The sequence below is a fragment of the Streptomyces sp. NBC_01198 genome, from assembly GCF_036010485.1.
In the GTDB taxonomy this organism is placed as follows: Bacteria; Actinomycetota; Actinomycetes; order Streptomycetales; family Streptomycetaceae; genus Actinacidiphila.
This window is the reverse complement of record NZ_CP108568.1, coordinates 5,917,844-6,148,529: the sequence shown is the minus strand read 5'-3', so window position 1 is coordinate 6,148,529 and position 230,686 is coordinate 5,917,844. Positions and strand designations below refer to the sequence as shown.

Genomic DNA, 230,686 nt, shown 5'->3' with positions numbered 1-230,686 from the left:
TACGGGGACGAGGCCGCCGCCGCGCTCGGCACGAGTCCTGAGCGGGTGTTCAAGACGCTGGTGGCGGAGGTCGACGGCACGCTGACCGTCGCGGTCGTCCCGGTGGCCGGGTCGCTTGACCTGAAGGCGCTGGCCGCCGCGGCGGGCGGCAAGCGGGCCGCGATGGCCGACCCGGCGGCGGCGGAGCGCAGCACCGGTTACGTGCTCGGCGGCATCTCGCCGCTGGGCCAGCGCAAGGCCCTGCCGACGGTGCTCGACAGCTCGGCGCTGGCCTTCGCCACGGTCTTCGTCTCCGCGGGCAAGCGCGGCCTCGAAGTCGAACTCGCCCCCGCGGACCTGCGAACGCTGACCTCGGCGACCGCGGCCCCGATCGCCCGCGCCTGAGCGCGGGCGCCCTACTCCTTGGACGGCGGGTCCGCGGGGGGCGCCGGCGGCGGGGCGGGGGGCGCGGGCGGCACCGGATACGGCTGCGGCACCATCGCGTGGTCGCCGCCCTCCGGGTCCCGCGGACCGAACGCGGACGTCAGCACCAGGTGGACGATCATCGCCGCCACCGACCAGGCCACCAGCGCGGATTTGGCCCGCAGCTCCAGCGGGGCGTCGAAGACGACTTTCGGGCCGACCGCGGTGGCGTGCTTGACGATGTCGGTGTCGGGGCCGAGCCAGACGCCGAGCCGCCAGCCCACGACGGAGGCCAGCACACCGCCCGCCGCGAGGCCGAGGACGACGCCGATCCCGCCGCGGCGGTAGCGCCAGAAGACCACGGCGGCGGTCAGCACGCCGAGGCCGGCCGCGATGAGCGCGAAGGTGCCGTCGCCGCCGATGGCCTCCTCGCCCTCGGTGTCCTTGAGGTAGACGGCCTTGCCGTCGGAGACCAGCGGCACCCGGGGCGACAGCCACAGCCACAGCAGGCCGAGCGCGATGCCGCAGACCGTGACCAGCAGTGCCACCAGCGCGCCTTTGCGCAGCTCGGCGAGCGCCGCCCTGGATCGGACCTCGCCCTTGCCGGGGCCGGATCCCGACCCGGGATAGGGCGGGAGGTCCGGTGAGTGGTCGTGGGGAGTCAAGGGAGCGGTCACCTGCCCATCGTGCCAGGTCCGGGCGCGGGACGCCTCACCGGCAGGCGGCCCTGCGGTAGGCCCAGGTGGCGACGGCCAGCGAGCCGACGCCGACAGCGGCGCAGACCGACAGGTCGCCGAGGACCGCGGCCCAGTCCGTACCGGAGCTGCCGCCGAGCGTGCGGGCGAAGGCCTCGACGCCGTAGGTGGACGGCAGCAGGTCGCGGACCCAGCCGATGGGCCCTGGCAGGTGCGAGGCGGGCAGCACGCCGAGCAGCAGGGCCGCGGACATGCCGAGCTGGCCGAAGAGCGTGGCGATCTCCTGCCGGGGCGCGAGCAGCCCGAGGGCGGCGCCGAGGCCGGACAGGGCGGCGCCGGCCAGCGGGATCACGATGGCGAGCACCCACAGCGTGGTGAGGGTCAGGTGGAAGAGCACGCATCCGACGACCGCGGTGAGCAGGGTGCCGGGCACCGTGAAGGACGCGTAGGCGCCGGCCGCGCCGAGGACGACGGCGGCGGGCGGCACCGGCAGGGTCGCGTAGTGGTCGAGGCCGCCGGAGGCCCGCAGCTGGCCGAAATACTGCGCCAGCAGGTTGAGGGCGACGAAGGCGACCACCAGGACGCTTGACCCGGCGACGACGGCCCGCGCGGCCTCGCCGTCTCCGGCCTCGACGACCCCGCGCATCATGACCATGATCCCGACGGACTGGAAGGTGGCCACGAACAGCAGCGGGATCCGGGCCACCCGGGCGCGGGAGAGCTGCGCCCGGTAGACGGCGGCGAAGGACGGCCACAGCCGCGCCCGGGGGGCGAGCGGCGCCGCGTCGTCCTCCGGGGCGCCGACGGCGGCGCCGCCGCGGTCGGGGCCGGCCTGGGCGATGACGGTCATCGGCGGCCTCCCGGCCTGGCGGTCGGACCCGGGGCGGCCGGGCGGCGTCCCGTGGCCGGGCCCGCCGTCGTACCTGGGACCGTGCCCGCGGTCGTGGTCGTGCCCGTGGTCATGACTTCACCAGGCCCTTGGCACGGCCGCCCAGCGCCAGGTAGACGTCCTCCAGGCTCGGGGTGGCCAGGGTGAAGTCGTCCAGCGCCGCGTAGGCGGGGCCGCCGGTGAGCTCGGCGACGGTGGTGCGGGCCCGGTCGTGCGGCAGCCGCAGGGTCCAGCGGCGGCCGGAGACGTCGGCCAGCGGCTGGAGCGCGGCGATCGCGGGCAGGTCAAGCGGCGGGTCGGTGCGCCACACCAGGTCGAGGCGCACCTCGTCGGCGACCAGGGCGCGCAGCCCGGCGGGGGTGTCGCAGGCGATGACCCGGCCGTGGTCGAGCACCGCGACCCGGTCGAGCACCGTCTCGGCCTCGATGACGTTGTGGGTGACCAGCAGCACCGTGACACCGTTCTCCGCCCTGCGGCGGCCCAGCGCGGACCACACCGCCCGGCGGGCGACCGGGTCCATTCCGGTGGTGGGCTCGTCCAGGACCAGTATCGGCCGCTCCCCCACCAGGGTGGCGGCGAAGCATGCCAGCCGGCGCTGGCCGCCGGAGAGCCGCTTGATCGGGCGGGAGGCGAGGGGGCCGAGTTCGAGTTCGTCCAGGACGGCGGCCGTGGCGGTGCGGGCCGCTGCCGCGTCCAGGCCGCGCAGCCGCCCGGTGGTCTCGGCGGCGAGCGACACGGTCAGCTCGTCCAGCGCGGTGGACTCCTGGCCCAGGTAGCCGATCAGCCGGGCGGCCCGCTCCGGGTGGCGTACGAGGTCGTGGCCGAGCAGGTCGATGGTGCCCTCGTCGGGCCGCAGCAGCCCGGTGAGCTGCCGTACCAGCGTGGTCTTGCCGGCGCCGTTGGGGCCGAGGATGCCGAACAGCTCGCCGCGCCGCACATCGAGGTCGATGCCGTCGCTGGCCCGTACGACGGCGGGCCCGGCGGCGGGGCCGCGCCGGCCCGGTCCGCGGCGGCGCGCGCCCGATCCGGCCGGGTACGTCCTGATCAGTCCGCGCACGGTGCACACCGCGTCGCGGGCCGCGGCGACCGCCGGGGGCGCCTTGTCCTCCGTGCCCGTGTTCACGAGGATCGAGACTACGCGGCGCGGACGGCTTGTGGCGCAAGGGGGGTTGTACGAAAGGACCGCTGCGGCCTTTCCCCGGTCGCTCCCCGTGGTCAGTCGCCGCCCGGGCCGTGCTCGACGCCGGTACGCGTGTCGACCTCGCGCCAGAATCCGGCCCTGATCGCGTACCGGTCGTGCTCGTCGATCTGGTCGTCCTTGTGGGCCAGCAGGCCGAACCTGGCGGCGTACCGCAGCAGCTCGCCGTCGATCCGGTGCGGCACCCGGGGGTAGTGGGTGGACAGCTGCTGGAGCTGGCCGGAGTCGGCGAGGCGGGCGGTCCAGCGGCGGGCGAAGACCTGGCCGACCTCGTAGGGGTCGCCGCTGACCGCCGTGATGTCGGCCTCCCGGTCCGCCCAGCGCTGCTCGGCGGTGGTCAGCTGGGCCAGGGTGGGCAGGCCGCTGGTGTCGGGCACGTCGGGGCCGCCGGCGCCCCGGTCGGTCCAGCCTTTGTCGGAGGACCAGCGCAGGGTGGCGTTCGGGGCCTGGTGCGGGGGCGGCGGGGCGGGGTGCGGCTTGCCGAGGCTCGCCAGGTCCTTGGGGGTGGGCACGCCCTTGCCGCCGGCGCCCGCGGGCTCGGCGGGCTCCACGGCGGGCGCCGCGCCGTTCTCGCCGGGGTGCGGGGAGTTCGGGGGGTGGTCGGGGTGCGCCGGGTGCGGTTCCTGCGGGGGCGCGGCGGCGGACTCGGGCAGCGGGGCGGACAGGATCGCGGCGATCTCCGGGCCGATGTCGGGCCGCGTGCTGCCCGCGGGGGCGCAGATCCCGTCCCTGGCCCTGATCGCTGCGGTGATCCACTCCCGGTCAAGCACCCGGCGCTCGTCGGCCTCGGCGACCAGGTCCTCCGACTGGTTGTAGTCGCCGTCCGCCGCCTGGACGGCCCACAGGTGGACGGCGACGCCGTGCTCCTTGGCGGACATCATGCCGGGCAGCAGATCGCCGTCGCCGGTGACCAGCACGATGTCGGAGCAGGCCCGGTTGCGGGCCAGTTCCGACAGCTCCGCGTGCATGGCGGCGTCGACGCCCTTCTGCGCCCACCGGCCGTCCGTCCGGGTGAGCGCGCCGAGCCGTACCGTCACCCGGGGCATCACCCGCAGCCTGCGGTGCTCGGGTTGCGGAACCCGGTCGGGTGCGCCGTCGAACCAGTAGATCCGCAGCAGCGGCTGACCGGTCTCGCGTTCGGCCCTTTCCCGCAGGCCAGCCACGACGGCGGCATGATCGACGATGATCCGGGAACGAGACGGCTCACCGGCCAGAAGGCTTGCTGCTGCGCCCAGTAGATATCCAGCGTCCACCAGGACGACGCAGCGGTCCATCTCGCACCTCTTCCGGTCGCCCCCTCGGCCCTGAATGCCCCCAGGTTTCCCCGAGTCTGCCCGAATGCCGGGGCGTTATGAGCTCGAACACGATCTTCGGCGTGGCGGTCGGTCCATTTCTGCCACTCCTACCCCACCAACTGCCCGAAATGCGCGCTTCGTACTCCCGTGCAAATCTGATGGCGGCCGCTCGGCCACGAAGCCCCCGGGGCGCCAAGCCCGCAGGGTGGCAGGCCGTTCGGCCGACATCCCCTCATCAGGAAGGCACGACAGTGGCGAAGAACCGGAACCAGAACCAGAACCGCCGGTCCGAGCAGCACCAGGACCCGCAGCGCAACTCCGCCCCGGAGGGCCAGGAGCAGGACCGCGACCGCGGCCAGTCCGAGGAGCGCATGATGCCCGCGAGCACGCCGGTGTCGCACAAGCAGCAGAAGCGGTTCGGCCACAACTGAGCTGTGCCGCACCTGCGGTGCGGCACAGCTCAGAGCACGGCTTGAGCGGGGGTGCCCCTTCGGGGGCGCCCCCGCGCTTGTCGTACCGGCCGGTGGCCACCGGGGCCGGCCGGTCGGATTGTCCTGAAGTCAGCCCGCCTGCTGGCCCGCGCCCAGGCAGGCCGGGCCCAGCAGCGCCTTGAGGTCGCCGAACAGCGAGGGATCAGCGCTCACCCGGTGCCGGTCGAGGCGCAGCACCGTGGTGGACCTGGCGCCCTGCAGCCGCACCCTTACCTCGGTGTTGCCCTTGTGGCTGGCCAGCACCTCGCCGAGCCTGGCCACCAGCGGCGGGGTGACCTTGACGGTCGGGATGGAGATGCTCACCGGCGCGTTGGTGCCGACGTCGGTCAGGTCGGGGACCATCAACTCCATGGCGACCAGCCGCGGGATGTCCTCGCGCTTGTCCAGCCGTCCCTTGACGAAGACCACCGCGTCCTCCATCAGCTGGGTGGACACCAGCTGGTAGGTCGCGGGGAAGAACATGCAGTCGACCGAGCCGGCCAGATCCTCGACGGTGGCGATGGCCCAGGCGTTGCCCTGCTTGGTCATCTTGCGCTGCAGCCCGGAGATGATGCCGCCGATGGTGACGATCGCACCGTCCTGGTAGTCGCCGGCCAGGGCGGCGATGGCGGCGTCGGTCTTGTCGCCGAGGATGTGCTCGATGCCGAACAGCGGGTGGTCGGAGACGTACAGCCCGAGCATCTCGCGCTCCTGGGCGAGCAGATAGGTCTTGTCCCACTCGATGTCGGAGAAGACCACGTCCATGCCGAAGGCGGGCCCGTCGTCCGCGTCGGCCTCGCCCATGCCGCCGAAGAGGTCGAACTGCCCCTCGGCCTCCTTGCGCTTGACCTGCACCACGTTGTCGATCATCGTCTCGAAGTGCTCGGTCAGGCCGCGCCTGGTGTGCTGCATGGTGTCGAAGGCGCCCGCCTTGATCAGCGACTCGACGGTCCGCTTGTTGCAGACCACGACCTCGACCTTGTCCAGGAAGTCCGGGAAGTTCGCGTAACGGCCCTTGGACTTGCGGCACCTGACGACGGAGTCCACCACGTTCTGCCCGACGTTGCGGACCGCGGTGAGGCCGAAGACGATCGTGTCGTCGCCGCGCGGGGTGAAGTTGGCGTTGGACTCGTTCACGTCCGGGGGCAGCACCTTGATGCCCATCCGGCGGCACTCGTTGAGATAGAGCGCCATCTTGTCCTTGTCGTCCTTCACCGACGTCAGCAGACCCGCCATGTACTCGGCCGGGTAGTTCGCCTTGAGGTAGGCCGTCCAGTACGACACCAGGCCGTACGCGGCGGAGTGCGCCTTGTTGAAGGCGTATCCCGCGAAGGGCACCAGCACGTCCCAGACCGCCTGGATGGCCTGGTCGGAGTAGCCGCGCTCGCGCATGCCGGCCTGGAAGGGGATGAACTCCTTGTCCAGGACCTCTTTCTTCTTCTTGCCCATCGCCCGGCGCAGCAGGTCGGCCTGGCCCAGCGAGTACCCGGCCAGCACCTGGGCGGCCTTCTGCACCTGCTCCTGGTAGACGATCAGGCCGTAGGTGACTTCGAGCACCTCGCGGAGCGGCTCTTCCAGCTCCTTGTGGATCGGGGTGATCTCCTGCTGCTTGTTCTTGCGCAGGGCGTAGTTGATGTGCGAGTTCATGCCCATCGGGCCCGGCCGGTAGAGGGCCGAGACGGCGGAGATGTCCTCGAAGTTGTCGGGCTTCATCATCCGCAGCAGGGCGCGCATGGGCCCGCCGTCGAACTGGAAGACGCCCAGGGTGTCGCCGCGGCCCAGCAGGGCGTAGGTGTCGGGGTCGTCCAGCGGCAGCGCGAGCAGGTCGATGTCGATGCCCTTGTTGGCCTTGATCGACTTGACCGCGTCATCCATGATCGTCAGGTTGCGCAGGCCGAGGAAGTCCATCTTGAGCAGGCCGAGCGACTCGCAGCTCGGGTAGTCCCACTGCGTCACGACGGCGCCGTCGTTCTTCGGCGAGAAGATCGGCACGTGGTCGATCAGCGGCTCGGCGGACATGATCACACCGGCGGCGTGCACGCCCATCTGCCGGACCAGGCCCTCGATGCCCTTGGCCGAGTCGATCACCTTGGTGACGTCCGGCTCGTTCTCGTACATCGCCCGGACCTCGCCCGCCTCGCTGTAGCGGGGGTGGTCCTTGTCGGTGATCCCGGACAGCGGGATGCCCTTGCCCAGGACGTCGGCGGGCATCGCCTTGGTGATCCGGTCGCCCATCGAGAACGGATACCCCAGCACGCGGGCCGAGTCCTTGATCGCGGCCTTGGCCTTGATGGTGCCGTAGGTGGCGATCTGCGCGACCTTGTCCGAGCCGTACTTCTCGGTCACGTACCGGATGACCTCGCCGCGCCTGCGCTCGTCGAAGTCGATGTCGACATCGGGCATGGACACGCGCTCGGGGTTCAGGAACCGCTCGAAGATCAGCCCGTGCGGGACCGGGTCGAGGTCGGTGATGCCCATCGCGTAGGCGACGATCGAGCCGGCCGCGGAGCCGCGGCCAGGGCCGACCGCGATGCCGTTGTTCTTCGCCCACATGATGAAGTCGGCGACCACCAGGAAGTACCCGGGAAAGCCCATCTGGACGATGGTGTCCATCTCGTAGTCGGCGAGCTTCTGCCGGTCCTCGGGGATGCCGCCGGGGAAGCGGCGGCCCATGCCGCGGGCGACCTCCTCGCGGAACCAGGTGACCTCGGAGTAGCCGTCGGGCACGTCGAACTTCGGCATCAGGTTCCTGAACTGGAACATGCCCTTGGTGTCGACCCGGTCGGCGATCAGCAGCTGGCTGTTGCGGCAGCCCTCCTGCCAGGCGTCGGAGGAGTCGATCGCGTACATCTCGGCGGCGGACTTGAGGTAGTACCCGGAGCCGTCGAACTTGAAGCGGCCCGGGTCCGACATGTTGGAGCCGGTCTGGATGCACAGCAGGGTGTCGTGCGCGGACGACTCCCCCGCGTAGGTGTAGTGCGAGTCGTTGGTGACCACGAACGGCGCCTTGAGCTTCTTCGAGATCTCCATCAGGCCGTCCCTGGCCCTGCGGTCGATGTCGATGCCGTGGTCCATGATCTCGACGAAGAAGTTCTCCTTGCCGAAGATGTCCTGGTAGTCGGACGCGGCCTTGATCGCCTCGTCCATCTGTCCCAGCCTGATCCGGGTGGAGACCTCGCCCGAGGGGCAGCCGGTGGTGCCCATCAGGCCCTCGGCGTACTCGCTGAGCAGTTCGCGGTCCATCCGGGGCTTGCGGAAGTAGCCCTCGAAGGACGCGCGCGACTGGGCACGGAACAGGTTGTGCAGGCCGACCTGGTCACGGGCCCAGATGGTCATGTGCGTATACGCGCCCGCGCCGGACACGTCGTCGCCCTTCTGGTGCGGGGCGCCCCACTTGACCGGCTTGTTGTACCGCCGCGACTCGGGGGCCAGATACGCCTCGATGCCCATCACCGGGGTCACTCCGGCGGCCTCGGCCTGGTGGAAGAAGTCGTAGGCGCCGTGCAGATTGCCGTGATCGGTGATGGCCACATGGCTCATCCCCATCTCGTTGCACGCCTTGAACATGTCCTTCAGTCTCGCGGCTCCGTCCAGCAGCGAATACTGGGTGTGGACGTGCAGGTGAGTGAAGGGCTGATCGGTCAAGGCGGCGACACCTCCGGCGAGAACGGGCCATCGGAACGGGTTGTCTGGCGGCGTCGGGAAGTCTACGACCCGGGTACGACACCGCGGGTCGCAACCCGGCGGCGAGCGGGCGGCGAGCGGTTCGCCCACTCCTACGGCGACCGGGTCCGCTCCGACCACCGGATCTTCGTGGACCTGTTCCGCAACGGCCGGATTCCGGGCCTGTAAGCGGTCCCCGCCGCCTCGTGTACCACATCCGTTATCCACTCTTAGGTCACACATACAGGTACGCGTGGCACACTCTGTCGCCATGGAGGCGATACGACCGCGGCTGAGGGCACTGCGTGCCGCCCTCTTCGCCGCGTTGTGCGTCACGCTCTCCTCGACCTCGCACGTCCTGATGGCCAAGGCCCCGCTGCCGCTGCCCGCGGTGGCCGGGGCCTTCGCCGCGGTCTTCGCGCTGGTGTATCTGGCCACCGCCCGCCCGGAGGCCGGCTTCTGGACGCTGGCCGGCCTGATGGTGCCGCTTGAACTTGCCGTCGACACCCTCCTGACCACCGGCCAGCAGGCCTGTTACGGCGCTTTCGGCGGCCCGGTGACCGGTCCGTGGCGGTCGTTCAACGAGGCCTTCCTGTGCCACAACGGACACGTCGGCCCCGCTCCCGACACCCCGCTCGCCGCAGTGCCGGGAGGCGCCGACGCGGCCGCCCGGCTGCCGTCCAGCGCCCTGCCGTGGCTGCTGCTTGCCGTGCACGTGTCCGTGGGCCTGCTGGCCGCCTGGTGGCTGCGGCGCGGCGAGGCCGCCCTGCACCTGGCCGTACGGTCGGTGGCGCTGGCCGCCTTCCGCCCGCTGCTGTTCGCCGCTGCCGCCATCCGCAGCGTGCTCACCGCGGTGCCGCCCCGCACCCGCCCCGCCACCCGCGACCGGGTCTCGAGGCCGGGCGCCCACCGGCTGCACCATGCCGTCGTACGCCGTGGTCCGCCCGTCCAGGTCAGCGCCTGACCGCAGGACCGGCACACACCCCACACCCACCACGCGTATTCACGGAGATCCGTCATGAGCAACCGCAACAGCAAGGCCAGCAAGGAAGCCGCCCGCGAGCGGCTGCGCGCCCAGCGCGAGAAGGAGGCCAAGAAGGCCAAGGTCCGCCGGCAGCTGCTGGTCGGCGGCGGCGTCGTGGCCCTGCTGGCGATAGCGGGCGGCGTCGCCTTCGCCGTCAACGAGATGAACAAGCCCAGCTACTGGTCGGACGCCGCCAACAACACCCTGGTCAAGCCGGCCAACACCACGGGCACCGACGGCACCACGATCATCGTCGGCGACCCGAAGAACAAGAACATCGTCAAGGAGTACGAGGACCTGCGCTGCCCGATCTGCGCCAGCTACGAGCAGGCGGCGGGCGACGCGGTGCTCCAGGGTGCCAAGGACGGCAAATACCAGATCAACTACACCTTCGCCACCTTCCTGGACGACGTGCAGGGCGGCTCGGGCTCCAAGAAGGCGCTCAGCGCGGTCGGCGCGGCCCTGAACGTGTCCGTGGACGCCTTCGAGCAGTACCACAAGCTGCTGTACTCCAAGGACGTGCACCCGGACGAGAAGAAGGACGAGTTCAACAGCGCCGACAAGCTGATCTCGCTGGCGCAGAAGGTACCCGCCCTCAAGGGCAACGCCAAGTTCTCCGACGCGGTCAAGAAGGGCACCTTCGACCGGTGGGCGCTGGCCATGAGCCACACCTACGACACCGCGCCGCAGGACGTGGTGCATGGCGGCACTCCCTTCGTCCTGGTCAACGGCACCCAGGTGAAGGTCCCCGGGCTGACCGCCGACCAGGTGACGGCCGCCTTCGCGGCCCAGCTGAAGAAGTAGCCGGCGCGCGCGGCTTCCTCCGGCGGGCTACAGCTCCCGGAGGAAGTCCAGCGCGATCGCCCAGGTGCGCTCCGCGGCCTCGGCGTCGTAGTCGGGCAGGTCGGGGTCGGTGAACAGGTGGCCGGCGCCCCGGTAGCGGTGCACCTCCACCTCCGCGCCGGCCTTGCGCATCCCCAGATACCAGGCGTTCAGCCAGTCGTCCGGCTCGAACGGGTCGGGGTCGGCGACATGCAGCTGCACCGGGATGTCGGTCGCCGCGTCGTCGGCGATGTCAGACGTGCCGTGCAGGAGCAGCAGCCCGCGGGCGCGCTCGTCGCCTAGCGCCAGATTCTGCGCGACCGAGCCGCCGAGCGAGAACCCGGCGTAGACCAGGCCCTGGTCGGACAGCGGCGCCGCCGCGGCGACCGCGCGGCGCAGCAGCTCGTCCTTGCCGATCTCGTCCTTGACACGCATCCCCTCCTCCGCGTCGGCGGCGGTCCTGCCGTCGTAGAGGTCGGGCACGATCACCTCGTGCCCGGCGGCCCGCAGCCGGTCGGCGGCCGCGTGCACGGCCGGTCGCAGGCCGTACATGGAGTGGAACAGGACGATCGTCACAGGGTTTCCTCCGGCAGGTCGGGTACGCGTCCATGGTGCCATTGGGACGTCGGACCTGAGAGGTGACCATGGAAGGCGCGTTGCGGCCGCTACTGGTGGTGGGAGTGGCGCTCGCTCTCACCCTCGCCGTGGGCGTGGTCGTCGACAGAGCGTTGCGCGCGGCCGACGCGCGGCACCCGGAGACCCCGCTATGGCACCTGCTGCGCCGCTGCCGGCTGCCGTTGCAGGTGGGGATGTGCACCGCCGTGCTGCGCGGCGCCTACCGGGCCGCGCACGTCGGGACCGGGCACTCCGCGGCCGTCGGGCAGACCCTGACCCTGGTGCTGATCGGCGCCGCCGCCTGGCTGCTTGTCCGGGTCGCGACCGCCGTGACCGACTCCTCCTACGCGCGCTACGCCGCGGTCTCCCGGGACGTGGCGAAGATCCGCCGGCTGCGGACCCAGTCGACGCTGATCCAGCGGGTGTTCACCGCGATCGTCGGGGTGATCGCGGTCGCCTCGATGCTGTTCAGCTTCCCGGCGATGCGCACCGTCGGGGCGTCGATGCTCGCCTCGGCCGGCATCATCGGCATCGTCGCCGGTGTGGCCGCGCAGGCCACCTTGGGCAACCTCTTCGCCGGGCTGCAGATCGCCTTCGGCGACATGGTGCGGATCGGCGACACCGTGGTGGTGGACGGCGAGTGGGGGACGGTCGAGGAGATCACCCTGACGTATCTGAGCGTGCGCACCTGGGACGAGCGGCGGATCACCATGCCGGTGTCGTACTTCACCAGCAGGCCGTTCGAGAACTGGTCGCGGGGCGACGCGCGGATGACCGGCACGGTCTTCTTCCACCTGGACCACGCGGTGCCGGTCGACGCGATGCGCAAGCAGCTGTACGAGGTGCTCGAACAGACGCAGGAGTGGGACCGCCGGGCGTGGGGCCTGGTGGTGATCGACACCACTCCCACCACCGTCCAGTTGCGGGCCCTGCTCACCGCCAAGGACGCCGACGACGTCTTCAACCTGCGCTGCCTGGTGCGCGAGCAGCTGATCGAATGGCTGCGCCGCGAGCACCCCTACGCGCTGCCGCGGGTGAGCACCACCCCTGCGCCGGGCGCCGCCTGACCGTACCGCCGGGGCCGGTCAGCCCCGTATCGAGCGCAGGTCGAGATGCCGCAGCACGCGGTCGACCACCTCCGGGTCGTTGCCCGGTTCGCTGCGGGCCGCAAGCACCTCGTGGCGGGCGGCGGACATCATGTCGTCCTGGATGCGGCGCAGCGCCCTGACCCGCTTGACCCGGCGGGCATGCGACTCGCGGCGCTCCTCGTCCACGATGTCGGGCGAGATCCGGGCGCCCAGGTCGAAGGCCCTGCGGTGCAGCATCTCCGAGAGGTCCTCGTCGATGGGCTCGCTCTGCTCGATCTCCTTGAGCCTGCTGCGGGCCGCGGCCATCGCCCGCACCGCGAGCGCGTGTTCCAGGGCGTGCTCGGCGTCGATGTCGCTGCTCACCCCCAGCCGTCCGACCAGCCAGGGCAGGGTCAGGCCCTGCACGACCAGGGTGGCGAGCACCACCGCGAAGGCGATGAAAAGCAGTTCGGCGCGGGCCGGGAAGGGCCCGTCGTGGTGGGTGCTGAGCGGGATGGCCAGCGCCAGCGCGACCGACGCCACCCCGCGCATCCCCGACCACCACATGATGACGGTCTCCCGCCAGGTCATCGGGATGTCCTCGTCCATGTCCCGCAGCTTGTGCAGCTTCCGCGCGATCCAGGCGGCCGGCAGCAGGTAGAGCAGCCGTACGCCGACCACCACGACCACCACCAGCGCCGCGTGCCGGGTCATCGGCCCCCAGTTGCCCGCGCCGACGCTGAACACGTGGTGCAGTTCGAGGCCGATCAGCCCGAACGCGATCCCCGTCACCAGGGTGTCGACGATCTCCCAGAAGGTGGTGCCGGCCAGCCGCGCGGTCACGTCGTCGGCGGACAGCGCGTGTTCCGCCAGGAAGAGCGCGCTGGTGAGGACCGCGAGGACGCCGGAGCCTGCGAACTCCTCGGCGAGGGCGTAGGACACGAAGGGCACCAGCAGGGACAGGCCGATCTGCAGCGTCGGGTCGCCGACGATTCCCATCAGCTTGTTGGCGCCCCAGCCGAGAACCAGGCCGACGGCGACCGCGACCACCGCGGACAGCACCAGTTCCAGCACGGCGTGCGGCAGCGAGAAGTGCCCGGACACCGCCGCGGCGACCGCCACGTGGTAGATCACGATCGCGGTGACGTCGTTGAACAGCCCCTCGCCCTCCAGGATGGAGATCATCCGGCGCGGCAGGCCCAGCGCCCCGGCCACCGCGGTCGCCGCCACCGGGTCCGGCGGCGCCACCAGCGCGCCCAGCGTGAAGGCGGCGGCCAGGGTGATGCCGGGCACCACCGCGTCCACGACCGCGGCGACGGCCGCGGTGGTGACGAAGACCAGCGCCACCGCGAGCAGGAAGATCGCCCGCCGGTTCACCGCGAACTGCCGCCAGGAGGTGCGCTGCACGGCGGCGTACAGCAGCGGCGGCAGCACCAGCGGGAGGATCAGATCCGGGTCGATCCGCACGTTCGGGACCTGCGGGATCAGCGCGAGCACCCCGCCGAGCAGCGTCATCAGGACCGGCGACGGAAGGCCAGTACGGTCCCCGAGCGGCACCGTCACGACGGCCGCGAGCATGAGCGAGAAGAACAGGGCGAGCTGATCCACGCCCGTCAGCGTGCCACGCGGTGGCGGCACGGAGGTGGGGCGCGCCGCACCGGGCGGCGCGCGGCGCCCGCGCCCTACTGCCGCCAGGTGCGGCGCATGGCGCGATGGGCGATGCCGGCGTCCTGGAACTCCGGCCCGAAGGGGGTGTAGCCGAGCTTGCGGTAGAAGCCGAGGGCGTGGACCTGGGCCTCCAGGTAGACGCCGGCCAGCCCGAGCCGGGCGGCCTCGTCCTCCAGCGCCCGCACCAGCCGGGCGCCCACGCCCCTCCCCCGGGCGGGCGTGACCACCGCGAGCCTGCCGAGCACCGCGAGCTCCGGGTCGCCGCCGTTCTTGGCGGCCGCGTCCGCGCCCAGCAGCAGCCGCCCGGTGCCGGCCCCCGGCGCCAGCAGGTGCACGGCCCTGCCGTCCTTGCCGTCCCATTCCAGCTCGGGCGGTACGTTCTGCTCCACCACGAAGACCTCGTGCCGGATCGCGCGCACCGCGACCATCGCCTCGGCGTCGTCCGCCGCGACCACCAGGACGCCGTGGTCGGTGATCACCGGCTGTCCGCCCGTACGACCTCGAGCGCGCGCTGGAGGTCGTCGGGGTAGCCGCTCTCGAACTCCACCCACTCGCCGTCCGCCGGGTGCTCGAAGCCCAGCCGCTTGGCGTGCAGCCACTGGCGGGTCAGGCCGAGCCGCTTGGCCATCGTCGGGTCGGCGCCGTAGGTGAGGTCGCCGACGCACGGGTGGCGGTGGGCGGACATGTGCACCCGGATCTGGTGCGTACGGCCGGTCTCCAGCTTGATGTCCAGCAGGCTCGCGGAGCGGAACGCCTCGATGAGGTCGTAGTGCGTCACCGACGGCTTGCCCTCGGCGGTGACCGCCCACTTGTAGTCGTGGGTGGGGTGCCGGCCGATCGGGGCGTCGATGGTCCCGCTCATCGGGTCCGGGTGGCCCTGGACCAGGGCGTGGTAGCGCTTGTCCACCACCCGGTCACGGAACTGCTGCTTGAGCCGGGTGTAGGCGCGCTCCGACTTGGCCACCACCATCAGGCCCGACGTGCCCACGTCGAGCCGGTGCACGATGCCCTGGCGCTCCGCGGCGCCCGAGGTGGAGATGCGGTAGCCCGCCGCGGCCAGGCCGCCGATCACGGTGGTCCCGGTCCAGCCGGGGCTGGGGTGGGCGGCGACACCGACCGGCTTGACGATGACCACGATGTCGTCGTCGTCGTGGACGATCTCCATGCCCTCGACGGGCTCGGCGACGATACGCACCGGGGTCGCGGCCGCGGGCATCTCGACCTCCAGCCACGCACCGCCGCGGACCCGCTCCGACTTGCCCGCGACCGACCCGTCCAGCGACACCTTCCCGCCGGCGGCCAGCTCCGCGGCCTTGGTGCGGGAGAAGCCGAACATACGGGCCAGGGCGGCGTCGACCCGCTCGCCTTCGAGGCCGTCGGGCACGGGCAGAGAGCGGACTTCCGGAACGGTACTCACCCGACGAGTATGCCGGACCCTCCGGGGGTCCCTTCTCCACCCGGCTCCCGTCAGTCGCGGTGGTGGGTGCCGTCGGGTTCGATGCCGCGGAAGGAGAGCAGGACGATCAGCACGCCGCCGCAGGTGATCGCCGAGTCGGCGAGGTTGAAGACGGCGAAGTGGGCCGGGGCGACGAAGTCGACCACGCGGCCCTGGAAGCCGCCGGGGGCGCGGAAGACCCTGTCCGTGAGGTTCCCGAAGGCGCCGCCCAGCAGCAGGCCCAGGGCGATCGCCCACGGCACGCTGTAGAGGCGGCGGGACAGCCGGGCGATCATCACGATCACGCCGACCGCGATCACCGTGAAGATGATCGTCATGCCCTGCCCGAGCCCGAAGGCCGCCCCCGCGTTCCTGATCGCGTCCAGCCGCAGGTAGTGGCCGAAGACGGTGATGGGCGCGTGGTTCTCCAGGCTGGTGACCACCCAGATCTTCGACAGCAGGTCGAGCAGGTACGCGAAGGCCGCGACACCGATCAGCACGGTGACGCGGCGCCTGCGCCGGGACGCGGCCTCGTCGGCCCCGGACGCCTCGGGTTCAGCGGACGCAGCGGACCGCACCGACTCCCCGGCCCCGCCCGCGGCGTCGTCGTCCGGCGTGATGATGATGCGCTCCGCTTCCGTCACGTGGTCCTCAGCCCTCAGCCCGTGTGTGCTCCGTCGCCCGCCTGGTGACGAGGGTACGGCACACCCCGGGAAGGGGTCATCGGCGCTCCTGGCGCTGCTTGTCGTCCAGGCACAGCGTCGCCCGCGGGAAGGCCTGCATCCTGGCCTTGCCGATCGGGTTGCCGCACACCTCGCACAGCCCGTACGTGCCCTCGTCGAGCCGCTGCAGCGCGTGCTCGGCCTGCACCAGCATGTCGCGGGTGTTCGCGGCGAGCGCCAGCTCGGACTCCCGGTTGATGTTCTTCGACCCGGTGTCGGCCTCGTCGCCGCCGCTGTCGGCGGAGTCGCGGAGCATCCCCGCGACGGCCGCCTCGGAGGAGGCGATCTCCGCCTTGAGCCGCTCGACCTCGGAGACCAGCTCGGCTCTCGCCTCCTCGGCCTCCTCCGCGGTCCAGGGGTCCTCCCCCGGCAGCACCGCAAGCGCCTCGGCGCCGGCGGCCCCGCGTGCCGCGGGCACGCCGCTCGCGGCCGTACCGGCCGCCGTCTTCTCCACACCCACAGTGCCAGCTCCCGTCATGGACCCATCCTGACCGGCGGGCTCCGCGCCCGCCGCTTTCCCCTCATCCGCAGCCGTCCCGCCCGCGGCCTGCTGCCCCGCCCCTTCCGCACCCTTGCCCGAGGCGGCCCGCCTGACCGCGGCCTTCTTGCCTGCGGTCTTCTTGCCCGCGGCCTTCTTCTTACCCACGGCGGGCGGCTCCGCCGCGGAAGCCGCGGCACTTGCCGCCGCTTTCCCCGGAGCGGCCGATTTGGCCGCCGCCTTCTTGCCGGGCGTACGTCCCGCCGCGGCGGACTTCCGGGCCCTGGCGGCCGTCTTCTTCTGGGGGGCGGGAGGTTGGTGCGACCCGGCGGCCGTACCCCCGGCGGCCGGGTCGGGCCCGTCCCCGGCCGGAGGCTGCTCCGCCGACTTCTTCACGACCACCGCGACCCCTTCACCTCTGTGATCCTGTGCGCGGATCGCACCCGGAGCGGGCCGTCCGCTCCGGACCTGCGGCAACGGGGCACTGGCTGGCCGACCCGGCCGCCCGGGAAAAGGCGGGGCGGACCGGTCTGCATCCGTTGTGCCCAGCTGACCGCCGGGTATTCCGGTACCTGGCCGTAACGATGCGTGACGAGCGCCGCCACGGCGCGCGGAGCAGGCCATTCGGCTCAGCCGGCCCACCCGCCGCGGCGGCGCGAAACCGCGGCGACGCACCTCCTCCCGCCGCCGTACACTGAGCGGCAGCGAACCGGCGTGGATGGGACCAGTAGCGCCGCACGCAGCCATGAGCGACCTGGGGACGGTGGAAGCCCGGGGGTGTGCGCGGGGTGAAGATCAGCCCGGAGCCGTCGGAAGAAAGCCCTCGGGCGAGTAGAACCGGCATCGCTGACCCCAATGAGGGGGCGGTGGGAAGTCCTCCACCGCCAAGAAGGGTGGTACCGCGGGAGCGCCGGCGCGTCGGCGTCCTCGTCCCTTCGACGGAGTCTGTCCCAGTGTCCGCCGGAGGAAGTCCCCGATGAGCCCGAACAGCCAGCCGCAGTATCGCCAGGTGCCCGCGCAGGTCGACCTGCCCGCCCTCGAACACGAGGTGCTGGCGCTGTGGGACGAGCGCAAGACGTTCGCCCGCTCGGTCGAGCAGACGCGCGGCCTGCCCGACTGGGTCTTCTACGAGGGCCCGCCCACCGCCAACGGTATGCCCGGCGCCCACCACATCGAGGCCCGGGTCTTCAAGGACGTCTTCCCGCGCTTCAAGACGATGCAGGGCCACCATGTGACCCGCAAGGCCGGCTGGGACTGCCACGGCCTGCCGGTCGAGCTGGCGGTGGAGAAGGAGCTGGGCTTCACCGGCAAGCAGGACATCGAGGATTACGGCATCGCGGAGTTCAACGCGAAGTGCCGCGCCTCGGTGACCCGGCACACCGACGCCTTCGCCGAGCTGACGACCCGGATGGGCTACTGGGTCGACCTGGACAACGCGTACCGCACCATGGACCCGGAGTACGTGGAGTCGGTGTGGTGGTCGCTCAAGCAGATCTTCGGCAAGGGCCTGCTCGTGCAGGACTACCGGGTCTCCCCCTGGTGCCCACGCGACCAGACCGGCCTGTCGGACCACGAGCTGGCGCAAGGCTACGAGACGGTGGTCGACCCCTCGGTCTACGTCCGCTTCCCGCTCACCTCCGGGCCGCTGGCGGGCGCCGCGTCGCTGCTGGTGTGGACGACGACCCCGTGGACGCTGGTGTCCAACACCGCGGTCGCCGCGCACCCCGACGTCAGCTACGTCGTCGCCACCGACGGCAGCGAGCGGCTGGTCGTCGCCGAGCCGCTGCTCGGCAAGGCGCTGGGCGAGGGCTGGACCGCGACCGGGCAGCGCTACACCGGGCGGGAGATGGAGCGCTGGACGTACGACCGGCCCTTCGACCTGGTCGACATCCCCGACGCGCACTTCGTGCTGAACGCCGAGTACGTGACCACCGAGGACGGCACGGGCCTGGTGCACCAGTCCCCCGCCTTCGGCGAGGACGACCTCAAGGCGTGCCGCGCGTACGGCCTGCCGGTGGTCAACCCGGTGCGCAGGGACGGCACCTTCGAGCCCGACGTGCCGCTGGTCGGCGGGGTGTTCTTCAAGAAGGCCGACGAGGCGCTGGTCGCCGAGCTGCGGTCCACCGGGCGGCTGTTCCGGCACGTGCCGTACGAGCACAGCTATCCGCACTGCTGGCGCTGCCACACCGCGCTGCTCTACTACGCGCAGCCGTCCTGGTACATCAGGACCACCGCGGTCAAGGACGCGATGCTGCGGGAGAACGAGCGGACCAACTGGTACCCGGAGTCGGTCAAGACCGGCCGCTTCGGCGACTGGCTGGACAACAACGTCGACTGGGCGCTGTCCCGCAGCCGGTACTGGGGCACCCCGCTGCCGATCTGGCGCTGCGAGCAGGAGCATCTGACCTGCGTCGGCTCGCTGGCCGAGCTGACCGAGCTGACCGGCACCGACCAGTCGGGGCTCGACCCGCACCGGCCGTACGTCGACGCGGTGACCTTCGCGTGCGGCACCTGCGGTGGCACCGCGACCCGGGTGCCCGAGGTCATCGACGCCTGGTACGACTCGGGTTCGATGCCGTTCGCCCAGTGGGGATACCCGTTCCAGAACAAGGACGTCTTCGAGCGGACGTATCCGGCGCAGTTCATCTCCGAGGCGATCGACCAGACCCGCGGCTGGTTCTACACGCTGATGGCGGTCGGCACGCTGGTCTTCGACCGGTCCGCGTACGAGAACGTGGTCTGCCTGGGCCACATCCTGGCCGAGGACGGCCGCAAGATGTCCAAGCACCTGGGCAACACCCTGGAGCCGATCCCGCTGATGGACCAGCACGGCGCCGACGCGGTGCGCTGGTTCATGGCGGCCGGCGGCTCCCCGTGGGCGGCCCGCAGGGTCGGGCACGGCACCATCCAGGAGGTGGTGCGCAAGACCCTGCTCACCTACTGGAACACGGTGGCCTTCCAGGCGCTGTACGCCCGCACGTCCGGCTGGGCGCCCTCCGCGGCCGACCCGGCGGTCGAGGACCGGCCGCTGCTCGACCGCTGGCTGGTCGGCGAGCTGAACATCCTGGTGCGCGACGTCACCGACGCGCTGGAGTCGTTCGACACCCAGCGGGCCGGCAAGCTGCTGTCGGCCTTCGTGGACGACCTGTCCAACTGGTACGTGCGCCGGTCTCGGCGCCGCTTCTGGCAGGGCGACGCGGCGGCGCTGCGCACCCTGCACGACGTGGTCGAGACGGTGACCCGGCTGATGGCACCGCTGGTGCCGTTCATCACCGAACGGGTGTGGCAGGACCTGGTGGTGCCGGTGGTGCCGGGCGTGCCGGACTCCGTGCACCTGGCGTCCTGGCCGCAGGCCGACCTGTCACGGATCGACCCCGCGCTGCCCGCCCGCATGCAACTGGTGCGGCGGCTGGTGGAGCTGGGCCGGGCGACCCGGGCGGAGTCCGGGGTGAAGACCAGGCAGCCGCTGTCGCGGGCGCTGGTCGCCGCCGCCGGCTTCGAGGACCTGTCGCCCGAACTGCGGGCGCAGATCGCCGAGGAGCTGAACGTCTCCTCGCTCGCCGGGCTGTCCGAGGTGGGCGGCTCCCTGGTCGACGCCAGCGCGAAGGCGAACTTCCGGGTGCTGGGCAAGCGGTTCGGCAAGGGCGTCCAGGCGGTGGCCGCTGCGGTCGCCGCGGCCGACGCGGCCGCCCTGTCCGCGGACCTGCGGGAGCGCGGCAGCACCACGGTGGTGGTGGACGGCGCCGGGGTCGCGCTCGGCCCGGACGAGGTCATCGTCACCGAAACCCCGCGCGAGGGCTGGTCGGTGGCCTCCGACTCCGGCGCCACGGTCGCCCTCGACCTGGAGATCACCCCGGAGCTGCGGCTCGCGGGACTCGCCAGGGACGTGATCAGGCTGGTCCAGGAGGCCAGGAAGAACAGCGGATTCGACGTCGCCGACCGGATCGCGGTCCGCTGGCGCACGGAGCGCTCCGACCTGGCCGAGGCGCTGCGCGCGCACGCCGGGCTGATCGCCGAGGAGGTCCTGGCCGTCGAGTTCTCCGAGGGCGCACCCTCCGACGGCTTCGGCCCCGCCTTCACCGACGCGCCTCTCGCCCTGACCTTCCACCTCCGCAAGCCCTAGGTCGGCGCCGGGCGGCGCCCACCAGGGGGGCGGGGAACTGCGCGACCCGCGCCCCACCGGGGCGCGGGTCGTCACCGGCCCGAACGGGCTGTCGGGTCCGTACCGGACCACCGGCCAGTGGTCGGCTGAGCGCGCAGCTCCCCGCGCCCCTGAAGCGCTCGCGCGCTGGGCGCGCAAAAGGGCCGGGCCTCGCCGGGGGAAGATCCCCGGGAGGCCCGGCCCTGAAAAGCGCGCCGCGGGCGGCTAGTTGTCGTCCTCGTCGATGAGGAAGCCGCGCATCGGCGTCGGGGCCTGCTGGAGCGGCGAGGGGCCGCCCTGCGGGCGGACCGGCGCCATCGGCTGGGTCATCGCGGGGGACATCTGCTGCTGGCCGCCGTACGTCGGGCCGGGGGTGTGGCCCCCCATGCCCTGGCCGCCGCCGTAGGAGGGCGCCGAGGCGTTGTGGCCCATGGCGCCTGCCCCGGCGGGAGCCATCCCGCTCATGCCGTTGCTCATCGAGCCGTTCCCCATCGAGCCGTTGCCCATGGAGCTGCCCCCCATGCTGCCGCCCATCGGCGACGGGGACGGCAGGGACGGCGCGGGCGGGGAGGTGCGCGGCGGGGCGAGCGAGTCGTCCGCCTGGTTCTCCAGCTGGCGCAGCTGGGACTCCAGGTAGGACTTCAGCCGCGTGCGGTACTCCCGCTCGAAGCCGCGCAGGTCCTCGACCTTGCGCTCCAGCGTGGCGCGGGCGGACTCCAGCGAGCCCATCGCTACGCGGTGCTTCTCCTGGGCGTCCCGCTCCAACGCGTCGGCCTTGGCGCGGGCGTCCCGCTCCAGACCCTCGGCGCGGCTGCGGGCCTCGCCGACGATCTTGTTGGCCTCGGAACGCGCCTCGGCGATGGCCTGGTCGGCGGTCTGCTGGGCGAGCGAGAGCACCCGGGCGGCGCTGTCGCCACCGGGACCCTGCTGCTGCATCGGGTGCCCCTGCTGCTGCATGGGGTGCTGCCCCATCGGGCCGGGACCCTGCTGCTGCATCGGATGCTGCCCCATCGGGCCGGGACCCTGCTGCTGCATCGGATGCTGCCCCATCGGGCCAGGTCCCTGCTGCTGCATCGGATGCTGCCCGGGGCCGGGACCGTGCTGCTGCGAGCTGGGGCCGGGCGGCAGTTGCGGCATGCCGCCCTGCTGCATACCGCCCTGCTGCATACCGCCCTGCTGCTGCGGCGGGCCCATCTGCTGCGGCATCTGCTGCTGCACGGGCTGCGGTCCGGATATGGCCGCGGGGACCGGTCGGTCCTGCGGTTCCGGTTTGCGCATGCCCTGCTGGTTCTGGGCGGCGGCACGAGTGGCTGCGGCCAGCTTGGCCCGCAGGTCCTCGTTCTCGCGGAGCAGTCGGGTCAGCTCCGACTCCACCTCGTCGAGGAAGGCGTCGACCTCATCCTCGTCATAGCCCTCTCGGAGGCGGACGGTCGTGAACTGCTTGTTCCGAACGTCCTCGGGGGTCAACGGCATCTCTTCACCTCAACGTGATCGTCGACATATCGGGAGCTTGCACCGTTCACATGAAGCTCCCAACAACGTAGATCAGGATGTAAACGATGATCATCAATACGAAGAAGGACAGGTCGAGCGCCACGCCCCCGAGGCGCAGCGGCGGGATGAACCGCCGCAGAAGCTTGAGTGGCGGATCGGTGACAGTGTAGGTGCCCTCCAGGACCACCACCATCGGCTTCCCAGGGTGCCATGAACGGGCGAACTGGAAGACGTAATCCATCACCAATCGGAAAATCAGCACAAAGAGGAAGCAGTACAACGCGATGTACAGCACCTGGAGTGCGACACTCATCGCGCTTCCCTCTCCCCTGCTCGTCGGCCAGTTGGCCGGTCCCTACGGTTGCGATCGCTCAGCTCTGGTTGAAGAACCCGCCCTCGGCGATCCGGGCCTTGTCCTCCGCCGTGACATCGACGTTAGCAGGCGACAGCAGAAAGACCTTCTGCGTCACCCGCTCGATGCTCCCATGGAGGCCGAAGACCAGACCGGCTGCGAAGTCGACAAGCCGCTTCGCATCCGTGTCGTCCATCTCCGTCAAGTTCATGATCACCGGGGTGCCTTCGCGGAAGTGTTCCCCGATCGTACGGGCTTCGTTGTAGGTCCGGGGGTGGAGTGTCGTGATCCGGTACGGCTCGCGTTCTGACACGACCTTGGGCATGATCACCGCTGCGTTCTTCTCCAGGCTGTGACGTTCGGGTGTGATGGATGCCACGGGGGCGATCCGCGGTTCGCGGGGTGCCGGGGCGTGCACGAGCCGGGGCGGCTCGTCCTGCTGTGGCTGGTGCTGGCTCGGTGGCACGTGCTGGCTGTGCGGGCGGCGGGGGACGCGCTCCTGCTCGGTGACGGCCCGCGCCGGCGGCGCTGCCATCTCCGGCTCGAACTCGTCATCCGGGTCGAAGCCCGGGCCGTCGTATCCGTCGTCCTCCACGAGGCCGAGGTAGACCGCCATCTTGCGCATCGCGCCGGCCATGCTCTGCGTCCTCTCAGCGGGGTTGCGGTCCTCGGCCGCCTCGGGGACGGCCGCCACACCATATTTATGCTGTGGTCCGACTTGTTTGGTGACGTTACCGGAGCCCGGGACGGACTCCGAGTACCGCCGTTCCGACGCGTACATGTGTCGCTCCGGCCGTCACCGCTTCGTCGAGGTCCTGGCTCATCCCTGCCGAGACCATGGTGGCAGCCGGATGCGTTTGGCGCAGGCGGGATGAGATTTCCATCAACCGGTCGAAGGCCGCGCGGGGTTGGCCGGCGTACGCGCCGGCCAGCGGCGCCACCGTCATCAGCCCGTCGAGCCGCAGCCCCGGAGCCGCCGCGAGGGCGTCTGCCAGTTCGAACACCGCGCCGGGTGCCACCCCGCCGCGCTCCCCGCGGTCCCCCGCCTCCGCGTCCAGCGCGACCTGGACCAGGCAACCCACCTGCCGCTGGGCGGCGGTGGCCGCCGAGGACAGGGCGGTGACCAGCCTGAGCCGGTCGACGGAGTGCACATGATCAGCGTAACCGACCACCGAGCGGGCCTTGTTGGTCTGCAGCTGGCCCACGAAGTGCCAGCTCAGCGGCAGGTCGGCGGTCTCGGCTGCCTTGGCCGCGGCGTCCTGGTCGCGGTTCTCGGCGACCTCGCGCACGCCCAGTCCCGACAGCAGCCGGACGTCGCTCGCCGGGTAGGTCTTGGTGACCACGATGAGGGTCACCTCCTTGCGGTCCCGGCCCGCGGCCAGGCAGGCGTCGGCGATCCGCTGCTCGACCCGGGCGAGATTCGCCGCGAGCTGCCCGCCGCGTCCGCCGTCCGCCGCGCCGGTCGCTTCCGTGCTGCTCATGCGCTGCCGTCCAGCCATACGTAGCCGGCCAGTCGGCCGGTGACCCGGTCGCGGCGGTAGGAGAAATGGTCGGCGGATTCCCGGGTGCACACCACCGGGCCCTCGACCGCCCGCACCCCGGCGCGCAGCAGTTGGGCGCGCACCCCGGCGGCCACATCGACCGCCGGCGTGCCCCAACTCGTCTCGGCGTACGCCGCCGGTTCGACCGCCGCGACCTCGTCGCGGAGCGACGCGGGCACTTCGTAGCATTTACCGCAAACCGACGGGCCGAGGACGGCCGTTGTGGCGGCCGGATCGGCGCCCTGTGTGATCATCGTCTCAATTACGGCGGTGGCGATACCGGCGACCATCCCGGGCCGTCCGGCGTGCGCGGCGGCGGCCACCCTCGCCACCGGGTCGGCGAGCAGCACCGGGACGCAGTCCGCGGTGAGCACCCCGAGGGTCAGGTCGCCGCGGGTGGTGACGACGGCGTCGACGTCCGGCGCGGGGGCGTCGCCCCACGGTTCGTGCACGACGGCGACGTCGCGGCCGTGCACCTGGTTCATCCAGACCACCCGGCCCGGGTCGCGGCCGAGCGCGCGGGCGGACAGCTCGCGGTTGCCGCGGACGGCGGCGGGATCGTCGCCGACCGCGCCGCCGAGGTTGAGGCTGTCGTACGGAACGGCGCTCACCCCGCCCCACCGGTCGGTGAAGGCGAAGTGCGCGCCGTTCGCTGAAATGCGGTGTCCTATCACGACCTGGCGATCACTTCAGGAAGTCGGGGACGTCGAGCTCTTCCGCCGCGCTGTCCTGATACGGCCGGGCCGGCGGTACCACCGGCGGGGTGGCCGGGGTGGCCGGGGCCTCGGCAACCGGCTCCGGCTCCCGCTCGCCGGGCGCCGGGACGCTGCCCAGGCCGCCGAAGGAGGGTGCCGGACGCGGCGGTTCGACCGGGCGGCCCGCGCCCGTGCTTGCCGAGCCGCTGTCACTGGCGGCGTAGGGCGAGTTCAGCACCTTGTCGCGGCTGCCCTTGGTGGGCGGCTGCCCGCCGTCGAAGCCGGCCGCGATGACGGTGACCCGGACCTCGTCGCCGAGCGCGTCGTCGATGACCGCGCCGAAGATGATGTTGGCCTCGGGGTGCGCGGCCTCGCTGACCAGCTGGGCCGCCTCGTTGATCTCGAACAGCCCGAGGTCGGAGCCGCCGGAGATGGACAGCAGCACTCCGCGCGCCCCGTCGATGGACGCTTCGAGCAGCGGCGAGGAGATCGCCATCTCCGCGGCGGCGACGGCCCGGTCGTCGCCGCGGGCCGAGCCGATGCCCATGAGGGCGGAACCCGCTTCCGACATCACGGACTTCACGTCGGCGAAGTCCAGGTTGATCAGGCCGGGGGTGGTGATCAGGTCGGTGATGCCCTGCACGCCGGACAGCAGCACCTGGTCGGCGGAGCGGAAGGCGTCGAGCACGCTGACCTGGCGGTCCGAGATGGACAGCAGACGGTCGTTGGGGATGACGATCAGGGTGTCGACGTTCTCGCGCAGCCCGGCGATGCCGTCCTCGGCCTGGTTGGCGCGGCGGCGGCCCTCGAAGGTGAAGGGGCGGGTGACCACCCCGATGGTCAGGGCGCCCAGCGAGCGGGCGATGTTGGCGACCACGGGGGCGCCGCCGGTGCCGGTGCCGCCGCCCTCTCCCGCGGTGACGAAGACCATGTCGGCGCCCTTGAGCACCTCTTCGATCTCCTCGCGGTGGTCCTCGGCGGCCTTGCGGCCGACGTCGGGGTTCGCGCCGGCGCCGAGTCCCCGGGTCAGCTCCCGGCCGACGTCGAGCTTGACGTCGGCGTCGCTCATCAGCAGGGCCTGCGCATCGGTGTTGATCGCGATGAACTCGACGCCCTTGAGACCGACCTCGATCATCCGGTTGATGGCGTTGACGCCACCGCCGCCGATGCCGACGACCTTGATGACTGCGAGGTAGTTCTGCGGTGCTGCCACGTCGAAGGCCTCTCGCCTCGATTTACGAATCGTGTGGGACGGTCGGTACGCTCGCCGGGGCCGTTCCGAACCCTGACCCTCAGGTTTAGGGTTACCAGTATGCCTGTCCCATGTGTTCCTTTGGGACGAGACACTAAGTCGACAAGCGGTGATGGTTCAACGAACACGCCGAACCTCCCGTTTTTCTTTTGACCCTATGTGATCACGCGGGCGCTCGGTGAGCCAGGGGTCGAATACTACCGAACCGGGCGTCCCGCACACGTCAACTTCCGGAAGCCGCAGGGGCGGTGGGGGCGCTGACGTCGTAGTGCGTGGCGTGCGGCTCGGCTTTCATCAGCGCGGTGAGCACCGCCGCCTTGCGGGCGCAGTCCTCCTGGCTGCCCCACATCACGTCCCGTCCGCTGGTGAGTTCGACGGTGATCGCGTCGTAGGAACGTACCCGGATCGCGGTCGCCCGGCCGGTCAGCGATTCCGGCAGCCGTCCCGCGACGGTAATCGCGGCCTGCAGAAGTCTCTTTGTTCCGAAATGCCGAAAGCTCGCTGTCTGATCGGGTGTCAATTGCACCAGCGGCACTCCGTGCGGCGGCTGATCGACGGTGGCGAACCTGACACCTTCCTTGTCGACTTCGGTGAACTTCCCGCCACTTTTCAGGATCGCGGACGGCGTGCGTTCGCTGACCTCCACCCGGATCGTGTGCGGCCAGGAGCGGTGCACCTGGGCGTCGCGCAGCCGGGGCAGCACCTTGAGCAGCCGTTTCCTGACCGCGCCGGTGTCGACCGAGACCAGCGGGCCGCCGAGGGGTACGGCGGCGGCCCGCTGGATCTGCCGCGGGGTCAGCACGTCGGCGCCGGTGACCGCGACCCGGTCGGCCCGCAGCCACGAGGACCCGTAGACCGCCCAGGTGCCGCCGCCCAGCAGCACGGTGAGCGCGACCAGGGCGATCAGCAGCGCGCGCCGGGCCTGCGGTGTCAGCCGCGGGCGGCCGGCGCCGGGCGGCCGGGGCGCGACGGGCGGTACCCGCGTACGGTCGCCGCCGCGTTCGGCGGGTCTGGCTCCGGTACCGGCTCCCGGTCCTGTCACGTCGGCCTCCCGTGTGTTGACGCCCCGGCGGGGTGTCTATCGTGCCCGGCGGGCGGCCACCGCCTCGTACACCATGCCGACGAGCAGGTCGTCCGCGTCGCGGCGGCCGAACTCGGCGGCGGCGCGGGACATGTCGTAGAGGCGGTGCGGGTCGGTGAGCACCGGCAGCACGTTGCCGAGCACCCACTCCGGGGTCAGCTCCGCGTCGTCCACCAGCAGACCGCCGCCGGCCTTGACCACCGGCTGCGCGTTGAGCCGCTGTTCGCCGTTGCCGATCGGCAGCGGGACGTAGGCGGCGGGCAGCCCGACCGCGGACAGTTCCGCCACGGTCATGGCGCCGGCCCGGCACAGCATCATGTCGGCGGCCGCGTAGGCGAGATCCATCCGGTCGACGTAGGGCACCGGGCGGTACGGCGGCATGCCCGGCATGTTGTCGGCCCTGGGCAGTTCGTTCTTCGGGCCCACCGCGTGCAGGATCTGCACCCCGGACTGCTGCAGCCTGGGGGCGACCGCGGCGATCACCTCGTTGAGCCGGCGGGCGCCCTGCGAACCGCCGGAGACCAGCAGGGTCGGCAGGTTCTGGTCCAGGCCGAAGGCGTGCCTGGCCTCCGGGCGGGCCGCGGCGCGGTCCAGGGTGGCGATGGAGCGGCGCAGCGGGATGCCGATGTAGCGCGAGTCGCGCAGCTTGCTGTCCGGGGTGGAGACGGCGACGGCGTGCGCGTACCGCGAGCCGATCTTGTTGGCGAGGCCGGGGCGGGCGTTGGCCTCGTGCACCACGATCGGCACGCCGAGCCGCTTGGCGGCCAGGTAGCCGGGCAGCGCCACGTAGCCGCCGAAGCCGACCACGCAGTCGGCCTTGGTGCGCTCAAGGACCTGCTCGGCGGCCTTGATGGTGCCGCGCAGCCGCCCGGGAACGGTGATCAGTTCGGGGGTGGGCCTGCGCGGCAGCGGAACAGCCGGGATCAGCGCCAGTTCATAGCCGCGCTCCGGCACCAGCCTGGTCTCCAGGCCCTTCTCGGTGCCGAGGGCGGTGATGCCCACGGTCGGGTCCTGCCTGCGCAGGGCATCGGCGAGCGCGAGCGCAGGCTCGATGTGGCCGGCGGTCCCCCCACCGGCGAGTACGACATGCACCGAAATTCACCGCTCTCCGGACGGCCGTCGGGTGACGTACCGTCGCATCGTCCGTGTCATTGCCCGGGTCGGGGGTTTACGCCCGCTCCGCCGCCCCCGCACGGCCAGCGCGGCTCGTGCCGCCGGCTCGCTCCTGGCGAAGGAGATCAGCAGCCCGATCGCGAACATGGTCGGCAGCAGGGCTGAACCTCCGTAGGAGAACAGCGGGAGCGGGACCCCGGCGATCGGCAGCAGGCCGAGCACCGCACCGATGTTGATCACGGCCTGGGCCGTGATCCAGGTGGTCACGCCACCCGCTGCGAACCTGACGAAGGGGTCCTCCGTACGACCGGCCACGCGGATACCCGCGTAGCCTAGTGCCGCGAAGAGGGCGAGTACCGACAGCGTCCCCGCCAGGCCCAGTTCCTCCCCGGTCACGGCGAAGATGAAGTCGGTGTGCGGCTCCGGGAGTTCGCCCCATTTCTCCACGCTCGCCCCGAGTCCTGAGCCGAACCAGCCGCCCGAGGCGAGGGCGTAGATCCCGTGCACGGCCTGCCAGCAGCCGTTGTCGGGGTCGGAGGCGGCGATGCAGTGCAGCCGGTCCATCCGGTTGGGGCTGGTGACGATGGCGAGCCCGGCCAGCACGGAGGCGCCGCCCAGCACGCCGGCGAACAGCCGGGTCGGCGCGCCGGCCAGCCACAGCATGCCGAAGAGGATCGCGGTCAGGATCACCGTGGTGCCCATGTCGCCGCCGAGCATGATGAGTCCGAGCAGCAGCACGGTGACCGGGATGAGCGGCACCAGCAGGTGCTTCCACTGCACCAGCAGGCCCTTGTCGCCCTTGCGGGCCAGCAGGTCGGCGCCCCACAGCACCAGCGCGAGCTTGCCGAACTCGCTGGGCTGCAGCTGGAAGGGGCCGCCCACGGAGATCCAGTTGGTGTTGCCGTGGACCGACTGCCCTATCCCGGGCACCTGCACCAGGCACATCAGGAAGACCGAGCCCAGCAGCAGCGGATACGCCAGCGCCCGGTGCAGCCTGACCGGCATCCTGGCGGCGGCGTAGAGCAGCACCGAGCCGAGCGCGACCGCGAGCAGCTGCTTGCGGAAGTAGTACGTGGACGGGAGCCCGTAGCGCAGCGCCTGGATCATCGACGCCGAGTAGACCATCACCAGGCCGAGCACGGTGATCAGCAGGCTGCCGCCGAGGATCACGTAGTACGCCGTCAGCGGCCGGTCCCAGGCCTCCCGCAGCCTGCCGGGCAGCCGGGCGGCCCCGCGCAGGGCGCTGGGCGCCCTGGCGGGGCGTGCGGCGCCGCGCGGGGTGGAGCCGTGTGCCGTCATGCGTCCCCTCCGTCGGTGCGGTGCGCCGCGGCCTGCGGGGGCGGGCCCCGGCGGCTAGGAGTGCGCCGCGGAGTCCGGCAGGGCGGCGCGTACGGCGTCCGCGAACAGGTCGCCGCGCTGGTTGTAGTTGCTGAACATGTCCATCGACGCGCAGGCGGGCGCCAGCAGGACGGTGTCGCCCGCGGTGGCCAACTGCCGTGCCGCGGCCACCGCCGCGGACATCGCCCCAGTGTCGGTCCGTTCCAGGTCCACCACCGGCACCTGGGGGGCGTGTCGCGCCAGGGCTTCGCGGATCAGCGCGCGGTCGGCGCCGAGCAGCACCGCCCCGCGCAGCCGTCCGGCGGCCGCGGTCACCAGCTCGTCGAACTCGGCGCCCTTGGCGAGCCCGCCGGCGATCCACACCACGTGCTCGTACGACGTCAGCGACGCCTGCGCGGCATGGGTGTTGGTGGCCTTGGAGTCGTCGACGTAGGCCACCCCGTCAAGCACGGCGACCTCGGCGATCCGGTGGGCGTCCGGGCGGAAGGCCCGCAGGCCCTCGCGGACCGCGCCGGCCGGCACCCCGTAGGCGCGGGCCAGCGCGGCGGCCGCCAGGGCGTTGGCGATGTTGTGCGGGGCGAGCGGCTGCACGTCGGCGGCCTCTGCCAGCTCCTGCGCGCTGTTGCGGCGGTCCTCGACGAAGGCCCGGTCCACCAGCAGCCCGTCGACCACCCCCAGCTCCGACATCCGGGGCGCGTCCAGGGTGAAGCCGATCGCCCGGCAGCCCTCCTCGACGTCGGCCTGTTCGACCAGCCGCTCGGTCGCGGGGTCGGCCGCGTTGTAGACGCAGGCGACCGTGTTGCCGTGGTAGATACGGCCCTTGTCGGCGACATAGGCGTCCATCGAGCCGTGCCAGTCGAGGTGGTCGGGGGCCAGGTTGAGCACCGCGGCGGAGTGCGGGCGGATGCCGGGCGCCCAGTGCAGCTGGTAGCTGGACAGCTCCACGGCGAGGACGTCGTACTGCTCCTCGCCGAGGACCGCGTCGAGCAGCGAGACGCCGATGTTGCCGACCGCCGCGGTACGCAGGCCCGCCGCGGTGAGCATGGCGGCGAGCATGCGGGTGGTGGTCGTCTTGCCGTTGGTGCCGGTGACCGCCAGCCAGGGCGCGGCGTCCGGGCCCCGCAGCCGCCAGGCCAGCTCCACGTCGCCGATGACCTCGACGCCGGCCTGCGCCGCCGCGGCGAACAGCGGGCTGGACGGCGGCCAGCCGGGCGAGGTGACGACGAGCTCGGTGCCCTCGGGCAGGGTCTCGCCGTCGCCGAGGCGCACGGTGATGCCCAGCGCCTCCAGCTCCGCCGCCTCGGCCTGCTGCCGCTCCCCCGCGACGCCGTTGACCACGGTGACGCGGGCGCCGAGCGCGTGCAGCGCCCTGGCCGCGGGCACCCCGGACACGCCGAGCCCGGCGACGGTGACCGCCGCGTCCTTGAATCCGCCGGGCCCGGCGTGCCCCTGCGTCATGACGCGGCCACCCACGCGGCGTAGAAGATGCCGAGCCCCACGGCCATGCACATGCCCTGGATGATCCAGAATCTGACCACCACCAGGACCTCGCTCCAGCCCTTGAGCTCGAAGTGGTGCTGGAGGGGTGCCATCCGGAAGACCCGCTTGCCGGTCAGCCGGAAGGAGCCGACCTGGATGACCACCGACATGGTGATCAGGACGAACAGGCCGCCGAGGATGGCGAGCAGCAGCTCGGTGCGCGAGCAGATCGCCAGGCCGGCGAGCGCGCCGCCCAGCGCGAGCGAACCGGTGTCGCCCATGAAGATCTTGGCCGGCGAGGTGTTCCACCACAGGAAGCCGAACAGGGCGCCCACCAGGGCCGCCGCGACCACCGCGAGGTCCAGCGGGTCGCGCACCTCGTAGCAGGCTCCGTTGGCGCTGACCTGGGCCCCGCACCACTGGCCGTACTGCCACACGCCGATGACGGTGTAGGCGGCGAAGACCATCACCGAGGCGCCGGTGGCCAGGCCGTCCAGGCCGTCGGTGAGGTTCACGCCGTTGGACATCGCCAGGATCATGAACAGCGCCCAGATCACGAAGATCACCGGGCCGATCGACCAGCCGAAGTCCGTGGTGAAGGACAGCTTGGTGGAGGCCGGCGTCTGGTTGCGCGAGTCGTGGAAGTTCAGCGCCAGCACCGCGAAGGTGATGCCGACGATGAGCTGGCCCGCCATCTTCGCCTTGGCCCGCAGGCCCAGGCTGCGCTGCTTGACGATCTTGATGTAGTCGTCGAGGAAGCCGACGAGCCCGAGCCCCGCGGTCAGGAACAGCACCAGCACGCCCGACATGGACGGCTTGTCACCGGTGATCACCTTGGTCGAGGCGTACGCGACCAGGGTGGCCAGGATGAACGCGATACCGCCCATGGTGGGCGTCCCGCGCTTGCTGTGGTGGTTCTGCGGGCCGTCGTCGCGGATCATCTGCCCGTAGCCCTTGCGGGCCAGCAGACGGATCAGCAGCGGGGTGCCGATCAGCGACAGGAACAGCGCGATCACCCCGGAGACGAGGATCTGCTTCATCGCGCGGCACCCTCGCGTGCCGCCGTACCGCCGGAACCGCCCCCGGTCAGCGCCAGGGCGACGGCCTCGAGACCGACCGACCGTGATGCCTTCACCAGCACGACGTCACCTGGGCGCACCTCTGCGCGCAACAGGTCGATCGCCGCCTCCGCGTCGGACACGTGCACCGACTCCTCACCCCACGAACCCTCGTTATAGGCGCCCAATTGCAGCCACCCGGCTTCCGTACCGCCGACCGCAACGAGCTTGCTGACGTTGAGCCGGACGACCAGCCGCCCCACCGCGTCGTGCTCGGCGAGAGCTTCCCCGCCCAGTTCGGCCATCTTTCCCAGCACCGCCCACGTCCGTCCCCCCGCGGCCTGTGCGGACCTGCCCATCGCGGCGAGTGCGCGCAGGGCTGCCCTCATGGATTCGGGGTTCGCGTTGTAGGCGTCGTTGACGACCGTCACGCCGTCGGGGCGCTCGGTGACCTCCATCCGCCAGTGCGACAACGGTCCTGCCGCGGAGAGCGCGATGGCGATCTCCCCTGCGGGCATGCCGAGTTCACTGGCGACGGCGGCTGCGGCGAGCGCGTTCGACACGTGGTGCTCACCGTACAGGCGCAAGGTCACGTCGGCGCACCCGGTGGGTGTTCGGAGGCTGAAGACCGCCTGACCTCGGTCGTTGAGGGTGATATCGGTCGCCCGGACGTCCGCCTGCTCGCTCTCCCCGAAGAGCACCACCCGGGCCTTTGTACGAGCCGCCATGGCCAGCACCAGCGGATCGTCGGCGTTCAGTACGGCGATGCCACCGTCGTGCCCGTCCGGCAGCGACTCGACCAGTTCGCCCTTGGCCTGGGCGATCTGCTCCTTGCCGCCGAACTCGCCGATGTGGGCACTTCCGACGTTGAGGACCACACCGATGCGCGGCGGTGTCAGCCCGGTCAGATACGCGATGTGGCCGATGCCGCGGGCGCCCATCTCCAGCACCAGGTGCCGGGTGCCCTCGTCGGCCTGCAGCGCGGTCAGCGGCAGGCCGATCTCGTTGTTCAGCGACCCGGGGGTGTAGACGGTCGGCGCCAGCCGCTCGAGCAGCTGCGCCATCAGGTCCTTGGTGCTGGTCTTGCCCGCGGAGCCGGTCAGTGCGACCACGGTGGCGCCCAGCCGGTCGATGACGTGCCGGGCCAGGGCGCCCAGCGCGGCCTGCACGTCCTCGACCACGATCGCGGGCACACCGACCGGGCGGGAGGCGAGCACCGCCACCGCGCCCGCCTGGACCACCTGGGCGGCGAAGTCGTGGCCGTCGGCCCGCTCACCGGCGAAGGCCACGAAGAGCGCGCCGGGCACCGCCTCTCGGGAGTCCCGGATCACCGGCCCCGTCACCATCAGGCTGTCGTCCGGTATGTCGTGCGTGCTCCCGCCGACCGCACGTGCGACCTCGGCGAGGGAAAGGGGGATCACGATGCTTTCCGGTCCTTCTCGATCGCGGCGCGCAGCACCTCTCGGTCGTCGAAGGGGCGCACCTCTCCGGCGATGTCCTGGCCCTGCTCGTGGCCCTTGCCCGCCACCAGCACGATGTCGCCGGGCTCGGCCGCGGCGACGGCGGCGGCCACCGCGGCGGCCCTGTCGGGTTCGACGACGACCCGGGCGCGCTGCTCGGCGGGCACCTCGGAGGCCCCTGCCAGCATCGTGGCGAGGATCGCCAGCGGGTCCTCGGAACGCGGGTTGTCCGACGTCAGGACGGCGGTGTCGGCCAGCCTGGCCAGCGCGGCGCCCATCGGGCCGCGCTTGGTGGTGTCGCGGTCGCCGCCGCAGCCCAGCACGGCGTGGATCCGGCCGCGGGTGGTCTTGCGCAGCGCCCGCAGCACGGACTCCACGGCGTCGGTCTTGTGCGCGTAGTCCACCACGGCGAGATACGGCTGCCCGGCGTCGACCCGCTCCAGCCGGCCCGGCACCCCGGGGACGGCGGCGACGCCCTCGGCGGCGCTCTGCGGGTCCAGGCCGGCGGCGGCCAGCGCGGTGACGGCGGCGAGGGTGTTCGCGACGTTGAAGGGGCCGGGCAGCGGCGCGGTGGCCGCCAGCCGCTCGCCCTTGGGGCCGATCACCGTGAAGGTGCTGCCCGCCAGGTCGGCCTCGACGTCCTCGGCCCGCCAGTCGGCGTCCAGCCGGCCCTGCGCCGAGAAGGTCACCAGCGGCACGGTGGCCTCGGCGACCAGCCGGCGGCCGTACTCGTCGTCCAGGTTCACCACGCCGAGCCGGCTGCGCCGCGGGGTGAACAGCTGCGCCTTGGCCTGGAAGTAGTCCTCCATGCCGGAGTGGAACTCCATGTGCTCCGGGCTGAGGTTGGTGAAGACGGCCACGTCGAAGACGGCGCCGTCGACCCGGCCGAGCACCAGGGCGTGGCTGGAGACCTCCATGACGAGCGAGCCGACACCGCGCTCGCGCATCACCGCGAACAGCGCCTGCAGGTCGGTGGCCTCCGGCGTGGTGCGCTCGCTCTTGATGCGCTCGTCGCCGATCCGGGTCTCGACCGTGCCGACCAGGCCCGTACCGCCGCCGGTGGCGGCCCGCAGCCCGCCCTCGACCAGATACGCGGTCGTGGTCTTACCGGAGGTCCCGGTGATGCCGATCTTCAGCAGCGCCTCGCCGGGCCCGTCGTAGACGGCCGCGGCCAGCGCGCCCATCTCCGATCTGGGGTCGGCGACGGTCAGCACCGGCAGGCCGGTCGCGGCGGCCCGCTCGGCGCCCGCCGGATCGGTGAGCACGGCCGCGGCTCCCGCGGCGGCCGCCTGGGCCGCGAAGTCGGCGCCGTGGAAACGGGCGCCGGGCAAGGCGGTGTAGAGGTCGCCCGGGCGGACCGCGCGCGAGTCGTGGGTGATGCCGGTGACAGCGGCGTCACCGCCGGGGTCCGGGATGCCGAGCCGCCGGGCGAGGTCCGCCAGCGGTTTCGGCCGGACCCGTGTCGGGCGCGGCGGGCCCGGCTGGGTGAGGGTGGCTTGATCAGGGTTGGGCACGGCGGTGAGGTTACCGGGCGGGCCGGGCTCCGGGCCAAAACAGGCCGGGTGCGGCCGGCGCGGGTCGCGCCGCGTGCCGCTGACAGCGCCGGGCTGGTCACGGTCGGTGCCTGCCATGCTCACCGCGCCCTGGCGCCGGTCGGCTGGGTCGCGGGGGCCACCGCGTCCGCCGGGTCGAAGGTGATCGGCAGCTTCGGCGCGGGGACGCCGGACGGCGGCACCTGGAGCGTCTTGAGGGCGAATTCCATCACCTGTTTGAAGACCGGGCCGCAGATCGAGCCGCCGAAGTAGCTGCCCTTCGTCGGGTTCTGGATGACGCAGGAGACGGTGACCCGCGGGTCGTCGGCCGGCGCGAAGCCCATGAAGGACGCGGTGTAGCCCTTGTACGTGCCGGTTTTCGGGTCCACCCGGTTGGCCGTACCGGTCTTGCCGGCGACCCGGTAGCCGTCGATCCGGGCGTTGACGCCGGTGCCCTGCTCGCTGCCGACGACCGACTCCAGCATGGTGGAGAGCGTCCTGGCGGTCTGCGTGCTGACCACCCGGGTCTTCTTCGGCGGCGCGGCCGGCACGAAGCGCCCGTCGGGTCCGGTGATGCCGCGGATCAGGCTCGGCTCGACCCGGACGCCGCCGTTGGCGATGGTCGCGTAGACCGAGGTGGCCTGCAGCGCGTTCAGCGACAGGCCCTGGCCGAACGGGATCGTGTACTGCTGCGAGGCGTTCCAGTCCTGCGGCTTGGCCAGGATGCCGGGGGTCTCGCCGGGGAAGCCGACGCCGCTGGGCTCGCCGAGGCCGAACTTCTTCAGGTACGAGTACAGCACCCGGTTGGCCTCCGGCTGGGTCTTGCCGAGCCGCCCGCTGGCCTCGATCGTGCCGATGTTGCTGGACTTGGCGAGCACCCCGTTCAGCGTCAGATACCAGGTGCCGTGGTCGACGTCGTCGTGGAAGACCCGGTCCGCGCGCGGCAGGGTGCCGGGCACGACGACGTGGGTGGTGGGCGTCGCGGTGCCGGTGTCGATGATCGCGGCCATCGACATCAGCTTGCTGACGCTGCCCGGCTCGTACGCGTCCTGCATCGCGGCGTTGCCGAGCGCCTCGGGGTCGGCGTGCGTCAGGTCGCCCGGGTCGAAGCCGGGGGCGTCGGCCATCGCCAGCACCTGGCCGGTCCTGTTGTCCATCACGGTGACGTAGCCGCGGTCGGCCCTGGACTTGGTCACCTGGGCGCTGATCGCGCTCTGCGCCGCCCACTGGATGTCCCGGTCCAAGGTCAGCTCCACGTCAGAACCGGGCACCGCGGGCTGCTCCTGGACGCCGGCGGTGGGGACCTGGCGGCCGTTGGACTGGGCGTAGCGGATCTTGCCGTTCCGGCCGGCCAGCTGCTTGTCCAGCATCGTCTCCAGGCCGCCGCCGCCGCTGCCCTTGCCGTTGACGAAGCCGAGCACTCCGGCGGCGAGGTCGCCGCCGGGGTAGACCCGCTTGGTGTGCGGCTCGCTGAACACCCCGGCCAGCACGTCGGCGCCGGGATGGTTCACCGCCTTGGCGGCGAGCGCCTTCTTCAGGTCGGAGATCTGGTTCCAGGCCTGCGGGGACTGCTGCCGGGCCAGCAGCTGGTAGCGCGAGCCCGGGGTGGACAGCTGCCGGGCGATCGTCGTCGGGTCGCCGCCGACGATCGGCGCGAGCAGCTCCGCCGCCTGCGCCGGGGCGTCCTTGACCTTCGCCTGCTCGGGGGTGAACAGATACGGGTCAGCGGTGATGTCGTACGCGTCCACGGTGGCGGCCAGCGCCACGCCCGAGCGGTCGGTGATCGTGCCGCGGTCCGCGGTCACGTCGTGGGTGACCCAGCGGTTCACCGCGGCCTTCGACGCGTACGCCGACGCGTCGACCGCCTGCACCTGGAGCAGGCGCACCACGAACACGCCCATCACCAGCGTGAGCGCCACCGCCACCAGGCGGAGCCGCGGGCGGGGCCGGCCGAGCCTGACCACCCGCGGCGGCCGCGGCCGCCGCGGTGGCGGTACGGGGCGCCGCCTGCCGCCCTGCGGCGCCCCCGCCCGCACCGCGGGCCTCGGCCGGGGCCCTGGCCCCGGCCGGCGCCCGCCGGCCGGCGGCCGGGGCGCGCTCACCGGTCACCTCCGCACCGCGTGGCGGCCGGGCCGGCCGTCACCCGCGGGCCCGGGTGGGCGCCGCGGGCCGCCGCGAGGGGGGCCGGCCTGAACGAGCGGTTCACGCGGATCACCTGCCAGGAGTCGTCGGTGGGGCCGGGGGCGTCCCCGGAGGTGCGGACGCGGGGGGCCTCGGCGGGGCCGGCGGGGCCGTGGCCCGTTCCGGCGTGCCCAGCACGGAACCGCCGGGGCCGAGGAAGGCCGGGTTGCCGCCGGGGACCATGCCGAGCTGCCTGGCCTTGCGCTCCAGCGTGGCCGGAGCCCCGTACTGGTCGACCTCCTGCTGCAGTTGCTGCTGCTCGTCCGTGTACCCCGTGGTCTCGTTCTCCAGCTTGTTCAGCTGGAAGGAGTCCTGGTTGACCGCGGCGTTGAGCAGCAGCAGCGAGATCAGGCCACCGGCGAGCAGTGTCACGACAAGGATGACGAACGGGGCACGGGCCGCGGTTCCGGCCCGGCCGCGGACCGGGCTCACCTGGCCTCCTCGCGGATCCGCTCGGCGCCGCGCAGCCGGGCGGGCGCGGCCCGCCGGTTCTCGGCGATCTCGTCCTCGGTGGGCAGTTCCGCGCCACGGGTGAGCAGCCGCAACCGCGGCTGGTACTGCTCGGGCACCACGGGCAGCCCCGGCGGTGCGGTGTTCGCCGCGCCGGCCGCGAAGACCTGCTTGACCAGCCGGTCCTCCAGCGAGTGGTAGGCGAGCACCGCGATCCGGCCGCCCACCGCGAGCGCGCCGACCGCAGCGGGCACGGCCCGCTCCAGCACCGTCAGCTCGCCGTTGACCTCGATCCGCAGCGCCTGGAAGGTGCGCTTGGCCGGATTGCCGCCGGTGCGCTTGGCGGCCTGCGGCAGCGCGTCCCTGATCAGTTCGACCAGCCTGGCGCTGTTGCCGAACGGCTCGGCGTCCCGCTGCCGCACCACCGCGTCCACGATCTTGCGGGCGAACTTCTCCTCGCCGTAGCTGCGCAGGATGCGGACCAGGTCGCCCGGCGGGTAGGTGTTGAGCACCTCGGCGGCGCTGATCCCGGTGGTCTGGTCCATCCGCATGTCCAGCGGGGCGTCCTGCGCGTAGGCGAAGCCGCGGTCGGCCTCGTCGAGCTGCATGGACGACACGCCGAGGTCGAAGAGCACGCCCTGCACGCGCGGCACCGACAGCCCGGCCAGGACGTCAGGCAGCTCGTCGTAGACCGCGTGCACCAGGGTGGCCCGGTCGCCGAAGCGGGCCAGCCGCCGGCCCGAGAGCTTGAGCGCCTCGGGGTCGCGGTCCAGCGCGATCAGCCGGACGGCGGGGAAGGTGCTCAGCAGCGCCTCGCTGTGCCCGCCGAGGCCCAGCGTGGCGTCCACGACGACGGCGCCGGGTGCAGCCAGCGCGGGCCCCAGCAGGTCGAGGCAGCGCCGCAGCATCACCGGGACGTGCCGTGGCTCCGGTGGCTGCGGGGAGGTGTCGCTCATGGGGCCGGCCCTTCTCGGACGGTGCTGGCGCGCGGCCGGCCCGGGGGTGGCGGCCGACGGGTGGACGTAGAACCTGGTCCCCGCCCGCTCGGCAGAAACGTTCCCCTGGCACCGGGGAAGTGGTGCCAGCGCAACGGTGGAGCGGGAGGAGGCCGAGCCGTACGTCCGCGCGGGTGATTTCTCGGGACGAGCACGCGGGTGCGGGGCCGCGCTCACAGTAATCCGGGCGGAACCTCCTTCGACAGGGCCGAAAACGTGTCCTCCTGCGCCGCCAGATAATCGGCCCAGGCGGTCGCCGACCAGATCTCCACCCGGCTGTTGGCACCGATCACCGCGCAGTCGCGGACCAGACCCGCGTACTCCCGCAGCGGCTGCGGGACGGTCACCCGGCCCTGCCGGTCGGGGATCTCGTCGTGCGCGCCGGCGAACAGCACCCGCAGGTAGTCACGGGCGGACTTCGAGGTCAGCGGTGCCGCGGACAGCTGCTCGGTGGCCGCCTTGAAGCCGTCGACCGGCCAGACGCACAGGCACCGCTCCTGCCCGCGGGTGATCACCAGCCCCTCGGCCAGGGGCTCGCGGAAGCGGGCGGGCAGCACCAGGCGATGCTTGTCGTCCAGCCGCGGGGTGTACGTCCCGAGGAACATCGCACCTCCCGCGAACGCCACTTTTCACGCACCACTTCGCGCCACTTTACTCCACCATGCCCCACGGTCAACGTTCGGCAGGGGCGGGCGCGTCACCCTGCCGGGCGACCCCCGCAGCGCGCCCTGCCACCCCTGTGGGTTACATCACACCCCGCGCGATTGACCGGTTATTTTGCCGTTTCGTCGGATCTCACAGCAGGTGACCGCGGTGTCCGGGCCGTACCGTCAGAGCCATGTCGATATCTGCTGCAGGCGGGCCCTCCGAGACCTCGGCACCCGCCACCGCGTCGGTCACCGACCGACTGGTTGACGCCAACGCGCGGTACGCCGCCGAATTCCACGACCCGGGCATGGACGCCAGGCCGGTGCTCAAGGTCGCCGTCGTGGCCTGCATGGACGCCCGGATCGACCTGCACAAGGCCCTCGGCCTCGCTCTCGGCGACTGCCACACCATCCGCAACGCCGGCGGGGTGGTCACCGACGACACGATCCGCTCGCTGACCATCAGCCAGCGCGCCCTGGGCACCCGGTCGGTCGTGCTGATCCACCACACCAACTGCGGGATGCAGAGCATCACCGAGGACTTCCGCGGCGAGCTGGAGCGCGAGGTCGGCCAGCGGCCGACCTGGGCGGTGGAGTCGTTCACCGACCTCGACCAGGACGTCAGGCAGTCCATCGCCAGGGTCAGGACCTCGCCCTTCCTCGCCCACACCGACGACGTCAGGGGCTTCGTCTTCGACGTCCACACCGGCCTGCTGCGGGAAATCACGAACAAGTAACGGCAGGCGAGTGACGTGGGGTGCCGCGTAAGGGAAGAATGCACAGTGCGGCACCGCCTCGCTCGAAGCGAGCGGGACGCACATCGGGGAGGGCCGGTCCAGGGATGACCGTGTCCCGCGGAACATGGCCGAGGAGTACCGGGTGACGACCTTTGATGCACGCGCAAGCCTGAGTGATCTGACCACGACCGCGGACCGGGTTCGCCGCAGTGTGGAGAACGTGATCGAGGGCAAGCCCGAGGTCGTACGGGTTGCGCTGACGGTCCTGCTGGCGGAGGGGCACCTGCTGATCGAGGACGTGCCGGGCGTCGGCAAGACGATGCTGTCCAAGGCGCTGGCACGTTCGATCGACTGCTCGGTGCGGCGGATCCAGTTCACGCCCGACCTGCTGCCCTCCGACATCACCGGGGTGAGCGTCTTCGACCAGCAGCAGCGGGACTTCGAGTTCAAGCCCGGCGCGATCTTCGCGCAGATCGTGGTGGGCGACGAGATCAACCGTGCCTCGCCCAAGACGCAGTCGGCGCTGCTGGAGTCGATGGAGGAGCGCCAGGTCACCGTCGACGGCACCACCTACGAACTGCCCAGCCCCTTCATGGTGATCGCCACCCAGAACCCGGTGGAGATGGAGGGCACCTACCCGCTGCCCGAGGCCCAGCGGGACCGCTTCACCGCCCGGGTGTCCATCGGCTACCCGAGCCCGGACGCCGAGCTGAAGATGCTGGACACCCACGGCGGGGTCTCGCCGCTCGACGACCTCCAGCCGGTCGCGCACGCCCACGAGATCGTCAAGCTCATCGAGGCGGTCCGCCAGGTGCACGTCGCCGACCCGGTGCGGCGCTACGCGGTGACCCTGGTCGGCGCCACCCGCGAGCACCCCGACCTGCGGCTCGGCGCCTCGCCCCGGGCCACCCTGCACCTGATCAGGGCGGCCAGGGCCTCCGCCGCCCTGGACGGCCGGGACTTCGTCCTGCCCGACGACGTGCAGGCGCTGGCCTCCGCGGTCCTGGCGCACCGGCTGCTGCCGACCGCGCAGGCCCAGCTCAACCGGCGCACCCCGGAGCAGGTGGTGGCCGAGATCCTGCAGCGCGTCCCGGTCCCGGACCCGTCGGCCGGCCGCCGGCCGGGCATGCCGGGCTCCCGGGGCCTGTGATGGCCTCCCCCGCCGTTCCCCCGCCGCCCGCGCACCCGCCGTGGCAGCCCCCGCAGCCGCCGCAGGCGGGCGAGCCCGGCGACCCCGGCGGCGGGCGCCCCGCGGGCACCGGCGGCTTCCGTACCGCCCTCGGCGGGCTCACCACCCGCGGCAGGTCCTTCGTGGCCGCCGGTGTCGCCGCCGCGATATGCGCGTACGTGCTCGGGCAGCCCGACCTGCTGCGGGTCGGCCTGCTGCTCGCGGTGCTGCCGCTGGTGTGCGTCGCGGTGCTCTACCGCACCCGCTACCGGGTCGCGGGCAGCCGCCGCCTGTCGCCGTCCCGGGTGCCCGCGATGTCGGAGGCCCGGGTGCACCTGCGGGTGGACAACGTCTCGCGGATCCCCACCGGCCTGCTGATGCTCCAGGACCGGGTGCCGTACGTCCTCGGGCCGCGCCCGCGCTTCGTCCTCGACCGGGTCGAGCCCGGCGGGCACCGCGAGGTGTCCTACCGGGTGCGCTCCGACCTGCGCGGCCGCTACCCGCTCGGGCCGCTGCAACTGCGGCTCACCGACCCGTTCGGCATGTGCGAGCTGACCCGCTCCTTCAGCTCCTACGACACCCTCACCGTCGTCCCGCGGGTCGAGCCGCTGCCGCCGGTGCGGCTGGCCGGCGAGGCCAACGGCTACGGCGAGAGCCGCACCAGGGCGCTGGCCTTCGCCGGCGAGGACGACGTCATCCCGCGCGGCTACCGGCACGGCGACGACCTGCGCCGGGTGCACTGGCGCTCGACCGCGAAGTACGGCGAGCTGATGGTGCGCCGCGAGGAGCAGCCGCACCGGGCGCGCTGCACGGTGCTGCTCGACACCCGCGCCCGGGCCTACTTCGGCTCCGGACCCGACTCGGCCTTCGAATGGGCGGTGTCCGGCGCCGCGTCGGTGTCCACCCACATGCTGGAGCGCGGCTACGCGGTCCGGCTGCTGACCGACACCGGCAGCAGCGTGCCCGGGCCCGAGGGCACCGCCGGATTCGGCGGCGACTCCTCGGACATGGCGGGCGTCCTGCTCGACACCCTCGCGGTGGTGACCCATTCAGACGGCGAGACACTGTCGGCGGCGTACGAGACGCTGCGGTCGGCGAGCGAGGGACTGGTCGTGGCCTTCCTCGGCGACCTGGACGAGGAGCAGGCGGCCGGTGTCGCCCGGATAAGGCAACGGGCGGGCGGCGCGGTCGCGTTCGTGCTGGACAGCGACGGCTGGGTGGCCGTGGACGACGCCGGGCGGCTGGTGCCGGTCGACGACGCGCAGGCCGTACCCGCCGAGGAGCAGAACGGCACCAGGCGCGCGGTGCGGATGCTGCGCGAGGCGGGTTGGACGGTGGTGGAGGTCGCGGCCGGCGACGCGCTGCCGGAACTGTGGCAGCGGGCCGACCGTTACCGCACGCGGGAGGAGTCCCCGGACTCGCCCCAGGGACGGCACGAAGCGGGGGCGACGACATGAGCGGACGCGCGCGGCTGACGGTTTTCGCGGCACTGGCCTCGCTGATGGCGGCGGCCGCGCTGCTGCCGCTGGCCAGCCCCCGCGGCTGGTATGTCAAGGCGCTGCTGTGCGTGGTGCTGCAGGCCGGGGTGGGCGCCGCGGCCCGCCGGGTGCCGCTGGCCAGGCCGCTGACGATAGCGGCCCAACTGCTGGTCTCGGTGCTGGTGCTGACCGTGATGTTCGCCCCGCACCAGGCGGTCGGCGGTGTGCTGCCGGGTCCGCAGGCCTTCCGGCAGCTCGGCCAGCTGGTCCAGGACGGGATGAACGACGTCACGAACTTCGCGATCCCGGCGCCGGTCACCCCCGGCATCAGGTTCCTGCTGGTCGGCGGGGTGCTGCTGATCGCACTCGCGGTCGACGCGATCGCGGTGACGTACAACAGCGCGGCACCGGCCGGGCTGCCGCTGCTGGCCCTCTACGCGGTCGCCGCGGGCCTGGAGGAGGGCGGCAGCCAGTGGCTGTACTTCCTGATCGCCGCCGCAGGCTATCTGCTGCTGCTGCTCGCCGAGGGCCGCGACCGGCTGTCCCGCTGGGGGCGGGTCTTCGGTGGCGCGCCCCGGCAGGGCAGCTGGGCCGGTCCGGCCGGCGCGGCGGGCGGCGGCGCGCCGCTGGCCCCGGTGCGTACCGGCCGGCGGATCGGCGCGATGGCGCTGGGTATCGCTGTGGTACTGCCCGTGGTGCTGCCGTCGCTGAGCGGCGGCCTGCTGGGCTCCACCGGCGGCGGCAGCGGTGACGGCCTGGGCGGCGGGGTCGGCAACGTCACCTCGGTACGCCCCGAGGTGGCGCTGCAGGACTACCTGAACCAGCCGGACAACCGCGAGGTGATGACCTACAAGACCAGCTCCCCCGACGCCAGCGCGATGTACCTGCGGATCGTCTCGCTCGACCAGTTCGACGGCACCCAGTGGTCGGCCTCCAAGGACGACAAGCTGGACATCCCCGAGACGCTGCCGACGCCGCAGGGCCAGGGCGCGGATGTGAAGTACACCGACGTCGACACCTCCGTGTCGGTGGACCGGGACTACTCGCAGGGCTGGCTGCCGATGCCGTACCCGGCGAGCAGCGTGCAGGTCAGCGGTGACTGGCGCTACCAGCCCGAGGGCCGGATGGTCATCGGGGACCACGGGCAGACCACGGCGGGCCTGCAGTACCAGGTCACCAGCATGCAGCTGAACCCGACCGCCGCCCAGCTCGCGACGGCGCCGCCGGCCAGCGGGCGGATCGCCGAGCAGTACGAGAAGGTGCCGGACTCGCTGCCGGGGATCGTGGCGGCCACCGCCCGGCAGGTGACGCAGTCGGCGACCACCGACTACCAGCGGGCCCTGGACCTCCAGCGGTACTTCACCTCGGGGCAGTTCGTCTACGACACCGAGGCCAAGTCCGGTACCGGCGTGGACGCCATCGCCCGCTTCCTGCAGACCAAGAAGGGCTTCTGCGTGCACTTCGCCTTCACCATGGCGGCGATGGCACGCACCCTGCACATCCCGGCGCGGGTCGCGGTCGGCTTCACCCCCGGCTCGCTGACCACCGACGGTTCGATGTCGGTCGGCCTCAAGGACGCCCACGCCTGGCCCGAGCTGTACTTCCAGGGCATCGGCTGGACCCGCTTCGAGCCGACGCCCTACCGCGGCACCCCGCCGTCCTACACGCTGGCGACCAGCACCGCGGGCGGCAGCGACACCCCCGACCCGAGCCAGCACGGCCAGGGCAGCACGGCCCGGCCTACCCCGACCGCCCCGTCGAACTGCGGCGGGCACAACCTCGACCAGCCCAGCTGCGGGGCGGCTGCTGCCGCCGGCAGCGGCGGTTCTGGCGGCTCCGGCGTGGACGGCCCGCGGCTGGCAGGGATCTTGCTGCTCGCGCTGCTTGTGCTGCTGTTGCCCACGCTGCCAGTGCTGTGGCGCAGCCGGGTGCGGTCCAGACGCCTGGGCGGTGGCCGGGAGAAGGGCGCCGGGCTGGCGCTGTCCGCCTGGGAGGAGGTGCTCGACACCGGGTGGGACTACGGCATCCCACCGGACGAGTCCGAGACGCCACGGCGGGCGATGGCCCGGCTGGTCACCGAGGGTCACCTCAGCGGTTCCGCCGCCGAGGGGGCCGGCTCGCTGGCCACGGCGGTGGAGCGCACGCTGTACGCGCCGAGGCCGCAGCCCGCGACGGGGCTGGCGGCCGACGTCCACGCCGTCCGGGCCGGGCTCTACGCCTCCGCGTCCCGCGGCGCCCGCTTCCGCGCCCGCTTCTTCCCGCGCTCCTTCGCCCGGGTCGTGTGGCAGCTGTCGGCCTCCGCCTCGGCGGCGTCCGAGCGCCTGGCCCGCACGACCGACCGCCTGACAACCCCCGTCCGCCGCCGCTGGGCCCGCCAGCCCTGAACAAACCGCCGGGGGCGCCCTTTCCGGTCCGGGGTGCCCCCCCGGGGCGGGGACCCTCCCGGCTGGGGGCGCCCTTCCGCGCGCCGCGCGACGCCAGCGGTTCCCCGACACCGGGGGGCCCTCAGGGGCGCCTTTTCCGCTGGGGGTGCCCTTCCGCGCGCCGCGCGAGGCCAGCGATCCCCTGACGCTGGAGGGTGCCCCTCAGGGGCGCGGGGAACTGCGCGACAAGCCACTACCGGGGGCGCGGATCGTCACCGGCCGAAAGGGGCTGTTGCTGTCGAAGCCGGACCACCGGCCGGTGGTGGGCTGAGCGCGCAGTTCGCCGCGCCCCTGGTGGGCACCCCCTTGCTGAAGGGGAACCGCAAGCCTCGCGCAGCGCGGGGAAGGGCGCCCCCTACGCGAGGGGAACCGCGAAGCCACCGCGGCCAGCGGATGGGCAGCCCCTGCGGAAGGGGAACCGTCGAGGCACCGCGGCCAGCGGGTGGGTACCCGGGCGGGGGGAAGGGCTACTGGCCCTGTTCGTCGCGGCGGCGCTGCCACCGCTCCTCGATGCGGTCCATGACCTTGCCCTTGCGGGGCTGGTGCCGGCGGGCGAGCCGGCCGCGGGCAGCGGCGGGAGCCGGCTGCTCCCCCGGCTTGCCGGCCTTGCGCCACCCGGTCACGGCGAGCACCGCGCACACGAGCATGACGAGGAAGCCTGCCACGCCGACCCAGGTCAGCTTGGCGATCATGCCGCCCATGAGCAGCGCGACACCGACCAGAAACCCTGCGACGGCCAGGTAGATCCGGCGCCGGGTGAACGTGCGCAGCCCGGTTCCCTCAAGCGCCGACGCGAACTTGGGATCTTCGGCGTACAGCGCTCGCTCCATCTGCTCGAGCATGCGCTGCTCGTGCTCCGAGAGCGGCACGGAGACCTCCTACTCGTCGGTCGCTGAGGCGACCGGTCCGACCCTTTCAGGATAGGCAGGGAATCGCCCCCGTGAAACCCACCCCGGTGCGCCAACCCGACGGGTGCTTCATTCCCCGTCCGCTGCCGCGTCATGCCAGCATACGGTCAGGAATGGCGCGACGGGCGGGCTGTGACGCAGTCCCCGGACGCCACCCCGCACGTGGCGGCGGGGCCGGGACCGTGGCCGGCCCGTACGGGGGCGCGGGGCGGCCGCTCAGTCCCGTTCGGCGAGCACATGCAGCTGGGTGGCGACAGCATGGAAACCGGGGTCCTCCGCGGCCGCCAGCTCCAGCCTGAGCAGCGCGTCCAGCGCGCCCGGCTCGGTGTCGACCAGGACCCCCGGCACCAGGTCGGCGAAGATCCGCACGCCGTGCACGGCGGCGGCCCGCAGCCCCGCGTCGGTCACCAGCCGGGTGAGCTCCTCCGCGGTGAAGCGGCGGGGCAGCGAGTCCCCGCTGCCCCATCGCCCGTCCGGGTCGCCCAGGGCGTGCTGGGCCTCGGCGAAGTGCCCGGCCAGTGCCCTGGCCAGGACGGCCCCGCCGCGGCCCGCAGCGAGCAGGCTGAGCGCCCCGGCCGGCCGCAGCGCGCCGGCGACGTGGCTGACGCCCTCGGCCGGGTCGTCGACGTATTCCAGCACCCCGTGGCAGAGCACCATGTCGTAACCGGCGGGGGTGATCACGTCGAGCAGCCCCTGGACGTCGCCCTGGACGCCGCTGACCCGCTCCGTGACGCCGGCCTCGGCGGCCCGCCGCTCCAGGGCGAAGAGCGCGTCGGGGCTGGGGTCGACGACGGTGACCCGGTGGCCGAGGCGAGCGACGGGCACCGCGAAGTTGCCGGTGCCGCCGCCGGTGTCCAGCACGTCGAGGACCTCGGTGTCGGCCGCCTTGGCCCGCCGCTCCAGCGCGTCACGCAGCACTTCCCAGACCACGGCGGTTCGCAGGCTGGCTCGGGGACGCATCGGGTCCACCCCTCCTTGACGGGACATGGCGGACGGCTCCTCGCGGCTGCGGGTGACTGGTGCGGCTCCAACTCTATGGCCTGTCGACGGGATACCCGTGGGGCCGCGCGCCGGTCACTCCGCCGCGGGCGCGGCCACCAGCGGCGGTGCGCCGTCCAGGGCGGGGCTGAGCAGCAGCATGCGCTCCACCAGCCGCAGGAACACCGTGACGGCACGGACCAGGTCGTCGGCCTCCCGCGGTCCGGCAGCGGTGGCTATGCCGGCGTCCGCCCTGGCCCGGCGCTCGGCGCCGGCGGCGAACAGCGCGCTCCACTCGGACAGTTCGGGCGCGATCTCGGGCAGCACCTCCCAGACGCTGCGGATCCTGCGGCGGTTTCGCGGGGTGTCCTCGGGCCTGCCGCGGGCGGCGAGCACCGCGGCGGCGGTGTGCAGGGCGGCGAGGTGGGCGGTGGCGTACCTCTCGTGGGGGGCGTCGAGCCCGGCGGCCTCGGTGAGTCCGTGGTGTGCCTGGGTGAGCAGGTCCAGGGCGGCGGGTGACGCGGCGGCGCGGCGCAGCACAGGGTGGACGTCGCTGACCGGGATTGCCATGGCGAGCCTCACTTTCTCCGTACGTGTGTCCGTACCCCCCATACTGGGGCCCACCACTGACAATCGGCTCCGACCTGGGAACACCGCCTCTTCCCCGATGATCGGGCCACGGCCCGGCGCGGGCGGGCAGAATCGGGTGCCATGAGCACCGCACGACGCCAGGCCACCCGCCGCAAGCTCTACGCGGCGGCCGTCACTCTCATCGCCGAGCAGGGTTTCTCCGCCACCACCGTCGAGGAGATCGCCGAGCGGGCGGGGGTCGCCAAGGGCACCGTCTACTACAACTTCGCCAGCAAGAACGACCTGTTCGAGGAGCTGCTGCGGGACGGTGTGGGCCGGCTGCGCGACGCGCTGCGGCAGGCGGCGACCGCCGCCACGGCCTGCGGCGGCGGCGGGGTGGACGCGCTGGACGCGCTGATCCACGCCGGGTTGGGCTTCATCGTCCGCCACCCGTCCTTCACCCAGCTCTACGTGGCCGAGCTGTGGCGGACCAACCGGGCCTGGCAGGACACCTTGACGACGGTGCGGCGGCAGGCGGTCTCGGTGGTCGAGGAGGTGCTGAGCGCGGCGGTGGCGGCGGGCGAGCTGAGCGAGGACATCGACGTCCAGCTGACCGCGTCCGCGCTGTTCGGCATGGTGCTGGTGGCGGCCCTCGACTGGCAGGCGTTCCAGCCGGAACGCAGCATCGACGACGTGCACGCGGCACTGTCGCGGTTGCTCCAGGGCCGGGTCGGCGGCGCGGCGCTCGGCGCGGCGGCGCCACGGTCCTGACGGCCGGGGGAAGCCGGGGGCCTGGGGGCGCCGGAAAAGTCGAGTGCGCTGTCCTGGCATGAACCGGTCCCCCACCGAACCGTGCCGGGACAGCGCCTCCCCCGTGCAACCCCCCTGTGACGACCAGGCGCGCCGCCCCACCGCCGCCCCGTGTCGGCGGTGCGGTTGGCGTGCCCGTCCGCAGCTCCACTCTGTCGTTCCTGCGGGTGACGGGCCATCGGTGCGGGTACTCAATGGTGCGTCTAGGTAGTGATACTCAGATCCGGGCGCTTTCACTCACGTTCCCTCACATCCGCTCGCGACTGCGGCCGTTCTGGCTAGAGTTCCGCACATGTCCGTACTCCCGCTGGTCTTCACCAGTGGCTGGGCGAGCGGTATCAACTCCTACGCCGTCGTGCTGCTGCTGGGTCTGATGGGCGCCACCGGCGCCACCGACGAGGTCCCGCAGTCGCTGCAGCACCCCGATGTGCTGGTGATAGCCGCGCTGCTCTACCTCATAGAAGCCGTCGCCGACAAGATCCCTTACGTCGACACCATGTGGGACGCGGTGCACACCGTGGTCCGGCCGGTCGCGGGAGCTGTGGTGGCCGCGCTGCTGGCAGGCCACGACGGCTCGCTGCCGCAGGTCGCGGCGGCCGCGGTCGGCGGTTCCACCGCGCTGGCCAGCCATCTGGTGAAGGCCGGCACCAGGATGGCGGTCAACACATCGCCCGAGCCGTTCAGCAACATCGTGGTGAGCCTGGCCGAGGACTCCGGGGTGGCGGCGCTGGTGGTCTTCGCGCTGTTCCACCCGGTGGCGGCGGCGGTGATCTCCGGCACCCTGCTGGTGCTCGGCCTGGTGACGGTGGTCTTCCTCTTCTCCCGCATCCGGCGCTTCCTGCGGCGCAGGCGGGAGCGCCGTGCGGCCCGCCCGGGCGGCGGCACCCCGGCTGCCGTCTGAGCCCGGGGCCGCCGCTACAGTCCGTGGCATGGCACGGATTGCGGTGATCGGCGCGGGCATGGCGTCACTGGCGGCGGCGGCCCGGCTCGGCGTCGCGGGCCACCAGGTGGTGGTACTCGAACGCACCGGCACCTTCGGCGGCGGGGTGGGCAGGCTGGCCAGGGACGGCTTCGCCTTCGACACCGGCCCCGGCCTGCTGACGCTGCCCGCGGTCTACCGCGACCTGTTCGTCAAGACCGGCAAGCGCTCGCTGGAGGACGCCGTCGGCCTGGTCGAGGTGGACCCGGCGAGCCGCCATGTCTTCGCCGACGGTACGGATCTCACGCTGCCCAACGCCTCCCGCTCCGGGACGATCGCCGCCATGGACGCCGCCTTCGGCGCGGGCAGCGGTGAGCGCTGGAGCGACCTGGTGGTCAGGGCACGGGAGACCTGGGAGGTCATGCGGCGGCCCCTGCTGGAGGAGGCGCTGCCCGCGGACCCCGCGCTCTTCGCCCGCGACCCGTATCCGGCGCTCAGGCGGGGCTTCGGCCCGGGCCGCGGCCGGCCGTCGCTGGCCAGGGTCGCGGCCGCGGAGTTGCGCGACCCGCGGCTGGTGGCGCTGCTGGAGAGCCATCTGCTGGCCCACGGCGTCGACCCTCGGGAGGGACCGGCGTCCGCGGCGGTGCTGCCGTATCTGGAGGCGACCTTCGGCGTCTGGTACGTGCGCGGCGGGGTGCGGGAGCTGGCGCGGGCGGTGTACGAGCGGTGCTTGGAGCGCCGGGTCGAGTTCCGTTTCGACACCGAGGTGTCGGGCCTGCTGGTGGCGGACGGCCGCGCGGCGGGCGTGCGGCTGGCCGGCGGCGGCGAGGTGGCGGCCGACGTGGTGGTGGCCGGGGCCCCGGTGCCTGCCGCCCCCGGGGACGCGGGGATCAGCGGCGCCGGCGGGGGCTCCCCGGCGCGGCCCGGGCCGCAGAGCGGGGCCGGGCGCTGCACGGTGCATCTGGCGCTGCGCGGCTCGCGCCCGTCGGGGACGGCGCACCGCACGGTGGTGCACGCGGCGGACCGGGTCCGGGCGCTCGACTGGGTGTTCGCCCGCCGTCCCGGGCCGCTGCCGCCGGCCGGTGCGCTGACGGTGACCGTGCTGCGGCCGGACGACCCGGCGACGCGGCCGGACGAGGGGCACGAGGCGGTGACGCTGACCGCGGTGGTGCCCGCGCACGATGCGGCGCGCACCTCCGCGCGGACGGTGGACTGGAGCGCGCCGGGGGCCGCGGAGTCCTTCGCGGACCTGATGGTGGCCGCCGCGGAGCGGGCGGTGCCCGGGCTGCGGGCCCGGGAGCTGTGGCGGGAGGTCCGCACGCCGGTGGACCTCCAGCGGGAGACCGGGGTGGCCGGCGGGGCGGTGCCCGCGCCTTCGCTGGCCGGGGCGGCAGGGGCGCTGCTGCGCTCGCCGAACCGGACGCCCCTGCCGGGTCTCTACCTGGTCGGCGGCTGGGCCCACCCCGGTGGCGGGCTGCCGCACGCGGGGATGTCGGCGGCGATCACCGCGGACCTGATCGCCGGCGGTCCCGGCGGCAGCCGCTGAGCGATCGGCGTCACACATGACCGCCTCCCAAGATCGTTAATCGGGCGCCCGCCCGAATTCAACCCATCGGGCGGTTGTGCCCGCAGGCCCTCCCGGAGCGACCGGCTGATCACTTAGCGTGATCGCAGGCCCTTTGCTCTCCTCACGGAAGGCCTTACCGACATGCCGCAGCCCTTCGAGCTCCCGCAGTTCTACGTCCCGTATCCGGCCCGCCTCAACCCCCATCTGGACCGCGCGCGCGTGCACACCAAGGCGTGGGCGCGCGAGATGGACATGCTGGAGGGGTCCGGCATCTGGGAGGAGTCCGACCTCGACTCGCACGACTACGCGCTGCTGTGCGCCTACACCCATCCCGACGCCTCCGGTCCGGAACTGGACCTGATCACCGACTGGTATGTGTGGGTGTTCTTCTTCGACGACCACTTCCTGGACATCTTCAAGCGCAGCCAGGACATGGCCGGAGCGAAGCAGTATCTGGACCGGCTGCCCGCCTTCATGCCGGTCGACCTCGCCCAGCCGGTGCCCGAGCCGACCAACCAGGTGGAGGCCGGCCTCGCCGACCTCTGGGCGCGTACGGTCCCCGCGATGTCGGACGGCTGGCGGCGACGCTTCGCGGAGAGCACCCAGTATCTGCTGGAGGAGTCGCTCTGGGAGCTGGACAACATCAGCGCGGGCCGGGTGTCCAACCCGATCGAATACATCGAGATGCGCCGCAAGGTGGGTGGCGCGCCCTGGTCGGCCAACCTGATCGAGCACGCGGCGGCGGCCGAGGTGCCCGCGGTGATCGCCGCCAGCCGCCCGATGCGGGTGCTGCGGGACACGTTCGCCGACGGCGTCCATCTGCGCAACGACCTGTTCTCCTACCAGCGGGAGACCGAGCAGGAGGGCGAACTGGCCAACGCGGTGCTGGTGTTGGAGCGGTTCCTCGGCATCAGCACCCAGGAGGCCGCAGATCGGGTCAACCAGCTGCTGACGTCCCGCCTCCAGCAGTTCGAGCACACCGCCTTCACCGAGGTCGAACCGCTGGCCGACCAGTACGGCCTGGGCCCCAAGGAGCGGCGCGACGTCTTCGCCTACGTCAAGGGCCTCCAGGACTGGCAGTCCGGCGGCCACGAGTGGCACATGCGCTCCAGCCGGTACATGAACGGGGCCGGGGACGGCGCCGCGGAGGCGGTGACCGGCGCCGGGGAGCAGGCCGGGCGGCCAGGACCGACCGGCCTGCGGGGACCGACCGGGCTCGGCACCTCGGCAGCCGGGGTGGTCGGGTCGCTGGCCGCGACCATGCCGCAGCGGATGCGCAGTTTCAGCCACGTGCCGTTCCAGCAGGTCGGCGCGGTGCCGCTGCCGGAGATCCCGATGCCGTTCGAGACCCGGCTCAGCCCCTTCCTCGACGCCGCCCGCACGCACAACCTGGCCTGGGGCAAGCGGATGGGGATGCTGGACCCCGAACCGGGCTTCCCGGTGCCCGGCGGCCTGTGGACACCCGAGAAGCTGGTGGAGTACGACTTCGCGCTGTGCGCGGCCGGCATCCACCCCGACGCCGAGCGGGACGCCCTCGACCTGACCACCGACTGGCTGACCTGGGGCACCTACGGCGACGACTACTACCCGGTGGTCTTCGGCCGGTCCCCCGACATGACGGCGGCCCGGCACACCACGGACCGCTTCGGCCTGTTCATGCCGCTGGACGCGGGCCCGGTGCCGCCGCCGGTGACCGCGCTGGAGCGGGGCCTGGCAGACCTGTGGCAGCGCACCGCGGGGCCGATGACACCGGAGGCCCGGCGCACCTTCCGCGCCGCCATCGACGACATGACGGAGAGCTGGCTGTGGGAGCTGGCCAACCAGAAGCAGAACCGGATCCCCGACCCGGTCGACTACATCGAGATGCGCCGCAAGACCTTCGGGTCCGAGCTGACCATGAGCCTGTCCAGGCTCGGCCACGGCGGCACGCTCTCGCCGGAGGTCTACCGCTCCCGCCCGGTGCGGGCGATGGAGGCCGCCGCGACGGACTTCGCGTGCCTGCTCAACGACGTGTTCTCCTACCAGAAGGAGATCCAGTTCGAGGGCGAGATCCACAACGCGGTGCTGGTGGTGCAGAACTTCCTGGACTGCGGTCCCGAGGAGGGTATGCGGGTGGTGGGCGGCCTGATGGCCGAGCGGATGGCGGAGTTCCAGCACATCACCGAGACCCAACTTCCCGCGCTCTTCGAGGAGTTCCAGCTGGACGGGGCCGCGCGGCGGGCGCTCCAGGGCTATGCGCAGGAGCTGCGGGACTGGCTGGCGGGCATCCTGACCTGGCACCGCGGCTGCCACCGCTACGAGGAGGAGGCGCTGCTGCGGCACTTCCCGTCAGCGGCGTCGGTCCCGCGGCCGGCGTCCGCCCCGGCCGCCGAGGCGGTCGCACCGGTGCCGTCGGCCGCCCCCGGCTGGGGTGTCCCGGCCGGGCTCGGCACCTCGGCGGCCCGGTTGCCGTCGCTGCTGGGCCGCCGCTGACGGCCCGGCAGCGGGCGGCTCAGTAGCGGTAGGGGTCGTAGGGGTCGGCGTACTGCGGTTGCTGCTGCTGGTTGTCGTAGGGCTGCTGCTCGTACGGCTGCTGCGGCTGCTGGTATCCCTGCTGCTGGCCCGGCTCGTACGGCGCCTGCTGCTGCGGGATGTAGGGCTGCTGCTGCTCCTGCTGGTAGGGGTGGCCGTAGCCGTAAGGGTCGGCCGGCGGCTGGGGCTGCGGGGTCCAGTCGCCGGTGGCCTGGGCGTAGTCGTAGCCGGCGGCGGGCTGCTGCTGGTAGCCGCCCTGGTCGTAGCCGTAGGCCTGCTGCTGACCGCCGTACTGGGCGGCGGCCTGGTCGCCGCCCCAGCCGCCGGCGTCGGTGTAGCCGCCGTTCTGGGCGTCCTGGCCGTTCTGGTAGCCGTAGGAGGCCGCCGCGGGCTGCTGGCCGGTGCCCCAGTCCTGGTAGCCCTGGTTGCCCTGGCCGCCCTGGTTGCCGTAGTCCTGGTAGCCGCCGCCGGCGTAGGGGTCGGCGCTGTAGGCCGGCGGGCCGTCGTAGGCCGGGTATTCGCCGCTGTCCTCGTGCAGCGGGACCGGCTGGTAGACGTCCTCCCGGGCACCCACCGGGTCGGCGATCCGGTCGGCGCCGACGGCCGGCTGCCCACCGGTGCCGCTGTCGGCGCCGGCCGCGGCGAAGTCGTCCTCCTCCACCGGGCCGACCTCGAGAACCGGTTCGGGGCGTGCCGCGCCGCCCTTGCGACGCCGGCTGGAACCGGGCTGGCCGCCCAGCGCCCAGCCGGTGGAGAAGCCGCGCTTGTACGACAGGGTGACGAAGGTCTGCCCGGTGCCGAACGCGAGGGCGCCCAGCACGATGACCACGACCTGACCCATCCCGACCCCGGCGACCACCCCGAGGAAGCCGCAGAAGGCCAGCACCCGGAAGCGCAGCCGCGCCTTGTACTGGAGCAGCACTTCACCGAGCAGCCACAGCGCGACGATGCCGAACGCGATGTAGAGCACCGCGTAGCCCATGTGCCCACTTCCTCACCCAGGAGCCGCAGCGCGCATCACGCCCGCTGGTGCAGTCCCAGATTCTCGTAGATCTCCAGAGATGCCGTGGAGTGGTTAAGAGTAATGAAGTGCAGCCCGGGAATGTCCTCGGCCATCAGACGGCGGCACATCTCGGTGGTGAACTCGATGCCGATGGCCCGGACCGCCGCCGGGTCGTCCTGGACGGCGAGGATGCGTTCGGCCAGGTCGGGCGGGAAGGGCGCGTTGCCGAGCTGGGAGAACCGCTCGATCTGCCGGACGTTGGTGACCGGCATCACCTCGGGGATGATCGGGGTGCTGCAGCCCGCCGCGTCCACCCGGTCGCGCAGCCGCAGGTAGGCGTCCGCGTCGAAGAACATCTGGGTGATGGCGAAGTCCGCGCCCGCCCGGCACTTGTCGAGGAAGTACCGGGTGTCGTCCGCCGCGTCGGTGGAGCGCGGGTGCATCTCGGTGAAGGCGGCGACGCCCACGCAGAAGTCGCCGGACTCCTTGATGAGGGAGACCAGTTCCGCCGCGTAGGTGAGGCCCTCGGGGTGCGGGACCCACTCGCCGAGCGGGTCGCCGGGCGGGTCGCCGCGGACCGCGAGGATGTTGCGGATCCCGGCGTCGGCGTACTGCCCGATGATGTTGCGCAGCTCGGCGACCGAGTGGTTCACCGCTGTCAGGTGGGCGCACGGGGTGAGCGTGGTGTCCGAGACGATCCGGTCGGTGGCGCGGACCGTGCCCTCCCGGGACGAGCCGCCGGCACCGTAGGTGACCGAGACGAAGGTCGGCCGGACCGCCTCGATCCGGCGGATCGCGTTCCACAGCGTCCGCTCGCCCTTCTCGGTCCTGGGCGCGCCGAATTCGAAGGAGTAGGACTGGTGGCCCGACGCGAGCAGCTCACGGATGGTGACCGCTCGGTCGGATCGGGTGGACGAGGTTCCCAGGGCCATGTCTGCAGGCTAACCGTGGTTGGCGACCGAGGGTCACCGCGGCGGCGAATATGCCCGATTACGGCTGCTCAGCGTCCACTCTGTGGACAGGCTGTGTCGTATGAGCGGACCGCGGCCGCCAGCTCCCGCGCCGCCGCGAAGGGATCCGCGGCCTCGGTGACAGCCCGTACCACCACGATCCGGCGGGCGCCGGCGTCCAGCACCTGGCCGACGGTGCCCGCGTCGATGCCGCCGATCGCGAACCAGGGACGGTCGGGGCCCAGGCCGGCCGCGTAACGCACCAGGTCAAGGCCGGGGGCCGGGCGGCCCGGCTTGGTGGGCGTGGGCCACACCGGCCCGGTGCAGAAGTAGTCGGCGCCCGGTTCGGCCGCGGCCGCCGACACCTCGTCCTCGGCGTGGCAGGAGCGGCCGATGACCACCCCGTCGCCCAGCAGGGCGCGCGCGGCCGGCACCGGAAGGTCGCCCTGCCCCAGGTGCAGGACGTCCGCGCCGGCCGCATGGGCCACGTCGGCCCGGTCGTTGACCGCCAGCAGCCTGCCGTGCCGGCGGCACGCGGCCGCCAGCACGGTGAGCGCCGCCAGCTCCTCCCGGGCCTCGATGCCCTTGTCCCGCAGCTGGATCACGTCCACCCCGCCGGCCAGCACCGCGTCGGCGAACTCCGCGAGGTCGCCGCGCCCGCTCCTGGCGTCGGTGCACAGATACAGCCGGGCGTCCGCCAACCGCTCCCGGGCGGTGCTGCTGATGGTCATAAGGTCGGCTCCCCGGGGGCGTGCGGCGGCCAGGGCCGCCGCGGGCTACACGGCGAGCGCCTGCGCGCGGCGCTTCACCTCGGTCCCGCGATTCTCGCGCAGCGCCTGGGCGGGGGTGCCGGGCAGGGTGTCATCGGCGGTGAAGAGCCATTCGAGGGCCTCCTCGTCCGAGAACCCGTCGTCCTTGAGGACGGTGAGCGTGCCGGACAGGCCCTTGATGATCTTCCCGTCACCGATGAAGTCGCTCGGGACCATCAGCACCCGGTTCTCCCCGCGGCGGACCGCGATCAGCTGGCCCTCCTTGATCAGCGGCCGGATGCGGGTGATGTCGAGTCCCAGGCGCTCGGCGACCTCGGGCAGGGTGAGCCAGGAGGGCACGAGTGCATCGATGTGTGCGTCAACAGACGAGAAAACTGTCACGGAACAAGCCTGCCACCTGCCACCGACAAGCGCCGCAGGGCACCGCCGTCCGGGCACCGCCGTCCGGGCGCCGCCGTCCGGGCGCCGCGGCTTTCCGCTCGGGGCGCGGCCCGGCGCTCCGCTCAGCGGGCCGCGGACATCAGCGGGATCGACGGGTCCGCCGCCAGGGCCTGATCCACCGTCGCCGAACGGCTGATCAGCTTACGGGCCTGCGTCAGGTCGCGCGGCCGGTCCAGTGCGAGCACCGCGGTGAGCCGGTCGCCGCGCAGCCAGCACACCGACCAGGACCCGGACGACGGGTCGCCGCGCATCAGCAGCGTGTCGTCGTCGGTGTGGTGGCCTGCGTACTGCACGAACCGCCCGAACTGCTCGGACCAGAAGTACGGCACCGGGTCGTAGCGCTCGTCCCCGCCCAGCACGTTGGCCGCGGCCGTGCGCGGGCCCTGCAGTGCGTTGTCCCAGTGGTGGATCAGCAGCCGCTCGCCGTAGCGGGCGGAGGGGAAGGAGGCGCAGTCGCCGACGGCGAGGACGTCGGGGGCGGTCGTACGCAGCCGGTCGTCGGCCAGCACCGCGCTGTCGGCGCCGAGCTTCACGCCGGAACCGGCCAGCCAGCCCGTCGCGGGCCGGGCGCCGATCCCCACCACGACGGCGCCGGCCGCCAGCCGGCTGCCGTCCGCGAGCACGACGGCTCCCGGCTCGACGGCGTAAACGGCGGTGCCGGTGCGCAGCTCGACGCCGGCTTCCTCGTACCAGGACCGCATGTGCGAGGTGATCACCGCGGGCAGCGCGTCGGCCAGCGGCCGGTCGGCGGCCTCCACGACAGTCACCTCGCAGCCGGCCTGGCGGGCGGCGGTCGCGAACTCCGCGCCGATCCAGCCGGCCCCGACCACGATCACCTGCTGGCGGGCGTCCAGCACCGGGCGCAGGGCGGCCGCGTCGTCCAGCGTGCGCAGCAGGTGCACCCCGGGCAGGCCCGCGGTCCCCGGCAGGGCGACCGGATACGCGCCGGTGGCCAGCACGAGGTGGTCGTAGCCGACGGGTCCGGCGTCCGTGATCACCTCGCGGCTCGCGGTGCGGAGCGCCTGCGCGCGCACGCCGAGCCGGAGGTCGACGCCTAGGGCGTCGAAGTCCACGTCGAAGCGGATGTTGTCGACCGGGGCGCCGTCGCCGTCGGCGTCGCCGCCCAGCAGCACCGCCTTCGACAGCGGCGGGCGGTCGTACGGGGGGTGCCGTTCGTCGCCGAGCAGGGTGATCCCCTCGCGCCAGCCGAGCTCGCGCAGCGACATGGCCGTCCGGACTCCGGCCATTCCGGCCCCGACGATCACCACGGTGGCGCTGCGCTTGCTCACGTACTCACCGTAACGCCCCCGGTGGCCCGGGGGTGGGACTGGGGCGAACGCGCCACGCGCGCTCCTGCGCTCGCGCGCTCAGGGGGGTGCCACTTGCTGTGGCGGGGCCGGTTCGCGTGCGACTTGGGCTGGGCGCGCAGTTCCCCCGCGCCCTGGGGGGTGGCACTTGCTGTCGCGGGGCCGGTTCCCCGACGTGTTGCGCTGGGCGCGCAGTTCCCCGCGCCCCTGGGGGTGGGTGCCACTTGCTGTCGCCGTGCGACTGACCCCGCGCCCGGGCTGGGCGCGCCAGTTCCCCGCGCCCCCGGAGGTGGGTGGCACTTGCTGTCGCGGGGCGGGGATAGGGTGCCGGTGGGAGTGGACTCGCGGGAGCCCGGCGGACCGGGCTGAGAGGGTGGCTGGTGGCCGCCGACCGAAGAACCTGATCCGGGTCATGCCGGCGAAGGGAGGAGCGGTAGTTCCATGCATAGCGATACGCACGACGTGCTGATCGTCGGCGGTGGGATCATCGGCCTGGTCACGGCGTGGCGGGCGGCCCAGCGCGGGCTGCGGGTCGCGGTCGCCGACCCCGCGCCCGGCGGCGGAGCCGCCCATGTCGCGGCCGGGATGCTGGCCGCGGTCACCGAGCTGCAGTACGGCGAGCAGACGCTGCTCGACCTGAACCTCGCCTCCGCGGCCCGCTATCCGGACTTCGCCGCCGAGCTGGCCGGGGCGACGGGGCTGGACATCGGGTACCGCCGGTGCGGCACGCTGGCCGTGGCGCTGGACGCCGACGACCGGGCGCAACTACGGGACCTGCACGCCTTCCAGACCTCGCTCGGGCTTGAGGCGCAGTGGCTGAGCGGGCGGGACTGCCGCCGGCTCGAACCGCTGCTCGCCCCGGGCGTCCGCGGCGGGCTGCGGGTCGACGGCGACCACCAGGTGGACCCGCGCCGGCTGGCGGCCGCGCTGCTGCGGGCGGCCGGGCTGGCCGGGGTGACCTTCCTGCGGTCCGCTGCCGCCCGCGTGGAGTGCGCCGGCGGTCGCGTCACCGGCGCGGTGCTGGCCGACGGCACGACGGTCGCCGCCGGCCGCACGGTGCTGGCGGCGGGCAGCGAGAGCGGCCGGATCGCCGGGGTACCCGCGGACGTCCTGCCGCCGGTACGGCCGGTGAAGGGCCAGATCCTGCGGCTGCGGATCCCGTCGGCGCACGCGCCGTTCCTGTCGCGGACGGTACGCGCGGTGGTCCGCGGCAGCCACGTCTACCTCGTGCCGCGGGAGAACGGCGAGCTCGTACTCGGCGCGACCAGCGAGGAGTTCGGCTGGGACACCACGGTGACCGCCGGCGGGGTGTACGAACTGCTCAGGGACGCCCACGAGTTGGTGCCGGGCATCACCGAACTCCCGCTCACCGAGACCCTGGCGGGCCTGCGCCCGGGCTCTCCCGACAACGCGCCGCTGCTCGGGCGTACCGCGCTCGACGGGCTGCTGCTGGCCACCGGTCACCACCGCAACGGCGTGCTGCTCACCCCGGTCACCGGGGACGCCATGGCCGAGGTGCTGACCTCGGACACCGGCGAACTCCCGCCCTACGCACGCGCGTTCGGCGCGCAGCGGTTCGCACCGGCCCGGCAGGAGCAGGCGGTATGACGATCACCGTGCACGTCAACGGCAAGCCCAGGGACTTCGACGCCCCGGTCGCCCTCGACGCCCTGGTCGCCGGGATGACGGCCGCGCCCTCGGGCGTGGCCGCCGCCGTCAACGACACGGTCGTTCCCCGCACCCGCTGGTCCGCCACGCCGCTCGCCGACGGCGACCGCGTGGAGGTCCTGACCGCGGTCCAGGGGGGCTGACCGATGTCGGTGATCCCCCGGCCGGACGGCGAGGCCGGCCCCACGCCCGCGGAGCGCCGGCCAGGGGACCCCGCTCCCGGCCGGACGGCCGATCCGCTGCGGATCGGCGGGGTCGAGTTCTCCTCGCGGCTGATCATGGGCACCGGCGGGGCGCCCAGCCTTGAGGTGCTCGACCGGGCGCTGGTGGCGTCCGGCACCGAGTTGACCACCGTCGCGATGCGGCGGCTCGACCCGTCGACGACCGGCTCGGTGCTCTCGGTGCTGACCCGGCACGGCATCCGGGTGCTGCCGAACACCGCGGGCTGCTTCACCGCCGGCGAGGCCGTACTGACCGCGCGGCTGGCCAGGGAGGCCTTGGGCACCGACTGGGTCAAGCTCGAAGTCATCGCGGACGAGCGGACGTTGCTGCCCGATCCGGTCGAACTCCTGGAAGCGGCGGAGACCCTGGTCGACGACGGCTTCACCGTGCTGCCGTACACCAGCGACGACCCGGTGCTCGCGCGCAAGCTGGAGGACGTCGGCTGCGCGGCGGTCATGCCGCTCGGCTCCCCCATCGGCTCGGGCCTGGGCATCCGCAACCCGCACAACTTCCAGCTGATCACCGAGCGGGCCGGTGTCCCCGTCATCCTGGACGCGGGCGCGGGCACCGCCTCCGACGTGGCCCTGGCGATGGAGCTGGGCTGCGCGGCGGTGATGCTCGCCTCCGCCGTCACCCGCGCCCGGCACCCGGTCCTGATGGCCGATGCGATGCGGCACGCGGTCGCCGCGGGCCGGCTCGCACACCGGGCCGGCCGCATCCCCCGCCGCCACCACGCGCTCGCCTCCTCCCCGACCGACGGCCTGCCCGACCTGGACCCGGAGCGGCCCGCGTTCTGACCCGCCGGCCCGCCGGCCGAATGGCCCGCTTTCCGCTTCGGCACCCGCGGTGTCACGGTTTGGTTCCGGAACACCACGGCACGGCCACAGTCCTGGCGCGTGGCACCGATGGTGTCGCAGGCGGATCGTAGAATCGGACGTCGTGGACACAACCGTGCATGATCCCCTGGTCGGGCGGACGCTCGACGGGCGGTACCGCATCGAGGCGCGGATCGCCGTCGGCGGCATGGCCACGGTCTACCGGGCCGTGGACACCCGCCTCGACCGCATGCTCGCGTTGAAGGTGATGCATCCGGGGCTGGCTGCGGACACCGCGTTCGTGGAGCGGTTCATCCGGGAGGCCAAGGCCGTCGCCCGGCTGTCGCACAGCAATGTGGTGGGGGTCTACGACCAGGGCACCGACGGGACGTACGTCTATCTGGCCATGGAGTACGTGGCCGGCTGCACGCTGCGGGACGTGCTGCGCGAGCGCGGGGCGCTGTCGCCGCGGGCGGCGCTCGACATCCTGGAGCCGGTGCTCGCGGCGCTGGGGGCGGCGCACCGCGCCGGGCTCGTGCACCGGGACATGAAGCCGGAGAATGTGCTGATCGGGGAGGACGGCGGCGTCAAGGTCGCCGACTTCGGCCTGGTCAGGGCGGTGGACACGCAGACGAGCGTGTCGGGGGCGCTGCTCGGGACGGTGTCGTATCTGGCGCCGGAGCAGATCGGCCACGGCATCGTCGACCAGCGTACGGACGTGTACGCGTGCGGGATCATGCTCTACGAGATGCTGACCGGCGCGAAGCCGTACTCGGGCGAGACGCCGATGCAGGTCATCGTGCAGCGGCTGAACGAGGACGTGCCGCCGCCGTCCGCCGTCGTACCGGGGCTGCCGCCGCAGCTGGACGGGCTGGTGAGGCGGACGACGTCGCGCGACCCGGTGGGCCGGCCCGCCGACGCGGTGGCGATGTTCGCCGAGGTCCGGGCGGTGCGCGCGGGCCTGGGCGAGGCACAGCTGGACGCCCGGCCGTACGAGGACGCGTTCGGCGGCGGCTACGCGGACGCAGTGCCGCCCGGCGCGGTGGGCTCGGAGGACCCGACCAGTGTGGTGGCCAGGCCGCCGGCGACGGCGGCCCCCGGCGGGGAGGTCCTGAACCGCACCACCCGGCTGCCGCTCCCGCCGCCCGAGCCACTCGGCCCGCCGCGGCACACCTCGGCGGTGCCGATGCCGCCGCCGCCCGCACCGCGCGGGAAGGCCAGGACCGGCAGGGGCGGCCGGGGGCCGCTGGCCGTCCTGGTGGCGCTGCTGGTGATCCTCGGCGTCGGCGCGGGCGTCTGGTACATCAGCGACGGGCAGTTCACCAAGGTGCCCGGCGTGCTGGCGCTGCCGCAGGCCGACGCGCAGCACAAGCTGACCTCGGCCGGCCTGGACACCCGGGTCGAGCAGGGCTTCTCGCTGACCGTGCCGCGCGGCAGTGTGATCTCCACCGACCCGGCGCCGGGCAGGCGGATCCGCAGCAACGGCACGGTGACGCTGACGGTCTCCAAGGGGCCGCAGGAGGCCAAGGTGCCCGAGGTCAAGGGCCACACCCTGGCCGAGGCCCAGCAACAGATCAGGGCGGCGGGGCTGGCTCCCGGCGCGGTGACGAAGTCCTTCGACGACTCGGTCCCGCGGGGCCAGGTCATCTCGACGCGACCGGCGGCCGGCACCCAGCGCGCCCCGGGCACCCCGGTGACGCTGACGGTCTCGCGGGGCTCGCCGGTGGACGTGCCCGACGTGATCGGCGACTCGGTCACCGACGCGCAGCAGAAGCTGCAGGACGCGGGCCTGCGGGTGGTCCTGGCGCCGGAGAAGGTCTTCTCCGACGAGGCCGACAAGGACACCGTCGCTGTCGAGTCCCCGGACCGGGACGCCCAGGCCGCCGAGGGCGACACGATCACCATCACCGTCTCCAAGGGCCAGCAGCTCTTCCCGGTGCCCGACGTCACGGGCAAGAGCGAGGACGACGCCAAGCAGATCCTGAAGGACGCCGGCTTCGACGTCCGGGTGATCGACCTCTTCTTCGGCGACTCGGTCTTCAGCGAGTCCCCGGACGGCGGCAGCCAGGCGCCGAAGGGCGCCACGATCACGGTCTGGGTGCGCTGAGCGGGGCGGCGCGGGGCCGGGAGCGATCGGAACGGCAGGTCTAGATCTCCGGCCCGTCGCCCGGCTCCTCCTGGTAGGAGTAGCGCTGCTCCCCCCAGGGGTCGCCGAGGTTGTGATAGCCGCGTTCCTCCCAGAAACCGCGGCGGTCCGCCGTCATGTATTCGATGCCGCGGACCCACTTGGGGCCTTTCCAGGCGTAGAGCCGGGGGACGATCAGCCGGACCGGGAAGCCGTGTTCCGCGGTGAGGGGCTGGCCGCCCTTGTGGGTGGCGAATATCGACTGGTCGTCGAGGAAGTCCTCGATCCGCAGGTTGGAGCTGAATCCGTATTCGGCCCAGACCATCACATGGGTCACGTCGTCCGCGGGCGGCGCGAGCTTCACCACGGTCGAGGTGGCGATGCCGCCCCATTCGATGCCGAGCATCGAGAATTTCGTGACGCAGTGGAAGTCGCCGACGACGGTGTCATAAGGCAGTGCGGAGAACTGCGGGTGATTCCAGCAGGTCTTGTCAGCGTCGGCGGTCGCACCGAAGACCCGGAACTCCCAGCGGTCGGGCTTGAAGCGCGGCACCGGGCCGTAGTGGGTGACGGGCCAGCCCCGCTGGAGCCGCTGGCCCGGCGGCAGCTCCCCCTCGCGACGCTCGTACCGACCCATGCCTCCATGGTGACAGACCGGACGAGGTGCTCCTGACCGGGCGCAGCCGCCCTTCACCGGACGTAAGGATCCACTTACTGGATCATGCCACCGCGCGGTGCGAGGATGCGCGGAACCATTCGTCAGAACGGAAGGACGGCGTTGCCATGCTGGGCGACCCCGAGGTCATCGAGTTCCTGAACGAACAGCTGACCGCTGAGCTGACCGCGATCAACCAGTACTTCCTCCACGCGAAGATGCAGGAGAACTTCGGCTGGCTGAAGCTGGCGAAGTACACCAGGTCCGAGTCGTTCGACGAGATGAAGCACGCGGAGATGCTGACCGACCGCATTCTCCTTCTCGAAGGCCTGCCGAACTACCAGCGGCTCTTCCATGTCAGGGTCGGGCAGACCGTCACCGAGATGTTCCAGGCCGACCGGCAGGTCGAGGTCGAGGCGATCGACCGGCTGCGCCGCGGTATCGAGGTGATGCACGCCAAGGCCGACTTCACCTCGAAGAACATCTTCGAATCGATCCTGGCCGACGAGGAGCACCACGTCGACTATCTGGACACGCAGCTGGCCCTGATCGAGAAGCTGGGTGAGCCGCTGTACATCGCGCAGTTGATCGAGCAGCCGGACAGCTGAGCCGTACGCCGCCGGTCAGGCCGCGCGCGTCCCGGGGGCCTCGGGCTTTGAAAGGACGACGGGCGGCGCGTCGGCCGGCTCCAGCTTCGTACGGGTGACGCAGCCGGCGCCGCGGCCGAGCAGGCTCTGGATGCGCTTGACGCAGGAGCCGCAGTCGGTGCCGGCCTTGCAGGCGGAGGCTATCTGCCGGGGCGAGCAGCGACCGGCGTCGGCGTGCTGCTTGACCTGCTGCTCGGTGATGCCGAAGCAGGAGCAGACATACACGCGGTCACCGCCGATCCGGGGCCCTGGGGACTGAGGTAACCCTTACCTTACCTGCGGGGTGGGATACAGAAAAGCGACAAGGGGCGCGGATCGATGTGATCCGCGCCCCTTCCGTGCCGCCCCGCCGCTGGGGCGCCGCCGGCTACTGCCCGCGGTACATCTCCGCGACCAGGAAGGCCAGGTCGAGCGACTGGCTGCGGTTGAGCCGCGGGTCGCAGGCCGTCTCGTAGCGCTGGTGCAGATCGTCCACGAAGATCTCGTCGCCGCCGCCGACGCATTCGGTGACGTCGTCGCCGGTGAGCTCGACGTGGATGCCGCCGGGGTGGGTGCCGAGGGCGTGGTGGACCTCGAAGAAGCCCCTGACCTCGTCGAGCACGTCGTCGAAGCGCCGGGTCTTGTGTCCCGAGGCGGCCTCGAAGGTGTTGCCGTGCATCGGGTCGCAGATCCAGGCGACCTGGGCGCCGGACGCGGAGACCTTCTCCACCAGCGTCGGCAGCTTGTCGCGGACCTTGTCCGCGCCCATCCGCACGATGAAGGTGAGCCGTCCGGGGTCGCGGTCCGGGTCCAGCCGCTCGACGTAGGTCAGCGCCTCCTCCGGCGAGGTGCCGGGGCCGAGCTTCACCCCGATCGGGTTGCTGATCCGGGAGGCGAACTCGATGTGCGCGCCGTCCAGCTGCCGGGTGCGCTCGCCGATCCACACCATGTGGCCCGAGACGTCGTAGAGCTTGCCGGTCCGCGAGTCGGTACGGGTCAGCGCCGTCTCGTAGTCGAGCAGCAGCGCCTCGTGGGAGGCGTAGAACTCGACGGTGCGGAACTCCGCCGGGTCGGTGCCGCAGGCCGCCATGAAGTTGAGCGCGTTGTCGATCTCGCGGGCCAGCGCTTCGTAGCGCTGCCCGGAAGGGGAGGACTTCACGAAGTCCTGATTCCAGGCGTGCACCTGGCGCAGGTCGGCGTAGCCGCCGGTGGTGAAGGCGCGGACCAGGTTCAGCGTGGACGCGGACGCGTGGTACATCCGCTTGAGCCGCTCGGGGTCCGGGGTGCGGGCCTCGGGGGTGAACTCGAAGCCGTTGACCGAGTCGCCGCGGTAGGTCGGCAGGGTGACGCCGTCGCGGGTCTCGGTCGGCTTGGACCGCGGCTTGCTGTACTGCCCGGCGATCCGGCCGACCTTGACCACCGGCACCGAGGCGGCGTAGGTGAGGACCGCGCCCATCTGCAGCAGCGTCTTGAGCTTGTTGCGGATCTGGTCGGCGCCGACCCCGTCGAACGCCTCGGCGCAGTCACCGCCCTGGAGCAGGAACGCCTCACCCCTGGCGATGGACGCCAGCCGGCTGCGCAGCTGGTCGCACTCCCCGGCGAAGACGAGCGGCGGATACGAGGTGAGCTCGGCGATCACGTCGCGCAGAGCCTCGGGGTCGGGCCACTCGGGCTGCTGCGCCGCGGGAAGAGCGTGCCAGGTGTTGCCCCCGGCGTGGATGTCTGCGTTCACGGTCACGGCCCCCACATTACGGGGTCGTGTCACCTGATTTTCGCCCCGCTCAGTGGCTGAGACATGCCGTCCGCCCAGCAACGCGGGAACCGAACGCGCGACTGATAACGTCATGCCGTTTCGAGCCGACTGCCGCCCGGGCGCAGGCTCCCTGGGTGGCGCGCGCTGGCGCGCGGGAAGCAGGGCTGCACGTTGACACGCAGACACCGCAGACGGAAGTCGTGGATCGGCTACGGGGCAGGCGTCGTGGCGCTCGCCACCGCGGCCACCTACGGCACGATCGCGCTGGCCACCCCGTCGTCGGGGGGTGACCAGGACGGCAAGGCACCCCTCGCGCAGACCGCGCTGCAGGCCGACTTCGCCGCGGCCGCCGACGAGTTCCAGGTGCCGCAGAGCGTGCTGATGGCGGTCTCCTACCGGCAGACGCTGTGGGAGTCCCACCAGGGCAGGCCGAGCACCACCGGCAACTACAACGTGATGGGCCTGACCCAGGTCACGGACGCCGACGTCGAACAGCCGTCCGGCGCCGACCGGCTGGCGCACCTCGACCTGAGCGGCGACCCGGCCGTCTCCCGGCACTTCGACGCCGACCGGGCGCTGAGCAGCGACCCGGCGAAGGTGGACACCACCGACCCGCGGCTGCACACCCTGGACGCCGCGGCGAAACTGATCGGCGCCGCCACCTCCGAGGTGCGCACCGACCCGCGGCAGAGCGTACGGGCCGGTGCGGCGCTGCTGGCGCAGTACGAGAAGGCCGCGGTCGGTTCGCTGCCCGCCGACCCGGGACGCTGGTGGGCGGGCATCGCCCGCTACAGCCAGTCGCCCGACCGGGGCGGCGCCCAGCAGTTCGTGCAGCGGGTCTTCGACACGGTGAAGTCCGGCGCGAGCCGGGTCACCACGGACGGCCAGTCGCTGTCGCTGCCGGCCGACCCGTCGGTCAAGCCGCAGGAGCCCTCCAGGGTCCCGCTGGCGGCGTCCACCACCGCGACACCGGCCGTGGCGGCCACCACCCCGGAGTGCCCGTCGGCGCTGCACTGCAACTTCGTGGCCGCGGGGTACAAGCAGAACAGCAGCACGCCGGACGACTTCGGCAACTACAACGTGTCCAGCCGCCCCGGCAACGGCGAGGACATCCGCTACATCGTCATCCATGACATGGAAGGCACCTTCGACGGCAGCATCAAGGAGTTCCAGGGCTCCACGGCCTACGCCAGCGCCCACTACCTGGTCGCCGACGACGGCCGCGTCACCCAGATGGTGCAGCTCAAGGACGAGGCGTGGCACGCGGCGAACAAGACCGTGAACATGCACTCGGTCGGCGTGGAGCACGAGGGCTGGGCGATCAAGACCGGTGACTGGTTCACCGAGCAGGAGTACGACTCCTCGGCCGTCCTGGTGAAATACCTGGCCCAGAAATTCAGCATCCCGCTGGACCGCGAGCACGTCATCGGGCACGACGAGGTGCCTGGCGTGCTGGACGCGAACGTCAAGTCGCAGCACTGGGACCCGGGTCCGTACTGGGACTGGAACCACTACATGTCGCTGCTGGGCGCGCCGGACGGCGCGGGCGGCGCGGGCGGTCCGGTGAAGACCGGGCAGCTGGTCCGGGTGGTGCCGCCGTACACGACGACGAACCAGCCGACGCTGACCAGCGGCGGCAAGGCCGTCGCGGCGCACCCGGCGAACTTCCTGTACCTCTACACCTCGCCGGCCACCACGGCCGCGCTGCCCCAGGACCCCTATCTGGGCAGCGTGACGTGGAGCGACGGCGCGAACTGGGCCGACAAGGTCCGGGCGGGCGGCGCCTACGTCGTCGCGGGCGTGCAGACGGACTGGACGGCGATCTGGTACCAGGGCCGCAAGCTCTGGTTCCACAACCCGGGCGGGCAGTACACCTCGGTCGTCGCCCCGACCCCGGTCATCACCCCGAAGTCGGGCACGATCCCGGTCTTCGGCCGGGCCTACCCCGAGGACGCGGCCTACGCGGGGACGCAGGTGCCCGTGCAGGACGACAACCACGCCTCGCTGACGATGTACACGATCCCGGCGGGCCAGGCCTACGCGCAGGCCGGGCCCGCGGAGGTCGGCGACTACTGGTACGCGGGCACCTTCGCCGGCACCGCGGCCGGTGACCGCACCCTGGTCAAGGGCACGAACGTCTTCTACCCGATCCGCTACAACCACCGGATCGCCTGGGTGCGGGCCGCCGACGTGCAGCAGACCACCAGCGTCGCCCCGGTGCCCGGCACCACCCGGCACGACCTGGTCGCCAGGGACGCCTCGGGCGCGCTGTGGCAGTACCAGGGCACCGGCATCGCCGCCCCGCCGTACTACGCCAAGTTCAAGGTCGGCGGCGGCTGGCAGGTCTACAACGCGCTGACCGCGATGGACGTCCTGCGTGCCGACGGGGTCGGCGACATGGTGGCCCGCGACACCTCCGGCGTGCTCTGGTACTACAAGGGCAGCGGCAGGCCCGCCTCCCCCTTCCAGGCCAAGGTGAAGGTCGGCGGCGGCTGGGGCGCCTACGGCAAGCTCGCCGGTGTCGGCGACGCCACCGCGGACGGGCACTCCGACGTGATAGCGCGTGACTCCGCGGGCGAGCTGTGGCTCTACCAGGGCACCGGCGACGCGACGAAGGCCTTCGCCCCGAAGACGGCCATAGGAGGGGGCTGGAACGCCTACAACATGCTGGTCGGCACCGGCGACGTGACCGGCGACGGCAAGGCGGACCTGGTGACCCGCGACTCCTCCGGCGTGCTGTGGCTCTACAAGGGCACCGGCAGCGCCACCGCGCCCTACGCCGCCAAGGCCAGGATCGGCGCCGGCTGGCAGGTCTACAACGCCCTGGTGGGCGCCGGTGACGTGACCGGCGACGGCAAGGCGGACCTGGTGGCCCGCGACTCCTCCGGCGTGCTGTGGCTCTACAAGGGCACCGGCAGCGCCGCCGCGCCTTACGCGGCCAAGGCCAGGATCGGCTCCGGCTGGAACACCTACAACCTGTTGGTCTGACGTGCCGGGTCCTGGTGCGCTAAGGTCGGTGGCATGATCGCGCTGCAGACCTCGACGCACCAGGACTGGTGGTGGACCGCTCATCCGGCGGCCCGCTGAATCGCGCGTATCAGCAGCACTTCGCGAAGGCCGCCCGCAGGGGCGGCCTTCGGCGTTTCCCGGCCCGGTCGCCCCTTCCCCGCTGTCAAGGAAGGACCCGACCGTGTCCTCACGTCCCGACGCCGTACGGCTCGTCACCCGCCTGCTCTCCCCCGGCCACCCGCCCTTCGCCCTGCTGCACCGCAGGACGCCGGGGGGGCCCGAGGGGGTCGTGGAGGTGCTGACGGGCCCCGTCTCGGCCGTCGACCGGCTCGCCGACATCGCCCTGCCCACCGGCCCGGCCGACGGCGGCGCCCGTACCGACGCCCTCGCGCTGATCCCGTTCCGGCAGATCCGCGAGCGCGGCTTCGACGTCCGCGACGACGGCACCCCGCTGCTCGTCCTGCACCCCGAGGAGAGCCTCGAACTGCCGCTCGCCGACCTGCTTGACGCGCTGCCCGACACCCCCGTCCGCGTCGAGGACGGCGCTTTCGACATCGGCGACGACGCCTACGCCGGCATCGTCGGGCGGGTCATCGAGGACGAGATCGGCCGCGGCGAGGGCGCCAACTTCGTCATCCGCCGCACCTTCCGCGGCCACGTACCGGACTTCGGCCCGGCCGCCGCGCTCGCCCTCTTCGCGCGGCTGCTGCGCGGCGAGCGCGGCGCCTACTGGACGTATGTCGTGCACACCGCGGAGCGCACCCTGGTCGGTGCCAGCCCCGAGGTCCATGTGCGGATGTGGAGCGGGCGGGGCGAGGGCGGAGCGCTGCCGGCCGAGGGCGGCCGGGCGGGCGGCACCGTCGTGATGAACCCGATCAGCGGCACCTACCGCTACCCGGCTCAGGGTCCGAGCACCGCCGGGCTGCTCGACTTCCTCGCCGACCCCAAGGAGGCCGAGGAGCTGACCATGGTGGTGGACGAGGAACTGAAGATGATGTGCACCGTCTGCGATCTCGGCGGAGTCGTGGTCGGGCCGCGGCTGAAGGAGATGGCGCACCTGGCGCACACCGAGTACGAGCTGCGCGGGCGCTCCACCCTCGATGTGCGCGACGTGCTGCGCGAGACGATGTTCGCCGCGACGGTGACCGGCTCGCCGGTGCAGAACGCCTGCCGGGTCATCGAGCGCCACGAGCCGGGCGGCCGCGGCTACTACGCCGGTGCGCTCGCGCTCATCGGCCGGGACGCGGGCGGCGCCCAGACGCTGGACTCGCCGATCCTGATCCGCACCGCCGACATCTCCGCGGGCGGCGAGCTGCGCGTCCCCGTCGGCGCGACGCTCGTACGCCACTCCCGGCCGGACGCGGAGGTCGCCGAGACCCACGCCAAGGCCGCGGGCGTGCTCACCGCCCTCGGCGTGCGGCAGGCGCCGGTACGGACCACGGCGGGGCCACGGCCGCGGCTGGCCGACGACATCCGGGTACGGGCCGCGCTGGACGCCCGCAGGGCCCATCTGGCGCCGTTCTGGCTGCGGATGCAGACCGAGCACCCCCCGGCGACCGCGCACGCCCTGGTCGTCGACGGCGAGGACACCTTCACCGCGATGCTGGCCCACCTGCTGCGGTCCACCGGCCACGCGGTGACCGTACGCCGCTACGACGACCCGCGGGTGCGGGAGGCCGCCCTGGACCACCGGGGCCCGGTCGTGCTCGGCCCCGGGCCCGGCGACCCGGCCGACACCGCCGACCCCAAGATGCGCTTCCTGCGCGGGCTGGCCGGCGAACTGGTCCGCGACCACCCGTACGGGCTGCTCGGCGTCTGCCTCGGCCACGAACTGCTGGCCGCCGAACTGGGCCTGGACCTGGTGCGCAAGGACGAGCCCTTCCAGGGCGCGCAGCGGACCATCGACCTGTTCGGCCGCAAGGAGACCGTCGGCTTCTACAACTCCTTCACCGCCCGCTGCGACGGCACCGCGGCGGAGGAGCTGGCGATGCACCAGGTCGAGCTGAGCCGCGACCCGGCCACCGGTGACGTGCACGCGCTGCGCGGCCCGGGCTTCGCCGGGGTGCAGTTCCACCCGGAGTCGGTGCTGACGCTGAACGGCTCGGAGATCGCCGCCGGGCTGCTGGCCGAGGTGCTCGCGCCGGCGCCCTAGACGGGCACGGCCGCCGGTCGGGCCGGCTCGCCCAGAGCCGGTCCGACCAGCCACCGCACCGCGTCCAGCAGTTCGGGTTCGGCCGCGGTGCCGTCCAGGACCAGGTCGGCCCGGTCCCGCGAGGGGGCCACGTACTCCGCGTGGCTCTCGCGGCCGTGGGCCAGGTAGTTGCGCAGCGAGACGATCGGGTCCTGGCGCTGGACCTCGATCTTGCGGAGGATCTTCCTGGCCAGCCGGATGTCGTCCGGCGTGTCGACGTACACCCGCCAGGCGGCCCGGGCGGCGACCGCGGGCAGGGTCAGGGCGAACAGGCCCTCGACCACCACCAGGCGGTGCCGCCCGGACCCGGCGGCGGCGTCGATCGCGGCGGTCACCGCGGTCGCGTCGATGGACCCCGGATGGTTCCAGTCCAGGGTCTCCGCGCCGGTCGCGCTGAGCGTCCTGACCCCGCGCAGCGGATCCTGCGCGGAGACGTAGAAGTCGTCGAGATGGATCAGGCCGACAGTGTCGGGGTGGTGCAGCGCCAGCGCTTCGGCAAGGGTGGACTTGCCGGATGCGGTGCCGCCTGCGACCGCCAGTACGGGCACGCAGAGCCCGCTCGCCACACCCGCCATACCGGGCGCTCCTCAGGTGCTCAAAGGGGAAACGAAGCGGCCGGACAAGCCGGGTGCAGGGAGGATAGGTCCAGGAGATCACTCGCGGCAAGCGCTGTCGGGTGCGTCTTCCTGCCGGGTCGGGCCGGCAGTTCGGCGCTACCCGAAGAAGACCCCCGCCTCGGCGTAAAGGGCGGGGTCGACGGTCTTGATCCTGGCGGTCGCGTCGGCGATCGGGACCCGGACGATGTCGGTGGCCCGCAGCGCCACCATCTTCCCGAAGTCCCCGTCCCTGACCGCCTCGACGGCGTGCAGGCCGAAGCGGGTGGCGAGCCAGCGGTCGAAGGCGCTGGGTGTGCCGCCGCGCTGGACGTGGCCGAGCACGGTGGTCCTGGCCTCCTTGCCGGTGCGCTTCTCGATCTGGTTGGCGAGCCATTCGCCGATGCCGGACAGCCGGACGTGCCCGAAGGAGTCGAGCGTGCCGTCCTTGAGGACCAGGTCGCCGTCGCGCGGCATCGCGCCCTCGGCGACCACCACGATGGGCGCGTAGCGGATCTTGAAGCGGCTCTCCACCCAGGAGCACACCTGGTCGAGGTCGAAGCGCTGTTCCGGTATGAGGATCACGTTGGCGCCGCCGGCCAGGCCCGAGTGCAGCGCGATCCAGCCCGCGTGCCGGCCCATCACCTCGACCACCAGCACCCGCATGTGCGACTCGGCCGTGGTGTGCAGCCGGTCGATGGCCTCGGTGGCGATGTTGACGGCGGTGTCGAACCCGAAGGTGTAGTCGGTGGCCGACAGGTCGTTGTCGATGGTCTTGGGGACCCCGACCACTTTTACGCCGTGTTCCTGGTGGAGGGTGGCGGCGACGCCCAGGGTGTCCTCGCCGCCGATGGCGATGAGCGCGTCGATATCCTGCGCCGCCAGGTTCTCCTGGACCCTCCGCACGCCGCCCTCGATCTTGAGCGGGTTGGTGCGCGAGGAGCCGAGTATGGTGCCGCCCCGCGGCAGGATGCCGCGGACCGCCGGGATGTCGAGCTGAACGGTGTCCCCTTCCAGGGGACCGCGCCAACCGTCCCTGAAGCCGGTGAAGTCGTACCCGTACTCCTGGACGCCTTTCCGTACGATGCCGCGGATGACCGCATTGAGGCCGGGGCAGTCTCCGCCGCCAGTCAGAACTCCGACTCGCATGGACTCTTCCCTTCGTCGCAAGCCAGCTGTGCCGGATGTGACAACCTCCGCCAAGCTAGCGTGACTTGGGTCACATGTCGCCGGTCCTGCCGGACTGCGGCACCTCGTCGAGACCGGCCTCGATCGCGTATCGGACAAGCTCCACGCGATTGTGCAGCTGGAGTTTGCCGAGGGTGTTCTGCACGTGGTTCTGCACCGTCCGGTGCGAGATGACCAGGCGCTGGGCGATCTGCTTGTAGCTCAGCCCCTTCGCGACCAGCCGCAGCACCTCGGTCTCCCGCTCGGTCAGCTGCGGTGCCGCCGCGCACCCGGTCGCGGCGGGCGGCGGGACGGTGGCGAGCCTGCGGTACTCGCCGAGCACCAGCCCGGCCAGCCCGGGGGTGAACACCGGGTCGCCCACCGCGGTCCTGCGGACCGCGTCGACCAGCTCCTCGCGGCCAGCGGACTTCAGCAGGTAGCCGGTCGCCCCGGATTTGACCGCTTCCAGTACGTCGGTGTGCTCGCCGCTCGCGGACAGCACCAGCACCCGTACCGCGGGATCGCCCGCCACGACGTCCTTGCACACCCGCACACCGGACGCCCCCGGCAGGTTGAGGTCCAGCACGAGCACCTGCGGGCGGGCCGCCTTGGCACGGCGGATCGCCTCGGGACCGTCGCCCGCGGTCGCCACCACGTGGAAGCCGGCCTCGGTCAGGTCGCGGGCCACCGCGTCACGCCACATCGGGTGGTCGTCCACCACCATCACCGAGACCGCCTTCTGTGCCGCCAGGTCGTCGCCGACCGTCATACGGTGCCTCCTCGATCGGCGGCGGCGCCGGCCACCGCTCCGTCGGCCGGCCCGGACCTGGGCAGCCGCAGCTCCACCTCGGTGCCCTGGCCCGGCAGCGACAGCAGTTCTGCGGTGCCGCCGAGGTCCCGCAGCCGGCCGCGGATCGACTGGGCCACCCCCAGCCGGCCCTCGCCGGCCGCCGCCGTCAGCCGGCCGTCCGGGATACCGGGGCCGTCGTCCCGCACGGTCACCAGCACCGCGTCCGGCTCGTCCTCGACCAGGATCCAGGCGTGTGCCCGCTCGCCCGCGTGCTGCCACACGTTGTCCAGCGCCGCGCCCGCCGCGGCGGCCAGTTCGGCGGCCGCCGCCGGGTCGAGCAGCACCGGGGTTCCTGGCGCGGACAGCGTCACCCGGCCCGAGGCGTACGGCGCCAGCAGGACCCGCAGGTCGTGCGGCCCCGGCGGGGCGCCGGACTCGGCGCGCGGCGCCGGCATCGGGGCGCCGCTGATCAGGGTGCGCAGCGCGGCCTCCTGCTCACCGGCCATCCGGCCCAGCTCGGCCGCCTCGCCGCCGGCCTGGTTGCCGCGGCGCTGCACCATCGCGAGCACCTGGAGCACACCGTCGTGGATGTCCCTGGCCAGCCGGTCCCGCTCCCGGGTGGCGGCCTCGATCTGCAGCGCGCGGGCCAGCGTGCGCTCGCTGATCCTGGCGACCTCGACCACGTAGCCGATGCCGATGCTGGCGACCCAGACCAGCAGCACGTTGTGCAGGGTGTCGCCGCCCGGGCTGCCGCGCTCGACCAGGTCGGCGACGGCCACCAGCGTGGAGGCGACGGCGGCCCACCGCCAGCCGCCCTTGATCGCGAACGCCAGCACGGAGCCGGCCGTCCAGATGGACGGCAGCGTGAAGGCACCCGAGTCGATCCGGGCCCTGGTGTCGACGACCGCGGTCAGCAGTATCCCGGTGATCGCCAGCGCCAGGTCGGCGGTGAGGAAGCCCTTGGTGCAGCGGCGCTCCGACATCACCCGCCCGAGCGTGGCCAGCGTCCACACCGCCAGCAGGCCGACGTAGGCTCCGCCGAGCAGGGGGTGACGCACGTCGTGGTAGGCGTAGCAGTACAGCGTGACCGCGTATCCGGCCGTCAGTACGCGGTACGCCACCAGGGCGCGCCACAGCGGTTGCTCCACCGACATCCGCATCCGCGACCCCCTTCCCCCGGCCGCCCCACCCTAACGGCCCCCTCCCGCCCGGGGGTGCGCTTCCGCGAGGGGCGCCCGTCAGGGGCGCGGGGAACTGCGCGACAAGCCCACCACCGGGGCGCGGGTCGTCACCGACCCAAAAGGGCAGTTGCTGTCGCGTCCGGACGACCGGCCAGTGGGTGGCTGAGCGCGCAGTTCCCCGCACCCCTGGGTGGCACCCCCTGCCAGGGGGGAGCCGCACCCCCGCGCCCGGGGATAGGGCACCCCGGCGGAAGGGGTGCCCCCTTACTGCTGCGGCGCAGCCGCCTGGGCCGCGGCCAGTTGCCGTTTGGCCGCCGTCGCGTAGACGTCCACGTACTCCTGCCCGGACAGCTTCATGATCTCGTACATGACCTCGTCGGTGACCGACCGCAGGATGAAGCGGTCGCCCTCCATGCCGTGGTAGCGGGAGAAGTCCAGCGGCTTGCCGATCCTGATACCGGGGCGTACGGACAGCTTCGGCATGACCTTCCCCACCGGCTGCACCTTCTCCGTGTCGATCATCGCCACCGGGATCACCGGCGCCCCGCTGGCCAGCGCGACCCGCGCCAGGCCGCCCGGCTTGCCCCGGTAGAGGCGGCCGTCGGGCGAGCGGGTGCCCTCGGGGTAGATCCCGAAGAGCTCGCCGCGCGCCAGTACGGCGACCCCGCTCTTGACCGCGGCCTCGCCGGCGCCGCGGGCGCCGGAGCGGTCGACCGGGAGCTGCCCGACGCCCTTGAAGAACGCGGCGGTCAGCTTCCCCTTGACGCCCGGCGAGGTGAAGTACTCCTCCTTGGCGATGAAGGTGACCTTGCGGTCGAGGACCGCGGGCAGGAAGAAGGAGTCCGAGAAGGACAGGTGATTGCTCGCGAGGATCGCGGGACCGTCGTGCGGGATGTGCTCAAGACCTTCGACCCAGGGTCGAAAGGCCGCCTTGAGGGGCGAGCCGATGGCGATCTTCATCGCGCCGTAGAACAACCTCGGACCTCCTGTAGCCGACGCACCGACCTTAACGCCAGCAGGCGGCTCCGGCTGGTTGCGATGGGGCTTACCGCTTGGTATCGCGGCCGCGTACGCTGAACGTCCGACCTCCGTGTACCTCGTGTACCCGCGTACGCGGTTTCACGCCCTCGAACAGGAGACCCACGGTGCCGCTCATGCCTGGAGCCGAGCCGTACCGCCATGACGGCGGCGAGATCGGCGTGCTGCTCTGCCACGGATTCACCGGCTCGCCGCAGTCCCTGCGCCCCTGGGGCCAGTATCTGGCGGAGCGCGGGCTGACCGTGTCCGTACCCCTGCTGCCGGGGCACGGCACCCGCTGGCAGGACATGCAGCTGACCGGCTGGCAGGACTGGTACGCCGAGGTGGACCGGGCGCTGGGCGAGCTGACGGACCGCTGCTCGCGAGTCTTCGTTGGCGGCCTGTCGATGGGCGGCACCCTGGCGCTGCGGCTGGCCGCCAGGCACGGCGCCCAGATCAGCGGCCTGATCCTGGTCAATCCGTCGGTGAAGGCCGACAGCGCGCAGCTGAAGGTGGTGGGCGCGCTGAGCCGGGTGGTCCCCTCGGTGAAGGGCATCGCCAACGACATCGCGCTCGAAGGCGGCGGCGAGCTCGGCTACGACCGCACCCCGCTGCGTGCGGTGCACTCGCTGACCCGGCTCTGGCGGGTCGTCAGACCGGCGCTGCCGCAGGTCACGCAGCCCTTGCTGCTGCTGCACAGCCGCGTCGACCACGTGGTGCACCCGTCGAACTCGACGGTGGTGCTGGGCGCGGTGTCCTCCACGGACGTCACGGAGAAGGTGCTGGAGCGCAGCTTCCACGTGGCGACCCTGGACCACGACGCGGAGCGGATCTTCGCGGAGTCCTACGCGTTCGTCGAGCGGCTGTCGGCCGGTGCGGGCGCGGCCGGCAACGCGGTGAAGGGGGGCACAGCCGGTGGCTGACCGCGAGGACGAGGGCACCGCCCCGCACGAGGAGGAGCCGCCCCGCCCGCCGCTGGACGAGGACGCGGTCTGGGCCGCGCTGATCGCCGGCTACGACAACGACCCGGAGCCGGCCACGGCCGCGGCCTGGCCCGAGGCGGAGAACGTCCCGGCGCAGGCGGCCGACCCCGACCCGACCGACCCCGCGGCGGTCACCACGGCGCCGCCGCCCGCTGACCGGACGATCGTGATCCACCCGGTGATCAGCGGGCCGCGCGACTACGAGCTGGCCGACGACGAGGACGAGGCGCATTTCGTGCCGCCCGAGCCGCCGCCGCTGCCGGACGCGGACGTCACCACCAAATTCGCCTGGATCGCGGTGCTCGGCGGCCCGCTGCTGCTGCTCGCCTTCGTCCTGCTGCAGATCGAACTGACCTGGTGGGCCGTCACGTTGGGCGTCGGCGGCTTCCTCGGCGGCTTCGCCACGCTGGTCGCGCGGATGAGCACCGACGAGGAGGACGACGACGACCCGGGCCGCGGCGCCGTCGTCTGACGGGGCCGGCCCCGGCCGGCCGGGGCTCAGCGCGCGTAGAGCGCCTCGACCTCGGCTCCGAACTCCGCGAGCACCACGCTGCGCCGGAGCTTCATCGACGGCGTGAGGTGCCCGGAGTCCTCGGTGAACTGCGACGTGAGGACGCGGAACCTGCGGACCGACTCGGCCTGCGAGACCGCCGCGTTGCCCTCGTCCACCGCGTGCTGGACGGCGGCCAGCAGGTCGGGGTCGCCGGACAGCTCGGCGGCGGTCCGCCCTGACTTGCCGTGCTGGGCCGCCCACTGGGGCAGGAAGTCCTCGTCCAGGGTGATCAGCGCGGCCACGAAGGGGCGGGCGTCGCCGACGACCATGCACTCGGCGATCAGCGCGTCGGCCCTGATCCGGTCCTCGATCACCGCGGGCGCGACGTTCTTGCCGCCGGCGGTGACCAGGATCTCCTTCTTGCGGCCGGTGATGGACAGGTAGCCGTCCTCGTCCAGCGCGCCGAGGTCGCCGGTGTGGAACCAGCCGTCGGCCATCGCCTCGGCGGTGGCCGGCTCGTTGTTCCAGTAGCCGGTGAAGAGGTGCTCGCCGTACAGCAGCACCTCGCCGTCGTCGGCGATGCGGATCGTGGAGCCGGGCAGCGGCTGGCCGACCGTGCCGATCTTCGGGCGGTCCCAGGGGTTGAAGGCGGTGGCCGCGCAGGACTCGGTCAGGCCGTAGCCCTCCAGCACGGTGAAGCCGATACCGCGGTAGAAGTGGCCGAGGCGCTCGCCGAGCGGGGCGCCGCCGGAAACGGCGTGGGTGGCCCGGCCGCCGAGCACCGCGCGGAGCTTGGCGTAGACCAGCCGGTCGAAGACCTTGTGGGTGAGGCGCAGCCGCACCGAGGGCCCGGCCGGCGTGTCCAGGGCGCGGCTGTAGTCGATCGCGGTGGCCGCCGCCCGGTCGAAGAGCTTGCCCTTGCCGCGGGCCTCGGCGGTGGCCCGCGCGGTGTTGTAGACCTTCTCGAAGACCCGCGGCACCCCGAGGACCAGGGTGGGCCTGAAGCCCCGCAGGTCCTCGGTGAGCTGCTTGACGTCGGGTACGTGGCCGAGCCTGACCGGCGCCATCACGCTGGCGACCTCGATCAGCCGCCCGAAGACGTGGGCCAGCGGCAGGAAGAGCAGCACCGAGGACTCGCCGGTGCGGAAGAGCGGGGCGAGGCGTTCCAGGACGTTGCCGCACTCGGCGAAGAAGCTGCGGTGGCTGAGCACGCAGCCCTTGGGGCGGCCGGTGGTGCCGGAGGTGTAGACGATGGTCGCCGGCGAGTCGGCGTTCGCCGCGGCGCCGCGCTCGTCGAGCACCGCGTCGGAGATGTCGCCGCCGGCCGCGCCCAGCGCCTCGATCGCGCCGGTGTCGATCCGCCAGACGTGCTTGAGCTGCGGCAGCCGTACGCGTACCGACTCCACCGACCTTTCGTGCAGGTCGGATTCCACCAGGACGGCGACCGCGCCGGAGTCGGCGAGTATCCATTCGAGCTGGGCGGCCGACGACGTCTCGTAGACCGGGACGCTGACCGCGCCGGCGCTCCAGATCGCGAAGTCGAGCAGCGTCCACTCGTAGCGCGTCCTGGACAGCAGTGCGACGCGGTCGCCCGGCTGGACGCCTTCGGCGATCAGCCCGCGGGCGGCGGCCCGCACCTCGGCGAGGAAGCGGGTGGCGGTGACGTCCTGCCAGTGGCCGGCGGAATCCTTGCGGCCGATGACCGCGGTGTCGGGGTGCTGGGCGGCGTTGCGGCGGATCAGGTCCGTCAGATTGCCGCCCGCGGGGACCTCGTACAGAGCCGGAAGGCTGAACTCACGCAAGACGACTGCTCCTCATCGGTGCCGCGGCGCACCCGGAGGGACGATGGACGGGCTGGACGTTACCCATCGGTAGGGCTCCGGCGACAGGGGGGCACGACAAGATGTTCCCTGCATCACACGCCGGCCGGAGCGGGGGCATCCATGCCCGGAAGACTAGACCAGACGGCGCCCGATCCGCAGGTGACCCGCGAGCGGAACCGACCGTCCCCGGCGCTATAAAGTGGCCGCATGCGGGTGCATGTGGTGAGCGATGTCCATGGTGCGGCCGAGGCGCTGGCGCGGGCCGGCCGGGGCGCCGACGCGCTGGTCTGCCTGGGCGACCTGGTGCTCTTCCTGGACTACGCCGACCACTCCCGGGGCATCTTCCCCGACCTGTTCGGCGTGGAGAACGCCGACCGGATGGTCGAGCTGCGCACCGCCCGCCGCTTCGAGGACGCCCGCAGGCTCAACGCGCAGCTGTGGTCGGGTGTCGACCGGCGCGGCGCCATCGAGGCGGCGGTGCGCAAGCAGTACACCGAGCTCTTCGCCGCCTTCCCGACGCCGACCTACGCCACCTACGGCAACGTCGACGTGCCGGACCTCTGGCACGAGTACGCGGGCCCCGGCACCACCGTGCTCGACGGCGCCACCGCGGAGATCGGCGGCCGGGTCTTCGGCTTCGTCGGCGGCGGCCTGCACACCGCGATGCGCACCCCCTACGAGGTCAGCGACGAGGACTACGCCGCCAAGGTCGCCGCCCTGGGCCCGGTCGACGTGCTGTGCTCGCACATCCCGCCGGCCATTCCCGAGCTCTGCTACGACACCACCGCCCGGCGCTTCGAGCGCGGCAGCCAGGCGCTGCTCGACGCGGTCCGCAGCGTGCAGCCGAAGTACGCGCTCTTCGGGCACGTCCACCAGCCGCTCGTCGCCCGCACCCGGATCGGCCGCACCGAGTGCGTCAACGTCGGCCACTTCAACCACACCCGCACCCCGTGGGTCATGGAGTGGTGACCCGCCCCGCGAACCGCGGCCGCTGTGATGGCAGCCTCACGACCTGGGCGCGATAGCCTCTCAGCAGACTCCCCAGCACGCTCCACGCAGCATCCTGCACCAGTAGTCCGGAGGGCCACGGCGATGGCGGAACACACACGGTCGAGCATCACCATCGAGGCGGCCCCGACCGCCGTCATGGGCGTCATCGCCGACTTCGACCGCTACCCGGAGTGGACCGGCGAGGTCAAGGAGGCCGAGGTGCTCTCCCGCGACGACGAGGGGCGGGCCCGCCAGGTGCGGCTGCTGCTCGACGCCGGCGCGATCAAGGACGACCACACCCTGGCGTACACCTGGATCAGCGCGGACGAGGTGCGCTGGTCGCTGGTCAGGTCGCAGATGCTGCGCACCCTCGACGGCTCCTACGCGCTCGCGCCGCTGGACGGCGGGCGGCGTACCGAGGTCACCTACCAGCTCACCGTGGACGTCAAGATCCCGATGCTGGGCATGATCAAGCGCAAGGCCGAGAAGGTCATCATCGACCGGGCACTGGCCGGGTTGAAGAAGCGGGTCGAGGCCGCAGGCGCCGCCGCCGGCACCGCGGACGACGCCGTCGCCGAGGCCGACGCCGAGACCACGGGCTGATGCCGGCGGCATCGGCGCGCACTTTGCTGATCACCGGCGCCGGCGGCGCCGGCCGCACCACCGTCGCCGCCGCGACGGCCGCCGCGGCGGCCCGGGCCGGCACCCGCACGCTGCTGCTGACCTACGACCGGGACGCCGCCGCCGCGCTGGCCGGCGCCGTCCCCGGGCTCGGTGTCGCCTCCGTCGACCCCGGGGCCGCCTTCGAGGACGCGCTGCTCGACCTGCAGAGCCGCGGCGGCACGCTGCTCACGCTGCTCGGTGCGGCCCCGCTCGACCCGGAGGAGCTGACCCCGCTGCCCGGCGCGGAGGCACTGGCGCTGCTGCGGGCGGTGCGCGCGGCCCACGACGGGACGTGGGAGCTGGCCGTCGTCGACCTGCCGCCGGTACGCGAGGCGGTGGCGCTGCTGGCGCTGCCCGAGCAACTGCGCCGCTACCTGGCCAGGTTGCTGCCGTCCGACCGGCAGGCGGCCCGCGCCCTGCGACCGGTACTCGCCCAGCTGGCCGGGGTGCCGATGCCCACCGAGTGGGCGTACGAGGCGGCGGCCCGCGCGGACCGCGAACTGGCCTCCGTGCAGGCGGTGATCGAGGACCCCGGCACGTCGGTGGCGGTCGTGCTGGAGCCCGGCGCCCACGCGGCCGGCGTCCTGCGCACCGCCAGGACCGGCCTGGCGCTGCAGGGGCTCGGCCCCGCGGCCGTCGTCGCCAACCGGCTGCTGCCGTCGGGGACCGCCGACCCCTTCCTCGCCGCGCTGTCCGGCATCCAGCAGGACCACCTCAAGGCGCTGGCACAGACCTGCGCCGCGGACGGCACGCCGCTGTACGAACTGCCGCACCTGGGGCGGGAACCGCAGGGGCCCGAGGAGTCGCTCGCGGTGCCGTACGACGCCGTGCCGGCCATCGGCGGCGACCCCTGGACCGTGGAGGACCGGCTCGGCGACGAGGGCCACTTCGTGTGGTCGCTGCCGCTGCCCGGGGCGACCAAGGACGGTCTCGACCTGGTCAGGCGCGGCGACGAACTCGTCGTGGACGCCGGGGGTTTCCGGCGGATCCTGCCCCTGCCGTCGGCGCTGCGGCGCTGCACGGTGGACGGGGCGGCGCTGCGTGACGGCGCGCTGCGGGTGCGTTTCACACCCGATCCCGGTCTCTGGCCGCGCTGACCGGCCGCTGCCGGCCGCCGTTCGGGTACCGTCGTCGGGGAGGGCTGACGCCGACGCAGCCGACCGCAGCGTGCCGTTTGGAGCCGATCATGAGCGAAGCCACCGACCGTCCCGAGGCCGACGCGTGGGCGAAGGCCAGCGCCGAGGACATCGCCGCAGAGCACGCCAGGCGGCGCGAGCAGGCGGGTCAGGGCAGCGCCGCGGAGGAACTGCGGCGCTTCGCCGAGGCGGTGGGCGACGCGGTCGGTGACCGGCTGGCGGCGCTGCGCAACCCCACGGTGCAGCTCGCCGCGCAGGGCGCCCTGTCGCAGCTGCGTTCTGTTGTCGAACCCATCAAGGAGCGGAACCCCGACGTCTTCGACCACCTGACGGCCGCCGGGGCCGAACTGCTGGCCGCATACCGGTCCGCAGTGGCCGGAGCGGAATCCCGCTGGACCTCGGCCGACGGCTCCTCGCGTTCAACGGCTGAACACATCGACCTCGACTGACCCCCTCTCCGGTACGGTTCTCTTAGCGGGGATCGACCGAAAACTGAGGGACACATGGGACTCACCATCGGCGTCGACATCGGCGGCACCAAAATCGCGGCCGGAGTGGTCGACGAGGAAGGCTCGATTCTTGAGACCGTCAAGGTGCCGACGCCGCCGACTCCCGAAGGCGTCGTGGACGCGATCGTGGAGGCGGTGCGCCAGGTCAGCGCCGGTCACACGATAGAAGCCGTCGGCATCGGCGCCGCCGGCTACGTCGACGACAAGCGTGCCACCGTGCTGTTCGCGCCCAACATCAACTGGCGGCACGAGGCACTCAAGGACAAGGTCGAACAGCGCGTCGGTCTCCCGGTCGTCGTGGAGAACGACGCGAACGCGGCGGCCTGGGGCGAGTACCGCTTCGGCGCCGGGCAGGGTCACTCCGATGTGATCTGCATCACGCTCGGCACCGGACTCGGCGGGGGCATCATCATCGGCAACAAGCTGCGCCGCGGCCGGTTCGGCGTCGCGGCCGAGTTCGGCCACATCCGGGTGGTGCCGGACGGGCTGCTCTGCGGCTGCGGCAGCCAGGGCTGCTGGGAGCAGTACGCCTCCGGCCGCGCCCTGGTCCGCTACGCCAAGCAGCGGGCCAACGCCACCCCGGAGAACGCCGAGGCCCTGCTCGCGCTGGGCGACGGGACCGTGGACGGAATCGAGGGCCGGCACATCAGCGCCGCCGCCCGGCAGGGCGACCCGGTCGCCATCGACTCCTTCCGCGAGCTGGCCCGCTGGGCCGGTGCGGGGCTCGCCGACCTGGCGTCGCTCTTCGACCCGTCCGCCTTCATCGTCGGCGGCGGCGTGTCGGACGAGGGCGAACTGGTCCTCGACCCGATCCGCAAGTCCTTCCGGCGCTGGCTGATCGGCGGGGAGTGGCGTCCGCACGCCCAGGTGCTCGCCGCCCAGCTCGGCGGCAAGGCGGGACTGGTCGGAGCCGCCGACCTGGCGCGACAGGGCTGAGCCGATGACCGTGGAGGACCTGCCGGGTTCAGCCACCGAGCCGGCCTCGGCGGTCGTCCGCGTGCTCAGCTACAACATCCGCTCGATGCGGGACGACACGGCGGCGCTGGCCCGGGTGATCCGGGCCTGCGCTCCCGACGTCGTCCTGATCCAGGAGGCGCCGCGGTTCTTCCGATGGCGTAAGGCCGCGGCCCGCCTGGCCCGTGCCACCGGTCTGGTCCACGTGACCGGCGGCGCCACCGCGGCGGGACCGATGGTGCTGTCCGGCCTGCGTGCACGGGTCGAACGCACCGAGGACGTCCTGCTGCCGCACCATCCGCCGCTGCACCAGCGCGGGTTCGCCACCGCCGTGCTGCGGATCGGCGGCGCCCGGCTCGGCGTGATCAGCACCCATCTCAGCCTCAGCCCGGCCGAACGCTACGACCAGGCCGGGCTGCTGCTGGACCGGGTGGCCGCGATGGGCGTGCCGAACGTGGTGGTCGGCGGCGACTTCAACGAGCCGCCGGAACGCCCCGGCTTCGGCCGGATCGCCGCGCACCTCCAGGACGCCTTCGCCGTGGCGCCCTGGGGCGGCGAGGTCACCAACGTGCGCGCACCCTTCCAGCGGATCGACGCGGTCTTCGCGACCGGGCCGGTGCAGGTGCTGGGCTGCGGGGTGCCGCACTCGGTCCCCGGCGTCACCCACGCCGACCTGCACGCGGCCACCGACCACCTGCCGGTGCTGGCCGCGCTGCGGGTCCCGAAAGGCTGAGCGGCCGAGCGGCGGCGTATCGCCACCCGGTGGCTCACAACGGCGGGTCCCGAGGGCCTGAGCCACGGGGTGGCACGGTGGCTCAGAGCCGCCACGGACGGCTCAGAGCAGGTCGCGCAGCCGCTGGGCCAGCAGGTCCCAGCGCCAGGACTCCTCCACCCAGGCCCGCCCCCGCTCGCCCATCCTGCGGCGCAGGTCGGCGTCCCGCAGCAGCGTCAGGATGCGTTCGGCGGCCTGCTCGGGCGAGCCGCCGCGGACGACCCAGCCGGTCTCGCCGTCCAGGACCGCGTCCGGGGCGCCGCCCGAGTCGCCCGCGACCACCGGCAGCCCGGTGGCCGACGCCTCCAGGTAGACGATGCCGAGGCCCTCGACGTCCAGACCGCCGCGGCGGGTCCTGCACGGCATCGCGAAGACGTCGCCGGCGCCGAAGTGGGCGGGCAGTTCACCCTCGGGGACCGGGCCGGTGAAGCGGACCGCGCCCGCGACGCCGGTGCGCTCCGCGAGCGCCTCGAGCTCGCTGCGGTACGGGCCGCCGCCGACGATCAGCAGCGCCGTGTCGGGCTTCTCGCGCAGGATCCGCGGCATCGCCAGGATCAGCGTGTCCTGGCCCTTGCGCGGCACCAGCCGCGACACGCACACCACGACCGGGCGGTCCGCGAGGCCCAGCCTGGCCCGGACGACCGCGCCGCCCGAACCCGGGTGGAAGGTCTTCTCGTCGACGCCCGGCGGCAGCCCGACCATCCGCTCGGCCGCCCGCTCGGTCAGCGCGGCGGCGATCCGGGACCGGGTGTAGTCACCCAGATAAGTGAGGGTGTCGGTGCCCTCGCCGATCCTGCGCAGCAGTTGACGGCCCGCGGGCAGCTGCGCCCAGGCCGCCTCGTGGCCGTGCGTGGTGCCGACCAGCCGCAGCGCGCCCGCCCTGCGCAAGGCGGGCGCCATCAGGCCCAGCGGCGCCGCCGCCCCGAACCACACCGACGAGCAGCCGTGCCTGCGCAGCAGCCCGACCGCCGTCCGCGTCACCCTCGGCGTCGGCAGCAGCATCTTCGTCCGGTCCCTGACCACCGTGAAGGGCTGCTCGGCGTCGAACCGCGCCACCTCGGTGCCGTCCTTCCACGTCGAGGCGTAGACGACGACCTGGTCCGGCTCCAGCCGCAGTGCCATGTTGTGCACGAAGGACTGGATACCGCCCTGGCGCGGCGGGAAGTCATTGGTGACGATCAAGGTCTTTTCCATCGCCGCCGAGGTTACTCCGGAGCCGAGGGACGCGGCGCGCGTCCCTGCGCGTCCCTCCCGGCCTCCGCCCGCCGCGGGCCGCAAGATGCAAGACGTGAGATATCGGCAGATGAGCGGTCCGGTGCCGGTGGTGGTCGTGTGGGCGCTCAGCCGCGCGCTGCTGCTGGTCCTCGTCTTCCAGCTGGTCGACTTCCCCGGCCAGTCCGTCGTCTACGACGTGACCTCGGTCTACCAGCGCTGGTACCCGACGCTGCGGCACGGCGCCTTCCCCGCGCACGACGTGACCTGGCAGTATCCGCCGGGCGCGGCGGCGGTGCTGGTCGCGCCCGGCGCGCTGCCCTTCCTCCGCTATCCCGCCGCCTTCTTCTGGCTGGCCTTCCTCGCCGACGCCGCCGTCCTCGCCGCGCTGCTGCGCGACGCCTCGCGGCGGTCCTGGCGGCTCGACGGGGTGTGGGTGTGGGTCCTCGGCGTCCTGCTGCTCGGGCCGATCGTCTACGCCCGCTACGACATCATGGCCACCGCGGTCGGTGTCGTCGCGCTGCTGGCGCTGCGCCGGCGGCCGGCCCTCGGCGGGTTGCTCGCCGCGGCCGGCGGGCTCATCAAGGTGTGGCCGCTGCTGCTGCTGACCGGCACGCCGCCGGGGCGCGGCACCCACCGCGCCTGGCTCGCGGCCGCCGGCACCGCGGTGGGCGGCTGCGTGCTCTTCGCCGCGACCATGCCGGGGGCCTTCTCCTTCCTGACCTTCCAGCGCGACCGGGGCACCGAGGTGGAGTCCCTCGGCGGCCTGGTGCTCCACCTGGCCCGGCACGCCGGCTGGCCCGGCGTCACCGCGCTCCACTACGGCTCGGTGGAGTTCATCGGCCCGCACGTGGACCTGGTCAGCGACGGGGCGCTGGCGCTGAGCGTGCTGGCCTTCTGCTGGCTGCTGCTCTGGCGCCTGCGGGCGCGGGTCTTCACCGCGGCCACCCCCTGCGACGCCGGCTTCGTCGCCGTGCTGCTCTTCACCACCACGAGCCGGGTGATCAGCCCGCAGTATCTGGTGTGGCTGATCGGCATCGGGGCGGTGTGCCTCGCGGCGCGGGAGAGCGTGGTGCGGTTGCCGGTGCTCCTGCTCGTGCCGGCCGCGCTGCTGACGACGCTGGAGTTCCCGGTCTGCTTCCCGCACGTCGTGCACAGCGATCTCCTGGGCGTCGCCCTCGTCCTCGCCCGCAACGCGCTGCTGGCCGCCGCCACCTTCCTCGGCTGCCGCCGCCTCTGGCACGCCACCCGCCCCCTCCCCCTCCCGGCGAAGGCCCCCCACGCTCCCGCTGGCGCGAGCCGATGAGGGTGCCCCTCGCGGTGGCTTGTCGCATTCCCACCGGCCACGATGGCGCGGCAGACACGCAGCGCACCGCGAGGGGCACGCTCAGCCGGGCGGTAGCGCCGGGGCGGATGTGCGGGCCAGGGCGATGCGCGCCGTAGGCGTCGGGTGGGTGCCGAAGAGGGCGTGGAGGGCCCGGGGCGGGCTGGGCTCGGCGACGTTCGAGATGGTGAGCCGGCGCTGCATGGCGATGAAGTGCTCCGGGTCCGCCGTGAGGGCCAGCGCGTGCCGGTCGGCCCGTATCTCCACGCGGCGGCTGATGGCGCAGCCGACCGGCCCGGCGAGCGCCACGCCCAGCGCCGCGACGGCCGCGAGGAGCCATGCCGAGCGCGGGTCGGCGAAGCGGTCGGCGCCGGCCAGGTCGAGCAGCGGGGACCAGCTGACGACCGCGGCCAGCGCGCACACCCCCGCGGCGGAGCCGACCGCGCCGAGCGCGGTGCCGCGGGCGACGTCGCGGTGCACGACGTGCCCGAGCTCGTGCGCCACCACGAGTTCGACCTCCCGCGGCTCGGCCGTGCTGAGCAGCGTGTCGTAGACGACGATCCGCCGGGTCCGGCCGAAGCCGGAGACGTACGCGTTGAGCGCCGTGGTGCGCCGCGACGCGTCGGCGACCAGCACGTCCCGCACCGTCACCCCGTCGCGCGCGGCCAGCGCGAGCAGGGCGTCGCGCAACGGGCCCGCCGGCATCGGCGTGAAGCGGTTGAAGAGCGGCTCGAAGAGCACCGGTGCCACCCAGGACAGCGCGACGGTGGCCGCCGCAGCCCCGAGCGCGGCCCACGCCCACCACCAGCGGGTGAGGCCGGCCAGCGCGTAGACGGCGAAGAGGGCGCCGCCGACGAGCGGCAGCGAGATGAGCAGGCCGCGCAGCACGTCCGCCGCCCAGCCGCCCCACCCCTGGGTCACCAGGCCGAAGCGTGCACGTACCACCCGGGTGCGGGCCCCGAAGGGCAGGGCGAGCAACTGCGGCAGCAGCACCAGGGTGACCGCCGCCCCGGCGACCCGGGCGGGCCACGAAGAGCCAAAGGCGGCGATCAGCCCGGCGCCGGCCGGGGTCAGGCCGAGCACCGCAAGCAGCGCGAGCCCGGCCGTGCGGCCGGCCAGGGCGACCGGCCAGACGCCCTGCCGCAGCGCCCGGGCCCGGGCGATGTGCTCGGGGGTGAAGTCGGGGCCGGCGTCAGGGCCGTGGGGCGGCTCGGTCATCCCAGCTCCTGCTGTACGTAGGTGCGCCAGCGCGCGGTGAACCCGGCCGGCGACAGGTCCAGCCCGGAGCGCAGCACCGAGTCCAGCGTCGCGCCGGTGCCGGCGGTGCGGTAGAGGGCGGTGAGCCGGTCGGGCGACCACTGGTCGGCGACCATCCGGCAGGCCAGCCAGCCGCCCTCGTACGCCTGCGCCAGGTCGCTGGAGGTGGGGCGGAAGTCCGCGGCGGTGGGGAGCGCCGCCGGCAGGTGGCCCGCGTCGACGTCGTGGGCCAGCTCGGGGGCGATCTCCGGGGCGGTGCGGCCGGCGTCGCGGTAGGCGACCCAATCGGCGAAGCCCTCGGACAGCCACAGCGGGGTGCTCGCGGTGGTGGCCAGCCGGGTGGCGACATGGGTGGTCTCGTGGGTGAGGACGACCTGCCGCCCGAAGGCGGAGAGCTTGCCGAAGGCGGCGGGGTTGACGATCACCCGGTCGGCCGGGGCCTGGGCGCTGCCGCCCAGCTCGCCGGTGGTGACCGCGGCGATGTCCTGGTAGCCGGCGGGGTCGGCGGCGAGCAGCGCGCCGAGCTGGTCGAGGGTCTTCGGCGCCTCGATGACGACGGTGCCGGGCCAGCCGGCCCGGCCCCAGGCGTGCTGCACCTGGGGCACCGCCTGGTCGGCGTCGTCGGCGTAGCCGCGCAGCGTCCCGGTGTCGCCGAGGCCGAGCACCAGGCTGTGCGCCCCGCGCACCACGGTCACCTTGCCCTGGTCCCACAGCTGTACGGCGCTGCGCTTCCCGGCGGACTCCCCGTCGTCGTCGGCGGCGACGTACCAGTGCCCGGAGCGTTCGGTGAAGGTCAGATACGACGTGGAGACCACCGGCTGGGCGTCGTAGCCGCTGAGCCGGTAGCGCAGCTGGACCTCGGCCGCGGTCCTGCGGGTGCCGTCGCCGGCGCCGGCCTCGGGGGGCAGCGGGAAGGCGCCGGTGCGGACCAGGCGGTAGGACCAGTCGGCGAGCGGCACCTGCGCGAGGTTGCCGAACATCTGCCGCTGGGCGGCGAGGAAGCGGGTGGACCGCGGGTCGACGCCGGCCAGGAAGGCCCGCTGGTCGTGCTGCCGCACCGCGGCGGCGTGCCGGTCCAGCAGCTGCTGCACGGCGGGGTCGGCGGCCGGCCGTGCGGCCTTGTGCGCCGCTCCCCCGCAGCCGGTGAGCGCGGCGAGCAGCCCGAACAGGGCGAGGACGGCGAGCACGGCGCCGGCCGTCCGGCGTCCTGGGTGCACCGCGGTCATGGCGCCGATCGTACGGCCAGCGCGGCCGCGACCGCGCGGCCGGTCTCAGGGTCTGGTCACGGCCGTGATCGGCATCATGCCCACCGGGTCGTAGCGGACCCGGGCGCCGGGGTAGGGGGCGTGGATGACGCGGCCGCCGCCGACGTACATGGCGACGTGGCTGGCGTCGCCGCGGTAGATGATCAGGTCGCCGGGGCGGGCCTGGTCCAGGGGGACGCGGTGGCCGGCGTTCATCTGCTCCTGGGACGTCCGCGGCAGCGCCACGCCGGCCCGGCCGTAGGCGTACTGCATCAGGCCCGAGCAGTCGAAGGCGTGCGGGCCGGTGGCGCCCCATACGTAGGGTGCGCCGAGCACCTGGCGGGCGGCGGCGACCGCGAGGGCGTTGCGGCCCGACGCGGCGGGCAGGTCGGGGAGTTCGGGCAGCGGAGTGCGGTCGCGGGCGGCGTGGTCGCCCGTGCCGGGGGTGTAGCCGGCCCGCTGGATGGCGGGCAGGGCGCGCAGCAGCTGCTGGGCGGCGGCGAGCGCCCGCTGCACCGCGGTCTTGCGCTGCCGCAGATCCGCGGCGGTCTGGTTCAGCTCGGCGAGCTTGCCCGCGGCCTGGCTGCGCTGCCCGCTCAGCGCCCTTTCCGCGTCCTGGAGTTCGCGCAGCTGGTCGGCCTGCCGAGTGCCGAGCCGGTCCAGGGTGGCGGCCCGGTCGAGGGAGTCCTCGGGGTCGTCGGACAGCAGCAGCGCCAGCGACGGGTCGAGGGCGCCGTCGCGGTACTGCTCGGCGGCCAGCGCGCCGAGTTCGTCCCGCAGCTCGTTCACCCGCTGCTGGCCCTGGGCCGCGCGGTCCTGGAGGGTGGCGAGGTCGGCGCGCAGCTGTTCGGCGTGCTCCTTGGCCGCGTCGTACTTCTCGGTGGCCTGTTCCGCCTGCTGGTAGAGCCGGTCGAGCCGGGTCGCGGTGTCCTGGCCCGCGGCGGGCGTGGGGTCGGCCGCGGCGAGCTGGGCGGTGCCGCCGGACAGTGCCGCGGTGGCCGCGGCCGCCGCGGACAGCACGGTGACCCGGGTGGTGCGGACGGCCAGGCCCGGCTGCGGTGCGCGTCGATGGGATGCCACAGCAGCCGACAGTAGCCAGCCGGACACCCTCAGTACAAAGACGTCAAACGCCCCGTACGCGACGCTCGCCGCTCAGCCGCAGGTCACGTGGCTGCCCCGGTCATCACGCGAGGACCGGCACCACCCGAACGCCGTATTCTCCCGCGCCGCGGGCCGCAGCCCCGGCGCGGACAGCGCCGCTGAAGACGTCCGGGTCAGATGCGGACGCCGAACTGGAAGGGCATGTCGCTGATCGCCTCGTAGCGCACGACGGTGCCGGGCTTGGGGGCGTGCAGCACCATGCCGTCGCCGGCGTAGAGGCCGACGTGGTGGTGGTCGCCGTAGAAGATGACCAGGTCGCCGACGCCGAGCTGCGACTCGGAGTAGATCCTGGTGCCGGCGTTCGCCTGCTCCGCCGCGGTCCTGGGCAGGTTGACCCCGGCCTGGCGGTAGGCGTAGGAGGTGAGGCCCGAGCAGTCGAAGGACTTGGGGCCGTTGCCGCCGTAGACGTACGGCTTGTTCAGCTCCTGCTGCGCGGCGGCGTAGGCCGCGGCGGCACGGCCGCTGGCGGGCTTGCCGCCGATCGGCACGCGCCCGGTGGAGCGGTTGGCGCGGGCGGCGTCGTCGGATATCTGCTGGCGCTGCGCGGCGGTCAGACCGTTCAGGATCGCCTGCGCCTGGGCCAGCTTGTTCTTGGCCTCGGTCTTGCGCTGCCCCAGCTCTGTCCTGGTGGCCTGCAGTTCGGCGAGCTTGGAGGTGGCCTCCGCGCGCTCCTGGTCCAGGGTCCGCTTGGCGTCCTGGAGTTGCTGCAGCGCGCTGCTCTGCAGCGAGCTGATCTGGTCGAGCGCGGTGGCCTGGTCCAGGTAGCTGTCCGGGTTGGAGGACAGGAAGAGCTGGAGCGACGGGTCGATTCCGCCGGTGCGGTACTGCGAGGCCGCGATCGTACCGAGGCTGTCGCGGAGGGTGTTGAGGTGCTCCTGCTGGCGCGCCACCTGGTCCTGCAGGCTGCCGGCCTCCGTCTGGAGGGACTTGAGCTTCTCGCTGGCCCCGTTGTACTTCTCGGTGGCCTGCTCCGCCTGCGAGTAGAGCGTGTCCACCTGGGCCTTGGCGTCCTTGACCGTGGTGGGCTTGCTGGGCTTCGCGGGGGCGGCGTTGGCCGCCTGGGCGGAGAGCGCGACCGCGGCTGCGGCGGTCGCGGTGAGCACGGTCACGCGCGTGCGGCTTGCCGGCTTGGGACGACGGTGGGACGCCACGAAGGCGAGCTCCTTCTTCCTTCAGCCGCCTACCGGTTGACGACTGGCGGGCGGCCCCCGACGCGCCATCCGGATTGGATGATCGACTGCGCGGAGGTTCGAGCCCTGACCTTAGTGACCTTTCTGTGATCGGTTCAAATCCTTGAAGGCAAAATCTCGACCGGTTCGCGTTTTCTTTACATACTTCGCACGTACAGTGATGACCGTTCGACGCTGCGTGCACACTGGTGCACTAGTGAACGCCGAGGCGGCTTCGAACGGCCCGAACGGCCCGCGGGCGGTGAAGAGTCAGACCCGCGCGAGGCGGCGCAGCAGCAGTGTGGAGGCGACCGGGCGGGCGCCGGCCTTGGCGACCCCGTCGGCGACCTCGCGGTCGGCGGAGACCACCACGATCTGCCGGCCGGGCGGTTCGGCCCGCACCAGCCGCCTGATCAACTCGTCCGCGGTCTCACCGGCCTTGCTGAACAGCACCCGCACCCCGCGCGGCGGCGCGAGCAGCACCGGCATGTCCAGGTCGGCGCCGTCGAAGACGCACGTCACCTCGGCGCCGCTCTGCGCGGCGAGCGCCGCGAGACCGCCGAGCAGCCGTAGCCGCTGCTTCTCCAACGGCATCGCCGGATAACCGGTCTTGGTGACGTTGTAGCCGTCGACCACCAGGTGCGCCTGCGGCAGCGCGAGCAGCTGGTCGAGCAGCGCGGGGTCGGTCTCGGACAGCGCGCGGGTGGCGATGTCACGGGCACTGAAGGCGCCGGGCGCCACCGCGTCCACGGTGTCGGCGGGGCGTACCGCCATGGTGTCCCGTGGCGGCAGGGCGAGTTCGCGGCGCAGCCCGGAGGCCGCGTCGAGCACCGTGTCGAGCAGCAGCCGCAGCCGTACGTCCTCGATGCTGCGCCCCTCGCGGGCGGCCTTGCGGCCGGTCTCGATGACCGCCTCCGCCTCGGCCAGGCGGGTACGCAGCCGGCGCGCCTCGCTGTCGGCGGCGGCCTTGTCGTGGGCGGCGGCGGACCGCAACTCCTCCACCTCGACCTGGAGTCTGCGCTGCGCGGCCTCGGCCCGCTTGACGTCGCTCAGCGCGCTGCGCAGCTTGCGGTGCAGCGCGTCGCCCTCCTTGCGCACGGTCTCCAGTTCGGCCCTGGCCCTGGCCGCGTCCGCCCTGCCCTGCTCGTGCAGCGCCTCCACCTCGGCGCGCAGCGCCGCCAGTTCGCGCAGCGCCTCCTCGTCCGCCCGCTCGGCGTCGGCCCGTTGGGCCTCCTCGCCGGCGGTCGCGACGAGCTTGGCCCACCCCGGGGGCCGGAGCAGATACGCGGCGGCCGCCACGTCCAGCGGATCGGCGGCCGGCGGCGGGGTGCCGCCCTCCAGCGCGCCGGCCAGCTCGGCCTGCGACTCCCTCAGTCGGGCCGCGACCTTCTGCCGGAAGGCCGGGTCGTGCTCCAGGGCCGCGGCCAGCGCGGTCCCCGCGTACTTCACCCGCCGGGTGGGCGTGAAGCGGGCGTAGGGGCGCAGCGAGACCGGCAGCTCCTGGTAGGTGAAGCTGCCGAAGGCCTCCGCGGCGAAGGCGACGACCCGGTGGCGTACACCCTCGGGCAGCGGCCGGTCGAGGGCCGGCTCGGCGCCCGCCGCCTCCGGGGCACCGTCACCTTCGTCGTCGCGCTCGCCGTGCTCGGCATGGCCGCCGGGATCGCGAGGGTCGCCGTGGTCGCCGGGGTCACCGTCGTCGGCGGGCCCGGCCGGTGCGGGGGGGCCGGCGGACTCCGCCGCGGCACCACTCGCTCCGGCATGCGGAAAACCGCCGATACCGTCCACCAGTCACTCCCGTCCGGTTCCTCGGCGTCCTCCCGGCCCCCTTCGATCCCTCCGGCCCGCCGCCCTGCTGCTTCCATTGTCCCCGCCCGGCGCTCAGCCGGACGCGGAACCGCTCCCGTCGGCGCTTTCCGTACTGCTGTTCCCGTCGCCGCCCGCACCGGCACCCGGGCGGTCGACCAGTTCGATCCGGTCCACCGCGTTGCACCAGCGGCAGCGCACCGACTCCACGGTCTCGGCCAGCACCTCGGTCTCCTCGACCGACGGCTCGCCGCCCAGGTCCAGATGGACGTACTCCACCACCCGTGAGGAACGCGTCACGTCGAATCGGGTCAGATTCCCGCACAGAGTGCAGCGCCACCGCGTCGTCGCGGTCGGCAGCGGAACCGGCATCGCAGGTACCTCTTCCTCTGGGCAGCGGTTGTCCCGGTCACCCTAAGGCCTCGGAGGTACGCCGCGCTGCGGCGAGGCGCCTTATGTCCGTTACGACCGCTGCGTCATGATCGGTCCATGGTCATCCCGGTGTACGACAAGAACCCGGTCCGCCGTACGCCGGTCGTCACGTACGGGCTGATCGCCGTGTGCACCGCGGTCTTCCTGTTCGGGCCGCTGTCCGGCTTCATCCCCGCCTACGGCACCGGGCGGCACCTGGCGTGCGAGCAGGCGCTGTACTTCGACCGCTGGGGGGTGATCCCCGGCGAGCTCCTGCACGGCCGACTGCCGACGGCCGCCCTGGGCCTGCCCGCCGGGTGCCACGCCCCCGCCTCCTCGGCCAAGGTGCCGGTCGTGTCCGTCTTCACCTCGATGTTCCTGCACGGCAGCTGGCTGCACCTGATCGGGAACATGCTCTTCCTCTACGTCTTCGGCGACAACGTGGAGAACCGCATGGGCCGGGTGCGCTTCGCGCTGTTCTACCTGGCGGCGGGCTTCCTGGCCACCTACGGCTTCGCCTTCGCGCACGCCGACGACACCCAGAGCCTGGTCGGCGCGTCGGGGGCGATCTCCGGCGCCCTCGGCGCGTACCTCTACCTCTACCCGAAGGCCCGGGTCACCAGCCTCTTCCCGTTCCTCTTCTTCGTCCCGCTGCGCTTCCCCGCGTGGATGGTGCTCGGCTTCTGGTTCGTCCTGCAGTGGTTCGCCGCGCAGACCGCCGCGGGCGGTCCCGGGGTGGCCTACCTGGCCCATGTGGTGGGCTTCGCCTTCGGCTTCTGCTGGGCGTGGGCCTGTTATCGGCCCCGGTCTAAGCTGGGCGTCGTTGCCGGGACGACCCAAGGAGACATTCAGTCGTGATCACCGCGATCGTGCTCATCAAGACCACCGTGGACCGGATCCCGGAGATCGCCGAGGCGATCGCCGCGCTCGAGCACGTCAGCGAGGTCTACTCGGTGACCGGGACCTATGACCTGGTCGCGCTGGTGCGGGTGGCCCGGCATGACGACCTGGCGGACATCATCCCGGGCCGGATCAGCAAGATCCCCGGCGTCGAGGTGACCGACACGCACGTCGCCTTCCGTACGTACTCCCAGCACGACCTGGAGGCGGCGTTCGCGATCGGCCTCGACTCCTAGCAATGGGCCGCCGGTCAGACCGGGGAGGGGACGCAGCGGCCGGCCTCGGTGTGGTAGGTCCACGCGGCGCCCTCCCGGACGAGCGTGGCGAGCGCGGCGGTGAAGCGCACGATGTGCTCGGGCGGGGTGCCGACGCCGAAGCTGACCCGGACCGCGTTGAAGGAGAGGTCCTCAGGGGAGCCGCAGGCCCCCAGGTCCTCGGGCTCGCCGCCGAGCAGGTGCCGTACCAGCGGATGCGCGCAGAACAGGCCGTCCCGCACCCCGATGCCGTGCTCCGCGGAGAGCGCCGCGGCCAGGTGCGAGCTGTTCCAGCCCTGGACGACGAAGCTCAGCACCCCCACACGGTCGGCGTCCGCGCCGAACAGCGACAGCACCCGCACCTCGGGGATCGCCGCCAGGCCGTCCCGCAGCAGCCCGAGCAATTGGCGCTCGTGCGCCGCCAGCTCGTCGAACCCGGCCTCGGTGAGCGCCTTGCACGCCGACGCGATGGCGTACGCCCCGATGACGTTGGGCGACCCGGCCTCGTGCCGGGCGGCCGCCGACTCCTGCCACTCGGCCTCGACCTGGCCGTCGGCCCGCCGGACCACCGTACGGGTCGCGCCGCCGCCGGCGAGGTAGGGCTCCGCGTCGCGCAGCCAGTCCGGCCGCCCGGCGAGCACGCCGGCGCCGAAGGGCGCGTAGAGCTTGTGCCCGGAGAAGGCGACCCAGTCGACGTCGAGTTCGGCGATGTCCACCGGGCGGTGCGGTACGAGCTGTGCGGCGTCCAGCACGATCCGGGCGCCGTGCCGGTGCGCGGCGGCCGCCAGCCGGCGCACCGGCCACAGCTCGCCGGTCACGTTGGACGCGCCGGTGACGCACACCAGCTTCGGTCCCTTGGGCGCCCCGTGCAGCGCCACGTCGAGTGCGGCGACGGCCTGTTCGGGAGTACGGGGCGCGGGCAGACAGGTGACGCGCGCGCCCTTGGCGCGCTGCCACGGCAGCAGCGCCGCGTGGTGCTCGGTCTCGAAGACGAAGACCTGCGTGCCGGCCGGCAGCACCGCGGCCAGCAGGTTCAGCGAATCGGTGGTGGAGCGGGTGAAGATGACCTCGTCGTTGGGCCGGCAGCCGAGGAAGTCCGCCACCGTCGCCCGGCTCTGCTCGAAGAGCTCGGTGGACAGCTGCGACAGATACCCGGCGCCCCGGTGCACGCTGCCGTAGTAGGGGGCGTACGCGGCCACGTCGTCCCACACCCGCTGCAACGCGGGCGCGCTGGCGGCGTAGTCGAGCGCGGCATAACCGACCTCGCCGCCGGTGACCAGCGGCACGGTCACGTCCCGGCCGAGCACGGGCAGCGGAGGCACCGGGACGTCGCAGGTCAGCGGGCTGGAGGCGGTGAAGGAAAGGGTCATGGCAGGCTCCTGGCACGAAGGCAGGCGACAGCGCCGCGCGCCGGGGCACGGCGCTGCGTCGCGGTCGGACGGCGGCAGAGGGAAGACGGACCGGTGCACTACGGCACCGCGGTACGGCGGAACCGGGGCCAGTGGCCCTATCGCATTCGCTTGCGCATGATGAACTCCCGAGTCCGGCTTGCTGCGAGCCTCGCTGCCCGCAGCCCGGTCATCACCCGGGGCACCCCGCCTCGGACGGAGGGTTGCCGGACAGCGAGCCGGGGCCTTTGCGCTGTCACTCGTGACCTGCAAGGGATTCTGCCACAGGACGCCGGATGCGCAAGGCGCCGTCCGAGGTACGGACGGCGCCTGCTCGTTCGGCTCAGGCGTGGGTGGCGGCCGCCCAGCGCTCGAGCACCGCGGCGGCCGCGCCGGAGTCGAGGGACTCCGCGGCCCTGGCCACCCCGGCGGCCAGTTGCTCCTCCAGGGTGCCCGCCCCCGGGGCCAGCGCCACCAGCGCGGCGGCGGAGTTGAGCAGCACCGCGTCCCGTACCGGCCCGGTCGCACCGGCCAGCACCCTGCGGGCGACGTCCGCGTTGTGCGCCGGGTCGCCCCCGCGCAGCGCCTCGACCGGCACCAGGTCGATCCCGATGTCGCGCGGGTCGAAGGTGTGCTGGGCGACCTTGCCGTCGCCGACCACCCACACCTGCGAGGTCGCGGTGGTGGTCAGCTCGTCCAGGCCGTCGTCACCGCGGAAGACCAGCGCGGACGAGCCGCGTTCTGCCAGCACGCCGGCCATGATCGGCGCCATCCGCAGGTCGGCGACCCCGGTGGCCTGCGCGCGCACCCGGGCCGGGTTGGTCAGCGGGCCCAGGAAGTTGAAGGTGGTGGCGACCCCCAACTCGGCGCGAGCGGTGGCCACATGGCGCAGCGCCGGGTGGAAGCGGACCGCGAAGCAGAAGGTGATGCCCGCCTCCTCGGCGACCTCCACGACCCGCTCCGGGGTCAGGTCCAGATTCACCCCGAGGTGCCCGAGGACGTCGCTGGCACCGCTGGCCGACGACGCGGCCCGGTTGCCGTGCTTGACGACCTTCGCGCCGGTGCCGGCCACCACTATCGCCGACATGGTGGAGATGTTGACGGTTCTGGCCCGGTCGCCGCCGGTACCGACGATGTCCACGGTGGGGCCCGGCACGTCGATGGTGTTGGCGTGCGCGTACATCGCCCGCACCATGCCGGTGACTTCCTCGACCGTCTCGCCCTTGGCCCGCAGCGCCACCGCGAACCCGGCGATCTGCACGCCGGTTGCGGTGCCGCTCATGATGGCGTCCATCGCCCACGCGGTGTCGTCGGCCTCCAGGTCACGTCCGGCGATCAGCTGCGTCAAGACGTCGGGCCACGTCCGCAGCGCCCCGGTATCGCCACCTGCCGGGTTCACAACGCTCATGGTCCACACTCCTGGTGGTCGTCGGGCCTTCCCGCGCCCACCCTATCCGCGCACGGCGGCTCCGCGGCTCCCCTCCGCGGGGAGCGGCCGGCAGGGCAGTGGCAGCCTCGTAGCGGAAAAGACCCGGGCCGGGTGGTCCCCTCCGCAAGGAGGTGACCACCCGGCCCCGGTGGGACAAGCCGGACGGCGGGTCAGTGGTGGCCGTGGCCGCTCGTGATCTCGTCGTATTCCTCGACTGTCGGCTTCGGGATCTGGCTGTGCTCGCCGTAGAAGTTGCGGGACAGTCGCGCCCGCACCTTCGTGACCGGGTTCAGCTTGCGCTCCACGCCGTTCTCGTCGACCTCGGGGCCGACGTCGAGCGGCTGCGGCTGCACGTGGGCGGTCAGGACGTGCAGCTCCTCCTGCTCCAGGGGCTGGTGCACCTCGATGAACTCACCGTGCGGGAGCCGCTTGATGATGCCGGTCTCGCGACCGTGCAGCACCTTGTCGCGGTCCTTGCGCTGCAGCCCGAGACAGATCCGCTTGGTGGCGAAGAACGCCAGCGCCGGCAGCACGAAGAAACCGATCCGCACCGACCAGGTGATCGTCTCGATCGACAGGTGGAAGTGCGTGGCCCACAGGTCGTTGCCGCCACCGATCAGCAGCGTGAAGTAGAGCGTCAGCCAGGCGACACCGAAGCCGGTGCGCACCGGGCGGTTGCGCGGCCGGTCCAGCAGATGGTGCTCGCTCTTGTCGCCGGTGACCCACGATTCGATGAACGGGTAGACGGCGATGGCGACAAGCACCAGCGGGAAGACCATCAGCGGGACGAACACGCCGAGGACCAGGGTGTGGCCCCAGGCGCTGATCTCCCAGCCGGGCATCACCCGGATCAGGCCTTCGGAGAAGCCCATGTACCAGTCGGGCTGCGCGCCGGTGGACACCTGGTCCGGCCGGTACGGGCCCATGGTCCAGATCGGGTTGATGGTGGCGATCGCCGCGATGGCCGCGATGACACCGAAGACCAGGAAGAAGAAGCCGCCGGCCTTCGCGGTGTAGATCGGGAAGAACGGCATGCCGACGACGTTCTTCTCGGTCTTGCCCGCACCCGCGAACTGGGTGTGCTTGTGGTAGAAGACCAGGATCAGGTGGGTGACCAGCAGTGCCGCCATGATGCCTGGCAGCAGCAGGATGTGCGCCGAGTAGAAGATCGGCACGAAGTTGTGGCCGGGGAACTCGCCGCCGAACAGGAACATCGACAGATACGTGCCGACGATCGGCGTGGAGAGCACCGCGCCCTCGGTGAAGCGGACACCGGTGCCGGACAGCAGGTCGTCGGGCAGCGAGTAGCCGGTGAAGCCCTCGAACATGCCGATGAACAGCAGCGTCCAGCCGAACAGCCAGTTGAGCTCACGCGGCTTGCGGAACGCTCCGGTGAAGAACACCCGCATCATGTGGACGATCATGCCCGCGATGAAGATCAGCGCGGACCAGTGGTGGATCTGCCGGATCAGCAGACCACCGCGCACCTCGAAGCTGATGTGCATGGTCGACGCGTACGCTTCCGACATCCGCTGGCCCTGCAGCGGCGCGTACGGGCCGTTGTAGACGACCTCGTTCATGCTGGGGTGGAAGAACAGCGTCAGATACACACCCGTGAGGATGAGGATCGTGAAGCTGTAGAGGCAGATCTCACCCAGCATGAACGACCAGTGGTCGGGGAAGATCTTCCGCAGGTTGGACTTGCCGAGCTTGTACAGGCCGACTCGGGAGTCTGCCCACTCGGCGACGCGCTGTCCGGGGTGTTTGGGGCCTCGCCGAGTGCTCGTCGAGGTCTCTGTCGAAGTACTCATCCGCGCTCCCAGAAGGCCGGACCGACGGGAACCTCGAAGTCGCTCATCGCAACGAGGTTGCCCTCACCATTGACGCTGATCCGAAGCTGCGGCAGCCGGTGACCCGCGGGACCGAAGATCACCCGGGCGCCGTCCGACAGGTCGAACGTCGACTGATGACAAGGGCAGAGTACGTGGTGTGTCTGCTGCTCGTACAGGCTGACCGGGCAGCCGACGTGCGTGCAGATCTTGGAGAAGGCCACGATGCCCTGGTGCGACCAGTCGAGTTCCTTCTTGTCCTTGATGTCCTCCGGCTTGAGCCGGACGACCATCAGGGCCGCCTTGGCGATCTGTACCTGGAAGTCCTCGTCCGCCTCGTTCAGCCCCTCGGGCTGGGCGAAGGTGAGCGAGCCGACCGGGATGTCCTCGGGACGCAGCGGCCGGTTGGTGTTGGGGTTGATCAGCGCCTTGCCCTTGGCCCAGGCGGTGTGCCTGAGCTTGTCCTCCGGCAGCGGGCCGAGGTCGCGCAGGATCACCACCGCGGACAGCGGGACCAGCGTGAGCGCGCCGAGCATCGTCGTACGGACCAGCTTGCGCCGGCCGAACGCGCTCTCCTTGGCGCCCGCCTTCCACTGCGCCTCGATGTTGGCGCGCAGTTCGTCGTCCGCGTCCGCGCGGTGGCGGTCGTCGGGCATCTCCTCGTCGGACATCAGCGTGCGGGCCCAGTGCACGGCGCCGGCGCCGATGCCGATCAGCGCGACGGCCAGCGAGATGCCGAGCGAGAAGTTCAGCGCGCTGACGTGGCCGATCGGGAAGATGTAGACGTACTTGTCGACCGGGAAGATCACGAAGCTCGCGATGAACGAGAGGGTGCCCAGCATCGACAGCGTGAACAGGCCGGCGACCACCCGCTCGGAGTGCTTCGCCGCCTTCTCGTCGATGTCCTGACGGCGGTATTCGTGCTCCGGGTGACCGGGGTTGGCGAACGGGTCGCCGGGGACCGCCGCTTCGGCGCCGTGGGCGCCGCGGGTGGCCGGGAGGTGGTCCTCTGGATCTGTCATGTCGTTGTGGGATCCGGTTTCGCTCATGACTTCTTCGCTTTGGTCGTGCGGGCCGCGATCCAGGCAGCGATGCCGAGCAGCGCGCCGAGGCCGAAGATGTAGGCGAACAGCCCCTCGGGCACCGGACCCAGAGTGCCGAGCGTGAAGCCGCCCGGGTTCGGGCTGTCGGCGGAGTCGACCGCCTTCAGGTACGCGATGATGTCGGCCTTGCTCTTCGACGGCAGCGTGGTGTCGGGGAAGGACGGCATGTTCTGCGGGCCGGTCTGCATGGCCTCGTAGATGTGCTTGGGGTCCACGCCCTTGAGGGTGGGCGCGTACTTGCCGTCGGTCAGGGCGCCGCCCTTGCCGACGAAGTTGTGGCACTGCGAGCAGTTGCTACGGAACAGCTCACCGCCCTTGCCCTGCTCCGCGCCCGCCGGGTCGTACTGGTCCGACGAGGGGATCACCGGGCCGGGGCCGAGGGAGGCGATGTACGCGGCCAGCTGGTCGATGTCCTTCTGGGTGTACTGCACCTTCTTCTGCTGGATCTGCGGGCCGGGCTGCTGCGCGGGCATCCGGCCGGTGCCGACCTGGAAGTCCACCGCGGCCGAGCCGACGCCGGTCAGGCTGGGTCCGTCCGAGCTCCCCTGGCCGTGCGTGCCGTGGCAGCTGGCACAGCCCACGGAGAACAGTTTCTTGCCCTCGGTGATCTCGATGGACTGGGACGAGTCGTCGGCCTGCGCCTTGGGTGCCGGCGCGAGCGCGGCGTACAGCCCCCCGGTGGCCGCTAGCGCGAAGAGTAGGACGACAAGCGCCGCCAGCGGGTGGCGCCGTCGTGCGGAGAGCTTTTTCACGGATTACCCCGGTGTCAGGATCTCTTGTGTCGATGCTTCGGGTTGTGCCTGTCCGGCACCGTGCTGCGGTACGCGACCGACTACTTGATCAGGTAGATCGTGGCGAAGAGGCCGATCCAGACGACGTCGACGAAGTGCCAGTAGTAGGACACGACGATGGCAGCGGTGGCCTGCTGGTGGGTGAACCGCTTGGCCGCGTACGTACGGCCGAGCACCAGCAGGAACGCGATCAGACCACCCGTCACATGCAGCCCGTGGAACCCGGTCGTCAGGTAGAACACCGAACCGTACGGGTCGGAGCTGAGTGAGATCCCGTCCTTCTTGACCAGGTTCGTGTACTCGAAGATCTGCCCGCCGATGAAGATCGCGCCCATCACGAACGTCACGATGAACCACGAGCGCAGCTTCTTCACGTCGCCGCGCTCGGCGGCGAAGACGCCCATCTGGCACGTGAAGGAGGAGAGCACCAGGATCGTGGTGTTCGTCGCGGAGAACGGCACGTTCAGCGCATGGGCGTGTTCCTTCCAGAAATCGGCACCCGTGACCGACCGAATGGTGAAGTACATCGCGAAGAGGGCCGCGAAGAACATCAGCTCGGAACTCAGCCAGATGATGGTTCCGACGCTGGTGAGGTTCGGCCGGTTGACCGACGGGTGCGCGTGCCCGGTTTCTACTGCTGTTGCTGTCGCCACGTCCGACATTATGTCGGTCGCTTATCCGGCGCTCACTCCGGGGGTCCCCTTCGGTGTGTCAAGGCCCTTCGGGGGGCCGTGTCGCGCTCCGGCGGGGTCCCTCGAACGAGGGATGACGATCCGTCCGCGGGATCTTGGACCCCGCAGGACCCCTCCACGGACGGCGTCCACCGGAGTAGCATCCCAGGCACTTGAGAAAACGTTCACGAGCCGCACACGCTGCACGGGGACCACGAAGATCACGAGGAGGAGCCAGGATGCAGGCGACGGCCACGGTGCTGGTCTACAGCGACGACGCGAACACCCGGGAGCAGGTCCGGCTCGCCGTCGGCCGCAGGCCCGCCGCCGACCTGCCGCCGGTGGAGTTCGTGGAGTGCGCGACACTTCCCGCCGTGCTGACCGAACTGGAGAGGGGCGGCATCGACGCCTGCGTCCTGGACGGCGAGTCGGCCCCGGCGGGCGGTATGGGCGTGTGCCGGCAGATCAAGGACGAGATCTTCCGCTGCCCGCCGGTGCTGGTGCTGATCGGCCGTCCCCAGGACGCCTGGCTGGCCACCTGGAGCCGCGCGGACGCGGCGACGACCCATCCGGTCGACCCGGTGGCGCTCTGCGACACGCTCGCCGTCCTGCTGCGGCGCCGGTTCGAGCCGGCTTCGAAGGCGGTCGCGGCCCGCTAGCCGCCGGCCCGCCGGCCGGGACCTGCCGGGGCGGCCGCCCCTCGGGACGGCTCAGGCGGTCTCGGGACGGAGCCGCGCGGGGTCGGACAGCGGGTTCTTCGCGACGGCGGCCGAGCCCTGGTCGGCCTGGCCCGCGGCCTTGGAGCCCAGCGCGCTGCCCTGCTGCCACTTGGCCTCGTCCAGGTTCCAGTCGCCGAAGCCGTTGTCGAACGGCGTCATCGTCGGGCCGTGGCTGTTCACGACCTGGACGACGTCGCCCTGCCGCACGTGGTCGAAGAACCAGTGCGCGTTGTCGGTGCTCATGCCGGTGCAGCCGTGGCTGACGTTGGCGGATCCCTGGGAGCCCTCGGACCAGGGCGCGGCGTGCACGTACTCACCGCTCCATGTCACCCGGGTGGCCCAGTAGACCGGCAGGTCGTAGGAGTCGGAGCTGCCGGCGGCTATTCCGACGGTGGAGCTCTTCATCTGGACGAAGCTCTCCTTGGCCAGCACGACCTTGATGCCGTTGCGGGTGTCGAAGCCCGGCTTGCCGGTGGTGACCGGGATGGTCCTGACCACCTTGCCGTCGTCCTTGAAGGTCATCTGGTCGGTGGCCGCGTCGGTGATCGCCTCGATGCGGTCGCCGGTGTGCAGGGTCAGCGGCTTGTCGGTGCCGCCGTAGAGCTTGCCCTGCACCTTGACGCCGTTGAGAGTGCTGCGGACCTCGATCTGGGCGTGTGCGGGCCAGTAGCTGCTGGGCCGGTAGTGCAGGGTGCGGTCGTCGACCCAGTACCAGGACCCGTGTGCGGCCTGCGGGACGCTGGTGACCACCAGGTTCGCCTCGACCGCGGCGCGGGCGGCGGCGGTCTTGACCGGGGTGTTCAGCTCGGCGGTGATCGGCTGGCCGACCCCGTAGGTGCCGGCGTCCGGGCCGAAGGCGACGTGCAGGCCCGCGGAGGCCGTGGTGGTGTCGAAGCCCAGGACCTTGCGGCCGGGGTGGCCGTCGGAGTCCTCGGTGCTCACCCGGACCGTGTAGTGGGCGCCTGCGGCCAGCGCGGTGGTGGACTGCCAGCTGAGGCCGTCCTCGCTGAGCTTGCCGCGTACGAAGCGGCCTGCGGCGTCGGTGGCGGTGACGTCGGTGATCCTGCTGCCGTCGTCCTTGATGGTGACCTTGAGCGGCTTGTTGGGGTCGGCCTTGCCGCCGTCGGCGACCGAGTAGGCGACCTTGGCCGCGGATTCGTAGGGCGGGGCGGCGAGCGGGTTGCCGTCTCCGCCGCAGGCGGTGAGCCCCACCGCGAGGGGCGCCACGAGAAGGGCGCAGCGCAACGCTATCCGGCGTCGAGGAATGTGGCTCATGGCATCACGCTAAGAACCGGGCGCCGATTCCGCACGGCAGAGGGGTGCAAAAGGGGCGGGCCGCGTCCCTGACCAGGTCCGCGGCCCGCCCCCGGGCTGCTGTACGGCTCAGTGGGCCGTCACTGGGTGCGGCTCTCGCCGCGGTAGTACTCGAACACCCAGCCGAAGATCCCCATCAGGATCACCGGCAGCGCGAAGAACAGCAGCCACCAGCCGAAGATGACGCCCAGGAACGCCAGCGCTCCGCCGGTGCCCAGCATGAGCGGCTGCCAGCTGTGCGGGCTGAAGAAACCCACCTCGCCGGCCTCGTCGGCGACGTCGGCGTCCTCGCGGTCCATCGCCCCGGCGTCGGCCCGGTTCGCGGTGAAGGCCAGGTAGAAGGCGATCATGGTGCACAGCGCGAACGCCAGGAAGAGCGCGGTCGTACCGGTCGGCTCCTTGGACCACAGGCCGTAGACGATGGCCGTGGCCAGGATGAAGACCGCGAAGCCGCCGAACATCCACCCTTGGATCTTCACTGGTTCGCCCCCTTGCTCTCAGCACCGGAAATGGCCGTGCTCGCACCGGCTCCGGACAGAGCGTCGATCGCCGAGATCTCCGGGTGGTGCAGGTCGAACGCCGGGGATTCGGAACGGATACGCGGCAGCGAGGTGAAGTTGTGCCGCGGCGGCGGGCAGGACGTCGCCCACTCCAGGGAGCGGCCGTAGCCCCACGGGTCGTCGACCTCGACCTTCTTGCCGTACTTCGCGGTCTTCCACACGTTGTAGAGGAACGGAAGGATCGACAGGCCGAGCAGGAACGAGCTGATCGTGGAGACCGTGTTCAGCGTGGTGAAACCGTCGGCACTCAGGTAGTCCGCGTACCGGCGCGGCATTCCCTCGGCGCCCAGCCAGTGCTGGACCAGGAAGGTGCCGTGGAAGCCGAGGAAGAGCGTCCAGAAGGTGATCTTCCCGAGCCGTTCGTCGAGCATCTTGCCGGTCATCTTCGGCCACCAGAAGTGGAATCCGGCGAACATCGCGAAGACCACCGTCCCGAAGACCACGTAGTGGAAGTGCGCGACCACGAAGTACGAGTCGGACACGTGGAAGTCCAGCGGCGGCGCGGCCAGGATGACACCGGTCAGACCGCCGAAGGCGAAGGTGATCAGGAATCCGACCGACCAGAGCATCGGGGTCTCGAAACTCAGTGACCCCTTCCACATGGTGCCGATCCAGTTGAAGAACTTCACACCGGTGGGCACCGCGATCAGGAAGGTCATGAAGGAGAAGAACGGCAGCAGCACTCCGCCGGTGACGTACATGTGGTGTGCCCACACCGTCACCGACAGGCCCGCGATGGAGATGGTCGCTGCGACCAGGCCGATGTAGCCGAACATCGGCTTGCGGCTGAAGACCGGGATGACCTCGGAGATGATGCCGAAGAACGGCAACGCGATGATGTACACCTCTGGATGGCCGAAGAACCAGAAGAGGTGCTGCCAGAGCAAGGCTCCGCCGTTGCCGGAGTCGAAGACGTGTGCGCCGAATTTTCGGTCGGCTTCGAGTGCCAGCAGCGCGGCGGCGAGCACCGGGAAGGCCAGCAGCACCAGAACGGCGGTCAGCAGCACGTTCCACACGAAGATCGGCATGCGGAACATCGTCATACCGGGGGCGCGCATGCAGATGATCGTGGTGATGAAGTTGACCGCACCGAGGATGGTGCCGAAACCGGACAGCGCCAGACCCATGATCCACATGTCGGCGCCGACACCGGGCGAGTTGACCGCGCTGGACAGCGGCGAGTACGCGAACCAGCCGAAGTCGGCCGCGCCCTGCGGGGTGACGAAGCCGCCGACCGCGATGAGCGAGCCGAACAGGTAGAGCCAGTAGGCGAACATGTTCAGCCGCGGGAACGCCACGTCGGGCGCGCCGATCTGCAGCGGCATGATCCAGTTGGTGAAACCGGCGAACAGCGGTGTCGCGAACATCAGCAGCATCACGGTGCCGTGCATCGTGAAGGCCTGGTTGAACTGCTCGTTGGACAGGAACTGGTTGCCGGGCCTGGCGAGCTCGGCGCGCATCAGCAGCGCCAGCACACCGCCGATCAGGAAGAACGCGAACGACGTGACCAGGTACAGGGTGCCGATGGTCTTGTGGTCGGTGGTGGTCAGCCACGTGACCACCACGGAGCCGGGCTTCTTGCGCCGGGCCGGGATCTCGTCCGCGTAGGAGTCGTCGGCGGGCGTCGCGCCCAGCGGTTCGTTGAGAATGCTCATGTGGTCTTGGGCTCCGAGTTCTTCGCGTTGCCCGTGGTGGCGATACCGGACGGGAGGTACCCCGTCTGCCCCGCCTTGGCGAGGTCCTTGAGGTGCTGCTGGTACGCCGCGGGCGATACGACCTTCACGTTGAACAGCATCCGGGAGTGGTCGACACCGCAGAGCTCGGCGCACTTGCCCATGAAGGTGCCCTCCTTGCTGGGGGTCACCTCGAAGACGTTGGTGTGGCCGGGGATGACGTCCTGCTTCATCAGGAACGGGATGATCCAGAACGAGTGGATGACATCGCGCGAGGTCAGCACGAACCGGACCGTCTGGCCCTTGGGCAGCCACAGCGTGGGCCCGGGGTTGCCGGTGTCCGGGTTGCGGCTGGCCGGGGTGCCGACGTCGTAGACGCCCTCGGCGCCGGGCGGGAACAGCAGCTTGTTGGCCGGGATGTCGCTGAGTTCGGCCGGCGGCTTCTGCGGACCGGGCTGTCCGTCGACGTTCTCGACGTAGTTGAAACCCCAGCTCCACTGGAAGCCCACCACGTTGATCACGTGCTGCGGCTTGGCGGAGGTCTCCAGCAGCTTGTTCTCGTCACGGGCGGTGAAGTAGAAGAGCACCGCGATCACCACGATCGGGACGATCGTGTACAACGCCTCGATGGGCAGGTTGTAGCGGGTCTGCGCAGGGACCTCGACCTTGGTCCGGCTGCGGCGGTGGAAGATCACACTCCACAGGATCAGACCCCAGACCAGCGCACCGGTCGCCAGTGCCGCGGCCCAGGAACCCTGCCACAGGGCGAGGATCCGTGGTGCCTGTTCGGTGGCCGGACTGGGCATGCCGAGGCGGGGATAATCCTTGTACGAGCAACCAGTGGCCGTCGCAAGGACCAGGCCCGCAGCCAGCGCCTGCGGGAGCTTCCGCCGCAACCCGCGCCGCGGCGTGGGGGTACCGCCCACGCCCTTTGGGCGGTGGGGGAGGTCGGAGCCGTTGGGACTCACGTAGCGCCTTCCCGAGAGTCTCGCCCGCGCGTCCGGGTGTTCCGGCCGTGTGCTGGTCGGTCGGCCCGAGCTGCAGGCAATGAGGTGTGGATGTTTATGCGGACCAAACCCTACTGGACGCAATTTGGGGTCACGCGGGGAGGGGGTCCAACGCGCCGGGGCTCTCCCCGAAGGGATGGAATCCCGCTCGCGGGCGGTGTTCTGACACTGCGCCCGGCCGTTCCTGCGGGCCGGGTTGTAGCGTGCTGAGGTGTCCTATTTCGATATGGCTTCCGCTGCTCCGCTGCATCCGGTGGCCCGCCAGGCGCTGCTGGCCGCGCTCGACGAGGGGTGGGCGGACCCGGCCCGGCTGTACCGCGAGGGGCGGCGGGCCAGGCTGCTGCTCGACGCGGCCAGGCAGACCGCGGCCGCGGCCGTCGGCTGCCGGCCCGACGAACTGGTTTTCACTCCTTCGGGGACCCGCGCGCTGCACTCCGGGATCGCCGGGGCGATGGCCGGGCGGCGCAGGACCGGCCGCCATGTCGTGGCCTCGGCCGTCGAGCACTCGGCGGTGCTGCACGCGGCGGCGGCGTACGACAGCACCGAGGTCGGGGTCGACCGGGCCGGGCTGGTCGCGCCGGCCGACGTGACGGCGGCGCTGCGGCCGGACACCGCGCTGGTGTGCCTGCAGTCCGCCAACCACGAGGTGGGCACGGTCCAGCCGGTCGCCGAGGTCGCCGAGCTGTGCCGGGCCGCGGGCGTGCCGCTGCTGGTGGACGCGGCGCAGTCGCTGGCGTGGGGCGCGGTCGACGGCGGCTGGTCCCTGCTGGCTGGCAGCGCGCACAAGTGGGGCGGCCCGCCGGGAGTCGGGCTCCTCGCGGTGCGCAAGGGCACCAGGTTCGCGCCCCAGCACCCGGCCGACGAGCGGGAGTCGGGCCGCTCCCCCGGCTTCGAGAACCTGCCGGCGATCGTGGCCGCCGCGGCGTCGCTGCGCGCGGTACGGGACGAGGCCGCGGGCGAGGCGGCCCGGCTGTCGGCGCTGGTGGACCGGATCAGGACGCGGGTGCCGGAGCTGGTGCCCGACGTCGAGGTGGTCGGCCACGCCACCCGGCGGCTGCCGCACCTGGTCACCTTCTCCTGCCTCTACGTCGACGGCGAGGTGCTGCTGACCGCGCTGGACCGGGCCGGCTTCTCGGTGTCGTCGGGCTCGTCGTGCACGTCCAGCACGCTGACGCCGAGCCATGTGCTCAAGGCGATGGGTGTGCTCTCCGAGGGCAACGTACGGGTGTCGCTGCCCCCGGGCACCGGCGAGGCGGAGGTCGCGCGCTTCCTCGACGTGCTGCCCGGGGTGGTCGCCGAGGTGCGCTCCCAGCTCGGCGCCGGCCCGGCGCCCACGTCCACGCCGGCGCCGGCCCCAGACGCGGGCCTGGTCGTCGACTCGCTCGGCAAGCGGTGCCCGATCCCGGTGATCGAGCTGGCCAAGGTGATCGGCGACGTGCCGGTCGGCGGGGTGGTGACGGTGCTCTCCGACGACGAGGCGGCCGGGCTGGACATCCCGGCCTGGTGCGCCATGACCACCCAGGAATACCTCGGCTCCGCCCCGGCCCCCCACGGCACCGCCTACCGTATCCGCCGCCACACCTGACCCCCGGGGGGCGAGGCTCGACCAGGGGCGCTGGTTCCTGGTCAGGCGTGGAGGTGCTGGCGCACCTCGGCCGCGGCGTCCTCGCCGTACGCCTTGGTGAAGCGGTCCATGAAGTGCGTGCGCCGCAACTCGTACTCCTGCGTGCCCAGCGTCTCGATCACCAGCGTCGCGACCATGCAGCCGACCTGCGCGGCTCGCTCCAGGCTGACGCCCCACGCCAGGCCGGACAGGAAGCCGGCGCGGAAGCCGTCGCCGACGCCGGTCGGGTCGACCTTGGCCTGCTCCTCCGCGCAGCCCACCGTGATCGACGGCTCACCCTCGCGGTCGATCCGCACGCCCTGCGCGCCGAGGGTGGTGACCCGGGTGCCGACCCGGCCGAGGATCTCCTCGTCGCTCCAGCCGGTCTTGGTCTCGATCAGACCCTTCTCGTACTCGTTGTTGAAGAGGTACGCCGCCCCGTCGACCAGCACCCGGATGTCGTCGCCGTCCATCCGGGCGATCTGCTGGGAGAAGTCCGCGGCGAAGGGGATGCCGCGGGTCCTGCACTCCTCGGTGTGCCGGATCATCGCCTCGGGGTCGTCCGCTCCGATGGACACCAGGTCGAGGCCGCCGACCCGGTCGGCGACGTGCTGCAGCTCGATCAGCCGCGCCTCGCTCATCGCCCCGGTGTAGAAAGAGCCGATCTGGTTGTGGTCGGCGTCCGTGGTGCAGATGAAGCGGGCGGTGTGCAGCACCTCGGAGATCCGGACCGAGGCGGTGTCGACGCCGTGCCGCTCCAGCCAGGCGCGGTACTCGCCGAAGTCGTTGCCGGCCGCGCCCACCAGGATCGGTGCGGTGCCCAGCAGGCCCATGCCGAAGCAGATGTTGGCGCCGACCCCGCCACGCCGGACGTCCAGGGCGTCGACCAGGAACGACAGCGAGACCGCGTGCAGCTGATCGGCGACCAGCTGGTCGGAGAACCGGCCGGGGAAGGTCATCAGGTGATCGGTGGCGATGGATCCGGTGACGGCGATACGCACGGCGGCAGGCTCCTGGAGGCGGGGGATTCGTACACGGGGGTTGCGTCGCTCGGGACAGTCCTCCACGCTACCGGCAAACCGCCGCCCGGCCAGGACATCCACGGACTGCCCGCGCTTCCCGGCGGTGGATCCACGGGACGCGGCGGAACTACCCGATAGTAGGGCTTTCTCCCCGGAGCGACCGTGCCTAGGGTCGGTGACATGAGGTCTACCCCGCGTACCACCCCGGCCACCTCCCCCCGTGCTCCGGTTCCGCTCGCCGAGCCTGACTCCATGGAACAGCTGATCGGCGACTGCCGGCGGATGGCCGCGCAGTGGCACGTCCCGGCGGGCGCCGAGCGGGCCGCGGCCGCCCCGGCGGGCCTGCACGGCATCACCGTCCCGGCGGCGTCGGCCCATGTGGTGGCCGGGATGGCGGAGTTCGGCGACTGACGCGCCCCCTCGCCCCCCTGGGAACCGCCGGGCGGCCCGCCGCGTCACATCGGCACCTGACGGTTGACCGAACCGAGGAGGGTGCGCGATGAGCAGCGAGCACGACGACCATGGGACCGGCGACGTCCACGAGGACCGCGGGACCGGTACGGACGACGACATCCTGGTCGGCGGCGACGCCGGCGGGCACCCGCGCGAGCGTTCGCCGCGCCGGCGGCTGACGGTCGCCCTGGTGGCCGCCGCGGTGCTGGCGGCCGCGGGCGGCGGGGCGCACTGGGCGGTCTCGTCGCAGGGCGACGGGAGGACCACCGGCCCGAAGCGCGACGTGGCCTCGGCCGGGCCGGGCGTCACGGCCCCGGGCACGGCGCTCCCCGGTTCCGGCCCCGCCACCGCCCTCGGCGGCGACTTCCGGCTGACCGGCACCCTGCCGCAGGACGGCCCGGCGTCGGCGCCGCTCTACCGCCCGGACGGCGGTGCGGACCGGGCCGCGGTCGCCCGGCTGGCGGCGCTGCTCGGCCTCACCGGGCCGGTGGTCGCGGACCACGGTTCATGGCGGGTCGGGTCGGCGGAGGGCACGGGTCCCGCGCTGCTGGCGAGCCAGGACGCGCCGGGCAGCTGGTCGTACGCGCGCAACGGGCAGGCCGCCCCCGGGGGCGGGGCGGTGGTGCCGCCCGCGCTGCCGCAGGTGCCGCCGCCCGCCGCGGACGGCTCCGCGAACTCCGGCTCCACCTCGCACAAGGCGGCGGGCTCCGGCGCCGCCACGCCCGCCGGCGCGCCGGTCTCCGAGCAGCAGGCGGAAGCGGCGGCTGCGCCCGTCCTTGACGCGCTCGGCCTGTCGGGCGCCCAGGTCGGCGCCGCCACCACGGTCGGCGCGACCCGTACCGTCACCGCCGGCCCGGTGGTCGGCGGGCTGCCCACGCACGGCTGGGACACCACCCTCGACGTCGGCCCCGACGGGCACGTCACCGGGGGCCACGGGCGGCTGTCGGCGCTGGCCAAGGGGGAGAGCTCGCCGGTGATCAGCGCGGACCAGGCATTCAAGAACCTGTCGTCCACGCGGGTCATGCACCCCGACCTGCGGAAGTCCTGCCAGGTGCCCGAGCCGGCGCAGCCGGACGGGAAGGCCGGCGGGACGGCGCCGTCGCCCACCCTCCCCGGCCAGGACAAGACGCTGCCGCACAGCCTGCCGTGCGTGGCACCGCACGTACCGCCGACCGACATCACCGGCGCGCGGTTCGGGCTGGCCCCGCAGTTCGTCCCCGGCGGGGAGGCGCTGGCGCCCGCCTGGCTCTTCGACGCGAAGCCCGAGGGCGCCACGGCGGGCTCGGTCATCGCCGAGCAGGCCGTGGACCAGCCCGGGCTCCAGGGCACCCCGACCGGCCCCTCCCCCGCGCAGCCGCCCGCGCCGGACGGGTCGCACCGGGCGACCGTGTCCGGCTACCAGCCGCACGGCAGCTCGCTGACGCTGACCTTCTGGGGCGGGGTCTGCGAGACGTACCACGGGGGTGCGGTGGAGAGCGATGCGGCCGTACGGGTCACGGTGACCGCCACCGTGACGTCGCCGGACGCGCCCTGCCCCGACATCATCAAGGCGCAGACCGCGACGGTCCAACTGGCCCACCCGCTGTCCGGCCGCCAGGTCCTCGACGCCACGACCGGCACCCAAATCCCGGGCTCCTAGCCGGCCCTCTCCCACCGAGGGTGCCCACCAGGGGCGCGGGGAACTGCGCGACCAGCCGTCGACAGGCGGCACGCCGCCGCCGGCCGAAAGGGGCTGTTCTGTCCGCTCCGGACCACCGGCCGGCGGAGGGCTGGTCGCGCCGTTCCCCGCGCCCCCGGTGGGCGCCGTCCGGCGCAGAGGGCAACCCCCGGGCGCGGGGGCGCCGCCGCCCGCAGCGTGCGGGCAGAAGAATGCCCGGCCGGCAAGCCGGCCGGGCATTCTTGCGGGTCAGTGGAAGGAGTCGCCGCAGGCGCAGGAACCCGTGGCGTTCGGGTTGTCGATCGTGAAGCCCTGCTTCTCGATGGTGTCCACGAAGTCGATGGACGCCCCGCCCAGATACGGCGCGCTCATGCGGTCGGTGACGACCTTGACGCCGCCGAAGTCCTTGACCACGTCGCCGTCGAGCGAGCGCTCGTCGAAGAAGAGCTGGTAGCGCAGGCCCGAGCAGCCGCCGGGCTGGACGGCGACCCGCAGCGCGAGGTCTTCCCGGCCCTCCTGCTCCAGCAGGCTCTTGACCTTGCCGGCGGCGGCGTCGGACAGGAGGATGCCGTCCGTCGTGGTGGTCTCGTCCTGAACCGTCATCTGCTTCACTCCCGGGTTGTACGGACTACTGGCTTACCGACTGCTAACCGGTGCCCTTCCGGATTCATTCCGGCGGGTCGAGCAAGTCCGCGATGTCTTCGTCACCACCATGCTCGCACACGGCCGCCCCCGCACGGCAGCGATGGACGAATGCGTCACATCGACAGGACCTGGCATCGTCAATCTGACGCGAACGGGCTATGATAGATAACGTCAAGTAGACGAAAAGGTCTGCGCTGCAAAGAAAGGGCGTCCGGCCCGTGACCACCACAGAAACCCTGGACGTACAGCCCACCCCGCTCGCGCTGCTGCTGCTCGGCCGCGAGTCCGACCCACGCAGCGAGCGGGGCGTGGACTGCCCCGGCGACCTGCCGGCGCCGTCCGACCCGCACCTGGTGGAGCGCGCCAGGGCCGCCAAGGCCCGCCTCGGCGAGAGGGTCTTCATCCTCGGCCACCACTACCAGCGCGACGAGGTCATCGAGTTCGCCGACGTGACCGGCGACTCCTTCAAGCTGGCCAGGGACGCGGCGGCCAGGCCGGAGGCGGAGTACATCGTCTTCTGCGGTGTCCACTTCATGGCGGAGTCCGCCGACATCCTCACCTCGCAGAAGCAGCAGGTGATCCTGCCCGACCTGGCGGCAGGCTGCTCGATGGCCGACATGGCCAGTGCCGAGCAGGTCGCCGAGTGCTGGGACGTACTGGCCGACGCGGGGGTCGCCGACGTCACCGTCCCGGTGTCGTACATGAACTCCTCCGCCGACATCAAGGCCTTCACCGGTCGGCACGGCGGCACGATCTGCACGTCCTCCAACGCCAAGCGCGCGCTGGAGTGGGCCTTCTCGCAGGGCGAGAAGGTGCTCTTCCTGCCCGACCAGCACCTGGGCCGCAACACCGCGGTGCTGGACCTCGGCATACCGCTGGAGGAATGCGTCGTCTACAACCCGCACAAGCCCGGCGGCGGGCTGACCGCCGAGCAGCTCCGGGACGCGAGAATGATCCTGTGGCGCGGCCACTGCTCGGTGCACGGCCGCTTCTCGCTGGAGTCGGTGGAGGACGTCCGGGCGCGGATCCCCGGCGTCAACGTGCTGGTGCACCCCGAGTGCAAGCACGAGGTCGTCACGTCCGCCGACCACGTGGGCTCGACCGAGCACATCATCAAGATGCTCGACGCGGCTCCCGCGGGCTCCGCGTGGGCGATCGGCACCGAGCTGAACCTGGTGCGCAGGCTCGCCAAGGCGCACCCGGACAAGCAGATCGTCTTCCTCGACAAGACCGTCTGCTTCTGCTCGACCATGAACCGCATCGACCTGCCGCACCTGGTGTGGGCGCTGGAGTCGCTGGCGGACGGCAAGACCGTCAACCGCATCGAGGTCGACGCCGAGACCGAGCACTTCGCCAAGCTGGCCTTGGAGCAGATGCTCGCGCTGCCGTAAGAACGCTGCGGGTGAATTCCTTGTCGGTGACCGTCCTGTGGGCGAACAGCCCGTCGGCGAACACCTGTCGGCAGGGGCGGCTCGGAGCAATGATGGATCGGTGATCCTTCGACCGGTTCGTGACGACGAGGAGGACGCCGAGGTCGTGCGGGAGGTCACCGCCGCCGCCTTCGGCGCCTCACACATGCTCGGCCCGGACCCGGCGGGCGCCCGCCGGGCCGGCGGCGGGCCCGCGGCCGCCGCCCGGGAGCGCGGCCGCGCCCGCCATCTGGCCAGGACCGACCCCGGCGGCTGCTGGATCGCCCAGGACGAGGCGGCGGGCCCGGTGGGCGCGGTGCTGTCGTCCCGGCGGGAGGGCACCTGGGGCCTGTCGCTGCTCGCGGTGGCACCGGGCGCGCAGGGCAAGGGAGTCGGCAAGGCGCTGATGGCGCGGGCGTTGGTGCACGGGCGGGCCTGCCTGCGCGGCATCATCTGCGCCCACCGGCACCCGGCCGCGGCGCGGACGTACCGCAGGGCCGGTTTCACGCTGCACCCGGCGATGCGGCTGACCGGGGTGGTCGACCCGGCGGGGCTCGCGCCGCTGGACGGTGCCGTGCACGAGGGCAACGCCAGGCACCGCGACCTGATGGACTCGGTCGACCGCCGCACCCGCGGCGGCGCCCACGGGCCCGACCACGAGGAACTGCCGCGGCACTTCCGGCTGTTCGTGGTCGACGACCTGGCCGGCAGCGGCTACTGCTACGCCGACGACGACGGGGTGGAACTGCTGGCCGCGACCTCCAGGAGGCTGGCCACCCGGCTGCTGACCGCGGCGCTGGTGAGCATGCCGCAGGGCCGCCCGGTGCGGGTGGCCGGGCTGACGGCGGAACAGGAGTGGGCGGTGGACGTCGGCATCGCGGCGGGCCTGGAGATCTCCAACGCCGGCTACGTGTGCCTGCGCGGGATGCGGCCGCCCAACCCGTACATCCCCTCGCAGCTCTTCCTCTGACCGGCCGGACCGGCTACGGGCCGCCGGTTCAGCCCCGGGTCCCGTCCGCCGGGGCCGGGGCCGCCGGTTCGTCCCGCTGCCCAACAGCCCGACGGTGGCGCGTAGTTCGTCCAGCGCCGACCGGCTCGCCCCGCGTACGTGCGCCAGCGCCTGCCGGGCCTGGTCGGGGCGGCGGTCCATGACGTGGGCGGCGACGCCGGCCTGCACGGTGGCCAGCGCGATCTGGTGGGCGACGACGTCGTGCAGTTCGCCGGCGATCCGCATCCGCTCCTCGGTGACCCGGCGCCTGGCCTCCTCCTCCCGAGTCTGCTCGGCCCGCTGGGCCCGCTCCTGTATCGCGGCGGCATAGGCCCGGCGGCTGCGCAGCGCGTCGCCGGCCGCCGCGGCGGTGCCGGCCCAGGCGAGGACGGCGACGACCCAGCCGTCCACCCACTGGTCCACGACGAGCAGCGCGGACAGCGCGCAGCCGAGCAGCAGCACCGCCCACAGCATCCCGCGGCGCGGCGGACGCCGTCCCGGCACGGGACCTCCGGGGGATGCCATGGGATGCGGATGCTGCACAGTGATCGCTGAATTCCGGGGCAGAGCCCCCGCCGGTCGCGCCGGACGGCCCGCTGCCGGGCGTCCCTGTCCACGGCCGCCGCCGACGGCCGTCCCTGGTCCGCGATCAGCCGGGTCAGCCCGGGATCAGCCCGTCGTCCTTGAGCATCGCCTTGACCTCGTCGAGGGTGGCGTCCGCCGTCGGCAGGATCAGCTCCGACGGCTCCAGCGCGTCGTCGGGCAGCGGCACGCCGAGGCGGCGGACCGAGTCGAGCAGGGCGCCCAGCGTCCGCCGGAAACCCTCCTCGTCACCGGTCTCCACTGCGGCGAGCAGCTCGTTGTCCAGCACATTGAGCTCGGTGAGGTCGGCGTCCGCCAACCTCACCTGGCCCTCCCCCATGATCCGCGCGATCATGACGGCCTCCTCCGTTGCGGCTCCGTCGCCGGTCATCACTGCCGGTGACTGCGTGACTGCGTGACGGGTGGAACGGCCGGCGTGGCCGCCGGCCGGGGTGCCTACTGCTTGTCGAACCTCGGGGTGTCCTGCGGCTCGCCCTGCGCGTCGCGGCCGGTCTTGCCGCCCTCGATCGCCTGCGGGGCGCTGCCGCCGGCCAGCTCGGCCTTCATCCGCTGCAGCTCCAGCTCGACGTCGCTGCCGCCGGAGATCCGGTCCAGCTCGGCCTGGAGGTCGTCCTTGGCCATGCCGCTCGGGTCGTCCAGGGCGCCCGAGGCCATCAGCTCGTCCAGCGCGCCCGCACGGGCCCGCAGCTGCTCGGTCTTGTCCTCGGCACGCTGGATCGCCATGCCGACGTCGCCCATCTCCTCGGAGATCCCGGAGAAGGCCTCGCCGATCTGGGTCTGCGCCTGGGCGGCGGTGTAGGTGGCCTTGATGGTCTCCTTCTTCGTACGGAAGGCGTCCACCTTGGCCTGCAGGCGCTGGGAGGCCAGCGTGAGCTTCTCCTCCTCGCCCTGCAGCGTCGTGTGCTGCGTCTCCAGGTCGGTGACCTGCTGCTGCAGCGCCGCCCGCCGGGACAGCGCCTCACGGGCCAGGTCCTCGCGGCCCAGGGCCAGCGCCTTGCGGCCCTGGTCCTCATACGTCGCCGACTTCTTCTGCAACTCGGTCAGCTGCAGTTCGAGCCGCTTGCGGGAGGTGGCGACATCGGCCACGCCCCGCCGTACCTTCTGCAGCAGTTCCAGCTGCTTCTGGTACGAGTAGTCGAGCGTCTCGCGCGGGTCCTCGGCCCTGTCCAGGGCCTTGTTGGCCTTCGCGCGGAAGATCAGTCCCATCCGCTTCATGACACCGCTCATGGGCCTCGCGCGCCCCCTTCTCCGGCAACTGCTCCAGCACCTCTACAGACCCCAGCCTACGGGCCTTGGTTCCATTACCGCACTGTTCGGAGCCGGATGCGCTCATCCGCAAGGACGATCACGGTTCGGTGACCCCATGCTCAGGGAGTAGGCAGGGGGCTGGGGTCGGGCGGCAGAAACACGTAACCTGGAAGACGTGTTCCGACGCCGTTCACCAGATGAGCAGTCCTCGACCACCACTGCGGTGCTCGACAAGGACCAGCCCCGCGACCCGCAGGCTCCCAAGGGTCGCCCCACGCCCAAGCGCAGCGACGCCCAGCAGCAGCGCCGCAAGGCCGTCAATACGCCGACCGACCGCAAGGCGGCGGCCCGGGCGGCCCGCGAGGCCCGCCGGGTCGACATGGCCAAGCGCCGCGAGGCCTTGGCCAACGGTGACGAGCGCAACCTGCCGGCCGCCCACCAGGGCCCGGTGCGCAAGTTCACCCGCGACTACGTGGACTCCCGCTACCGGGTCGCCGAGTTCTTCCTGCCGATGGCCATCGTGATCCTGGTCGGCAGCCTGCTGCCGGCCGTGCAGACGCTCGCGCTGTTCCTGTGGGTGCTGGTCATCGCGCTGATCGTGATCGACTCGGTGATCACCGGCCTGGCGCTGCGCCGCCAGCTGGCACAGCGGTTCCCCGGGCAGAACACCCGGCGTGCCGTCACCTACGGCCTGATGCGGACGCTCCAGATGCGCCGGATGCGGCTGCCGAAGCCGCAGGTCCAGCGCGGCGCCAAGCTCTGAGCGGCTTCCTCCCCGGCCCGCCGCCCGCCCCGGGCGCGGGCGGTTTCCACGGTGGGGCGGACAGCTGGCTGGCCGGCCTCGGCGGGCTGCGGAACACCGTCAGGCAGGAGCTCGTGGCGCGGCAGCTGGACGACCAGCTCGCCACGCACTTCCCGCCGGCCGTCGGCGCCCACGCGGTGCGGCGGCTGCGGGTGCTCGACATCGGTCCCGGCCAGGGCACCCAGGCGCTGCGGCTGGCCCGCGCCGGGCACCTGGTCACCGGCCTCGAAGCCGACCCGGCGATGCTCGGCGCCCTGCAGGCCGCGGTGGCGGCCGAGCCCGCCGACGTACGCGGCCGCTTCGCGGTGCTCCAGGGCGACGGCCGGGAGACCGGCAGGCACTTCGAGCCCGCCTGCTTCGACGTGGTCCTGTGCCACGGGGTGCTGATGTACGTCCCCGACCCCGAGCCGATGCTCGCCGCGCTCGCCCGGGTGCTGGCACCGGGCGGCCTGCTGTCCCTGGTCGTCCGCAACGGCGACGCGCTGGCCATGCGGCCGGGGCTGCTCGGCGACTGGTCCGCGGCGCTGCGCGCGTTCGGCTCGGCCGGATACGTCAACCGGCTGGGGCTCGCCACCCGGGCGGACCGGCTGGCGCCGCTGACCTCGACGCTGGCCGGCATCGGCGTGCCCCTGCACTCCTGGTACGGCGTGCGGGTCTTCACCGACACCGCCGCCGACCACGCGGTGGGCCCCGCGGACCCGAACGCCCTCGCCGCCCTGCTGGACGCCGAGGAGGCGGCCGGCCGCACCGACCCCTACCGGGGTGTGGCCGCCCTGCTTCACCTCTGCGGCCTGCGCTCCTAGCCTCCGCGCTCCCGGCGGTCCGCGGCTTCCGCCGCCTCCGCGCACGGGCGGGAAGCACACGATTGGACGCTGACGGCGGGTGGGCGGGCCGGGGGAACGTGAGGATTTGGGCATGAGCCGAACGCGTACCCTCCTCCTGCCCGGCGCGGCCGCCCTGGCGCTGGCCACGACCGCCTGCAGCTCCGGCGGGGGCGGCCACCCCTCCTCCCCCGAGGCGAACTCCCTCGTCGCCGCGTCAGGGGGGACCGACCTGCAGAACGCTTATCAGAACACCGTCAAGCACGTGCTGCCGTCGGTCGTCCAGATCACCACCGAGCAGGATCTCGGCTCCGGGGTGGTCTTCGACACCAAGGGCGACATCGTCACGAACGCGCACGTCGTCGGCAACGCGACCAGCTTCCAGGTGTCACTGGCCACCGGCGGCAGCCCGCTCAAGGCGAAGCTGGTCTCGTCCTTCCCCGCCAACGACCTCGCCGTCATCAAGCTGACGTCGCCGCCCAAGGGGCTCAAGCCGGCCGACTTCGCCGACTCCGGCAAGGTCAGCGTCGGGCAGATCGTGCTGGCGATGGGCAACCCGCTCGGGCTGTCGAGCAGCGTCACGCAGGGCATCGTGTCGGCGACCGGCCGTACGGTCAGCGAGGGTGCCTCCGGCGGCGGCACCGGGGCGACCATCCCCGACATGGTGCAGACGTCCGCCGCGATCAACCCGGGCAACAGCGGCGGCGCCCTGGTCAACCTCGACAACCAGGTGATCGGCATCCCCACCCTCGCCGCGACCGACCCGCAGCTGGGCAGCGGGGCCGCGCCCGGCATCGGCTTCGCCCTCCCGTCGTCCACGGTCAAGCGGATCGCCGAGCAGATCATCAAGAACGGCAAGGTCACCGACTCCGGCCGGGCCGCGCTCGGCGTGACCGTACGCGGGGTGGTGGACGAGAACCAGCAGCCCGCGGGCGCCGCGATCGTGTCGGTGCAGAAGGGCGGCGCCGCCGCCAAGGGAGGGCTGCAGGACGGCGACGTGATCACCAAGCTCGGCAACACGCCCATCACCACCGTGCAGAGCCTCACCGCGGCGCTGGCGGCGCTCAAGCCGGGCACGAAGGTGCCGGTGACCTACGACCGGGGCGGGGCCACCAAGACCTCGCAGGTCACGCTGGCGTCACTGGGCTGAGCAGCCGGCGTCCCCCGCGCGCAGGCGGGGGACGCCGACCGGTCACGCGTCGGCGTGCAGGCTCATCGGACCGTAGATCTTCGTGTCGCCCTCGAAGAGGACGACCTGGTCGGCGCCGCCTTCGAGCAGGTCCTTCCAGACCTCGCCGAGCCAGGACTCGGCGTCGCCCTGCGTGGTGAACTCCTCGGGCTGCACCGCGGGCTCCACCTCGGTGCCGTCGGCCTTCTCGAACCGCCACGTCCACGCCATGTATGTCTCCTCGGTGCCGAGTCCGTCTGTCGCGCAAGTCCAGGATCCAGGGTGCTGCGATGGCCTGCCAGGGCAGCGTAACGGCACCGTCGGCGCCGGCGGGGCCCTCGCCACATGGCGGACCCCGCGCGCCTCGCGGACCGCGACGCGAGACGATCGTGCCGTGGAAGCGACTCTGCTCGGCACCGCGGGGCCCGAGGGCCTGCCGACCCCGGACTGCCCGTGCGCGGCCTGCGCCCTCGCCGTGGGCGACGGTGCCCGCGCGCCGAGCTCCGTGCTGGTCGACGGCGAGGTGCTGCTCGACCTGACGCCGGGCGTCGCGCTCGCCGCCGCCCGCGCCGGGCACAGCCTCGCCGGGCTGCGCCTGGTCCTGCTCTCCCACCCGCACGACGGCCCCGCGGTGGAGATCCCGCCCGGGCTCCCCTCGCCCGCCCGGGTGCCCGACGGGCAGCGGCTCACCCTGATCACCGGCCACAAGGTGCGGGCGCTGGCCATGGACGCGCCCGGCACGGGTTACGCCGTCGAGTCGCCGGACGGCCTGCGGTTGCTGTACCTGCCGCCCGGCTGCGCGCCGGCCGGCCTGGACGGCACCGACCCGCCCTACGACCTGGTGCTGCTCGACGCGATCGGCCGGCCCGACGCGCTCGCCCGGCTGCGGGCGGCGGGGGCGGTGACCGGCACGACCGACGTGGTCGCCGTCCACCTCGACCACGACGCGCCGCCCCGGCCCGAACTGACCCGGCGGCTCGCCGCGCTCGGGGCCAGGGCCGTACCGGACGGCACGACGCTGGTCGTCGGCGACTACCACGCCGTGCCCGACGTGCCCCGCCGCACCCTGGTGCTGGGCGGCGCCCGCTCCGGCAAGTCCGCGGAGGCCGAGCGCCGGCTCGCCGGCTTCCCCGACGTCCTCTACGTCGCCACCGGCGGCACCCGCGACGGCGACGCCGACTGGGCCGACCGGGTCGCCCGGCACCGCGAACGCCGCCCGTCCGGCTGGCGCACCCTGGAGACCCGCGACCTCCTCCCGCTCCTCGCCGACGACGCGGGCCCGCCCCTGGTGATCGACTGCCTCGGGCTCTGGCTCACCGACGTCCTCGACACGGAGGGAGCCTGGGACGACGCCACCTGGCACGACGGCGCGGCCCACCGCGTACGGGCTCGCGCCGACGCGCTGGCCGCGGCATGGCGTGCGACCCGTCGCACCGCCGTGGCGGTCTCCAACGAAGTCGGCTCCGGGGTGGTCCCCCCGACCCCCGCGGGCCGCCGCTTCCGCGACGAGCTCGGCCGCCTCAACACGGCGATGGCCGCCGAGTCCGACCACGTCCTCCTGGTAGTGGCCGGCCTCCCCCTCCCCCTCCGCTGACCCCCTGCCGGGGCCCCGGCGCCCAGGGGGGTGCCCCCTGCGCATGAGGGCGCCCTCCAGGGGCGCGAGGAACGGCGCGACCAACCCCGACCGACCGTCGTGTGGCGACAAACCGCCACCGCCCCAGAGGCGCGAGGAACGGTGCGACCAACCCCCACCGGGCGCGCGGGTCGTCACCGCCCCAAAGGGGCACCTGCTGCCGAAAACGGGCCACCGGCCGTGGTGGGCTGAGCGCGCAGTTCCCCGCGCCCCTGGTGGGGTGCCCTCAGCGGCAGGGCCGACCCCTCGGGGCCACCGCCCGTCGGGTGGCGACGAACCGCCACCACCCCAGGGGCGCGGGGAACTGGGCGGCCAACCCACCACCGGGGCGCGGGTCGGCACCGAACCGGAGGGGGCACTTGCTGTCGGAGACGGGCCACCGGCCCGTGGAGGGGGGTCACCCGCGTCCGGCGGGGAAGCGTTGGAAGACCGCGGCCCGCGGATGCGCGCCCCCTGCGGGAGGGAGGGAGGCGGAGTGGGGGCGGAGGACCCAGAGAGCCGGGCCAGGGCCGTGGGCGGTACTGTTCGGCGGGTGACTGGGATCCAGCTCGACGACTTCGGCTCCCTGGTGGAGCGCCCCGACGCAAGGCTGCGGCGGGACTCGGTGGACAGGTGGCGGGAGCTCGTGCGGCCCGCCGACGGGCTCGGGAAGGTCGGGGAGCTGGCCGACTGGCTGGCCGCCGTCCAGGGCGCCGTGCCGGTGCGGCCGATCTCCGCGCCCCGCGTCCTGCTCTTCGCCGCCGACCACGGCGTCGCCGAGCTGGACGTCTCGACCATGAAGGCGGGCACGGCCAGTGCCCTGGCCCTGGCCGCGATCGAGGGCACCGCCCCGGTGAGCGTGATCGCGCGCCGCCTCGGCGTACCCGTCGACGTCGTCGACATGGCGCTGGACTGCGACCCGGCGGACCTGCCCGCCGAGGTGACGGCGTATCGGGTACGCCGCGGCTCGGGACGTATCGACGTCGAGGACGCCCTCACCCGGGAAGAGGCCGAGCAGGCCTTCCGTACCGGGATGGAGCTGGCCGACCGGCACGCGGACTCCGGCACGGACCTCGTACTGCTCGGCGACCTGAGCGTCGGCGGCACGACCCCGGCCGCCGTCCTGATCGCCGCGCTGTGCGGTACGGACGCCTCCGTGGTGACCGGCCGCGGCTCCGGTATCGACGACCTGGCCTGGATGCGCAAGTGCGCGGCGATCCGGGACGCGCTGCGCCGGGCGCGCCCGGTCCTCGGGGACCAGCTGGCGCTGCTCGCCACCGTCGGCGGCGCCGACTTCGCCGCGATGACGGGCTTTCTGCTGCAGGCGGCCGTACGCAAGATGCCGGTGGTGCTCGACGGCGTCGTCGGCGCGGCCTGCGCGCTGGTGGGCCAGCGGGTCGCGTTCCGCGCGCCGGACTGGTGGCTGGCCGGTCACGCGAGCGGCGAGCCGGGCCAGGCCAAGGCGCTGGACCGGGTCTCCCTCGACCCGCTGCTCGACCACAGCATCCGGCTGGGCGGCGGCGTCGGCGCGCTGCTGGCGCTGCCCCTGATCCAGGCGGCGGCGGCCCTGTCGGCCGAACTCCCCGCCGAGTCCGGCACCGCGGAAGCGGAAGCGGACACCGCCGAGGAGCCCGCGGAGGCCTAGCCTCCGCACCCAGCCGACGCGCCGGAGCGTAATGCCGTAAATCAGACATTACGCTCTATGCTTCCCAGCCATGGGAAGTCCGCGGCCCCCGCGCCGCCCAGCGGCGCGCAGCGCGGTCTTCACGGTCTGGTACCTGCGCATCGTGGCCGCGCTGAACTTCCTCGGCGCCGTCTGGGTCTCCTTCGGCGCCGACATCCGGCGGCACAACGCCCAGGACTACTTCACCCCGTACCTGCTCACCGCGGGCTTCACCTCCGGCGCCATCGCCCTCTTCCTCGCCGTCACGATGCGCCGCCGCAAACGTGCCGCCTGGATCCTCAACCTCGTGCTGTGCGGCCTGTTCTTCGCCGTCCTGGCGCTGAGCATGGTGTGGCCGGACATCTACGGACACACCCAGAACTGGGTCTCCCTCGCGCTGACCACCGCCTTCCTGGCGGCGCTGGTCGCCGGGCGGCGGGAGTTCCGCGCCAAGGGCGACCCGGCCAACCCCTGGCACGCGGCGGTGGTCGCCGGCCTCGGCCTGGTCCTGGCGGCGCTCGTCGGGACCATCCTGGTGACCGCCACCAACTCCCAGCACGGCGGCACCCTCGCCGACAGCTTCGGCTACGCCCTGCTCCGGCTGGTCTCCCTGGTCCCGGACGACAGCGCGTTCGTGACCATCTCCACCCCCGGCTGGGTGGACGTGGTGATCAACGGGATGAGCGCGCTGCTCTTCGTCCTGGTCCTGGTCGTCGCCTTCCGCTCCCCCCGCGGCCGGGAACTGCTCGGCACGGACGACGAGCAGCGGCTGCGCGTCCTGCTCGGGAAGTACGGCGAGCGCGACTCCCTCGGCTACTTCGCGCTGCGCCGCGACAAGAGCGTCATCTGGTCGCCGAGCGGCAAGTCCGCGATCGCCTACCGCGTACTCGGCGGGGTCTCCCTCGCGTCCGGCGACCCGATCGGCGACCCCGAGGCGTGGCCCGGCGCCATCGAGGCGTGGCTGGAGGAGGCACGGGACCACGCCTGGGTGCCCGCCGTGATGGGGGCGAGCGAGGAGGCCGGCACCGTCTACGCCCGGCACGGCCTCGACGCCCTCGAACTCGGCGACGAGGCGATCGTGGAGACCGCCGACTTCACCCTCGACGGGCGCGCGATGCGCACGGTGCGGCAGGCGCACAACCGGGTGCTCCGGTCCGGCTGCACCGTACGCATCAGGCGGCACGCCGACATCCCGGCCGACGAGCTGGCCGCGCTCCTGGGCTGCGCCGACGACTGGCGTGACGGGCAGACCGAGCGCGGCTTCTCGATGGCGCTCGGGCGGCTCGGCGACCCCGCAGACGGTCAGTGCGTGATGGTCGAGTGCGCGGACGGCGAGGGCCGGCCGCGAGCGCTGCTGAGCTTCGTGCCGTGGGGCCCGCAGGGCCTCTCGCTCGACCTGATGCGGCGCGACCGGGGCTCGGACAACGGGCTGATCGAGTTCATGGTCATCGAGCTGATCCGGCGGGCCGGCGAGGTGGGGGTCGAGCAGGTCTCGCTCAACTTCGCGATGTTCAGGTCGGTCTTCGAACGCGGCTCCCGGCTCGGCGCGGGCCCGGTGCTGCGGCTGTGGCACTCGCTGCTGACGTTCTTCTCGCGCTGGTGGCAGATCGAGTCGCTCTACCGCGCCAACGCCAAATTCCGGCCGATCTGGGAGCCGCGCTATGTCCTCTTCGGCAAGTCGAGCGAGCTCCCGAGGATCGGTCTCGCGGGCGCCCGCGCCGAAGGCTTCCTCGGCGTCCCCCGCCTCCCCCCGCCACTGCGGCGGCGGGCCGCACCGTGACGGCGGGCGAGGCTCCCGCAGCGGGCTGTTCGCCGAGTGGGCGGCGATTCGCGGCGACGTGGGACGCCGGCTGCGGGTCCGCGGGCCGCGGGCGGTTCCGGTCACCCTCGCCGCCTGCGGCGGGATCCTCGCCCTGCAACTGCTCCAGCACGGCCACGGCACCAGCGGCTGGGTCGAACGGCTCGGCGCCGTCTACGCCACCCTGCCCTGGTGGCAGGCGCTGCTGCGCACCCCCCTGTCGCTCTTCCTGCCCGACCCCTCGCTGCCGGTGTGGGGCCTGGCGCTGCAGGTCGTGGTCGTCTTCGGCATCGCGGAGACCACGGTGGGCCGCCGCCGCACCCTCGGCGTGGCCCTGCTCGCCACCCTGGCAGGCACCGGCTTCGCCCGCTACTCCCTCTGGGCGGGCCCGCACTGGCCGCTCGGGCTGCCCGCGCACGACCTCCTGGTCCGCGACACCGGCCCGTCCGCCGCGGTCGTCGCCCTCGGCGTCTACGTGGCCCTGCGGTACCGGGCGTGGTGGACGGTCGGCGCGATCGTGCTGGCGATGGTGGTGGAGGTCGTCTCCCTCCCCAACCTGGCCGGCTACGAGCACCTGGCGGGCGTGGCCGTGATCCTGGCCCTCTTCACCCGCGGCCCCCTACGGGCTGCGCCCTGACCCGGCGTGCACCCGCCAGTGGCGGCGGCCGGGGGTCAGCGCAGGGACAGGGCCAGGAGTGCGGCTGTCGCGGCGGCTTCGGTGACCGCACCGAAGACGTCGCCGGTCACCCCGCCGAAGCGGGCGGTGCAGCGCCGCACCAGGACTTCGCCCGCGGCCAGGCCGCAGGCCACCGCCGCCGCGCAGCGCAGCTCCGTCAGCCCGCCGAAGGCGGAGCCCGCGGCGGCGGCGAGGGCCGCGCACAGGGCGGCAGCCAAGAGCGCCGCCCACGGCGGGACGGTCCCCGCGACGGCCGCGCCGAGGCCGCCGGGCCGCGCGGCCGGGACGCCACGGCGGCACGCGGCGAGCAGCGCGGCCCGCGCGGACACCGCGGCGATCAGGGCGGCCGCGCCGCCGTAGACCCAGCCGTGGGCGTAACAGGCCGCGGCCGAGGCGACCTGCGCGAGCAGGACGAAGACCAGGGTGACGACCCCGAACGGTCCGATGTCGGACTGCTTCATGATCCGCAGGGCGTCATCCGCGGCCTTGCCCGAGCCGAGCCCGTCCGCGGTGTCGGCGAGGCCGTCGAGGTGCAGGCCCCGGGTGAGGACGGCGGGTACGGCCACCGTGCCGACCGCCGCGAGCAGCGGCCCCGCGCCGAGCGCCACCAGCAGCCCGCCGCAGGCGGCGGCGGCCAGCCCGACGACGCCACCGACCAGCGGCGCGGCGAGCATCCCGCCCCGGGCGGCGGCCCGGTCCCACCGGGTGACCCGGGCGGGCAGCACGGTGAGCGTCCCGAAGGCGAACCGCAGCGCGTCACCGGCCGAGGCCGCAGGCAGTTTCCCCACCGCGCGAGGCTACCCGCCCCCCGCGTGCCCGCCCCTGGGGGTACCCGCGCCTGCGGCCCGGGGGGCCCGCGCCACCATCGGCGGGTGCACGCCCGTGCGGGTTTCCTCGCGGCTGCGGACCCGGGTGCGGGCCGCCACGGTCGGCGGGTGCGCGTCCGTGGGGGGTTTCCCGCGCCTGGCGGCGCGGGGTGTTACCCACGGCTCCGCGTGGGGGTGCCCCCAGTCCCGTGCGAGTAGTAGTTCGGTGAACGGTCCCCCTGCGGGGGCGGCCCGCCATCGGCGGCTGTCGCGCCGTGCGTGCGGAGGCGCCGCAGGTGTCCCGCGCGGGTAGGCCTGAGGACGCGCCGCAGGCGTACGTGCGGGCAGGCGTGGGACGTGCCGCAGGCGTACGTGCGGGCAGGCGTGGGACGTGCCGCAGGCGTACGTGCGGGCAGGCGTGGGACGTGCCGCAGGCGTTCGTGCGGGCAGGCGTGACGCCCACGGCAAGGGTGCCCGGGGAGTCATACAACGCACCCGGGGGCGGGTGCGGGAGGGCGGTGCCCCCGTCCGGACCCCCCTCCTCAGCCAGTGTCGGCAGGGAGCCGCCGGCGGCGGGAAGGGGACGGTCCGGGGGTGTCCCCGCAGGCATGCGCACAACTCCCGCTGGAAGGAACCGTAAGAGCCATGGTGCGCAGGCCGAGGAGATACCCCCGGGGCGGCACCGACCCACCCACCAGCGGCACCCGCACCCGACAGAACACCCGCACGGGTGGGCGGGCGGGCAACACCACCGCAGCACCACCGCAGCACCACCGCAGCACCACCGCAGCACCACCCCCCACCCCCCCACCACCTCGGCGTAGGCTCAACGCAACCGGTGGGCGTCACGCAGTGCCCCGATGGTGTGGCGGAATACGATGCGGGGTGGCTCGGGCCGGGCCACCCACCGGCCTTTGACGAGGACCTCGACCGAATAGGACCTGACCCACCGTGACAGCTCTGACACTCAGTACCTCCGCCGCCGCAGCGCTGCGCGCGGACGCCGTCGTCGTGGGGGTGAGCAAGGCCGCCAAGGGCGGCCCCCGCCTCGCCCCGGGCGCGGAATCGGTGGATTCCGCGTTCGGCGGCAAGCTCGCCTCGACGCTGGAGACGCTCGGCGCCACCGGGGCGGAGGGCGAGCTGACCAAGCTCCCCGCGCCGGACGGCGTGAAGGCCGCGGTCGTGGTGGCGGTGGGCCTGGGGGAGACGCCCGAGGAGGGCGCGGGGTTCGACCCCGAGGCGCTGCGCAAGGCGGCCGGCACCGCGGCGAGGTCGCTGTCGGGAGCCAAGAAGGCGGCGTTCGCGCTGCCCGCCGGGGACCCCGCGGACGTCGAGGCGGTCGCGGTCGGCGCGCTGCTCGGCGCGTACGCGTTCACGGCGTATCAGGCCGACTCGGGCAAGGGCCCGCTCGGCGAGGTCGCCGTGGTGGGTGCCAAGCCGCGCGACAAGGCGCACAAGGCCGCGGCGGAGCGGGCGAGCGCGGTGGCCGAGGAGGTCAACCGCGCACGTGACCTGATCAACACCCCGCCGAACGACCTGTACCCGCAGGCCTTCGCCGCCGCGGTGCAGGCCGCGGGCAAGGAGTACGGCCTGAAGGTCGAGGTGCTGGACGAGAAGGCACTGCTCAAGGGCGGCTACGGCGGCATCATGGGCGTCGGCCAGGGCTCGGCGACGCCGCCCCGGCTGGTGCGGGTGGCGTACTCGCACGCCAAGGCCACCAGGACGCTGGCCTTCGTCGGCAAGGGCATCACCTACGACTCGGGCGGCATCTCGCTGAAGCCGCCGGGGCACAACGAGACGATGAAGTGCGACATGAGCGGCGCCGCGGCGGTCTTCTCCGCGGTCGTGGCGGCGGCCAGGCTGGGCCTTGAGGTCAACGTGACCGGCTGGCTCGCGCTGGCCGAGAACATGCCCGGCGGCGGTGCGACCCGCCCCGGCGACGTGCTGAAGATGTACAGCGGCAAGACCGTCGAGGTGCTGAACACCGACGCCGAGGGCCGGCTGGTGCTGGCCGACGCGCTGGCCAGGGCCTCGGAGGAGGCGCCGGACGCGATCGTGGACGTGGCGACGCTGACCGGCGCCATGGTGCTGGCGCTGGGTGACGGCCGGTTCGGGATCATGGCGAACGACGACGGTTTCCGTACCGCCGTGCACACCACGGCGCTGGCCGAGGGTGAGGACTCCTGGCCGATGCCGCTGCCGCAGCAGCTGCGGAAGACCTTCGACTCCCCCACCGCGGACATCGCGAACATGGGCGTACGCCCCGGTGGCGGCCTGATCGCGGGGCTTTTCCTGCGGGAGTTCGTCGGCGAGGGCATCACCTGGGCGCACCTGGACATCGCGGGTCCGGCCTTCAACGAGGGCGGCCCGTTCGGCTACACCCCGAAGGGCGGCACCGGCTCGGCCGTCCGCACCCTGGTGGCGCTGGCCCGGCGGACCGCCGAGGGAGGTCTGCTCTGATCGGGCGAAGTCCTGACAGGCGGTGACGACCCGGCGAAGTCCGGGTGAGATGTGTCACGTGCGGCCCCCGGCGACATGCCGGGGGCCGCACGCGGTGTTCGCACCGGTAGGGCCGGTGGCCCGCGAGCCCCCGAGAAGTGCGAAGATGTTGTGTCGGCACGACAGGGCCCCCTTTGAGACGAAGTGGCCGAACCAAAGCCGCCGCCCGGTCATGGTGGACCGGCTCCGGCGAACCCATGCATGGAGGACGTGACGTGGCGAACGACGCCAGCACTGTTTTCGACCTAGTGATCCTCGGCGGCGGCAGTGGCGGCTACGCAGCCGCCCTGCGTGCCGCGCAGCTGGGACTGGACGTCGCCCTGATCGAGAAGAACAAGCTCGGGGGCACCTGTCTGCACAACGGCTGCATTCCCACCAAGGCGCTGCTGCACGCCGGTGAGATCGCGGACCAGGCTCGCGAGAGCGAGCAGTTCGGCGTGAAAGCCACCTTCGAGGGCATCGACATCGCCGCCGTCCACAAGTACAAGGACGACGTGATCTCGGGCCTCTACAAGGGCCTGCAGGGCCTGGTGGCGTCACGCAAGGTGACGTACATCGAGGGTGAGGGACGGCTGTCGTCCCCGACCTCGGTCGATGTGAACGGTCAGCGGATCCAGGGCCGGCACGTGGTGCTGGCGACCGGTTCCGTACCGCGCTCGCTGCCCGGGCTGACCATCGACGGCAACCGGATCATCTCCTCGGACCACGCGCTGACGCTGGACCGGGTCCCGAAGAGCGCGATCGTGCTGGGCGGCGGCGTGATCGGCGTCGAGTTCGCCTCGGCGTGGAAGTCCTTCGGCACCGAGGTGACCATCATCGAGGGCCTGCCGCACCTGGTGCCGGTCGAGGACGAGAACAGCTCGAAGCTGCTGGAGCGGGCCTTCCGCAAGCGCGGCATCAAGTTCAACCTGGGCACCTTCTTCCAGAGCGCCGAGTACACCGCGGACGGTGTCAAGGTGACGCTGGCGGACGGCAAGACCTTCGAGGCGGAGGTGCTGCTGGTCGCGATCGGCCGCGGCCCGGTCTCGCAGAACCTGGGCTACGAGGAGCAGGGCGTCGCGATGGACCGCGGCTTCGTCCTGGTCGACGAGTACATGCGGACGAACGTGCCGACCATCTCGGCCGTCGGCGACCTGGTGCCCACCCTGCAGCTGGCGCACGTCGGCTTCGCCGAGGGCATCCTGGTGGCGGAGCGCCTGGCGGGCCTGAAGGCGGTGCCGATCGACTACGACGGTGTGCCGCGGGTGACGTACTGCCACCCCGAGGTCGCCTCCGTGGGCATCACCGAGGCCAAGGCCAAGGAGGTCTACGGCGCCGACAAGGTCGTGACGCTCAAGTACAACCTGGCGGGCAACGGCAAGAGCAAGATCCTCAAGACCGCGGGCGAGATCAAGCTCGTCCAGGTCCGCGACGGTGCCGTCGTGGGCGTCCACCTGGTCGGCGACCGGATGGGCGAGCAGGTCGGCGAAGCGCAGCTGATCTACAACTGGGAGGCGCTGCCGGCCGAGGTCGCGCAGCTCATCCACGCGCACCCGACGCAGAACGAGGCGATGGGCGAGGCCCACCTCGCCCTCGCGGGCAAGCCGCTGCACGCGCACGACTGACCCTCAATCACGCCACCCATTCGCACAGATCGTGAGGAGTAACCGCAACCATGGCGGTTTCCGTAACCCTGCCGGCGCTCGGCGAGAGCGTGACCGAGGGCACCGTCACCCGCTGGCTCAAGGCCGAGGGTGAGCGCGTCGAGGCCGACGAGCCGCTGCTCGAGGTCTCGACCGACAAGGTCGACACCGAGATCCCCTCGCCCGCCTCCGGCGTGCTCTCGTCCATCAAGGTCGCCGAGGACGAGACCGTCGAGGTCGGCGCTGAACTGGCCGTCATCGACGACGGCAGCGGCGCGCCCGCCGCCGCTGCCCCCGCCCAGGCTGCCCAGCCCGAGGCGCAGCCCGAACCGCAGCCCGAGGCGCAGCCGGAGCCGGCCGCCGACCCGACCGCCCCGTCGACCGAGGCCGCCGCCCCCGCGCCGGCCCCGACCGCCGAGGCGACGGCCGGCGAGTCCACCGCGTCCGGCACCGACGTGCTGCTGCCCGCGCTGGGCGAGTCCGTCACCGAGGGCACCGTCACCCGCTGGCTCAAGGCGGTCGGCGAGAGCGTCGAGGCCGACGAGCCGCTGCTCGAGGTCTCGACCGACAAGGTCGACACCGAGATCCCGTCCCCGGTGGCGGGCACGCTGCTGGAGATCCTGGTCGAGGAGGACGGTACGGCCGAGGTCGGCGCCCGGCTCGCGGTGATCGGTGCGGCCGGTGCCGCGCCCGCCGCGGCTCCGGCGCCCGCCGCGCCCGCCCCGGCCCCCGCCGCCCAGGCCCCGGCCCCGGCGGCTCCCGCTCCCGCCCCCGCGCCGGCTCAGGCGGCACCGCCGGCCCCCGCGCCGGCCCCCGCCGCGCCTGCTCCGGCGGCACCCGCCCCGGCACCGGCACCCGCCCCTGCTCCGGCCCCCGCGCCGGCTCCGGCCGCCGCCGCAGCCGCGGCACCCGCCGCCGCGGCCCCCGCGGCCGGCGACGACGGCGCGTACGTCACGCCGCTGGTCCGCAAGCTCGCCGCCGAGAACGGCGTGAACCTCGGCTTCGTGAAGGGCACGGGCGTCGGCGGGCGGATCCGCAAGCAGGACGTCATCGCCGCCGCCGAGGCCGCGAAGGCCGCCGCGGCAGCGCCGAAGGCCGCCCCGGCCGCCGCTTCGAAGGCCCCCGCCGCGGTGTCCCCGCTGCGTGGCCAGACCGTCAAGATGACCCGGATGCGCAAGGTCATCGGCGACAACATGATGAAGGCCCTGCACTCGCAGGCGCAGCTCACCAGCGTCGTCGAGGTGGACGTCACCCGCGTCATGCGGCTGCGCGCCCAGGCCAAGGAGGCCTTCGCGGCCCGCGAGGGCGTCAAGCTCTCGCCGATGCCGTTCTACGTCAAGGCCGCAGCCCAGGCCCTCAAGGCGCACCCGGTGGTCAACGCCAGGATCAACGAGGACGAGGGGACGATCACCTACTTCGACTCCGAGAACATCGGGATCGCGGTGGACTCCGAGAAGGGTCTGATGACCCCGGTCATCAAGGGTGCGGGCGACCTGAACATCGCCGGTATCGCCAAGAAGACCGCGGAGCTGGCGGCCAACGTCCGGGCCAGCAAGATCACCCCGGACGACCTGGCCGGCGCGACCTTCACCATCAGCAACACCGGGTCGCGCGGCGCGCTCTTCGACACCGTCATCGTGCCGCCGAACCAGGCGGCGATCCTCGGTATCGGCGCGACCGTCAAGCGCCCGGTGGTCGTGGAGACCCCGGACGGCACGGTCATCGGCGTCCGCGACATGACCTTCCTGTCGCTGTCCTACGACCACCGGCTGGTGGACGGTGCCGACGCGGCCCGTTACCTGACGGCGGTCAAGGAGATCCTGGAGGCGGGCGAGTTCGAGGTCGAGCTCGGCCTGTAAGCGGTCGCGGCACGCCGCACGCCACGGCGCCCCCGCCCCGGTACACCCGGGACGGGGGCGCCGCCGCGTCCGGGTGGGAGGCAGTGTCGCTTCCGCGTCGTATCGTCTAAGTCACGCAACCTGTGAAGGAGCGCGCCCCATGGCCCCTGCCGCCGTCCCGCACCTGGTCGTGCACAGTCTCCGCGAGCAGATCCGCGAGCACATCCTGGAGGGGATCGTCAGCGGGCGCTGGAAGCCGGGCGAGCGGATCGTGGAGCGCAGGATCGCGGTGGAGCTGCAGGTCAGCCAGACGCCCGTGCGGGAGGCGCTGCGCGAGCTTGAGGCGCTGCGGCTGATCGAGTCCGCGCCGAACAAGGGCGTCCGGGTGCGGGGGCTCACCGCCGCCGACCTCAAGGAGAGCTATCCGGTCCGCGCGGGGCTGGAACAGGTCGCCGCCGAGCTGGCCGCGCCGCGGCTCGCCGCCGACCCGGCCGCCCTGGCCAGCGAGGTCGCCGCGCTGCGGCTGGCCGACGCGGAGCTCGACGGCGAGGCCCAGGTGCGGCACACCGTGGCCTTCCACCACGAGCTGGTCCGCGCCGCGGGCAACGCGGTGCTGCTGCACGCGTGGGAGTCGCTCGGCATCGAGGTCTGGACGACGCTGTCCATCCGCTGGCTGAGCCCGGCGCCGCGCGCCTACGCCGCCGAGCACCAGGAGATCGTCGACGCCTTCACCCGGCGCGACCCGCGGATCTGCGAGCTGATCAAGTCCCACGTGCTGAGCTGCGCGCCCCAGGTCTGACCGGCACTCCGGCGGGCGCCCTGCGAATCGAAGACGCGCAGGCCACGGCACCGCGTGCCTATGAGGCTGGCACCCCGTGCCGACTTGGAATCGGCCGCCGAGAAGGATTGATCGATCATCGATCGCAGGCGTAACCTCGACAGCGGAGGGCGAGCCCTGTCTGCCGACTCATCACTCGCACTCATCACCTCCCTCCGCTCGGAAGGCGGCACCCCATGCCTGACGCCGTTGGCCGTACCCGGCCCAGTCAGCTCGACCAGATCCCGGACCGCGACCCGGAAGAGACCACGGAGTGGCTCGCGTCGCTCGACGCCGTCACCAAGGCCGCCGGGCCGCACCGGGCCGCGTACCTGATGCGCAGGACCCTCGAAGGCGCCAGTGCCGACGGCATCGCGCTGCCCTCCCTGCTGGAGACGGAGTACATCAACACGATCCCGACCTCCGCCGAGCCCGCCTACCCGGGCGACGAGGCGATGGAGGCCAGGATCACCGCCTGGAACCGCTGGAACGCCGCTGCCATGGTGACCCGTGGCAGCAAGCTCGGACTCGGCGGCCACATCGCCACGTTCGCGTCGGCGGCCTGGCTGTACGAGACCGGCTTCCAGCACTTCTTCCGGGGCAAGGAAGGCACCGGGTCCGGCGACCAGCTGTACCTCCAGGGCCACGCCTCCCCCGGCATCTACGCCCGCGCCTTCCTCGACGGCCGGCTGTCCGAGGGGCAGCTCGACCGGTTCCGGCAGGAGGCCGGCGGCGACGGCCTGCCCTCGTACCCGCACCCGCGGCGGCTGCCGTGGCTGTGGGAGTTCCCCACCGTCTCGATGGGCCTCGGCCCGCTGTCCGCGATCTACCAGGCCCGCTTCAACCGCTACCTGGAGCACCGAGGCGTCAAGGACACCTCCGACTCGCATGTCTGGGCCTTCCTCGGCGACGGCGAGATGGACGAGCCCGAGTCGACGGCCGCTCTGGCGCTGGCCGGGCGCGAGGGCCTGGACAACCTGACCTTCGTGATCAACTGCAACCTGCAGCGGCTCGACGGCCCGGTCCGCCCCAACTTCAAGATCGTCCAGGAGCTGGAGGCGCAGTTCCGCGCGGCCGGCTGGAACGTGGTCAAGGCGCTGTGGGGCGCGGCCTGGGACGAGGTGCTCGCCCAGGACACCGACGGGGCGCTGCTGCGGCGACTGCGCGAGGTGCCGGACGCGCAGTTCCAGACGTACGCCACCCGGGACGCGGCCTACATCCGCGAGCACTTCTTCGGGGCGGACCCCTCGCTGCGGACCATCGGCGGCCGGCTCGGCGACGCCAAGGTGCTCGAACTCTTCCAGACCTCACGGGCCGGGCACGAGCCGCGCAAGGTCTATGCCGCCTACCGGGCCGCGCTGGACCACAAGGGCGCCCCGACCGTGGTGCTCGCCCAGACGGTGAAGGGCTACACGCTCGGCACCGGCTTCGAGTCGCGCAACGCCAACCACCAGATGAAGAAGCTCACCCTCCCGCAGTTCCGGGTGATGCGCGACCTGCTGGAGCTGCCGATCCCGGACAGCGCCCTGGACGCGGACGTCGTCCCGTACTGGCACCCGGGCGAGGACTCGCCCGAGATGCGCTACCTGCGCGAGCGGCGCGCGGCGCTCGGCGGTCCCGCCCCGGCCCGCAAGGTCGTCGCCAAGCCGCTGCCGCTGCCGCCCGACAAGGCCTACGCGAGCCTGGAGAAGGGCTCGGGCACGCAGGAGATCGCCACCACGATGGCGTTCGTCCGGCTGGTCAAGGACCTGATGCGGGAGAAGGAGACCGGCCGCCGCTGGGTGCCGATCGTCCCCGACGAGGCGCGCACCTTCGGCATGGAGTCGCTCTTCCCGTCCGCGGGACTGTACTCGCCCAAGGGCCAGACGTACGACCCGGTCGACCGCGACCAGCTGCTGTACTACAAGGAGGCGAAGGACGGCCAGATCCTCAACGAGGGGATCACCGAGGCCGGTTCGCTCGCCGACTTCACCGCGGCGGCCACCGCGTACGCCACGCACGGCGAGCCGATGATCCCGTTCTACATCTTCTACTCGATGTTCGGCTTCCAGCGCACCGCCGACCAGTTCTGGGCGCTGGCCGACCAGCTGGGCCGCGGGTTCGTGATCGGCGCGACGGCCGGGCGCACCACGATGACCGGTGAGGGCCTGCAGCACGCCGACGGCCACTCGCATCTGATCGCCTCCACCAACCCGGCGGCGATCTCCTACGACCCGGCGTTCGCGTACGAGGTCGCGGTCATCGTCCGCGAGGGCCTGCGGCGGATGTACGGGCCGGACGCCGAGGACGTCTTCTACTACCTGACCGTCTACAACGAGCCCAAGGTGCAGCCCGCGATGCCGGCCGGCGTCGAGGAGGGCATCCTCAGGGGCCTCTACCGCTACCAGGCCGCCGCCGACCCGGCGCCCGGCGCCCCGCGGCTGCAGCTGCTGGCCTCAGGCACCGCCATCCACTGGGCGCTGGACGCCCAGCGGCTGCTCGCCGAGGACTGGGGCGTGGCCGCCGACGTGTGGTCCGCGCCGTCCTGGACCGAGCTGCGGCGCGAGGCGCTGGACTGCGACGCGGCCCGGCTGCGCGGCGAGGAGCGCACGCCGTACGTGACCCGCGCGCTGGAAGGCGCGCCCGGTCCCGTGGTCGCCGTCAGCGACTGGATGCGGGCCGTCCCCGACCAGATAGCGCCCTGGGTGGAGCAGGACTGGACGTCGGTCGGCACCGACGGGTTCGGCCTGTCCGACACCCGCGACGCGGCCCGCAGGCACTTCGGGGTGGACCCGCAGTCGCTGGCCGTCCAGGCACTCGCGGCACTCGCCCGGCGCGGCGAGGTCGAGACGGCCACGGTGAAGGAGGCCGCGGAGCGCTACGGGCTCTGAGCGCCGCCGGCCGGCCGCGCACGCGTCGGGCAGGTTTCCGGCGCGTTACCGCCGTCACGGGTGTGGCTCCGGCCAACTCCCGTGACGGCGGCTGCCGTTGGTGCCCAAGGCGCTCAAGGAGCGAGTGAAACCCGGGAGTCGGCCAAAGCTACTGGCTCGAAAGGGATTGCGGGCGCCTACATGCACCGGTTAAGTTCCCCCGGATGCCTGCCAACCCCAGCCCTCTGACGGACCCCACCGCCGAGGATCTCCGCGCCTGGTACCGGGTGCAGTCCGCCGCGCTCGCGCACGACCGGCCGGGAGAGCCGGTGCCTTCGCAGGCCGCGGTGCGGGCGGGGCTGACCGCCACCGGCAGCCGCCGGCGGCTGGTGCTGTGGCTGCTGCGCGGCTCCGGCGACGACCCGGTGGCCACCGCGGCCCTGCGGCTGCCCGACGCCCCGGACGGCGAGCCGGCCGGCGGCCCCGCCGAGATCCAGCTGACCGTCCACCCGGCCCACCGCAGGCTCGGCACCGGCTCCCGGCTGCTCGCCACCGTCACCGAGGCCGCCACCGACGCGGGCTGCGGCAGCCTGGCCGCCGAGGCCGTCTCCGGCACCCCCGGCGAGGGCTTCCTCGCGACCCGCGACTTCCTCCCCGTGACGCGGCTGACCTGGCAGCGGCTCGCGCTCGACGAGATCCCCGGGCAGGTCGGCAAGCTCCCCGAGGTCCCGCACCCCGGCTACCGCCTGACCGCGTGGGAGGGCGCCGTCCCCGACGCCCTCACCGACGCCTTCGTCAGCGCCCTGCGAGCCCTGCCGGCCCCGCCGGAGGCCACCGGGACCCTCGGCGAGCCGCGCTGGGACCCGGCCGGCGTCCACGAGACGGCCGAACTCGCCGCCCGCCGCGGCGACCGCCTGCTGACGGTGGCCGCGCTCCACGACGACGGCGAGGTCGTCGGCTACACCACCGTCCTGCTCCCCGGCGACGGCGCCCGCCGCGCCCACCAGTACGACACCGCGGTCGTCCCGGCCCACCGCGGCCACGGGCTCGGCCTGTGGATGACCTCCGAGATGCTGCGCAGGCTGCCCGCCGCGCAACCGGACCTCGCCGAGATCCACACCGGCGTCCCCGACGACAACCGGCAACTGCTCGCGGTGAACACCGCCCTGGGCTACCGCCCGCTGCACCGCTCCGTCCGCTACCGCCTGCGGCTGCGCAGGCGCTGAGCCGTCCGGGGTACGCCGGGCGGCGGGTGTGCGTAACGACACGGACGCTTACGGCGGACAGGGCGTGCACCGGCGCGCGGCAACCGGGAAGCTGTACGGGTGATGGACGAGACGCAGTTCTGGGAGATCGTCGACAGTACGCGCGAGGCCGCGGGCGGCGATCCGGAGGACCATGCCGACCTGCTCGTCGAGCGTCTTGCCCAGCTCGACCCGGACGCGGTGATCGACTTCGCGCGGCACTTCGAGACCCGCTTCATCCGGGCCTTCCGCTGGGACCTGTGGGGCGCCGCCGACATCATGCTGGGCGGTGCGGACGAGGAGTCCTTCGACTACTTCCGCTGCTGGCTCATCGGCCAGGGCAGGCACGTCTTCGAGGGCGCCCTGCACTCCCCCGACGACCTGGCCTTCCTGGTGCCGGACTTCGACCCGGAGTCCGACGGGGACGCGGAGGACCTGGGCTACGCGGCGGACGAGGCCTACGAGCAGCTGACCGCCGTCCGCCTCCCCGACCTCGGCCTCCCCCACGAGGAGCAGCCCGAGGGCGACCCCCTCGACTTCGACAACGAGCCCACGATGTCGGCGCGCTTCCCTGAACTCTGGTCCCGCTTCACCTGACCCCCTCCGGGGGTCCGCCCCCGGCGCCGCTGCCCGGCCCCCACCGGCCGTCCTGTGGCGTTGGGCCGCCACCACCCCGCGGGGGCGCGTGGGGGCACCCCCTTGCCGAAGGGGAGCCCCCCACCCCCGGCGCCGGGGGTGGGGGCCCGGATGCAGCAACGGCGCGCCCCCGTGGGCGCATGGCGCGGGTCGCCGGGCCCGGGGAGAGGGAAGATGGCGGCATGCGTATTGCCGTCACCGGTGCGTCCGGTCTGATCGGGTCCGCCCTCACGACCTCCCTGGGCGCGGACGGCCATGACGTCGTCCGCCTCGTCAGGCGGGAGCCGCAGCACCCCGGGGAGGCCCGGTGGGACCCGCAGCGCCGGGCGCTGGACCCCGGCGTGCTGGCCGGCTGCCAGGCCGTCGTGCACCTGGCGGGCGCCGGCGTCGGGGACCGCCGGTGGACGGACGCGCGCAAGAAGGAGCTGTACGACAGCCGCATCCTGGGCACCGCCACCATCACCGCGGCGGTCGCGGGGATGGACACGCCGCCCGAAGTCCTGCTGTGCGGCAGCGCGATCGGCTACTACGGCGACACCGGGAACGACTGGGTCGACGAGGACAGCCCGCCCGGCACCGGGTTCCTGGCGGACCTGGTCCGGGACTGGGAAGCGGCGGCGGAGCCGGCCGCCGCGGCCGGCGTCCGTACCGCATTCGCCCGTACCGGGCTGGTCGTGGCCCGGCACGGCGGCGCGTGGGGCCGGCTCTTCCCGCTGTTCAAGGCAGGACTCGGCGGCCGGCTCGGCAACGGCAGGCAGTTCTGGAGCTTCATCTCGCTGCACGACGAGATCGCCGCGATGCGGCACATCCTCGATACCCCGGCGCTGTCCGGCCCGGTCAACCTGACCGCGCCGGAGCCGCTGATGAACCGCGAGGTCACCGCGGCCATGGGCCGCGCCCTGCACCGGCCGACGCTCGCCACCGTCCCGGCGCCTGCGCTGCGCCTCGCGCTGGGCGAATTCGCCGGGGACGTGCTGGGCAGCCAGCGGGTGCGGCCCAAGCGGCTGCTCGAGTCCCGCTTCACGTACGCCTTCCCCGAGGTCGACCAGGCGATCGGCGCGGCGTTGCGTACCGGATAAGGCTCGGATAAGGCCCGGACAAGGCCGGATCGGACCGGTTGCGACCGCATCAGTTGCCTTTGATGAGGGCATGACCCTTACCAGCGTTCTGCGCCCCGCGCTTCGCGTGGATTGCGCCGACGCCGACACGAGCGGGGAGTCGGCCCGACCTCGGGGAGGGGAATCGTGCTTCTACCAGCACGCCGCAAGACCACGGCAGCGCCCGTGGACGTCATCGTGATCGGAGCCGGGCCGGCCGGCCTGGCGGCCGCGCACCACCTGCTCGACGCGGGCCTGACGGTGACCGTCCTGGAAGCGGCGGAGAGGGTGGGCGGCCGGATGGCCACCGACCAGGTCGCCGGCTTCCGGCTGGACCGCAGGCCGCAACTGCTCAACACCTCCTACCCCGAACTGCACCGCACCGCCGGCCTGCGCGGCCTGCCGCTGGCGCCGCTCGCCCCCGGCGCGCTGGTCCGGGCCGGCGGCCGCGGCTACCGCGTCGGGGACCAGCGCGGCGCGCGGACGGCGTTCGGCTCCACGCTGGACCGCGCGCGGCTCACCGCCACGCTCAACCGGCTCGCCGGCACCCCGGACGTACGGCTCGCCGCCCGCCCGGAGACGACAGCCGCGAAGGCGCTGTGCGGGCGCGGCTTCGCGCCGCGTACGGTCGAGGGCTTCCTGCGGCCGCTGCTGGCCGCGCTGCTGTGCGACCCGGAGCTGCAGACCTCGAGCCGGGCCGCGGACCTGGTGCTGCGCGGTTTCGCCCGCGGCCGCACCTGCCTGCCGGCCGGCGGCGCCGCCCGCCTGCCCGAGCACCTCGCCGCGACCCTCCCGCCGGGCACCGTACGGCTGGGTACGCGCGCGGTGCGGGTCGCGGTCAGCAGTGTCGGGACGGCCGACGGTGCCGAACTGCCCTGCCGGGCCGTGCTCGTGGCGACCGGGGCGCGGGCCGCCGCGGAACTGCTGCCCGGGCTGCGGGTGCCGGCCTTCCACCAGGTCACCGTCTTCCACCACACGGCCCCGGTGGGGCCGTTGCGCGAACCGGTGCTGGTGCTCGACGTGGACCGGCTCGGGCCGGTCTCGCACTCGCTGCCGGCCGGCGCGGTCGATCCGGCCAGGGCGCCGGCCGGGCGGCCGCTCATCAGCTCCGTGGTGCTGGGGCCGCCGCCGGACGGCGAGTCCGACAAGTCGGTGCGGGCGCATCTGGCGGAGCTGTACGAGGTGAGCACCGACGAGTGGGAGCTGCTCGGGATCCACACCGACCCCGAGGCGGTCGCGGCGATGCCCGCGCCGCACGACCTCCGCCGCCCCGTCCGGGTCCTGCACGGCCTCTACGTCTGCGGCTCGCACCGCACCACCAGCACCCTCCAGGGCGCCCTCCACTCGGCGCGCCGCGCGGCCACCGCCCTCCTGCACGACACGGCCCGCCTCCCCACCCCCTATTCGGCGGCGGCCTGACCGGTCCGAGGAGCCCCGCGCCCCCGGGAAGCCCCGGGGGCGCGGGGCCCACGGACGTCCGACCGGCGCAGGCCGGTGCCTGAAGCTCACGGATGGCGCACGGGACACGGGGACCCTCACCGGGTCAAGGGCTCAGAGGACGAAGCCGGCGGCGTGTGCCCGGGTGAGGAAGGCGCGGACGGGGGCGGCGTCACGGTACGGATCGAGTCGGCGGACGAAGTCGCGGGCGTAGTCCGCGGCGCGGGCCGAGCGCAGGTCCGCGGCCTGGCGGACGACCTCGGACCCCAGCGCGCAGGCCGCGTCGACCTCGCCGAGCGAGAGCCGGGCCGAGGCGAGGACCGTCCGGCAGAACAGCCGGCTCCGCGCGTAGCCGGGCGCGCGCAGCTGCAGCGACCGCTCGGCCGCGTGCACAGCCGCCCGGTACTGCTGCAGGTCGCGGTGGCAGTGGGCGAACTCGTCGGCGAGCTGCGCCTCGTCGAAGAAGCGCGCCCAGGACGGCAGTTCGTCGCCGGGACCGGCGGCCGCGAAAGCGCGCTCGGCCCGCGAGAGCGCCGCCGTGCAGGCCCGGCCCTCGCCGAGCAGCCCCTGCCCGCGCGCCTCGGCCGCGTGCATCAGCGCCTGCACGGCGGCCGGCGCCCCGGTGCCGATGCCCTGCTGGGCGACCCGCGCCAGCTGGACGGCCTCGCGCCCGTGCCCGAGGTGGACGGCCTGGCGGCTCATCGTCACCAGCACGTAGCCGCCGAAGACCCGGTCGCCGGCCGCCTGGGCGAGCCGCAGCGCCTGGACGAAGTAGCGCTGGGCCAGCCCGTGCGCCCCGATGTCGTACGAGGTCCAGCCGGCCAGCCGGGTCAGGTCGGCGACCGAGGCGAACAGCTGCCGGCCCTGCGCCTCCCCGTAGCTGCCGCGCAGCATCGGCTCGGCCTCGTGCTCCAGGTAGCGGATGAGGGCCTGGCGGGCGTGGCCGCCGCCGTAGGCGTGGTCGAGGGTGCGGAAGAGGTCGCCGACGGCCCGCAGCGCCGCCACGTCACCGGCTCCGACCCGCCCCACGCCGGCCGCGGCGGCGGCGGCCTGCGGGGCGGGGCGTAAGCCCTGGGCGTCCCGCGCGCTGGTGCCGCGGCTCTGGGCGGGCACCCGCGCCGCGCCCTTGCGGGTGACCGTCCGGTCCGGCGAGCCGATCAGCCAGTCCCTGCTGGGCACGACGAGCCCGGCCGGGCTGAACGCGATCTTGCGCAGCTCGGCCTGGTTCCCGGTGTCCTTGCGCCACAGTCCGCTGACGATGTCGACCGCCTCGGCCGCGCTGGCGGCGTATTCGAGGCCCGCGTAGACCGGCGCGCACGCGTCGAGGCCCAGGTCCTGCGCGGACAGCCGGCGGCCGAGCCGCTGGGTGAAGACCTCGGCGATCAGCGCCGGGGAGGTGCCGCGCGGCTGCTGGCCGCGCAGCCAGCGGGTCACGGACGTCTTGTCGTAGCGCAGGTCGAGGCCGTGTTCCTGGCCGAGCCGGTCGACCCGGCGGGCGAGGCCGGCGTGCGAGAAGCCGGCTTCCGCGATGAGGGCGGCGAGCCGGGTGTTCCGCCGGTGCGGCCGCCCGGCGGCGGGGGTCTCGGTCGGGGCGGCGGGCGCACCGGACGGCGCGCCGGACGGCGTGTCGGCGGGCGCGCCGGACGGCGTCTCGGCGGCCGTGCCCGCGGGCGGAGGGGCGGGCACGTCGGCGGGCGTCGCGTCCGGTGCGCCGGCCGGCTCCTCGGGTCGTTCGTCCGGCCCGGCGGCCGGGCCGTCGGGGGGTCCGTTCGGGGTTCGCTGCGTGGCACGGTCCGTCATCGGCGGTGCGGCCCACTTCCTCTGCAGGGTCTTCAGATCGGCGCGAATGTAACGGTCAGCGGCGCACAGCTCGCCGCAAGAGCTGCATATTCGTCCGATTGAGCGACAACACTCACCATTGCCGGGTAAGCCGTCCGCACCGGTGCAAGTCACCGTGGTATGGCACCGCCCGGGGCGGACCGGCGTGCGCCGCCGCCGTACAGTTGCAGGGGCGTATCAGCACAGCAGAGGAGTCGTCGTCGTGAGTGAGCTGCAGTTCGTTCACCTGGGTTTCGGGGCTGACGCCGTGGAGTACGGGGAGGCGTGGCAGCGGCAGCGCACCGTGCACGCGGCCCGGTTCGCCGACGAGATCCCCGACACGTGCCTGCTGCTGGAACACCCGCCGGTCTACACCGCGGGGCGGCGTACGGCCGACAGCGAGCGCCCGCTGGACGGCACCCCGGTGGTGGACGTGGACCGCGGCGGCAAGATCACCTGGCACGGCCCCGGCCAGCTGGTGGGCTACCCGATCCTGAAGCTGCCCCGCCCGGTCGACGTCGTCGCCCATGTGCGCCGGCTGGAGGACGCGCTGATCCTGACGGCGGCGGAGTTCGGCCTGGAGACCAGCCGGGTGGAGGGCCGCTCCGGCGTGTGGGTGCTGGGCGACCCGGTGGAGACCCGCCCTGGCGGCCTGACCCTGGACTTCGACCCGCGCCTGGCCGACGAGGAGTTCGACCCGCGGCTGAACGGCCCGCAGTACGCCCCGTCCAACGCCGGGCAGCGCCGGGAGGACCGCAAGCTCGCGGCGATCGGCATCAGGGTGGCGAAGGGCGTGACGATGCACGGCTTCGCGCTGAACTGCAACCCGGACACCACCTGGTACGACCGGATCGTGCCGTGCGGCATCCGGGACGCCGGGGTGACGTCGCTGTCGGAGGAGCTGGGCCGGGACATCGGCATCGCCGAGGCGCTGCCGGTGGTTACCAAGCACCTCACCGCGGTGCTGGCCGCGGCCGTCCCGCTCCCCCGGGCCGTCTAGGAATTCCGGGGCGTACCCTGGCGTTTACCGAAGAATCTAAGCCGTAGGCACAATCTCAGCTTTAGGGAGCCGGTCGTGTCCGCTATCGCACCCGACGGACGCAAGATGCTGCGCCTGGAGGTCCGCAACAGCCAGACCCCCATCGAGCGCAAGCCCGAGTGGATCAAGACCCGGGCGAAAATGGGTCCCGAGTACACCCAGATGCAGAAGCTCGTCAAAGGCGAGGGCCTGCACACGGTGTGCCAGGAGGCCGGCTGTCCCAACATCTACGAGTGCTGGGAGGACCGCGAGGCGACCTTCCTCATCGGCGGCGACCAGTGCACCAGGCGCTGCGACTTCTGCCAGATCGACACCGGCAAGCCGCAGGCGCTGGACCGCGACGAGCCGCGCCGGGTGGGCGAGTCCGTGGTCACCATGGACCTGAACTACGCCACGATCACCGGTGTGGCACGGGACGACCTGGCGGACGGCGGCGCGTGGCTGTACGCCGAGACCGTCCGGCAGATCCACGCCATGACCGCCGGCCGGTCCACCGGACGGACCAAGGTCGAGCTGCTGATCCCCGACTTCAACGCCGAGCCCGCGCAGCTCGCCGAGGTCTTCGGCGCCCGCCCCGAGGTGCTGGCACACAACGTCGAGACGGTGCCGCGGATCTTCAAGCGCATCCGCCCCGGTTTCCGCTACGAGCGCTCCCTCGACGTCATCACCCGGGCGCGGGAGGCGGGCCTGGTCACCAAGTCCAACCTGATCCTGGGCATGGGCGAGGAGCGCGAGGAGATCAGCCAGGCGCTGCACGACCTGCACGACGCCGGCTGCGAGCTGATCACCATCACGCAGTACCTGCGGCCCTCGGTGCGGCACCACCCGGTGGAGCGGTGGGTCAAGCCCGCCGAGTTCGTGGAGCTGAAGGAGGAGGCGGAGGAGATCGGCTACGCGGGCGTGATGTCCGGGCCGCTGGTCCGCTCGTCCTACCGCGCCGGCCGGCTGTTCCAGCAGGCCGTGGACCGCCGCCAGGAGCTGGGCGCGGCGCAGTCGGTGTGACGGCCGTGAGGGGATGTGAATCCCCTCACCCGGCCGTACCGGGCTGCCGGAAGAGTGACCTGGCGGGGCGGTGCGCAGGCGGTACCGAGGCTTTCATGTGAGATTGACCGGGTGGTCACCGGCTGGTAACACGTTGTGGCGAGCCTGGTTCCATTGCAGTGCCCTTCCGGTTCGTCTCGTTGCCTTTGCGCTCGTTGCCTTGAGGGGGACGTCATGCCGTCCGAGTCGGTCCACGCCCGTCCGTATCTCCAGCTGCCCACGCACACCCCGGTCGCCGGGGCGCTGCGTGCTGTCGAATCCTTTCTGCTGCGCGGCGGGCAGCAGACCGCCCGGCGCAACGCCTGGGCGTCGGTCGTCGCCGACCGGCAGCGCGCCAAGGACCGCAGGGAGGCGGAGTTCGAGCTCGCCGCCCTGCTGACCGGCGCGCGCGGGGACGCAGTACGGGACTGACGCCCGGCGGGTGGCCGCGGTGACGGGTGACCGGGCGGCCACGTATCCTTTGCCCCATGGCGAGGAAGGAAACATCCGAGAACCCTGGGCGACTGGCACAGATCGTTCAGACCTACAAGATGACCAGGCAGGCCGACTCCAAGATCGGGCTTGTCATTGCGGCTGTGGGAATCGTCACCTTCGGTGTCATCCTCGCCATCGGCTTCTTGATCGACCATCCCATCTGGGCCGGAATCCTGGGATTCCTGCTGGGCCTCCTCGCGATGGCGGTGGTCTTCGGCCGCCGCGCCGAGCGGGCCGCCTTCGGCCAGCTGGAGGGCAAGCCGGGCGCGGCAGCAGCCGTACTGCAGAACGTTGGCCGCGGCTGGACGGTGACGCCGGCGGTGGGCATGAACAAGAGCCAGGACGTCGTGCACCGCGCGGTCGGCAAGGCCGGTGTGGTGCTGGTAGGCGAGGGCAACCCGAACCGGGTCAAGGGCCTGCTGGCCAACGAGAAGCGGAAGGTGGCCCGGGTCGTCTACGACGTGCCGGTGCACGTCTTCATCGCCGGCAACGGCGAGGGCGAGCTGCCCCTCAAGAAGCTGCGCGCCACGTTGCTGCGGCTCCCCCGGACGCTGAGCGGCCCGAAGACCACCGAGGTCAACGACCGGCTGAAGTCGCTGGGCGACCTGATGTCGAACATGCCGATCCCGAAGGGCCCCATGCCGCGGGGCATGCGGATGCCGAAGGGCCGCTGAGCAGGTCGAAGGAAGGGCGCCCCCGCGCGGGGGCGCCCTTTTTCGCGCCGTTCGCCGTGAACCGGTGACTCGCTGGCCGTTGGACCCGCCGGCCCGGTTCAGATGCGGACCTGGACCGCCTTGACGGCCTTGTCGTGCAGGCCGCGCGTGTCGCGGTCCCAGACGACGGCCGGAACGACCAGGATGAGCAGCAGCGTGCGCAGCGCGGCGCCGACCGGGCTGAGCCGGCCGCCGTCCACCTGCACGACACGGGTGCGCATGATCATCTTTCCGGGCGTGCTGCCGACCAGGCCGAGGCTGATCACGCTCACCACGGCGAAGACGACGAGTGCCCAGTTGTTCGCCTGGTGCAGATCACGGTGCGCGATCAGACCGTATGCGATCAGCACGCTCAGAACCCAGTCGACGAACAGCGCCGCGATCCGCCTGCCGACCGACGCGATGGATCCGGGGCCGTGCTCGGGCAGTCCGAGCCGCTCCCCCCGGTAGCCGAACTCCGCGCCCATCTTCTCGGCGGCCGCGCGGGGCCCCGACAGCCACGATCCCATTACTTCCCTGTTGTCCACCTGTCCACGGTAACCCCCGTACGGCCCAGCCCCACCGGGTGGGGACCACCCCTCCCGCGCCGCGGTTAACGTCTGCGAAACAAATGGGTCATGCTGGAGAAACCCCTGATCCCTATGGTCAGGGCAGTGTGCGCCACCACACTGGCCGCGCATCTCGATCGCCAACCCGACCCGCGGGGCCGGGCCTAGGAGGAGTTGGATGTTCCAGAACGCCGACGAAGTCAACAGGTTCATCTCGGACGAGGACGTCAAGTTCGTCGACGTCCGCTTCTGCGACCTGCCCGGTGTGATGCAGCACTTCACCGTACCGGTCTCGTCGTTCGACCCGGCCGAGGAACTGGCCTTCGACGGCTCGTCCATCCGCGGCTTCCAGGCGATCCACGAGTCGGACATGGCGCTGCGCGCCGACCTGTCCACGGCTCGCGTCGACGCGTTCCGCAAGGACAAGACGCTCAACATCAACTTCTTCATCCACGACCCGATCACCGGCGAGCAGTACAGCCGTGACCCGCGGAACGTGGCGAAGAAGGCCGAGGCGTACCTGACGTCCACCGGCATCGCGGACACCGCGTACTTCGGCCCGGAGGCGGAGTTCTACGTCTTCGACAACGTGCGCTTCCAGACCTCGGCGAACGAGTCCTTCTACCACATCGACTCCGAGGCCGGCGCCTGGAACACCGGCTCGATGGAGAACAACCGCGGCTACAAGGTCCGCTACAAGGGCGGCTACTTCCCCGCCCCGCCGGTCGACCACTTCGCCGACCTGCGCGCCGAGATCAGCCTCGAACTCGAAGCGGCCGGCCTCCAGGTCGAGCGCCAGCACCACGAGGTGGGCACCGCGGGCCAGGCCGAGATCAACTACAAGTTCAACACGCTGCTGGCCGCCGCCGACGACCTGATGCTCTTCAAGTACATCGTGAAGAACGTCGCCTGGCGCAACGGCAAGACCGCGACCTTCATGCCCAAGCCGATCTTCGGTGACAACGGCTCCGGCATGCACGTCCACCAGTCGCTGTGGCAGGGCGGCACCCCGCTCTTCTACGACGAGCAGGGCTACGCGGGCCTGTCCGACACCGCCCGCTACTACATCGGCGGGATCCTCAAGCACGCCCCGTCCCTGCTGGCCTTCACCAACCCGACGGTGAACTCCTACCACCGCCTGGTCCCCGGCTTCGAGGCCCCGGTCAACCTGGTCTACTCGCAGCGCAACCGCTCCGCCGCGATGCGCATCCCGATCACCGGGTCCAACCCCAAGGCCAAGCGCGTCGAGTTCCGCGCGCCCGACCCGTCCTCGAACCCCTACCTCGCCTTCTCCGCCCTGCTGCTGGCGGGCCTGGACGGCGTGAAGAACAAGATCGAGCCGGCCGAGCCGATCGACAAGGACCTCTACGAGCTCGCCCCCGAAGAGCACGCGAGCGTCCCCCAGGTCCCGACCTCCCTCCCGGCCGTCCTCACCGCCCTGGAGAACGACAACGAGTACCTCCAGGCCGGCGGCGTCTTCACCGCGGACCTGATCGAGACCTGGATCGACTTCAAGCGCACCAACGAGATCGCCCCGATCCAGCTGCGCCCGCACCCGCACGAGTTCGAGCTGTACTTCGACATCTAGGAAGACCCCAGGTCAGGGCGGGTTTCCGCTCCCCTGGGCCGTCTGTGGGCCGTGGGCCGTCGCTTCCCCTCCGGGAGCGACGGCCCACGGCCTTATCTGTTGCGGAAGATTCGGGGCGGTGAAATTAACAGCGGGACGAATGTTGCTGGACTACTAATTCAGCCTCACGTTGGAAGCCTGAGGCAAGGTAGGCTAGACTTTTAGGTAGCGATGCGGACCTAAACGGGGTGGGGATGAACGCCAGGACGGCAGAGCCGGTGCTGTGGACGATCGGCCTCGGCGACGTGGTGAAGCGCACCGATCTTCACGAGCGCTACGGCGGGCGTCGTCAGGGTGGCATCGGCCCCTCCCGCGTGTCAGCAAACGTCCTCCTTTTCACTGACCCAGCCAAGGGCCACAAGCACGGCTACTTCGACGGTTGGGGCGAGGACGGCTGCTACCACTACGCGGGCGAGGGACAAGTCGGCGACCAGAAGATGACTCAGGGCAACCTGGCGATCCTGAAGCATCGGCAAGAACGCCGCACTCTGCGCCTCTTCAAGGGTGTCGCTTCCGGCATGTGTCAGTACCTCGGCGAGTTCACGCTTCCTGACGAGCAGCCCTGGTATCGCACTGACGCGCCGGAGACGAACGGTGGTCCCATTCGCAGCGTGATCATGTTCCGTCTGCAACCTGTCTCAGCCGAGGAACCGGTGGGAACGCAACTCCCCCACACACCCAGCGCCGAGCCCGAGGTAGAGCTGATAGACGTCGAAACTCAGCACACTGAGCGGATGTTGGTGGACCCGTCGCGTGAGCCGTACGAAGCTGAGCGGGTTGAGGCGAGGCTGGTTCGCGCTTTTGCCGAATACCTTCGACTGCTCGGTCGCTCGGTCGGTCGCCACCGGATCGCCCCCGCAGGCGTCGCGAAGCAGTTGCTGACGGATCTCTACGACACCACAACCAATCGTCTGTACGAGGCGAAGGGCTCGGTCTCCCGGGAAGCGATTCGCATGGCAATCGGACAACTGTTCGACTACTCCCGTTTCTTGCCTCGCCCGACGCTGGGACTACTCGTCCCGTCTCGGCCAGAGGACGATCTACTTGATCTGTGCAATCAGCTACAGATCACTATCGTGTGGCCTGAGGGAGACGGATACGCATCCACAGAAGCGGTCTAGCCGCTGGCACTCACTGTGCCCAAGACGTGGAGCAGGCCACCCGCGGCGCCTGGTAACGAAGCGGGTGGCCCCTGCTCACAGCCCTTGACAGAGACAGGAGCTTCTTCAGTATGTCCGAAAACTCGGACGGACGCGTAGCGCTGGTGGTACAGGCCAGCTCGTACGGCCTCACGCTAGTGGTTGGCCTGGTGCTGGTTCTGTGTGGGAAGACGACGCCGCTTGAAGCGTCGGCATACGTTTCCCCCTTCCTCATGACCATCCAGAAGGCCAACGCCGCGCCGGATCCTAAGCAGGCAGCGCGACGGAGGTCTGAGAGTCAGAAGTAGCACCGCTGGCTCCAGTGAGAATCACAAGTCCACGCGATTCTTACTGGAGCCGCGGGACCGGCTCGTCAACTTGTCGGAGCAGCAGGGCCACGCAGGGCGTCGTCAATGGCCTTACGTGCGCGGTCCTGGCTGTTTGGCATGAGGTGCGTGTAGGTCCGCAGAGTGAATCCCGGGTCTGAGTGCCCCAGGTACTCGGCGAGGGCCTTGATGTTCTCACCGGCATCCAGCAGCACGGACGCGTAGTAGTGCCGAAGCGCGTGCATGCCGTGCTCTCGCGACTCCTTGAACCTCTCGCCCGGCTGGCGCTCAGGGATGACGCCAGCGGAGACCAGAGCAGGCTTCCACAGGTACATGTTGAAGTAGTTCCTGTTGAGGGCCTTTCGCTCGCGTGAGTAGAACAAGAGCGTGGCGGTCACGGGAGGACCATCAGGGGTCTTCCACGGCAGAGTGACCTCCACCGGCGGGCGCCGGGTGATGTGGGCGGCGAGCTCGTACGAGACCACGTCCGGTAGAGGTACGTCCCGCAGCTTGCCGCCTTTGGGCGGAGCAAAGACTAGGTGCGAGCTGACCATCTTCACCTGCCGGACGACGTGCACGACGCCGGCAACGAAGTCCACCTCATCGACTGCGAGCCCGAATATCTCGCCCTGCCGTAGACCACATCCCGCGCCGGTATCCACGATCGTGGCGTACTGGGCCGGAAGGCCTTGCTGCACCGAGAGGACACGCTCGCGCGTCCAGGGCCTGAGCTTCCGAGGGTCCAGCTTCGGTGCCTTGACGGAGCCGGCACGGCAGGGGTTCCGAGCGATGATGCCGTCATCGACGGCAGCGGTGAACACGGCAGACACGTTCGCGAAGATGACGCGCTGGTAGGAAGACGCGATGCTGGAGTCTTTGAGCGCGCGAGCCCACGTACGGACGTTCCCCGGCTGGAAGGCGCTCAGGGAACGCGACCCGATGTGCGGGAAGGCGTGAAGCCGGAACCGCAACTCCATGGCCGCGATGGTGGACACGTCCGTGGTCTGCGACGCGAGCCACTGCGTCGCGTACTGCTGGAATGTGACCCTGCCCGCGGCCGGGTCCGCGTACTGGCCGCGGGTCATGTCTGCTGCGATCTGCGCGAGCCAAGCCTCGGCCAGACGCTTCTGCTTGTCAGGAAAGGAGCGGCTGCGCTCCGTCCCATCGGGCGCGACGTACCTGGCCCGGTAGCGCATACCGGTGCCGTAGCGATCGGTTTTGACGCGGACGGTCTTGCCATCCGGAACAGTCTCGGTTTTGTACCAGCGGTCTTGGATGTGCCCTGCCATGCGATGTCCCTTGGCGTGGAAGGGGGACGGCCACGGTGTGGCCGCCCCCAGGTTGAGCGCGGGTGCGTTGGTCAGGCTGCGGTGTCGGCGACCGCGCGTTCGTTGACCCACTGCCGTACGGCCGCAGGGTCGTATCGGAGGTGCTTGCCGACGCGGAATCCAGGCGGGCCGGTGCGCTTCTTACGCCACTGGTAGACGGTCTCCAGCGGCACGGCGAGAAGGTCGGCGAGGTCTGCGGGGGTGAGGTAGCGGTCCGGAAGACCGGATCGCAGGGTGCTGCGCGGGTCGGTGGTTGAGGTAGCCACACGTCCTCCCGAGAGGGGTAGCCGCCACAGAAACCACGAAATACACAGAAACCCGGGGCCGGGTCGCTGACCTGCGGGGACGGCGGGTCCGGTGGCCGTGGGGCGTGCTGCCACAGAAACCCGCGGAAGTCCCACAGAAATAAGGGCGGCCGGTCCGGCGCGGTGGGTGCCGGCTGGGCGCGGGGTATTTGTGTGGGACTTCCGCGGGTTTCTGTGGCGACGGGCGTCCGGCCGTGAGGGGGCGCGTCTGCGCAGGTCAGGGCCGCATGGCTGGGTTTTCGTGTATTTCGTGGTTTCTGTGGCGGGGGTCAGGCTTCGGGGTCGGTCAGGTAGGGGTGCACGAGGTAGCGGGGGGAGGGCGGCCGGCCGCGGGTGCCGGTGCGGACCACGGGCAGCGGTCTCAGGTAGCCGTGGTCTTCGAGGAGGCTCAGTGGGCCGTCGAGGTCGGCGGCGGTGGGGAAGTCGGAGCGGGAGAGCTTGACCATGAGGTCGCGTTTGCTGACTTCGGGCCACAGGTTCGCCTTGAGAGCGTCCAGGACGGCACGGGCGCGCTCCGCGGTCTCGTTGGCGCCCATGCGGTCGAACACCGCGAGGGCGTGGCCGGCGAAATAGTCGGCGAGCGTGATGGCCGCGGCCATGGTGTCGGCGGTGACCGGTTGGCTGTGGCCGCGGTCGAGGTGTTCGGCCAGGTGCAGCAGGCCGGCGATGCGGACCGCCGCGCCGTGGAGCTTGGAGGCCCAATCGGAGATGTGCGTCATGGACCCGCCGCGGGGGTTGAGCTTGGGCTCCATGCGGTCCTGGAAGCGCTGGACCGCCACATCCGCTTCGGGGGTGAGCTGCAGGACGGCGGGGTCCGTCCAGTCGGCCATGGCCAGAGTGAGCGCGATGACGTTCCGCTCGTACACGGCGGCGACGGCGTCGGGTACCGGGTCGGGCAGGGTCTTGCGGTAGCCGAGGGTGGATTCCGGCAGGGAGTACAGGAACCTGCCGAGCAGCCCTTTGCCTTTGGCGCCTTTGATGCGGCCGATGTCGTCCAGAACGGTCGGCTGCACGGACAGGCCCATGGTGAGTGCGGGGTGGTCGATATATTCGCGGCGGGTCTGCCGGTTGACCCGCAGCCGGTCGCCGGCGTGGCCTTTGAGGAATGGCCCCATGTTGGGGGCACCGGAGTAGCGGCCGGCGATGATGTCGAAGATCTCGCCTTCCGCGGACATGACGGCGATGCGTCCACCCTGGTCGGCCATGAGGGACGTGATGGTCTCCGCGGTGGCGTCGTCGGCGAGCAGTTGCGGTTCGGCGGGGATGGCGAGGGTGTCGGCCTGCTGGGCCATTCCGACCGCTTCGGAGATCAGCGCGTCCCGGCTGGTGCCGGATGCCGAGGATGCTTTCGTGGCGGCTTTGTCGGCTGCCTCGCGGGCGAGTTTGCTGGTGAGCGTGGCTTCGATGATGGCCGGCGCTGCCCGCTCTTTGAGTTGCTTCTCCGCCTCATAGAGCGGGTCGGTCATCGCGGCGAACACCGCGGATTTGCGGTTGCCGGGAGGCAGCGCGCACACGGTGAACAGGTTCGTGGGCTCCCGCCAGCGTCCGCGGACGTGGACGACAGCACGGCCACCGGCCGCGGTCGCGAGTACCGCCAGCGCCACGCATCCGGCGAGGTCTACGGGGGTCTGCGTTTCCTCCGCCACGGCGGTGGTGAAGTCCCGCAGCCATCCGGGCAGTGCGGTGGTGGGGAAGTCCGGGAGCTCCCGGCGCTGTTTGAGCGGTACCGGGTCGTCCCACGGTGCATCGGCCGAGACCGTATCGGGGGCGTCAACGGCGGGGAATGCCGCCCACAGGTCTTCCGGGCTGTCCACAGGCTGTGCGGTCATGAGGTGTGCCTCCCTTCCGGGACGCGGGCGGTGCGGATCAGGGCGACAGGCTGAAAGGACGCCCTACGGGCGGCGCCTTGCCGGCCGCCCACGGCCGCCACGACTTCCGCGGGTCGGGCGACGCACGGCCGGTTGTCAGCGGGGGTGGGGAGGCATTTCAGTGGGGGGTTGCCGGGGGCAGTCATGCGTGTTCCCGCGGTTTGCAGTGCGCGATGGACCAGTTCAGTGCACTGCGCAGGGTCGAGCGGCACTGGTAGGACGGCAGTCCGGTGGACTCGGCCCCCCACTGAAATGCCCGCTCTACCTCGCTGCGGTCCAGGTCGCCCCAGGCCACGAACCGGCCCATCTTGCGCGCTGCTTCGAACAGCGTCCGTTCGCGGTCTCCCTCGGTCGCCGTTGCGACGGCAGCCTGTTCCCGCTCGAACGCAGCCCGGGCAACAGCGCTTGCGCGGGCGGGTGTTCGCAAGGTCGGCCCCACCGTGGTCCCCTGTGGGGCTTCTGAGAGGCTTTGCAGCCATTCAGGGAGGTTTGCAACGGGCGAGTCGACCGCGACCGTGTACGGGCCGTGTGGCGTCCGGCTGCCGGGGGCGACGACGTAGCCGCCCCATGCGCGTGTGTCGATTTTCGGGGCGAGGCGGCCGGTGCTGCTGGGCAGCCGCACACCCTTGGGGGTGGTGAAGTACAGGTGCTCCCCACCGCTGGGAGTCTCGATCCGGCGGGTGCGCGGCACCGGCTGCCCTGCGCGCTCGCAGAGCGCTAGGAAGCTGGTCGCGCCGTCAGGCGTGTCCGGTGAGTCCGTGGGCTTGAGGAGATCCAGGTCCACCACGAGTAGTCCGGCAGGGCCGGTGGCGATGCCGACGTTGTAGGCGCCGGTTGCCCAGCAGCGTTCGATGCGCTCGGGGTTGGTGGTGGCGCGCTGTTCGAATTTGCGGTGCCCGCCGGCGCAGTCCCCGGTTCGGGGGCATCGGGTCTCACCGTGCAGGGCCGGCGGCTTGTCTCCGGGGCGCAGCGGGAAAACGGGCCAGCCGCGGCCGGCGGCATCCAGCGCTGCATAGAGCAGCGCGCTTCGGGTCTGTTGGGTCATGCTGGGGGGTGCTCCTGTTCCTTCCGAGGGACGGAGAGGGAAACCGGGACGGCCGCGGTCTTTGGCGAGAGAGCGGCCGTCCCGGGCGTATCTACAGGTCGGTCAGGGCGTCGGTGGGGATCTCGTACACGTCCGCGTAGTCGGTGACGCCGTCGTAGAAGCCGGGCCGGTAGTGGACGTAGGCGACGATCAGGCCGGCGCCGGTCCGGTCGGTGGTGGTGTAGACGTTCACGGCGTCGAACGTCTTGTGGCGGTTGCGGCGGGCGGCGCGGACGGTGACGGCCACTTCGAGCGCTGGCATGCGGTGGGCGGAGTGCCGCAGCTCTCCGGGCACGCAGGTGGTGAGGCTGTGGGCGACGGCCTTGCGGGGGTGGTTGGTGTACACGGTGTGGTTTCTCCGTTCGAGCTCGGGCGTGGGACGATCGACACGCACGGTCACGCCGCTTCTCCGCTACTCAGGGGCGGTTGCTGCCAGGGCGGCATGGCGGCCAGCGTGCGAGTTCGCCACTGGAGTGCGTAGGGCAGGCAGTTGGCGCAGTTCTTGTGGGTGGTGTGGCCGGGCATCGGGGGTCGGTGTCGGGCGTGGGTGGACCAGGCCAGGGAGTCTGCGGATGCCATGAGGTGGCCGACGCGCTGTAGGCCGAGGGTTTTGAAGCCGAAGCCGTGGAGCTTGAGGCCGTATCCGGCGAGGGTGGTGACGATGGCGGCGCCCTCGCGGGTGGACTGCCGGCGGCACACCGACCCCAGGCCGACTACGGGTTCCTGAGTCAGGTCGATGCCCTGCCGGGCGTACAGGTCAACGCACCTGTCGTAGTCCGGGAGCTCCCAGCCCTGCACCACCGGAACAATCGGCAGGTCCGGCGCCAACTCCCGCAAGTGCAGGTAGTTGGCGACGGTCCGGCGCTGGTGCTCGGTGACGCTCAGATGGGTCCCGACGAAGTGCTGTCCGCCGAACGTCCCGCCGTGAACGATGGCGGGTTCGCACATCCAGTCCTGCGGCGCTGCCCAGTCGAACGGGCCTACCTCGTCGCGGATGCGCCGCAGGTCCTCGACGTAGTCGCGGGGGGTGGTGGTCCACGCCCCGTGGCGTTGGAGGATGGTGAAGCCACCAGAGTCGATGGCGTATCGGCCGGTCGCCCGCGGCATGGTGCGGGCGGTGCGTATCCCGAAGTGCTCGAACTTCAGGAACAGCGGCACCTCGGTGCGCTCTACCCATCGCCGTTTGTGGGTGGTGAGGTAGAACCTCACGCCGCGTCCTTGTGGCCGCTGGCCGGGAGCTCCGGCAGCCCACTGCCGGCCAGTGCAGTGGGGTCGAAGCCGGGCAGGCCGGCGCGGGCGGTGATGGCCGCGGCCAGGGCGTTGGCGTACGCAGCGCCTTCCCGGGCGGTTTCGACCTGCGCGCGGGCGCGGATGACTTCCACGGTCTCGATGTGCCGTTGTGTCTCGCGGCGGTCGGTGGTGGCGTGCTCGTATGCGGTCGCTTCGCGGTGGTCGGTGCGCCAGTGGCGGTGTGCCAGGACGTAGGCGAGCACGGTGGCCACCGACCAGAGCAGCAACGGCAGCGGCAGGGCGTCGGTGTAGGCGGCCACGCCGGCGAGTGCGAAGCTGCCGGCGGCGGTGAAGCCGACCGCAGCAGCGACCGGTTCACCGTTCTCACCGCGGGCGAGAGCGTTGCCGGCGAACGCGGCGCCCACGGCGAGCACGCCCATGATGGTGGCGTCGCCGATGCTGTGTTCGGCGCCGTTGGCGTTCCACAGTCGGGCCAGGATCAGCACGGTTGACGTGGCGATGACGGGTGCGGCTTTGGGTGCGGTGTCGGCGAGCCAGTGACAGTGCACGATCGGCGGGTTGCCGGTCGGCGGGTTCGTCTCGTGCATGGGGGGGTTCTCCGTTCCCGTTCAGCGCATCTGTGCGATGGTCTGCGCGACGCTGGCCATGAGTTGGTTGATGGGCTTGGCGCCGCCGCTGCTGGCGGCGTAGAAGCCGAAGAGGAAGACCACAACGGCGCCGCCGAAGGACGTGGCGCGGGAGCGGACGGCGACGTACGACGCGATGCCGAAGAGCAGCAGCGCGGAGACGGACAGGATCACGGGCGCTCTCCCTGGTTCGGGCGGAACGGACGGGCGGGGGTGGTGGGCCGGTTGCCGCGGTCGTAGGTGCGGCGCCAGGCGTTGTAGAGGTGGCGTCCGCGGCGTATGCGGATGCCGTGGCCGTCGCAGCGGCGGCAGTCCTTGCCGCGCCTGGCCTTGCCGCGGCGGGTGTAGGTGATCGCGTGGCCCATGCCGTCGCACTTGCGGCAGCGTGCGAACGGCTGGCCCGCGCACACAGCGGCGTAACCGAGTGTGACGGTGGCGAGGAAGGCGCTAGCGAGCGCGAGGAGGGTCATGAAGGGTCTCCAGGGCTGGTTTCCGGGGTTTGCGCAGGTCAATCGCTAGACGCTAGCGACCTGCTCAGGGGTGCGTTGGGTCGCTAGCGAGGTCGCTAGGTCTAGCGACGTTGCTCGCTAGACCTAGCGACGGTTCGGGCTACTTGCCGACCCGATTCTTGTTACGCACAGTGATAGCGTCGATGATGTGCTGACGCTCGATCCCCCGGCGGTTGGCGCCCTTACCGGCCTCGGTCTTGCCCCACACCTGGTCGGTGGTGATGCCGTACGGCTTGAGGGCAGCCGCCAACTGGTCGGCCTTGGCGCGCCCTTCAAGGGCTGCCCAGTCTCCGTACGCGGCGGGGTTGAGCACCGCGAGGCGGTCCACGATGGTCTCGGACCACACCTTGGCCTCGGCCTTGCCCAGCACCATCGCCACGTCATCCAGCACCGCATCCGCGGCGCGCACGGTGGCCACCTCGCCGGCCGCGTCGCCCGACAGCGTGCCCTCATCGGCCCGCAGGGCATTCGCGCGAGTCAGGACCACTTCGGCGTCACGGCCATCGGCCAAGTAGGTGCGCACGATCCCGGCGTCATCCGACATGCCCTTGAGGATGCCGACGCCCTTGTGGGACTTCAGCAGCCGAGAGGCGTCCAGCCCTTCGGAGTACGCGCCCGCACCTAGCACCACATCGGAGACCTGCCACGAGCCGACCCGCAGGGAGAACCGGGCCTGGCACTGGTCGCGCAGCTTGGACGGGCAGGCGGTGTCGTCCGGCTTCTGCGTGCTGAGCATGACGGCCACGCCGACCGCGGGGGCGACGCGGGCGAGGTAGACCAGCAGGTCAAGGATGACCGGCCCGTAGACGGGGTGCTGAAGGTACTCCTGCACCTCATCGATCACCACGAGGGTGAGCGGCATGTTCAGCTTCCTGTCCCGGGACAGCTCCGGGGTGAGCTTGCCTTCCGGGCAGATGTGCAGCGGCAGTTCGGACAGGCGGTGGTAGCGGTCCTCCACATCGGCTTTCAGCTCTTCCAGGGAGCTGACCAGGTGCTCTACCGGGTCGATGCCGTTGCGGGGCACGATGCCGAAGCCAATCCGGTGCGCGACCAGGGCGAACTTCCGCCAGTCCGGCGACGCCTTCCCGTCGAACACGATCAGCCGCACGAACGGGTCCAGGGCCGCGGCCAGCGCGATCGTCCGCGCGCTGAACGTCTTGCCCTGCCGCGGCACCGCACCGACCAACATGGACATCCACAGCATGGTGGCCATGACCGGGTTGCCCCGCTCATCGACACCCCACGGGAACGGCTTCCAGAAGTCCACCCGAGTCGCCCCCAGCAGCGGCGACTTCCCCGCCGGCACCGCCAGCGGGTCACGGTCCGCGATCCACATCGACACCCGCCGCTCACTGGACAGATCCGGGTCCAGGAACAGTTGGGTGGCGGCGATGTCGATACCCGACGCCAACGCACCGCGCTTGCCCAGCGCGTCCCTGAAGGACTTGCCGTAGGGCAGATCCACGATGACGCGCCACCCGTCGCCGTCACGGCCGATCGGCCGCGGGAAGGCAATCCCGGTGTCCTTGCCGGTCAGACCGGCCGCGGCGAACGCGCGGGTGATGATGTCCGAGGACAGTTTCCGCTTGCGGAACGTCACCTTCGCCCGGTCGATCAGCGGCCGATCCGCCGGAGCTCCCGCCACACCCAACGTCGTCGTCAGCGTGGCAACGGCGACCAGCAGCAGCCACGACGGCGCCATCACCCAGAAGACGAGCGCGGCGGTCAGGCCGACCAGACCCGCGACGCTGGCGAGGATGCCCCGCAACCGCACCCGGGCGTCACGCTGCCGGGACAGCTTCAGGTATTCGCCGGCGTCTTCCGCGGCAACGGCGGCCAGTCGCAGCGCCTTGCCCTCGTTGTCGAACACCCAGTGCCCGGCCGCGGTGGACCAGCGCCACGCGCCGCGGGGGGCGTAGGCGAGCAGCTTGGGCGTGTAGATGCACGGCAGGCGCACCGCGTGATACCCGACCACGGTGCCGTAGTGCCGGACGGCCCACTTGCGGACAGCCGCACGCTGGTCGGGCAGCTTGACCCAGTCGGGAAGGACCGGCTGACGGGCCTTGTCGTGCTCGGCCATCCACTCACTGATCGAGGGCGGATACACGGTGACCGGCGGGTCGACCGGGTCACCCTCGGATGCCGCGCCGTCTTCATCAGCGTCGGTGTCGTCGGGAAGGTCGGCCTGCCACTCACCGGGCTTGACCTCACCCGGCTCCAACGGGTCCGGCGCCGCGGCATCCGGCTTCTTGAGCGGGAACGGCAGCACGGCTGCCGTCGAACGGTCGTCCGAGTCGGTCTGCGGGGGCCGGTGGTCCGGCTCGTCAAAGTCGTTGATCTCAGACACGGTTGGTCTGCTCCTCTTCTCAAGGTCAGGGGCGAACAGCGGTGTCCGGCCGCGTGCTGGCAGGCAGGGGCGGCCGGACATCGCAGGTCAGGCGGCGCGCTGCTCTTCGGGGTAGGCGCAGGTCACACACATGCCGAGTGAGGTAGGGATGACGTATCCGGCATCCGTGCGGCACTCAGAGCAGGTGCGGCGGGCGAGCATCGCCGCGGCGTGCGCAGCCCACTTCGCCGGCGTCATAGGACGGACCGGCTTGGCCAGGTCGATGCGGTAGAGGAACGCCACGCTGCACCCGGACTTACGGCGCCGGGAGCGACGCATCACCTGCGCGGCAACCGGCTGACCACCCGGGCGCAGCCCCTTCGCACGAAGCTGCCGGCGGGTCGCCATGCCATCCGGGGCCAGGCGCCACGGAAAGGTGGGAACGCCCCAGGTGGCGCCGGTCGGGTCGTAGCACTTACCGAACGCCGGCGACATCAGGCAGCCGCCTCAACAGCGCCCGCTTCATCACCCTCGGAGCGCTCGGCCCGCAGGGCGTCCCGCAGAAGCCGGCCGTTGGCCGATGACGTACGGACCGCCTTACGGATCGCCTCACCGGTCAACGCGGCGTCCGACCAGTCGGCAGTTACCTGCCGTGCCTCGCTGAGAAGTTGGGCAGGGGTGCGGGTCGGTCGGGGGGTGCGGGCGATGCCCGGTACCGGTCCGGTCGGCCGCCGCGGCGCATGCCCGACCGGGTCGGCCGCCGGAGTCGGGGCAGGCGCGGTCGGCTCGACTACCGGCGCCGCGTCGATCGACTGCACTGCGGGCGGGTCGGGCACTGCGGGGGGTGTCGTGGGGTTCGACTGGTGCAGGTCAGACCCCAACCGATTTACGGTAGACGCCGGTGTTTTCTCCTGGTCTGTGACCAGGGTGGGGCGGTGGTGCAGGACTTTGGCGACCAGGTCGGAGCCGAAGAAAATCGACCCGACCGGCAGGCTCGTGGCCAGCAGTACCAGAGCCCAGTTGGCGGGTGCCCAGTCGGCCAGGTGCATCCGACTGGCCGCGTGGGTGTGCAGGGCGGGCACCAGCCCGTGAACGTAGTTCAGCACCAGCGACGCGGCCGTGTAACCGGCCAGCACCCGCAACGCGAACGTCCGATCCTTACCCGTCAGAACGAGCGTGGCGACCAGGGCCAGAGCCATCAAGCCGTCTACGACGAACGGGTACAGCGTGGCCGCGGTGGTATCGGCGCCTACGGTGGTGGCGATGTCGCGTTGGGCGTTCCACGAGACGCGGAACGCCATCCCGACCACCACCACCAGTGCGATGACCAGCAGCGACTTGGCGAAGCGGTTCATGACCGGTCTCCCCTCGCGGGTCCGGCGGGAAGGGTGAGAGTGGTGTCGGTGGCGGCATCGGCCAGGGCGTCCAGCACCAGCGCGACGGCCACGACAACGGTGAGCAGGATGCGGACCGCGGCCGGCGGGTTGACCCCCAGCAGCCACGCCAGGCCAGCGAGTACGGCCAGCAGCCGCGCCCTGCGGACCTCGGTCAGGAACCGCAGCACGAGTGGGCTCATGACCGACCGCCCTTCGTGGTCCCACGACGGCCGGCACGTCGGCCGTTGACGGTCGGCTGCATCGGCGCGGGTTGGTCGGTGACGAACACCCCACCGCCGTTGCGCTTGGCGGTGTACATCGCCTCATCCGCCCGCCGGAGCATCGCCGGCAAGTCGTATGCAGACGGTTCGGGCGACCAGCAGCCGCCCACGGACGCCCCCACGCTCACCGCCTGTTCGCAGCACCACAGGGGTGCCGTCAGCATGTCGTGCAGCCCGGACAGAGCCAGGTGGGCGCGGTCGAGGTCATCGGCGGGGAAGCAGGCCACGAACTCATCGCCACCCAGCCTGGCCACCAGCCCATCACCGCAGTCCTGGTTCCATTCGGCCAGTCCCCCGCCGGCACCCCGGATCACCTGGTCGCCGACCTCGTGGCCGTAGGTGTCGTTGACCTGCTTGAAACCGTCCAGGTCGACCACGACCACGACGACGGCAGACGCGCGGGCCAGCAGTCGGGCCGCATCCCTCTCGAACCCTGCCCGCGTGGACAGGTTCGTCAGCGGGTCACGGCGAGCCGCCTCGATCCGGCGGCGTAACCGCCAGGAGTGAGCCGACCAACCTGCGGCCAGCGGACCGGCAGCAGCCACAGCAGAGACCAGTGTGCTCATGCCGCACCCCCGACCATGGCCAGCGCCGCGATGACGAGCAGCAGAGCGGCAGCGCCGGTGAGGTCCACCGCCCGACGCAACAGCACGTACTTGCGTATCGTGATCCGCGACAGACCGGCGATGTCCTCAGCCCTGTCGTCCTCACTCAGCCGCGTACGGATCTCATCCGGAGACAGGACCGCCCACAGCGGGAAACCGTGCTGCCCACCCAGGTTCGGGCGTACCGCCCACAACAGCAGTCCGGCCACCGCCAGAAGCACGGCGACGCCAGCGAGGCCGAATACCAACGCCACGCCGGGCAGGCGGCGGCTGGTGCCGACCGTCCAGACGCCGGCCAGTAACGCGCCGACAAAAGCCAGCAACAGCGAAACCTTGCTGTCCGTCCGCGCGATCTCCGCCTTCACCTCGTCATGCGCGGCATCCAGATTCGCAACCACCCGGTCTGTGCTGGCGGTTGCGGTCACCTCGGGGGTGCTCATGCGGCACCGCCTGCCGGGAGCTCCCGGACGGTGGCGTTGGCCAGTTCTCGGCGGGCGGTCAACAGGCGGTTGTGGGCGCGGCGCACCCGGCGGGTGTCCAGCTCGGTGGGGCCACGGTCCAGCAGGCTGATTTCCACGTCCAGCAGGTCAACACGGGCCAGGATGACGGGCATCTCCCGCTCGATCGCGGACAGTTCAGCGTCGGTCGGTTCCGACTGGTCATCCAGCACGCAGACGGCCGGTACATCGTGCTCGGGGTCGATGGACTGCATCGACAACTCCTGTTCATCGGGAACGGCGAGGGAACCGGAACGGCCGCGGTCCTTTGGCGAGAGACGGCCGTCCCGGAAAATCAGAAGAGGCGAGAAGAGGACTCCCAGCACTCCCCACCGCCCCCGGCAGCAAGCCGGGGACGACTGGGCAACACAGGGCTGCAAACAGGCAAGATGCGGTCACCACCACCGCACTCGGTCGCCTTACTCGGGAAGCGACGTGCCCGCCGTACACGACATGGACCCGCACCCTCAGTCCCGCTCTCCCGGGGAGTCGTCTCCCGGTCTCGTCGCGCGGCGTAAGTGCCCTCAAGGCAGGTCCGTTCTTTTGAGTCGGCCCGTCCCACCAGGGAACCTCCCGACTGGTCTCCACTCGCCACGGCTGGTGTCCTCACGGCCGTCGTGCTGCGGTGGATCACGCTCTGGAGTTGTGAGGTGCGGTAGACGACTCCGCGGGACAGTTCCCGCGAGGCATTCACCGCGGCGAGCTACCTAGGTAGCTCGCCAACAAGACTCAAGCTACCTAGGTAGCTTGTTGAGGTCAACCCCCACCGCGGGCGGCAGGGAAATTACCTAGGTTAGATACGCTCCTAGGTATGGACTGGAAGCCAGATAAGCCGCCAAGCGCCCGAGAGATCGCCGGTCGGTTCCGAGACGAGATCGCCGCAGGCACCTACCTGCCGGGGCGTCAACTCCCGGGCGCCAAGGGTGTCGCCAAGTCGCTTGGGGTCGCCCTCATGACCGTGCAGAGCGCGTACAAGCAACTCGCCGAAGACGGACTTGTCGAGGGACGACCGGGCAGCGGCACGTACGTCATCGACCCCCAGAGGGGGCAGCGCACCGCCGAAGAGACCGCGCTTGGCCTGCGGGAGCTGCAAGAACGACTTACTCATGTCACCTCCCAGCTCTCCGAACTTCGAGACCGGGTCGACCAGCTCGAAGCTGCTCAACCAGGTCGTTCCGACGAGAACCAGTAAGCCGGACTCTGCACTCATCCGCAGCGGACAGGGGTTAACAGCGGGGCGGAGTTACCTGTTAACTGCCCGCGTCAGGCACCGCATTGGCATCATGAGACCAAGCTCGCATCGCCTGACGCAGGGGACCGCGATGAAGACGAAACTGCAAGCGGCACGCGCGGCAAAGGGCTGGTCACAGGCGGAACTCATGGAAGCCATGGAGGATGCTGCCGATCGGCTGGGGATGAAGTTACCCGGGCCGTCCAGCCTGAAGACCCAGGTCTCCATGTTCGAGAATGGGCGGCGCAGTCCGGGACGGGACTACCAGACGCTCTTTTGCGAGGTCTACCAGGCCAGCCGCGGAGAGCTGGGGCTCACAGTCGAGGCTGCCCCGTCCCAACTCGATTCGCTGCCCTCACTGCCCGGGCCGCGCGCGCTGTCGCCCAAGGCCAGCCCGGAAGTGCTGGACTACCTCAAGTCGGTGTTCGTCCAGCATGCCCAAGCTGAGCCGTTGGTGGGCTCACGCTTCCTGGTGCCGGCCGTGCAGAGCCAATTGCCGCTGATCGAGGAACTGTGCAAGGACGCAGCAGGCCCAATCCGTGACGACGTTGTGCGAGTGGGCGCCCGCTACTCCGAGTTCCTTGGATGGCTTCACCAGGACACAGGCGACTCCGAAGCCGCCATGCTGTGGACGAACAGAGCGCTCGACTACGCAGCCGAATTGGACGATCCAGCGCTCAGCTCGTACGTCTTCCAACGGCGCAGCAACATCGCGGCGGAGCGAGGCGAAGCCGGATACGCCGTAGGGCTGGCCAACGCTGCTCTGCGGGACGCTCGGAAGCTCCCCGACCAGGTCCGCGCCGTCGCCCTGCGTGCACAGGCCAACGCGCACGCCTTGCTTGGCCACGACGACGACTGCTTCCGCGCTTTCGATGAGGCGCGGCACCTTGCCGACCGCGCCGCCGGCGACGGCCCCAGCCTCGCCCCGTACTGCTCGGTGTCGTACATCGACATGGAAGCGGCAACGGCAGCCCTCCAGCTCCAGCGCCCGCAGGATGCTGTGACGACCCTCGAAGCGAGCTTGACCCGGTGGCCGGCGGAACAGCAACGAGACCGCGGACTGTGCCTTGCCCGGCTGGCGACCGCGTACGCACAGATGGAAGACGTAGAGGCGGCATACAACGCGGCATCACAAGCCGCGGCCATCGCGCAGTCGACAGGGTCGGCACGCATCCTCGCTGAGCTTGGGCGTCTTCAGACCCACCTCGCCCGGTGGAGCAAGTTGGTTGAGATCGCCGAACTCAACCGCTTGTTGGGCACTATGAAGGGGAGCTGAACCGCACCGAGGGAGAGCCGTGAGCCTGCTGCCGACCATCACGACCGTTGACGTCCAAGAACAGGCGCCGCGCGTTGCGGTGCTGCCGATCGGCTCGTTCGAGCAGCACGGCGCCCACCTACCGCTCATCACCGATGCCGCGATTGCATGCGTCATCGTCCGCGAACTCGCTGCGGCCTACCCGGTGCTTCCGCTCCCACCCATCACGATCGCGTGCAGCCACGAGCACGGCACATGGCCGGGCACGGTAAGTATCAGCGCAAGGACGCTGCACCTTGTGGTAACGGACATCGCACAGTCCCTCGAAGCGCAGGGCATCCGGAAACTCGTGCTCGTCAACGCCCACGGCGGCAACTACGTCTTGTCGAACATCGTCCAGGAAGCCAACCTCACCGAGCCGCGTATGTCCCTGTTTCCGCAGGGCCGCGAGTGGCAGACTGCCCGCGAGCGCGCTGGCCTCGTCTCCGACGCCCACGGCGACATGCACGCCGGCGAGATCGAGACATCAATCCTCCTGCACGCCGAACCGTCTCTCGTTCGTCCTGCTTACAAAACCGCCGACCACGATGGGGGCGAGCGCCGGTTCCTGCTGACCGAAGGGATGAGGGCATATACCGAGACCGGCGTCATCGGCTTCCCCTCATACGCTGCTGCAACCAAGGGCAAGGCGGTACTGGCAAGCTTGGTGAAAGCCTTCGCCGCACACCTGGATGTACTGGGTAACTGACGACACAGAACACTTCAAACTCTGATGTCACTCACACCCCGAGTAAGTGACAACGGAGTCGCACGGTCACGTACGTCGTTCGTGGTTCTCGCGAATCGGTAGCGCAGCAGCCTTCAGAGACAGATGCTGCTGGCATGACGCTGGAACCTGCACAGCATGAGAAAAGTGACAGCGGAAGGACGGATAGGTGATATTTGCTCTTGTTGATTATTGGAAGTATCGGAATCAACGAGGGAAGTACTCAGACGCTTCTCTAGAGGCTGAGGGGTGGGTGCGCGCCACAGAAGAAAATATTCAGCGCATGACGGGCGATAGTCGATCTCTCGGCCAAATCTTTTTCACGCACCCTCGTCGCTCCCTAGTATCTTGGGCGATTATATACGGACAGGGCTCAGGCCCTATCCCTAGTCACGTTGGGATCATTGCGGAGGATGGCCATATCTGTGAGGCGCTCATCTCTAAGGGCGTCGTCAGGCGGCCCGTTGCGGTTTATGCCGACGGTATCAGCTATTTTCGGATATCGGACTTCAATATTCCCCCGGAGGATCAACTGGGCCTGGCCCGGACCGCAGAGGAGTTTATCGGGACTCCGTACGACTTGTCGCGCATTGCGAGGCACGCTGGCGTCATTCTGAGTGGCTGGGATAGAGGTGGCAAAGCAAATTATTCAATTTACGGAGACGTTCTGGCCGCATTGGGCTTTATGGCATTGCCGCGCTTTCGCTGGCATAAGATGGCGAGACGCGCGATTCTGCTGTACCTACTGATAGTTTCACTGGGACGCTTTCATCGGAGGATGCCTCACCAGGGAGAATGGAGTAGACCGCAAGATTTGGCTCGCAATAAAACATTGGGGGAGGAATGGGAGTCTCGGGAGACGGTGTGAGTGATGAATGGGGCGAGCGGGCGGCTCGGCTGACTGCCAGCATCAAGTCTGCGATGCGCCCCCATGGAGGCAAGCGTGATTCTCTACTGCATAACGGAAGCACAATGGGGGCAATGGCTGCCACTACCGCCGCAACTATCATACCTGCGGACTATTCTCTCTGGGCTCGTATCGCAGCAGGCGTTGCAACATTCATAATCGCTGTCGCGCGTGCTCTCGACTTTGGGGCCAGGTGGAGATGGCACCTTAATATGCGTTCTCGGTATGCGGTCTTGCTAGATCGCGTTGACCAAGTAGCACTGCTACCGACTGATCAGCGATCAGACGCCCTGAGCAAGGTGTATGACGATCTGTTCAAGGTGCGTGCCCTTGAGCGAGGAATTCCGGGCTCGGGGACTGTCGTAGGTGCTCCGCAGAACGGCTCGTAGACGGCACTGAGGGATCCGCGTCTACTGCCAGCCATGCGACCTGCTCGCGGGGTCTCGGACGCGGGTCACTACTCGAGCCAGCGGAGCCAAGTTTGCAGCGGCACAAGAATTGGAGCGCCGGACAGAGAATCGTCCCATGTCCGAGAGTGGTTCTTTGGAAGCCGTCGTGGTTAAGTCAGTTCCTGCCGCCTGGGCCGTCTGTGGGCCGTGATCAGGCACCCAACGGTGGCCACCGACGACCAACAACAACCGTTCCCGCGCAGGTCAGCCGGGTTGGCCAGAGATGAAGCGCAGGTCGTGAACACGGCTCATCAGTTCTTCGACATCTAGCCAGACCCCGGGCTGAGCGGCTTCCCGCTCCCCCGGGCCGCCCACCGACGCGTTCCCACGCGGCATGTATCAAATCCTCCCCAGAGCGAACCTGTCTGGGGAGGATTTGCGTACGGGTGGGGCCGACGCTCGCTTCCGTCCCCTCGCGGCGCACGGCCGCCTCGACGGAGGGGACTTCGTCTCGCGCCGGATCAGGACCCCGGGCCGGACGCCTCCGCGGTGTTCAGGAAGTGCGTCACCGCGGCCGTCTCGGCGTCGAGGGCGGGGTGGAGGTGTGCCGGGAGGGGGGTGAAAGGGCGGATCGTGAGGGGGTTGCGGGACCAGGTGGCGACGGCCAGGCCGTCGGCGATGACCGTGGGGCGGATGACGCCGCCGCCGGGCCGGACATGGTGCTGGTGGGGGGTGGGGACGGAGACGTCGCGGGTGCGGTGGGCGAGGAAGTAGCCGTCGTAGGCCGGGAGCAGGCGCACGTCGGCGGGCCCGGACGGTAGGCCCGGGTCGTGCGGGCGGCCGGCCAGGACGGTGGAGGAGCCGTGGTCGGCGAGGGCGCCGGACTGTGCCAGGGACTTCCAGGCGGCGCGGGCCGAGGTGACCGGCAGGCCCGACCAGGTGGCGAAGTCCTGCGGGGTCGCGGGGGCGTAGGCGGCCAGGTAGCGGCGGGCCAGGTCGGTGAGGACGGTGGCCTCGTCCGGGTGGGGCGCGGCGGGGGCGGGCAGCCAGTCGTCGAGCAGTACGTAGGTGGCCTCGCCGGCGCGGCGCGGGCCGTGGCACAGGACGCCGGTGAGGGCGGCGTGCCGGATCAGGTGGAAGGGGGCCTGCCCGTCGGGCGGGACGCCGAGGGCCGTGAGGTGCTCGGTCAGTTCGGCGCGGCTGAGCGGCCCGTGGGTGGTGAGCGCCCGCCGGATCAGCCGGTCGGCACGCTCGCGCAGGCCGTCGTCCAGGCCGAGCTGCTGGTAGCGGCGGCCGGTCGCGGCCAGTGTCCGCGGGGAGAGCAGCCGCAGCAGCGCGTGGACGTCCTCGGCGGGCACCGTGTGCAGGGTGCCGCGCATGAACCAGCCCCGGACGATGCTCCGCTCGTCCTCGTACGCCGCGCGGACCGCCCGGCCGGTGAGGTTCCCGGCCCGTACCCGGATGCCCAGGTCGGCGGCCGTCGCGTCCTGGGCCTGCACGGCGAGGACCCGCCGGACGACCGCCGCCGCGGAGGCGTCGCGTACGCCGCCCGCGAGCGCCTGGCCCCGGGCGCGCAGCATGCGGACGGTGTCGTCGTCGCTCATCGAAGCTGTCCTCCCTGACGGCAGGCTCGATTATGGCCGAGGCGGCGGGGGGCTCGTACCGGCGGCGACGCTTTCGGGGGAAAAGGGGCAGACTGGGGGGATGCCGGAGTTGCCTGAGGTCGAGTCGTTGGTGCGGTTTCTCGCTGGTCACGTGGTCGGGGGGACCGTGGAGCGGGTGTATCCGGTGGCGTTCCACGCGCTCAAGACGTACGACCCGGCGGTCGACGCGCTGGTGGGGCGGAGCTTCGGCGGGGTCGGGCGGTACGGGAAGTTCCTGGCGCTGGAGGCCGAGGGGCTGTATCTGGTGATGCACCTGGCCAGGGCCGGGTGGGTGCGCTGGCACGACGAGCTGCCGGCGGCGCCGCCGAAGGGCGGGAAGGGGCCGCTGGCGCTGCGGGTGCGGCTGGCGGGCGGGGCCGGCTTCGACGTGACGGAGGCCGGGACGCAGAAGCACCTGGCCGTCTACGTCGTACGGGACCCGCAGGAGGTGCCGGGGATCGCGCGGCTCGGGCCGGACCCGCTGGACGAGGCCTTCACGCCGGAGGTCTTCGCGGGGCTGCTCGACGGTGAGCGCCGGCAGATCAAGGGGGTGCTGCGCGACCAGAGCGTGATCGCGGGGATCGGCAACGCGTACTCCGACGAGATCCTGCACGCGGCGAAGATGTCGCCGTTCAAGCTGGCGGCGGCGCTGACCCCGGACGAGGTCGCGCGGCTGTACGAGCTGATCGGTACCACGCTGACCGAGGCCGTAGAGCGGTCGCGGGGCCTGCCGCTGCGCGACCTGAAGGCGGAGAAGAAGAGCGGGCTGCGCGTGCACGGGCGCAAGGGCGAGCCGTGCCCGGTCTGCGGGGACACCATCCGCGAGGTGTCCTATCGCGACTCGTCGCTGCAGTACTGCCCGACCTGCCAGACCGGCGGCAAGCCGCTGGCCGACCGGCGGCTGTCCCGGCTGCTCAAATAGCGGCCGGCGCGCACCGCGTCAGCCGGCCCGCGCGTCAGGCGCGGTCGATGTGCACGCTGGTGGACTTCACCCGGGCCACGGCCTCCGAGCCGACCTCCAGGCCAAGCTCCTCGACGGCCTCCCGGGTCACCAGCGACACCAGGCGGTGCGGGCCCGCCTGGATCTCGACCTGGGCGGCGACGTCGCCGAGCTTGACGGCGGTCACGATGCCCGGGAAGGCGTTGCGCACCGAGGTGGCGGAGGTCTCGGCGTCGTCGTTCGCGGCGATCTCGACGGAGAACGCGGCGAGGTCGCGGCCGTCGATCATGCGGCGGCCCGCGTCGTCGCGGTGGGTGGCGACCCGGCCGGCGTCGGCCCAGCGGCGGGCGGTGTCCGGGCTGACGCCGAGCAGGCGCGCGGCCTGTCCGATGGTGTACGACTGCATAAGCCCAGCTTAGGGCGGCGGCGGCCGCGCGGGACGCGGCAGGGGGTGCGGAACACGCTGCGGCTGCCGGTCGTGCGGAAACCCTCGGCGGACGGGGGGACGGCGGGGCAGACTTGCCACATGACGTCGAAGCCGCTGAGCAAGGGTGCCAACACACCGGTCACCGTGTCCGCCGTACGGGTGGTGCTGACCTGGGCCGCGGGGCCGCCCGGGGGAACGGACCCGGACGCGTCCGCGCTGCTGCTGACCCGCGACGGCAAGGTGCGCGGCGACGACGACTTCGTCTTCTACAACCAGCCCTGGCACGCCTCGGGGGCGGTGCGCCACATGGGCAAGCAGGGCGCGCCCGGCGGCACCGTGACCGACGCCGTCGAGGTGGACCTCGCCGGGCTCGAAGCGGTGGTCGACCGGGTGGTGCTGGCCGCGTCGGTGGACACCGGGACGTTCGGCGCGCTGTCCGGGCTGGGCCTGCGGCTGGTGGACGCCGCCTCGGGCACCGAGCTCGCGCACTTCGACTTCGTGGCGGCGACCGAGACCGCGCTGGTCGGCGGCGAGCTCTACCGGCGGGACGGCGGCTGGCGCTTCCGGGCGATCGGGCAGGGCTACGCGGCGGGCCTGGCAGGGCTCGCGACGGACTTCGGGATCACGGTGGACGAGGACAACACCGCCGCGCACACTCCCGCGGCGCCGCGGCCGGCGAGCCCGCCGCCCGTACCGCCGCCCCCGCCGCCGTCGTCCGTGCCGCCTCTCTACCAGCGCCCGGCCCCGCCGTCCGGCCCCCCGGCGCAGGGGTATCCGCCGCCGCCGGCCCACCCGGTCGCGCCGCCGCCCCCGTCGGCGTATCCGGCGCCGAACGCGTACCCGCCGCCCGCGCCCACCGGGCCGGCCGCCCCGCTGCCGCCGCCGCCCGCCTACGGCAACCCGTACGGGGCACCGGCTCCGGCGCCTGCCCCTGCGCCGGCCGGCGCGCCACGCCTGGTCAAGGGCGAGGAGGACCTGCCCCCCGACATGCGCAAGCGGCTCTCGCTGCGCAAGGAGCAGGTCGCGGTGAGCCTGCGCAAGCACGGCGCCGAGGGTGCCACCGCCCGTATCGTGCTGGTCCTCGACGCGTCCGGCTCGATGGCGAAGCTCTACGCGGGCGGCGTGGTCGCCGGAGTCGTCGAGCGGATGGCCGCCGTCGCCGCCCAGCTGACCCGGGACGGCACGATGCAGGCGTGGACGTTCGCCAGCAACCCGGCCCGGCTGCCGCCGGTCGGCCTGGGCGAGCTGCCCGGCTGGATCGGGCTGCACGTGCGGATCGGCGAGCTGGTGCTTTTCGGCCGGCGCAAGAAGCCGCCGCGCGGGCTGCAGCCGGGCCAGGTCGACATGCGGGCGGTCGGCATCCAGAACGAGGAGCAGAAGGTCATCGCGCAGGTACGGGAGTTCGTCCGCGCGGCTCCCTCGCAGGACCCGACCTTCGTGCTGTTCTTCTCCGACGGCGGGGTGCACCGCAACGCGGAGATCGAGCAGCAGCTGCGGGCGGCGGTGGAGGAGCCGATCTTCTGGCAGTTCGTCGGCCTCGGCCAGGCGAACTACGGCATCCTGGAGCGCTTCGACACCATGGGCGGGCGGCGGGTGGACAACGTCGGCTTCTTCGCCGTGGACGACATCGCCACGCTGTCCGACGCCGAGCTCTACGACCGGATCCTCACCGAGTTCCCGTCCTGGCTGAAGGCCGCCCGGGAGGCGGGCATCCTGCGCTGACCCGGCGGCCCGTACGGGTGGCGGTACGGCCGGGGGATGGCGTTCCCCGCCGTGCCGCCGCCCGTGGGGGCCGGGTCAGGCGTTGAAGACGTGCACCCCGGAGGCCTGGCCGGCGGGCCAGCCGGTGTTGGCGGTGAAGACCAGCCGGACGTAGCGGGTACTGGCGGCGCTCGGCAGGGTGAGTGTCGAGGTGTTGCCGGTCGAGGGGTCGAAGGTGCGGGCACCGGCGGACAGCAGCGTGGTGAAGGTGTTGCCGTCGGTGCTGCCCTGGACCGCGATGGTCTGGCTGCGGGTCGCCCACGCGGTGGCCGGCGGCAGGTCGACGACGATCCGCTTGACGGTGGTCGTGCCGCCCAGGTCGACCTGGATCCACTGCGGGAAGGCGTTGTTGGCGCTCTCCCAGTACGTGTTCTGGTCGCCGTCCACGGCGTTGCCCGAGCCGTAGGACTGGGTGTGGCTGCTCTCCGAGGTCGGCTTGTGCAGCGCCAGGTCGGTGCTGCCCGAGGTGCCGTCGGTGGTGACGCCGACCTGGTTGGAGGGCTGCGAGATGTTGCCGGCCGCGTCGAGTGCCACCACGTCGAAGGTGTAGGCGGTGGCGGCGGACAGGCCGGTGACGGTGAAGGAGGTGCCCGAGGTGGTGCCGACCTGGGTGGGCGTACCGCCGCTGATCCTGCGCACCCGGTAGCCGGTGACGCCGACGTTGTCGGTGGCCGCCGTCCAGGCCAGGGCGACGGTGGTGTCGGTGTGCCCGGTGGAGTGCAGCGCGCCGGGCGCGCTCGGCGGCACGGTGTCGCCGCCGCCGCTGACGACCGTCGGAGTGGGCCTGGTGGCGGTGAGGGCGATCTGGCCTTTGAGCATGCGGCCGCCGTCGCCTGTGAGGCGGAGGTAGTAGTCGGCGGAGCAGGCGGTGCCGTCCTCGTCCAGGGCGAGGAAGCCGGAGTTGGTGGGGACCCAGGCCTGGGACTCGGCGGTCTTGGCGATCTGGTTGCCCTCGTTGTACTCGTCGAACATGGAGATGTAGATGCCCTGCACGCCGGCCCGGCACATGTTGTAGAACTGCCGCCACATGAACTCGCCGTGGGCGCGCTGGCGCAAGGTGACCGCGCCGGGCAGCACGCAGGGCTGGTAGTCGATGCCGTGCGCGGCGCACTCGGCCAGGTCCGGCACCGTCGCGACGTTGTAGAAGTTGTCGGCGTCGCCGGCGTTCCCGATCCTGCCGACCATCCACGGCGAGAGCATGTGGAAGGCGTGGTAGACGTCGGAGAAGCCCGGACGCGAGTCCCGGTCCCCGGTACGCCACCACGTCGGCACCCCGCCGATGACGTAGCAGCCCTGCCCCTTGAACCAGTTCACCACGTCCAGACACGCCGCCGCGGAGAACGGCCGCTGGTTGTCGGCGAACCCGAAGCCCCAGATGCACACCACCGGCTTCCCGTTCTGCGTGGCATACGCCGACGAGGCGGTGTACGCCTTCATCTTGTTCGTCCAGTCCGCCTTGATGTCGGACTGCATGTTCGTCCAGTCCGACACGTCGTACATGATGTAGAACTTCCGCCCGTGCGACTCCGCCGCACTACGGACCTTCGCCGTCATCGCATCCCGGGTCGGGCCCTCACCACCGGTGGGGTTGAACCGCTGCAGCGCCGCGGTGTCGATACCGTTCTGCTGCATCCACAGGAAATGCGTGTCCACCGTCTGCTGGTCGTACGAGGAGAACAACGTCGCCGGCTGACCGTTGCCCAACGCCGCATAACCCGTCTGATACGTCCGCGTGTAGTCCCGCACATCCGGCCACGCCACGATCCCGGTGTTCGACGGCGACGGCGCCTGACCCCCGTTCGCACTCCAATGCCACCACGCATTGATCGGCGCACCATCACCGATCGCCGCGAACCACCCCTGATACCCCACCGTGACCTTGCCCACAACGTCGCCCGGTGGGCTCGCCGCAGCGGCCCCGCCGGCCAGCGCGGTCTGCGCGGCCCCCACCGTTCCCGCTGCGGTCACCGCAATGGCGGCCTGCAGTAGCGCCCGGCGTGTGACACCCATCTGGACTCCTCCGATCGGCTGTCAACTCCCGCCGTCACGCGGCCGATCGATGTACGGCAGCGGACCGGAAGTCTGGTGCGGGGATCGTAACGACGAGGTTACGGCTCCGCAATAGATCGCGCATCAGGCGAAATATTTGACAGAACTCACGCAAGAAGCACCCAGGTGCCCTTGACAGCCTGGCCTGCGGGGAACACCCCCCTCAGCCAAGTTGGTATGAAAATCTTAGGAGAATGAAATATTCCGCTCTTACGGTCTGGTGCATGACCCATGTATCTGGACCACCGGGCGGCGAGCGCGGCACGCCACGCTCGCGTTCCCATCGGAGGCGGCCGAAACCGCCCTGGTGGAAGCGACCGGCGGTCGTGTCGGCGGCCGTACTGGCCGCCATCGGGCTGATCACGCTGGCGATCGTCACCCGCTCGCCGTCGGCCAAGGCCCACACCGACTCCGCCGCGACCGACGATGCCAAGGGCGACGACCCGGCTGTCGGCTCGCCCTCGACGAAGAGCACCCCGAGCACCACCGCACCGCCGCCGACCAGCACGTCCGCTCCCCCGTCGAAACCGCCGACGAAGTCGGCCGCCGACGCGAAGACCCAACTCGCCACGTCCATCAAGGCCCTGTCGGCGAGCAGCAAGGGACGCCTGTCGGTCGCGGTGGCCGACCTGAACCACGGTTCCACGGCGGCGTCGTACGCGGACGGCTCGGCCACCTTCGACACGGCGAGCATCGTCAAGGTCGACATTCTGGCCACCCTGCTGCTGCGGCACCAGAAGACCGGCACCACGATGACGTCCGCCGAGCGGGCGCAGGCGACCGTGATGATCCAGCAGAGCGACAACAACGCGGCGACCGCGCTGTGGAACGCCATCGGCCGCAAGACCGGGCTCGCCTCGGCCAACAGCGCCTTCGGCCTCCGCCACACCGAAGGCGGCAGCGCCGACCTGTGGGGCCTCACCCAGACCACCCCGGCCGACCAGCTCGCCTTGCTGCGGGCGGTCTTCGGCAGCGACTCAGCGCTGTCGACGGCGTCCCGCGACTACATCAAGGGCCTGATGCACACCGTCACCAAGGGCCAGCAGTGGGGCGTGTCCGCGGCCGACGAGGACGACAGCGGCTTCGCGCTGAAGAACGGCTGGCTGCAGCGCACCGCGACCGGCCTGTGGGACATCAACAGCATCGGCGAGGTCGACTACAAGGGCCACACGCTGCTGGTCTGCGTGCTCTCCTCGGGCAACCACTCGGAGAAGTCGGGCATCGACAAGGTGGAGGACGCGGCCGCGGCGGCCGCCAAGGCCCTCTACTCCTGACGCCCGGCGTCCGTCCTTCCGGTGCCTCCCCGCTTGCTGTCCCGCGGTGGCCCCCCCGCCGGCCTTCTCCTGGCCGGCGGGGGGGCCTTGCGGGTCAGGCGGAGGCGTCGGTGGAGACGTCGATGAGGACCTTGCCGACCGTCGCCTGCTCCACGGCGTCGTGCGCGTCGCCGGTGCGCGAGAGCGGGAAGCGGTGCAGGGGCAGGCCCGCGGCCTCCCCGACCCGGATCGCGTCGTCCGCGACGGCAGCGCTGACCGCCGCCACCGCGTCGTCCTTCGCGGCGGCCGGGACGGTGTAGACCAGCACGCCCTGCCAGCGCAGGTTGCCGAACATCGAGGGCCTGACGGGGACGGAGACGGTCTCGGAGTCGTCGGCGTAGAAGGCGACGACCGCGTCCGGCGCGGTCACCGCCCGGTCCAGCTCGGCGTTCGCCCCCGGGGCGACCTCCACCACGATGTGCACCCCGTCGGGGGCGATCCTGCGGATCTCGGCGGCCGCGTCCTGGGCGCGGTAGTCGACCACGTGCTGCGCGCCGGCGGCCTTCGCCAGCTCGCCCTTGGCGGGCCCGCTGACCGTGGTGACCACGGTCGCGCCCGCCCAGCGGGCCAGCTGGATCGCCGCGTTGCCGACAGCGCCGGCGCCGCCCGCGACCAGCACGATACGGCCGGCCAGCGCGCCGGGCGCCAGCCTCGTGGGGCCGCCGTCCGCGACGGTCAGCGTGCGGTGGGCGGTCAGCGCCGGGATGCCCAGGCTCGCGCCCAGGTCGAACGAGGCGTGCTCGGGCAGCGGCACGGCTTGCCTGGCCGGCAGCGTCACGTACTCCTGTGCGGTGCCGTCGGCGCGGCCCCAGGCCGCCTCCCACAGCCACACGCGCTCGCCGAGCCTGCTCTCCGGGACGCCGGGGCCGACGGCGTCGATCACGCCGGAACCGTCCTGGTTCGGCACCTGTTCCCCTGACGGGGTGGTGCTCTGCCGGGCCTTCCAGTCGGTCGGGTTCACACCCGATACCCGTACCGCGACCCGTACCTCGCCTTCCCCCGGCTCGGGGAGCGGCCTGTCGGTCAGCGCCATGACGTCTGCGGCGCCGCTGGTCTTGTAAGTGATCGCCTTCATGCCCCCATACAAGCGACCCCCGCCCCCCTTTCTTCCCACCCCCCTCCCCTCGGCGCGTCCCACCTGCGGTGAGCTCGCCCACCCACGGCCCGGCGCGGGCTCGTGCCGCCCCGTGCCCCGCTCGCCCGAGGTGGGTGCCACCTGTGGTGGCGCGCTTGTCTGCCGCGCCGTCGTGGCTTGTCGCGCAGTTCCCCGCGCCCCTGAAAACGCTCACCCTCCGCCGAGAGGCCAAGCCATCAGGGGCGCGGGGAACTGCGCGACCAGCCACCGCGGTGGGAAGGACGCATCGCCACGGCAAGTGGCAACCCCTCAGGGGCGCGAGGAACGGCGCGCCCAGCCCCCGCCGGGCCGCAGGCAGCGAGCTCACCGCAAGTGGCAACCCCTCGGCGGCCCGGGGGGGCAAGGGTCACCCCGGGAGGAGGGCCGTGTGGTCCGCGTGGGGGGTGGCGCTCGGGACGCGGGGGACATAGGCGCCGGAGGCGCCACCGTGGCCGCGGTGGACGAGGAGCCCCCGCAAGGGATCCGGCACCGCGTCGAGTGCCGCCTGCGTGCCCGGCAGGGCGTACCACGCCGCCCACGCCTCCTCCTCCGCGAAGGAGACCTCAAGCACCACACCCCAGCTGTGCTCGAACCACCGCCAGGACGACGCACCGTTGGTGATGAGCGATTCGGCCAGCGCCTGCGCATACGCGTCGCGCCACCCGCCCGCCGTGTGCACCGCACCGTCCTCGACGTCCATGACCTCGATCGACCACCAGTCCGGAACCCTCATGTTTCGACCATAGACACCCTTCACCGCCTCCGGAAGGGTCCGGTGGCAACCGGGCGAAAAGGATCAAACTCCCGCGATCAACTCCTCCACCGCGGCGAGGATTTCGGTGACCCGGAGCCCGAACCGTGCGTCGCACCCGTGCGGTTCGCCGCCGGCGAGTACGTCGATGGCCCGCGCGAACGCGTCGGTGGCCGGGCCGGCCAGCTCGTCGGGGTAGGCCGCGACCCCGTGCGTACCGCGGAACTCGACGGCCACCCCGGCGCCGGCCGGGGGCGCGGTGAGGGTGAGGACGGCGGTGCTCGACGCCCCGCTGTCGTGCCGCAGGGTGAGGTGCACGGTGTCGCCGGGGCCGCGGGCGGCGGCGATCGCGGTGACGTCGCCGAGCACCGGCAGCAGGACGGACAGCGCGTGCGGGCCGACGTCCCAGAGCCCGCCCTTCTCCCGCCGCCACGGCGAGTCGGCGAACGGGCTGTCGCCCGCGCCGAAGACGGCGCCGTACCAGTCGGCGCGGCCGGTGTACCAGCCGCCGGCCGCGGCCTGCCGGCCGATCCACTCGGCGCTGGCCGTGTCGAAGCGCAGGGTGAAGAAGACCACCGAGCGCACCCCGGCCTGCTCGACCGCGTCGACGACCTCGCGGGCCCCCTCGACCGTGTCGGCCAGCGGCTTGTCGAGCAGCAGGTGCCGGCCGGCGCGGGCGGCGCGGGCGGCCAGCGGCGCCTGGAGGGCGGGCGGCAGGGCGATGGCCACCGCGTCGACGTCGGCGATCAGCGTGCCGGCGTCCCCGTAGGCGCGGGTCCCGAACAACTCGGCGACCTCGGTGGCGGCTTCGGTCCTGCGTCCCCACACCCCGGCGAAGTCGACGTCCGGGTGCGCGGCCAGCGCGGGGCCGTGCGCGAGCCGCGCCCACGGCCCGGTGCCGAGCAGTCCGACCCGTAGCGCGGTCATGCCGCGGTCCGGGGTTCCTCGTGCCGCGCGTACGCCTCCGGGTCGAGGTCGCGCAGGTCGACGGAGAACTGCACCGCGTACTGCGGGGTGGGCGCGGTGTGTTCGCGCAGGGCGGCGAGCACCGCCGCGGTGAGCTCGCGCTTGACCTCGGGGGTGCGCCCCGCCAGCAGCGAGATCTCGACGTGGACCATCGCGTGGTGCGGAGAACCGTCGCCGATGTGGAGGTCGTCATGGCGTACGAAACGGGTCTTGCATCCGTCGGCGCGGCCGCCGGCGACGGCGACCAGGGCGTCGTGCAGGGCCTTGCCGAACGCGGGCCGGTCGAGGGCCTCGCTGAGCGTTCCGGAGTATTCCACGGTGGTATGCGGCATGGTCCGGACCCTATCCCGGCAGGTCGGCGGGGTGCCGGGCGTCCCCCGGTGCACGCCGGGACGCACCGTGACCTCGGTTACGTCCCGTTAACACAAGGGCAACGCTCGGGAAAACCATCCTTGCGACGCTGCCCTCGGTCCGATCAACGCAGCTCGGCCGCTCCCGCGATCACGTTCGTTAAGGATGGCGTCACCGTGACCTACAAGGCTGAGTACATCTGGATAGACGGCACCACGCCGACCGCGAAGCTCCGTTCCAAGACGCGGATCCTGGCCGACGGCGCGGAGCTTCCGATCTGGGGTTTCGACGGGTCGAGCACCAACCAGGCCGAGGGGCACGCCTCGGACCGCGTACTCAAGCCGGTGGCCTCCTTCCCTGATCCGTTCCGCGGTGCTGACGACGTCCTGGTGATGTGCGAGGTCTTCAACATCGACGGGACGCCGCACGAGTCCAACACCCGTGCCGCGCTGCGCGAGGTCTCGGAGAAGTTCGCCGCGCAGGAGTCGCTGTTCGGCATCGAGCAGGAGTACACCTTCTTCCAGGGCTCGCGCCCGCTCGGCTTCCCGGAGAACGGCTTCCCGGCCCCGCAGGGCGGTTACTACTGCGGTGTCGGCGCCGACGAGATCTTCGGCCGCCCGGTGGTGGAGAAGCACCTGGAGAACTGCCTGGCCGCCGGTATCGGCATCTCCGGCATCAACGCCGAAGTGATGCCCGGCCAGTGGGAGTTCCAGGTCGGCCCGCTCAGCCCGCTGGACGTCTCCGACCACCTGTGGGTGGCGCGCTGGCTGCTCTACCGCACCGCCGAGGACTTCGGCATCTCCGCGACGCTCGACCCCAAGCCCGCCAAGGGCGACTGGAACGGCGCGGGAGCGCACACCAACTTCTCCACCAAGGCGATGCGCGAGAACTACGCGGCGATCATCGAGGCCGCCGAGTCGCTGGGCCGCGACGACAAGCCGCTGGAGCACATCAAGCACTACGGCGCCGGCGTCGAGGGCCGCCTCACCGGCGCGCACGAGACCGCGCCGTGGAACGAGTACAGCTACGGCGTCTCCAACCGCGGCGCGTCGGTGCGTATCCCGTGGCAGGTCGAGGTGGACCAGAAGGGCTACATCGAGGACCGCCGCCCGAACGCCAACGTCGACCCGTACGTCGTGACCCGGCTGATCGTGGACACCTGCGGCTCCGCGCTGGAGAAGGCCGGCCTGGTCTGACCGGCCACCACCGAACGCCGCCTCCCCGCGGTCGTGGAAAGGCGCCCGTCCTCGTGACGGGCGCCTTTCCCCTGTTCGGGGGCGTGGCGGGGGGTGACCATCACCGGCGTCACTCGTTTGACGGAATGTGAAGAGCCGACCGTCACACGCACTGTCCGCGTCCACGAAGAAGCCCGCTCGGCACGTCCCGGTGGCGGAGGCCGAGGCCGCTCTGATCGAGCACTACCCCCGGCTGGTGCGGCTGGCGTATCTGGCGCTGCCCGCCACGATCGGCCGGCACCGCAGGGTGGTCATCGCGCACCGGCTCGCCCAGCGGTCGCTGCGGGTCGCGCTCGCCTCCACGGTCGGCGAGGGGCCGTACGCGCAGCTGCGCCGCGAGGTGCTGCGCCAGGCGCTCGCGCAGGGGCGGCAGTCGGGGCGGGTACGCGGCGCGGTGGTCGGCGCCGGACTGCCGTACGTGGTCGGCCTGCGGCTGCACCCGCAGGCCGGCGGCAGCGCCGAACTCGCCCTGGACCGGGCGCTGTCCACGCTGCCGGGGGCGGCGAGGGCCGCCTACGCGCTGCTGGGCGTCGAGGGCCTGGACGAGCAGGCGGCCCGCAACGTGCTGGCGGAGGCGGGCGCCGACGACCCGCGCGGCGCGGTACGCACGGCGGTGGAGATCGAGAGCGACCACCGGCTGCTGTCGGCGGGCGAGTTCGACCCCTGCACGGTCCAGGTGCGGCCCACCGACCTGCTGCGGCGGCGGCAGCGCGTCAGGGCAGGGCTCTTCGCGGGCGCGGCCGTCGCGGTCGGCGGGATCGTCCTCGCGGTGGCCTCGGTCGGCGGGTCCCCGCGGCCGTACGCCTCGCACGGGTCGCCCGGCTCGGCGGCACGGGGTTCTCAGCCGGTCGACCCGGCCGCGCTGGTGCGGGTGCCAGCGAAGGCCTGGACCACGACCGCCCGGCTCGACTTCACCGCCTGGCCCGCTCGCGGCAACCGTGCCACCGACAACGCGCTGCTCGGCAGGGCACTGGCGGTGTGGGCGAACCCGGCGCGGTCCGTGCAGGTCACCGCGACCCCCGGCACCGCGCGGACGGCGCCCGGGCAGCCGCCGCAGCTCCTCTACGCCGGGGACGTGGACTCCGTGACGGTCGTGATCTTCTACGACGGGCTGCGGCTGGTCCGTTACGCCCAGGCCCGTACCGGGGGCGGCGACGCCGCCGCCCTGGACTTCGCGCAGGTGGCCGACGCCGACCTCACGACGGCCGCGGCCGTCGTGGTCGACCGGGTCGACGGCAACACCCGCTTCCTGACCGCCCCCTGGGTCGACGGCGCCCAGACCCGCGACCTGCTGCGGCCCGACCGGCCGGGAGTGCCGCTGCACCGGGCCGCCGACGGGACGACGGACCCGGTACGGATGCCGGGCGCCGGGGTCGCCGCCGGGACCTGCGGGACGACCTGGCCGGTACTGCAACTGCGGTCCTCGGGACGGATCGTGGAGCGGCACTCATTCCTGCTCACTGACCTCGGCGACCTCAGCCCGGTGCATCTGACGTCCACCCCGCCGCCCGCCCCCGGTGTCACGGCCCGCGCCCCACGTGAGGCCACCGGGTCGCAGGCGCTGGCCGGTTGGGCCCACGCTGCCTGCCGGCTCGGCGAACTGCGCGGGCAGGGGGTGCGGTCGGTCAACGACTGGGAGTTCGCCCGCACGACGCTCCCGGAGGGCGCCGGGGCCGCGCTGTGGACGTGCGACCGGGCCGACACGTGGCGCGGTCCCGGCCGCGCGACGGTGCAGTTCGTACCGCCGGGGTCCGCGCCCGGGGCGCCGGGCACGCCGGCCGGCCAGCAGACGGACGGCAGCGCGTGCAGCCGCTTCGGGCAGCACGTGATGGCCGGGGTGATGTGGCAGTCCCCCGGCGGCCACTGGTATCTGCTGGCGGCGGGCAGCCGGGGCGTGGTCTCCATCGCGTCCACGGACGGCGTCACCGCGGGTGCGTCCGGCTCCTCCCTGGCGGTCCGCGCTCCGCGCGGCACCCGAGCGAGTCTTTCTGCCCGTCTCACCTCAGGCGCCACCCTCCACCCCCTGCCCGGCCCGTGACCTCGGGCCTCCACGCCGTTCCCCGCGCCCCTGGGGTGGGTGCCACTTGCGGTGGCCTCGCTTCCTTCCCGCCGTTGGGGCTGAGCGCGCCGTTCTCCCCCAGCGCTCCGCCTGGGGGAGAACTTGGTAGAGCGGGTGCTGCGGGTCGTAGGCGTCGGCGGCCGCGGTGCGGGCGGTGCCGATCTCGTCGTCGTCCAGGTAGTCGGCGACCTGGGAGGCGAACATGGTCTGGCGGGCGTCCTTGTCGCCGCCGGGGGCGCCGGTGAAGCCCTGCTCGTCGCCGTAGTAGACCACCGGGTTCCCGCGGCCGAGGAACATCACGGCGTCGGCCAGCTCGTCGCGCTTGAGCAGTTCGGCGTCGCTCGCGCCCGGGTTGTCCTGGGCGAGGAAGCTGCCGATGCGGCCCATGTCGTGGTTGCCGAGGAAGGTGACCTGCTCGTACGCGTTGGCCTTGTCGGTGGTGTAGCGGTAGTCCTGCCCGTAGACCGCGGCGAGCCTGCTCGGCGGCGCGCCCTGCGAGGCGTAGCCGCGGGCGGCGTCCTGGAACGGGAAGTCGAGTGTCGCGTCGAGCCGTCCCTGCGTGACGTACGGCGAGGTGACGGCGGGGTCGGCGTCGTAGGCCTCGCCGAACATGGCGAAGTTCTGCCGGCCGTGCTGCGCCGCGTAGGCGTCCAGCGCCGTCGCCCACTGCGTCCAGAACGGCAGGTCGACGTTCTTGACGGTGTCGATGCGGAAGCCGTCGATCGCGCAGTCCCGCACCCACTTCTGGTAGATCTGCTCCATGCCGTGCACGACCTCGGGCCGCTGCGTCCACAGGTCGTCGAGCCCGCTGAAGTCGCCCTGGTCGGCGCTCTCGCCGGCGAAGGTGGAGTCGCCGCGGTTGTGGTACATCGTCGGGTCGTTGAGCCAGGCCGGGACCTTGGCGTCCAGCCTGCCGGCGGGCACGGTCGGGGTGCGCGGGAAGGACGCCGCGGTGACCTTCGGGAAGGGGGCGCCGCCGGCGGCGTATGCGTCGTCGTCGAAGGGGGTGCCGTCGGCCGACAGGTACGGGAAGGCGCCCTTGGACAGGTAGCTGTAGGTGTTGTCGGCGGTGCCGATGACGTCGGCGGTGTGGTTGGTGATGACGTCGAAGAAGATCTTCATGCCCTTGGCGTGGGCCGCCGATATCAGCGTCCTGAGGTCGTCGTTGGTGCCGAAGTGCGGGTCCACCTGGGTGAAGTCGGTGATCCAGTAGCCGTGGTAGCCGGCCGACGCCTGGTCGCCCGTGCCCTGGACCGGCTGGTTCTTGAAGATCGGCGCCATCCAGATGGCGGTGGTGCCCAGACCCTTGATGTAGTCCAGCTTCCGCGTCAGGCCCTTGAGGTCGCCGCCCTGGTAGAAGCCCTTGTCCGTGGGGTCGTCGCCGGTGCTCAGCCGGCTGCCCGACAGGCCGCCCCGGTCGTTGGCCCGGTCACCGTTCGCGAAGCGGTCCGGCATCACGAAGTAGAACTGCTCGCGCGTGTCGTCGTGCCGTGCGGCCTGCCCAGCGAGCCGCCCGGTCGGAGGGCGGGGCCGGCGGCTGCGGCGAGCCGTGCGCGTAGGCCGGTTGGACGAACGCGGCCAGCGCCGCGAAGGCGAGGGCGGCGCTCCCCCAGGACCTGCGGCCCGGCGGGGACCCCCGCCGCGGGCTACGGCCCGGGTGGGACCTGCGGGCGCGGCGGCGCATCCCGAACGCGGGCAGCCTGAACACCAGGGACACGGGCGGTTCTCCTTGCTGGGGACAGCCTCGCGCCCGGGTCCACGCGCATGAACCGGTCGCCACCCCGGCGTCGGTGCCGAAGCTGAGCGGGACGGTATCCCCGCGGGCGGGCTTGCAGCAAGACTCTGTAAGCAGATCCGTCACATTGCCGGCCGCACCGCGCCCGCGGCGCCCGCCACCCCGGTCAGGTCGGCGACACGCCCGGACAGCAGGGGCATCACGGATGAAGGATCTTGCGGAAAGTTTCTTGCAGCCTCTTTCGCAAAGCATTACATCGCTGTTACGTTCCTGCCCAGCCCGAGCGACCCCGTTGGGACGACAGGGGCCGGCAGCCAGCCTGGCCAGGGCGAACGGGCACTTCCCTCTTCAAGGAGTCAGGTATGCGACGCGGCATATCCGCCGTGGCGATGGCCGCGGCCATCGTTCTCGGGGTCACCGCCTGTGGCGGTAGTGGTAGCGACGACAAGAGCGACAAGGGCACGGCGGCCAAGGACCCGGCCGCGGTCTCCGGGACGATCACGTACTGGGACACCTCGGACGCCAAGATCGAGGCCCCGACCTACCAGGCCCTCATCAAGGACTTCGAGGCGAAGTACCCCAAGATCAAGGTCGATTACCAGAACGTCGACTTCACCACCGTGGAGCAGAAGTTCAAGGCGGCGGCGCAGAGCGGCAAGGGCGCACCCGACGTGGTGAGAACCGACGTCGGGCTGATCCCCGAGTACGCCTCGCTCCACTACATCGCCCCGCTGGACGGCACCGCGGCGCTGACCGACACTCAGGACTTCGTGGCGGGGCCGTTGAACACCACCAAGTACGAGGGCAAGACCTACGGCGTGCCGTCGGTGACCGACACCCTCGGGCTGCTCTACAACAAGGACATCTTCAGCAAGGCCGGCATCACCGCCCCGCCGGCCACCTGGGACGAGCTGATCGCCGACTCCGCGACCATCAAGGCGAAGGTGCCCGGCGTCGCGGGCACGTACGTCAACCCCGACTCGTACTTCCTCTTCCCGCTGCTGTTCGGCGAGGGCGCCGACCTGGCCGACCCGGCCGCCAAGAAGGTGACGGTCAACTCCCCGCAGGCCGTCAAGGCGGTCACCGAGGCGAAGAAGATCTACGACACCTCCTCGCTGAAGGTCGACTTCGCCAGCGCGTACGACAACATGCAGACCTCCTTCAAGACCGGCAAGGTCGCCATGCTGATCCAGGGGCCGTGGTCGGTCGGCGACGACCTGACCGGGTCCGCCTTCCAGGGCAAGGAGGCCAACCTCGGTTACGCGCCCGTGCCGGCCGGCTCCACCGGCAAGGCGCTGGCGCCCACCGGCGGCCACGACCTGGCGGTCTACCAGGGTTCGCGGAATCTGGACGCGGCCTACCTGTTCACCCAGTTCATGACGTCCTCGGCCAGCCAGCAGAAGATCGCGCTGAAGAACGGCACCCTGCCGACCAGGACCTCCGCCTACACCCCGGAGGTGCTCAAGAACCAGACGATCGCCGGCTTCAAGCCGATCATGGACACCGCCCGGCCCAGGGTCGCGCTGCCGCAGGTGGGCAGCCTGTTCACGCCGCTCCAGCAGGAGTACATCAAGATCCTGCAGGGCAAGTCCTCGGTCCAGTCGGGCCTGGACGCCGCCGCCAAGGAGTTCGGCAAGCTGCTGCCCGGCTACACGGTGCAGTAGCCGCCCCCGAGTTCCGGGCCGGCCGGCCGGGGTCCCGTTGCGCCACCAGGCGTACGGGGCCCACGCGCCCGGCCGGCCGGTCCGGTCACCTGCCGTGAGCCGAAAGACGTACCGCCGCCGGCCGGCGGCCGCCAGAGACGAAAGAGCCGAGGAGCGATGACCACCGCCACCATGGACGACCCCGCCCCGGGCACGGCCGCCCGCCCGCCGCGCGAGCCGCGGCCCGGCCTGATGACGTCGGTCAGGCGTTCCTGGGACCGGCACTGGTACGCCTGGGCGATGGTCGCCCCCGTCGTGATCGTGCTGGCCGTCCTGGTGTTCTATCCGCTCGGCTACGGCACCTACCTGTCGCTGACCGACGCCAACGAGACCAACGTCGCCAAGGACATCGGCCCGGTCCACATCGGCGCCAGCTACCACTGGGTGGGGCTGCACAACTACTGGCAGGTGCTCTCCGGCAAGGACGGCGACTTCTACCCGCGCTTCGAGTGGACGGTCGTGTGGACCGTCTGCTGCGTGGCGATCACCTACGCCATCGGGCTCGCGATGGCGATGCTGCTCAACCGCAAGGTGCGCTTCCGGCTGTTCTACCGGCTGTGCCTGATCCTGCCCTGGGCGGTGCCCGCCTTCATCGGCGTCTTCGCCTGGCGGCTGATGCTCAACTCGCAGTACGGCGTCTTCAACGACATCGTCACCAGCTTCGGGCTGCCCGCCCAGGACTGGCTGGGCACACCGCTGTCGCAGAAGATCGCGGTGATCATGGTGAACATCTGGGTCGGCGTGCCGTTCATGATGGTCGCCCTGCTCGGCGGCCTGCAGTCGATACCCGGCGAGCTCTACGAGGCCGCCGAGATGGACGGCGCCTCACCGCGGCAGCGCTTCACCCACGTCACCGTCCCCGGGCTGCGCCCGGTCACCAGCACGGTGGTGCTGCTCAGCACGGTCTGGACGTTCAACATGTTCGCGATCATCTACCTGCTGCTTGGCAACAACACCACCGGCGACACGGACATCCTGGTGACATACGCCTACGAGAAGGCGTTCACCGGAGTGTCCGATTATTCCGCGGCCGCCACCTACGGAATCGTCATCCTCCTCATCCTCGTGGCCTTCTCCACCTTCTACCGCCGCCAGTTGAAGTCCGAGCAGGCCTAGGAGCCGGATCACCATGAGCGCCACCACCCACAGCGGCCCGGCCGCCACCACGAGCACCCCGCAGACCGCCGCCGCGACCCGCCACCGCGGCCGGGGCGAGCGCGGCCGGGGCGCGTCGCTCGCCCTGCACGCCGCGCTGGTCACCGCCAGCGCCATCGCGGTCTTCCCCGTGCTGTGGATCCTGTTCATCTCGCTGGGCCCCAGTTCCTCCTGGCAGCAGCCGCACGAGGTGCTCAGCCACCTGGGCCTGGGCAACTACCGCTTCGTGCTGATGCACACCAGCTTCCCCAAGTGGTTCCTGAACTCGGTGATCGTGGCCGGCGCCACCACCGTGCTCGGCGTGCTGATCTCCGCCACCGCCGGCTACGCGATCTCCCGGATGCGCTTCCCCGGCCACCGGTCGCTGATGTGGACCTTCCTGATCACGCAGATGTTCCCGATGGCCGTCCTGATCGTGCCGCTGTACAACCTGCTGGCGCAGCTGGACCTGATCGACAGCTACCTCGGGCTGATCCTGGTCTACTGCACCATCGCGGTGCCCTTCTGCGCCTGGATGCTCAAGGGCTACTTCGACACCATCCCGCGCGACATCGACGAGGCGGGCCGGGTCGACGGGCTGACCCCGTTCGGCACCTTCTGGCGGCTGATCGTGCCGCTGGCCCGCCCCGGGCTCGCCGTCACCGCCTTCTACAGCTTCCTGACCGCCTGGGGAGAGGTCGCCTACGCGGCGCAGTTCATGGGGCGCGACCACTCCACGCTGGCGGCCGGCATCCGCACCTTCGCCTCCGACCAGCGGGCGGACTGGGGCAGCATGACGGCCGCCTCGGTGCTGATCGCGATACCCGCGACCATCGTCTTCCTGCTCGTCCAGCGCCACCTGGTGACCGGTCTGACGGCCGGCGGCACCAAGGGCTGACCGGCCCGGCAGCAGCACCCCGCACGCCACGAGTTCCCCGGCCCCCGGCCGGGGGCGACCCCGACGGGACGCCCCCACCCGCATATACCCGCATATCCAAGGGAATCCATGAGCCAGCACCTCTCCGACGCGCCCCGCTCCGCCGCCGCTCCCGCTGCCGACGCCGGGCACGGGGACTGGTGGCGCGACGCGGTCATCTACCAGGTCTATCCGCGCAGCTTCGCCGACGGGAACGGCGACGGCATGGGCGATCTGGCCGGCATCACGGCCCGGCTGCCGTACCTGCGGGACCTCGGGGTGGACGCGGTGTGGCTGTCGCCCTTCTACGCCTCCCCGCAGGCCGACGCCGGCTACGACGTGGCGGACTACCGCGAGGTCGACCCGATGTTCGGCGACCTCAACGACGCCGACGACCTGGTGCGTACCGCGCACGCGCTGGACCTGCGGGTGATCGTGGACGTGGTGCCCAACCACTGCTCCGACCAGCACGAGTGGTTCAAGCAGGCGCTGCGCGACGGGCCCGGGTCCGCGCTGCGGGACCGCTTCCACTTCCGTCCCGGCAAGGGACGGGACGGCGAGCTGCCGCCCAACGACTGGGAGTCCATCTTCGGCGGCCCGGCCTGGACCAGGACCGCCGACCCGGACGGCACCCCGGGCGAGTGGTATCTGCACCTGTTCGCGCCCGAGCAGCCGGACTTCAACTGGGACCACCCGGCGGTGCACGACGAGTTCCGCTCGGTGCTGCGCTTCTGGCTGGACCTGGGCGCCGACGGCTTCCGGATCGACGTGGCGCACGGCCTGGTCAAGGCCGCGGGACTGCCCGACATCGGGCACAGCGAGCAGCTGTCCCTGCTGGGCAGCGCGCCCATGCCGTACTTCGACCAGGACGGCGTGCACGAGATCTACCGCGGCTGGCGGCGCATCCTGGACGAGTACCCCGGCGACCGGATCGGGGTCGCCGAGGCGTGGACGCCGACCATCGAGCGGGCGGCGCTCTACCTGCGGCACGACGAGCTGCACCAGGCATTCAACTTCGAGTACCTGGGCACCCCGTGGAACGCGGCCGCGCTGCGCCGGGTCATCGACAGGTCGCTCGCCGCGATGAGCGCGGTCGGCGCGCCCGCCACCTGGGTGCTGTCCAACCACGACGTGACCCGGCACACCACCCGCTTCGGCAACCCGGCCCCCGACCCCGGCACGGAGACCGCGGCCGGCGGCTCGCTCCAGCTGCGCGAGCCGGGCGACCGGGAGCTGGGCCTGCGCAGGGCGCGGGCGGCCACCGTGCTGATGCTGGCGCTGCCCGGTTCTGCGTACCTCTACCAGGGCGAGGAGCTGGGCCTGCCCGACGTCACCGACCTCCCCGACGAGGTGCGGCAGGACCCGTCGTTCTTCCGGGCGGCGGGCCAGGACGGCTTCCGGGACGGCTGCCGGGTGCCGATCCCGTGGTCGGGCGCCGAGCCGCCGTACGGCTTCGGTCCGGCGGGCGGGCCGAGCTGGCTGCCGCAGCCGCCCAGCTGGGCCGGGCTGAGCGTCGAGGCCCAGACCGGCGACCCGGCCTCCACCCTGGAGCTGTACCGGGCGGCGCTGGCGCTGCGCCGGGAGCTGCCGGCGCTGGGCGCGGGCCGGTCGGTGCGGTGGCTGGAGACGCCGGAGGGCGTGCTGGCCTTCCGCCGGGACGGTGCCGGCGACGCCTTCCTGTGCCTGGTCAACCTGACCTCGCGGCCGGTGGTGCTGACGGTGCCCGGCGGTCGGCCGCTGCTGACCAGTACCGCGCGGCCGCCGCTGACAGCGCCCGCCGCGGGCGGAGCATCGGACCAGGTTGACGGCATTGACGTCACTATCGACGCAGACACGGCAATTTGGTGGGCGATCTGACGTGGTGGCATTCCGTCCAATAGCATCCGGTGGTGTGACCGCACGGCTCGCTGACATCGCAGCCCAGGCGGGGGTCAGCGAAGCGACGGTCAGCCGGGTGCTCAACGGCAAGCCCGGGGTTTCCGCCACCACCCGCGAATCAGTGCTGGCCGCGCTCGACCTGCTGGGGTACGAGCGCCCGGTCCGGCTGCGGCAGCGCAGCGCGGGCCTGGTCGGGCTGATCACGCCCGAGCTGGACAACCCGATCTTCCCGGCCTTCGCGCAGATCATCGGCCAGGCGCTCACCCGGCAGGGCTACACCCCGGTGCTCGCCACCCAGACGCCCGGCGGCTCCACCGAGGACGAGCTGGTGGAGATGCTGGTGGAGCGGGGGGTGGCCGGGATCATCTTCGTCTCCGGGCTGCACGCCGACTGCACCGCCGACATGGAGCGCTACGCCAGGCTGCAGGGCCAGGGCGTGCCGTTCGTGCTGATCAACGGCTTCACCGAGAAGGTCAGCGCGCCCTTCGTGTCCCCCGACGACCGGGGGGCGATGCGGCTGGCGGTCACCCACCTCGCGGCGCTTGGGCACCGCAGGATCGGCCTGGCGGTGGGGCAGAAGCGTTTCGTCCCGGTGCGCAGGAAGATCGAGGGCTTCGTGACGTCGATGGGCGAGGTGCTCGGCCTGGCCGGCGACGAGGCGCTGGAGCTCGTACAGCACTCGCTGTTCACCCTGGAGGGCGGCCAGGCCGCCGCCTCCGCGCTGATATCCGACGGCTGCACGGCGGTCGTCTGCGCCTCCGACATGATGGCGCTCGGCGCCATCAGGGCGGCCAGGCGACTGGGCCTGTCGGTACCGGGCGACGTCTCGGTGGTCGGCTTCGACGACTCGCCGCTGATCGCGTTCACCGACCCGCCGCTGACCACCATCAGGCAGCCGGTGACGGCGATGGGCCAGGCGGCGGTCAACGCGCTGCTCGAGGAGATCGGCGGCACCCCGGCCCCGCACAGCGAGTTCGTCTTCCTCCCTGAGCTGGTGGTCCGCGGTTCGACCGCGGCCGCCCCCACCAGCCGGAACGCCCCGCCGCCCGCGTCGTCCTCCTCGCCGGGAGTCACCCGGACGGCCCACGACCCGACCGGCGGTTGATCCGCATCACGGGACACATCTGGCAGACTGGTCCCCTATGGGGGAACCGACTGCGAAGACCGCGAACACGACAGATGGCCACTACGCCGTCGCGCAGCGCTCCACCGGTTCCCATCTCGCCGACGGACCCGACAGCGCCCGCCGGCCGGCGACACTGGCCCGCACGCTGATCACCCGGGTGCGCACCCCGCGGCACCCCAGGGTGTGGTTCGAGATCCTGCTCATCGGGGTCAGCTACTACCTGTACTCGCAGATCAGGAACGCGGTACCGCAGCAGCGGACGGTCGCGCTGCGGCACGCCGACGCGATCTGGGCTCTTGAGCACCACCTGGGCCTGGCCGTCGAGCGCGGCGTCAACCACGGCGTGAATTCGGTGACGTGGCTGATCGTGGGGATGAACTACTACTACGCCACCTTGCACTTCATCGTCACGGTCGGCGTGTTGATATGGCTCTACGTCAGCCACCCGGGCCGCTACGGCCCGGCGCGCCTGGTGGTCTTCATGACCACCTGGCTGGCGCTGATCGGTTTCTGGGCGTATCCGCTGGCCCCGCCCCGGCTGATGATCGGCGGCGGCTTCATCGACACGGTGGTGGTGCACCACACGTGGGGCTCGATGGCACAGGGCAACCTCGCCCAGGTCTCCAACCAGTACGCGGCCATGCCGTCGATGCACATCGGGTGGTCGCTGTGGAGCGGCATCACCATCGTGACGCTGGCCAAACCGCTGTGGGCGCGGATCCTCGGCGGGCTGTATCCGGTGCTGACGCTGCTGGTGATCATCTCCACCGGCAACCACTTCTGGATGGACGCCGTCGGCGGCGCGCTGTGCCTGGCCGTCGCCTACTCGGTGGCGTACGTGATCTACGGCCGCTGGGTCTACTCGCTGCCGAAGTACGCCTCGGGTGAGCTGGCGCTGGAGGAGCGCGCCAAGCGCGCCGGCGACTGACCCCCGTGCGGCGCCGGGGGTCACCCCTCGTAGAACAGCCGGTCCACCACGGCCCTGGCCCGCCGCGTACGCCGCCGGTAGTCGTCCAGCATGTCGCCGACGTGGCCGGGCGGGAAGCCGAGGTAGCGGGCGACCGCCGCCAGCTCGCGCCCGTCGCCGGGGAAGGTGTCGCCCGGCCGGCCGCGTACCAGCATCACCGCGTTGCGCACCCGGGTGGCCAGCACCCAGGCCTCATCCAGCACGGCCGCGTCCGCCGGGTCGATCAGACCCGCCCCGGTCGCCGCCGCCAGCGCCCGCCGGGTGCCGGTGGTCCGCAGCTCGGGCAGCCGGCCGGCGTGCTTGAGCTGCAGCAGCTGCACGGTCCACTCGACGTCGGACAGGCCGCCGCGGCCCAGCTTGGCGTGCGTGGTGCGGTCGGCGCCGCGCGGCAGCCGCTCGGACTCCATCCGCGCCTTGAGCCGGCGGATCTCGCGTACGGCGTCGTCGTCCAGGCCGTCCGGCGGGTAGCGCATCGGGTCGATCAGCTCCACGAAGCGGGCGCCCAGGTCCTGGTCGCCGGCCACCGGGGTGGCCCGCAGCAGCGCCTGGCTCTCCCACACCAGCGACCACCTGCGGTAGTAGGCCGCGTAGGAGGCCAGGCTGCGCACCAGCGGCCCGCTCTTGCCCTCCGGGCGCAGGTCGGCGTCGACCAGCAGCGGCGGGTCGGCGGTGGGGATCTGCAGCAGCCGGCGCAGCTCGTCGGCGACGGCCAGCGCGGCGCGGCCGGCCTCCTCCTGGTCCACCCCCTCGCGCGGCTCGTGCACGAAGAGCACGTCGGCGTCCGAGCCGTACGCCAGCTCCCGGCCGCCGAAGCGGCCCATCCCGATCACCGCGATACGCGTCGGCAGCTGCCGGGAGTCGTCGCCGGTCACCGTGTTGACCGCCGCGCGCAGGGCGCCCGCGACCGTCGCCGCCGTCACGCCGAAGACGGCGCAGCCGACCCGGTCGACCAGATCCGCCGGGTCGACCCGGTCCTCCGCGCTCTCGACGTCGTCGCCGTAGGTGTCGATCAAGTCGGCGGCCGCGGTACGGAACAGCTCCCGCCTGCGCACCCCGCGGACCGCGGCGATGGCCTGCTCGGGACCCTCCGCGCGGCCCACCGCGGCCAGCACCTCCTGCTCCAGCGCGCCGTGGTCGCGCGGCACCAGGCCGCCGTCGACGGAGCCGAGCACCGCGACCGCCTCCGGGGCGCGCATCAGCAGGTCGGGGGCGAGCCGCCCGGAGGACAGCACCCGCGCCAGCCGGTGCGCGGCGGCGCCCTCGTCGCGCAGCAGCCGCAGATACCAGGGCGTCTTGCCCAGCGCGTCGGAGACCTTGCGGAAGCCCAGCAGCCCCGCGTCCGGATCGGCGGAGTCCGCGAACCAGCCGAGCAGCACCGGCAGCAGGGTGCGCTGGATGGCCGCCTTGCGGCTGACCCCGCTGGCCAGCGCCTCCAGATGGCGCATCGCGGCGGCCGGGTCGCCGTAACCGAGCGCCTGCAGGCGCTGCCTGGCCGCGTCGGTGCTCAGCCGGGTGTCGTCGCTGCCGAGCTGCGCCACCGACTCCAGCAGCGGCCGGTAGAACAGCTTCTCGTGCAGCCGCCGCACCTCCACGGCGTGCCGCTTCCACTCCCTGGTCAGGTTCGCGACCGGCTCGGAGCGGAATCCCAGGCCCCTGCCGAGCCGCCGCAGGCCCGCCTCGTCGGCGGGGACCAGATGGGTGCGGCGCATCTTGTGCAGCTGGATGCGGTGCTCCATCAGCCGCAGGAAGCGGTAGGCGTCGTCCAGGGCGGCCGCGTCCGCCCGGCCCACGTAGCCGCCGGCGGCCAGCTCGGCCAGCGCCGTCAGCGTGGTGCTGCTGCGCAGCGAGGTGTCGGTGCGGCCGTGCACCAGCTGCAGCAGCTGGACGGCGAACTCCACGTCCCGCAGCCCGCCGGGGCCGAGCTTCAGCTCCCGCTCCACCTGGGCGGCCGGGATGTTGTCCACCACCCGGCGGCGCATCTGCTGGACGTCGGTCACGAAGTGCTCGCGCTCGGCGGCCTGCCACACCAGCGGGCGGATCGCGGCCACGTACTCCGCGCCGAGCGCCGCGTCGCCGGCCACCGGCCGGGCCTTCAGCAGCGCCTGGAACTCCCAGGTCTTCGCCCACCTGGCGTAGTACACCAGATGGCTGGACAGGGTGCGCACCAGCGGGCCGTTCTTGCCCTCCGGCCGCAGGTTCGCGTCGACCGGCCAGATCGTGCCCTCGGCGGTGGTGTCCGAGCACACCCGCATCATCCGGGCCGCGAGCCGGGTCGCGGCCCTGACCGCCTCGACCTCCTCGACGCCCTCGACGGGCTCCGCCACGAAGATCACATCGACGTCGGAGACGTAGTTCAGCTCGTGGCCGCCGCATTTGCCCATGCCGATCACCGCCAGGCGCGCCGCCGCGGCGTCCTGCGGAGCCTCGGCGGCGGCGATGGCCAGCGCCGCACGCAGCGTGGCCGTCGCGAGGTCGGCCAGCTCGGCGGCGGTACGCACCAGGTCGCTCGTGCCGCACACGTCACGCGCCGCTATCCCCAGCAGGCACCGGCGGTACGCGGCACGCAACGTGTCGGGCTCGTCGGCCGCGGCGAGCTCCCGCTCGAAGTCGGCGACACCGGGGTGCAGGTCGGCGGCCTCGTAGGTGACCAGCGCGTGCCAGTCCGCCGGATGCCTGGCCAGATGGTCGCCCAGCGCCTCCGAGGCGCCCAGCACTCCCAGCAGCCGGTCGCGCAGCGGCTTGGCGGTGATCACCGTGTCCAGCAGCGCCCGCCGCTCCCCCGGCGCCAGCGCCTCCGCCAGCCGGACGAGGCCCAGCAGCGCCTGGTCCGGGTCTGCGGTCGCCCCCAGCGCCTCCAGCAGTACGGGGTCGGCGCGGACGCCCGACAGCTCCGGGGCGTCGAGCAGCCGCTCGGCGGCGGCGGGGTCGGTGAAGCCGTGCCGAAGCAGCCGGGTGAACGTACTGCTGCGTCGGCCCTGCATCGACCCTCCCATTCCCGGCCCGCCGGGCCGGACCGGACCCGATCAAGCCTATCCGCCTCCGGCGCGCGCCGCCCCCACTGCCCGAGCCTCCGCCCGACCGCCCCTTCCCCCCGGGGCGGGGGGCCGCCCACTTGCGGCGGCGACCCGCCCGCGGCCCGGCGGGGGCTGCCCCTCAGGGGTTGCCACTTGCGGTGGGCGTTCGCCTGCAGCGCCATCGCGCCGGAGCGCGCAGTTCCCCGCGCCCCTGGGGGCTGCCCTCTGCGCAGAGGGCGACCGTTTTTCAGGGGCGCGGGGAACTGCGCGACCAGCGCAGACGGCGGGAAAGAAGCACCGCCACCGCAAGTGGCACCCACCTGGGGGCACAGGGAACTGCGCGCTCAACCCCCACCGAGGTGCAAGCCGCGGGCACCGCAAACGGCACCCACCCCCGGGGCGCGGGAAACGGCGCGACCAGCGCAGACGGTGGGAAAGCAGCGACGCCACCGCAAGTGGCAGCACCTCCCGGAGCCCCGCAGGGACTCGTACGCCAGCGTTCGCGAATTCTTCACCTCGGCCGGGTTCACCGTCCCCCCAGACCCGTCAAACTTTGGCATGCACACCGCACTTCAACCCCTGCCTGGAGGCACTTCGTGCGCAGCCGTAGCCGTACCGCCCTGCTGACCGCCGGCGGGCTCGCCGCCGCATCCGCCGGCCTGTGGGCCGGCCTGGGCGGCAACGCCCAGGCCGCCGGCTCCGTCCCCACCCCCGCCCACACCGTCGTGGTGGTCATGGAGAACCACGCCTACAGCCAGGTGATCGGCAGCTCCAGCGCCCCGTACATCAACTCGCTGAAGTCCGGCGGCGCCAACCTGACGCAGAGCCACGCCATCACGCACCCCAGCCAGCCGAACTACTACGCCCTCTTCTCCGGCTCCACGCAGGGCGTCACCAGCGACAGCTGCGTCACCCCCGGGTTCGGCAAGGCCGCGAACCTGGGCTCCGAGGTGGCCGCCGCGGGCAAGACGTGGGGGAGCTACAACGAGACGCTGCCCAGCCAGGGTTCGACGACCTGCAAGAGCGGCAACTACGCGCAGAAGCACAACCCCTGGTTCGGCTTCTCCAACGTGCCGACCTCCTCAGCGAAGACCTTCGCCCAGTTCCCCACCGACTACTCGACGCTGCCGGCGATGTCCTTCGTCACGCCGAACCTGTGCAGCGACATGCACGACTGCTCGGTCTCCAGCGGTGACACCTGGCTCAAGAACAACCTCGGCGCGTACGCCACCTGGGCCAAGACCCACAACAGCCTGCTGGTGGTGACCTTCGACGAGGACAACTCGCTGAGCGGCAACCGCATCCCGACGGTGTTCTACGGGCAGCCGGTCACCCCGGGCAGCTCCAGCGGGACCACCTACAACCACTACAACCTGCTGCGGACGCTGGAGGACCTGGCGGGCGCCTCCGGGCACGCCGGCCAGGCCGCCTCCGCCGCGGACATCACCGGCATCTGGACCAGCTGACCGATGTACGTCAGCGAGAGCCGCGGCAGCACGCCCGCGGCGGCCTCGCCGACCGCCGCCCGGGGCCTGCGCCCCGGGCGGCGGTCCGCGGTCGCCTCCACCGTGCTCGCCCTCGGCGCGGTCAGCCTGATCACCGACGTCTCCTCCGAGATGGTCACCGCGGTGCTGCCGCTCTACCTGGTCACCGGACTCGGCCTGTCCCCGCTGGGCTTCGGTCTGCTCGACGGCGTCTACAACGGTTTCAGCGCCCTGGTCCGGCTGGTCGGCGGCCACCTCGCCGACCGCGGCGGCCGGCACAAGCAGGTCGCCGCCTTCGGGTACGGCCTGTCCGCGCTGTGCAAACCGCTGCTGCTCGCCGTGCACACCCTCCCGCTGATCGGCGCGGTGCTGGCCGCCGACCGTACCGGCAAGGGCCTGCGCACCGCTCCCCGCGACGCGCTGATCTCGCTGTCCTCATCGCCGCAGGACCGCGGCCGGGCCTTCGGCGTGCACCGGGCGATGGACACCACGGGCGCGCTGCTCGGCCCGCTGGCCGCCTTCCTGATCCTGCGCCAGGCCGCCGACGGCTACGACGCCGTCTTCACCGTCAGCTTCTGCGTGGCCGCGGTGGGCGTCCTGGTGCTGCTGCTCTTCGTGCCCTCTCGCGCGCGCAAGCCCGCCGCGCCGCCCGCGGGCGAACCGGCCGAACGCCCCTCGCTGCGGGCCGCGGTCGCGCTGCTCGGGCGGCGCGAGCTGCGCGGGCTCGCGCTGTGCGCGGTGGCGCTGGGCCTGGCCACGGTCAGCGACTCCTTCGTCTACCTGATGCTCCAGCGCCGCCTCGGGGTGCCCGACCGGTGGTTCGCGCTGCTGCCGCTCGGCACCGCGGCCGCCTTCCTGCTGCTGGCCGTGCCCCTCGGCCGCTGGGCGGACCGGGTGGGCCGCTGGCGGGTCTTCGTCGGCGGCCACCTCGCGCTGCTCCTGGCGTACGCCCTGCTGCTGACCCAGCTGCACTCGGGCGTACTGCCGTACGCGGTGCTCGCCCTGCACGGCACCTTCTACGCGGCCACCGACGGGGTGCTGATGGCCGCCGCGGCCGGATCCGTACCGGAAGCGCTGCGCTCCAGCGGGCTGGCCCTGGTGCAGACCGGGCAGGCGGCGGCCCGCTTCTGCTGCTCGATCGCCTTCGGCGCGGCCTGGACGGCCTTCGGCGACCGGTCGGCGCTGGCCGGGGCGGCGGTCGCGCTGCTGGTGAGCGTCGGACTGTCCGTACGGCTGCGGCCCGCGGAGGCGGTATGAACGAGGAACCGATGAGCGTACGCGGCCGGTTGCTGGTGCTGCTGGCCGGCGTCCTGGTGCTGGCGACCGTCGCCGGGGTGGCGGTCTGGCGGGCCGCGGACCGGGCGGACCGGCGCGACCAGGTCCAGGCCGGCGGGCCCTCGGTGCACGCCGGGTCGGTGTCACTGGCCGGCTCGGGCCCGCCGCGTATCGTCTTCCGCTCCATGGCCTGGGGCCCGCACCGCGACGAGCTGGCCACCGTCCCGGCCGGCGACCCCGACGGCCCGCGCACCGCCTCCGGCGTGAGCTGCCTGCGCTTCTCCGCCGCCGGCGGCACCGGCATCTGCCTCCAGGCCGAGCGCGGCCCGGTCAACGACACCTACCGCGCCCTGGTGCTCGACTCCCGGCTGCGCACCACCCGCAGCGTCGACCTGGCCGGCATCCCCACCCGGGCCAGGGTCTCCCCCAGCGGCCACCTGGTGGCCTGGACCGTCTTCGTCGGCGGCGACTCCTACGCGGGCACCAACTTCTCCACCCGCACCTCGATCCTCGACACCCGCACCGGCGTGCTCCAGCCGACCCTGGAGGACTACGCGGTGACCCGCGACGGCAAGCGCGTCCGTGCCTCCGACGTCAACTTCTGGGGCGTCACCTTCGCCGACGACACGCACTTCTACGCCACGCTGGCCACCGGCGGCCACACCTACCTGATACGCGGCGACGTGACGTCGAAGACCGCCGTCACCCTGCGCACGAACGTCGAATGCCCGTCGCTGTCCCCCGACGGCACCCGGATCGCCTTCAAGAAACGCGTCCCCGGCCTCTCCCCCGACGCCCCCTGGCGCCTCTACGTCCTCGACCTGGCCACCCTCCGCGACCACCCGACAGCCGAGACCCGCAACGTCGACGACCAGGCCGTCTGGACCGACGACCAGACCCTGTCCTACTCCCTCCCCGGCGACTACGGCTCCGACCTCTACACCGTCCCCGCCGACGGCACCTCCACCCCCCACCTCCTGACCCCCTCGGCCCTCTCCCCGTCCTGGCTCCCCTGAGCCTGCCGCCGGCGGGCAGCCGATTGGTCAGCCCTCGAAGTCGTACTCCAGGACGTACGAGGAGGCGTCCAGCACCATCTCGTTGACCTCGACCACAGCGCCGTCACGGGCGAGGGCGGTCCGACTGATGTGGACGACCGGCGTACCGGCCCCGAGCGCCAACTGCTGCGTCTCCCGGACCGACGGCATCCGCGAACGGATCTCCTCCCGGAAGCGCACCGGTTCCCGGCCCGTCTCCGCCAGCCGCGCGTAGGCGCCGCCGGGTCCGGTGTCCGCCTCGGTGATCCGCGTCCCCGCCACCAGCGTGGCGGGGAAGTAGGACACCGAGACCATCACCGGCTTCCCCTCCAGCACGAACCGCCGCCTGCGCAACCAGACCTCGGCGGTGCCGAGTACGGCCGCGACGGCACCGGGCGCCTCACCCTCGGCCACCTCCGTCACCTCGACGGCCAGCTCCCGGTCGCCGACATCCGCCTCCCACACCGACCGTCCGGCGCCCCACTGCTCTCGCGACAGGCGGCTGATACCGCGCCTACGGATCGGCTGGAACTCCCTGACGAACACCCCCGCACCCTTGCGCGCCTCGGCCAGCCCCTCGGTCTGCAGCACCGCGAGCGCCTGCCTGGCGGTCATCCGCGCCACGTCGTGCTCGGCCATGAGGTCGTTCTCTCCCGGCAACCGGTCCCCCGGCCGGTAACGCCCGGACTCGATGTCCTGCCTGAGCCCGCGCGCGATGCGCCGGTACTTCGGCTCACGCCGGCTGCCCGCGGTGGTCATCGAACGTCCTTCCTGATCATCTCTAGACATCCTAGGCGGGGCGGCGGCCGTGCGGCACGCGAGGCATTCACTCCCCAGGCTCACATCTCTAGAGAAGTCTGGACGTCGCATGCCCGCCGCTGCCTTGATGGAGGCTCACCTCTCTAGAGATGTGAGCCCGTCAGCACCCCACTGCGAGGTCGCACCATGCCCCTGCCCGAACGGGCCGACGCACCGGTCCTGGATATCCGCTTCCCGCGACGCCCCGAGCAGGTCGCCCAGGCCCGGCGGGCCACCCACCTGACGCTCACCTCGTGGGGCTTACCCGACGCGGCCGTCGAAACAACCGTCCTGGTCGTCAGCGAGCTGGTCACGAACGCCGTCCGCCACGCACGAAGTGCCCCGGGCCGCGAGATCGCCCTGCGCATCACCAGAACCGGCGTCCACCACATCCGAGTGGAAGTCGCCGACGCCGGCGACGGCCTACCGCGCCCTCGCACCGCCCTCCCCGACGACGAGTCCTACCGCGGCCTCGCCCTCGTCGCCGCACTCACCACCCGCAACGGCGTCACCCCCCGCCCGCACGGAATCGGCAAGACCGTCTGGGCCGAGATCGACGCCTCGGGCACCTCTCCGTGAGGAAAGGGCCGCGCGCCCTCAGGCGTCGTTGGTCCCGCTGGCTTCCTGCGGGAAGTCCGAGGGCCGTGGGAGGGGGGCGCCCTGGAGGCAGGGGGTCTGGATGGTGACGCTGACGATGTCGTCCTTCTGCTGGATCGAGAGGTGGTAGCCGGCCTGGACCGAGCCGGTGACCTGGGAGCCGTCGGGGGTGTCCTTGTTCCAGCCGACGATGTGCCAGCCGCGGCGGCGCAGGGTGCCCACGACATCGGTGCCGTAGCCCTCGCGGGCGCCGGAGACGGTCTCGGCCGCCACATGGGCGGCCTGGCCCGCGTGCGGGCAGGTGATCCGGTTCAGCGTGTCGGGCAGCACGGAGCCGGTGCGGGTGCCGGTGTCACGGCCGCCGACCGGCACGACGTCCTGGAGGTAGTCGTGCAGCTGCTGGTCGGCTCCGCGAGGGTTCGCACCGTCGGCAGTTGCGCGCCCGCGTGCGCGCCGGCCGTTCCCGCCCTGCCGCAGGCGGTGAGCAGCACCGCGGCCGACACGGCCGCCAGCAGGGCCGGCGTGCCGCGTCTGACAGAACGCACGTCAGGCCTGCGTGCGGGTCAGGGCGACGACCGGGATGCGGCGCTTGCCCGCGCGCTCCTCGAAGCCGGCGAAGTACGGTGCGACCAGGAGCTGTTCGGCCCACAGGCGCTCACGGTCGGCGCCGTCGGTCGCTGCCGCGGTGGCCTCGTACGACTCCGTGCCGACCTCGACCCGGCAGGACGGGTCGGCCAGCAGGTTGTGGTACCAGCCGGGATGGTTCTCCCGGCCGCCGTTCGCGGCGAAGACCACCAGCCGCGATCCGTCCCTGAGGTACGTCATCGGCATCGTCCGCAGCTCGCCGCTGCGGGCGCCCGTAGTGGTGAGCAGCAGCAGCGGCACCCCTGCGAAGTCACCGCCGACCACGCCCCCGTTCGACCGGAACTCCTCGATCACCACTTGATTGCGCCGTAGTCGCTCCGACATGTCCGCGTCCCCTCCCCAAAGTCCCCACATCCCCGCCCACCGACCCTACGGTGATCAGGAGTTGCGGGCCAACTACGGCAAGCGACGCGGTGCCGACGCGTCGGCAGGCACGGTCTTCCACCCGGATCACGGGGCGTGCAGAACCCATGACCCTGGAAGCCCGTGCCTGTCACCGTGCGGGCACCTCTCGCCTGGCGAATCCTCGCGAATCGGATCTCCCACGACTACACCGAAGCCTTGATACCGGACTCGACGATCGCGGAATATCAAATTCCGCACACGGAATCGCGAGAGACTAGGCGAGGATCTCGATGCAGGCCCTTCCCGCATAGGTACCGGGAAGGGTGTTGGTCGTCATGCCACCGCAGAGCACGCTATTGGCGGGGAAGTTCGTGTTGACGGCGAGCACCACCTTCGACACGCCACTCACCTTGGCGCTCGTCGTCCAGTAGCCGATCGTGCCGTTGTTCGTGGTGTCGAGCACGTAACCGAAGCCGCTCAGGGTGCCGCTCTTCTTGGTGATGGTGACACTGTTGACGTGCAGGCCAGTGCCGACGACGCTGATGCAGTAGGTGCTGCCGCAGGTGCTCGCCGACATCGGGTGCACAGATGCGGCGCCCGCCGGACCCGCGGTGAAGGCCAGACAGCCGACCGCCATCGCGGCCGGGAGGGCGAATCGCGTCAGAGCGGTGCGAAAATTCACGGACTTACCTCTTCCATTTAACCCCGGCCGGATTGTTCCGGCCAGACAGAATTAAAATATCGATCGTCCGCCGTTTCGGCAAGAGATGATTCAACACCCTCGCTTTATCGCACATTTTATTTGTGATTCATAGCAATAATCCCCATACTTGCAACTCGTGAAATTTGTCGTCAGAGCAAGGAGCGCGAGCGGGCAGCAGGCGTCGCGGCGCAGGCCCGGCTGCGACACGGCCCGGGAGGGATGAGACGCAACCGGGCCAGCGGCATGGCGCCGCTGGCCCGGTTGCGCACGAAGCGCGGAAGGTACCTCTGACCTGTGCTTACAGCACGGGGAGGTTCTTGCGGAGTTCGAAGGCGGTGACCTCGGAGCGGTACTCCTCCCACTCCTGCTTCTTGTTGCGGAGGAAGAAGTCGAAGACGTGCTCGCCCAGGGTCTCGGCGACGAGTTCGCTGCGTTCCATCAGGGTGATGGCCTCGCCGAGGTTCTGCGGGAGGGGCTCGATGCCGAGGGCGCGGCGTTCGGAGTCGCTGAGGGCCCAGACGTCGTCGTCGGCGCCGGCCGGGAGGTCGTAGCCGTCCTGGATGCCCTTCATACCGGCGGCCAGCAGGACGGCGTAGGCCAGGTAGGGGTTGGCGCCGGAGTCGAGAGAGCGGACCTCGACGCGGGTGGAGCCGGTCTTGCCGGGCTTGTACATCGGGACCCGGATGAGGGCGGAGCGGTTGTTGTGGCCCCAGCAGATGTACGAGGGGGCCTCGCCGCCGGCGCCGGCGGTGCGCTGGGAGCCGCCCCAGATGCGCTTGTAGGAGTTCACCCACTGGTTGGTGACCGCGGAGATCTCGCCGGCGTGCCGCAGCAGGCCCGCGATGAAGGACCGGCCGACCTTGGAGAGCTGGAACTCCGAGCCGGACTCGTAGAAGGCGTTGCGGTCGCCCTCGAAGAGGGAGAGGTGGGTGTGCATGCCGGAGCCGGGGAACTCGGAGAACGGCTTGGGCATGAAGGTGGCGTGCACGCCCTGTTCGAGGGCGACCTGCTTCATGACCAGCCGGAAGGTCATCACGTTGTCGGCGGTGGACAGCGCGTCGGCGTAGCGCAGGTCGATCTCCTGCTGGCCGGGGGCGCCCTCGTGGTGGGAGAACTCCACCGAGATGCCCATGGACTCCAGCATGGTGATGGCCTGGCGGCGGAAGTCCATCCCGATGTTCTGCGGTGTGTGGTCGAAGTAGCCGGAGTTGTCGGCGGGCGTGGGCCGGCCGCCGTCCAGCGGCTTGTCCTTGAGCAGGTAGAACTCGATCTCGGGGTGGGTGTAGAAGGTGAAGCCGAGGTCGGAGGTCTTGGCCAGGGCGCGCTTGAGGACGTAGCGCGGGTCGGCGTAGGACGGGGAGCCGTCGGGCATCAGGATGTCGCAGAACATCCGGGCCGTGCCGGGGCTCTCGGCGCGCCAGGGCAGGATCTGGAAGGTGCCGGGGTCGGGCTTGGCGATCATGTCCGATTCGAACACCCGGGCGAAGCCTTCGATGGCCGAGCCGTCGAAGCCGATGCCCTCGTCGAACGCCTGCTCCAGCTCGGCGGGGGCGACGGCGACCGACTTGAGGTAGCCGAGTACGTCGGTGAACCACAGCCGTACGAAGCGGATGTCCCGCTCCTCGAGGGTCCGGAGAACGAACTCCTGCTGCTTATCCATATCCATCCATCCTCGCCGGTCAGGCACCGCTCCCCCGCCTGGTCCGGGCAGGAGATCATGAGCATTGCATCACACCGTTTCGGGTGCGTTGCAGTCGCGGCTCACCCCCATAGTGCCTGCTGCGAGGCCTCAGCCGAAGGTGTCGATCGAGGCGATCTTCCAGATGCCGTCCTGGTGAACGGCGTCCACCGCGAACATGGCGGCGGCGTAGGTGCTCCCCGCGCCCGCCTTGGCCGTGCTGGTGTTGCGCTGGTCGGCGAAGACCAGGACGTGCGCCCGGTCGCCGTCGATGGTCTCGACGCCGGTGTCCGTGACGGTGGTGGTCAGCACCAGCTTCTGCGCCGGGGCCTGGGTGCGGACCTGGGCGAGCATGCCGGCGTACTGCTGTACGGCCTTTCCGGTGAGCAGCCGCCTGGCGGCGGTGTCGGTGCGTGCGGTGTCGGCGTAGTCGTAGGAGAAGACCGCGTTCACCGCCTGGGCGATCTGGCCCTTGATCTCGCTGGTACGGGCGGTGTCGGTCAGCGCGGTGTTGTGGGCGGCGACCGTGTCGTGCAGCGCCGAGGCCCGGCTTGCGGCGACCGCGGCGAAGCCGCCGAGCAGCACGGTCAGGACGGCGAGCAGCGTGACGGCGACCGGCAGCGGGCGGCGGGGGATACGGGTGGGTGCCGCACCCTCGGCAGCGGTCCCGGCAGCGGTCCCGGCGGCTGCCTCAGCGGCGGTCCCACCGGTGGCATCGGTACGGGTACGGGTACGGGTCGGCGCTGAGGCCCTGACCGTACGCGTACGCTCCTCCGCCCGCTCCTCCGCCGCCGCGGACACCGCGGCCAGCCTGCGCTGCCGGTTGATCAGATGACGGGTGGTCGACATGGTGCGTCGGTCCTCTCGCGTACGGCGTCAGTGGCTCGCGGTCGGCTGCGGGGTGGTGGGGGAGGTCGCGGCGGCTGAGGGGGCGGGGGCGCTGTCGCCCATCGGGGCCTGGCCGAGGGCGCTGAGCTTCCAGCCGTCCGCCGTCCTGGTCAGCTCGCCGAGCATCCGGCTCTCCTTCACCGCGGGCTTCGCCTTGGGCGCCTGGACGGTGATCCGCAGCGCGACCATCACGCTGGCCTTGCCGGTCCTGCTGTCCAGTTCGGTGACGGCACCGGACAGCACCTTGGCGGTGCTGACCGTCTGGGCCTGCTGCACCTGCTTGGCGAAGTCGGCACGGCCCTGGGCGAGTTGGGTGTGCAGGTCGCCGGTGGTGGAGTCGTCCCAGACGTCCAGGCCGTGGTCCAGGTCGTTGTGGTCGAGGGTGTTGAGGTTCTGCACGGCCTGCTCGCCCGCGGCCAGCGCGGCGTCGCGGTTGCGGGCGAAGGCGGCGTCGCCGTCGTGGGCGGCGCCGTACCAGGACCAGCCGGTCAAGCCGGCGGCGAGGGCCGCGGCCACCGCGAGGGCCAGCGCCACCGCGAGCAGCGGGCGGCGCGGGCGGCGGCGGAGGACGGACTGCATGGGTGCCATCTGGGCTGCTCCTACTGGGCCTTGAGATCGGTGATCCGCCAGTGGCCGCCGACCAGGTGGGCGGACACCGAGAGTTGGGCCGCCGCGCTGGTGGCGGTGGCACCGGCGCGCCGGGCGGTCTGGTCGAGGAAGACCAGCAGGTGGGCGCGGTCGCCGGTGAGCGAGACCACGCCGGCCCGTACCACCCTGGTGCTCAGGGTCAGTTGCTGGTCGGCGACCTGCTGCCTGATCTGCGTGAAGAGCTGCTGGTACTGCTGGGCCGCCGCGCCCTCCAGCAGGTCGCGGGCGGCCTGGGCGGTGGACTGGGTGTCGGTGGGGGTGTACGCGAAGATCCGGCTGAGCGCGTCGCTGACGTCACCGGTGAGCCGGCTGGTGGCCTCGGTGTCGGTGAGCGCGTGGTTGCGTGCCGCGCCCGGGTCCTTCAACTGCTGGGCCGCGTAGGCGAATCCGCCGCCGGCCAGCAGGAGCACCGCGATCAGGGTGACGGCGACGGCCCGCCGCGGGTTGCTCCGCACGACCCGCGGCCACGACGGCCGGAAGCTCCGCCACCCGCCGGACCCGGCACCGGCAACGGCCTCGGCCCCTGCCTCCGCACCGGCATCGGCATCGGCCCCAGCACTGGACGCCGTCTCGCCGGGCGCGGCGGCATCCGCCGGCGGCCCGGCGGCGGGCCCCGAGGTCTCGGCCGACCCCGCGGGAGGCTGTTTCGTCTTCACCTGGATTCCTTCCTCCACGCCCTCAACTCGCCCCGACCGGAACGGCGGTGAGTGCCGTGAGTTTCCAGCCGTCCGCGGTGCGGGACAGGCCCGCCTCGAAGCGTTTGCGGTCGGTGGTCGCCGCGCCCGTGGCCGGGGTGACCGTGACCTGCACGGTGGCGATGAGCTTGGCCGTGCCCGCCCTGGTGTCCAGTTCGGTGACGGCCGCGTCGGTGACGCTGCCCCGGGTGCTGGTGCCCGACTGCTTGAGGGTGGCGGCGTCCGCGCTGTGCGTACCGGCCATCCGGTCGTGCAGCGGCCCGGCGGTCACCGCGAGCCACTGGCCGAGGTCGCTGTCGGCGTGCGCGGCGTCGACGGTGCTGAGCCGGGCGATGTCACGCTGCCCGTCGGCGAGCGCGGCGTCCCGTACCTTGCCGTAGCTCAGCACGTCGTCGCCGCGGGTGTCCGCGTACGACCAGGCGCCGAGCGCGCAGACGACCACGGCCACCGTCCAGGCGGCCACCCAGCCGGCGGCCTTGCCGGGTAGGGCGCGAGCCAGCCTCACGGGGTCACCCCCAGCAGGTCCGCCATGGTGGCGGGGCCGCCGGCCGGCAGCGCGGGCAGGCCGAGGGCGCCGGGGAGCGCCGGCCCCGCCGGGGTGGAGCCGGCCAGCGCGGGCCCCGCGGGGGTGGCGTAGGAGGCGGCGCCCTGGTCCGTGCCGCTGGTCGGCAGGACGGAGCCGGGCTCCGCGGGGGCCGGCACTCCGCCGCCGTAGGGCGCGTGCGCGGAGCCGCGGACGTCGATGCCGCTGGATGCGGGCGCGGTGCAGCGGGCCGCGGTGTTCAGCGCGATCGCGGGCGGGCTGGTGACGAGGCCGTTGCGGTAGGTGGTGCCGCCGTATCCGGAGGTGCAGGGCAGCGGTGAGAAGAAGGTGACCGCCATGCCGAAGCGCAGGCCTTTGGAGTCCACGGCGGTGGACCCCGCGGAGACCACCTTCGGCACGGTCACCAGATACTCCTCGATGCCGCGCTGCCGGGTGGTGGCGATGTCGGAGGTGGTGAGCAGGTTCGCCAGCACCACGCTCAGCTGCGGGCCGACGTCCCGCAGCAGTGCGCTGACCTGGGTGGCCGCGTCGGGCGCCGCGGTGATCAGCCGGCGCAGGTCGGTGTCGGAGGAGTTGAGCTGGGCGGCGAGCTGGTTGGCGCTGTCCGCGAAGGACTTGATGGCTGCCCCTTCGTCGGCCTGGGTGCGCAGCACGGTCCGCCCGTCGACCAGCAGTCTGGTGTCGACGGGGAGGTTGGTGTCGGCGGCGGAGATGAACTGGCCACTGGTGTCGAGCAGCGACTGCAGGTTGTCGGCCTGGCCGTTGAAGACCTGGCCGAACTCGTCCACGACGGTGCGCAGCGAGTTCAGCGGTACGGAGCCGGCCAGGTCGTTGACGCTGGTGAGCAGGTTGGTGACGGGTGCGGGGATCCGGGTGGCGGCCTGGTCGACGTGCGAACCGTCGTGCAGGTAGGGACCCTTGTCGGTGCTGGGCCGCAGGTCGATGTACTGCTCGCCGACCGCGGACAGGCTGGCGACCACCGCCTGGAGGCGGTCGGGGATGCGCGGCGCCGAGTCGTCGATCCGCAGGGAGGCCTCGACGCCGTCCGAGGTGAGCCTGATCGGTCCGACCCGGCCGACCGAGACGCCCCGGTAGGTGACGTCGGAGTGCTCGAACAGGCCGCCCGCCTCGGGGAGCTCGACCTTGACGGTGTAGTAGCCGCTGAGCCCCACGTAGCGGCCGAGGTCGGCGTAGCGGACCCCGATGTAGCCGAGCACCAGCACGGCGACCAGCAGGAAGGCGATGTTCTTGACGACCGTGGTCCTGGTCAGCATCAGTGGCTCCCCGCGGTGCTGGTGACCGACGGCAGCGGCAGCGGCAGGCCCTTGGGGACGGGGTTCTTCTTGCCCAGCGGTACGGGGCCGTTGTCGTAGGTGTTGTCCTTGGCCTCCAGGATCGGGATGACCTGGGTGCCGGGGGCCGCGGTCAGGTCGAGGTAGAGGTTGAGGTAGTCGCCCTTGACGCCGTTGAGCACCTCGTCGGTGAACGGGTAGGTGAGCAGCACCTGGAGGGAGTCGGGCAGGTCCTTGCCGGAGTCGGCGAGCCGTTGCAGGGTGGGCGCGAGCGCCTGGAGGTCGGCGACCATGTCGTCCTTGCTCTGGTTGACGGTGTTCACCGCGACGCCGGAGAGGGTGTCGAGCGCCCGCAGCATCGTGACGAGCGAGCCGCGCTGCTGGTCGAGCACCTTCAGACCGGGGCTGAGCCCGGTCAGTACGGTGCCGATCTTCTGGTCGCGGGTGGCGAGGGTGGCGGACAGCTGGTTGACGCCGTCGAGGGCGTCGGTGATGTCCTGCTTGTGCGTGTCCAGGTCGGTGACCAGGGTGTTCACCTGGGTGAGCAGGTCGCGGACCTGGGGCTCGTTGCCGGTGAGCGCCTTGTTCAGCTCGGTGCTGATGGTCTTGAGCTGCTGGATGCCGCCGCCGTTGAGCAGCAGGGAGAGCGCGCCGAAGACCTCTTCCACCTCGGGGTTGCGGTTGGTGTGGGTGGCGGGGATCAGCGCGCCGCCGGCCAGCCGCCCGCGGGAGGGTTCCGAGGACGGCGGCGCGGACAGCTGGACGTACTTCTCGCCGAGCAGGCTGGACTGCTCCAGGTGCGCGTAGGCGTTCGCCGGCAGCTCGACCTTGCCGTTGACCTTCATGGTGACCATGGCGGACCAGCCGTCGTCGGCCAGGTGGATCGAGGTGACCCGGCCGACGGCGACGTCGTTGACCCGTACCGACGCCTGCGGTACGAGGTCGAGCACGTCGGCGAACTGCGCCTTGACCGTGTAGGGGTGGCTGCCGAGGTCGGCGCCGCCGGGCAGCGGGATGCTCTGCACGCCGCCGACGGAGCAGCCGGCCAGGGAGAGGCTGAGCAGCGCGCCGGCCGCCGCTGTGGTCGTACGCCGTCGGGTCATCGCGCGGCCCCCTGGGTGGTGACGTCCCCGGCCGCGGGGAAGGGCAGCGGCAGGTTCTTCGCGGTACGGGACGACGAGGTGGTGGAGGCCGGGGCGTCCGCGGCCGGGTTGATGTCGCCGCCCAGGCTCAGCTCGTTGATGTTGGTGCGGCCGTCGATGCTCTGGTGCTGCGGGTCGTAGGCGTTGAGCAGGTTGTCGGCCGCGAGCGGTGCGGTGTCGAGGAGTTCGGCCAGCGAGGCGCGCTGGTCGACCAGGGTCGCGGTGATCGGCGCCAGCTTGTTGATGCTGGTGGTGAGCCGGCCGCGGTTGTCCTGGATGAAGGTCTTCACCTGGCCGAGCGCGGTGGACAGTTGCTGGAGCGCGCCGCCGAGGTCCTGCTTGTCGGCGGCCAGGAAACCGGTGACGGTGGAGAGCTGGTCGGCGGCGGCTTTCACCTTGCCGTCGTTGTTCTTCAGCATGGTGGTGAAGGACTGGAGGTAGGACAGGGTCGCGAACAGGTCGCCGCTGTGGCCGTTGAGGGTCTTGGAGGCCTGGCCGAGCTGGTCGATGCTGTCGCCGATCGCCTTGCCGTTGCCGTCGAGGTTCTGCGCGCCGGTGTCCAGCAGCCCGGACAGGGCGCCGGTGGTGTTGGCGCCGTCGGGGCCGAGGGCGTCGCTGAGCTGGGTGATGCTGTCGTAGAGCTGGTCGATCTCGACCGGGGTGGCCGTGCGGCTTGCGGGGATGACCGCGTGGTCCTTCAGCTGCGGGCCGCCGGTGTAGGCGGGGGTGAGCTGGACGTAGCGGTCCGCGACGACGCTGGGGGCGACGACGACGGCTCCCGCGCCGGCCGGCACCTTGACGCCGTGGTCGAGGTGCAAGGTGACCTCGACCTGCTTGCCCCTGGGCCGCACCGCGTCGACGGTGCCGACCTTGACCCCGAGGACGCGCAGGTCGGATCCCTTGTAGACGCCGACGGTCCGGTCGAAGTAGGCGGTGACGTGGTTGCCGCCGGGGCCGCCGAAGGCCACGAAGCCGGCGGTGACGGCGGCCGCCACGACCACGGCGAGCACCAGCGCGGCCACCAGCAGCCGCCGGGCGGGGCGTGCGCCGGACCGGGCCGGGCGCGGCAGTCGCGGGCGCAGGGTGGAGCGCAGCTTCGGGTGCAGGTGCGGACGCGGCATGGTCATGACGCGCCTCCGGTGGCCTTGGGCGGCATGCACCCCTCGTCCGGCGGTGTGCCGTCCGGCAGGTAGCTCTTGGGCACCAGACCGCACAGGTAGCTGTCGAACCAGCGCCCGTTGCCGAGGGTGTTGCCGACCAGCCGGTAGTAGGGGCCGGCCAGCGCGAGCGCCTGGTCCAGGCTCGACTGGTTGGCGTCCAGCACCCCGGTGACCCGGTCAAGGGCGTCCAGGGTGGGGGCGAGCTGCCGGGTGTTGTCGGCGACCAGGCCGTTCAGCTGGATGCCCAGGTCCTGGGTGCCGGTGAGCAGGGTGTGGATGGCGTCCCGCCGTTTCTGGATCTCGCCGAGCAGCAGGTCGCCGTCCGAGATGAGAGTCTGGAAGCGGCTGTTCTGGTCGGAGAGGGTCTGGGTGAGCTGCTTGCTGCCGCTGAGCAGGTCGGCGAGCTGGGCGTCCCGGCTGGAGATGGTCTGCGACAGCGACGACAGCCCGGTGGCGGCGCTGCGTACGGACGACGGGGTGTCCTTGAAGGTGTCGGAGATCGTCTGGAAGCTCGCCGCGAGCTGCCGGGTGTCGATCGACCCGAGGGTCTGGCCGAGCCCGTTGAAGGCCTGGGTGACGTCGTACGGCGAGGTGGTGCGGCTCTTCGGGATGCGGGCGCCGGGGTCCTGCTTCCTGCTGCCGAGCGGGTCCACGGCCAGGTACTTCTCGCCGAGCAGGGTCTTGATGCCGATGGCCGCGGTGCTGGCGTCGCCGATCCAGGTGTGCCTGACCTTGAAGGTGACCTTGACCTGGGCGCCGTCCAGCGAGACCCCGGTGACCTTGCCGACCTTGACGCCGGCCACCCGCACCTCGTTGCCGGGCCGCAGGCCTGCCGCCTCGGTGAAGTTCGCCGCGTAGCTGGTGCCGCCGCCGATCACCGGCAGCGCGTCGGCGTTGTAGGCGACCAGGCCGGCCAGCGCGAGCACCAGCAGCCCGACCGCGCCGACGGCCACCGGGTTGCGTTCCCGCAGCGGCCGGAAGAGCGGCCTGCCGCGGTTCGCGGGGTCGCGGAGGCGCAGCCGGATGCCGTGCGGACGCGGGCGGTTCATGACCGGCACCTCGATTCGGTGATCGCTATCCCGGTGGGCGCCTTGCTGCCGTCCGAGGTGGTCACCCCGGCGACGGTGGCCTGGCACAGGTAGAGGTTGAGCCAGGAGCCGTACGAGGCGAGCCGTCCGATGGTGCGGAACTTCTGCGGGCTGTTGACCAGGAAGCTCTGCAACTGCGGTGTGGAGTCCGCCAGGTTGGTGGAGAGCCTGCCGAGCTGCGCGATGGAGTTCTTCAGCGGCTGCCGGCCGTCGGTGAGCAGGCCGGCGGTGCTGGTGGTCAGCTGGGAGATCGCGGTGATCGACTGGCCGATCGGCTCGCGGTCGCCGGAGAAGCCGGTGACGAGCTGCTGGAGGGTGGTGACCAGGTCGTTGAAGTTGGCCTCGCGGGTGTTGACGGTGGTCAGCACGGTGTTGAGGTTGTCGATGACCTGCCCGATGACCTGGTCCTTGGCGGCCAGGGTGGTGGTCAGCGAGCCGATGCTGCCGATCAGGCTGTCGACGGTGCCGCCCTCGCCCTGCAGCACCTGGACGATCTCGCCGGCCAGCTGGTTGACGTCCTTCGGGGACAGGCCCTCGAAGAGCGGCTGGAAGCCGGCGAAGAGCTGGGTCAGGTCCAGCGCGGGGGTCGTGTGGTCCAGCGCGATGGTCTGGCCGGGCTCCAGGGTCTCGCCGACCGGCCCGGTGCCCTGTTCCAGGTCGATGTAGCGCTGGCCGACCAGGTTCAGGTACTTGATGGTGACGTCGGCCGACCTGGGCAGGGTGCGTTCGCGCTGCACCGAGAAGTGCACCTTCGCCAGGTTGTGCCGGTAGACGGTGATCGAGTCGACCTGGCCGACCTTGACCCCGGCGATCCGCACGCTGTCGCCGGACATCAGTCCTGTGGTGTCGGTGAACAGCGCGTTGTAGCCGGCGGTGTCGCCGACGCCGGAGCCGGCGATGCTGATCGCCAGCACGGTGGTGGCCAGTGCGGTGACCAGGATGAAGACCAGCGACTTGACGATCGGGCCGGCCAGGCTGCGGCGCTTCACTTGACGGTCACCTCCGCCCCGCGGAAGACCGGGCCGGTCAGCAGGCTGCTCCAGTCGGGCAGGTCCGCGGGCGAGGTGTGCGCGCCGGGTGCGAGGAGTTCGTCGATCAGCTCGTTCTCCTGCGGGGAGTTGGCCAGCGGGGTGGTGCCCTTGCCGGTGTAGGGGACGGAGTAGCACTGCGGGCCGCCGCTCTTGCCGTACACCGGGGTGTCGGCGCCGGCCGCGTACTTGCCGCGGGACGGCACGGTGGTCAACTCCACGTGCAGGCCCGGCTGGTGGGTCCCCTTGCCGAGGGCCTTGTCCATGGCGGGCACGAAGTTCGCGAGGGTGCGCAGGGTGCAGGGGAAGGAGGGGGCGTACTTCGCCAGCAGGCCGAGGGTGCCGCGGCTGTCGGCGGCCAGCCGGATGATGTTGCCGCTGTTCTGCCGCAGGTAGGTGGTGACGTCCTGGGCGGTGGCGGTCGCGGTGCCGTAGAGGGTGCCGAGGTTCGCCTGCTCCTGGGCGATGGTGCCGCTGGTCCTGGTGAAGTCGGTGAGGGCCTGCACGATGTCGGGGGCGGCGGCGTTGTAGACGTGGCTGACGGTGACGAGCTGCTTGATGTCGTCGTTGAGGACCGGCAGTTCGGGGTTGAGCTTGCTGAGGTAGCGGTCCAGCTGGACCAGGGTGGTGCCGAGCTGGGTGCCGCGGCCGTCCAGCGCGGTGGACACCGCGTTGAGGGTGGCGGCGAGTTTCTGCGGCTGGACCGCGGTCAGCAGCGGCATCACGTTGTCCAGCACCTGCTGGAGTTCGACGGCGTCGCCGGAACGGTCCTGCGGGATCGTGCTGCTCGCGGTGAGCGTCGGCCCGCCCGCGGTGCTGCCGGCGGGCGGCACCAGGGCGACGAAGCGGGCGCCGAAGAGGGTGGTGGGCAGCATCTGGGCGGTGACGCCGGCCGGGATGCGGTGCAGCTGGTCCGGGTCGATGGCCAGCGTCAGCCGGGCTCCGCGCCCGTCGGCGTGGATGGCGCTGACCCGGCCGACGACGACCCCGCGGACCTTGACGTCGGCGCCGGGGTGCATCTCGTTGCCGACGCTGCCGGTCACCACGGTCACGCTCGCGTCGTCGCTGAAGTCCTTGTCGTAGACGGCGACCGCGAGCCACGCCAGCAGCGCCGGGACCAGCAGGAAGACCAGGCCGGCCGTTCTGCGCCCCGCGGTGGTGCCGCGCAGCCGGGCGCGCCCCGGGGCGGCCGCGGTGGGGGGACGGGTCTCGGTGGCGGTCATCCGGCCACCCGCACGGTGGTGGTGGCGCCCCACAGCGCCAGCGACAGGAAGAAGTCGGTGATGGAGATGATCACGATGGCGTTGCGCACCGAGCGCCCGACGGCGATGCCCACCCCGGCGGGGCCGCCCTTGGCGGTGTAGCCGTAGTAGCAGTGCGCGAGGATGACGATCACGCTGAAGACCAGCACCTTCAGGGTGGAGAGCAGCACGTCCTCGGGCGAGAGGAACAGGTTGAAGTAGTGGTCGTAGGTGCCGGGCGACTGGCCGTTGAACCACACGGTGACCAGCCGGGAGGCCGCGTAGCTGCTGAGCAGGCCGATGCCGTACAGCGGCACGATGGCCACCACACCGGCGATGATGCGGGTGCTGACCAGATACGGCATGGAGCGGATCCCCATCCCCTCCAGCGCGTCGACCTCCTCGTTGATCCGCATCGCGCCGAGCTGCGCGGTGAAGCCGGCCCCGACGGTGGCCGACAGCGCGAGGCCGGCGACCAGCGGGGCGATCTCCCGGGTGTTGAAGTAGGCGGAGATGAAGCCGGTGAAGGCGGCGGTGCCGAGCTGGTTCATCGCCGCGTAGCCCTGCAGGCCGACGACGGTGCCGGTGGCCAGGGTCATGCCGATCATCACGCCGACGGTGCCGCCGATCACGCCGAGCCCGCCGCTGCCGAACGCGACCTCGGCCAGCAGCCGTTGCACCTCCCTGAGGTAGCGGCGCAGGGTGCGCGGGATCCACAGCACCGCGGTGACATGGAAGATGAAGTGGTCGCCGGTCTCGTCCAGCCAGCGCAGCGGGCGGTTCAGGAGTGCCATCAGGTCAGGCCCCCTTCTGCGGGACGAGCTGCAGGTAGATCGCGGTGAGCACGACGTTGACGAAGAACAGCAGCAGGAAGGTGATCACCACGGACTGGTTGACGGCGTCGCCGACGCCCTTGGGGCCGCCCCTGGGGTGCAGTCCGCGGTAGGCGGCGACGATGCCGGCGATGAAGCCGAAGACGACCGCCTTGATCTCGCTGATGTAGAGGTCGGGCAGTTGCGCGAGCGAGGAGAAGCTGGACAGGTACGCGCCGGGGGTGCCGTGCTGGATGATGACGTTGAAGAAGTAGCCGCCGGCCGTGCCGACCACCGAGACCAGGCCGTTGAGCAGCAGCGCGACCAGCATGGTGGCCAGCACCCGCGGCACGATGAGCCGTTGCACCGGCGAGACGCCCATGACCTCCATCGCGTCCAGCTCCTCGCGGATCTTGCGCGAGCCGAGGTCGGCGCAGATCGCGCTGCCGCCGGCGCCGGCGATGAGCAGCGCCACGATCAGCGGGCTGGCCTGCTGGATCACCGCGAGCACGCTGGCACCGCCGGTGAAGGACTGGGCGCCCAGCTGCTGGGTGAGCGAGCCGACCTGGAGGGCGATGACCGCGCCGAACGGGATGGACACCAGCGCGGCCGGCAGGATCGTGACGCTGGCCACGAACCAGAACTGCTCGACGAGTTCGCGGACCTGGAAGGGCCGCCGGAAGGTGTCCCGTACGGTCGTGGCGGCGAGCGTCATCAACTGCCCGGTCTGCCGCAGCGCCCCGGTGCCGGGGATCGGCCGGCGCGCACCGGTCTCGCGTACGCGCACCGGTGCGCTCATGCCGGACCTCCCTGGACCGGGGCGAGGCCGGACTGCACGGCGGTACGTGCCGCGGCGGGCAGCTGGTCCCACATCGCCAGCACCCGCGCCCTGCGCCGCTGGACGGCCTGCCGCGGCGGCATGCCCGGGCTCGGCTCCAGCTGCGGTACGACGCTGCGCGGTGCGCGCGGCAAGGTGGCGTCGTCGGACAGCTGCTCCATGGCCAGGGTGGCCTCGTCCTTCTCCTCCGCCATGCCGATCGGGCCTTCGCGGCGCCCGCTGAGGAACTGCCTGACCACCGGTTCGTCGCTGGTCAGCAGCAGCTCCCGGGGCCCGAAGGCGACCAGTTCGCGGCGGAAGAGCATGCCCATGTTGTCCGGCACGGTCGCGGCGATGTCGAGGTTGTGGGTGACGATCAGCATGGTCGCGTCGATCTGCGCGTTGAGGTCGATCAGCAGCTGCGAGATGTAGGAGGTGCGGACCGGGTCGAGGCCGGAGTCCGGCTCGTCGCACAGGATGATCTGCGGGTCGAGCACCAGCGCGCGGGCGAGCCCGGCGCGTTTGCGCATGCCGCCGGATATCTCGCCCGGCAGCTTGGCCTCGGAGCCGACCAGGCCGACCATCTCCATCCGCTCCATGACGATGCGGCGGACTTCCGACTCCCTCTTGCGGGTGTGCTCGCGCAGCGGGAAGGCGATGTTGTCGAAGAGGTTCATCGAGCCGAACAGCGCGCCGTCCTGGAACATCAGGCCGAACAGCTTGCGGGTCCGGTAGATGTCCCGTTCCGGGCCGTTGACCATGTCGACGCCGTTGACGAGGACCCGGCCGCGTTCCGGTTTGAGCAGGCCGATCACGGATTTGAGGAAGACCGTCTTGCCGGTGCCCGAGGGGCCCAGCATCACGCTGACCTCGCCGGGCGGCAGAGTGAGCGTCACATCCTGCCAGACGGTCTGTTCGCCAAAGGACTTCGTCAGGCCTTCGACGATCACTTCGATTCCCATTGCACCTCCCGGGGCGGGGTTGGTATGGCGGAGCTCGGTGTGCCGCGGGCGCCGGGGTGCGGCGCGGGCGCGGTCAGCGGTGGGGCGGCACGGGGTAGGGAATCTTCGGGCTGCACCAGGTCGGGTCGGCCAGCGGCGCGCACAGCGGCCCCTGGATGAGGTTCAGCGAGTTGCCGTGTCCGGAGATCGCCGAGGTGAACATCGCGTCGAGGTTCTCCCCACTCGCGCTGCGGCAGCCGGTGAAGCGGGGGATGAACAGGTCGTCCTGGAAGAGCGGCCCGCCGGTCTGGATGGAGTAGTCGCTCGGCGCCTCGACACCGTCGAGCCCGCTGCGGTTGAGGCCGAGCAGCGCGATGTCGAGCGGCGCCGCCGTCTGGCAGTGCGGGCCCACGTCCATCGGCGTCCCGTTGATCTTCACGTCGCTGAGCCGGAGGTCGTCCTTGCCGTAGATGGCGGTGACGTAGAGCTGCGCGCCGATGCCGGTGGTGATGACGGTCATCACGCCGCGCCGGGTGGTCAGGTGCATCGTCGCCGTCGTCGGCATGAAGCCGTACGTCAGGAAGGTCGTCCTGGCCGGCGGGATGTCGAAGGTGGCGACGGAGTCGATCTCCACGTACGGGTTGTCCTCGTCGGCGAAGCTGAAGACGCTGCCGACGGTCGCGATGTTCGCCATCGACGGCTCGCGGGCGTTGAGGTCGTTGAGGACCGAAGCGCCCTTGAGCTTGGCGACGTTGGACAGGCCGGTGATGAAACCGCACTGCGAGATGCGCTCGATGGGCGGGTCGCCGGGGGCCGGGTAGAGGGTGGCGCCCGGCGGCCGCTGCTTGGCCTGTTCGGCGATCACCTGGGGGTCGGGGTCGGCGGTGGGCGCCGGCGGGCAGTCGTCCTTGTCGGACAGCACCGGCGTCGACAGCGTGATGGTGCCGTTCTGCTTCCCGGTGGCGGGAGCGCCGGCCGAGGGCGCGCTGCGGGCCGTGGCGGTGCCGCCGCCCGGCGTCGGGCGGGAGGCGCCGTGTCGGGGGGCGGAGCCGGGCGGGCTGCCGGGCGCCCCCTTCGCCGGGGGCGCGGCCGGGGCGCCGGTGGCCCGTACCGTCGCCAGCAGCGCGGTCTGGCCGGCCTTCGGCGAGCAGGTGCCGCTGATGTCGGCGAGCGGTGCGGCCGGGTTGGCCGTGGCCGCCGCGCTCTCCGGCGTGGTGAGGGTCGCGGTGTCCGGCGTGCCGCCCTTGGGCGCCGGCGTGGGGGTGGGCGATGTGGTCGCCGCGGCCACCGGGTGCAGCGTCAGCGTCAGGTCGCCGGCCTCGAACTTCACCTGCCCGGGCGCGGTCACCGACAGCGGCGGTACCGGGCCGGTGAAGGCGAGCCGCAGGTCGTCGGTGCCGCCGGCCGGCGTCGCCGGCGCGGTGAGGCCGGGCCAGGAGGCGTCAGCCGCGGAGGTGCCCTGCGTGACGTGCACGGCCAGTCCCGCGGTGCCGGACAGGGTGGCGGCCGGGGCGGGCAGCAGCGCGGTGACGCCGGCTCGCGGGATGGTGACCTCCGCTGTCAGGGCGCCGGGCTGGATGGGCCGGCCGACGGCCGCGCTGCGGGGGTAGGTCTGCGTGAGAGCGACCACCACCTCCTGCGTGCCGGAGGCGAAGCCGCACGCGTAGCGAAGTGTCAACTCCCCGTTCCCCACACCGCTGATGGCCGTGGAGGCCGGCCCGGACAGCAGCCCGGCCAGGAGCGCCACCGCCATGACCGTGGCGAAGCGCACCGCTCGACCGGGTAGCACGGCACCCCTCATCTCTGCATTCCTCCAACAGGTTCGGCGGCAGGACATTACGTGCGGGTAATAAGCCCAGACAAGTGATCGAACGGGCGAACGCCGCCGAATCTTGCGGGGCTCCGATTTCTTGTCACCTGGTGACAAATCCCGTCCGCGACTTTGTCATCGGGTGCGCAATTCCGGCCGCCCCCGCGGCGGGTGGCGTCAGCTGATCGTCTGGGGCGGGCTGAGCGTGAAGGCGTTGCTGCCGACCGTCACCGAGTCGCCGTTGTGCAGCAGGCCGAAGCACCCGGTGACGTTGAAGACGTGCAGCCCGCCGCCGGTCACCGTCAGCAGCTGGGGGCTGGAGTTGCTGTGGCTCCAGGTCAGCGTCGCCGGCGAGGTGCCGCCGCCGGCGCCCGCGACGGTGGCGCCGCACAGCGGGCCTGTCAACTGCACGCGCAGGCCGGTGAACGTACCCAGCGCCACGCCCGTCGAGCTGTTGTAGGCCGTCTCGTTGATCGTCCAGGGCAGGCCGAGGAAGGTCTCGGTCACGGCGATGCCGCCCGGTCCCACGCAGCTGGTGGCCGCAGCCGAGGTGAAGTGCCCGATGGTGGGGCTGGACGAGGACATCAGACTGCCGTGCAGGGCGAGCGAGGCGCAGGTGACGTTGAACCCGGTCGCGGGGTTGGCGACGGTCCACGGGGCCAGGGTCGCGGTGAAGGTACCGCCGGGTGTCACGGTGCCGGCGAACGCCGAGGTGCCGAGCGTGAATACGGCGGCGAAAGCGGCGGCCAGTGGTACGAGTATCCGGAGCGCTCTTCTCATCGTCGTCCCCCCTTGTCTTCCCATTTCTCGGGCGGACCCCGGCCCGAATACCGGGCCGGGGTCCTTTGTGCACGGGCATTTCCGCGTGCGCGGTCAGCGCGGGATCACGGAGAGGTGAGCTTCAGCGAGGTCGGGGGCGTCACCACGTAGTTGCCGGTGAAGACCGCGAGGTCGTTGTTGTTGATCAGCCCGAGGCAGATACCGGAGACGCTGTACGCCTTCAGGTTCCCGCCGGTGATCGCCAGGGTGTGCGTGCCGTTGGTGTACGTGGCGTTCAGCGACGCGCCGGTCGTCGAGCCCGAGGGGCTGGCGAAGGTCGCGTTGCACAGGCCGGTGAGCTTGGCGATGACCCCGGTGAGGGTGCCGGTGGTCACGCCGGTGCTGGCGTTGTACGACACCGCGTTGAGGTGCCACGGCAGGCCCTGCGGGGCCACGTTGAAGCTGATGCCGGCCGGGCCGGTGCAGCCGGTGAAGGACAGCGAGCTGATGGCGGCGATGTTCGTGCCGGACAGGCCGGTGCCGTTCGTCGCGCTGCCCCCGGCGGCCGAGGACGTGCAGTTGAGCGTCGTGCCGGTGTTGGTGTCCTTCAGGATCGGGTGGCTCGCGGTGGCTTTGAAGCTGCCGCCGCCGGTGACGGTCCATGTGCCGGCCGCCGAGGCGGGGCTGGCCGCCAGGCCGATCGCCGCGGCGAGGGCGGCCCCGGTGACGAGGCTGCTCTTGGTGAGGGTGGAGAGCTTGCGCACGGCTTGGTCCTTCCTGGGAGTTGACGTGCCTGATAAACCGGGTCCCGGCGTGGGGGCCGGAATTCGGTTGCGACTCACTACCTGGAACGTTGGATGCCGAATCCGGTCGGCTGCTCTTGCGGTGCTGGACGTTACGCACGGGTAACTCGGGGCGCAACAAGTCCGCCCAAGATTTCCGGCGCGACCCTACCGCCGGGTATTTTTCTGTCACCGCGGAGACAGCAGGGGGCCGCTTTTTTGTGCGCGGGTGAGCATTCCGTGGCCGAAGGCCGCACCTGCGGGACGGCGGCGGTACGGTCTGCCCCGGCGGCGCCACCGACAACGTTTCCGTGTCCGGGGTGCTGCGCTCGGTGCACGATTGGTCTATGTTGCAGCAAGGTTACGGAGCGCGAGGCTGCGCGTCCGGAGGGAGGGGCATGACCGTCATGCGTCAGACACCCGAAAATTCGGAACCTCCCGGTCCGATTCCTCGCGAGTTCGCCGCCGTCATGCGCCCTGAACTGCCCAGTCTTTTAAAAGAGATGGCAGCTGAAATCGTCACCGCCATCCCCGAATACGGCCACCTGCTCGAAGGCCCCAACGCCCGCGTGATCAAAATAGGCATCGAGCAGAGCATCGCCACCTTCGTGGACCGGGTGGCCGCCCCCACCGCCACCACCGCGCTGCGTGACGACCTGTGCCGCAGGTTCGGCCGCTTCGAGGCGTACGAGGGCCGCAGCCTGGACAACCTGCAGGCCGCGTACCGCATCGGCTGCCAGGTCGCGCTGCGCAGGGTCCGTACGGTGGGCCGCCGCTACAGCCTGTCCGCGTCCTTCATGCTGACCTTCGCCGACGCGCTGTTCGCCTACATGGGCGACCTCGCCGAGCTGTCCCGCGAGGGTTACGTGCAGGCGCTCGCCGAGCTGGGCGAGGAACCCGACAACCGGCGCCGGCGGCTGCTGCGCCGCATCCTCGGCGGCACCGCGGTCGCCCGCAGCGCGCTGGCCGAACTCGCCGAGCACTCCGCCTGGCCGCTGCCGGAGGAGGTCACGCTGGTCGCGATCGCGCCGGACACCCGGCCGCCGCGCGGGGCACTGGACAAGGACATCCTGCTGGACTTCGCCGACCCCGAGCCGCACCTGCTGGTGCCTGGGCCCTTCACCGAGGAGCGGCGGCGCTCGCTGACCGCCGCGCTGGCCGGCTGCCGGGCGGCGGTCGGGCTGACCACCTCGCTCAGCGAGGCCGCCGACTCGCTGCGCTGGGCGCGGCACGCCCTGGCGCTCGCCGACGCGGGGGTGATCGACGAGGACGAGGTGGCGATGTGCGAGGACCACCTCTTACCGCTGTGGCTGCTGGGCGACCCGGCGCTGGTCAACCAGATCGCCGGCCGTTACCTCGGCCCGCTGGTGGGGCTGACCGCGACCCAGCGGGCCCGGCTGATCGACACCCTGCGGATCTGGCTCACCACCCGGGGCACCGCGGCGCAGGTCGCCGACCAGCTCGGGGTGCACCCGCAGACGGTGCGCTACCGCATCCGCATCCTCGACCGGGCCTTCGGCGACCAGCTGGCCGACCCCGACCACCGGTTCGCCACCGAGATCGCGCTGCGTGCCCTGCACCTGCGCGAGCACGGCGAGGCGGCGGACAGCCACGCCTTCGCCGCCCGGGCCGCGGACAGCGCACGGACGGCGGACGGTGGCGCCCGCCAGGAGCACCGCCGTCCGCCGTCACGCGGCCGGTCCGGCCACGAGGTGTAGGCCGCCGACTAGGAGGTGTAGGCCTCCAGTTCGGAGAGCTGGGCGGCGGGCCAGCCGGTGTTGCCGGTGACGGTGAGCCGCAGGTAGCGGGTGCTTGTGGGGGTCAGGGTGATGGTGGCGGTGTTGCCGGTGGCGGGGTTGAGGGTGTAGCCGGCGGAGGCCTTCAGGGTGGTCCAGGTGCTGTTGTCGGTGGAGCCCTGGACGGAGAGGGTCTCGGTGCGGGTGGCCCAGGCGGTGGCGGGGGGCAGTTTGATCACGAGGCGGCCGATGGTCTTCGCGGCGCCGAGGTCGACGGTCAGTGACTGGGGGAAGGCGTTGTTGGTGGATTCCCAGTAGGTGTTGGCGTTGCCGTCGACGGTGTTGCCCGCGGTGTAGACGTCGGCGTGGCCGGTGTCACTGGCCGGACGGCCCAGTGCCAGGTTCCCGTTGGTCGGCGGCGGCGTGGTCGAACCGCCGGTGGTGCCGCCGGTGCTGGTGCCGGGACCGCTGCCGGGCTGCGGCCAGCTGTTGCAGTCGCCCCAGGTGCCGTCCCAACCGCTGTTGCCCGAACCCTTGTTGACGGTGAAGGCGGGCAGGTTGGCCGGGTAGGAGCAGTTGTAGACGCCGGTCGCCCCGGTGCTGGTGGCCGTCACGTTGCTGAACGAGGCCGATCCCGGGGTCTCGGCCTGCACCACCACGGTGCCGGTGCCCGAGGCGGTCGCCCCGCTGACCGTCACCCCGCTGACCTGGTAGCCGTGGCCGCCGCCGGAGACGAACTCGAAGTCGCTGTACGGGCTGTCGATGAAGGTGGTGCTGCTGATCCGGATGTCGTTGCTGATGGCGTAGTCGTAGGAGTCGACCCGCAGCGCGCCCATCGGGTGGCCCCAGTTGGGGTTGAGCGCACCGGTGCGGATCAGGGTGTTGCCGGAGACGGTGACCGTGCCCGAGAGCGGGTTGAAGGGCTGCAGGAAGGCCTGGTTGGAGATCGCGATGCCGCTGCCGAGCGCGTTGGTGTCGGCGATCACGTTGTTGGAGGCGGTGTTGTTGCTGCCGCCGTAGATCGCGATGCCGTTGGCCAGGTTGGGCTGCACGATGGTGTTGCCGGTGAAGGAGTTGCCGGTGTCGGGCGAGCCGAGCGACCACATGGCGAGCGAGTCGTCACCCTGGTTGCGCAGGAAGTTGTTCTTCACGGTGACGTTGTGGGCGCTGCCGTCGAGGTTCAGCCCGTCGGCGGTGGTGCCGACGATGCGGCTGTTCTGCACCACCAGGTTGTCGTTGTTGCCGGTCAGCCACAGGCCGACCTTCTCGCGCTGCACCCACATCCCGGAGACGACCGAGTTCGGGCCGAGGCTGCCGGTGACGAAGTTGTCGGGCGAGTTGTCGTTGCGGACGCTGACGTCGCCGAAGACCGCGAAGTCGTAGAGCTTGGTGTTGCCGCTCGCCGAGCCCTGGTCGATGAAGTGCGAACTGTGCACCACCGAGTACCAGTTGCCGGCGCCGCGCAGGGTGACGCCGTCGGCCGGGATCTGCGAGGTGACCTTGAAGTTCCCCTGCGGGATCCAGACCTCCTTGCCCTGGGACTTGGCGTCGGATATCGCCTGCCGGAAGGCCTGGGTGGAGTCGCCGCTGCCGCCGGCGTCGGCGCCGTCGGCGACCACCGAGACGGAGTTCGCGGGCTGGGTGGCGGCGCCCGCGACCTGCTCGAAGTCGGCCACGTCGACGGTGGCGCTGCCGGTGTCGCCGGCGTCGAGCTGCAGCTTGACCTTGCCGCCCGCGGCCACGTTCTGGCCGAGCAGCAGCCGGGAGTCGTCGAAGTAGTGGTGCGTCTTGGCGCCGGCGATCCAGCCGGTGTCCACGTACGAATACTGCGAGGTGACCGCGAGCTTTCCGCTGATCTTGCTGCCGTTGACGTAGACGGACACCGTGCCCGAGGCGCCGCGCGGCAGGTTCACCGCCACGTCGACGGCGTTGGCGGCCTTGGTGAGCGTGAACTCGACGTACTTGCCCTGCCCACTGAGCGTGACCGCGCGGCGGCCGGACGCCTCGGAGGCGACCGTTGACTGGGTGTAGTCGGGGCCGAGTTGCGAGCCGTTGGTGGCCGCGGCCTCGGCCTCGTACTCGGTGAACGGCACGCTGGCGCCGCCGCTGACGGCGAAGGGTGAGACGGCCTGCGCGGTGGGGGCGGCGCTGGCGGCGGTGGTCAGGGAGAAGGCGAGTCCGCCGGCGGCGAGCGCGGCGGTGGTCGCGGTGGCGATCCAGACCGAGGAGCGACGTCTGATGTCCATGCGGTGGGGGGGTCCCTTCTGACGGGAGTCGCAGGTGTGACGACCGACACCCTAGGGACAGTGACCTGACGCAGCAATATGTCGACCGTGTTTCGCAAAATTTGGATGACTTGCAGAGATTCCGCAAAATCGCCGCAAGAATCTTGCGTCACCTGTACTAGAATCGACGCCATGACACGACGACTTGCCGAGGTGGCAAAGAAGGTCGGGGTGAGCGAGGCCACCGTCAGCCGGGTGCTGAACGGAAAGCCCGGCGTCTCCGACGCTACCCGGGCCGCGGTCCTCACCGCCCTTGACGTGCTCGGATACGAACGGCCCACCCAGCTGCGGGGCGAACGCGCCCGGCTGGTCGGCATGGTCATGCCCGAGCTGCAGAACCCGATCTTCCCTGCTTTCGCGGAGGTGGTCGGTGGCGCGCTGGCACAGCAGGGCTTCACCCCGGTGCTGTGCACCCAGACCGCGGGCGGTGTCTCCGAGGCCGACTACGTGGAGTTGCTGCTCCAGCAACATGTGTCCGGGGTCGTCTTCTTCGGCGGGCTCTACGCCCAGGCCGAATCACCCCACGACCACTACGCACGGCTCGCGGAACGCAACCTGCCCACCGTGCTGATGAACGCCGCCATCGACCATCTCGACTTCCCCCGGGTCTCGTGTGACGACGCGGTGGCGGTGGAGCAGGCGATGAACCATCTGATCTCGCTGGGGCACCAGCGCATCGCCCTGGTGCTCGGCCCGCCCGACCACGTGCCCTCCCGCCGCAAGCTCGCCGCCGCCCGCCGGGTGGACCCCTCGGTGACCGTGGAGCACGCGCTGTTCACCCTTGAGGGCGGCCAGGCGGCCGCCAGCCGGCTGCTGGCGCGCGGCATCACCGCCTTCATCTGCGCCTCCGACCTGCTGGCGCTCGGCACCATCAGGGCCGCCCGCAGGAGGCGCTTGTCGGTGCCCGAGGACGTCTCCGTCATCGGTTACGACGACTCGTCGCTGATGAACTGCACCGAGCCGCCGCTGACCACCGTGCGGCAGCCCATCGAGGCGATGGGACGGGCCGCGGTGGACCTGCTGGCCGGCGAGATCAGCGGTGCCTCGGTCGACCACGACGAGCTGTTCTTCGAACCGGAGTTGGTGGTCCGCGGTTCCACCGGACCGGCCCCGCACCCCGCCCGTATCCCGCATCCGGAGGCCCGTACGAACGCCTAGCGATACCCCGTCAGGCCTTCACTGAGGACCCCCTGAGGGGCTGAGCGCGCAGTTCACCGTGCCGGACGCCGGCGCGGTGCGGCTGCGCGCTCAGCCGTCTCCGCAGCGCGGTCGGCACCCTTGACCGTCGTGACCAAGTCGTGTCTTTGCGAAATTCACGCGACATCTTGCGGACATCTATCGGGTTAAGTACGTTGAGCCAACCCGAGACGGCGGCGCGCACCTGCGCCGGACATCATGTGCATCCATGCGCCGCGGGGGTCCCAGATCGCAGTCCAACGACGCGCAGTGGTTCAGGGGAAGGGTTTGATCATGAGCAGAATCCGCTACCGCAGACTGGTGGCAGTCGCGCTGGTCGCAGGCATCGGATTGACGAGTGCCGCATGCTCCTCCAGCGACGACAAGAAGGACGACAAGGGCAGCAGCAAGTCCAGCAGCTCCAGCGCCGGCACCCCCTTGGACCCGAAGACCAAGGTGACGATCAGCGTCGACTGCATGCCGCCCACGACGAAGAAGCCCGAGCGCAAGCAATGGCTCGACGACATCGCCGAGTTCCACAAGACCTACCCGAACGTGACCATCAACAGCAAGGACACGTTCCCCTGCGAGGACACGGACAAGTTCACCGCCCAGCTCCAGGGCTCGTCCGAGACCAACGTCTTCTACAGCTACGTCACGGACCTCAACCAGGTCCTGGACGCCGGCCAGGCCGCTGACATCACCGACTACGTCAACGACAAGACGGTGCCCAACCTCAAGGACATCGACCCGAACGTCCTGGCGATCCTCAAGGACGACGGCAAGCTGTACGGGCTCCCCACCACGAACTACTCGATGGGCCTGATCTACAACCGCAAGATCTTCAAGGACGCCGGCCTCGACCCCGACAAGCCGCCGACCACCTGGGACGAGATCCGCACCGACGCCAAGGTCATCCAGGACAAGCTCGGCAGCAAGGGCGTCCACGGCTTCTTCGAGTACGGCGCCGGCAACCAGGGCGGCTGGCACCTGACCTCGGCGCTGTACGGCGCGGGCAACAACGTGGTCAGCGACGACGGCAGCAAGGCCGCGTTCAACGGCCCCGAGGCCGCCTCGATCCTGCAGACCATCCATGACATGCGCTGGGTGGACAACAGCATGCCCTCCAGCGCCGGCAAGGCGTGGGGCGAGAGCCAGAAGGCGATGGGCGCGGGCCAGATCGGCATGTACCTCGCCGCTCCCGACGACATCCAGCTGATGGTCCAGCAGTACGGCGCCAACTTCAACGACCTGGGCATGGCGCCGATCCCCGGCGGCAAGACCTCGCTGATGGGCGGCAACGACTACTTCTTCAAGAAGTCGGACAGCCCGGACCAGATCAAGGCCGGTATCGCCTGGATCAACTTCAAGTTCCTGACCCTGAAGAAGGGCCAGTTCAACTACGCGCGCAACAAGACCGACGGCATCCCGGTCGGCCTGCCGCAGCCCTTCTTCTTCACCGGCCAGTCCAAGGCCACCGACACCGCGGACAAGACCCAGTACGCGACCGTCCCGGTGCAGAACTACAAGTCGTACGTCGACGCGCAGGTCCCGGTGAAGGGTGAGCCGCCGAACGCGCAGAAGCTCTACACCGTGCTCGACACCGTGATGTCCGGCGTGCTGAGCAACAAGAACGCCGACGTCAGCAAGCTGCTGTCGTCCGCGGAGACGCAGGCGAACCAGCTGCTGGCCGCCGGCCAGTAACAGCACAGCCCCCCGCGGGGGCCGGTCGGCGACCGGCCCCCGCGGCGCGGCACGGAACTCATGCACCGCTTCCAGCCGAGGAGCCTTCATGGCGGCGACGACCGTCCCCGACAAAACAACCAGGCGCCACGCCGGGCGCGCCGCAGGTCCTAGGGCCCAAGGCGGCCGGGGCGGCCTGAGCCGCAAGCTGAGCCAGAACCTCCAGGCCTACGGGTTCCTCATCGGGGCGATCCTCTGCTTCGGGTTCTTCTCGTGGTACCCGATGGTCCGGGAGTTCATCATGAGCTTCCAGCAGACCAAGCGCGGGGTGACCAGCTGGGTCGGATTCAAGAACATCAAGACGATCTACCACGACCCGTACTTCTGGACGGCGTGGAAGAACACCGGGATGTTCACGCTCTACGCGCTGGTGATCGGTTTCGCGGTGCCGTTCCTCATCGCGATCCTGCTCAACGAACTGCGGCACGCGCGGGCTTACCTGCGCATCCTGGTCTACCTGCCCGTCATGCTCCCGCCGGTGGCGGGCGCCCTGCTTTTCAAGTACTTCTACAACCCCGAATACGGCCTGTTCAACCGCATTCTCAAGATCTTCCACCTGCCGACGTCGCAGTGGCTCGACTCGTCGAACACCGCACTGATCTCGGTGGTCATCGCGGCGACGTGGATGAGCATGGGCAGCGCGACGCTGATCTACCTGGCGGCGCTGCAGAACATCCCCGGTGAGCTGTACGAGGCCGCCGACCTGGACGGCGCGGGGCTGTGGAGCAAGATCTGGCACGTGACGATCCCGCAGACCAAGCTGGTGCTCTCGCTGATGCTGCTGCTGCAGATCGTGGCGACCATGCAGGAGTTCACCAACGTCTTCCTGATGGCCGGCGGAAACGGTCCGGAGAACTCCACCATGACCGTGGTCTACATGGTCTACCAGTACGGCTACCGCTACAACAACTTCGGTGGCGCGGCTGCGCTCGGCCTCTTCCTGCTCCTGGTACTCGCCGGATTCTCCGGTCTGTACGCGCGGCTCAACCGGAACAGCGACTAGGACGGATCACGATCATGGCAGAGTTCTCCTCCCAGAACCGGACGCTGATCTCGTCCGCGACCCTGGCAAGGCCCCGGGGCAGATTCATCTACTGGACCGTGCTGTCCGTCGTACTCGTGGTCTTCACCGTGGTCTTCGTCGGGCCGCTGTACTGGATGGCCACCAGCGGCTTCAAGTCCGTGCACGAGGTGCTGCACAACCCGCCGACGCTGATACCGAAGGATCCCCACCCGTCGAACTACAAGACGGCGTGGACCCAGTTGAAGCTCGCCAAGCTGCTGTGGAACACCTTCTACTACGCCTTCGGCGCGCTGGCCTTCCAGCTGGTCTTCGACGTGGCCGCGGCCTACGCGCTGTCCAAGCTGCGGCCGGTGATGGGCAACATCGTCCTCGGCGGCATGCTCGCCACCTTGATGATCCCCTCGGCCGTGCTGATCATCCCGCAGTACATGACGGTGCTCGACCTGCCGCTGCTGCACGTCAACCTGATCAACCACCCGTGGGCGATCTGGCTGCCCACGGTGGCCAACGGCTTCAACATCTTCCTGCTCAAGCGGTTCTTCGACTCGATCCCCAACGACCTGATGGCCGCGGCGGCCATCGACGGGGCCGGGCCGATGCGCACCCTGCTGTCGATCGTGCTGCCGATGTCCCGGCCGATCCTCGGCGTGGTGTCGATCTTCGCCGTGGTCAACGTCTGGAAGGACTTCCTCTGGCCGATGCTGGTGGAGCCCGACCCGGAGAAGCAGCCGATCAACATCGGTATCAACTCGCTTTCGCAGGGCGTACCGCAGAACGTGCTCATCGCCGCGCTCGCCATCTCCGCGCTGCCCACCCTGCTGATCTTCCTGCTCTTCCAACGCAACATCATGTCCGGCCTGACCGCCGGCAGCCTCAAGGGCTGACCGGCCCGTGCGGCCGCGCAGCCTTCCGTAACGCTCCACCCCACAGCACTCCGCCGCCGGTCCTCATGCCCACATCCCCGCCTCCTGGGGCCGGCGGCGGGGTCCCACCTGCCCGAAAGGACGTTGACGTGGCAGACACCCCTCAGCCCGAGGCCGACGAGAACTGGTGGCGCGGCGCGGTCATCTACCAGGTCTATCCGCGGAGCTTCGCCGACAGCAACGGCGACGGGACCGGTGATCTCGCCGGCGTGCGGTCCCGGCTGCCGTACCTGGCCGAGCTGGGCGTCAACGCTCTGTGGTTCTGCCCGTGGTATCCGTCGCCGATGGCCGACGGCGGTTACGACGTCGCCGACTACCGGGACGTCGAGCCGGTCTTCGGGACGCTCGCCGAGGCCGAGAAGCTGATCTCCGAGGCCCTCGCGCTGGGCATCAGGACGATCATCGACGTCGTGCCGAACCACATATCCGCCGCGCACCCGTGGTTCCGCGAGGCGCTGGCCGCCGGTCCCGGCTCGGCGGCGCGGGAGCGGTTCTGGTTCCGGCCGGGACGCGGCGAGCACGGCGAACTGCCGCCGAACAACTGGCCCTCGCAGTTCGGCGGCCCGGCGTGGACCAGGACCACCGACCCGGACGGCACCCCGGGCGACTGGTTCTTGAACCTCTTCGACTCCGAGCAGCCCGACCTCAACTGGAACCACCCCGAGGTCCGCGCCGAGCACGAGGACATCCTGCGGTTCTGGTTCGACCGGGGGGCCGGCGGCGTTCGCATCGACTCGGCCGCCATGGTCTCCAAGGACCCCGAGCTCCCCGACCTCGTCACAGAACCGGGCGTACCGCACCCGTACATCGACCGGGACGAGCTGCACGGCATCTACCGCGGCTGGCGGCGGATCGCCGACTCCTACCCGGGCGCGCGCATCCTGGTCGGCGAGGTGTGGCTGCCCGACGCGGAGCGCTTCGCGCGGTATCTGCGGCCCGACGAGATGCACACCGCCTTCAACTTCGACTTCCTGGCGTGCCCCTGGGAGCCCGCCAGGCTGCGTACGTCCATCGACACGACGCTCGCCGCGCACGCGCCGGTGAGCGCGCCCGCGACCTGGGTGCTGTGCAACCACGACGTGACGCGTACGGTGACCCGCTACGGGCGGGCCGACACCGGCTTCGACTTCGCCACCAAGGCCTTCGGCATCCCGACCGACCTGGAACTCGGCACCCGGCGGGCCCGGGCCGCGGCCCTGCTCACCCTGGCGCTGCCCGGCTCTGTCTACCTCTACCAGGGCGAGGAGCTGGGGCTCCCCGAGGTCGAGGACATCCCGCTGGACAAGCTGCAGGACCCGATGTACCTGCGGTCCGCGGACACCAACCCGGGGCGGGACGGCTGCCGGGTGCCGCTGCCGTGGGGCGGCTCCGCGAGCCCGTTCGGCTTCAGCCCGCCCGGCGCCGTCGCCGAGCCGTGGCTCCCGCAGCCGGCCGACTGGGCGTCGCGCACCGCGGAGGTCCAGGCCGCCGACCCGGACTCGATGCTGTCGCTCTACCGGGCGGCGCTGGGCCTGCGGCGGGCCGAGGCGGGCCTCGGCGACGGTACGTTCGCCTGGCTGGAGTCCCCGCCGGGCGTGCTGGCCTTCCGCCGCTCCCCCGAGTTCGTGTGCCTGCTGAACCTGGCCGACGAGGACGCGGCGCTGCCCGACCACGCGGAGGTCCTGCTCGCCAGCGGTCCGCTCCCGGACGGCGCCCTCCCGGCCGACACGGCGGTCTGGCTGCGCGCCTAGCCCCCGCCGGGGCGAGCTTTCCCGCGGTACGGGGGTCCCGCGCGCGGGGGTGTCCCCAGCGGCGCCCCCGCAGGCGGGGGCAGTGGGGGCGCCGCGCCCGGGGCCGGGTGTGATCGGGGCGACAGTGATTTCGTCTAGGTGACGATTAGACTGGGGGCGTGCCTCAACTACGACTCGCCCTGAATCAGATCGACGCCCGCGTCGGCGACATTGCCGGGAACGCCGAGTCGGTCGTGCGCTGGACCCGGCATGCGGCCGCGCAGGGAGCCCACCTCGTGGCGTTCCCCGAGATGATGCTCACCGGCTACCCGGTGGAGGACCTGGCCCTGCGGTCGTCGTTCGTCGAGGCGAGCCGCACCGCGCTGGTGGAACTGGCCGGGCGGCTCGCCGACGAGGGGCTCGGCGAGCTGCCGGTCGTCGTCGGCTACCTGGGCCGCAGCAAGGACGCCAGGCCGCGCTTCGGCCAGCCGGCCGGCGCCCCGCAGAACTGCGCGGCGGTGCTGCACCGCGGCAAGGTGGCGCTGCGGTTCGCCAAGCACCACCTCCCCAACTACGGCGTCTTCGACGAGTTCCGCTACTTCGTGCCCGGCGACACCCTGCCGATGATCCGGGTCCGCGGCGTGGACGTGGCCCTGGCGATCTGCGAGGACCTGTGGCAGGACGGCGGCCGGGTGCCCGGCACCTGCGCCGCCGGCGCCGGCCTGCTGCTGTCGGTCAACGCCTCGCCGTACGAGCAGGACAAGGACGACACCCGCCTCGACCTGGTGCGCAAGCGGGCCCAGGAGTCCGGCTGCACGCTGGTGTATCTGGCGATGGTCGGCGCCCAGGACGAGCTGGTCTTCGACGGCGACACCATCGCGGTCACGCAGAGCGGCGAGGTGATCGCCCGGGTGCCGCAGTTCGCCGAGGAGTGCGTCCTGCTGGACCTGGACCTGCCGCCCGCGCCCGCCGAGGTGCCGTCCGGACGGGTGGCCGACGGCCTGGAGATCCACCATGTGACGCTGTCCGAGGAACCGGTGGCCCCCTACACCCCGCAGTTCACCGGTGAGGTCGCCGAGCGCCTTGAGGACACCGCCGAGATCTACGGGGCGCTGGTCACCGGCCTGCGCGCGTACGTCGAGAAGAACGGCTTCCGCTCGGTGCTGATCGGCCTGTCGGGCGGTATCGACTCGGCCCTGGTCGCGGCCATCGCGTGCGACGCGATCGGCGCGTCGAACGTCTACGGCGTCTCGATGCCGTCGGCGTACTCCTCGGACCACTCCAGGGGCGACGCCGCCGAACTGGCCCGCAGGACCGGCCTGAACTTCCGTACGGTCCCCATCGCGCCGATGTTCGACGCGTACATGGAGGCGCTGTCGCCGACCGGGCTCGCGGAGGAGAACCTGCAGTCCCGGCTGCGCGGGGTGACGCTGATGGCGATCTCCAACCAGGAGGGCCACATCGTGCTCGCGCCGGGCAACAAGAGCGAGCTGGCGGTGGGCTATTCGACGCTCTACGGCGACTCGGTGGGGGCCTACGGCCCGATCAAGGACGTCTACAAGACCACCGTCTTCCGGCTGGCCCGCTGGCGGAACGCGATGTCGGCCGGGCGGGGCGAGACCCCGCCGATCCCGGAGAACTCGATCAGCAAGCCGCCGAGCGCCGAACTGCGCCCGGGCCAGGTCGACACCGACTCGCTGCCCGACTACGACGTGCTCGACCGCGTCCTGGAGCTGTACGTGGACCGCGACCAGGGCCGGGAGGCCATCGTCGCCGCCGGCTTCGACGCGGAGCTGGTGACCAGGATCCTCAAGCTCACCGACACCGCCGAGTACAAGCGGCGGCAGTATCCGCCGGGTACGAAGATCTCCGCGAAGGGCTTCGGCAAGGACCGCAGGCTGCCGATCACCAACCGCTGGCGCGAGGGCGAGCAGACCCTCTAGCCTCGCTGTTTCGGTTGGGCTCGGCTGAGCTGGGCTGGGCCTCCTTTTCGGTGGTCGTCGCCGTTTGTGGATGGGTGGGTATGGCTTTGGCCCGACGCTCGGGTCGGGTGCTCCAGGGGTCCTCGGGTCGTGGGCGGACAGCGACTGGTCGTTGGGTCAGGTGGCGGGTCCGGGCAGGGCCGCGAGGCGGGTGAATGCCGTGGTCAGTTCGTGGCGCCAGGGCCAGGTGTCGGCGATCCGCAGGTGGAGGCGTCGCCCTCCGCGGGTGAGGCGGGCGGCTGCGTGGAGCAGGCGGTAGCGGAGTTTCTTCGGCTCGGCTGCGGCCAACTCGCCGTCCAGCAGGAGGGTCTGGGCCCAGGCGAGCAGGTCGATGGCGGTCAGTGCCAGCTCCAGCCACGCCTGATTGATGGCGAAATGGCGGGAGGGGAAGCGGCCGAAGCCGGTGGTCTTGCCGCAGCGGATGCGGTCCTCGACGCGGGCATGCCCGCGGTGGCGGACCTCCAGAAACTGCAGCGGGCCTTCACCGACGGGAGTGTCGGTGAGGAAGGCCTGGTGGCGCATGCCCTCGTCGAGGTCGAACAGCGACAACTGCGCTCCGGGGTGCGGACGCTCGCGCCGGACGATGAGGCGTGTGCCGTCGGGGTGGCCTGTCAGGTCGACCATGCCGGTCAACTCGGCGACCTCGGCGCCGGCCCGCAGGGTGCCGTCCTGCTCCAGAGCCGGGTGCCAGAACCGGTCGGGCAGGGCCCGGACCGCCCGGCGGACCGGTTCGGTGACCGCGTATCCCACGGAGAAGGAGGTGCGGATGCCCCGGTCTTGTAGGGCCCGCAGGTGGGCGAGGAAGGTTTTCGCGCCTCCTGCGCTGTCGGTGCGGACCAGGATCGGGGTGCCGTGGCGATGGGCGTCGGGGATCTGGGCCAGGGCCCGATCCAGGACGGTGATGTGGTCGCTGGCGGTGTTCGCGCCGGCGTTGCCTGGCCGCAGCACGCCGGCCGGGGCTTCGCCGGTGTTGTCCAGGAAGCACAGCAGCGGGTGGTAGCCGAACCCGCGTTTGTAGGTGGGTGCCGCCTCCTCCTTGTCGGAGTGGCAGGTCACCAGGGTGGCGTCGATGTCCAGGACCAGGCCGGGCAGGCCACGTCCACCGGCCCGGGATGCGGGTATGCCGGTCCTTGTCTCGGCGGCCTGGAGCCAGGCGACCTCCCGGGCGGCGGCCCTGGCCGAGCGCAGTCCGGCGAGGGCGGCCGGGTCGCGGGCGGCCAGCAGACGCCAGGCAGTCGCGGTGGAGGCGACCGGGCCGAAGACGCCGGCCTGGTCGCGTAGCAGGGCCAGGTCGCTGATGGCTTCGCCGCCGTCGGCGAGCATCACCGCGAC

203 protein-coding genes, 2 pseudogenes and 2 riboswitches (2 of these 207 cut by a window edge) are annotated in these 230,686 nt (G+C 71.9%); of the genes and pseudogenes, 86 read left to right on the top strand and 119 right to left on the bottom strand.

From position 1 onward, the window contains the following. Positions 1–384: the 3' portion of a Cys-tRNA(Pro) deacylase gene (ybaK, locus tag OG702_RS27370; protein ID WP_327291605.1), read on the top strand. Its footprint begins 117 nt before the window's first position; the window shows 384 of its 501 coding nt (coding positions 118–501); the start codon falls outside the window, past its left edge; it ends in the stop codon at positions 382–384. A gap of 11 nt (positions 385–395) precedes the next feature. Here the strand turns inward: ybaK and OG702_RS27365 are convergent, their stop codons facing one another. The 4 genes from OG702_RS27365 to OG702_RS27350 form a co-directional block, all read right to left on the bottom strand. Next, on the bottom strand, positions 396–1,079 hold the full coding sequence (locus OG702_RS27365) for a hypothetical protein (RefSeq protein ID WP_327291604.1): 684 nt from the start codon (positions 1,077–1,079) through the stop codon (positions 396–398). A 34-nt stretch (positions 1,080–1,113) separates the two neighbouring features. Beyond that, on the bottom strand, positions 1,114–1,947 hold the full coding sequence (locus OG702_RS27360; RefSeq protein WP_327291603.1) for an ABC transporter permease: 834 nt from the start codon (positions 1,945–1,947) through the stop codon (positions 1,114–1,116). 109 nt (positions 1,948–2,056) lie between these two features. Continuing rightward, positions 2,057–3,109, bottom strand: coding sequence for an ABC transporter ATP-binding protein (locus tag OG702_RS27355; protein ID WP_327291602.1), 1,053 nt, complete (start codon positions 3,107–3,109; stop codon positions 2,057–2,059). 92 nt (positions 3,110–3,201) lie between these two features. Then, the gene (locus tag OG702_RS27350) at positions 3,202–4,458 is read right to left on the bottom strand and encodes an NYN domain-containing protein (protein ID WP_327291601.1); all 1,257 of its coding nucleotides are present in this window, start codon (positions 4,456–4,458) and stop codon (positions 3,202–3,204) included. 272 nt (positions 4,459–4,730) lie between these two features. On the opposite strand from OG702_RS27350, the gene OG702_RS27345 reads away from it, so the two are divergent. Next, entirely contained in the window at positions 4,731–4,910 is a 180-nt protein-coding gene (locus OG702_RS27345; RefSeq protein ID WP_327291600.1) for a hypothetical protein, read from the top strand. Positions 4,911–5,039: 129 nt separating this feature from the next. On the opposite strand, the gene dnaE is transcribed toward OG702_RS27345, so the two are convergent. Beyond that, positions 5,040–8,594 carry a DNA polymerase III subunit alpha gene (gene dnaE / locus OG702_RS27340; RefSeq protein ID WP_327291599.1) on the bottom strand — a complete coding sequence of 1,185 codons (3,555 nt, stop codon included), beginning with the start codon at positions 8,592–8,594 and terminating at the stop codon, positions 5,040–5,042. Here dnaE and OG702_RS27335 point away from each other — a divergent pair. From OG702_RS27335 to OG702_RS27325, 3 genes are all read left to right on the top strand, one after another. Further along, a complete protein-coding gene (locus OG702_RS27335) occupies positions 8,571–8,801 on the top strand; it encodes a hypothetical protein (protein ID WP_327293496.1) in 231 nt (76 codons plus the stop codon). The two genes, dnaE and OG702_RS27335, sit on opposite strands and share 24 nt — an antisense overlap. 82 nt (positions 8,802–8,883) lie before the next feature. Beyond that, a complete protein-coding gene (locus tag OG702_RS27330; protein ID WP_327291598.1) occupies positions 8,884–9,576 on the top strand; it encodes a hypothetical protein in 693 nt (230 codons plus the stop codon). A 54-nt stretch (positions 9,577–9,630) separates the two neighbouring features. Then, a complete protein-coding gene (locus OG702_RS27325; protein ID WP_327291597.1) occupies positions 9,631–10,440 on the top strand; it encodes a thioredoxin domain-containing protein in 810 nt (269 codons plus the stop codon). Positions 10,441–10,467: 27 nt separating this feature from the next. Here the strand turns inward: OG702_RS27325 and OG702_RS27320 are convergent, their stop codons facing one another. Continuing rightward, positions 10,468–11,076 (bottom strand): dienelactone hydrolase family protein, encoded by a 609-nt coding sequence (locus OG702_RS27320; RefSeq protein ID WP_327291596.1) that lies wholly within the window; start codon positions 11,074–11,076, stop codon positions 10,468–10,470. Between the two features lie 26 nt (positions 11,077–11,102). Here OG702_RS27320 and OG702_RS27315 point away from each other — a divergent pair, with 26 nt between their 5' ends. Further along, positions 11,103–12,140, top strand: a complete 1,038-nt coding sequence (locus tag OG702_RS27315) for a mechanosensitive ion channel family protein (RefSeq protein WP_327293392.1) — start codon at positions 11,103–11,105, stop codon at positions 12,138–12,140. Positions 12,141–12,158: 18 nt separating this feature from the next. Here OG702_RS27315 and OG702_RS27310 read toward each other — a convergent pair whose 3' ends face one another. The 5 genes from OG702_RS27310 to OG702_RS27290 form a co-directional block, all read right to left on the bottom strand. Continuing rightward, entirely contained in the window at positions 12,159–13,748 is a 1,590-nt protein-coding gene (locus tag OG702_RS27310; protein WP_327291595.1) for a Na+/H+ antiporter, read from the bottom strand. A gap of 74 nt (positions 13,749–13,822) precedes the next feature. After that, positions 13,823–14,236, bottom strand: a complete 414-nt coding sequence (locus OG702_RS27305) for a GNAT family N-acetyltransferase (RefSeq protein ID WP_327293391.1) — start codon at positions 14,234–14,236, stop codon at positions 13,823–13,825. A gap of 47 nt (positions 14,237–14,283) precedes the next feature. Then, complete coding sequence (locus tag OG702_RS27300; RefSeq protein ID WP_327291594.1) at positions 14,284–15,225, bottom strand: RluA family pseudouridine synthase; 942 nt, start codon at positions 15,223–15,225, stop codon at positions 14,284–14,286. Between the two features lie 50 nt (positions 15,226–15,275). Further along, positions 15,276–15,887 (bottom strand): signal peptidase II, encoded by a 612-nt coding sequence (lspA, locus tag OG702_RS27295; RefSeq protein ID WP_327291593.1) that lies wholly within the window; start codon positions 15,885–15,887, stop codon positions 15,276–15,278. A 76-nt stretch (positions 15,888–15,963) separates the two neighbouring features. Then, complete coding sequence (locus OG702_RS27290; RefSeq protein ID WP_327291592.1) at positions 15,964–16,845, bottom strand: TraR/DksA family transcriptional regulator; 882 nt, start codon at positions 16,843–16,845, stop codon at positions 15,964–15,966. Between the two features lie 574 nt (positions 16,846–17,419). On the opposite strand from OG702_RS27290, the gene ileS reads away from it, so the two are divergent. Continuing rightward, complete coding sequence (gene ileS / locus OG702_RS27285) at positions 17,420–20,566, top strand: isoleucine--tRNA ligase (RefSeq protein WP_327291591.1); 3,147 nt, start codon at positions 17,420–17,422, stop codon at positions 20,564–20,566. Positions 20,567–20,809: 243 nt separating this feature from the next. On the opposite strand, the gene OG702_RS27280 is transcribed toward ileS, so the two are convergent. From OG702_RS27280 to mraZ, 17 genes are all read right to left on the bottom strand, one after another. Further along, positions 20,810–22,057, bottom strand: a complete 1,248-nt coding sequence (locus tag OG702_RS27280; protein ID WP_327291590.1) for a DivIVA domain-containing protein — start codon at positions 22,055–22,057, stop codon at positions 20,810–20,812. A gap of 46 nt (positions 22,058–22,103) precedes the next feature. Continuing rightward, on the bottom strand, positions 22,104–22,391 hold the full coding sequence (locus tag OG702_RS27275) for a YggT family protein (protein WP_073497265.1): 288 nt from the start codon (positions 22,389–22,391) through the stop codon (positions 22,104–22,106). Between the two features lie 58 nt (positions 22,392–22,449). Next, positions 22,450–23,067: a cell division protein SepF gene (locus OG702_RS27270; RefSeq protein WP_327293390.1), complete on the bottom strand. Its 618-nt coding sequence runs from the start codon at positions 23,065–23,067 to the stop codon at positions 22,450–22,452. 94 nt (positions 23,068–23,161) lie between these two features. Continuing rightward, positions 23,162–23,911 carry a YggS family pyridoxal phosphate-dependent enzyme gene (locus tag OG702_RS27265; RefSeq protein WP_327291589.1) on the bottom strand — a complete coding sequence of 250 codons (750 nt, stop codon included), beginning with the start codon at positions 23,909–23,911 and terminating at the stop codon, positions 23,162–23,164. Then, complete coding sequence (gene pgeF, locus OG702_RS27260) at positions 23,908–24,645, bottom strand: peptidoglycan editing factor PgeF (protein ID WP_327291588.1); 738 nt, start codon at positions 24,643–24,645, stop codon at positions 23,908–23,910. Before pgeF ends, OG702_RS27265 begins: the two co-directional genes overlap by 4 nt. A 10-nt stretch (positions 24,646–24,655) precedes the next feature. After that, positions 24,656–25,879, bottom strand: coding sequence for a cell division protein FtsZ (gene ftsZ / locus OG702_RS27255; protein ID WP_327291587.1), 1,224 nt, complete (start codon positions 25,877–25,879; stop codon positions 24,656–24,658). A gap of 262 nt (positions 25,880–26,141) precedes the next feature. Beyond that, complete coding sequence (locus OG702_RS27250) at positions 26,142–26,960, bottom strand: cell division protein FtsQ/DivIB (protein ID WP_327291586.1); 819 nt, start codon at positions 26,958–26,960, stop codon at positions 26,142–26,144. 36 nt (positions 26,961–26,996) lie between these two features. Then, a complete protein-coding gene (gene murG, locus OG702_RS27245) occupies positions 26,997–28,091 on the bottom strand; it encodes an undecaprenyldiphospho-muramoylpentapeptide beta-N-acetylglucosaminyltransferase (RefSeq protein ID WP_327291585.1) in 1,095 nt (364 codons plus the stop codon). A gap of 6 nt (positions 28,092–28,097) precedes the next feature. Beyond that, complete coding sequence (gene ftsW / locus OG702_RS27240; RefSeq protein ID WP_327291584.1) at positions 28,098–29,411, bottom strand: putative lipid II flippase FtsW; 1,314 nt, start codon at positions 29,409–29,411, stop codon at positions 28,098–28,100. Positions 29,412–29,465: 54 nt separating this feature from the next. Then, positions 29,466–30,908 carry a UDP-N-acetylmuramoyl-L-alanine--D-glutamate ligase gene (gene murD, locus OG702_RS27235; RefSeq protein WP_327291583.1) on the bottom strand — a complete coding sequence of 481 codons (1,443 nt, stop codon included), beginning with the start codon at positions 30,906–30,908 and terminating at the stop codon, positions 29,466–29,468. Continuing rightward, entirely contained in the window at positions 30,905–31,969 is a 1,065-nt protein-coding gene (gene mraY, locus OG702_RS27230) for a phospho-N-acetylmuramoyl-pentapeptide-transferase (RefSeq protein WP_327291582.1), read from the bottom strand. The genes murD and mraY overlap by 4 nt, the downstream gene beginning before the upstream one ends. Further along, positions 31,966–33,408: a UDP-N-acetylmuramoyl-tripeptide--D-alanyl-D-alanine ligase gene (locus OG702_RS27225; RefSeq protein ID WP_327291581.1), complete on the bottom strand. Its 1,443-nt coding sequence runs from the start codon at positions 33,406–33,408 to the stop codon at positions 31,966–31,968. Before OG702_RS27225 ends, mraY begins: the two co-directional genes overlap by 4 nt. After that, a complete protein-coding gene (locus OG702_RS27220; RefSeq protein WP_327291580.1) occupies positions 33,405–35,078 on the bottom strand; it encodes a UDP-N-acetylmuramoyl-L-alanyl-D-glutamate--2,6-diaminopimelate ligase in 1,674 nt (557 codons plus the stop codon). Before OG702_RS27220 ends, OG702_RS27225 begins: the two co-directional genes overlap by 4 nt. Before the next feature lie 2 nt (positions 35,079–35,080). Then, on the bottom strand, positions 35,081–36,904 hold the full coding sequence (locus tag OG702_RS27215; RefSeq protein ID WP_442814559.1) for a peptidoglycan D,D-transpeptidase FtsI family protein: 1,824 nt from the start codon (positions 36,902–36,904) through the stop codon (positions 35,081–35,083). Positions 36,905–37,190: 286 nt separating this feature from the next. Further along, positions 37,191–37,592, bottom strand: coding sequence for a hypothetical protein (locus tag OG702_RS27210; RefSeq protein ID WP_327291578.1), 402 nt, complete (start codon positions 37,590–37,592; stop codon positions 37,191–37,193). Then, positions 37,589–38,566 (bottom strand): 16S rRNA (cytosine(1402)-N(4))-methyltransferase RsmH, encoded by a 978-nt coding sequence (rsmH, locus tag OG702_RS27205; RefSeq protein ID WP_327291577.1) that lies wholly within the window; start codon positions 38,564–38,566, stop codon positions 37,589–37,591. Before rsmH ends, OG702_RS27210 begins: the two co-directional genes overlap by 4 nt. Before the next feature lie 212 nt (positions 38,567–38,778). Further along, the gene (gene mraZ / locus OG702_RS27200) at positions 38,779–39,210 is read right to left on the bottom strand and encodes a division/cell wall cluster transcriptional repressor MraZ (protein WP_327291576.1); all 432 of its coding nucleotides are present in this window, start codon (positions 39,208–39,210) and stop codon (positions 38,779–38,781) included. Between the two features lie 233 nt (positions 39,211–39,443). On the opposite strand from mraZ, the gene OG702_RS27195 reads away from it, so the two are divergent. The 4 genes from OG702_RS27195 (at position 39,444) to OG702_RS27180 (ending at position 45,019) form a co-directional block, all read left to right on the top strand. Then, positions 39,444–39,989, top strand: a complete 546-nt coding sequence (locus OG702_RS27195) for a beta-class carbonic anhydrase (protein ID WP_327291575.1) — start codon at positions 39,444–39,446, stop codon at positions 39,987–39,989. A gap of 142 nt (positions 39,990–40,131) precedes the next feature. Beyond that, on the top strand, positions 40,132–41,139 hold the full coding sequence (locus OG702_RS27190) for an AAA family ATPase (RefSeq protein ID WP_327291574.1): 1,008 nt from the start codon (positions 40,132–40,134) through the stop codon (positions 41,137–41,139). After that, positions 41,139–42,614 (top strand): DUF58 domain-containing protein, encoded by a 1,476-nt coding sequence (locus OG702_RS27185; RefSeq protein WP_327291573.1) that lies wholly within the window; start codon positions 41,139–41,141, stop codon positions 42,612–42,614. Before OG702_RS27190 ends, OG702_RS27185 begins: the two co-directional genes overlap by 1 nt. Beyond that, entirely contained in the window at positions 42,611–45,019 is a 2,409-nt protein-coding gene (locus OG702_RS27180) for a transglutaminase TgpA family protein (protein ID WP_327291572.1), read from the top strand. Before OG702_RS27185 ends, OG702_RS27180 begins: the two co-directional genes overlap by 4 nt. Before the next feature lie 506 nt (positions 45,020–45,525). Here the strand turns inward: OG702_RS27180 and OG702_RS27175 are convergent. The 3 genes from OG702_RS27175 to OG702_RS27165 all read right to left on the bottom strand — a co-directional run bounded on the left by OG702_RS27175 (position 45,526) and on the right by OG702_RS27165 (position 47,514). Then, entirely contained in the window at positions 45,526–45,927 is a 402-nt protein-coding gene (locus OG702_RS27175) for a DUF3040 domain-containing protein (RefSeq protein ID WP_327291571.1), read from the bottom strand. A 255-nt stretch (positions 45,928–46,182) separates the two neighbouring features. Then, the gene (locus tag OG702_RS27170) at positions 46,183–46,953 is read right to left on the bottom strand and encodes a methyltransferase (protein WP_327291570.1); all 771 of its coding nucleotides are present in this window, start codon (positions 46,951–46,953) and stop codon (positions 46,183–46,185) included. An 87-nt stretch (positions 46,954–47,040) separates the two neighbouring features. After that, on the bottom strand, positions 47,041–47,514 hold the full coding sequence (locus tag OG702_RS27165; protein ID WP_442814558.1) for an SAV_6107 family HEPN domain-containing protein: 474 nt from the start codon (positions 47,512–47,514) through the stop codon (positions 47,041–47,043). 141 nt (positions 47,515–47,655) lie between these two features. On the opposite strand from OG702_RS27165, the gene OG702_RS27160 reads away from it, so the two are divergent. The 4 genes from OG702_RS27160 (at position 47,656) to OG702_RS27145 (ending at position 53,282) form a co-directional block, all read left to right on the top strand. Beyond that, positions 47,656–48,285: a TetR/AcrR family transcriptional regulator gene (locus OG702_RS27160; protein WP_327291568.1), complete on the top strand. Its 630-nt coding sequence runs from the start codon at positions 47,656–47,658 to the stop codon at positions 48,283–48,285. A gap of 331 nt (positions 48,286–48,616) precedes the next feature. Next, on the top strand, positions 48,617–49,225 hold the full coding sequence (locus OG702_RS27155) for a DUF4126 domain-containing protein (protein WP_327291567.1): 609 nt from the start codon (positions 48,617–48,619) through the stop codon (positions 49,223–49,225). Positions 49,226–49,253: 28 nt separating this feature from the next. Then, entirely contained in the window at positions 49,254–50,789 is a 1,536-nt protein-coding gene (locus tag OG702_RS27150) for a phytoene desaturase family protein (protein ID WP_327291566.1), read from the top strand. Between the two features lie 162 nt (positions 50,790–50,951). Continuing rightward, on the top strand, positions 50,952–53,282 hold the full coding sequence (locus tag OG702_RS27145) for a terpene synthase family protein (RefSeq protein ID WP_327291565.1): 2,331 nt from the start codon (positions 50,952–50,954) through the stop codon (positions 53,280–53,282). 19 nt (positions 53,283–53,301) lie between these two features. Here the strand turns inward: OG702_RS27145 and OG702_RS27140 are convergent, their stop codons facing one another. From OG702_RS27140 to OG702_RS27120, 5 genes are all read right to left on the bottom strand, one after another. After that, on the bottom strand, positions 53,302–54,303 hold the full coding sequence (locus OG702_RS27140) for a hypothetical protein (RefSeq protein ID WP_327291564.1): 1,002 nt from the start codon (positions 54,301–54,303) through the stop codon (positions 53,302–53,304). 35 nt (positions 54,304–54,338) lie between these two features. Further along, positions 54,339–55,256: a methylenetetrahydrofolate reductase [NAD(P)H] gene (gene metF, locus OG702_RS27135; RefSeq protein ID WP_327291563.1), complete on the bottom strand. Its 918-nt coding sequence runs from the start codon at positions 55,254–55,256 to the stop codon at positions 54,339–54,341. Between the two features lie 68 nt (positions 55,257–55,324). Continuing rightward, positions 55,325–56,005: a thiamine phosphate synthase gene (gene thiE / locus OG702_RS27130; protein WP_327291562.1), complete on the bottom strand. Its 681-nt coding sequence runs from the start codon at positions 56,003–56,005 to the stop codon at positions 55,325–55,327. 45 nt (positions 56,006–56,050) lie between these two features. Continuing rightward, on the bottom strand, positions 56,051–56,425 hold the full coding sequence (locus tag OG702_RS27125) for an Rv2175c family DNA-binding protein (RefSeq protein ID WP_327291561.1): 375 nt from the start codon (positions 56,423–56,425) through the stop codon (positions 56,051–56,053). 122 nt (positions 56,426–56,547) lie between these two features. Continuing rightward, on the bottom strand, positions 56,548–57,732 hold the full coding sequence (locus OG702_RS27120; protein WP_442814737.1) for an NAD(P)/FAD-dependent oxidoreductase: 1,185 nt from the start codon (positions 57,730–57,732) through the stop codon (positions 56,548–56,550). Positions 57,733–58,127: 395 nt separating this feature from the next. Continuing rightward, a riboswitch (TPP riboswitch) is annotated at positions 58,128–58,236 on the top strand. Between OG702_RS27120 and thiO the strand changes: the two genes are divergently transcribed. From thiO to pknB, 4 genes are all read left to right on the top strand, one after another. Continuing rightward, complete coding sequence (thiO, locus tag OG702_RS27115) at positions 58,234–59,400, top strand: glycine oxidase ThiO (protein WP_327291559.1); 1,167 nt, start codon at positions 58,234–58,236, stop codon at positions 59,398–59,400. It overlaps the preceding riboswitch by 3 nt. Beyond that, complete coding sequence (gene thiS / locus OG702_RS27110; protein ID WP_327291558.1) at positions 59,397–59,603, top strand: sulfur carrier protein ThiS; 207 nt, start codon at positions 59,397–59,399, stop codon at positions 59,601–59,603. Before thiO ends, thiS begins: the two co-directional genes overlap by 4 nt. Positions 59,604–59,606: 3 nt before the next feature. After that, positions 59,607–60,479: a thiazole synthase gene (locus OG702_RS27105; protein ID WP_327291557.1), complete on the top strand. Its 873-nt coding sequence runs from the start codon at positions 59,607–59,609 to the stop codon at positions 60,477–60,479. 142 nt (positions 60,480–60,621) lie between these two features. After that, a complete protein-coding gene (gene pknB, locus OG702_RS27100; protein WP_327291556.1) occupies positions 60,622–62,604 on the top strand; it encodes a Stk1 family PASTA domain-containing Ser/Thr kinase in 1,983 nt (660 codons plus the stop codon). 40 nt (positions 62,605–62,644) lie between these two features. Here the strand turns inward: pknB and OG702_RS27095 are convergent, their stop codons facing one another. Beyond that, positions 62,645–63,259, bottom strand: coding sequence for a sulfite oxidase-like oxidoreductase (locus tag OG702_RS27095; RefSeq protein WP_327291555.1), 615 nt, complete (start codon positions 63,257–63,259; stop codon positions 62,645–62,647). A gap of 146 nt (positions 63,260–63,405) precedes the next feature. Here OG702_RS27095 and bfr point away from each other — a divergent pair, with 146 nt between their 5' ends. Then, the gene (gene bfr, locus OG702_RS27090; protein ID WP_327291554.1) at positions 63,406–63,885 is read left to right on the top strand and encodes a bacterioferritin; all 480 of its coding nucleotides are present in this window, start codon (positions 63,406–63,408) and stop codon (positions 63,883–63,885) included. Between the two features lie 15 nt (positions 63,886–63,900). Here bfr and OG702_RS27085 read toward each other — a convergent pair whose 3' ends face one another. Both OG702_RS27085 and OG702_RS27080 read right to left on the bottom strand, forming a co-directional pair. After that, positions 63,901–64,149, bottom strand: a complete 249-nt coding sequence (locus OG702_RS27085; protein WP_327291553.1) for a (2Fe-2S)-binding protein — start codon at positions 64,147–64,149, stop codon at positions 63,901–63,903. 142 nt (positions 64,150–64,291) lie between these two features. Further along, the gene (locus tag OG702_RS27080; protein WP_327291552.1) at positions 64,292–65,641 is read right to left on the bottom strand and encodes a class II 3-deoxy-7-phosphoheptulonate synthase; all 1,350 of its coding nucleotides are present in this window, start codon (positions 65,639–65,641) and stop codon (positions 64,292–64,294) included. A 186-nt stretch (positions 65,642–65,827) separates the two neighbouring features. Between OG702_RS27080 and OG702_RS27075 the strand changes: the two genes are divergently transcribed. Beyond that, positions 65,828–68,644, top strand: coding sequence for an N-acetylmuramoyl-L-alanine amidase (locus OG702_RS27075; protein ID WP_327291551.1), 2,817 nt, complete (start codon positions 65,828–65,830; stop codon positions 68,642–68,644). Positions 68,645–68,846: 202 nt separating this feature from the next. Then, the gene (locus OG702_RS27070) at positions 68,847–70,817 is read left to right on the top strand and encodes an anthranilate synthase family protein (protein WP_327291550.1); all 1,971 of its coding nucleotides are present in this window, start codon (positions 68,847–68,849) and stop codon (positions 70,815–70,817) included. Here OG702_RS27070 and OG702_RS27065 read toward each other — a convergent pair. The 5 genes from OG702_RS27065 to OG702_RS27045 all read right to left on the bottom strand — a co-directional run bounded on the left by OG702_RS27065 (position 70,814) and on the right by OG702_RS27045 (position 75,562). After that, on the bottom strand, positions 70,814–71,431 hold the full coding sequence (locus tag OG702_RS27065) for a uridine kinase family protein (RefSeq protein WP_327291549.1): 618 nt from the start codon (positions 71,429–71,431) through the stop codon (positions 70,814–70,816). The two genes, OG702_RS27070 and OG702_RS27065, sit on opposite strands and share 4 nt — an antisense overlap. Positions 71,432–71,569: 138 nt before the next feature. After that, positions 71,570–72,598: a 6-phosphofructokinase gene (locus OG702_RS27060; RefSeq protein ID WP_327291548.1), complete on the bottom strand. Its 1,029-nt coding sequence runs from the start codon at positions 72,596–72,598 to the stop codon at positions 71,570–71,572. A gap of 70 nt (positions 72,599–72,668) precedes the next feature. Beyond that, positions 72,669–73,385, bottom strand: a complete 717-nt coding sequence (locus tag OG702_RS27055; protein ID WP_327291547.1) for a response regulator transcription factor — start codon at positions 73,383–73,385, stop codon at positions 72,669–72,671. Further along, the gene (macS, locus tag OG702_RS27050) at positions 73,382–74,566 is read right to left on the bottom strand and encodes a MacS family sensor histidine kinase (RefSeq protein ID WP_327291546.1); all 1,185 of its coding nucleotides are present in this window, start codon (positions 74,564–74,566) and stop codon (positions 73,382–73,384) included. The genes OG702_RS27055 and macS overlap by 4 nt, the downstream gene beginning before the upstream one ends. A 285-nt stretch (positions 74,567–74,851) precedes the next feature. Beyond that, complete coding sequence (locus tag OG702_RS27045) at positions 74,852–75,562, bottom strand: lysophospholipid acyltransferase family protein (RefSeq protein WP_327291545.1); 711 nt, start codon at positions 75,560–75,562, stop codon at positions 74,852–74,854. Positions 75,563–75,732: 170 nt separating this feature from the next. On the opposite strand from OG702_RS27045, the gene OG702_RS27040 reads away from it, so the two are divergent. Continuing rightward, positions 75,733–76,527 carry an alpha/beta hydrolase gene (locus OG702_RS27040; protein WP_327291544.1) on the top strand — a complete coding sequence of 265 codons (795 nt, stop codon included), beginning with the start codon at positions 75,733–75,735 and terminating at the stop codon, positions 76,525–76,527. Continuing rightward, entirely contained in the window at positions 76,520–77,059 is a 540-nt protein-coding gene (locus OG702_RS27035) for a hypothetical protein (RefSeq protein ID WP_327291543.1), read from the top strand. The genes OG702_RS27040 and OG702_RS27035 overlap by 8 nt, the downstream gene beginning before the upstream one ends. 26 nt (positions 77,060–77,085) lie before the next feature. Here OG702_RS27035 and OG702_RS27030 read toward each other — a convergent pair whose 3' ends face one another. Continuing rightward, on the bottom strand, positions 77,086–78,882 hold the full coding sequence (locus tag OG702_RS27030; RefSeq protein ID WP_327291542.1) for an AMP-dependent synthetase/ligase: 1,797 nt from the start codon (positions 78,880–78,882) through the stop codon (positions 77,086–77,088). A gap of 228 nt (positions 78,883–79,110) precedes the next feature. Here OG702_RS27030 and OG702_RS27025 point away from each other — a divergent pair, with 228 nt between their 5' ends. From OG702_RS27025 to OG702_RS27000, 6 genes are all read left to right on the top strand, one after another. Further along, positions 79,111–79,872 carry a metallophosphoesterase family protein gene (locus OG702_RS27025; protein WP_327291541.1) on the top strand — a complete coding sequence of 254 codons (762 nt, stop codon included), beginning with the start codon at positions 79,111–79,113 and terminating at the stop codon, positions 79,870–79,872. A gap of 123 nt (positions 79,873–79,995) precedes the next feature. Next, entirely contained in the window at positions 79,996–80,496 is a 501-nt protein-coding gene (locus OG702_RS27020; protein ID WP_327291540.1) for an SRPBCC family protein, read from the top strand. Beyond that, on the top strand, positions 80,496–81,653 hold the full coding sequence (locus OG702_RS27015; RefSeq protein ID WP_327291539.1) for an ArsA family ATPase: 1,158 nt from the start codon (positions 80,496–80,498) through the stop codon (positions 81,651–81,653). Before OG702_RS27020 ends, OG702_RS27015 begins: the two co-directional genes overlap by 1 nt. Positions 81,654–81,742: 89 nt before the next feature. Then, positions 81,743–82,141, top strand: coding sequence for a DUF5304 family protein (locus OG702_RS27010; RefSeq protein WP_327291538.1), 399 nt, complete (start codon positions 81,743–81,745; stop codon positions 82,139–82,141). Between the two features lie 54 nt (positions 82,142–82,195). Then, on the top strand, positions 82,196–83,137 hold the full coding sequence (locus OG702_RS27005) for an ROK family glucokinase (RefSeq protein WP_327291537.1): 942 nt from the start codon (positions 82,196–82,198) through the stop codon (positions 83,135–83,137). Between the two features lie 4 nt (positions 83,138–83,141). Further along, positions 83,142–83,888 (top strand): endonuclease/exonuclease/phosphatase family protein, encoded by a 747-nt coding sequence (locus tag OG702_RS27000; RefSeq protein WP_327291536.1) that lies wholly within the window; start codon positions 83,142–83,144, stop codon positions 83,886–83,888. A 102-nt stretch (positions 83,889–83,990) separates the two neighbouring features. Here OG702_RS27000 and OG702_RS26995 read toward each other — a convergent pair whose 3' ends face one another. Then, positions 83,991–85,121 carry a glycosyltransferase family 4 protein gene (locus OG702_RS26995; RefSeq protein WP_327291535.1) on the bottom strand — a complete coding sequence of 377 codons (1,131 nt, stop codon included), beginning with the start codon at positions 85,119–85,121 and terminating at the stop codon, positions 83,991–83,993. Positions 85,122–85,215: 94 nt separating this feature from the next. Here OG702_RS26995 and OG702_RS26990 point away from each other — a divergent pair, with 94 nt between their 5' ends. Then, positions 85,216–86,445 (top strand): glycosyltransferase family 87 protein, encoded by a 1,230-nt coding sequence (locus OG702_RS26990; protein WP_327291534.1) that lies wholly within the window; start codon positions 85,216–85,218, stop codon positions 86,443–86,445. Between the two features lie 81 nt (positions 86,446–86,526). On the opposite strand, the gene OG702_RS26985 is transcribed toward OG702_RS26990, so the two are convergent. The 6 genes from OG702_RS26985 to OG702_RS26960 all read right to left on the bottom strand — a co-directional run bounded on the left by OG702_RS26985 (position 86,527) and on the right by OG702_RS26960 (position 93,469). Continuing rightward, positions 86,527–87,681 (bottom strand): M48 family metalloprotease, encoded by a 1,155-nt coding sequence (locus OG702_RS26985; RefSeq protein WP_327291533.1) that lies wholly within the window; start codon positions 87,679–87,681, stop codon positions 86,527–86,529. Then, on the bottom strand, positions 87,678–88,946 hold the full coding sequence (locus OG702_RS26980; protein ID WP_327291532.1) for a hypothetical protein: 1,269 nt from the start codon (positions 88,944–88,946) through the stop codon (positions 87,678–87,680). The genes OG702_RS26985 and OG702_RS26980 overlap by 4 nt, the downstream gene beginning before the upstream one ends. 45 nt (positions 88,947–88,991) lie before the next feature. Next, a complete protein-coding gene (locus OG702_RS26975; RefSeq protein WP_327291531.1) occupies positions 88,992–90,044 on the bottom strand; it encodes a C40 family peptidase in 1,053 nt (350 codons plus the stop codon). Positions 90,045–90,238: 194 nt separating this feature from the next. Continuing rightward, positions 90,239–91,276, bottom strand: a complete 1,038-nt coding sequence (locus OG702_RS26970; RefSeq protein WP_327291530.1) for a C40 family peptidase — start codon at positions 91,274–91,276, stop codon at positions 90,239–90,241. 288 nt (positions 91,277–91,564) lie between these two features. Next, on the bottom strand, positions 91,565–93,079 hold the full coding sequence (locus OG702_RS26965) for an NYN domain-containing protein (RefSeq protein ID WP_442814556.1): 1,515 nt from the start codon (positions 93,077–93,079) through the stop codon (positions 91,565–91,567). 93 nt (positions 93,080–93,172) lie between these two features. After that, positions 93,173–93,469: a hypothetical protein gene (locus OG702_RS26960; RefSeq protein ID WP_327291529.1), complete on the bottom strand. Its 297-nt coding sequence runs from the start codon at positions 93,467–93,469 to the stop codon at positions 93,173–93,175. Positions 93,470–93,586: 117 nt separating this feature from the next. On the opposite strand from OG702_RS26960, the gene OG702_RS26955 reads away from it, so the two are divergent. Both OG702_RS26955 and OG702_RS26950 read left to right on the top strand, forming a co-directional pair. After that, complete coding sequence (locus OG702_RS26955) at positions 93,587–94,366, top strand: rhomboid family intramembrane serine protease (protein ID WP_327291528.1); 780 nt, start codon at positions 93,587–93,589, stop codon at positions 94,364–94,366. After that, a complete protein-coding gene (locus tag OG702_RS26950; RefSeq protein ID WP_327291527.1) occupies positions 94,363–94,644 on the top strand; it encodes an Lrp/AsnC family transcriptional regulator in 282 nt (93 codons plus the stop codon). The genes OG702_RS26955 and OG702_RS26950 overlap by 4 nt, the downstream gene beginning before the upstream one ends. Before the next feature lie 14 nt (positions 94,645–94,658). Here OG702_RS26950 and OG702_RS26945 read toward each other — a convergent pair whose 3' ends face one another. From OG702_RS26945 to ctaE, 6 genes are all read right to left on the bottom strand, one after another. Then, complete coding sequence (locus OG702_RS26945) at positions 94,659–96,032, bottom strand: aminotransferase class V-fold PLP-dependent enzyme (RefSeq protein ID WP_327291526.1); 1,374 nt, start codon at positions 96,030–96,032, stop codon at positions 94,659–94,661. A 169-nt stretch (positions 96,033–96,201) separates the two neighbouring features. After that, a riboswitch (SAM riboswitch) is annotated at positions 96,202–96,318 on the bottom strand. A gap of 75 nt (positions 96,319–96,393) precedes the next feature. Further along, positions 96,394–97,458 (bottom strand): anthranilate phosphoribosyltransferase, encoded by a 1,065-nt coding sequence (trpD, locus tag OG702_RS26940; protein WP_327291525.1) that lies wholly within the window; start codon positions 97,456–97,458, stop codon positions 96,394–96,396. A gap of 191 nt (positions 97,459–97,649) precedes the next feature. Then, positions 97,650–99,290, bottom strand: a complete 1,641-nt coding sequence (gene qcrB / locus OG702_RS26935) for a cytochrome bc1 complex cytochrome b subunit (RefSeq protein ID WP_327291524.1) — start codon at positions 99,288–99,290, stop codon at positions 97,650–97,652. Next, positions 99,287–100,330 (bottom strand): cytochrome bc1 complex Rieske iron-sulfur subunit, encoded by a 1,044-nt coding sequence (qcrA, locus tag OG702_RS26930; RefSeq protein WP_327291523.1) that lies wholly within the window; start codon positions 100,328–100,330, stop codon positions 99,287–99,289. The genes qcrB and qcrA overlap by 4 nt, the downstream gene beginning before the upstream one ends. A 23-nt stretch (positions 100,331–100,353) precedes the next feature. After that, positions 100,354–101,163 (bottom strand): cytochrome bc1 complex diheme cytochrome c subunit, encoded by an 810-nt coding sequence (gene qcrC / locus OG702_RS26925; protein WP_327291522.1) that lies wholly within the window; start codon positions 101,161–101,163, stop codon positions 100,354–100,356. 80 nt (positions 101,164–101,243) lie between these two features. Then, complete coding sequence (ctaE, locus tag OG702_RS26920; RefSeq protein WP_327291521.1) at positions 101,244–101,864, bottom strand: aa3-type cytochrome oxidase subunit III; 621 nt, start codon at positions 101,862–101,864, stop codon at positions 101,244–101,246. 248 nt (positions 101,865–102,112) lie between these two features. On the opposite strand from ctaE, the gene OG702_RS26915 reads away from it, so the two are divergent. Continuing rightward, positions 102,113–102,532: a hypothetical protein gene (locus OG702_RS26915; protein WP_327291520.1), complete on the top strand. Its 420-nt coding sequence runs from the start codon at positions 102,113–102,115 to the stop codon at positions 102,530–102,532. Positions 102,533–102,583: 51 nt separating this feature from the next. Here the strand turns inward: OG702_RS26915 and OG702_RS26910 are convergent, their stop codons facing one another. The 4 genes from OG702_RS26910 to ctaC all read right to left on the bottom strand — a co-directional run bounded on the left by OG702_RS26910 (position 102,584) and on the right by ctaC (position 107,107). Then, positions 102,584–103,867, bottom strand: coding sequence for a L,D-transpeptidase (locus OG702_RS26910; RefSeq protein ID WP_327291519.1), 1,284 nt, complete (start codon positions 103,865–103,867; stop codon positions 102,584–102,586). A gap of 119 nt (positions 103,868–103,986) precedes the next feature. Continuing rightward, positions 103,987–104,385 carry a cytochrome c oxidase subunit 4 gene (locus OG702_RS26905; protein WP_327291518.1) on the bottom strand — a complete coding sequence of 133 codons (399 nt, stop codon included), beginning with the start codon at positions 104,383–104,385 and terminating at the stop codon, positions 103,987–103,989. Next, on the bottom strand, positions 104,382–106,121 hold the full coding sequence (gene ctaD, locus OG702_RS26900; RefSeq protein ID WP_327291517.1) for an aa3-type cytochrome oxidase subunit I: 1,740 nt from the start codon (positions 106,119–106,121) through the stop codon (positions 104,382–104,384). The genes OG702_RS26905 and ctaD overlap by 4 nt, the downstream gene beginning before the upstream one ends. Further along, positions 106,118–107,107 carry an aa3-type cytochrome oxidase subunit II gene (gene ctaC / locus OG702_RS26895; RefSeq protein ID WP_327291516.1) on the bottom strand — a complete coding sequence of 330 codons (990 nt, stop codon included), beginning with the start codon at positions 107,105–107,107 and terminating at the stop codon, positions 106,118–106,120. Before ctaC ends, ctaD begins: the two co-directional genes overlap by 4 nt. Positions 107,108–107,357: 250 nt before the next feature. Here ctaC and OG702_RS26890 point away from each other — a divergent pair, with 250 nt between their 5' ends. Beyond that, a complete protein-coding gene (locus OG702_RS26890; protein WP_327291515.1) occupies positions 107,358–108,731 on the top strand; it encodes a cysteine desulfurase/sulfurtransferase TusA family protein in 1,374 nt (457 codons plus the stop codon). A 41-nt stretch (positions 108,732–108,772) separates the two neighbouring features. On the opposite strand, the gene OG702_RS26885 is transcribed toward OG702_RS26890, so the two are convergent. Beyond that, positions 108,773–109,750, bottom strand: a complete 978-nt coding sequence (locus tag OG702_RS26885) for a carbohydrate kinase family protein (RefSeq protein WP_327291514.1) — start codon at positions 109,748–109,750, stop codon at positions 108,773–108,775. A gap of 273 nt (positions 109,751–110,023) precedes the next feature. On the opposite strand from OG702_RS26885, the gene OG702_RS26880 reads away from it, so the two are divergent. Then, on the top strand, positions 110,024–110,182 hold the full coding sequence (locus OG702_RS26880; protein WP_327291513.1) for a hypothetical protein: 159 nt from the start codon (positions 110,024–110,026) through the stop codon (positions 110,180–110,182). An 88-nt stretch (positions 110,183–110,270) separates the two neighbouring features. Next, complete coding sequence (locus OG702_RS26875) at positions 110,271–111,863, top strand: hypothetical protein (protein WP_327291512.1); 1,593 nt, start codon at positions 110,271–110,273, stop codon at positions 111,861–111,863. A 267-nt stretch (positions 111,864–112,130) separates the two neighbouring features. Here OG702_RS26875 and OG702_RS26870 read toward each other — a convergent pair whose 3' ends face one another. Continuing rightward, on the bottom strand, positions 112,131–112,484 hold the full coding sequence (locus OG702_RS26870) for a HesB/IscA family protein (RefSeq protein WP_033176230.1): 354 nt from the start codon (positions 112,482–112,484) through the stop codon (positions 112,131–112,133). Positions 112,485–112,744: 260 nt separating this feature from the next. Here OG702_RS26870 and nadA point away from each other — a divergent pair, with 260 nt between their 5' ends. Together nadA and OG702_RS26860 are read left to right on the top strand one after the other, a co-directional pair. Further along, positions 112,745–113,917 (top strand): quinolinate synthase NadA, encoded by a 1,173-nt coding sequence (gene nadA, locus OG702_RS26865; RefSeq protein ID WP_327291511.1) that lies wholly within the window; start codon positions 112,745–112,747, stop codon positions 113,915–113,917. A 100-nt stretch (positions 113,918–114,017) separates the two neighbouring features. Continuing rightward, on the top strand, positions 114,018–114,905 hold the full coding sequence (locus OG702_RS26860; RefSeq protein ID WP_327291510.1) for a GNAT family N-acetyltransferase: 888 nt from the start codon (positions 114,018–114,020) through the stop codon (positions 114,903–114,905). A gap of 40 nt (positions 114,906–114,945) precedes the next feature. Here the strand turns inward: OG702_RS26860 and OG702_RS26855 are convergent. From OG702_RS26855 to OG702_RS26845, 3 genes and pseudogenes are all read right to left on the bottom strand, one after another. Further along, positions 114,946–115,316, bottom strand: a pseudogene (locus OG702_RS26855) (histidine kinase); the annotation flags it as partial. 265 nt (positions 115,317–115,581) lie between these two features. Further along, on the bottom strand, positions 115,582–115,860 hold the full coding sequence (gene pspAA, locus OG702_RS26850; RefSeq protein WP_327291509.1) for a PspA-associated protein PspAA: 279 nt from the start codon (positions 115,858–115,860) through the stop codon (positions 115,582–115,584). Between the two features lie 101 nt (positions 115,861–115,961). Next, positions 115,962–116,753 (bottom strand): PspA/IM30 family protein, encoded by a 792-nt coding sequence (locus OG702_RS26845; RefSeq protein ID WP_327291508.1) that lies wholly within the window; start codon positions 116,751–116,753, stop codon positions 115,962–115,964. 196 nt (positions 116,754–116,949) lie between these two features. Here OG702_RS26845 and OG702_RS26840 point away from each other — a divergent pair, with 196 nt between their 5' ends. The 3 genes from OG702_RS26840 to OG702_RS26830 all read left to right on the top strand — a co-directional run bounded on the left by OG702_RS26840 (position 116,950) and on the right by OG702_RS26830 (position 119,547). Continuing rightward, the gene (locus OG702_RS26840; protein WP_327291507.1) at positions 116,950–117,537 is read left to right on the top strand and encodes a DUF3043 domain-containing protein; all 588 of its coding nucleotides are present in this window, start codon (positions 116,950–116,952) and stop codon (positions 117,535–117,537) included. Positions 117,538–117,650: 113 nt separating this feature from the next. After that, positions 117,651–118,379, top strand: coding sequence for a class I SAM-dependent methyltransferase (locus OG702_RS26835; protein ID WP_327291506.1), 729 nt, complete (start codon positions 117,651–117,653; stop codon positions 118,377–118,379). A 112-nt stretch (positions 118,380–118,491) separates the two neighbouring features. After that, the gene (locus tag OG702_RS26830; RefSeq protein WP_327291505.1) at positions 118,492–119,547 is read left to right on the top strand and encodes a S1C family serine protease; all 1,056 of its coding nucleotides are present in this window, start codon (positions 118,492–118,494) and stop codon (positions 119,545–119,547) included. A gap of 42 nt (positions 119,548–119,589) precedes the next feature. Here the strand turns inward: OG702_RS26830 and OG702_RS26825 are convergent, their stop codons facing one another. Then, positions 119,590–119,796, bottom strand: a complete 207-nt coding sequence (locus OG702_RS26825) for a hypothetical protein (protein ID WP_327291504.1) — start codon at positions 119,794–119,796, stop codon at positions 119,590–119,592. A 163-nt stretch (positions 119,797–119,959) separates the two neighbouring features. Here OG702_RS26825 and OG702_RS26820 point away from each other — a divergent pair, with 163 nt between their 5' ends. The 4 genes from OG702_RS26820 to OG702_RS26805 all read left to right on the top strand — a co-directional run bounded on the left by OG702_RS26820 (position 119,960) and on the right by OG702_RS26805 (position 125,275). Further along, the gene (locus OG702_RS26820) at positions 119,960–121,159 is read left to right on the top strand and encodes a bifunctional adenosylcobinamide kinase/adenosylcobinamide-phosphate guanylyltransferase (protein ID WP_327291503.1); all 1,200 of its coding nucleotides are present in this window, start codon (positions 119,960–119,962) and stop codon (positions 121,157–121,159) included. Between the two features lie 571 nt (positions 121,160–121,730). Next, the gene (gene cobT / locus OG702_RS26815) at positions 121,731–122,822 is read left to right on the top strand and encodes a nicotinate-nucleotide--dimethylbenzimidazole phosphoribosyltransferase (RefSeq protein WP_327291502.1); all 1,092 of its coding nucleotides are present in this window, start codon (positions 121,731–121,733) and stop codon (positions 122,820–122,822) included. A gap of 70 nt (positions 122,823–122,892) precedes the next feature. Further along, positions 122,893–124,620, top strand: a complete 1,728-nt coding sequence (locus OG702_RS26810) for a phosphatidylglycerol lysyltransferase domain-containing protein (protein WP_327291501.1) — start codon at positions 122,893–122,895, stop codon at positions 124,618–124,620. Between the two features lie 58 nt (positions 124,621–124,678). Further along, a complete protein-coding gene (locus OG702_RS26805) occupies positions 124,679–125,275 on the top strand; it encodes a hypothetical protein (protein WP_327291500.1) in 597 nt (198 codons plus the stop codon). A gap of 35 nt (positions 125,276–125,310) precedes the next feature. Here the strand turns inward: OG702_RS26805 and OG702_RS26800 are convergent, their stop codons facing one another. Then, complete coding sequence (locus tag OG702_RS26800; RefSeq protein ID WP_327291499.1) at positions 125,311–126,102, bottom strand: adenosylcobinamide-GDP ribazoletransferase; 792 nt, start codon at positions 126,100–126,102, stop codon at positions 125,311–125,313. A 969-nt stretch (positions 126,103–127,071) separates the two neighbouring features. Here OG702_RS26800 and OG702_RS26795 point away from each other — a divergent pair. The 9 genes from OG702_RS26795 to OG702_RS26755 all read left to right on the top strand — a co-directional run bounded on the left by OG702_RS26795 (position 127,072) and on the right by OG702_RS26755 (position 140,141). Next, positions 127,072–128,580, top strand: coding sequence for a leucyl aminopeptidase (locus tag OG702_RS26795; RefSeq protein WP_327291498.1), 1,509 nt, complete (start codon positions 127,072–127,074; stop codon positions 128,578–128,580). A 254-nt stretch (positions 128,581–128,834) separates the two neighbouring features. Continuing rightward, positions 128,835–130,223 carry a dihydrolipoyl dehydrogenase gene (gene lpdA, locus OG702_RS26790; protein WP_327291497.1) on the top strand — a complete coding sequence of 463 codons (1,389 nt, stop codon included), beginning with the start codon at positions 128,835–128,837 and terminating at the stop codon, positions 130,221–130,223. Positions 130,224–130,273: 50 nt separating this feature from the next. After that, positions 130,274–132,100: a 2-oxoglutarate dehydrogenase, E2 component, dihydrolipoamide succinyltransferase gene (gene sucB / locus OG702_RS26785; protein WP_327291496.1), complete on the top strand. Its 1,827-nt coding sequence runs from the start codon at positions 130,274–130,276 to the stop codon at positions 132,098–132,100. Positions 132,101–132,239: 139 nt separating this feature from the next. Further along, complete coding sequence (locus tag OG702_RS26780) at positions 132,240–132,878, top strand: GntR family transcriptional regulator (RefSeq protein ID WP_327291495.1); 639 nt, start codon at positions 132,240–132,242, stop codon at positions 132,876–132,878. A 215-nt stretch (positions 132,879–133,093) separates the two neighbouring features. Next, entirely contained in the window at positions 133,094–135,766 is a 2,673-nt protein-coding gene (aceE, locus tag OG702_RS26775) for a pyruvate dehydrogenase (acetyl-transferring), homodimeric type (RefSeq protein WP_327291494.1), read from the top strand. A gap of 203 nt (positions 135,767–135,969) precedes the next feature. Next, entirely contained in the window at positions 135,970–136,971 is a 1,002-nt protein-coding gene (locus tag OG702_RS26770) for a GNAT family N-acetyltransferase (RefSeq protein WP_327291493.1), read from the top strand. Positions 136,972–137,073: 102 nt separating this feature from the next. Then, positions 137,074–137,586, top strand: coding sequence for a DUF4240 domain-containing protein (locus tag OG702_RS26765; protein ID WP_327291492.1), 513 nt, complete (start codon positions 137,074–137,076; stop codon positions 137,584–137,586). Positions 137,587–137,807: 221 nt separating this feature from the next. Beyond that, positions 137,808–138,704: a TIGR01777 family oxidoreductase gene (locus OG702_RS26760; RefSeq protein ID WP_327291491.1), complete on the top strand. Its 897-nt coding sequence runs from the start codon at positions 137,808–137,810 to the stop codon at positions 138,702–138,704. A 165-nt stretch (positions 138,705–138,869) separates the two neighbouring features. Next, positions 138,870–140,141 carry an NAD(P)/FAD-dependent oxidoreductase gene (locus OG702_RS26755; RefSeq protein WP_327291490.1) on the top strand — a complete coding sequence of 424 codons (1,272 nt, stop codon included), beginning with the start codon at positions 138,870–138,872 and terminating at the stop codon, positions 140,139–140,141. 132 nt (positions 140,142–140,273) lie between these two features. Here OG702_RS26755 and OG702_RS26750 read toward each other — a convergent pair whose 3' ends face one another. Next, positions 140,274–141,959, bottom strand: a complete 1,686-nt coding sequence (locus OG702_RS26750) for a regulator (protein WP_327291489.1) — start codon at positions 141,957–141,959, stop codon at positions 140,274–140,276. Positions 141,960–142,200: 241 nt separating this feature from the next. On the opposite strand from OG702_RS26750, the gene lipB reads away from it, so the two are divergent. From lipB to OG702_RS26730, 4 genes are all read left to right on the top strand, one after another. Further along, positions 142,201–142,977 carry a lipoyl(octanoyl) transferase LipB gene (lipB, locus tag OG702_RS26745; RefSeq protein ID WP_327291488.1) on the top strand — a complete coding sequence of 259 codons (777 nt, stop codon included), beginning with the start codon at positions 142,201–142,203 and terminating at the stop codon, positions 142,975–142,977. A 75-nt stretch (positions 142,978–143,052) separates the two neighbouring features. Beyond that, positions 143,053–144,018 (top strand): lipoyl synthase, encoded by a 966-nt coding sequence (gene lipA / locus OG702_RS26740; protein ID WP_327291487.1) that lies wholly within the window; start codon positions 143,053–143,055, stop codon positions 144,016–144,018. Between the two features lie 213 nt (positions 144,019–144,231). Next, complete coding sequence (locus OG702_RS26735) at positions 144,232–144,468, top strand: hypothetical protein (RefSeq protein WP_327291486.1); 237 nt, start codon at positions 144,232–144,234, stop codon at positions 144,466–144,468. Positions 144,469–144,524: 56 nt separating this feature from the next. Next, a complete protein-coding gene (locus tag OG702_RS26730; RefSeq protein WP_327291485.1) occupies positions 144,525–145,205 on the top strand; it encodes a DUF4191 domain-containing protein in 681 nt (226 codons plus the stop codon). Positions 145,206–145,303: 98 nt separating this feature from the next. Here the strand turns inward: OG702_RS26730 and OG702_RS26725 are convergent, their stop codons facing one another. Then, complete coding sequence (locus tag OG702_RS26725) at positions 145,304–145,771, bottom strand: RDD family protein (RefSeq protein WP_327291484.1); 468 nt, start codon at positions 145,769–145,771, stop codon at positions 145,304–145,306. A 199-nt stretch (positions 145,772–145,970) separates the two neighbouring features. On the opposite strand from OG702_RS26725, the gene glnA reads away from it, so the two are divergent. Together glnA and OG702_RS26715 are read left to right on the top strand one after the other, a co-directional pair. Next, complete coding sequence (glnA, locus tag OG702_RS26720; RefSeq protein WP_327291483.1) at positions 145,971–147,380, top strand: type I glutamate--ammonia ligase; 1,410 nt, start codon at positions 145,971–145,973, stop codon at positions 147,378–147,380. 233 nt (positions 147,381–147,613) lie between these two features. Beyond that, on the top strand, positions 147,614–148,540 hold the full coding sequence (locus OG702_RS26715) for a restriction endonuclease (RefSeq protein WP_327291482.1): 927 nt from the start codon (positions 147,614–147,616) through the stop codon (positions 148,538–148,540). Positions 148,541–148,931: 391 nt separating this feature from the next. On the opposite strand, the gene OG702_RS26710 is transcribed toward OG702_RS26715, so the two are convergent. From OG702_RS26710 to OG702_RS26635, 16 genes are all read right to left on the bottom strand, one after another. Next, entirely contained in the window at positions 148,932–150,173 is a 1,242-nt protein-coding gene (locus tag OG702_RS26710; RefSeq protein WP_327291481.1) for a tyrosine-type recombinase/integrase, read from the bottom strand. 71 nt (positions 150,174–150,244) lie between these two features. Continuing rightward, on the bottom strand, positions 150,245–150,478 hold the full coding sequence (locus OG702_RS26705) for a helix-turn-helix transcriptional regulator (RefSeq protein ID WP_327291480.1): 234 nt from the start codon (positions 150,476–150,478) through the stop codon (positions 150,245–150,247). 308 nt (positions 150,479–150,786) lie between these two features. Continuing rightward, complete coding sequence (locus tag OG702_RS26700) at positions 150,787–152,346, bottom strand: YfjI family protein (protein WP_327291479.1); 1,560 nt, start codon at positions 152,344–152,346, stop codon at positions 150,787–150,789. Positions 152,347–152,527: 181 nt separating this feature from the next. Continuing rightward, on the bottom strand, positions 152,528–153,430 hold the full coding sequence (locus tag OG702_RS26695; protein WP_327291478.1) for a bifunctional DNA primase/polymerase: 903 nt from the start codon (positions 153,428–153,430) through the stop codon (positions 152,528–152,530). A 91-nt stretch (positions 153,431–153,521) separates the two neighbouring features. Then, entirely contained in the window at positions 153,522–153,815 is a 294-nt protein-coding gene (locus OG702_RS26690) for a hypothetical protein (protein WP_327291477.1), read from the bottom strand. Between the two features lie 50 nt (positions 153,816–153,865). After that, a complete protein-coding gene (locus tag OG702_RS26685; RefSeq protein WP_327291476.1) occupies positions 153,866–154,678 on the bottom strand; it encodes a deazapurine DNA modification protein DpdA family protein in 813 nt (270 codons plus the stop codon). Then, a complete protein-coding gene (locus tag OG702_RS26680; RefSeq protein WP_327291475.1) occupies positions 154,675–155,307 on the bottom strand; it encodes a hypothetical protein in 633 nt (210 codons plus the stop codon). Before OG702_RS26680 ends, OG702_RS26685 begins: the two co-directional genes overlap by 4 nt. Positions 155,308–155,328: 21 nt before the next feature. Further along, the gene (locus OG702_RS26675) at positions 155,329–155,520 is read right to left on the bottom strand and encodes a hypothetical protein (RefSeq protein WP_327291474.1); all 192 of its coding nucleotides are present in this window, start codon (positions 155,518–155,520) and stop codon (positions 155,329–155,331) included. Then, complete coding sequence (locus OG702_RS26670) at positions 155,517–155,816, bottom strand: hypothetical protein (protein ID WP_327291473.1); 300 nt, start codon at positions 155,814–155,816, stop codon at positions 155,517–155,519. The genes OG702_RS26675 and OG702_RS26670 overlap by 4 nt, the downstream gene beginning before the upstream one ends. Positions 155,817–155,955: 139 nt before the next feature. Further along, positions 155,956–158,283: a cell division protein FtsK gene (locus tag OG702_RS26665; protein ID WP_327291472.1), complete on the bottom strand. Its 2,328-nt coding sequence runs from the start codon at positions 158,281–158,283 to the stop codon at positions 155,956–155,958. A gap of 6 nt (positions 158,284–158,289) precedes the next feature. Next, a complete protein-coding gene (locus tag OG702_RS26660; protein ID WP_327291471.1) occupies positions 158,290–158,676 on the bottom strand; it encodes an RRQRL motif-containing zinc-binding protein in 387 nt (128 codons plus the stop codon). Continuing rightward, positions 158,676–159,536, bottom strand: a complete 861-nt coding sequence (locus tag OG702_RS26655; protein ID WP_327291470.1) for a DUF2637 domain-containing protein — start codon at positions 159,534–159,536, stop codon at positions 158,676–158,678. The genes OG702_RS26660 and OG702_RS26655 overlap by 1 nt, the downstream gene beginning before the upstream one ends. Further along, positions 159,533–159,757: a hypothetical protein gene (locus tag OG702_RS26650; RefSeq protein ID WP_327291469.1), complete on the bottom strand. Its 225-nt coding sequence runs from the start codon at positions 159,755–159,757 to the stop codon at positions 159,533–159,535. The genes OG702_RS26655 and OG702_RS26650 overlap by 4 nt, the downstream gene beginning before the upstream one ends. Then, positions 159,754–160,404, bottom strand: coding sequence for a GGDEF domain-containing protein (locus OG702_RS26645; RefSeq protein ID WP_327291468.1), 651 nt, complete (start codon positions 160,402–160,404; stop codon positions 159,754–159,756). The genes OG702_RS26650 and OG702_RS26645 overlap by 4 nt, the downstream gene beginning before the upstream one ends. Then, positions 160,401–160,883: a Pycsar system effector family protein gene (locus tag OG702_RS26640; RefSeq protein WP_327291467.1), complete on the bottom strand. Its 483-nt coding sequence runs from the start codon at positions 160,881–160,883 to the stop codon at positions 160,401–160,403. Before OG702_RS26640 ends, OG702_RS26645 begins: the two co-directional genes overlap by 4 nt. After that, positions 160,880–161,155: a DUF6284 family protein gene (locus OG702_RS26635; protein ID WP_327291466.1), complete on the bottom strand. Its 276-nt coding sequence runs from the start codon at positions 161,153–161,155 to the stop codon at positions 160,880–160,882. Before OG702_RS26635 ends, OG702_RS26640 begins: the two co-directional genes overlap by 4 nt. Positions 161,156–161,751: 596 nt before the next feature. On the opposite strand from OG702_RS26635, the gene OG702_RS26630 reads away from it, so the two are divergent. The 3 genes from OG702_RS26630 to OG702_RS26620 all read left to right on the top strand — a co-directional run bounded on the left by OG702_RS26630 (position 161,752) and on the right by OG702_RS26620 (position 164,174). Next, positions 161,752–162,132, top strand: a complete 381-nt coding sequence (locus tag OG702_RS26630; RefSeq protein WP_327291465.1) for a GntR family transcriptional regulator — start codon at positions 161,752–161,754, stop codon at positions 162,130–162,132. 130 nt (positions 162,133–162,262) lie between these two features. Then, entirely contained in the window at positions 162,263–163,447 is a 1,185-nt protein-coding gene (locus tag OG702_RS26625) for a helix-turn-helix domain-containing protein (RefSeq protein ID WP_327291464.1), read from the top strand. A gap of 19 nt (positions 163,448–163,466) precedes the next feature. Continuing rightward, complete coding sequence (locus OG702_RS26620) at positions 163,467–164,174, top strand: creatininase family protein (RefSeq protein ID WP_327291463.1); 708 nt, start codon at positions 163,467–163,469, stop codon at positions 164,172–164,174. A 1,835-nt stretch (positions 164,175–166,009) separates the two neighbouring features. Here the strand turns inward: OG702_RS26620 and OG702_RS26615 are convergent. Continuing rightward, a complete protein-coding gene (locus tag OG702_RS26615) occupies positions 166,010–167,092 on the bottom strand; it encodes a winged helix DNA-binding domain-containing protein (protein WP_327291462.1) in 1,083 nt (360 codons plus the stop codon). Positions 167,093–167,192: 100 nt separating this feature from the next. Here OG702_RS26615 and OG702_RS26610 point away from each other — a divergent pair, with 100 nt between their 5' ends. Further along, a complete protein-coding gene (locus OG702_RS26610) occupies positions 167,193–168,053 on the top strand; it encodes an Fpg/Nei family DNA glycosylase (protein ID WP_327291461.1) in 861 nt (286 codons plus the stop codon). A gap of 34 nt (positions 168,054–168,087) precedes the next feature. On the opposite strand, the gene OG702_RS26605 is transcribed toward OG702_RS26610, so the two are convergent. Further along, on the bottom strand, positions 168,088–168,477 hold the full coding sequence (locus tag OG702_RS26605; protein ID WP_327291460.1) for a TOBE domain-containing protein: 390 nt from the start codon (positions 168,475–168,477) through the stop codon (positions 168,088–168,090). Positions 168,478–168,597: 120 nt separating this feature from the next. On the opposite strand from OG702_RS26605, the gene OG702_RS26600 reads away from it, so the two are divergent. Further along, positions 168,598–170,220: a VWA domain-containing protein gene (locus tag OG702_RS26600; RefSeq protein ID WP_327291459.1), complete on the top strand. Its 1,623-nt coding sequence runs from the start codon at positions 168,598–168,600 to the stop codon at positions 170,218–170,220. Positions 170,221–170,295: 75 nt separating this feature from the next. Here the strand turns inward: OG702_RS26600 and OG702_RS26595 are convergent, their stop codons facing one another. After that, positions 170,296–172,269: a discoidin domain-containing protein gene (locus OG702_RS26595; protein ID WP_327291458.1), complete on the bottom strand. Its 1,974-nt coding sequence runs from the start codon at positions 172,267–172,269 to the stop codon at positions 170,296–170,298. Between the two features lie 365 nt (positions 172,270–172,634). Between OG702_RS26595 and OG702_RS26590 the strand changes: the two genes are divergently transcribed. After that, positions 172,635–173,582 carry a serine hydrolase gene (locus tag OG702_RS26590; RefSeq protein ID WP_327291457.1) on the top strand — a complete coding sequence of 316 codons (948 nt, stop codon included), beginning with the start codon at positions 172,635–172,637 and terminating at the stop codon, positions 173,580–173,582. 94 nt (positions 173,583–173,676) lie between these two features. Here OG702_RS26590 and OG702_RS26585 read toward each other — a convergent pair whose 3' ends face one another. From OG702_RS26585 to OG702_RS26570, 4 genes are all read right to left on the bottom strand, one after another. Further along, a complete protein-coding gene (locus OG702_RS26585; protein WP_327291456.1) occupies positions 173,677–174,696 on the bottom strand; it encodes an NADPH:quinone reductase in 1,020 nt (339 codons plus the stop codon). Between the two features lie 406 nt (positions 174,697–175,102). Then, positions 175,103–175,468, bottom strand: coding sequence for a hypothetical protein (locus tag OG702_RS26580; protein ID WP_327291454.1), 366 nt, complete (start codon positions 175,466–175,468; stop codon positions 175,103–175,105). 63 nt (positions 175,469–175,531) lie between these two features. Beyond that, a complete protein-coding gene (locus OG702_RS26575) occupies positions 175,532–176,413 on the bottom strand; it encodes a Gfo/Idh/MocA family protein (protein WP_327291453.1) in 882 nt (293 codons plus the stop codon). Further along, the gene (locus OG702_RS26570; protein ID WP_327291452.1) at positions 176,410–176,784 is read right to left on the bottom strand and encodes a 5-carboxymethyl-2-hydroxymuconate Delta-isomerase; all 375 of its coding nucleotides are present in this window, start codon (positions 176,782–176,784) and stop codon (positions 176,410–176,412) included. The genes OG702_RS26575 and OG702_RS26570 overlap by 4 nt, the downstream gene beginning before the upstream one ends. Before the next feature lie 195 nt (positions 176,785–176,979). Here OG702_RS26570 and glnII point away from each other — a divergent pair, with 195 nt between their 5' ends. Continuing rightward, positions 176,980–177,999 (top strand): glutamine synthetase, encoded by a 1,020-nt coding sequence (gene glnII / locus OG702_RS26565; RefSeq protein ID WP_327291451.1) that lies wholly within the window; start codon positions 176,980–176,982, stop codon positions 177,997–177,999. A gap of 190 nt (positions 178,000–178,189) precedes the next feature. Next, a complete protein-coding gene (locus OG702_RS26560; RefSeq protein WP_327291450.1) occupies positions 178,190–180,076 on the top strand; it encodes a hypothetical protein in 1,887 nt (628 codons plus the stop codon). A 122-nt stretch (positions 180,077–180,198) separates the two neighbouring features. Here OG702_RS26560 and OG702_RS26555 read toward each other — a convergent pair. Continuing rightward, positions 180,199–181,781 (bottom strand): annotated as a pseudogene (locus tag OG702_RS26555) (alpha-amylase family glycosyl hydrolase); the annotation flags it as partial. 413 nt (positions 181,782–182,194) lie between these two features. On the opposite strand from OG702_RS26555, the gene OG702_RS26550 reads away from it, so the two are divergent. From OG702_RS26550 to OG702_RS26525, 6 genes are all read left to right on the top strand, one after another. Then, positions 182,195–183,496 carry an extracellular solute-binding protein gene (locus tag OG702_RS26550; RefSeq protein ID WP_327291449.1) on the top strand — a complete coding sequence of 434 codons (1,302 nt, stop codon included), beginning with the start codon at positions 182,195–182,197 and terminating at the stop codon, positions 183,494–183,496. 156 nt (positions 183,497–183,652) lie between these two features. Beyond that, positions 183,653–184,651: a carbohydrate ABC transporter permease gene (locus OG702_RS26545; RefSeq protein ID WP_442814552.1), complete on the top strand. Its 999-nt coding sequence runs from the start codon at positions 183,653–183,655 to the stop codon at positions 184,649–184,651. A 13-nt stretch (positions 184,652–184,664) separates the two neighbouring features. Continuing rightward, complete coding sequence (locus OG702_RS26540; protein ID WP_327291448.1) at positions 184,665–185,567, top strand: sugar ABC transporter permease; 903 nt, start codon at positions 184,665–184,667, stop codon at positions 185,565–185,567. 108 nt (positions 185,568–185,675) lie between these two features. After that, positions 185,676–187,442: a glycoside hydrolase family 13 protein gene (locus tag OG702_RS26535; protein WP_327291447.1), complete on the top strand. Its 1,767-nt coding sequence runs from the start codon at positions 185,676–185,678 to the stop codon at positions 187,440–187,442. A 34-nt stretch (positions 187,443–187,476) separates the two neighbouring features. Further along, the gene (locus tag OG702_RS26530) at positions 187,477–188,568 is read left to right on the top strand and encodes a LacI family DNA-binding transcriptional regulator (RefSeq protein WP_327291446.1); all 1,092 of its coding nucleotides are present in this window, start codon (positions 187,477–187,479) and stop codon (positions 188,566–188,568) included. Positions 188,569–188,605: 37 nt separating this feature from the next. After that, a complete protein-coding gene (locus OG702_RS26525; protein ID WP_327291445.1) occupies positions 188,606–189,517 on the top strand; it encodes a phosphatase PAP2 family protein in 912 nt (303 codons plus the stop codon). 20 nt (positions 189,518–189,537) lie between these two features. Here the strand turns inward: OG702_RS26525 and OG702_RS26520 are convergent, their stop codons facing one another. Then, positions 189,538–192,537, bottom strand: a complete 3,000-nt coding sequence (locus tag OG702_RS26520) for a bifunctional [glutamine synthetase] adenylyltransferase/[glutamine synthetase]-adenylyl-L-tyrosine phosphorylase (protein WP_327291444.1) — start codon at positions 192,535–192,537, stop codon at positions 189,538–189,540. A gap of 629 nt (positions 192,538–193,166) precedes the next feature. Here OG702_RS26520 and OG702_RS26515 point away from each other — a divergent pair. From OG702_RS26515 to OG702_RS26505, 3 genes are read left to right on the top strand one after another with little or no spacing between them, the layout of a single operon-like run. After that, positions 193,167–194,036: an alkaline phosphatase family protein gene (locus OG702_RS26515; protein WP_327291443.1), complete on the top strand. Its 870-nt coding sequence runs from the start codon at positions 193,167–193,169 to the stop codon at positions 194,034–194,036. A 3-nt stretch (positions 194,037–194,039) separates the two neighbouring features. Continuing rightward, positions 194,040–195,311 carry an MFS transporter gene (locus OG702_RS26510; protein WP_327291442.1) on the top strand — a complete coding sequence of 424 codons (1,272 nt, stop codon included), beginning with the start codon at positions 194,040–194,042 and terminating at the stop codon, positions 195,309–195,311. Positions 195,312–195,322: 11 nt separating this feature from the next. Beyond that, positions 195,323–196,345: a TolB family protein gene (locus tag OG702_RS26505; RefSeq protein ID WP_327293387.1), complete on the top strand. Its 1,023-nt coding sequence runs from the start codon at positions 195,323–195,325 to the stop codon at positions 196,343–196,345. A 27-nt stretch (positions 196,346–196,372) separates the two neighbouring features. Here OG702_RS26505 and OG702_RS26500 read toward each other — a convergent pair whose 3' ends face one another. Next, positions 196,373–197,122: a GntR family transcriptional regulator gene (locus OG702_RS26500; RefSeq protein ID WP_327291441.1), complete on the bottom strand. Its 750-nt coding sequence runs from the start codon at positions 197,120–197,122 to the stop codon at positions 196,373–196,375. Between the two features lie 186 nt (positions 197,123–197,308). Between OG702_RS26500 and OG702_RS26495 the strand changes: the two genes are divergently transcribed. Then, positions 197,309–197,740 carry an ATP-binding protein gene (locus OG702_RS26495; RefSeq protein ID WP_327291440.1) on the top strand — a complete coding sequence of 144 codons (432 nt, stop codon included), beginning with the start codon at positions 197,309–197,311 and terminating at the stop codon, positions 197,738–197,740. Positions 197,741–197,758: 18 nt separating this feature from the next. Here the strand turns inward: OG702_RS26495 and OG702_RS26490 are convergent, their stop codons facing one another. The 20 genes from OG702_RS26490 to OG702_RS26395 form a co-directional block, all read right to left on the bottom strand. Next, positions 197,759–198,130 (bottom strand): hypothetical protein, encoded by a 372-nt coding sequence (locus OG702_RS26490; RefSeq protein ID WP_327291439.1) that lies wholly within the window; start codon positions 198,128–198,130, stop codon positions 197,759–197,761. Positions 198,131–198,304: 174 nt separating this feature from the next. Continuing rightward, positions 198,305–198,727 (bottom strand): nitroreductase/quinone reductase family protein, encoded by a 423-nt coding sequence (locus OG702_RS26485; protein WP_327291438.1) that lies wholly within the window; start codon positions 198,725–198,727, stop codon positions 198,305–198,307. Positions 198,728–199,022: 295 nt separating this feature from the next. Continuing rightward, entirely contained in the window at positions 199,023–199,430 is a 408-nt protein-coding gene (locus OG702_RS26480) for a hypothetical protein (protein ID WP_327291437.1), read from the bottom strand. 319 nt (positions 199,431–199,749) lie between these two features. Beyond that, positions 199,750–201,111: a glutamine synthetase family protein gene (locus tag OG702_RS26475; RefSeq protein WP_327291436.1), complete on the bottom strand. Its 1,362-nt coding sequence runs from the start codon at positions 201,109–201,111 to the stop codon at positions 199,750–199,752. Between the two features lie 129 nt (positions 201,112–201,240). Next, complete coding sequence (locus OG702_RS26470) at positions 201,241–201,978, bottom strand: hypothetical protein (RefSeq protein ID WP_327291435.1); 738 nt, start codon at positions 201,976–201,978, stop codon at positions 201,241–201,243. A 27-nt stretch (positions 201,979–202,005) separates the two neighbouring features. Continuing rightward, a complete protein-coding gene (locus tag OG702_RS26465; RefSeq protein WP_327293386.1) occupies positions 202,006–202,596 on the bottom strand; it encodes a nuclear transport factor 2 family protein in 591 nt (196 codons plus the stop codon). A 20-nt stretch (positions 202,597–202,616) separates the two neighbouring features. Next, positions 202,617–203,120, bottom strand: a complete 504-nt coding sequence (locus OG702_RS26460; RefSeq protein ID WP_327291434.1) for a hypothetical protein — start codon at positions 203,118–203,120, stop codon at positions 202,617–202,619. A 223-nt stretch (positions 203,121–203,343) separates the two neighbouring features. Beyond that, the gene (locus tag OG702_RS26455) at positions 203,344–203,865 is read right to left on the bottom strand and encodes a hypothetical protein (RefSeq protein ID WP_327291433.1); all 522 of its coding nucleotides are present in this window, start codon (positions 203,863–203,865) and stop codon (positions 203,344–203,346) included. Beyond that, entirely contained in the window at positions 203,862–205,178 is a 1,317-nt protein-coding gene (locus OG702_RS26450; protein ID WP_327291432.1) for an MCE family protein, read from the bottom strand. Before OG702_RS26450 ends, OG702_RS26455 begins: the two co-directional genes overlap by 4 nt. Beyond that, positions 205,178–206,299 carry an MCE family protein gene (locus OG702_RS26445; RefSeq protein ID WP_327291431.1) on the bottom strand — a complete coding sequence of 374 codons (1,122 nt, stop codon included), beginning with the start codon at positions 206,297–206,299 and terminating at the stop codon, positions 205,178–205,180. Before OG702_RS26445 ends, OG702_RS26450 begins: the two co-directional genes overlap by 1 nt. After that, positions 206,296–207,465, bottom strand: coding sequence for an MCE family protein (locus tag OG702_RS26440; RefSeq protein ID WP_327291430.1), 1,170 nt, complete (start codon positions 207,463–207,465; stop codon positions 206,296–206,298). Before OG702_RS26440 ends, OG702_RS26445 begins: the two co-directional genes overlap by 4 nt. Further along, a complete protein-coding gene (locus OG702_RS26435) occupies positions 207,462–208,556 on the bottom strand; it encodes an MCE family protein (RefSeq protein ID WP_442814550.1) in 1,095 nt (364 codons plus the stop codon). The genes OG702_RS26440 and OG702_RS26435 overlap by 4 nt, the downstream gene beginning before the upstream one ends. Then, positions 208,544–209,575, bottom strand: a complete 1,032-nt coding sequence (locus tag OG702_RS26430) for an MCE family protein (RefSeq protein ID WP_327291428.1) — start codon at positions 209,573–209,575, stop codon at positions 208,544–208,546. The genes OG702_RS26435 and OG702_RS26430 overlap by 13 nt, the downstream gene beginning before the upstream one ends. After that, complete coding sequence (locus tag OG702_RS26425) at positions 209,572–210,837, bottom strand: MCE family protein (RefSeq protein ID WP_327291427.1); 1,266 nt, start codon at positions 210,835–210,837, stop codon at positions 209,572–209,574. Before OG702_RS26425 ends, OG702_RS26430 begins: the two co-directional genes overlap by 4 nt. Further along, positions 210,834–211,649, bottom strand: a complete 816-nt coding sequence (locus OG702_RS26420) for an MlaE family ABC transporter permease (RefSeq protein ID WP_327291426.1) — start codon at positions 211,647–211,649, stop codon at positions 210,834–210,836. Before OG702_RS26420 ends, OG702_RS26425 begins: the two co-directional genes overlap by 4 nt. 4 nt (positions 211,650–211,653) lie before the next feature. Continuing rightward, positions 211,654–212,466: an MlaE family ABC transporter permease gene (locus tag OG702_RS26415; protein ID WP_327291425.1), complete on the bottom strand. Its 813-nt coding sequence runs from the start codon at positions 212,464–212,466 to the stop codon at positions 211,654–211,656. Further along, on the bottom strand, positions 212,463–213,446 hold the full coding sequence (locus OG702_RS26410; protein WP_327291424.1) for an ABC transporter ATP-binding protein: 984 nt from the start codon (positions 213,444–213,446) through the stop codon (positions 212,463–212,465). Before OG702_RS26410 ends, OG702_RS26415 begins: the two co-directional genes overlap by 4 nt. Positions 213,447–213,519: 73 nt before the next feature. Further along, positions 213,520–215,214, bottom strand: coding sequence for a DUF6801 domain-containing protein (locus OG702_RS26405; protein WP_327291423.1), 1,695 nt, complete (start codon positions 215,212–215,214; stop codon positions 213,520–213,522). 198 nt (positions 215,215–215,412) lie between these two features. Continuing rightward, the gene (locus OG702_RS26400) at positions 215,413–216,015 is read right to left on the bottom strand and encodes a hypothetical protein (RefSeq protein ID WP_327291422.1); all 603 of its coding nucleotides are present in this window, start codon (positions 216,013–216,015) and stop codon (positions 215,413–215,415) included. Between the two features lie 104 nt (positions 216,016–216,119). After that, entirely contained in the window at positions 216,120–216,758 is a 639-nt protein-coding gene (locus OG702_RS26395) for a hypothetical protein (RefSeq protein ID WP_327291421.1), read from the bottom strand. A 416-nt stretch (positions 216,759–217,174) separates the two neighbouring features. On the opposite strand from OG702_RS26395, the gene OG702_RS26390 reads away from it, so the two are divergent. Further along, positions 217,175–218,494, top strand: a complete 1,320-nt coding sequence (locus tag OG702_RS26390; protein WP_327291420.1) for a helix-turn-helix domain-containing protein — start codon at positions 217,175–217,177, stop codon at positions 218,492–218,494. A gap of 8 nt (positions 218,495–218,502) precedes the next feature. Here OG702_RS26390 and OG702_RS26385 read toward each other — a convergent pair whose 3' ends face one another. After that, positions 218,503–220,758, bottom strand: a complete 2,256-nt coding sequence (locus OG702_RS26385; protein WP_327291419.1) for a galactose-binding domain-containing protein — start codon at positions 220,756–220,758, stop codon at positions 218,503–218,505. A 171-nt stretch (positions 220,759–220,929) separates the two neighbouring features. Here OG702_RS26385 and OG702_RS26380 point away from each other — a divergent pair, with 171 nt between their 5' ends. The 6 genes from OG702_RS26380 (at position 220,930) to OG702_RS26355 (ending at position 229,315) form a co-directional block, all read left to right on the top strand. After that, entirely contained in the window at positions 220,930–221,955 is a 1,026-nt protein-coding gene (locus OG702_RS26380) for a LacI family DNA-binding transcriptional regulator (protein ID WP_205042732.1), read from the top strand. 312 nt (positions 221,956–222,267) lie between these two features. After that, positions 222,268–223,677 (top strand): ABC transporter substrate-binding protein, encoded by a 1,410-nt coding sequence (locus tag OG702_RS26375; RefSeq protein WP_327291418.1) that lies wholly within the window; start codon positions 222,268–222,270, stop codon positions 223,675–223,677. Positions 223,678–223,765: 88 nt separating this feature from the next. Then, positions 223,766–224,719, top strand: a complete 954-nt coding sequence (locus tag OG702_RS26370) for a carbohydrate ABC transporter permease (RefSeq protein ID WP_327291417.1) — start codon at positions 223,766–223,768, stop codon at positions 224,717–224,719. Between the two features lie 14 nt (positions 224,720–224,733). Further along, on the top strand, positions 224,734–225,624 hold the full coding sequence (locus OG702_RS26365; protein ID WP_327291416.1) for a carbohydrate ABC transporter permease: 891 nt from the start codon (positions 224,734–224,736) through the stop codon (positions 225,622–225,624). A 128-nt stretch (positions 225,625–225,752) separates the two neighbouring features. Then, positions 225,753–227,393, top strand: a complete 1,641-nt coding sequence (locus OG702_RS26360) for a glycoside hydrolase family 13 protein (protein WP_327291415.1) — start codon at positions 225,753–225,755, stop codon at positions 227,391–227,393. Between the two features lie 158 nt (positions 227,394–227,551). Beyond that, positions 227,552–229,315, top strand: coding sequence for an NAD+ synthase (locus OG702_RS26355; RefSeq protein WP_327291414.1), 1,764 nt, complete (start codon positions 227,552–227,554; stop codon positions 229,313–229,315). Positions 229,316–229,471: 156 nt separating this feature from the next. Here OG702_RS26355 and OG702_RS26350 read toward each other — a convergent pair whose 3' ends face one another. Next, on the bottom strand, positions 229,472–230,686 hold the 3' portion of the coding sequence (locus tag OG702_RS26350; RefSeq protein WP_327291413.1) for an IS1380 family transposase. It continues 189 nt past the right edge of the window; the window shows 1,215 of its 1,404 coding nt (coding positions 190–1,404); the start codon falls outside the window, past its right edge; its stop codon occupies positions 229,472–229,474.

Excerpts from the sequence above, each read along its gene's own strand:
- OG702_RS27360 (WP_327291603.1), bottom strand. The coding sequence starts at position 1,947 with ATGACCGTCATCGCCCAGGCCGGCCCCGACCGCGGCGGCGCCGCCGTC.
- OG702_RS27350 (WP_327291601.1), bottom strand. The coding sequence starts at position 4,458 with ATGGACCGCTGCGTCGTCCTGGTGGACGCTGGATATCTACTGGGCGCA.
- OG702_RS27330 (WP_327291598.1), top strand. The coding sequence starts at position 8,884 with ATGGAGGCGATACGACCGCGGCTGAGGGCACTGCGTGCCGCCCTCTTC.
- OG702_RS27325 (WP_327291597.1), top strand. The coding sequence starts at position 9,631 with ATGAGCAACCGCAACAGCAAGGCCAGCAAGGAAGCCGCCCGCGAGCGG.
- OG702_RS27320 (WP_327291596.1), bottom strand. The coding sequence starts at position 11,076 with ATGGCACCATGGACGCGTACCCGACCTGCCGGAGGAAACCCTGTGACG.
- OG702_RS27315 (WP_327293392.1), top strand. The coding sequence starts at position 11,103 with ATGGAAGGCGCGTTGCGGCCGCTACTGGTGGTGGGAGTGGCGCTCGCT.
- OG702_RS27305 (WP_327293391.1), bottom strand. The coding sequence starts at position 14,236 with ATGGTCGCGGTGCGCGCGATCCGGCACGAGGTCTTCGTGGTGGAGCAG.
- ileS (WP_327291591.1), top strand. The coding sequence starts at position 17,420 with ATGAGCCCGAACAGCCAGCCGCAGTATCGCCAGGTGCCCGCGCAGGTC.
- OG702_RS27280 (WP_327291590.1), bottom strand. The coding sequence starts at position 22,057 with ATGCCGTTGACCCCCGAGGACGTTCGGAACAAGCAGTTCACGACCGTC.
- OG702_RS27275 (WP_073497265.1), bottom strand. The coding sequence starts at position 22,391 with ATGAGTGTCGCACTCCAGGTGCTGTACATCGCGTTGTACTGCTTCCTC.
- OG702_RS27270 (WP_327293390.1), bottom strand. The coding sequence starts at position 23,067 with ATGGCCGGCGCGATGCGCAAGATGGCGGTCTACCTCGGCCTCGTGGAG.
- OG702_RS27265 (WP_327291589.1), bottom strand. The coding sequence starts at position 23,911 with ATGAGCAGCACGGAAGCGACCGGCGCGGCGGACGGCGGACGCGGCGGG.
- ftsW (WP_327291584.1), bottom strand. The coding sequence starts at position 29,411 with ATGACGGCACACGGCTCCACCCCGCGCGGCGCCGCACGCCCCGCCAGG.
- murD (WP_327291583.1), bottom strand. The coding sequence starts at position 30,908 with ATGACGCAGGGGCACGCCGGGCCCGGCGGATTCAAGGACGCGGCGGTC.
- mraY (WP_327291582.1), bottom strand. The coding sequence starts at position 31,969 with ATGAAGCAGATCCTCGTCTCCGGGGTGATCGCGCTGTTCCTGTCGCTG.
- OG702_RS27220 (WP_327291580.1), bottom strand. The coding sequence starts at position 35,078 with ATGGCAGGCACCGACCGTGACCAGCCCGGCGCTGTCAGCGGCACGCGG.
- rsmH (WP_327291577.1), bottom strand. The coding sequence starts at position 38,566 with ATGAGCGACACCTCCCCGCAGCCACCGGAGCCACGGCACGTCCCGGTG.
- mraZ (WP_327291576.1), bottom strand. The coding sequence starts at position 39,210 with ATGTTCCTCGGGACGTACACCCCGCGGCTGGACGACAAGCATCGCCTG.
- OG702_RS27195 (WP_327291575.1), top strand. The coding sequence starts at position 39,444 with ATGTCGATATCTGCTGCAGGCGGGCCCTCCGAGACCTCGGCACCCGCC.
- OG702_RS27185 (WP_327291573.1), top strand. The coding sequence starts at position 41,139 with ATGGCCTCCCCCGCCGTTCCCCCGCCGCCCGCGCACCCGCCGTGGCAG.
- OG702_RS27180 (WP_327291572.1), top strand. The coding sequence starts at position 42,611 with ATGAGCGGACGCGCGCGGCTGACGGTTTTCGCGGCACTGGCCTCGCTG.
- OG702_RS27170 (WP_327291570.1), bottom strand. The coding sequence starts at position 46,953 with ATGTCCCGTCAAGGAGGGGTGGACCCGATGCGTCCCCGAGCCAGCCTG.
- OG702_RS27165 (WP_442814558.1), bottom strand. The coding sequence starts at position 47,514 with ATGGCAATCCCGGTCAGCGACGTCCACCCTGTGCTGCGCCGCGCCGCC.
- OG702_RS27160 (WP_327291568.1), top strand. The coding sequence starts at position 47,656 with ATGAGCACCGCACGACGCCAGGCCACCCGCCGCAAGCTCTACGCGGCG.
- OG702_RS27155 (WP_327291567.1), top strand. The coding sequence starts at position 48,617 with ATGTCCGTACTCCCGCTGGTCTTCACCAGTGGCTGGGCGAGCGGTATC.
- OG702_RS27150 (WP_327291566.1), top strand. The coding sequence starts at position 49,254 with ATGGCACGGATTGCGGTGATCGGCGCGGGCATGGCGTCACTGGCGGCG.
- OG702_RS27145 (WP_327291565.1), top strand. The coding sequence starts at position 50,952 with ATGCCGCAGCCCTTCGAGCTCCCGCAGTTCTACGTCCCGTATCCGGCC.
- OG702_RS27140 (WP_327291564.1), bottom strand. The coding sequence starts at position 54,303 with ATGGGCTACGCGGTGCTCTACATCGCGTTCGGCATCGTCGCGCTGTGG.
- metF (WP_327291563.1), bottom strand. The coding sequence starts at position 55,256 with ATGGCCCTGGGAACCTCGTCCACCCGATCCGACCGAGCGGTCACCATC.
- thiE (WP_327291562.1), bottom strand. The coding sequence starts at position 56,005 with ATGACCATCAGCAGCACCGCCCGGGAGCGGTTGGCGGACGCCCGGCTG.
- OG702_RS27120 (WP_442814737.1), bottom strand. The coding sequence starts at position 57,732 with ATGGCCGGAGTCCGGACGGCCATGTCGCTGCGCGAGCTCGGCTGGCGC.
- thiO (WP_327291559.1), top strand. The coding sequence starts at position 58,234 with ATGCATAGCGATACGCACGACGTGCTGATCGTCGGCGGTGGGATCATC.
- thiS (WP_327291558.1), top strand. The coding sequence starts at position 59,397 with ATGACGATCACCGTGCACGTCAACGGCAAGCCCAGGGACTTCGACGCC.
- OG702_RS27105 (WP_327291557.1), top strand. The coding sequence starts at position 59,607 with ATGTCGGTGATCCCCCGGCCGGACGGCGAGGCCGGCCCCACGCCCGCG.
- OG702_RS27095 (WP_327291555.1), bottom strand. The coding sequence starts at position 63,259 with ATGGGTCGGTACGAGCGTCGCGAGGGGGAGCTGCCGCCGGGCCAGCGG.
- bfr (WP_327291554.1), top strand. The coding sequence starts at position 63,406 with ATGCTGGGCGACCCCGAGGTCATCGAGTTCCTGAACGAACAGCTGACC.
- OG702_RS27065 (WP_327291549.1), bottom strand. The coding sequence starts at position 71,431 with ATGGCGGGTGTGGCGAGCGGGCTCTGCGTGCCCGTACTGGCGGTCGCA.
- OG702_RS27060 (WP_327291548.1), bottom strand. The coding sequence starts at position 72,598 with ATGCGAGTCGGAGTTCTGACTGGCGGCGGAGACTGCCCCGGCCTCAAT.
- OG702_RS27055 (WP_327291547.1), bottom strand. The coding sequence starts at position 73,385 with ATGACGGTCGGCGACGACCTGGCGGCACAGAAGGCGGTCTCGGTGATG.
- macS (WP_327291546.1), bottom strand. The coding sequence starts at position 74,566 with ATGCGGATGTCGGTGGAGCAACCGCTGTGGCGCGCCCTGGTGGCGTAC.
- OG702_RS27025 (WP_327291541.1), top strand. The coding sequence starts at position 79,111 with ATGCGGGTGCATGTGGTGAGCGATGTCCATGGTGCGGCCGAGGCGCTG.
- OG702_RS27020 (WP_327291540.1), top strand. The coding sequence starts at position 79,996 with ATGGCGGAACACACACGGTCGAGCATCACCATCGAGGCGGCCCCGACC.
- OG702_RS27015 (WP_327291539.1), top strand. The coding sequence starts at position 80,496 with ATGCCGGCGGCATCGGCGCGCACTTTGCTGATCACCGGCGCCGGCGGC.
- OG702_RS27010 (WP_327291538.1), top strand. The coding sequence starts at position 81,743 with ATGAGCGAAGCCACCGACCGTCCCGAGGCCGACGCGTGGGCGAAGGCC.
- OG702_RS27005 (WP_327291537.1), top strand. The coding sequence starts at position 82,196 with ATGGGACTCACCATCGGCGTCGACATCGGCGGCACCAAAATCGCGGCC.
- OG702_RS27000 (WP_327291536.1), top strand. The coding sequence starts at position 83,142 with ATGACCGTGGAGGACCTGCCGGGTTCAGCCACCGAGCCGGCCTCGGCG.
- OG702_RS26995 (WP_327291535.1), bottom strand. The coding sequence starts at position 85,121 with ATGGAAAAGACCTTGATCGTCACCAATGACTTCCCGCCGCGCCAGGGC.
- OG702_RS26985 (WP_327291533.1), bottom strand. The coding sequence starts at position 87,681 with ATGACCGAGCCGCCCCACGGCCCTGACGCCGGCCCCGACTTCACCCCC.
- OG702_RS26980 (WP_327291532.1), bottom strand. The coding sequence starts at position 88,946 with ATGACCGCGGTGCACCCAGGACGCCGGACGGCCGGCGCCGTGCTCGCC.
- OG702_RS26960 (WP_327291529.1), bottom strand. The coding sequence starts at position 93,469 with ATGCCGGTTCCGCTGCCGACCGCGACGACGCGGTGGCGCTGCACTCTG.
- OG702_RS26955 (WP_327291528.1), top strand. The coding sequence starts at position 93,587 with ATGGTCATCCCGGTGTACGACAAGAACCCGGTCCGCCGTACGCCGGTC.
- OG702_RS26945 (WP_327291526.1), bottom strand. The coding sequence starts at position 96,032 with ATGACCCTTTCCTTCACCGCCTCCAGCCCGCTGACCTGCGACGTCCCG.
- trpD (WP_327291525.1), bottom strand. The coding sequence starts at position 97,458 with ATGAGCGTTGTGAACCCGGCAGGTGGCGATACCGGGGCGCTGCGGACG.
- qcrB (WP_327291524.1), bottom strand. The coding sequence starts at position 99,290 with ATGAGTACTTCGACAGAGACCTCGACGAGCACTCGGCGAGGCCCCAAA.
- qcrA (WP_327291523.1), bottom strand. The coding sequence starts at position 100,330 with ATGACAGATCCAGAGGACCACCTCCCGGCCACCCGCGGCGCCCACGGC.
- ctaE (WP_327291521.1), bottom strand. The coding sequence starts at position 101,864 with ATGTCGGACGTGGCGACAGCAACAGCAGTAGAAACCGGGCACGCGCAC.
- OG702_RS26915 (WP_327291520.1), top strand. The coding sequence starts at position 102,113 with ATGCAGGCGACGGCCACGGTGCTGGTCTACAGCGACGACGCGAACACC.
- OG702_RS26910 (WP_327291519.1), bottom strand. The coding sequence starts at position 103,867 with ATGAGCCACATTCCTCGACGCCGGATAGCGTTGCGCTGCGCCCTTCTC.
- ctaD (WP_327291517.1), bottom strand. The coding sequence starts at position 106,121 with ATGAGCATTCTCAACGAACCGCTGGGCGCGACGCCCGCCGACGACTCC.
- OG702_RS26880 (WP_327291513.1), top strand. The coding sequence starts at position 110,024 with ATGGAACAGCTGATCGGCGACTGCCGGCGGATGGCCGCGCAGTGGCAC.
- OG702_RS26875 (WP_327291512.1), top strand. The coding sequence starts at position 110,271 with ATGAGCAGCGAGCACGACGACCATGGGACCGGCGACGTCCACGAGGAC.
- OG702_RS26870 (WP_033176230.1), bottom strand. The coding sequence starts at position 112,484 with ATGACGGTTCAGGACGAGACCACCACGACGGACGGCATCCTCCTGTCC.
- pspAA (WP_327291509.1), bottom strand. The coding sequence starts at position 115,860 with ATGATCGCGCGGATCATGGGGGAGGGCCAGGTGAGGTTGGCGGACGCC.
- OG702_RS26845 (WP_327291508.1), bottom strand. The coding sequence starts at position 116,753 with ATGAGCGGTGTCATGAAGCGGATGGGACTGATCTTCCGCGCGAAGGCC.
- OG702_RS26830 (WP_327291505.1), top strand. The coding sequence starts at position 118,492 with ATGAGCCGAACGCGTACCCTCCTCCTGCCCGGCGCGGCCGCCCTGGCG.
- OG702_RS26825 (WP_327291504.1), bottom strand. The coding sequence starts at position 119,796 with ATGGCGTGGACGTGGCGGTTCGAGAAGGCCGACGGCACCGAGGTGGAG.
- OG702_RS26810 (WP_327291501.1), top strand. The coding sequence starts at position 122,893 with ATGGGAAGTCCGCGGCCCCCGCGCCGCCCAGCGGCGCGCAGCGCGGTC.
- sucB (WP_327291496.1), top strand. The coding sequence starts at position 130,274 with ATGGCGGTTTCCGTAACCCTGCCGGCGCTCGGCGAGAGCGTGACCGAG.
- OG702_RS26780 (WP_327291495.1), top strand. The coding sequence starts at position 132,240 with ATGGCCCCTGCCGCCGTCCCGCACCTGGTCGTGCACAGTCTCCGCGAG.
- aceE (WP_327291494.1), top strand. The coding sequence starts at position 133,094 with ATGCCTGACGCCGTTGGCCGTACCCGGCCCAGTCAGCTCGACCAGATC.
- OG702_RS26770 (WP_327291493.1), top strand. The coding sequence starts at position 135,970 with ATGCCTGCCAACCCCAGCCCTCTGACGGACCCCACCGCCGAGGATCTC.
- OG702_RS26765 (WP_327291492.1), top strand. The coding sequence starts at position 137,074 with ATGGACGAGACGCAGTTCTGGGAGATCGTCGACAGTACGCGCGAGGCC.
- OG702_RS26760 (WP_327291491.1), top strand. The coding sequence starts at position 137,808 with ATGCGTATTGCCGTCACCGGTGCGTCCGGTCTGATCGGGTCCGCCCTC.
- OG702_RS26750 (WP_327291489.1), bottom strand. The coding sequence starts at position 141,959 with ATGACGGACCGTGCCACGCAGCGAACCCCGAACGGACCCCCCGACGGC.
- OG702_RS26735 (WP_327291486.1), top strand. The coding sequence starts at position 144,232 with ATGCCGTCCGAGTCGGTCCACGCCCGTCCGTATCTCCAGCTGCCCACG.
- OG702_RS26730 (WP_327291485.1), top strand. The coding sequence starts at position 144,525 with ATGGCGAGGAAGGAAACATCCGAGAACCCTGGGCGACTGGCACAGATC.
- glnA (WP_327291483.1), top strand. The coding sequence starts at position 145,971 with ATGTTCCAGAACGCCGACGAAGTCAACAGGTTCATCTCGGACGAGGAC.
- OG702_RS26715 (WP_327291482.1), top strand. The coding sequence starts at position 147,614 with ATGAACGCCAGGACGGCAGAGCCGGTGCTGTGGACGATCGGCCTCGGC.
- OG702_RS26710 (WP_327291481.1), bottom strand. The coding sequence starts at position 150,173 with ATGGCAGGGCACATCCAAGACCGCTGGTACAAAACCGAGACTGTTCCG.
- OG702_RS26700 (WP_327291479.1), bottom strand. The coding sequence starts at position 152,346 with ATGACCGCACAGCCTGTGGACAGCCCGGAAGACCTGTGGGCGGCATTC.
- OG702_RS26695 (WP_327291478.1), bottom strand. The coding sequence starts at position 153,430 with ATGACCCAACAGACCCGAAGCGCGCTGCTCTATGCAGCGCTGGATGCC.
- OG702_RS26680 (WP_327291475.1), bottom strand. The coding sequence starts at position 155,307 with ATGCACGAGACGAACCCGCCGACCGGCAACCCGCCGATCGTGCACTGT.
- OG702_RS26670 (WP_327291473.1), bottom strand. The coding sequence starts at position 155,816 with ATGACCCTCCTCGCGCTCGCTAGCGCCTTCCTCGCCACCGTCACACTC.
- OG702_RS26665 (WP_327291472.1), bottom strand. The coding sequence starts at position 158,283 with ATGTCCGGCCGCCCCTGCCTGCCAGCACGCGGCCGGACACCGCTGTTC.
- OG702_RS26660 (WP_327291471.1), bottom strand. The coding sequence starts at position 158,676 with ATGTCGCCGGCGTTCGGTAAGTGCTACGACCCGACCGGCGCCACCTGG.
- OG702_RS26655 (WP_327291470.1), bottom strand. The coding sequence starts at position 159,536 with ATGAACCGCTTCGCCAAGTCGCTGCTGGTCATCGCACTGGTGGTGGTG.
- OG702_RS26650 (WP_327291469.1), bottom strand. The coding sequence starts at position 159,757 with ATGAGCCCACTCGTGCTGCGGTTCCTGACCGAGGTCCGCAGGGCGCGG.
- OG702_RS26645 (WP_327291468.1), bottom strand. The coding sequence starts at position 160,404 with ATGAGCACACTGGTCTCTGCTGTGGCTGCTGCCGGTCCGCTGGCCGCA.
- OG702_RS26640 (WP_327291467.1), bottom strand. The coding sequence starts at position 160,883 with ATGAGCACCCCCGAGGTGACCGCAACCGCCAGCACAGACCGGGTGGTT.
- OG702_RS26635 (WP_327291466.1), bottom strand. The coding sequence starts at position 161,155 with ATGCAGTCCATCGACCCCGAGCACGATGTACCGGCCGTCTGCGTGCTG.
- OG702_RS26630 (WP_327291465.1), top strand. The coding sequence starts at position 161,752 with ATGGACTGGAAGCCAGATAAGCCGCCAAGCGCCCGAGAGATCGCCGGT.
- OG702_RS26625 (WP_327291464.1), top strand. The coding sequence starts at position 162,263 with ATGAAGACGAAACTGCAAGCGGCACGCGCGGCAAAGGGCTGGTCACAG.
- OG702_RS26615 (WP_327291462.1), bottom strand. The coding sequence starts at position 167,092 with ATGAGCGACGACGACACCGTCCGCATGCTGCGCGCCCGGGGCCAGGCG.
- OG702_RS26610 (WP_327291461.1), top strand. The coding sequence starts at position 167,193 with ATGCCGGAGTTGCCTGAGGTCGAGTCGTTGGTGCGGTTTCTCGCTGGT.
- OG702_RS26605 (WP_327291460.1), bottom strand. The coding sequence starts at position 168,477 with ATGCAGTCGTACACCATCGGACAGGCCGCGCGCCTGCTCGGCGTCAGC.
- OG702_RS26600 (WP_327291459.1), top strand. The coding sequence starts at position 168,598 with ATGACGTCGAAGCCGCTGAGCAAGGGTGCCAACACACCGGTCACCGTG.
- OG702_RS26595 (WP_327291458.1), bottom strand. The coding sequence starts at position 172,269 with ATGGGTGTCACACGCCGGGCGCTACTGCAGGCCGCCATTGCGGTGACC.
- OG702_RS26585 (WP_327291456.1), bottom strand. The coding sequence starts at position 174,696 with ATGAAGGCGATCACTTACAAGACCAGCGGCGCCGCAGACGTCATGGCG.
- OG702_RS26580 (WP_327291454.1), bottom strand. The coding sequence starts at position 175,468 with ATGAGGGTTCCGGACTGGTGGTCGATCGAGGTCATGGACGTCGAGGAC.
- OG702_RS26575 (WP_327291453.1), bottom strand. The coding sequence starts at position 176,413 with ATGACCGCGCTACGGGTCGGACTGCTCGGCACCGGGCCGTGGGCGCGG.
- OG702_RS26570 (WP_327291452.1), bottom strand. The coding sequence starts at position 176,784 with ATGCCGCATACCACCGTGGAATACTCCGGAACGCTCAGCGAGGCCCTC.
- OG702_RS26550 (WP_327291449.1), top strand. The coding sequence starts at position 182,195 with ATGCGACGCGGCATATCCGCCGTGGCGATGGCCGCGGCCATCGTTCTC.
- OG702_RS26545 (WP_442814552.1), top strand. The coding sequence starts at position 183,653 with ATGACCACCGCCACCATGGACGACCCCGCCCCGGGCACGGCCGCCCGC.
- OG702_RS26540 (WP_327291448.1), top strand. The coding sequence starts at position 184,665 with ATGAGCGCCACCACCCACAGCGGCCCGGCCGCCACCACGAGCACCCCG.
- OG702_RS26535 (WP_327291447.1), top strand. The coding sequence starts at position 185,676 with ATGAGCCAGCACCTCTCCGACGCGCCCCGCTCCGCCGCCGCTCCCGCT.
- OG702_RS26525 (WP_327291445.1), top strand. The coding sequence starts at position 188,606 with ATGGGGGAACCGACTGCGAAGACCGCGAACACGACAGATGGCCACTAC.
- OG702_RS26520 (WP_327291444.1), bottom strand. The coding sequence starts at position 192,537 with ATGCAGGGCCGACGCAGCAGTACGTTCACCCGGCTGCTTCGGCACGGC.
- OG702_RS26510 (WP_327291442.1), top strand. The coding sequence starts at position 194,040 with ATGTACGTCAGCGAGAGCCGCGGCAGCACGCCCGCGGCGGCCTCGCCG.
- OG702_RS26505 (WP_327293387.1), top strand. The coding sequence starts at position 195,323 with ATGAGCGTACGCGGCCGGTTGCTGGTGCTGCTGGCCGGCGTCCTGGTG.
- OG702_RS26500 (WP_327291441.1), bottom strand. The coding sequence starts at position 197,122 with ATGACCACCGCGGGCAGCCGGCGTGAGCCGAAGTACCGGCGCATCGCG.
- OG702_RS26495 (WP_327291440.1), top strand. The coding sequence starts at position 197,309 with ATGCCCCTGCCCGAACGGGCCGACGCACCGGTCCTGGATATCCGCTTC.
- OG702_RS26485 (WP_327291438.1), bottom strand. The coding sequence starts at position 198,727 with ATGTCGGAGCGACTACGGCGCAATCAAGTGGTGATCGAGGAGTTCCGG.
- OG702_RS26475 (WP_327291436.1), bottom strand. The coding sequence starts at position 201,111 with ATGGATAAGCAGCAGGAGTTCGTTCTCCGGACCCTCGAGGAGCGGGAC.
- OG702_RS26470 (WP_327291435.1), bottom strand. The coding sequence starts at position 201,978 with ATGTCGACCACCCGTCATCTGATCAACCGGCAGCGCAGGCTGGCCGCG.
- OG702_RS26465 (WP_327293386.1), bottom strand. The coding sequence starts at position 202,596 with ATGCAGTCCGTCCTCCGCCGCCGCCCGCGCCGCCCGCTGCTCGCGGTG.
- OG702_RS26450 (WP_327291432.1), bottom strand. The coding sequence starts at position 205,178 with ATGCTGACCAGGACCACGGTCGTCAAGAACATCGCCTTCCTGCTGGTC.
- OG702_RS26445 (WP_327291431.1), bottom strand. The coding sequence starts at position 206,299 with ATGACCCGACGGCGTACGACCACAGCGGCGGCCGGCGCGCTGCTCAGC.
- OG702_RS26440 (WP_327291430.1), bottom strand. The coding sequence starts at position 207,465 with ATGACCATGCCGCGTCCGCACCTGCACCCGAAGCTGCGCTCCACCCTG.
- OG702_RS26425 (WP_327291427.1), bottom strand. The coding sequence starts at position 210,837 with ATGACCGCCACCGAGACCCGTCCCCCCACCGCGGCCGCCCCGGGGCGC.
- OG702_RS26420 (WP_327291426.1), bottom strand. The coding sequence starts at position 211,649 with ATGGCACTCCTGAACCGCCCGCTGCGCTGGCTGGACGAGACCGGCGAC.
- OG702_RS26415 (WP_327291425.1), bottom strand. The coding sequence starts at position 212,466 with ATGAGCGCACCGGTGCGCGTACGCGAGACCGGTGCGCGCCGGCCGATC.
- OG702_RS26410 (WP_327291424.1), bottom strand. The coding sequence starts at position 213,446 with ATGGGAATCGAAGTGATCGTCGAAGGCCTGACGAAGTCCTTTGGCGAA.
- OG702_RS26400 (WP_327291422.1), bottom strand. The coding sequence starts at position 216,015 with ATGAGAAGAGCGCTCCGGATACTCGTACCACTGGCCGCCGCTTTCGCC.
- OG702_RS26390 (WP_327291420.1), top strand. The coding sequence starts at position 217,175 with ATGACCGTCATGCGTCAGACACCCGAAAATTCGGAACCTCCCGGTCCG.
- OG702_RS26385 (WP_327291419.1), bottom strand. The coding sequence starts at position 220,758 with ATGGACATCAGACGTCGCTCCTCGGTCTGGATCGCCACCGCGACCACC.
- OG702_RS26380 (WP_205042732.1), top strand. The coding sequence starts at position 220,930 with ATGACACGACGACTTGCCGAGGTGGCAAAGAAGGTCGGGGTGAGCGAG.
- OG702_RS26375 (WP_327291418.1), top strand. The coding sequence starts at position 222,268 with ATGAGCAGAATCCGCTACCGCAGACTGGTGGCAGTCGCGCTGGTCGCA.
- OG702_RS26370 (WP_327291417.1), top strand. The coding sequence starts at position 223,766 with ATGGCGGCGACGACCGTCCCCGACAAAACAACCAGGCGCCACGCCGGG.
- OG702_RS26365 (WP_327291416.1), top strand. The coding sequence starts at position 224,734 with ATGGCAGAGTTCTCCTCCCAGAACCGGACGCTGATCTCGTCCGCGACC.